Source organism: uncultured Sulfitobacter sp. (assembly GCF_947499945.1).
GTDB lineage: Bacteria > Pseudomonadota > Alphaproteobacteria > Rhodobacterales > Rhodobacteraceae > Sulfitobacter.
In genome coordinates this window covers 115,344-339,355 of record NZ_CANMQD010000004.1, presented here as the reverse complement: position 1 = coordinate 339,355, position 224,012 = coordinate 115,344, and the positions used below count along the sequence as shown (strand labels likewise).

204 protein-coding genes, 6 tRNA genes, 1 other RNA gene and 3 pseudogenes (1 of these 214 only partly in view) are annotated in these 224,012 nt (G+C 54.8%); 111 read left to right on the top strand and 103 right to left on the bottom strand.

The window, feature by feature from the left end; genetic code table 11:
- Window positions 1–318: pseudogene (locus Q0775_RS17140) on the top strand (FAD-dependent monooxygenase); the annotation flags it as partial.
- 774 nt (window positions 319–1,092) lie between these two features.
- Here Q0775_RS17140 and Q0775_RS17135 read toward each other — a convergent pair.
- Entirely contained in the window at window positions 1,093–2,121 is a 1,029-nt protein-coding gene (locus Q0775_RS17135) for a hypothetical protein (protein WP_298863804.1), read from the bottom strand.
- 405 nt (window positions 2,122–2,526) lie between these two features.
- On the opposite strand from Q0775_RS17135, the gene Q0775_RS17130 reads away from it, so the two are divergent.
- Window positions 2,527–2,766, top strand: coding sequence for a hypothetical protein (locus Q0775_RS17130; protein ID WP_260000972.1), 240 nt, complete (start codon window positions 2,527–2,529; stop codon window positions 2,764–2,766).
- A gap of 394 nt (window positions 2,767–3,160) precedes the next feature.
- Here Q0775_RS17130 and Q0775_RS17125 read toward each other — a convergent pair whose 3' ends face one another.
- The 3 genes from Q0775_RS17125 to Q0775_RS17115 all read right to left on the bottom strand — a co-directional run bounded on the left by Q0775_RS17125 (window position 3,161) and on the right by Q0775_RS17115 (window position 6,228).
- On the bottom strand, window positions 3,161–5,032 hold the full coding sequence (locus Q0775_RS17125; protein ID WP_366863712.1) for a site-specific integrase: 1,872 nt from the start codon (window positions 5,030–5,032) through the stop codon (window positions 3,161–3,163).
- 131 nt (window positions 5,033–5,163) lie between these two features.
- Window positions 5,164–5,238 (bottom strand) — tRNA-Asn (locus Q0775_RS17120).
- Between the two features lie 69 nt (window positions 5,239–5,307).
- Window positions 5,308–6,228: an MBL fold metallo-hydrolase gene (locus Q0775_RS17115; RefSeq protein ID WP_298863797.1), complete on the bottom strand. Its 921-nt coding sequence runs from the start codon at window positions 6,226–6,228 to the stop codon at window positions 5,308–5,310.
- Between the two features lie 44 nt (window positions 6,229–6,272).
- Between Q0775_RS17115 and Q0775_RS17110 the strand changes: the two genes are divergently transcribed.
- A complete protein-coding gene (locus Q0775_RS17110) occupies window positions 6,273–7,592 on the top strand; it encodes an ATP-binding protein (protein WP_298863794.1) in 1,320 nt (439 codons plus the stop codon).
- 127 nt (window positions 7,593–7,719) lie between these two features.
- On the opposite strand, the gene Q0775_RS17105 is transcribed toward Q0775_RS17110, so the two are convergent.
- A tRNA-Ile gene (locus Q0775_RS17105) sits at window positions 7,720–7,796 on the bottom strand.
- A 114-nt stretch (window positions 7,797–7,910) separates the two neighbouring features.
- Here Q0775_RS17105 and purM point away from each other — a divergent pair.
- From purM to rnd, 3 genes are all read left to right on the top strand, one after another.
- Window positions 7,911–8,957 carry a phosphoribosylformylglycinamidine cyclo-ligase gene (gene purM, locus Q0775_RS17100; protein WP_298863791.1) on the top strand — a complete coding sequence of 349 codons (1,047 nt, stop codon included), beginning with the start codon at window positions 7,911–7,913 and terminating at the stop codon, window positions 8,955–8,957.
- Entirely contained in the window at window positions 8,957–9,553 is a 597-nt protein-coding gene (purN, locus tag Q0775_RS17095) for a phosphoribosylglycinamide formyltransferase (protein WP_298863788.1), read from the top strand. Before purM ends, purN begins: the two co-directional genes overlap by 1 nt.
- A gap of 74 nt (window positions 9,554–9,627) precedes the next feature.
- Window positions 9,628–10,785, top strand: a complete 1,158-nt coding sequence (rnd, locus tag Q0775_RS17090; RefSeq protein WP_298863785.1) for a ribonuclease D — start codon at window positions 9,628–9,630, stop codon at window positions 10,783–10,785.
- Window positions 10,786–10,840: 55 nt separating this feature from the next.
- Here the strand turns inward: rnd and Q0775_RS17085 are convergent, their stop codons facing one another.
- A complete protein-coding gene (locus Q0775_RS17085; RefSeq protein WP_298863782.1) occupies window positions 10,841–11,362 on the bottom strand; it encodes a hypothetical protein in 522 nt (173 codons plus the stop codon).
- Window positions 11,363–11,492: 130 nt separating this feature from the next.
- Between Q0775_RS17085 and Q0775_RS17080 the strand changes: the two genes are divergently transcribed.
- Window positions 11,493–11,903: a SufE family protein gene (locus Q0775_RS17080; RefSeq protein ID WP_298863779.1), complete on the top strand. Its 411-nt coding sequence runs from the start codon at window positions 11,493–11,495 to the stop codon at window positions 11,901–11,903.
- On the opposite strand, the gene Q0775_RS17075 is transcribed toward Q0775_RS17080, so the two are convergent.
- The 4 genes from Q0775_RS17075 to bmt form a co-directional block, all read right to left on the bottom strand.
- On the bottom strand, window positions 11,900–12,535 hold the full coding sequence (locus tag Q0775_RS17075) for a DUF1638 domain-containing protein (protein WP_298863776.1): 636 nt from the start codon (window positions 12,533–12,535) through the stop codon (window positions 11,900–11,902). The genes Q0775_RS17080 and Q0775_RS17075 overlap by 4 nt on opposite strands.
- The gene (locus Q0775_RS17070; RefSeq protein ID WP_298863769.1) at window positions 12,532–12,687 is read right to left on the bottom strand and encodes a hypothetical protein; all 156 of its coding nucleotides are present in this window, start codon (window positions 12,685–12,687) and stop codon (window positions 12,532–12,534) included. Before Q0775_RS17070 ends, Q0775_RS17075 begins: the two co-directional genes overlap by 4 nt.
- A 93-nt stretch (window positions 12,688–12,780) precedes the next feature.
- Complete coding sequence (locus Q0775_RS17065) at window positions 12,781–13,479, bottom strand: corrinoid protein (RefSeq protein WP_298863764.1); 699 nt, start codon at window positions 13,477–13,479, stop codon at window positions 12,781–12,783.
- A 141-nt stretch (window positions 13,480–13,620) separates the two neighbouring features.
- Window positions 13,621–14,634 carry a betaine--homocysteine S-methyltransferase gene (gene bmt / locus Q0775_RS17060; protein WP_298863762.1) on the bottom strand — a complete coding sequence of 338 codons (1,014 nt, stop codon included), beginning with the start codon at window positions 14,632–14,634 and terminating at the stop codon, window positions 13,621–13,623.
- A 276-nt stretch (window positions 14,635–14,910) separates the two neighbouring features.
- Between bmt and purC the strand changes: the two genes are divergently transcribed.
- The 6 genes from purC to Q0775_RS17030 are packed head-to-tail and all read left to right on the top strand — an operon-like array spanning window position 14,911 to window position 20,105.
- On the top strand, window positions 14,911–15,672 hold the full coding sequence (purC, locus tag Q0775_RS17055) for a phosphoribosylaminoimidazolesuccinocarboxamide synthase (protein WP_298863759.1): 762 nt from the start codon (window positions 14,911–14,913) through the stop codon (window positions 15,670–15,672).
- Window positions 15,673–15,731: 59 nt separating this feature from the next.
- Window positions 15,732–16,058, top strand: coding sequence for a hypothetical protein (locus Q0775_RS17050; RefSeq protein WP_298863756.1), 327 nt, complete (start codon window positions 15,732–15,734; stop codon window positions 16,056–16,058).
- 4 nt (window positions 16,059–16,062) lie between these two features.
- Window positions 16,063–16,293 carry a phosphoribosylformylglycinamidine synthase subunit PurS gene (purS, locus tag Q0775_RS17045; protein ID WP_298863753.1) on the top strand — a complete coding sequence of 77 codons (231 nt, stop codon included), beginning with the start codon at window positions 16,063–16,065 and terminating at the stop codon, window positions 16,291–16,293.
- On the top strand, window positions 16,293–16,961 hold the full coding sequence (purQ, locus tag Q0775_RS17040; protein WP_298863750.1) for a phosphoribosylformylglycinamidine synthase subunit PurQ: 669 nt from the start codon (window positions 16,293–16,295) through the stop codon (window positions 16,959–16,961). Before purS ends, purQ begins: the two co-directional genes overlap by 1 nt.
- 35 nt (window positions 16,962–16,996) lie before the next feature.
- A complete protein-coding gene (locus tag Q0775_RS17035; protein ID WP_298863747.1) occupies window positions 16,997–18,766 on the top strand; it encodes an ATP-binding protein in 1,770 nt (589 codons plus the stop codon).
- Between the two features lie 4 nt (window positions 18,767–18,770).
- Window positions 18,771–20,105 (top strand): sigma-54 dependent transcriptional regulator, encoded by a 1,335-nt coding sequence (locus Q0775_RS17030; RefSeq protein ID WP_298863744.1) that lies wholly within the window; start codon window positions 18,771–18,773, stop codon window positions 20,103–20,105.
- Between the two features lie 81 nt (window positions 20,106–20,186).
- Here the strand turns inward: Q0775_RS17030 and Q0775_RS17025 are convergent, their stop codons facing one another.
- The gene (locus tag Q0775_RS17025) at window positions 20,187–20,486 is read right to left on the bottom strand and encodes a hypothetical protein (protein ID WP_298863742.1); all 300 of its coding nucleotides are present in this window, start codon (window positions 20,484–20,486) and stop codon (window positions 20,187–20,189) included.
- Window positions 20,487–20,795: 309 nt separating this feature from the next.
- On the opposite strand from Q0775_RS17025, the gene Q0775_RS17020 reads away from it, so the two are divergent.
- The gene (locus Q0775_RS17020; RefSeq protein ID WP_298863737.1) at window positions 20,796–20,930 is read left to right on the top strand and encodes a hypothetical protein; all 135 of its coding nucleotides are present in this window, start codon (window positions 20,796–20,798) and stop codon (window positions 20,928–20,930) included.
- A gap of 132 nt (window positions 20,931–21,062) precedes the next feature.
- Window positions 21,063–23,798 (top strand): Rne/Rng family ribonuclease, encoded by a 2,736-nt coding sequence (locus Q0775_RS17015; RefSeq protein ID WP_298863734.1) that lies wholly within the window; start codon window positions 21,063–21,065, stop codon window positions 23,796–23,798.
- 67 nt (window positions 23,799–23,865) lie between these two features.
- Here the strand turns inward: Q0775_RS17015 and Q0775_RS17010 are convergent, their stop codons facing one another.
- Window positions 23,866–24,111, bottom strand: coding sequence for a sulfurtransferase TusA family protein (locus tag Q0775_RS17010; RefSeq protein ID WP_298863731.1), 246 nt, complete (start codon window positions 24,109–24,111; stop codon window positions 23,866–23,868).
- A 72-nt stretch (window positions 24,112–24,183) separates the two neighbouring features.
- Between Q0775_RS17010 and Q0775_RS17005 the strand changes: the two genes are divergently transcribed.
- The 4 genes from Q0775_RS17005 (at window position 24,184) to Q0775_RS16990 (ending at window position 28,586) form a co-directional block, all read left to right on the top strand.
- Window positions 24,184–24,936: a cytochrome c biogenesis protein CcdA gene (locus Q0775_RS17005; protein ID WP_298863729.1), complete on the top strand. Its 753-nt coding sequence runs from the start codon at window positions 24,184–24,186 to the stop codon at window positions 24,934–24,936.
- A 72-nt stretch (window positions 24,937–25,008) separates the two neighbouring features.
- The gene (locus tag Q0775_RS17000) at window positions 25,009–26,262 is read left to right on the top strand and encodes a hypothetical protein (protein WP_298863834.1); all 1,254 of its coding nucleotides are present in this window, start codon (window positions 25,009–25,011) and stop codon (window positions 26,260–26,262) included.
- Window positions 26,259–27,611, top strand: coding sequence for a cytochrome P450 (locus tag Q0775_RS16995; protein WP_298863726.1), 1,353 nt, complete (start codon window positions 26,259–26,261; stop codon window positions 27,609–27,611). Before Q0775_RS17000 ends, Q0775_RS16995 begins: the two co-directional genes overlap by 4 nt.
- A gap of 81 nt (window positions 27,612–27,692) precedes the next feature.
- Window positions 27,693–28,586, top strand: coding sequence for a fructose bisphosphate aldolase (locus Q0775_RS16990; protein WP_298863723.1), 894 nt, complete (start codon window positions 27,693–27,695; stop codon window positions 28,584–28,586).
- 291 nt (window positions 28,587–28,877) lie between these two features.
- On the opposite strand, the gene Q0775_RS16985 is transcribed toward Q0775_RS16990, so the two are convergent.
- From Q0775_RS16985 to Q0775_RS16950, 8 genes are all read right to left on the bottom strand, one after another.
- On the bottom strand, window positions 28,878–29,111 hold the full coding sequence (locus Q0775_RS16985; protein WP_298863720.1) for a ribbon-helix-helix domain-containing protein: 234 nt from the start codon (window positions 29,109–29,111) through the stop codon (window positions 28,878–28,880).
- Window positions 29,108–29,284 (bottom strand): DUF4169 family protein, encoded by a 177-nt coding sequence (locus Q0775_RS16980; RefSeq protein ID WP_298863717.1) that lies wholly within the window; start codon window positions 29,282–29,284, stop codon window positions 29,108–29,110. Before Q0775_RS16980 ends, Q0775_RS16985 begins: the two co-directional genes overlap by 4 nt.
- Window positions 29,281–30,672 (bottom strand): class II fumarate hydratase, encoded by a 1,392-nt coding sequence (gene fumC / locus Q0775_RS16975; RefSeq protein ID WP_298863714.1) that lies wholly within the window; start codon window positions 30,670–30,672, stop codon window positions 29,281–29,283. Before fumC ends, Q0775_RS16980 begins: the two co-directional genes overlap by 4 nt.
- A 75-nt stretch (window positions 30,673–30,747) precedes the next feature.
- On the bottom strand, window positions 30,748–31,233 hold the full coding sequence (locus tag Q0775_RS16970) for a ClpXP protease specificity-enhancing factor SspB (RefSeq protein WP_298863711.1): 486 nt from the start codon (window positions 31,231–31,233) through the stop codon (window positions 30,748–30,750).
- 70 nt (window positions 31,234–31,303) lie between these two features.
- Window positions 31,304–32,554 carry a chromate efflux transporter gene (gene chrA / locus Q0775_RS16965; protein ID WP_298863708.1) on the bottom strand — a complete coding sequence of 417 codons (1,251 nt, stop codon included), beginning with the start codon at window positions 32,552–32,554 and terminating at the stop codon, window positions 31,304–31,306.
- On the bottom strand, window positions 32,551–33,366 hold the full coding sequence (locus Q0775_RS16960) for a sulfurtransferase/chromate resistance protein (RefSeq protein WP_298863705.1): 816 nt from the start codon (window positions 33,364–33,366) through the stop codon (window positions 32,551–32,553). The genes chrA and Q0775_RS16960 overlap by 4 nt, the downstream gene beginning before the upstream one ends.
- 136 nt (window positions 33,367–33,502) lie before the next feature.
- Window positions 33,503–33,851, bottom strand: a transfer-messenger RNA (tmRNA) gene (gene ssrA, locus Q0775_RS16955).
- Window positions 33,852–34,205: a DUF4345 family protein gene (locus tag Q0775_RS16950; protein ID WP_298863703.1), complete on the bottom strand. Its 354-nt coding sequence runs from the start codon at window positions 34,203–34,205 to the stop codon at window positions 33,852–33,854.
- A gap of 213 nt (window positions 34,206–34,418) precedes the next feature.
- Between Q0775_RS16950 and Q0775_RS16945 the strand changes: the two genes are divergently transcribed.
- Together Q0775_RS16945 and Q0775_RS16940 are read left to right on the top strand one after the other, a co-directional pair.
- Complete coding sequence (locus tag Q0775_RS16945; protein WP_298863701.1) at window positions 34,419–34,847, top strand: L,D-transpeptidase; 429 nt, start codon at window positions 34,419–34,421, stop codon at window positions 34,845–34,847.
- A 45-nt stretch (window positions 34,848–34,892) separates the two neighbouring features.
- Entirely contained in the window at window positions 34,893–35,720 is an 828-nt protein-coding gene (locus Q0775_RS16940; protein ID WP_298863698.1) for a hypothetical protein, read from the top strand.
- Here Q0775_RS16940 and Q0775_RS16935 read toward each other — a convergent pair.
- A complete protein-coding gene (locus tag Q0775_RS16935; protein WP_298863696.1) occupies window positions 35,705–36,427 on the bottom strand; it encodes a GntR family transcriptional regulator in 723 nt (240 codons plus the stop codon). The two genes, Q0775_RS16940 and Q0775_RS16935, sit on opposite strands and share 16 nt — an antisense overlap.
- Window positions 36,428–36,508: 81 nt before the next feature.
- On the opposite strand from Q0775_RS16935, the gene Q0775_RS16930 reads away from it, so the two are divergent.
- From Q0775_RS16930 to Q0775_RS16860, 15 genes are all read left to right on the top strand, one after another.
- Window positions 36,509–37,297, top strand: coding sequence for a DUF2182 domain-containing protein (locus Q0775_RS16930; RefSeq protein WP_298863693.1), 789 nt, complete (start codon window positions 36,509–36,511; stop codon window positions 37,295–37,297).
- Between the two features lie 4 nt (window positions 37,298–37,301).
- Window positions 37,302–37,934: a DUF1326 domain-containing protein gene (locus Q0775_RS16925; protein WP_298863690.1), complete on the top strand. Its 633-nt coding sequence runs from the start codon at window positions 37,302–37,304 to the stop codon at window positions 37,932–37,934.
- Between the two features lie 23 nt (window positions 37,935–37,957).
- Window positions 37,958–38,437 (top strand): DinB family protein, encoded by a 480-nt coding sequence (locus Q0775_RS16920; protein ID WP_298863687.1) that lies wholly within the window; start codon window positions 37,958–37,960, stop codon window positions 38,435–38,437.
- A complete protein-coding gene (locus tag Q0775_RS16915; protein WP_298863683.1) occupies window positions 38,437–39,540 on the top strand; it encodes a dimethylsulfoniopropionate demethylase in 1,104 nt (367 codons plus the stop codon). The genes Q0775_RS16920 and Q0775_RS16915 overlap by 1 nt, the downstream gene beginning before the upstream one ends.
- A gap of 108 nt (window positions 39,541–39,648) precedes the next feature.
- A complete protein-coding gene (gene acuI / locus Q0775_RS16910) occupies window positions 39,649–40,635 on the top strand; it encodes an acryloyl-CoA reductase (RefSeq protein ID WP_298863681.1) in 987 nt (328 codons plus the stop codon).
- 95 nt (window positions 40,636–40,730) lie between these two features.
- Complete coding sequence (locus Q0775_RS16905) at window positions 40,731–41,954, top strand: aminotransferase class V-fold PLP-dependent enzyme (protein ID WP_298863678.1); 1,224 nt, start codon at window positions 40,731–40,733, stop codon at window positions 41,952–41,954.
- Window positions 41,955–42,020: 66 nt separating this feature from the next.
- The gene (locus Q0775_RS16900) at window positions 42,021–43,445 is read left to right on the top strand and encodes a deoxyribodipyrimidine photo-lyase (protein ID WP_298863675.1); all 1,425 of its coding nucleotides are present in this window, start codon (window positions 42,021–42,023) and stop codon (window positions 43,443–43,445) included.
- Window positions 43,446–43,507: 62 nt separating this feature from the next.
- Window positions 43,508–44,716, top strand: a complete 1,209-nt coding sequence (locus Q0775_RS16895; protein WP_298863671.1) for a cyclopropane-fatty-acyl-phospholipid synthase family protein — start codon at window positions 43,508–43,510, stop codon at window positions 44,714–44,716.
- Between the two features lie 29 nt (window positions 44,717–44,745).
- Window positions 44,746–45,186: a TrgA family protein gene (locus tag Q0775_RS16890; protein WP_298863668.1), complete on the top strand. Its 441-nt coding sequence runs from the start codon at window positions 44,746–44,748 to the stop codon at window positions 45,184–45,186.
- Window positions 45,187–45,189: 3 nt separating this feature from the next.
- Window positions 45,190–46,296, top strand: a complete 1,107-nt coding sequence (locus Q0775_RS16885; protein WP_298863665.1) for a gamma-glutamylcyclotransferase — start codon at window positions 45,190–45,192, stop codon at window positions 46,294–46,296.
- A 45-nt stretch (window positions 46,297–46,341) separates the two neighbouring features.
- Window positions 46,342–47,376: a cysteine synthase A gene (locus Q0775_RS16880; RefSeq protein WP_298863662.1), complete on the top strand. Its 1,035-nt coding sequence runs from the start codon at window positions 46,342–46,344 to the stop codon at window positions 47,374–47,376.
- Window positions 47,373–49,790 (top strand): DUF3772 domain-containing protein, encoded by a 2,418-nt coding sequence (locus Q0775_RS16875; protein ID WP_298863659.1) that lies wholly within the window; start codon window positions 47,373–47,375, stop codon window positions 49,788–49,790. The genes Q0775_RS16880 and Q0775_RS16875 overlap by 4 nt, the downstream gene beginning before the upstream one ends.
- Complete coding sequence (locus Q0775_RS16870; RefSeq protein WP_298863656.1) at window positions 49,787–50,506, top strand: alanyl-tRNA editing protein; 720 nt, start codon at window positions 49,787–49,789, stop codon at window positions 50,504–50,506. Before Q0775_RS16875 ends, Q0775_RS16870 begins: the two co-directional genes overlap by 4 nt.
- 70 nt (window positions 50,507–50,576) lie before the next feature.
- Window positions 50,577–50,666: transfer RNA gene (locus Q0775_RS16865), tRNA-Ser, on the top strand.
- A gap of 110 nt (window positions 50,667–50,776) precedes the next feature.
- Window positions 50,777–51,646, top strand: coding sequence for an aldose 1-epimerase family protein (locus Q0775_RS16860; RefSeq protein ID WP_298863653.1), 870 nt, complete (start codon window positions 50,777–50,779; stop codon window positions 51,644–51,646).
- 17 nt (window positions 51,647–51,663) lie between these two features.
- Here the strand turns inward: Q0775_RS16860 and Q0775_RS16855 are convergent, their stop codons facing one another.
- The 3 genes from Q0775_RS16855 to Q0775_RS16845 all read right to left on the bottom strand — a co-directional run bounded on the left by Q0775_RS16855 (window position 51,664) and on the right by Q0775_RS16845 (window position 53,566).
- Complete coding sequence (locus tag Q0775_RS16855) at window positions 51,664–52,719, bottom strand: YeeE/YedE family protein (protein WP_298863650.1); 1,056 nt, start codon at window positions 52,717–52,719, stop codon at window positions 51,664–51,666.
- A gap of 34 nt (window positions 52,720–52,753) precedes the next feature.
- Complete coding sequence (locus Q0775_RS16850) at window positions 52,754–53,089, bottom strand: metalloregulator ArsR/SmtB family transcription factor (RefSeq protein ID WP_298863831.1); 336 nt, start codon at window positions 53,087–53,089, stop codon at window positions 52,754–52,756.
- Window positions 53,090–53,197: 108 nt separating this feature from the next.
- Window positions 53,198–53,566, bottom strand: a complete 369-nt coding sequence (locus Q0775_RS16845) for a hypothetical protein (RefSeq protein ID WP_298863647.1) — start codon at window positions 53,564–53,566, stop codon at window positions 53,198–53,200.
- A gap of 70 nt (window positions 53,567–53,636) precedes the next feature.
- Here Q0775_RS16845 and Q0775_RS16840 point away from each other — a divergent pair, with 70 nt between their 5' ends.
- From Q0775_RS16840 to Q0775_RS16770, 15 genes are all read left to right on the top strand, one after another.
- Entirely contained in the window at window positions 53,637–54,377 is a 741-nt protein-coding gene (locus tag Q0775_RS16840; RefSeq protein WP_298863645.1) for a cytochrome c biogenesis protein CcdA, read from the top strand.
- A gap of 14 nt (window positions 54,378–54,391) precedes the next feature.
- Complete coding sequence (locus tag Q0775_RS16835; RefSeq protein WP_298863642.1) at window positions 54,392–54,955, top strand: thioredoxin family protein; 564 nt, start codon at window positions 54,392–54,394, stop codon at window positions 54,953–54,955.
- Between the two features lie 120 nt (window positions 54,956–55,075).
- Window positions 55,076–55,549, top strand: a complete 474-nt coding sequence (soxX, locus tag Q0775_RS16830; RefSeq protein WP_298863640.1) for a sulfur oxidation c-type cytochrome SoxX — start codon at window positions 55,076–55,078, stop codon at window positions 55,547–55,549.
- Window positions 55,550–55,594: 45 nt separating this feature from the next.
- The gene (soxY, locus tag Q0775_RS16825) at window positions 55,595–56,011 is read left to right on the top strand and encodes a thiosulfate oxidation carrier protein SoxY (RefSeq protein WP_298863637.1); all 417 of its coding nucleotides are present in this window, start codon (window positions 55,595–55,597) and stop codon (window positions 56,009–56,011) included.
- A 20-nt stretch (window positions 56,012–56,031) separates the two neighbouring features.
- Complete coding sequence (gene soxZ / locus Q0775_RS16820) at window positions 56,032–56,361, top strand: thiosulfate oxidation carrier complex protein SoxZ (protein ID WP_298863634.1); 330 nt, start codon at window positions 56,032–56,034, stop codon at window positions 56,359–56,361.
- Between the two features lie 25 nt (window positions 56,362–56,386).
- The gene (gene soxA / locus Q0775_RS16815) at window positions 56,387–57,232 is read left to right on the top strand and encodes a sulfur oxidation c-type cytochrome SoxA (RefSeq protein WP_298863631.1); all 846 of its coding nucleotides are present in this window, start codon (window positions 56,387–56,389) and stop codon (window positions 57,230–57,232) included.
- A gap of 96 nt (window positions 57,233–57,328) precedes the next feature.
- Window positions 57,329–59,032 carry a thiosulfohydrolase SoxB gene (soxB, locus tag Q0775_RS16810; protein WP_298863629.1) on the top strand — a complete coding sequence of 568 codons (1,704 nt, stop codon included), beginning with the start codon at window positions 57,329–57,331 and terminating at the stop codon, window positions 59,030–59,032.
- Window positions 59,033–59,055: 23 nt separating this feature from the next.
- Window positions 59,056–59,493 carry a DsrE family protein gene (locus Q0775_RS16805; protein ID WP_298863626.1) on the top strand — a complete coding sequence of 146 codons (438 nt, stop codon included), beginning with the start codon at window positions 59,056–59,058 and terminating at the stop codon, window positions 59,491–59,493.
- 38 nt (window positions 59,494–59,531) lie between these two features.
- Window positions 59,532–60,800, top strand: a complete 1,269-nt coding sequence (gene soxC, locus Q0775_RS16800; protein WP_298863623.1) for a sulfite dehydrogenase — start codon at window positions 59,532–59,534, stop codon at window positions 60,798–60,800.
- Window positions 60,784–61,851, top strand: a complete 1,068-nt coding sequence (locus Q0775_RS16795; RefSeq protein WP_298863620.1) for a c-type cytochrome — start codon at window positions 60,784–60,786, stop codon at window positions 61,849–61,851. Before soxC ends, Q0775_RS16795 begins: the two co-directional genes overlap by 17 nt.
- A gap of 4 nt (window positions 61,852–61,855) precedes the next feature.
- Window positions 61,856–62,560 carry a c-type cytochrome gene (locus Q0775_RS16790; RefSeq protein ID WP_298863617.1) on the top strand — a complete coding sequence of 235 codons (705 nt, stop codon included), beginning with the start codon at window positions 61,856–61,858 and terminating at the stop codon, window positions 62,558–62,560.
- A 28-nt stretch (window positions 62,561–62,588) separates the two neighbouring features.
- Window positions 62,589–63,857, top strand: coding sequence for an NAD(P)/FAD-dependent oxidoreductase (locus tag Q0775_RS16785; RefSeq protein ID WP_298863615.1), 1,269 nt, complete (start codon window positions 62,589–62,591; stop codon window positions 63,855–63,857).
- Between the two features lie 85 nt (window positions 63,858–63,942).
- Window positions 63,943–64,380: a DUF302 domain-containing protein gene (locus Q0775_RS16780; RefSeq protein ID WP_298863612.1), complete on the top strand. Its 438-nt coding sequence runs from the start codon at window positions 63,943–63,945 to the stop codon at window positions 64,378–64,380.
- Window positions 64,380–65,600 (top strand): 5-aminolevulinate synthase, encoded by a 1,221-nt coding sequence (gene hemA, locus Q0775_RS16775; protein ID WP_298863609.1) that lies wholly within the window; start codon window positions 64,380–64,382, stop codon window positions 65,598–65,600. Before Q0775_RS16780 ends, hemA begins: the two co-directional genes overlap by 1 nt.
- 42 nt (window positions 65,601–65,642) lie before the next feature.
- Window positions 65,643–66,710: a YeeE/YedE family protein gene (locus Q0775_RS16770; RefSeq protein ID WP_298863606.1), complete on the top strand. Its 1,068-nt coding sequence runs from the start codon at window positions 65,643–65,645 to the stop codon at window positions 66,708–66,710.
- A 3-nt stretch (window positions 66,711–66,713) separates the two neighbouring features.
- Here the strand turns inward: Q0775_RS16770 and Q0775_RS16765 are convergent, their stop codons facing one another.
- From Q0775_RS16765 to Q0775_RS16745, 5 genes are all read right to left on the bottom strand, one after another.
- Complete coding sequence (locus tag Q0775_RS16765; RefSeq protein WP_298863603.1) at window positions 66,714–67,658, bottom strand: MBL fold metallo-hydrolase; 945 nt, start codon at window positions 67,656–67,658, stop codon at window positions 66,714–66,716.
- Between the two features lie 2 nt (window positions 67,659–67,660).
- Window positions 67,661–68,581, bottom strand: coding sequence for an MBL fold metallo-hydrolase (locus Q0775_RS16760; protein ID WP_298863601.1), 921 nt, complete (start codon window positions 68,579–68,581; stop codon window positions 67,661–67,663).
- Between the two features lie 82 nt (window positions 68,582–68,663).
- On the bottom strand, window positions 68,664–69,065 hold the full coding sequence (locus Q0775_RS16755; RefSeq protein ID WP_298863599.1) for a BLUF domain-containing protein: 402 nt from the start codon (window positions 69,063–69,065) through the stop codon (window positions 68,664–68,666).
- Between the two features lie 199 nt (window positions 69,066–69,264).
- Window positions 69,265–71,454 carry an NADP-dependent isocitrate dehydrogenase gene (locus Q0775_RS16750; protein ID WP_298863596.1) on the bottom strand — a complete coding sequence of 730 codons (2,190 nt, stop codon included), beginning with the start codon at window positions 71,452–71,454 and terminating at the stop codon, window positions 69,265–69,267.
- A gap of 231 nt (window positions 71,455–71,685) precedes the next feature.
- The gene (locus Q0775_RS16745; RefSeq protein ID WP_298863593.1) at window positions 71,686–72,255 is read right to left on the bottom strand and encodes a DUF882 domain-containing protein; all 570 of its coding nucleotides are present in this window, start codon (window positions 72,253–72,255) and stop codon (window positions 71,686–71,688) included.
- Between the two features lie 345 nt (window positions 72,256–72,600).
- Here Q0775_RS16745 and Q0775_RS16740 point away from each other — a divergent pair, with 345 nt between their 5' ends.
- The 4 genes from Q0775_RS16740 to Q0775_RS16725 are packed head-to-tail and all read left to right on the top strand — an operon-like array spanning window position 72,601 to window position 76,846.
- Entirely contained in the window at window positions 72,601–74,217 is a 1,617-nt protein-coding gene (locus Q0775_RS16740; RefSeq protein WP_298863589.1) for a L,D-transpeptidase family protein, read from the top strand.
- A 29-nt stretch (window positions 74,218–74,246) separates the two neighbouring features.
- The gene (gene lpxD / locus Q0775_RS16735) at window positions 74,247–75,341 is read left to right on the top strand and encodes a UDP-3-O-(3-hydroxymyristoyl)glucosamine N-acyltransferase (RefSeq protein ID WP_298863586.1); all 1,095 of its coding nucleotides are present in this window, start codon (window positions 74,247–74,249) and stop codon (window positions 75,339–75,341) included.
- A gap of 36 nt (window positions 75,342–75,377) precedes the next feature.
- Window positions 75,378–75,638 (top strand): acyl carrier protein, encoded by a 261-nt coding sequence (locus Q0775_RS16730; protein WP_298863582.1) that lies wholly within the window; start codon window positions 75,378–75,380, stop codon window positions 75,636–75,638.
- Complete coding sequence (locus tag Q0775_RS16725) at window positions 75,638–76,846, top strand: beta-ketoacyl-[acyl-carrier-protein] synthase family protein (protein ID WP_298863579.1); 1,209 nt, start codon at window positions 75,638–75,640, stop codon at window positions 76,844–76,846. The genes Q0775_RS16730 and Q0775_RS16725 overlap by 1 nt, the downstream gene beginning before the upstream one ends.
- Before the next feature lie 75 nt (window positions 76,847–76,921).
- Here the strand turns inward: Q0775_RS16725 and Q0775_RS16720 are convergent, their stop codons facing one another.
- Window positions 76,922–77,566, bottom strand: a complete 645-nt coding sequence (locus Q0775_RS16720) for an invasion associated locus B family protein (RefSeq protein WP_298863576.1) — start codon at window positions 77,564–77,566, stop codon at window positions 76,922–76,924.
- A gap of 487 nt (window positions 77,567–78,053) precedes the next feature.
- Here Q0775_RS16720 and Q0775_RS16715 point away from each other — a divergent pair, with 487 nt between their 5' ends.
- Window positions 78,054–79,634 (top strand): helicase HerA-like domain-containing protein, encoded by a 1,581-nt coding sequence (locus Q0775_RS16715; RefSeq protein ID WP_298863573.1) that lies wholly within the window; start codon window positions 78,054–78,056, stop codon window positions 79,632–79,634.
- A gap of 104 nt (window positions 79,635–79,738) precedes the next feature.
- On the opposite strand, the gene Q0775_RS16710 is transcribed toward Q0775_RS16715, so the two are convergent.
- From Q0775_RS16710 to Q0775_RS16675, 8 genes are all read right to left on the bottom strand, one after another.
- A complete protein-coding gene (locus Q0775_RS16710) occupies window positions 79,739–81,076 on the bottom strand; it encodes a branched-chain amino acid ABC transporter permease (RefSeq protein ID WP_298863570.1) in 1,338 nt (445 codons plus the stop codon).
- Window positions 81,073–82,086 carry a branched-chain amino acid ABC transporter permease gene (locus Q0775_RS16705; protein WP_298863567.1) on the bottom strand — a complete coding sequence of 338 codons (1,014 nt, stop codon included), beginning with the start codon at window positions 82,084–82,086 and terminating at the stop codon, window positions 81,073–81,075. Before Q0775_RS16705 ends, Q0775_RS16710 begins: the two co-directional genes overlap by 4 nt.
- Window positions 82,086–82,478 (bottom strand): hypothetical protein, encoded by a 393-nt coding sequence (locus tag Q0775_RS16700; RefSeq protein ID WP_298863564.1) that lies wholly within the window; start codon window positions 82,476–82,478, stop codon window positions 82,086–82,088. The genes Q0775_RS16705 and Q0775_RS16700 overlap by 1 nt, the downstream gene beginning before the upstream one ends.
- Before the next feature lie 2 nt (window positions 82,479–82,480).
- Window positions 82,481–83,299 carry an ABC transporter ATP-binding protein gene (locus tag Q0775_RS16695; protein ID WP_298863561.1) on the bottom strand — a complete coding sequence of 273 codons (819 nt, stop codon included), beginning with the start codon at window positions 83,297–83,299 and terminating at the stop codon, window positions 82,481–82,483.
- Complete coding sequence (locus tag Q0775_RS16690) at window positions 83,296–84,078, bottom strand: ABC transporter ATP-binding protein (protein WP_298863558.1); 783 nt, start codon at window positions 84,076–84,078, stop codon at window positions 83,296–83,298. Before Q0775_RS16690 ends, Q0775_RS16695 begins: the two co-directional genes overlap by 4 nt.
- Window positions 84,079–84,190: 112 nt before the next feature.
- On the bottom strand, window positions 84,191–85,384 hold the full coding sequence (locus Q0775_RS16685) for an ABC transporter substrate-binding protein (protein WP_298863555.1): 1,194 nt from the start codon (window positions 85,382–85,384) through the stop codon (window positions 84,191–84,193).
- Between the two features lie 151 nt (window positions 85,385–85,535).
- A complete protein-coding gene (locus tag Q0775_RS16680) occupies window positions 85,536–86,639 on the bottom strand; it encodes a hypothetical protein (protein WP_298863552.1) in 1,104 nt (367 codons plus the stop codon).
- Window positions 86,636–87,640, bottom strand: coding sequence for a GlxA family transcriptional regulator (locus Q0775_RS16675; protein WP_298863549.1), 1,005 nt, complete (start codon window positions 87,638–87,640; stop codon window positions 86,636–86,638). Before Q0775_RS16675 ends, Q0775_RS16680 begins: the two co-directional genes overlap by 4 nt.
- Window positions 87,641–87,822: 182 nt before the next feature.
- On the opposite strand from Q0775_RS16675, the gene Q0775_RS16670 reads away from it, so the two are divergent.
- Window positions 87,823–89,193 carry a class II 3-deoxy-7-phosphoheptulonate synthase gene (locus Q0775_RS16670; RefSeq protein ID WP_298863546.1) on the top strand — a complete coding sequence of 457 codons (1,371 nt, stop codon included), beginning with the start codon at window positions 87,823–87,825 and terminating at the stop codon, window positions 89,191–89,193.
- Window positions 89,194–89,237: 44 nt separating this feature from the next.
- Here Q0775_RS16670 and Q0775_RS16665 read toward each other — a convergent pair whose 3' ends face one another.
- Window positions 89,238–89,939 carry a PAS domain-containing protein gene (locus Q0775_RS16665; RefSeq protein WP_298863543.1) on the bottom strand — a complete coding sequence of 234 codons (702 nt, stop codon included), beginning with the start codon at window positions 89,937–89,939 and terminating at the stop codon, window positions 89,238–89,240.
- Between the two features lie 278 nt (window positions 89,940–90,217).
- Between Q0775_RS16665 and Q0775_RS16660 the strand changes: the two genes are divergently transcribed.
- The 10 genes from Q0775_RS16660 to phoB all read left to right on the top strand — a co-directional run bounded on the left by Q0775_RS16660 (window position 90,218) and on the right by phoB (window position 99,627).
- Window positions 90,218–91,108 carry a YicC/YloC family endoribonuclease gene (locus Q0775_RS16660; protein ID WP_298863541.1) on the top strand — a complete coding sequence of 297 codons (891 nt, stop codon included), beginning with the start codon at window positions 90,218–90,220 and terminating at the stop codon, window positions 91,106–91,108.
- A 3-nt stretch (window positions 91,109–91,111) separates the two neighbouring features.
- Window positions 91,112–91,753, top strand: coding sequence for a guanylate kinase (gmk, locus tag Q0775_RS16655; RefSeq protein ID WP_298863538.1), 642 nt, complete (start codon window positions 91,112–91,114; stop codon window positions 91,751–91,753).
- The gene (locus Q0775_RS16650; RefSeq protein WP_298863535.1) at window positions 91,750–92,271 is read left to right on the top strand and encodes a gamma carbonic anhydrase family protein; all 522 of its coding nucleotides are present in this window, start codon (window positions 91,750–91,752) and stop codon (window positions 92,269–92,271) included. Before gmk ends, Q0775_RS16650 begins: the two co-directional genes overlap by 4 nt.
- Window positions 92,272–92,274: 3 nt before the next feature.
- Entirely contained in the window at window positions 92,275–93,312 is a 1,038-nt protein-coding gene (locus Q0775_RS16645; protein ID WP_298863532.1) for an ATP-binding protein, read from the top strand.
- 155 nt (window positions 93,313–93,467) lie between these two features.
- A complete protein-coding gene (locus tag Q0775_RS16640) occupies window positions 93,468–94,505 on the top strand; it encodes a substrate-binding domain-containing protein (protein WP_298863529.1) in 1,038 nt (345 codons plus the stop codon).
- Between the two features lie 76 nt (window positions 94,506–94,581).
- Window positions 94,582–96,093, top strand: a complete 1,512-nt coding sequence (gene pstC / locus Q0775_RS16635; protein ID WP_298863526.1) for a phosphate ABC transporter permease subunit PstC — start codon at window positions 94,582–94,584, stop codon at window positions 96,091–96,093.
- Window positions 96,090–97,406 carry a phosphate ABC transporter permease PstA gene (gene pstA, locus Q0775_RS16630; protein ID WP_298863523.1) on the top strand — a complete coding sequence of 439 codons (1,317 nt, stop codon included), beginning with the start codon at window positions 96,090–96,092 and terminating at the stop codon, window positions 97,404–97,406. Before pstC ends, pstA begins: the two co-directional genes overlap by 4 nt.
- Window positions 97,407–97,419: 13 nt before the next feature.
- The gene (gene pstB, locus Q0775_RS16625) at window positions 97,420–98,217 is read left to right on the top strand and encodes a phosphate ABC transporter ATP-binding protein PstB (protein WP_298863520.1); all 798 of its coding nucleotides are present in this window, start codon (window positions 97,420–97,422) and stop codon (window positions 98,215–98,217) included.
- Between the two features lie 4 nt (window positions 98,218–98,221).
- The gene (gene phoU, locus Q0775_RS16620) at window positions 98,222–98,932 is read left to right on the top strand and encodes a phosphate signaling complex protein PhoU (protein ID WP_298863517.1); all 711 of its coding nucleotides are present in this window, start codon (window positions 98,222–98,224) and stop codon (window positions 98,930–98,932) included.
- Window positions 98,933–98,937: 5 nt separating this feature from the next.
- Window positions 98,938–99,627: a phosphate regulon transcriptional regulator PhoB gene (phoB, locus tag Q0775_RS16615; protein ID WP_298863514.1), complete on the top strand. Its 690-nt coding sequence runs from the start codon at window positions 98,938–98,940 to the stop codon at window positions 99,625–99,627.
- A gap of 54 nt (window positions 99,628–99,681) precedes the next feature.
- Here phoB and Q0775_RS16610 read toward each other — a convergent pair whose 3' ends face one another.
- Entirely contained in the window at window positions 99,682–100,713 is a 1,032-nt protein-coding gene (locus Q0775_RS16610; protein WP_298863511.1) for an ACP S-malonyltransferase, read from the bottom strand.
- Window positions 100,710–102,893: an alpha-ketoacid dehydrogenase subunit alpha/beta gene (locus Q0775_RS16605; protein WP_298863505.1), complete on the bottom strand. Its 2,184-nt coding sequence runs from the start codon at window positions 102,891–102,893 to the stop codon at window positions 100,710–100,712. Before Q0775_RS16605 ends, Q0775_RS16610 begins: the two co-directional genes overlap by 4 nt.
- Before the next feature lie 901 nt (window positions 102,894–103,794).
- Between Q0775_RS16605 and aroQ the strand changes: the two genes are divergently transcribed.
- Together aroQ and Q0775_RS16595 are read left to right on the top strand one after the other, a co-directional pair.
- On the top strand, window positions 103,795–104,235 hold the full coding sequence (gene aroQ / locus Q0775_RS16600; protein ID WP_298863502.1) for a type II 3-dehydroquinate dehydratase: 441 nt from the start codon (window positions 103,795–103,797) through the stop codon (window positions 104,233–104,235).
- The gene (locus tag Q0775_RS16595) at window positions 104,232–104,987 is read left to right on the top strand and encodes a LuxR family transcriptional regulator (protein ID WP_298863500.1); all 756 of its coding nucleotides are present in this window, start codon (window positions 104,232–104,234) and stop codon (window positions 104,985–104,987) included. The genes aroQ and Q0775_RS16595 overlap by 4 nt, the downstream gene beginning before the upstream one ends.
- A 270-nt stretch (window positions 104,988–105,257) precedes the next feature.
- On the opposite strand, the gene Q0775_RS16590 is transcribed toward Q0775_RS16595, so the two are convergent.
- Window positions 105,258–106,142, bottom strand: a complete 885-nt coding sequence (locus Q0775_RS16590) for a LysR substrate-binding domain-containing protein (RefSeq protein ID WP_298863497.1) — start codon at window positions 106,140–106,142, stop codon at window positions 105,258–105,260.
- Window positions 106,143–106,247: 105 nt separating this feature from the next.
- Here Q0775_RS16590 and Q0775_RS16585 point away from each other — a divergent pair, with 105 nt between their 5' ends.
- Window positions 106,248–106,490 (top strand): DUF6552 family protein, encoded by a 243-nt coding sequence (locus Q0775_RS16585; RefSeq protein WP_298863490.1) that lies wholly within the window; start codon window positions 106,248–106,250, stop codon window positions 106,488–106,490.
- Window positions 106,491–106,553: 63 nt separating this feature from the next.
- Here the strand turns inward: Q0775_RS16585 and tsf are convergent, their stop codons facing one another.
- The 5 genes from tsf to Q0775_RS16560 all read right to left on the bottom strand — a co-directional run bounded on the left by tsf (window position 106,554) and on the right by Q0775_RS16560 (window position 110,422).
- Complete coding sequence (gene tsf, locus Q0775_RS16580) at window positions 106,554–107,426, bottom strand: translation elongation factor Ts (protein WP_298863485.1); 873 nt, start codon at window positions 107,424–107,426, stop codon at window positions 106,554–106,556.
- Window positions 107,427–107,509: 83 nt separating this feature from the next.
- Window positions 107,510–108,295, bottom strand: coding sequence for a 30S ribosomal protein S2 (rpsB, locus tag Q0775_RS16575; protein WP_298863482.1), 786 nt, complete (start codon window positions 108,293–108,295; stop codon window positions 107,510–107,512).
- Between the two features lie 204 nt (window positions 108,296–108,499).
- A complete protein-coding gene (locus tag Q0775_RS16570; RefSeq protein ID WP_298863479.1) occupies window positions 108,500–109,333 on the bottom strand; it encodes a lysophospholipid acyltransferase family protein in 834 nt (277 codons plus the stop codon).
- Entirely contained in the window at window positions 109,330–110,094 is a 765-nt protein-coding gene (locus tag Q0775_RS16565) for a GNAT family N-acyltransferase (protein WP_298863476.1), read from the bottom strand. Before Q0775_RS16565 ends, Q0775_RS16570 begins: the two co-directional genes overlap by 4 nt.
- 145 nt (window positions 110,095–110,239) lie before the next feature.
- Entirely contained in the window at window positions 110,240–110,422 is a 183-nt protein-coding gene (locus Q0775_RS16560) for a DUF3553 domain-containing protein (RefSeq protein ID WP_298863473.1), read from the bottom strand.
- A gap of 33 nt (window positions 110,423–110,455) precedes the next feature.
- On the opposite strand from Q0775_RS16560, the gene Q0775_RS16555 reads away from it, so the two are divergent.
- Window positions 110,456–111,049: a histidine phosphotransferase family protein gene (locus Q0775_RS16555; protein WP_298863470.1), complete on the top strand. Its 594-nt coding sequence runs from the start codon at window positions 110,456–110,458 to the stop codon at window positions 111,047–111,049.
- Here Q0775_RS16555 and Q0775_RS16550 read toward each other — a convergent pair.
- From Q0775_RS16550 to Q0775_RS16510, 9 genes are all read right to left on the bottom strand, one after another.
- Complete coding sequence (locus Q0775_RS16550; protein WP_298863467.1) at window positions 111,046–112,311, bottom strand: glutamate-5-semialdehyde dehydrogenase; 1,266 nt, start codon at window positions 112,309–112,311, stop codon at window positions 111,046–111,048. The two genes, Q0775_RS16555 and Q0775_RS16550, sit on opposite strands and share 4 nt — an antisense overlap.
- A 25-nt stretch (window positions 112,312–112,336) precedes the next feature.
- The gene (proB, locus tag Q0775_RS16545) at window positions 112,337–113,443 is read right to left on the bottom strand and encodes a glutamate 5-kinase (protein ID WP_298863464.1); all 1,107 of its coding nucleotides are present in this window, start codon (window positions 113,441–113,443) and stop codon (window positions 112,337–112,339) included.
- On the bottom strand, window positions 113,431–114,465 hold the full coding sequence (obgE, locus tag Q0775_RS16540) for a GTPase ObgE (RefSeq protein ID WP_298863461.1): 1,035 nt from the start codon (window positions 114,463–114,465) through the stop codon (window positions 113,431–113,433). Before obgE ends, proB begins: the two co-directional genes overlap by 13 nt.
- Before the next feature lie 16 nt (window positions 114,466–114,481).
- Entirely contained in the window at window positions 114,482–115,015 is a 534-nt protein-coding gene (locus tag Q0775_RS16535; protein ID WP_298863458.1) for a GNAT family protein, read from the bottom strand.
- A gap of 2 nt (window positions 115,016–115,017) precedes the next feature.
- Entirely contained in the window at window positions 115,018–115,620 is a 603-nt protein-coding gene (locus Q0775_RS16530; RefSeq protein ID WP_298863455.1) for a LysE family translocator, read from the bottom strand.
- 148 nt (window positions 115,621–115,768) lie between these two features.
- Window positions 115,769–116,038, bottom strand: a complete 270-nt coding sequence (rpmA, locus tag Q0775_RS16525; RefSeq protein ID WP_298863453.1) for a 50S ribosomal protein L27 — start codon at window positions 116,036–116,038, stop codon at window positions 115,769–115,771.
- An 11-nt stretch (window positions 116,039–116,049) separates the two neighbouring features.
- Window positions 116,050–116,808 carry a 50S ribosomal protein L21 gene (gene rplU, locus Q0775_RS16520; RefSeq protein WP_298863450.1) on the bottom strand — a complete coding sequence of 253 codons (759 nt, stop codon included), beginning with the start codon at window positions 116,806–116,808 and terminating at the stop codon, window positions 116,050–116,052.
- Between the two features lie 257 nt (window positions 116,809–117,065).
- A complete protein-coding gene (locus Q0775_RS16515; RefSeq protein WP_298863448.1) occupies window positions 117,066–117,875 on the bottom strand; it encodes a DUF2059 domain-containing protein in 810 nt (269 codons plus the stop codon).
- Window positions 117,876–118,718, bottom strand: a complete 843-nt coding sequence (locus Q0775_RS16510; RefSeq protein WP_298863445.1) for a DUF2059 domain-containing protein — start codon at window positions 118,716–118,718, stop codon at window positions 117,876–117,878.
- Between the two features lie 142 nt (window positions 118,719–118,860).
- Between Q0775_RS16510 and Q0775_RS16505 the strand changes: the two genes are divergently transcribed.
- Both Q0775_RS16505 and Q0775_RS16500 read left to right on the top strand, forming a co-directional pair.
- A tRNA-Ser gene (locus Q0775_RS16505) sits at window positions 118,861–118,951 on the top strand.
- Window positions 118,952–120,061: 1,110 nt separating this feature from the next.
- On the top strand, window positions 120,062–123,109 hold the full coding sequence (locus tag Q0775_RS16500; RefSeq protein WP_298863438.1) for a calcium-binding protein: 3,048 nt from the start codon (window positions 120,062–120,064) through the stop codon (window positions 123,107–123,109).
- A 1,323-nt stretch (window positions 123,110–124,432) separates the two neighbouring features.
- Here the strand turns inward: Q0775_RS16500 and Q0775_RS16495 are convergent.
- The 3 genes from Q0775_RS16495 to Q0775_RS16485 form a co-directional block, all read right to left on the bottom strand.
- Window positions 124,433–127,585, bottom strand: coding sequence for a calcium-binding protein (locus tag Q0775_RS16495; protein WP_298863435.1), 3,153 nt, complete (start codon window positions 127,583–127,585; stop codon window positions 124,433–124,435).
- 654 nt (window positions 127,586–128,239) lie between these two features.
- Complete coding sequence (locus Q0775_RS16490) at window positions 128,240–128,983, bottom strand: RlmE family RNA methyltransferase (RefSeq protein WP_298863428.1); 744 nt, start codon at window positions 128,981–128,983, stop codon at window positions 128,240–128,242.
- On the bottom strand, window positions 128,983–130,104 hold the full coding sequence (locus tag Q0775_RS16485; RefSeq protein ID WP_298863425.1) for a Ppx/GppA phosphatase family protein: 1,122 nt from the start codon (window positions 130,102–130,104) through the stop codon (window positions 128,983–128,985). Before Q0775_RS16485 ends, Q0775_RS16490 begins: the two co-directional genes overlap by 1 nt.
- 263 nt (window positions 130,105–130,367) lie before the next feature.
- Here Q0775_RS16485 and Q0775_RS16480 point away from each other — a divergent pair, with 263 nt between their 5' ends.
- The 4 genes from Q0775_RS16480 to Q0775_RS16465 all read left to right on the top strand — a co-directional run bounded on the left by Q0775_RS16480 (window position 130,368) and on the right by Q0775_RS16465 (window position 133,325).
- Entirely contained in the window at window positions 130,368–130,664 is a 297-nt protein-coding gene (locus tag Q0775_RS16480) for a virulence factor (RefSeq protein ID WP_298863422.1), read from the top strand.
- Between the two features lie 33 nt (window positions 130,665–130,697).
- Window positions 130,698–131,621: a methylenetetrahydrofolate reductase gene (locus Q0775_RS16475; protein ID WP_298863419.1), complete on the top strand. Its 924-nt coding sequence runs from the start codon at window positions 130,698–130,700 to the stop codon at window positions 131,619–131,621.
- A 30-nt stretch (window positions 131,622–131,651) separates the two neighbouring features.
- Entirely contained in the window at window positions 131,652–132,731 is a 1,080-nt protein-coding gene (locus Q0775_RS16470) for a methyltetrahydrofolate cobalamin methyltransferase (RefSeq protein WP_298863416.1), read from the top strand.
- 87 nt (window positions 132,732–132,818) lie between these two features.
- Window positions 132,819–133,325 carry a GNAT family N-acetyltransferase gene (locus tag Q0775_RS16465; protein WP_298863413.1) on the top strand — a complete coding sequence of 169 codons (507 nt, stop codon included), beginning with the start codon at window positions 132,819–132,821 and terminating at the stop codon, window positions 133,323–133,325.
- 20 nt (window positions 133,326–133,345) lie between these two features.
- On the opposite strand, the gene Q0775_RS16460 is transcribed toward Q0775_RS16465, so the two are convergent.
- From Q0775_RS16460 to Q0775_RS16405, 12 genes are all read right to left on the bottom strand, one after another.
- Window positions 133,346–133,422 (bottom strand) — tRNA-Arg (locus Q0775_RS16460).
- Window positions 133,423–133,478: 56 nt separating this feature from the next.
- On the bottom strand, window positions 133,479–134,699 hold the full coding sequence (locus Q0775_RS16455) for a cysteine desulfurase (protein WP_298863410.1): 1,221 nt from the start codon (window positions 134,697–134,699) through the stop codon (window positions 133,479–133,481).
- Window positions 134,692–135,282 (bottom strand): YIP1 family protein, encoded by a 591-nt coding sequence (locus Q0775_RS16450; RefSeq protein ID WP_298863407.1) that lies wholly within the window; start codon window positions 135,280–135,282, stop codon window positions 134,692–134,694. The genes Q0775_RS16455 and Q0775_RS16450 overlap by 8 nt, the downstream gene beginning before the upstream one ends.
- A complete protein-coding gene (locus tag Q0775_RS16445; RefSeq protein ID WP_298863405.1) occupies window positions 135,279–135,767 on the bottom strand; it encodes a YIP1 family protein in 489 nt (162 codons plus the stop codon). The genes Q0775_RS16450 and Q0775_RS16445 overlap by 4 nt, the downstream gene beginning before the upstream one ends.
- Window position 135,768: 1 nt before the next feature.
- Entirely contained in the window at window positions 135,769–137,049 is a 1,281-nt protein-coding gene (gene sufD, locus Q0775_RS16440) for a Fe-S cluster assembly protein SufD (RefSeq protein WP_298863403.1), read from the bottom strand.
- Window positions 137,049–137,804, bottom strand: coding sequence for a Fe-S cluster assembly ATPase SufC (sufC, locus tag Q0775_RS16435; RefSeq protein ID WP_298863398.1), 756 nt, complete (start codon window positions 137,802–137,804; stop codon window positions 137,049–137,051). Before sufC ends, sufD begins: the two co-directional genes overlap by 1 nt.
- 55 nt (window positions 137,805–137,859) lie before the next feature.
- Window positions 137,860–138,657: a polysaccharide pyruvyl transferase family protein gene (locus tag Q0775_RS16430; RefSeq protein WP_298863395.1), complete on the bottom strand. Its 798-nt coding sequence runs from the start codon at window positions 138,655–138,657 to the stop codon at window positions 137,860–137,862.
- On the bottom strand, window positions 138,654–138,968 hold the full coding sequence (locus Q0775_RS16425) for a heavy metal-binding domain-containing protein (RefSeq protein WP_298863393.1): 315 nt from the start codon (window positions 138,966–138,968) through the stop codon (window positions 138,654–138,656). The genes Q0775_RS16430 and Q0775_RS16425 overlap by 4 nt, the downstream gene beginning before the upstream one ends.
- 210 nt (window positions 138,969–139,178) lie before the next feature.
- Window positions 139,179–139,364 (bottom strand): hypothetical protein, encoded by a 186-nt coding sequence (locus Q0775_RS16420; protein ID WP_298863391.1) that lies wholly within the window; start codon window positions 139,362–139,364, stop codon window positions 139,179–139,181.
- Window positions 139,364–140,887: a Fe-S cluster assembly protein SufB gene (sufB, locus tag Q0775_RS16415; RefSeq protein WP_298863385.1), complete on the bottom strand. Its 1,524-nt coding sequence runs from the start codon at window positions 140,885–140,887 to the stop codon at window positions 139,364–139,366. The genes Q0775_RS16420 and sufB overlap by 1 nt, the downstream gene beginning before the upstream one ends.
- A gap of 24 nt (window positions 140,888–140,911) precedes the next feature.
- Window positions 140,912–142,012, bottom strand: coding sequence for an aminotransferase class V-fold PLP-dependent enzyme (locus Q0775_RS16410; RefSeq protein WP_298863382.1), 1,101 nt, complete (start codon window positions 142,010–142,012; stop codon window positions 140,912–140,914).
- Between the two features lie 4 nt (window positions 142,013–142,016).
- Complete coding sequence (locus tag Q0775_RS16405; protein WP_298863379.1) at window positions 142,017–142,475, bottom strand: Rrf2 family transcriptional regulator; 459 nt, start codon at window positions 142,473–142,475, stop codon at window positions 142,017–142,019.
- Window positions 142,476–142,650: 175 nt separating this feature from the next.
- Between Q0775_RS16405 and Q0775_RS16400 the strand changes: the two genes are divergently transcribed.
- The 5 genes from Q0775_RS16400 to Q0775_RS16380 all read left to right on the top strand — a co-directional run bounded on the left by Q0775_RS16400 (window position 142,651) and on the right by Q0775_RS16380 (window position 146,242).
- Window positions 142,651–143,304: an alpha/beta hydrolase gene (locus Q0775_RS16400; RefSeq protein WP_298863374.1), complete on the top strand. Its 654-nt coding sequence runs from the start codon at window positions 142,651–142,653 to the stop codon at window positions 143,302–143,304.
- Entirely contained in the window at window positions 143,304–143,546 is a 243-nt protein-coding gene (locus Q0775_RS16395) for a hypothetical protein (protein ID WP_298863371.1), read from the top strand. The genes Q0775_RS16400 and Q0775_RS16395 overlap by 1 nt, the downstream gene beginning before the upstream one ends.
- Window positions 143,543–144,136 carry an HD family hydrolase gene (locus Q0775_RS16390; RefSeq protein ID WP_298863367.1) on the top strand — a complete coding sequence of 198 codons (594 nt, stop codon included), beginning with the start codon at window positions 143,543–143,545 and terminating at the stop codon, window positions 144,134–144,136. The genes Q0775_RS16395 and Q0775_RS16390 overlap by 4 nt, the downstream gene beginning before the upstream one ends.
- A gap of 86 nt (window positions 144,137–144,222) precedes the next feature.
- Window positions 144,223–145,437, top strand: coding sequence for an NADP-dependent isocitrate dehydrogenase (locus Q0775_RS16385; RefSeq protein ID WP_298863364.1), 1,215 nt, complete (start codon window positions 144,223–144,225; stop codon window positions 145,435–145,437).
- Between the two features lie 16 nt (window positions 145,438–145,453).
- Window positions 145,454–146,242 (top strand): hypothetical protein, encoded by a 789-nt coding sequence (locus tag Q0775_RS16380; RefSeq protein ID WP_298863361.1) that lies wholly within the window; start codon window positions 145,454–145,456, stop codon window positions 146,240–146,242.
- A gap of 24 nt (window positions 146,243–146,266) precedes the next feature.
- On the opposite strand, the gene Q0775_RS16375 is transcribed toward Q0775_RS16380, so the two are convergent.
- Window positions 146,267–146,470: a DUF6356 family protein gene (locus Q0775_RS16375; protein WP_298863359.1), complete on the bottom strand. Its 204-nt coding sequence runs from the start codon at window positions 146,468–146,470 to the stop codon at window positions 146,267–146,269.
- A gap of 110 nt (window positions 146,471–146,580) precedes the next feature.
- Between Q0775_RS16375 and Q0775_RS16370 the strand changes: the two genes are divergently transcribed.
- The 3 genes from Q0775_RS16370 to typA all read left to right on the top strand — a co-directional run bounded on the left by Q0775_RS16370 (window position 146,581) and on the right by typA (window position 149,305).
- Window positions 146,581–147,039 carry an Lrp/AsnC family transcriptional regulator gene (locus Q0775_RS16370; RefSeq protein WP_298863356.1) on the top strand — a complete coding sequence of 153 codons (459 nt, stop codon included), beginning with the start codon at window positions 146,581–146,583 and terminating at the stop codon, window positions 147,037–147,039.
- Window positions 147,040–147,051: 12 nt separating this feature from the next.
- The gene (locus Q0775_RS16365; RefSeq protein WP_298863353.1) at window positions 147,052–147,384 is read left to right on the top strand and encodes an SMR family transporter; all 333 of its coding nucleotides are present in this window, start codon (window positions 147,052–147,054) and stop codon (window positions 147,382–147,384) included.
- Window positions 147,385–147,487: 103 nt separating this feature from the next.
- Complete coding sequence (typA, locus tag Q0775_RS16360; protein WP_298863350.1) at window positions 147,488–149,305, top strand: translational GTPase TypA; 1,818 nt, start codon at window positions 147,488–147,490, stop codon at window positions 149,303–149,305.
- Window positions 149,306–149,419: 114 nt separating this feature from the next.
- Here typA and Q0775_RS16355 read toward each other — a convergent pair whose 3' ends face one another.
- From Q0775_RS16355 to recA, 3 genes are all read right to left on the bottom strand, one after another.
- Complete coding sequence (locus Q0775_RS16355; protein WP_298863347.1) at window positions 149,420–149,707, bottom strand: DUF1330 domain-containing protein; 288 nt, start codon at window positions 149,705–149,707, stop codon at window positions 149,420–149,422.
- Between the two features lie 5 nt (window positions 149,708–149,712).
- Complete coding sequence (gene alaS / locus Q0775_RS16350) at window positions 149,713–152,367, bottom strand: alanine--tRNA ligase (protein ID WP_298863344.1); 2,655 nt, start codon at window positions 152,365–152,367, stop codon at window positions 149,713–149,715.
- A gap of 149 nt (window positions 152,368–152,516) precedes the next feature.
- A complete protein-coding gene (recA, locus tag Q0775_RS16345) occupies window positions 152,517–153,587 on the bottom strand; it encodes a recombinase RecA (protein WP_298863340.1) in 1,071 nt (356 codons plus the stop codon).
- A 203-nt stretch (window positions 153,588–153,790) separates the two neighbouring features.
- On the opposite strand from recA, the gene Q0775_RS16340 reads away from it, so the two are divergent.
- Window positions 153,791–154,390, top strand: a complete 600-nt coding sequence (locus Q0775_RS16340) for a gamma-glutamyl kinase (protein ID WP_298863338.1) — start codon at window positions 153,791–153,793, stop codon at window positions 154,388–154,390.
- On the opposite strand, the gene Q0775_RS16335 is transcribed toward Q0775_RS16340, so the two are convergent.
- The 3 genes from Q0775_RS16335 to guaB all read right to left on the bottom strand — a co-directional run bounded on the left by Q0775_RS16335 (window position 154,387) and on the right by guaB (window position 159,454).
- Window positions 154,387–156,699: an ATP-binding protein gene (locus tag Q0775_RS16335; protein ID WP_298863335.1), complete on the bottom strand. Its 2,313-nt coding sequence runs from the start codon at window positions 156,697–156,699 to the stop codon at window positions 154,387–154,389. The genes Q0775_RS16340 and Q0775_RS16335 overlap by 4 nt on opposite strands.
- A gap of 142 nt (window positions 156,700–156,841) precedes the next feature.
- Complete coding sequence (locus Q0775_RS16330) at window positions 156,842–158,002, bottom strand: RsmB/NOP family class I SAM-dependent RNA methyltransferase (RefSeq protein WP_298863332.1); 1,161 nt, start codon at window positions 158,000–158,002, stop codon at window positions 156,842–156,844.
- A gap of 3 nt (window positions 158,003–158,005) precedes the next feature.
- Entirely contained in the window at window positions 158,006–159,454 is a 1,449-nt protein-coding gene (guaB, locus tag Q0775_RS16325) for an IMP dehydrogenase (RefSeq protein WP_298863329.1), read from the bottom strand.
- A gap of 138 nt (window positions 159,455–159,592) precedes the next feature.
- On the opposite strand from guaB, the gene speB reads away from it, so the two are divergent.
- The 4 genes from speB to Q0775_RS16305 all read left to right on the top strand — a co-directional run bounded on the left by speB (window position 159,593) and on the right by Q0775_RS16305 (window position 163,664).
- Window positions 159,593–160,552, top strand: a complete 960-nt coding sequence (speB, locus tag Q0775_RS16320; RefSeq protein ID WP_298863326.1) for an agmatinase — start codon at window positions 159,593–159,595, stop codon at window positions 160,550–160,552.
- Window positions 160,553–160,663: 111 nt separating this feature from the next.
- Window positions 160,664–162,712, top strand: a complete 2,049-nt coding sequence (locus Q0775_RS16315; RefSeq protein ID WP_298863323.1) for an ASKHA domain-containing protein — start codon at window positions 160,664–160,666, stop codon at window positions 162,710–162,712.
- Window positions 162,709–163,551, top strand: a complete 843-nt coding sequence (locus tag Q0775_RS16310; RefSeq protein ID WP_298863320.1) for a class I SAM-dependent methyltransferase — start codon at window positions 162,709–162,711, stop codon at window positions 163,549–163,551. Before Q0775_RS16315 ends, Q0775_RS16310 begins: the two co-directional genes overlap by 4 nt.
- 39 nt (window positions 163,552–163,590) lie before the next feature.
- Window positions 163,591–163,664 (top strand) — tRNA-Gly (locus tag Q0775_RS16305).
- Window positions 163,665–164,526: 862 nt separating this feature from the next.
- Here Q0775_RS16305 and Q0775_RS16300 read toward each other — a convergent pair.
- The 8 genes from Q0775_RS16300 to Q0775_RS16265 form a co-directional block, all read right to left on the bottom strand.
- Window positions 164,527–165,672: an iron-containing alcohol dehydrogenase gene (locus tag Q0775_RS16300; RefSeq protein ID WP_298863317.1), complete on the bottom strand. Its 1,146-nt coding sequence runs from the start codon at window positions 165,670–165,672 to the stop codon at window positions 164,527–164,529.
- A gap of 4 nt (window positions 165,673–165,676) precedes the next feature.
- The gene (locus Q0775_RS16295) at window positions 165,677–167,050 is read right to left on the bottom strand and encodes an aldehyde dehydrogenase family protein (protein WP_298863314.1); all 1,374 of its coding nucleotides are present in this window, start codon (window positions 167,048–167,050) and stop codon (window positions 165,677–165,679) included.
- A 4-nt stretch (window positions 167,051–167,054) separates the two neighbouring features.
- A complete protein-coding gene (locus tag Q0775_RS16290; RefSeq protein WP_298863312.1) occupies window positions 167,055–168,419 on the bottom strand; it encodes a glutamine synthetase family protein in 1,365 nt (454 codons plus the stop codon).
- Window positions 168,420–168,523: 104 nt separating this feature from the next.
- Entirely contained in the window at window positions 168,524–169,519 is a 996-nt protein-coding gene (locus Q0775_RS16285; RefSeq protein ID WP_298863309.1) for an oligopeptide/dipeptide ABC transporter ATP-binding protein, read from the bottom strand.
- A complete protein-coding gene (locus tag Q0775_RS16280) occupies window positions 169,516–170,517 on the bottom strand; it encodes an ABC transporter ATP-binding protein (protein WP_298863307.1) in 1,002 nt (333 codons plus the stop codon). Before Q0775_RS16280 ends, Q0775_RS16285 begins: the two co-directional genes overlap by 4 nt.
- Window positions 170,514–171,656: an ABC transporter permease gene (locus tag Q0775_RS16275; protein ID WP_298863284.1), complete on the bottom strand. Its 1,143-nt coding sequence runs from the start codon at window positions 171,654–171,656 to the stop codon at window positions 170,514–170,516. The genes Q0775_RS16280 and Q0775_RS16275 overlap by 4 nt, the downstream gene beginning before the upstream one ends.
- A gap of 5 nt (window positions 171,657–171,661) precedes the next feature.
- Window positions 171,662–172,666 (bottom strand): ABC transporter permease, encoded by a 1,005-nt coding sequence (locus Q0775_RS16270; protein WP_298863281.1) that lies wholly within the window; start codon window positions 172,664–172,666, stop codon window positions 171,662–171,664.
- Window positions 172,667–172,777: 111 nt separating this feature from the next.
- Complete coding sequence (locus Q0775_RS16265; RefSeq protein ID WP_298863279.1) at window positions 172,778–174,817, bottom strand: ABC transporter substrate-binding protein; 2,040 nt, start codon at window positions 174,815–174,817, stop codon at window positions 172,778–172,780.
- Between the two features lie 387 nt (window positions 174,818–175,204).
- Between Q0775_RS16265 and Q0775_RS16260 the strand changes: the two genes are divergently transcribed.
- The 3 genes from Q0775_RS16260 to Q0775_RS16250 are packed head-to-tail and all read left to right on the top strand — an operon-like array spanning window position 175,205 to window position 178,750.
- Window positions 175,205–176,323, top strand: coding sequence for an FAD-binding oxidoreductase (locus tag Q0775_RS16260; RefSeq protein WP_298863276.1), 1,119 nt, complete (start codon window positions 175,205–175,207; stop codon window positions 176,321–176,323).
- Window positions 176,324–176,332: 9 nt separating this feature from the next.
- A complete protein-coding gene (locus Q0775_RS16255; RefSeq protein WP_298863271.1) occupies window positions 176,333–177,223 on the top strand; it encodes a MurR/RpiR family transcriptional regulator in 891 nt (296 codons plus the stop codon).
- A gap of 57 nt (window positions 177,224–177,280) precedes the next feature.
- Entirely contained in the window at window positions 177,281–178,750 is a 1,470-nt protein-coding gene (locus Q0775_RS16250) for a M81 family metallopeptidase (RefSeq protein WP_298863268.1), read from the top strand.
- 18 nt (window positions 178,751–178,768) lie between these two features.
- On the opposite strand, the gene Q0775_RS16245 is transcribed toward Q0775_RS16250, so the two are convergent.
- A complete protein-coding gene (locus Q0775_RS16245; protein ID WP_298863265.1) occupies window positions 178,769–180,307 on the bottom strand; it encodes an alkaline phosphatase family protein in 1,539 nt (512 codons plus the stop codon).
- Window positions 180,308–180,500: 193 nt separating this feature from the next.
- Here Q0775_RS16245 and Q0775_RS16240 point away from each other — a divergent pair, with 193 nt between their 5' ends.
- The 8 genes from Q0775_RS16240 (at window position 180,501) to Q0775_RS16205 (ending at window position 193,745) form a co-directional block, all read left to right on the top strand.
- Window positions 180,501–181,301: a DeoR/GlpR family DNA-binding transcription regulator gene (locus Q0775_RS16240; protein WP_298863262.1), complete on the top strand. Its 801-nt coding sequence runs from the start codon at window positions 180,501–180,503 to the stop codon at window positions 181,299–181,301.
- On the top strand, window positions 181,285–182,058 hold the full coding sequence (locus Q0775_RS16235) for an inositol monophosphatase family protein (protein ID WP_298863257.1): 774 nt from the start codon (window positions 181,285–181,287) through the stop codon (window positions 182,056–182,058). Before Q0775_RS16240 ends, Q0775_RS16235 begins: the two co-directional genes overlap by 17 nt.
- 3 nt (window positions 182,059–182,061) lie before the next feature.
- Window positions 182,062–183,747, top strand: coding sequence for a Na/Pi cotransporter family protein (locus tag Q0775_RS16230; protein WP_298863254.1), 1,686 nt, complete (start codon window positions 182,062–182,064; stop codon window positions 183,745–183,747).
- 125 nt (window positions 183,748–183,872) lie between these two features.
- Complete coding sequence (locus Q0775_RS16225) at window positions 183,873–184,712, top strand: DMT family transporter (protein WP_298863251.1); 840 nt, start codon at window positions 183,873–183,875, stop codon at window positions 184,710–184,712.
- A gap of 1,297 nt (window positions 184,713–186,009) precedes the next feature.
- Window positions 186,010–191,073: a DUF4114 domain-containing protein gene (locus Q0775_RS16220; protein WP_298863248.1), complete on the top strand. Its 5,064-nt coding sequence runs from the start codon at window positions 186,010–186,012 to the stop codon at window positions 191,071–191,073.
- A gap of 1,190 nt (window positions 191,074–192,263) precedes the next feature.
- The gene (locus Q0775_RS16215) at window positions 192,264–192,797 is read left to right on the top strand and encodes a hypothetical protein (protein WP_298863245.1); all 534 of its coding nucleotides are present in this window, start codon (window positions 192,264–192,266) and stop codon (window positions 192,795–192,797) included.
- A 135-nt stretch (window positions 192,798–192,932) separates the two neighbouring features.
- Window positions 192,933–193,487: a hypothetical protein gene (locus Q0775_RS16210; RefSeq protein WP_298863243.1), complete on the top strand. Its 555-nt coding sequence runs from the start codon at window positions 192,933–192,935 to the stop codon at window positions 193,485–193,487.
- Between the two features lie 42 nt (window positions 193,488–193,529).
- On the top strand, window positions 193,530–193,745 hold the full coding sequence (locus tag Q0775_RS16205) for a hypothetical protein (protein ID WP_298863837.1): 216 nt from the start codon (window positions 193,530–193,532) through the stop codon (window positions 193,743–193,745).
- Here the strand turns inward: Q0775_RS16205 and Q0775_RS16200 are convergent.
- From Q0775_RS16200 to Q0775_RS16165, 8 genes and pseudogenes are all read right to left on the bottom strand, one after another.
- A pseudogene (locus Q0775_RS16200) lies at window positions 193,699–194,179 on the bottom strand (transposase); the annotation flags it as partial. The gene Q0775_RS16205 and the pseudogene Q0775_RS16200 overlap by 47 nt on opposite strands.
- Before the next feature lie 148 nt (window positions 194,180–194,327).
- Window positions 194,328–198,131, bottom strand: coding sequence for a cadherin-like domain-containing protein (locus tag Q0775_RS16195; protein ID WP_298863241.1), 3,804 nt, complete (start codon window positions 198,129–198,131; stop codon window positions 194,328–194,330).
- A 693-nt stretch (window positions 198,132–198,824) separates the two neighbouring features.
- Window positions 198,825–199,124, bottom strand: a complete 300-nt coding sequence (locus Q0775_RS16190; RefSeq protein WP_298863238.1) for a hypothetical protein — start codon at window positions 199,122–199,124, stop codon at window positions 198,825–198,827.
- A gap of 512 nt (window positions 199,125–199,636) precedes the next feature.
- Window positions 199,637–199,834: a hypothetical protein gene (locus Q0775_RS16185; RefSeq protein WP_298863235.1), complete on the bottom strand. Its 198-nt coding sequence runs from the start codon at window positions 199,832–199,834 to the stop codon at window positions 199,637–199,639.
- Window positions 199,835–201,089: 1,255 nt separating this feature from the next.
- Window positions 201,090–201,413: a hypothetical protein gene (locus tag Q0775_RS16180; RefSeq protein WP_298863233.1), complete on the bottom strand. Its 324-nt coding sequence runs from the start codon at window positions 201,411–201,413 to the stop codon at window positions 201,090–201,092.
- A 238-nt stretch (window positions 201,414–201,651) separates the two neighbouring features.
- The gene (locus Q0775_RS16175) at window positions 201,652–201,921 is read right to left on the bottom strand and encodes a hypothetical protein (protein ID WP_298863231.1); all 270 of its coding nucleotides are present in this window, start codon (window positions 201,919–201,921) and stop codon (window positions 201,652–201,654) included.
- A 29-nt stretch (window positions 201,922–201,950) separates the two neighbouring features.
- Window positions 201,951–202,232 (bottom strand): toprim domain-containing protein, encoded by a 282-nt coding sequence (locus tag Q0775_RS16170; RefSeq protein WP_298863229.1) that lies wholly within the window; start codon window positions 202,230–202,232, stop codon window positions 201,951–201,953.
- 259 nt (window positions 202,233–202,491) lie between these two features.
- Window positions 202,492–202,791, bottom strand: coding sequence for a hypothetical protein (locus tag Q0775_RS16165; RefSeq protein ID WP_298863226.1), 300 nt, complete (start codon window positions 202,789–202,791; stop codon window positions 202,492–202,494).
- A gap of 263 nt (window positions 202,792–203,054) precedes the next feature.
- Here Q0775_RS16165 and Q0775_RS16160 point away from each other — a divergent pair, with 263 nt between their 5' ends.
- From Q0775_RS16160 to Q0775_RS16145, 3 genes and pseudogenes are all read left to right on the top strand, one after another.
- On the top strand, window positions 203,055–203,747 hold the full coding sequence (locus tag Q0775_RS16160; RefSeq protein ID WP_298863222.1) for a hypothetical protein: 693 nt from the start codon (window positions 203,055–203,057) through the stop codon (window positions 203,745–203,747).
- An 82-nt stretch (window positions 203,748–203,829) separates the two neighbouring features.
- A pseudogene (locus tag Q0775_RS20010) lies at window positions 203,830–204,673 on the top strand (isocitrate lyase/phosphoenolpyruvate mutase family protein).
- 93 nt (window positions 204,674–204,766) lie between these two features.
- The gene (locus tag Q0775_RS16145) at window positions 204,767–206,023 is read left to right on the top strand and encodes a sodium:proton antiporter (protein ID WP_298863213.1); all 1,257 of its coding nucleotides are present in this window, start codon (window positions 204,767–204,769) and stop codon (window positions 206,021–206,023) included.
- Window positions 206,024–206,030: 7 nt separating this feature from the next.
- Here Q0775_RS16145 and pgi read toward each other — a convergent pair whose 3' ends face one another.
- From pgi to zwf, 3 genes are read right to left on the bottom strand one after another with little or no spacing between them, the layout of a single operon-like run.
- A complete protein-coding gene (gene pgi / locus Q0775_RS16140) occupies window positions 206,031–207,620 on the bottom strand; it encodes a glucose-6-phosphate isomerase (protein ID WP_298863211.1) in 1,590 nt (529 codons plus the stop codon).
- Entirely contained in the window at window positions 207,617–208,291 is a 675-nt protein-coding gene (gene pgl, locus Q0775_RS16135; RefSeq protein WP_298863206.1) for a 6-phosphogluconolactonase, read from the bottom strand. Before pgl ends, pgi begins: the two co-directional genes overlap by 4 nt.
- Window positions 208,288–209,757: a glucose-6-phosphate dehydrogenase gene (zwf, locus tag Q0775_RS16130; protein WP_298863203.1), complete on the bottom strand. Its 1,470-nt coding sequence runs from the start codon at window positions 209,755–209,757 to the stop codon at window positions 208,288–208,290. The genes pgl and zwf overlap by 4 nt, the downstream gene beginning before the upstream one ends.
- Before the next feature lie 246 nt (window positions 209,758–210,003).
- On the opposite strand from zwf, the gene Q0775_RS16125 reads away from it, so the two are divergent.
- Window positions 210,004–210,951: a radical SAM protein gene (locus tag Q0775_RS16125; RefSeq protein WP_298863200.1), complete on the top strand. Its 948-nt coding sequence runs from the start codon at window positions 210,004–210,006 to the stop codon at window positions 210,949–210,951.
- Window positions 210,952–210,954: 3 nt separating this feature from the next.
- Here the strand turns inward: Q0775_RS16125 and Q0775_RS16120 are convergent, their stop codons facing one another.
- The gene (locus tag Q0775_RS16120; RefSeq protein ID WP_298863197.1) at window positions 210,955–212,019 is read right to left on the bottom strand and encodes a DUF2855 family protein; all 1,065 of its coding nucleotides are present in this window, start codon (window positions 212,017–212,019) and stop codon (window positions 210,955–210,957) included.
- 239 nt (window positions 212,020–212,258) lie between these two features.
- Here Q0775_RS16120 and gyrA point away from each other — a divergent pair, with 239 nt between their 5' ends.
- Complete coding sequence (gene gyrA / locus Q0775_RS16115; protein WP_298863194.1) at window positions 212,259–215,051, top strand: DNA gyrase subunit A; 2,793 nt, start codon at window positions 212,259–212,261, stop codon at window positions 215,049–215,051.
- A gap of 376 nt (window positions 215,052–215,427) precedes the next feature.
- On the opposite strand, the gene Q0775_RS16110 is transcribed toward gyrA, so the two are convergent.
- Genes Q0775_RS16110 through Q0775_RS16100 form a run of 3 tightly spaced genes read right to left on the bottom strand, consistent with a single transcriptional unit; the run spans window position 215,428 to window position 218,853 of the window.
- A complete protein-coding gene (locus tag Q0775_RS16110) occupies window positions 215,428–216,903 on the bottom strand; it encodes a carboxypeptidase M32 (RefSeq protein ID WP_298863192.1) in 1,476 nt (491 codons plus the stop codon).
- Complete coding sequence (gene ctaA, locus Q0775_RS16105) at window positions 216,900–218,051, bottom strand: heme A synthase (protein WP_298863189.1); 1,152 nt, start codon at window positions 218,049–218,051, stop codon at window positions 216,900–216,902. Before ctaA ends, Q0775_RS16110 begins: the two co-directional genes overlap by 4 nt.
- Window positions 218,052–218,106: 55 nt before the next feature.
- On the bottom strand, window positions 218,107–218,853 hold the full coding sequence (locus tag Q0775_RS16100; RefSeq protein WP_298863186.1) for an RNA methyltransferase: 747 nt from the start codon (window positions 218,851–218,853) through the stop codon (window positions 218,107–218,109).
- Window positions 218,854–218,973: 120 nt separating this feature from the next.
- Between Q0775_RS16100 and Q0775_RS16095 the strand changes: the two genes are divergently transcribed.
- On the top strand, window positions 218,974–219,597 hold the full coding sequence (locus Q0775_RS16095; protein WP_298863183.1) for a thiamine phosphate synthase: 624 nt from the start codon (window positions 218,974–218,976) through the stop codon (window positions 219,595–219,597).
- Between the two features lie 4 nt (window positions 219,598–219,601).
- On the opposite strand, the gene Q0775_RS16090 is transcribed toward Q0775_RS16095, so the two are convergent.
- Complete coding sequence (locus tag Q0775_RS16090; protein WP_298863179.1) at window positions 219,602–220,771, bottom strand: HupE/UreJ family protein; 1,170 nt, start codon at window positions 220,769–220,771, stop codon at window positions 219,602–219,604.
- On the opposite strand from Q0775_RS16090, the gene Q0775_RS16085 reads away from it, so the two are divergent.
- From Q0775_RS16085 to Q0775_RS16070, 4 genes are all read left to right on the top strand, one after another.
- A complete protein-coding gene (locus tag Q0775_RS16085; protein WP_298863177.1) occupies window positions 220,770–221,588 on the top strand; it encodes a DUF4198 domain-containing protein in 819 nt (272 codons plus the stop codon). The two genes, Q0775_RS16090 and Q0775_RS16085, sit on opposite strands and share 2 nt — an antisense overlap.
- Before the next feature lie 48 nt (window positions 221,589–221,636).
- Complete coding sequence (locus Q0775_RS16080; protein WP_298863175.1) at window positions 221,637–222,515, top strand: PfkB family carbohydrate kinase; 879 nt, start codon at window positions 221,637–221,639, stop codon at window positions 222,513–222,515.
- Window positions 222,512–223,423 carry a pseudouridine-5'-phosphate glycosidase gene (locus tag Q0775_RS16075; RefSeq protein ID WP_298863172.1) on the top strand — a complete coding sequence of 304 codons (912 nt, stop codon included), beginning with the start codon at window positions 222,512–222,514 and terminating at the stop codon, window positions 223,421–223,423. Before Q0775_RS16080 ends, Q0775_RS16075 begins: the two co-directional genes overlap by 4 nt.
- 87 nt (window positions 223,424–223,510) lie before the next feature.
- A protein-coding gene (locus Q0775_RS16070) for a DUF502 domain-containing protein (protein ID WP_298863169.1) crosses the window boundary here: on the top strand, window positions 223,511–224,012 show its 5' portion. 239 nt of this gene lie beyond the right edge of the window; 502 of the gene's 741 nt are visible here — the first part of the coding sequence; it begins with the start codon at window positions 223,511–223,513; its stop codon lies off the right edge, out of view.

The following is a 224,012-nucleotide window of genomic DNA, read 5'->3' as shown; positions in this document are numbered from 1 at the left end:
GTGCCGCACCACGGGCAAGGTGCCAATACCTCTATCGAGGATGCCGTGACACTGGCCGGTCTGATCGCGAGCTTGGGCCTTTCGGACATTGAGGGCTTGCTGACCCGTTTCACTGGCTTACGTCGGGTGCGAACGACGGCCATTCAAAGAAGCGCTACGGCGACAAATCATGTCTTGCATTTGCACGATGAAGCAGACCTGCAAGCCAGGGCCACGCGGTTGAAGAAATTTCCAGACGAATTTGGCTGGATCCATGCCTTCGATACGTCGAAGGTGAAATCGGAGCCAACACGAAATATCCGTCTTCGAGCGCGTTAGACTCAGAGCTGTAAGACGCTTACGATAGTTCGAAAATTATGTGCAAACTTAGCCAAAAGGTTTGTTTCGAATCCGATCCTAAGCCCTGTTTTCCTTTGCTTTCGAAGCGCTTTTATCCGAAAGTGCAGTCAGAAGAAGATGAGAGCTCAGCCGGGCAAGAAACGGCAGCACAGCGTTTTCGACCAAGACGCACTTCTGGATCCAAATGCCCATGGAACATCGGTTTGCTGATTTTACGAATTGCTCACGAACCACTCAAACTGCGGTTGATGGAACCATCTGGGGAACAGTGACAGACTGTGGACCTGATCGTCTTGTTTGGCATTAGGGAACGTTGTCAGTTCTCGGCGGAACTCAGCGTCAGAGCAAAGCGATTTCGAAAGCCACCTCGGCGTGCCAGCGTAGTTTTGTGCGTCAAGCACGGTATCAGCCCATACTTATTGCAGTCCTGCAAATCCACGCTAATTTCGCTGATCGCCGATTGAGCCGTCAAATCGCTGCGGAATGCATGAACGGCAGCAATGCGAAAGTTGCAGCGCAGCGTCGAGCTGGCCGACGAAGATCTCCGTGGAGCCGGAACTTCATGAGCTAACTTATCGCCTTTCCTCAAACCGGACTTTTGCTACAGCGCAAAAAAATGGTGAATTGGGCTCCTTGCTGCCGTTCGCTGCGGTTGCAAACGAAATCACCGCCAAATCGGAAGGCGAGAGGCGGCAATGCGAACAAAGCCCCATTTCGCTGCGGTTGCGCCAAGTTCCGCAATTGGTGACTACCTCAATCGCCAGACGTAAAATAGTCTTCGAGGCGAGGTGGTAATTCCATCAGTCCCATACCATGGCGATAGTATAAATGCGGTTGCGGTGAATTTCCGGGAAATGCTCTAAACAGATCCTTAGGAACGCTCCATGCCTCCCGGCCGAGCGTATCCCTCGCCTTTTCGCGTTGTTTGAGAAAGGCTGCTTCACAAGCTTTGAAATTCCAGTTTGTGAGATCCAGAGTTGCTGTCTCATAAAGCCCGTCATTCCAACGTTGAATAACGGCTGCAAACGCATCGGCAAACTGGGAACTGTTTTTCTTGCTCTCCCTTGCAACCCGCGAAGCTGCGTATCCTTGCTCTATGTATTTTTGCACGAAAGCCGCAACGGTTGCATGATCACAGGAAGGTTGGGATAACGCCCAGAAAAGTGCATCTTCATCTACCTTAACGCCACGTTCTATTTCACAAGCAACCACGTGCCAAAGATCCCGATCAAGGGTATCAGCGTCTTGAAGCAATCCTATAAAGTCATCTTCTTCGTGATAACGCGCGATGTTTCCTTGATGTTCCCAGTCCATCATGGCTTTCTGATAGGCTCTTTTCTGAGCTTCAAATGTGTCAACCTTTCCCTTAAGCATATCAACACGAGATCGAAGTGCGCGAGCTGCATCCTTGTCCTTGAACAGGGCGATGACATTCTCAACATCTGTCATTGGCGATAAGATCAGACGATAAATTGTTGCACGCTCGGCCAATTGATCAATGCTCATACCTTTGCCTTTGGTAATCGGCTGAACAAGTCTGATTTCTTCGGATACTTCACTGAGAAATTCCTCAATACTGGGCCCACGTGGTATCCGGGAACCGGCTTTCTTGCGACCACTTTCAGCGTAAGCCCATGAAGACACGAGAGCGGAGCCTTTACTTATCGTGTTTCGAAGCTCTTCAATCGACGGGAGTTGCTTACGCCGGATCATTTTCTGCGCCGGTGCCCGAAGGGCAAGATACGGAAGATGATTTGATTTTCCCAACAAATTCATAAGCATTTTGACTGCCTTTCGCTATCAAGATCAGTCAAATATCAACACAATATAGTGGCGAATTTTTGACCTCTGGCGAAACAGCAGTCGTTCAAACACTCCGCAGCATTGGGCACTCTTGGGCTCCTTGCTGCCGTTCGCTGCGGTGCACATCGAAAAAGCTGGGTCAGAGCCCTGAGCGTCCGCTTTCTTCAAATTGCCCAGTTTAGTTAGCGGGCGCAGCGAAGGTACGCAATCCGCCCAAGGTTTCGTTTGGCCATGTCCGCTTTGGGCTGGGACCGGTCATCCGGTTGGGCGCGGCGAAGCCTGCAAGGTCAAGATTTGCGTGCCGCATCGCCGCAAGTCCGGTTTGAGCCCTTGCATGACATTGGTGTACATGCAGAAATATCGTGAGGACAGGAGACACTGAGAATGGTAAGTCAAGACGTTATTGAATACGCAATGGTGGTTGCGGAAGGCATCTGGATGATCGCCTTTTTCAGCTTTATGGTTTTCACTTTCTACAGGCATTTTTTCGTTCAACCGTTTAACCACTGGGAGCTTCGTGATCCAACTCACGTAAGCTACAGGTTTAACCGGAAGGTGCTTTTGGTATTTGCAGTGATACTTTCCAGCGGCTTGCTGTTGTTTGGCGTGTTTCCTCGCTCATAAGTGTCGAGCGTGAGGAACACCTTTGGTAACTGTTGGTGTAATGTCGGCTTCGTCCCGCATTGCGGCCGTCCATCCACGCATAAAGCTGCATTTGCAAGCCAATGTCCGCTTCGGGGAAGTTGCACTTCGGCGGCGAGGGCTTGCGTGAACGGCAGCTAAGGGCCGCTCGTGTCCGGTGGCTTGTCAAAATATAGGGACATTCGCACTTGCAGCGAACAGCGGAAAGTTCGGCATTGCAGACCTTGTGGATGTTAAATTGCGACGAGCCAGCTCTGGCGTTCGCTTTTACCTGAACCCCAAGGCCAAAGCTTTGGGTTGGTCAATCTATAGAGGACGCCCTTGGTTAGAAAGTCACTTGTTCATATCCAGAATGTACTTTTCTGCAATAATGATCTCAAGAATGGTCGACTGGACTTGCGATTGGTAAGCGCGCGAGGGTGCTGATCGCATCGAGCTTTTCGGCCAGACTCGCGGTTTCAGTGTACCGTTCAGCAGTCATGCTGCCGCCGACATGCCCGACGATGTCTTTACGGACGTTTTCTGCAACCGTTTTGCTGCGTCCAAGCTGGGTAATCACATAGTGACGAAAGGACTTGAAGCTTTTGCCGTTTCTACCTTCCGTCAGGCGATTATCCAGTACCTGCCGGAAGCGATAGTCGATTTTACCGCCCCATTTATCCTTGGTTCCAGTTCCGGGTTTCATATCAGGGAACAGGTCGGTCTGACCGTCGTCACGCAGGCGCTTGGCATAGTCCATAAACCCCAGTTCCAGAAGTTGCGGATGGAGAGGGAGGTCGCGTTCTGAGCCAAAAGTCTTGATGCTCCGATTGGTGTTCTCGCGAATACGTAAGCACGGAATGCCTTCCATCTCCTCAATGTCATCAAGCTGCAATCCTGCGATCTCTGCGCGTCTTGCACCTGATAGCGCGGCAATTGCCGGAATCCAGAAGAGGCCATCACGAACAACGTGTTGTCCGGGAACCTGCCAGTCTCGTTTCGAAGCTGCGCCATGCCAGACCGCGTGCGAAAAGATATCTTGTGCATCTTCGAGCGTGAACGGCGGGCATTCATCCCGCTCGCGGCCTTGTTTGCGCAGGCGCAGGGCGTCAAGATCGATGTGATTGGGTGAGGTGAAGCCTTCCGAGCGGGCCTTTTTGAGAAGCTGTCCGAGATAATCAATGTTACGATTGATTGTTGTGACTGACAGGCCTTCCGGTTTTTGAGCACTGGATTTGGCGGCTTTCAGGATTTGTTTCAATGACATATGGCGCGTCTTTGATGAGCGACGGTAGTACTTGGGCAACTCATGCAACATGTCGACATATTGAGCGACGTGGACTTGTTGCAGATTGTTGATGTCTTCGACCCCGGTGGCTTCAATAAACATCAGGAGTGTTTTCTCCATCTGCTCAATCATTTGTGTCGAATTCTCAAGGCGTCGCTTTTGATCCATCAGGCGTTCAATCAGGGATGTGATCTTTGGGTCATAGCTATTACCAAAGGGCTTTGCATTTGAAGCCTTAACGGGTGCTGGTTGGGCTTGTTCTGCTGGCTCAACTTCGATCTGCTCAACAGGTGCTTGATCAGATTGCATGAGGCGTTCGGCCAAATCCATTGCATCTGCCGAACTACTGTCGCCCTTGTGCGCGGCGAGTAGACCCGCGCCACGCCCATTCATGTAAATCTTACGGCCCTCAAGATATTCCATGTTGGTAAAGTCATGCCGGTCCAGCGCACGTTCCATCGCTTGCTTAACCCGGGTGTTGGGACCGCTCATGGGCGGATGTCTGAACGCTTGAGATTCAATCTCAAGAGCCAATTCCAAGCGGTTGATGTCCGAATCCGTTTTACCGTCATTCCGGAATGCACCACGGTCCTGATCTGTGAGGTCAACTCCAGACGCGCCACGCAGCGCCAGCAGTTGCAGGGCTTGCCCCATTGCCCAGTCATGGGACTGGTCGTCTTGCCACGCGGACGGGTTGGGATCATCTGCACGCACCATCTGTGCATGAGAAATCCGCGCCAATTCACGCTCAATGACTGAAGTGAGAAGGCGGCGTGCGTCAGGTTTTGAAAGGCCATGTGTCATCATAAGATCAAATGTACGCGTACTTTCTGCAGAAACAACCGATGCGATGCGTTTGGCAGTGTCAGGATCGTTGGTGCGCAAGCTGATTTGCATCAGGCCACCACCGATCTGCGCGGGCAGGCGTCTACGCCACGCATAGCTCGCATTGCGTCGAATGAGGTGGCTTTGTAGTCCCATAATGTCCGGCTCCTGAAAAGGACGCCAAAGAGATCAGAAATAACAAATGAAGTGTCATATGTATGACAGTTCCGTATGACAAACGCCGCCGAAGCAGTATTTATTTGCCAATTCAACTACTTAAGGTGAAATGGCTCCGACGGTAGGGATCGAACCTACGACCAATTGATTAACAGTCAACTGCTCTACCGCTGAGCTACGTCGGAACGGTTCGCATCGTATAGCGGCGGGATTTTGGCGCGTCCAGAGGGATTTCGGAGGTTTTGAGAAAAAAGTTAAGGTTGCGGGATGAGGTTGAAAATCGCGTCTTCTGAAAGGGGGGCTATATGGGTTGCGAGACTGCGGCTGTGCAGGTCGATTAGCTGGGCGAGGACGTTGCGGGTAGCTGCGCCTAAAAGTGCGGGCGGTGTTTCAGTATAAATCGCGGCAGCGAGGGTGGGAGCGTTTGCCGGCCCTTTAGCGAGTGCTTCGAGGATGGCAGCCTCACGGCTGCGTCGGTGGGTGATGAGCCAGTCAAGGCGGGCCGCAGTATCATCTACTTGGGCACCATGACCTGGATAAAAAACGCGCCAGGCGCGCTTCTGCAGCCGCTCGCAGGACTGCATGAAATCTGTGAGGTCTCCGTCAGGTGGTGAAACAAGAGACGAGGCCCAGCCCATGACATGATCGGCTGTGAAACAAACATCATTCCATGCCAGCGAGATGTGATTGCCGATATGACCGGGAGTGTGGATGACTTCGAGGGTCCAGTCGGCCCCCTGAATGATCTCACCGTCGGCCACGATCTGATCGGGTTCGAACGCGGTATCAATGCCTTCGCCGCCACCTACAACACCAGTGGCTGCAAGTTTTTGCATCACATCTGAACGACCAGCCTGTGCATCCCCAAAGGCGATGATCGGGGCGCCAGTCTGTGCAGCGAGGTCGCGGGCAAGGGGGGAGTGGTCAAGATGGGTGTGTGTCACAATAATGTGGCTGACGTGTTGGCCTGCGCCGACCGCTGACAGAATCGCTTCAAGGTGTTGAATGTTTTGTGGGCCAGGGTCGATGACTGCCAACGCTGTGGTGCCCAGAACATAGGTGTTGGTGCCGCGATAGGTCATCGGGGAGGGATTGGGCGCAACGATGCGGCGTAATCCATGCTCAAGGTGTTCGGCATGTCCTATCGGGGGATCAAAGTCATCTGGGGGCAACATGGTTTGGCCTTTCGCTTGGGACAGTCAGGCTTTACGTTTAGCGCATGTCCTTTGAATTGCTCAAACACTATATGCCGCGTGGCATTTACGGGCGTGCTGCGCTCATCCTGCTATTGCCCGTTGTCATCTTGCAATTGGTGGTGACGGTCATCTTTGCACAGCGCCATTTTGAGGGGGTTACCCTTCAGATGACGGACACGGTTGTTCGGGAATTGGCTTTGGTGTTGGAGGTGACGGACAGTGCGCTCACAGCTGAGCAAGCGATACGCGATGTGCAGAGCCAGTTGGGCTTACTGGAAATCTCGCTTGCGCCCGCGCCCGATGTCGCACCTGAAAATGCCCGCGTCTGGTATGATTATTCGGGCAGTGTTCTGACACGCCGTTTGTCTGAGCAGCTGCAGAGCATCATTGCCGTGAATTTGGCTGAGGGTAGCCGGGTGGACGTCTATGTGCAAAGCCGCCATGGATTGATGCAAATCGGTTTTGACCGACGGCGTATTTCGGCCGCCAACCCGCATCAGATGTTCGTCTATACCATCGCATTTGGCCTCGTGATGACAATCATTGCAATTATTTACCTGCGCAATCAGCTGCGCCCGATCAAGCGGTTGGCACGCGCAGCAGAGGCTTTTGGCCGCGGGCGTCACGTACCCTATACACCTGCTGGCGCGGTCGAGTTGCGTGCGGCTGGGAATGCCTTTGTCGACATGCGCAACCGGATCGAGCGGCATATCGAGCAGCGGACATTGATGTTGTCGGGTGTGAGCCACGATTTGCGCACGCCGCTGACGCGCTTGCGTCTCGGACTTGCAATGCTGGACGATGAGGACGCAGAGCTGTTGCTGCGCGATGTGGCTGACATGCAGGGGATGCTGGACGAATTTTTGAGTTTTGCCAAAGGGGCGGCTGAGGGAGAGCCAGAGCCTGTGGACCCGATTGTGATGGTGGACGAGATTGTCGAGAGCGCGCAGCGTGCGGGCCGTGACGTAGTTCTGCTTGCGCGGGAGGGCGAAGGGGCAGGGACGGTCATGCTGCGTGAAGTGGCGATGCGCCGTGCAGTTGATAACCTGATCTCGAATGGGGTGCGATACGGTGCGCGTGCAGAAGTTTCTGTTCTGCTTACCGAAAAAACCCTGCGTATCAGGGTGGAGGATGACGGGCCCGGCATTCCAGAGCACCAGCGGGAACAGGCTACCAAGCCCTTCACGCGGCTTGATCCTGCGCGCAATCAGGACAAGGGCGGCGGCGTAGGCCTTGGCCTTGCGATTGCAGTGGACGTTGCACGAAGCCATGGCGGGGTACTGCGGCTGGGTGTTTCAGAGCGTTTGGGCGGGCTACGGGCAGACATTGTCATTGCACGCTGAGAGTGCAGTTTTTTTGCACATGCTGTCCGTGTCGTCTCAGACGAATTGAGTTTTATTTGGCAAAGGAAGAAAACTGCCCTTTCCGGTTGGGTCTTCTCGCTCATTCAAGCGGGTTGTGGCGGTGGGATGGTAGGCCCGGTAGGACTCGAACCTACGACCAAAGCGTTATGAGCGCTCTGCTCTAACCAACTGAGCTACAGGCCCGCCTGTGGATTGGGTATTGCGGTCTGGCGGTTTCGTCAAGGGTTTGCGTTGCGGCGGGGGGCGATATGATTTAGGTCGCAGGGCAACGGATTTTCCAGCCAGAGGCTTTTGAGAATGACTGAGCGACAGAACGGGATCACTTACGCGGATGCGGGTGTGGATATTGATGCGGGCAATGCGCTTGTGGAGCGGATCAAACCTGCGGCCAAGCGCACAACGCGGGCTGGTGTGATGTCTGGGCTGGGAGGTTTCGGCGCGCTCTTTGATCTCAAGGCGGCGGGATATGATGATCCAGTGCTGGTTGCAGCCACGGACGGTGTCGGGACCAAGCTGCGGATTGCAATTGATACGGGCAATGTGGACGGTGTTGGCATCGATCTGGTTGCAATGTGCGTCAACGATCTGGTGTGCCAAGGTGCCGAGCCTTTGTTCTTCCTCGATTACTTTGCCACGGGCAAGCTGGAGCTGGATACCGCCACGCGGATCATCGAGGGCATTGCCAAGGGCTGTGAATTGTCTGGTTGTGCGCTCATTGGCGGCGAGACGGCAGAGATGCCCGGCATGTATCCCGAGGGCGATTTCGATCTTGCGGGCTTTAGCGTAGGCGCGATGGAGCGGGGCGGCACGCTGCCTGCCAATGTGGCGGCGGGCGATGTATTGTTGGGGCTGGCCAGTGACGGCGTGCATTCAAACGGCTATAGCCTTGTGCGCGTGATTGTTGAGCACTCCGGTATGAAATGGGACGATCCGTGCCCGTGGGATGCTGGCACGCTTGGTGAGGCCTTGCTGACGCCCACACGACTTTACGTAAAGCCTGCGCTGGCTGCGGCACGTGAAGGTATGGTCAATGCGTTGGCTCATATCACGGGCGGTGGTTTGACTGAAAACTTGCCGCGGGTTCTGCCTGAGGGTCTGGGCGCTACCATTGATCTGAACGCATGGGAATTGCCCCCTGTGTTCCGCTGGCTCACAGCCCATGGTGGCATGGATGAGGCGGAACTGCTCAAGACCTATAACGCTGGCATTGGCATGATCGTCGTTGTGCCTGCGGACAAGGCAGATGCAGCGGCCAAGCTGCTCAGCGATATGGGCGAGACAGTCTATACGATGGGTACCGTTACCGAAGAAGAAGGCGTGGCCTACGAGGGCAGCCTCGTCTGATGATGCGGGTTGCGATGTTTATCTCGGGTGGCGGATCCAACATGGTGGCGCTGCTCGATGATATGGCGCGGGCAGGGCATCAGGGTATGCCCTGTGTTGTGTTGGCCAACAATGCAAATGCGGGCGGCTTGATCCGAGCACAAGAACGCGGTGTGCCTACCGTGGTTGTCGACCACCGACCTTTTTCCGGTGACCGAGCGGCGTTTGAGGCGGCAATCAGCGACGCACTGACACCGTTTGCGCCCGACATGATTTGCCTCGCAGGTTTTATGCGGGTTCTGACAGGTGGGTTTATCGATCAATGGACGGGACGGATGATCAATATCCACCCGTCACTTTTGCCGAAATACAAAGGGTTGCACACCCATGCACGGGCATTGGCGGCAGGCGATACAGAGCATGGGTGCAGCGTACACGAAGTGACTGCCGCCCTTGATGACGGGCCGATTCTAGGTCAGGCGCATGTGCCCATCCTTGACGGTGACACGCCAGAGACGCTGGCTGCGCGGGTGCTGGTGCAGGAACATCGCCTGTACCCCGCTGTGCTGCGCCGCTTTGTTGCGGGGGAGCGGGAACCATTGATCTTGCACACCTGAGATTTTGCAAAGCTGGCTGGTCAATCCCTGCGCAGTTCTGTACCGCTTAATCCAGAGATAGGATATTTGCCCTTATGCGTACGATCACCACCACCGAAGAGCTGGCCGCCTATTGCGCGGAAGCTGCGAAACATCCCTTTGTTACTGTAGATACGGAGTTTTTGCGCGAGCGGACATATTACTCCAAGCTTTGTCTGGTACAACTGGCCATGCCAGGGACAGACGACAGCGGTGCGGTGCTAGTGGATCCTTTGGTGGAAGGTTTGTCGATGGAGCCGCTTTATGAGTTGTTCCGCGACACCGCTGTCGTGAAAGTGTTTCATGCAGCGCGGCAAGACCTCGAAATTTTTTATGTAGACGCTCAAGTTTTTCCCGAGCCGCTGTTTGACACCCAAGTCGCGGCCATGGTCTGCGGCTTTGGCGAACAGGTGGGCTATGAGACACTGGTGCGTAAGATTGCAAAGGAGGGCGTGGACAAAACCTCACGCTTTACCGATTGGTCGCGCCGCCCGTTGACGGATGCACAAAAGACATATGCACTGGCCGATGTGACCCACCTGCGTCAGGTTTATGAGTTTTTGGCCGCGAAACTGGAAGAGACAGGACGGCATAAATGGGTCGAAGAAGAGCTTGAAGTGCTCACCAACCCTGACACCTATATAACAGCGCCGCGCGATGCGTGGAAGCGCGTGAAGACGCGGACGAATTCTGGTCGTTTCCTCGGGATTGTGCGTGAGTTAGCAGCCTTCCGCGAGGCCTTTGCGCAAGAGCGGAATATCCCGCGCAATCGTGTTTATAAAGATGATGCGATGGTGGAATTGGCCTCCAACAAGCCGAAGAATCACGAAGAATTAGGCCGCGCGCGTCTGCTTTTGCGCGATGCGCGTAAGGGCGATATCGCTGATGGTATTCTCAAAGCTGTGGCGGCTGGACTTGCCTGTCCTAACGACGATCTGCCACAGGCCGACCGAAGCCGTGAGAAACTGCAAGTCAATCCTGCTTTGGCCGATCTGCTGCGTGTGCTGCTCAAGGCCAAAACCGAAAGCGCAAGCGTTGCGGCCAAGCTGATCGCGAGCGCCTCTGATCTGGATGCAATTGCGGCAGGGTCGCGGGATGTTCAGGCTATGCGTGGCTGGCGCCTCGAAGTGTTTGGCAATGATGCCGTCGCCCTGTGCGAGGGTAAGATCGCACTTACGGCTGTTGGGAATGACGTCAAAGTGGTGCGGGTTTAACCCGCACGCCTTCTCAATTCAGATATAGTCAAATACGGCTAAATCAATCTCCGCTTTAACGGCGGACCACCCGAGCGTTGCGAAGGCCCTCTACACGGATCGTGCGCACACCGCGCAAATCCTGAACGGTCAGATTGCGTGCAGCGGTAACTTCGCGTGTGGGCGGTGTGCCAACGGCCGTATTTGTCGGGGCGATCCCCTCCAACCTGAATGTAAGCACGCCATTCACGGGCGCTGCATCCTCGTTCGCCGGCGTTAGCTGGACCGAGTAGGTTCCCTGACGGGCGGCACGCCCCGTAGCGCGTACAAGGGCACCGCCTGGTGTACGCTCAACCGTCAGATCAACAATCTCGTCAAAAGGGGTGCCGATATAGAGGGCGTTTGCCGCGCGGCGCTTTTGAAACAGGCCGCTCTGGGTTGGAATAAGCGGATTAACCGGTTCGTCTGATGCCGTATCGACGGGCACAGAGGCGGAGCGACCAAACCAGTTGGATGGATTAAGCGCGCTGTCACGCACGATACCGCACGCGCCAAGGCCCATTGAGGCAACCAAAAGAACCGTAAGGGAAATACGCATAGCACCTGCCGCTGAATACTGACTTTCTCTATTGCCTACCCCATCCCTGCGCGGTTGGGAAGGGGCGGGGCTGGACGTTTGGGTAACTAAGGCCTACCTCAAGCGCAAAGAGATAAATGAGGAGCCCGACATGGCCACTGCGCAATTTGAAGAGCTTGTTGAGGATTTTGAATTTCTGGACGATTGGGAAGACCGTTATCGTCATGTGATCGACCAGGGAAAGTCGATGGAAGCTTTGCCAGAGGCGTTGCGTGTGCCTGCGTTGAAAGTAGATGGTTGCGCCAGTCAGGTCTGGCTACATTCTGAGATGAAAGGCGGAAAGCTGCATTTTGATGGCGCGTCGGATGCGATGATTGTGTCGGGTCTGATTGCGGTCTTGCGCACGCTCTATAACGGTCTGACCCCTGCCGAAGTTTTGGCTGTGGATGCAAAGGCTGAAATGGGGCGATTGGGGCTAAACGATCACTTGTCCGCGCAACGCTCCAACGGCCTCACCGCGATGATTGAACGGGTGCGGGAGACTGCGGCGGTTGCCGTCTAGAGCGCGTTGAGCGCTGCGGCCAGATCGCCGTAGCCTGTATAACGCCGCTCGAAGGTGAGGCCCAAGCGTTTGGCGCAATGCTCTGCCTTGGCAGTCAGGGTCGGATCGTCGGTCTGGGCCTGATAGACCAATTTTTCATAGTTGCCGAAATACATGTCGCGTAGTTCGGGATGGCGGTCGAGACCCATTGGCTTGATGATAAACGCATCGAACTGGCGCACAAGGAAATCGGTAAGGTAGAAGGTGGTGATCTCGTCTTCGGACACTTTTGCAAAGCGGTCATTGCCCTCGAAAAAGCTGTAGCAATGCGGACCCGCAATCATCTGGACATCCAACTCGGCGCAGGCCGCCTGGAGCAAGCCGCCCGTGCCGCAATCGGCGTAAGCGACAAAGAAATCCTCATATTTGTCGCGGTGTTTGGCGACGCTTTCACGCACTGCGTCCGTGATTTTGTCAGGATAGAGATGATAGTTTGCAGGCAGGCAGGTAAGGTCCAGATGGGTCCAGCCGTTGGCCGCTTTGAGGTCAAGGATCTCACGCGCCAAGGCACCACAGGCGATGATCAAGATCTTGCCGCGTGTAGCCTCCAGCGGAAGGCCTTCTTCGGTAAGCTGGGTGTCACTCAAGGTCATTTACGCAGCCACATTAGGGCTGCTGTGGCGATCAGGAACACAGGCAATGCAATCATCAGGACGGTGGGGCCTGCTGAAGTCATCAACCAGATCGTGACGCCAGAGGCAATAATCACAAAAAGGAGCAGAGTAATGAAGGGGGCGAGGGGCATATACGTTTCCTTTCACTGCTCAAGATAGGGAGTGGAGCGGCATGAAAAAAGGCCCCGCGCGTGCAGGACCTTTGATCGGGTCACTTTACTGGTTCAGGCGTTCGCGCTGTTATGCTTGCGGCCGACCCATTCTTTGGCGGTCTCAACTGCGACAGCCGCGTCACGGCAATAGGCGTCTGCGCCAATGGCTTTTCCGAATTCTTCGTTCAGCGGCGCGCCACCGACCAGCACGATATAGTCATCGCGAATACCTTGCTCGACCATCGTGTCGATTACAACTTTCATATAGGGCATTGTGGTGGTCAGAAGGGCGGACATGCCGAGGATGTCGGGGCCTTCTTTTTCCAGCGCTTCTAGGTAGGCCTCAACGGGGTTGTTGATGCCCAGATCGACCACTTCGAAACCCGCACCTTCCATCATCATTGAGACGAGGTTTTTGCCGATGTCGTGAATGTCGCCTTTAACCGTGCCGATGACCATTTTGCCGACGCGCGGTGCACCTGTCTCGGCCAGCAGCGGCTTGAGAATGAACATACCACCCTTCATTGCGTTTGCGGCCAATAGCACTTCGGGCACAAACAAGATGCCATCGCGGAAGTCTGCGCCAACGATTGTCATCCCACCAACAAGCGCTTTGGTCAAAACATCATAAGGGGCCCAACCGCGTGCGATCAGGATATTGACGGATTCCTCGATTTCTTCTTTCAGACCATCGTAGAGGTCGTCAAACATCTGCTGGACCAGCTCTTCGTCGTCCAGATCGGCAAGGATGATATCGTCTTCTTCAGACATGGTGTTCCCTTTACGTGGCGGGCCGTGTGGCCTTGGCTTTGGATCAGTTTTGGCAGAGACGGATGAAAATACTAAAGCGTTTGCGACAACACAGCTTCAAACCGCGACGCGGGGCCGCAGAACCGCTTCGGATTTAGGGCCTTAGCCGCGCCTGCGCCCTTTGCGCGGTGCGCGGGTAGGGGCATTGCCGTCGGTGCCGTCACTCTCTGAGGAAAAAGCGCCCAATGCGGCGGCAATTTCTGCCAATTCGGGCTTGTCGCCTTTGGGTTGTGTGTCGAGTGCTTCGCGCATCTTTTCAAGGTGGACAGGCATGGTGCCACAGCAACCGCCGATGATCTGTGCGCCGCAGTTGCGTGCCATGATCGCATAGGTCGCCATCAATTCTGGCGTGCCATCATAGTGGATATGGCCCTCGACGTATTTCGGGATGCCTGCGTTGCCTTTTGCGACGATGGGCAACTTGCCCTCCTTCGCGGCAAATCCCAGCACAGTGCGCAGCAGATCGGATGCACCTGTTCCGCAATTTGCGCCATACGCGAGTGGACCGCCCTCCATTTCTTCGACCATCTCGACCATAGCAGCTGAGGTCATACCCATCATCGTGCGCCCTGCGGTGTCAAAGCTCATCGTGCCGACCCATGGCAAGCCAGCAAGGGCAAAGCCTTCGGCGGCAGCGCGGTATTCCTCGGGGGCAGAAATTGTTTCAAGCCAGCCAACATCGGCCCCACCAGCTTTTAGACCGTCTGCTGTCTCATGGAACATCTCGACTGCTGTGGCATGGGATAAAGTACCGACAGGCTCCATAATCTCGCCTGTTGGCCCGACTGAGCCTGCGACGATAACTTTACGACCGGCGGTGTCTGCCACTTCACGCGCCAGTTCTGCGGAGACACGGCTCAGCTCGTGCGCTCGTTTCTGGGCATTGTGCAGTTTGAGGCGTGATGCATTTGCGCCAAAGCTATTGGTCAAAAATATGTCGGAGCCTGCGTTCACAGCGCCACGGTAAAGCGTAAGAATATTCTCTGGTTTGTCGGTATTCCAGAACTCCGGCGGCTCCCCCGACATCAGCCCCATATTAAAAAGATTGGTGCCGGTCGCACCATCAGCCAAAAGAACGCCTTTTTGCGCGAGAAGTTCGGTAAGGGGATTCGTCATGTCGAAGGCTCCACTGAAAGGGCTGTGCTTTAAAAGGACTGCGCTTTTTTCCACGGCGGCGTGTTGAGAGCAAGTTCATAATCTTCACTATGATTATGAAGTAGACCGCTAATGAGGTGGTGTGTCGCAGGTTGAAAGATAGGCCAATCGTCGAAGATATCAGGTTTGATCTAAGGAGAGGACGGGCAGATGCTTGCAGCACCCTGCACTGTGCACTAAGAGGGGCATAACAGGGCAGTGGGACTCCCCCGCGCCTCGCAAATACAGGGGACGCCCATGGCCCGCCGCAAAAAAATCTACGAAGGCAAAGCGAAGATTCTGTATGAAGGCCCAGAGCCGGGTACAATCGTTCAGTACTTTAAGGATGATGCTACTGCCTTCAATGCCGAGAAAAAGGCCGTGATTGATGGAAAAGGCGTGTTGAACAACCGCTTGTCCGAGTATTTCATGACGGGATTGAACCAGATCGGCGTACCGACACATTTTATCAAACGTCTCAACATGCGCGAACAGTTGATCAAGCAGGTCGAGATCGTGCCGCTGGAAATCATCGTGCGCAACTATGCCGCCGGTACAATGTCCAAGCGGTTGGGCATCGAGGAAGGGACGCAACTGCCGCGCCCGATTGTGGAATATTCTTACAAAGACGATTCCCTCGGTGATCCGCTGGTATCCGAAGAGCATATCGCGGCCTTTGGCTGGGCCAGCCAGCAGGACATGGATGATATACTGAGCCTTGCGTTGCGCGTAAACGATTTCATGTCGGGGATCATGTATGGAGTTGGCATCAAGCTGATCGATTTCAAAATCGAAGTGGGCCGTGTTTATGATGGCGAATTCCAGCGCTTGATCGTGGCGGACGAGATTTCGCCTGACAGCTGCCGATTGTGGGACATCGAGACAGGTCAAAAGCTCGACAAGGATGTGTTTCGCCGCGATCTTGGCTCACTCACGGATGCTTACACCGAAGTTGCCACACGTTTGGGCGTCATGCCCAAGACTTCCACGCCGATTACAAAGCCTACGCTGATTAACTGATGGAGCTTGATGTCGATCAGCCTGGAGCGCCAATAGGGTGGCCGGCGTCTAATGACGTAGTGCGCGGCAACCTAGGGGGGCATGGCGACGACGGGAGTGCGGGGCGCGAAGTGTCGCACTTTTGCTATCCTGATCCGTCGCTGACGGATGTTGTATCACAAAAAGACGTGACAGAAGTGTTTGGCGAAAAAGGCTTTTTGGTCCGTGTATTGCTGAGTGATGATGGTGGTCCTGACTGGTTGGAGATGGTGCACCATTCAGAAGTAGCGTCAGCTGCGTTTGATATGGTCACTGAATGGTTTTTATTGAGATTGGGTTCGCTGGGCTGGGTGTATGACGGATGGAGTTGCGCTGTCATCGCTGGTTCTGGTGCAGAAATGGAGTGAAGAAATGAAAGCACGTGTGCATGTAATGTTGAAGAACGGCGTGTTGGACCCGCAGGGCGAGGCCGTGCGCCACGCGCTTGGTGCGATGGGATTTGCCGGTGTTCAGGGCGTGCGTCAGGGCAAAGTGATCGAGCTTGATCTGGCCGAGGGGACAACCGAGGCGGATGTGACAAGCATGTGCGAAAAGCTGCTCGCGAATACCGTGATCGAGAGCTACACGGTGGAGATGTCCTGATGCGCGCAGCAGTCATTGTATTCCCCGGGTCGAACTGTGACCGTGATCTGGCCGTCGCATTCGAACAGGCGGGCGCCGATGTTACCATGGTTTGGCACAAGGACAGTACCCTGCCTGATGGTATCGATATTGTCGGAATTCCGGGTGGCTTTTCTTATGGCGACTATCTGCGCTGCGGGGCAATTGCTGCTAATTCACCAATTTGTAAATCTGTTGCTGACCACGCGGCGCGTGGCGGCTATGTCATGGGGATCTGCAATGGGTTTCAAATTCTGACCGAGACGGGTTTGCTGCCCGGTGCGCTGCTGCGCAATGCAGGTCTTAAATATATCTGCAAGACGGTTGGCCTTAAGGTCGAGACTTCGGCGTCTGATTATACCAACGGCTATAACGCCGGTGATGTGATCGATATTCCGATCGCCCACCACGATGGCAACTACTTTGCTGACGCCGAAACAATTGCCCGTCTGAAAGGTGAGGATCGTATTGCCTTCACCTATACTGACAACCCGAACGGGGCGCAGGCCGATATTGCAGGCATCCTGTCCGATAACCGCCGCGTGCTGGGGATGATGCCGCACCCCGAGCGGGCGGCGGACGCGGGACATTGCGGCACCGACGGGGTGGCGCTCTTCCGCGCATTGGCGGGTGCGTTGACGACAGCCTGACTTGAGCATGCAGTGCTCTGTGATAGGGTATTCGCATGAGTGATGAACGTTCAGACGCTGACCTGCCATGGAAACCCGCCGCGATCAGCTGGCGGGTGCGCGTCGCGCTGTTTGTCATGCTGATCTTTGCGGTGGGCGTGATTTCGATCACGAACCGCCTACTTACTGACCGATTTACCGAAAGTACGCGAAACCGTGCCGAGCTTCGTATCGCACTCTATGGCGGTAACCTTCTGGCGGAGTTGCGACAAAACGCGATTGTGCCGCAACTATTGGCGCGTGACCCCACGCTGATTGCAGCGTTGGAGAGTGCGGATTACTCCCTCTCGACCCAGCGGTTGATTTCCTTTGTTGAAGAGATTGGTGCAGCCTCGCTGATGCTGCTGGACACGGATGGGCGCACAGTGGCCGCGACAGATCGCAACCGCCTTGGCGCCTCGCACCGTGCAGAGCCGTACTTCGTCGATGCGATCCGCTCCAACGCGACGATCTTTAGCACGATATTACAGGATACGGGCGGCTATAGCTTTTTCTACTCCCGTCGTATTCAGAACGGTGGCACGACTGTTGGTGTGATCGCTGTTGAAGTAGACCTCAAGAAATTTGAGCGCGCTTGGGCTGGCATCTCGGATGCCGTGATAGTGACCAGCAGCACTGGCGAGATCATCCTAGCAACCGAACCCCGATGGCGCGGCAAGACCGAAGAGGAGGCGCTGGCAAACCAGACGCCGCAGAGTGCGATTGAGCGTGCTATTCAAGCTACCGCGGACTGGACGGCACTTCCGCCGGATGCGTATTTACAAGGCGAGGCTGTTATGCGGCTGGATGCGCGGGTGAATTTCCGCGGCTGGCGCATGGTGAGTTATACAACATACGCCAGCGTTCGGGAGCGCGTGAACGGTGTGTTGGCCCTCGAAGTTATGGGCTTTGCGATTCTTCTGGCGCTAACCTTTTACTTTTTGAGCAGGCGGACAGCAGGGCGTGCGGCCATCTTCCAACGCGAGTCGGCAGAGCTTCGCGCATTGAACGCGGCCCTACAGCGTGAAATTGCCGAGCGAAAGCGCGTGCAAGAGACACTTGCCGTGGCCGAACAAACGCTGGAGCAGTCGAGCAAGCTGGCCGCTTTGGGCGAGATGTCGGCGGCGGTGAGCCACGAATTGAACCAGCCACTTGCGGCGATGAAGACCTATCTGGCGGGTGCGCGGCTTTTGCTGCGCCGCAACAGACCCGAGGAAGCGCTCAGTTCTTTCCAGCGGATTGATGACCTGATTGAGCGGATGGGCGCGATTACACGGCAGCTGAAATCCTATGCCCGTAAGGGCCAAGAGGTGTTTTCTCCCGTAAATATGGCAGATGCCTTGGCCTCGGCGCTCAGCATGATGGAGCCGCAGCTGCGCCAGCGTCAAGTCCAGATTGCCCGCATCCTGCCAGAGGATCCAGTTTACACTCTTGGGGACCGCATGCGGATCGAACAGGTTTTGGTCAACCTCTTGCGCAATGCTCTCGATGCCACCAAGTCTGAAAAGAACCCTAAAGTGGAGATCATTTTGAGCGCGGGGGAGACAGCAACTTTGACCGTGCGCGATAACGGTCCGGGTATTGAGGACTTGGATGCGCTCTTCGAGCCATTCTACACTACAAAACAGCCCGGTGACGGGGTGGGGCTTGGCCTTGCCATTTCATCGGGGATCGTGAGCGATCTGGGCGGGCGCCTGACGGCGCGTAATGGTCAGGGCGGCGGCGCGGTATTCGAAATGCAATTGCCAATACATGACGGCACAAAAGAAACACAGGCGGCGGAGTAAAACTATGGCACAGGCGATGAAAATTGCGATTGTCGATGATGAACAGGATATGCGTCAGTCGATCAGCCAGTGGCTGGCGCTGTCGGGGTATGACACCGAGACATTCGCCTGCGCCGAAGATGCGCTAAAGGTCCTTGGACCAGAGTATCCGGGTATCGTGATTTCCGATATCAAGATGCCTGGAATGGACGGAATGCAGTTTCTCAAAAAGCTGATGGGCTCGGATTCAGCTCTGCCTGTCATTATGATTACTGGCCATGGCGATGTGCCAATGGCGGTAGAAGCGATGCGTGTCGGCGCGTTCGATTTTCTGGAAAAGCCGTTTAACCCCGATCGCATGTCCGAACTAGCGAAAAAGGCCACCGCGACGCGCCGTCTGGTGATGGACAACCGATTGCTGCGCCGTGAACTGTCAGACGGTGGCCAGCTCATGAAAAAGCTGATCGGGCAAAGCCCTGTGATGGAGCGTTTGCGCGAGGACATTCTTGATCTGGGGCAGGCTGATGGCCACGTCCTGATTGATGGTGAGACTGGCACGGGCAAGACCTTGGTCGCACATGCGCTGCATGCCGTAGGGTCGCGTGCGGGTAAGAAATTTGTACTGGTGAGTGCCTCGGCCTATGAGGAAGACGCACTGTCCAAACGTCTTTTTGGCCCGATGCAGCCCGAGGATGCGCAACTGCCCGCGATTGAAGAGGCGCGCGGCGGGACGTTGGTGCTGGAGGATATCGAGGCTCTGTCAGAGACATTGCAGGCGCGGCTGTTGTCGGTGATCAACGAGCAGGGCACTCCTGCTGAGACGCGGATCGTTGCGATCTCGAACTTGCAGGAGGCGGGGCGCACGTCCGAGGATGTTCTGCGCTCTGATCTGTTCTACCGTTTGGCTGCCTTGCGGATCACTGTACCGCCGTTGCGGCAGCGCGGCGAAGATATCCTGACGCTGTTCACCCGTTTGAGCGATCAGTTTGCCGATGAATATGGATGCGAAGCGCCCCAAGTGACCGCACAAGAGGCCGCACAGCTGTTGCAAGCGCCGTGGCCCGGTAATGTGCGGCAACTCATCAACGTTGCGGAGCGCGCAGTGCTACAATCGCGGCGCGGCTCTGGCACAATCGCGTCGCTTTTGATGAGCGAGCATGACGAGATGCAGCCTGTGATGACGACCGAAGGCAAGCCGCTGAAGGAATACGTTGAAGCCTTCGAGCGCATGCTGATCGACAACACCATGCGTCGTCATAAAGGCTCTATTGCGAGTGTGATGGAGGAGTTGTGTCTGCCGCGCCGTACGCTGAACGAGAAGATGGCGAAGTACCAACTGTCGCGATCAGATTACCTTTAGGGTGATCGAGGCCTTTGGAATTGAAAAAGGGGCGCACCATGTGATGTGCCCCTTCTCTATGTCCGTCTTTGTGAAGACGTTTCAGCCTTTACCGAGGCGGTAAAGCTGTGTTGGCTCACCTGCGTCATCGGTGCGGCACATCCAGCGTTCTTGCAGGGTTGGGGCATCGACGATGTACTGGTTTACTTCGACAATTGGTAATGTGGTATTGAGTTGTGAGGCCTCGTCTTTTGTCTGTGCCTTAACAGCGATCACACATTTGCGATTTGCGCGCGCATCACGGCGTACATCAGGATCGGAATCGAATTCTGCCGGATCGCAAGCAGTCAAAGCCATAGTTGCCATGCAAAGGATCAGGGCAGGGCGCGTAAAATATCGCATATTGTCTCCTAAAGTACACCAATAGGCGCATAAACACCTTTATTGTTGCGGGCGACTGTATGCGCAAACGGGGTCGACAGCAATAACTTGTGCTGAAGTTTAAAGAGACAAATGCCAATTGAATTATCACCTTCATTCGATTTGCAGGGATTTGATGTGATTGCCCATTGTGTTTGGTCGCTGCGTGCTCTTATTTAGGAGTACGGGCCGCTTACGCGTTACACGCAATGGTTGTGGCCCAGATATGAGTTTCGCTGTTGCTGCAGGCATACGCCGACGTGCAACAGACCGATCGTGCCGGAAACGGCAATGCAGACGCTGCTGGATATTGAGGGTCAAGCGCCCGAGATGACACAGTTTTTAATGGATGCGCGGCATGCCTTGCTTAAGCAGGGTATGGGTCCCGCATCGGAGAAGAACCGCGATGACGCGCGCAAGAGCTGAATACAGTATCGGGAGCGGCCCTCAGGGCCAGCTCACCGCTGTGCCGTCACCAATCGCCCTGACAAGACACATATCGCACCGTTCGGCACCCCCCGGGAGGCCGCCACGTTCGCGCCTGTGCAAAAGAGTAAAATGCCTAAAAAGATGCTTATCGATGCCACCCACGCGGAAGAGACCCGCGTTGTTGTGGTTGATGGAAACAAAGTCGAAGAATTCGATTTCGAATCTGAAAACCGCCGCCAGCTAGCTGGTAACATATACCTTGCAAAAGTGACGCGCGTTGAGCCGTCGCTGCAGGCGGCCTTCGTGGACTATGGCGGGAATCGCCATGGCTTCCTCGCGTTCTCTGAAATTCACCCTGATTATTATCAGATCCCTGTCGCGGACCGTGAGGCGCTGCTGGCCGAGGAGCGTGCCTATGCCGAAGCGCAGGCCGCCAAGGATGACGAAGACGAGAAGCCAAAGCGCCGTTCTCGTTCGCGCAAACCCAAGGCCGAGGATGCCGTCACGGATGATGCAAAGACATCAACCGAGATTGAGGGCATGGAAACTGTCGATCTGGACGGGGACGACGAAGTTGAAGTCTCGGAAGATGAGGCTTCCTCACCAATGGAGCGGGTAAAAGAGACGCCCGTAGAGACACCGGAAGAGTCTGACGATTCTGATAGTGACGATGAGGAGGACGACAAAGCGTCGGCTTCCGAGAAAGACGACGACATTGAATCTGTTGCCGATGAGGACGACAGCGAAGATATCCGCCCCGTGCGCAAACCGCGTGCACGTCGTTACAAGATTCAGGAAGTTATCAAAGTCCGTCAAATCCTGCTGGTCCAGGTCGTCAAGGAAGAGCGCGGGAACAAGGGTGCTGCTCTCACGACATACCTCTCGCTGGCGGGTCGCTACTGCGTCCTGATGCCCAACACGGCGCGCGGTGGTGGTATCTCCCGCAAGATCACAAACGCACCGGACCGCAAGAAGCTCAAAGAGATCGCGCAAGAGATTGAAGTGCCACAGGGTGCGGGCCTCATCGTACGCACGGCGGGTGCCAAGCGCACAAAAGCCGAAATCAAGCGCGACTATGAGTACCTGCAACGCATGTGGGAGCAAATCCGCGAGCTGACCCTCAAGTCCATCGCACCTGCTAAGATCTACGAAGAAGGCGACTTAATCAAACGCTCGATCCGCGACCTTTATAACCGCGATATCGACGAGGTGTTTGTGGAAGGAGAGCGCGGCTACCGCATCGCAAAGGACTTCATGAAAATGATCATGCCGTCCCACGCGAAAAACGTAAAGCGCTATGAGGAAAACCTGCCGCTCTTTGCACGCTATCAGGTTGAGGCCTACTTGGCGGGAATGTTCAATCCAACGGTTCAGCTGCCCTCTGGCGGGTATATCGTAATCGACACGACCGAAGCTTTGGTCGCGGTTGACGTGAACTCCGGCCGTGCAACCAAAGAAGGTAGTATTGAGCAGACCGCGCTCAAAACTAACCTTGAAGCTGCCGCCGAAGTAGCACGCCAGCTGCGCTTGCGTGACCTTGCAGGCTTAATCGTCATCGACTTTATCGACATGGACGAGCGCCGCAACAACGCCTCCGTCGAGAAGCTGATCAAAGACAAGCTCAAGACAGATCGCGCGCGGATCCAAATTGGCCGCATCTCCGGATTTGGCCTGATGGAGATGTCGCGCCAGCGTTTGCGCCCCGGTATGATTGAGGCAACGACACAGCCTTGTCATGCCTGTCATGGCACGGGCCTTATCCGTTCGGACGATAACCTAGCTTTGTCGATCCTGCGCACGATTGAGGAAGAAGGCACGCGCCGCCGCTCCCGCGAAGTGTTGATCAAGGCCCCTGTGGGCATTGCCAACTTCCTGATGAACCAAAAGCGTGAGCATATCGCCAATATCGAAGTGCGGTATGGCTTGAGCGTACGGATCGAAGGGGACCCGCATCTGGTCAGCCCTGATTTCTCTATGGAGAAGTTCAAGACGGCGACACGTGTGGTTCAGCAATCATCGCACATCGTGTCGGTTGATACCTCTTTGATGGATAAGATCGACGAAGCTGACGCAGCCGAAGCGGAAGCTGCCGAAGCCGCAGCTCTGGCAGAGGACGAGGCCGCAACAAGCACGCCTGATACTGCTCAAACCACAGAGCAGGGTGAGGACGGGGAAGCCAAGCCCAAGCGCAAACGTCGTCGTCGTCGTCGCAGCCGTGGTGGCCGCTCCGAGCAGGACGAGAACCAGTCGTCAGACGAGAACCAGTCTGATGAAGACGGCGCGGGTGAAGGCAAAACAGATGTGGTTGCACAGGATGCTTCTGACGTTGACGCCTCAGTTGCCGAGGGTGAAGAGAAGAAACCGAAGCCTCGCAGCCGCTCACGGAGCCGTAAGCCCAAAGAGGCTGTGGCAGAGGCCGGTGCCTCTGTAGAGGCTGTTGCTGCGCCCGACGCGGAGACATCTGGCGAGCAAACTGCTACGCCGGAAGAGAAGCCGAAGCCCAAGCGCACACGTGCACCGCGCAAGCCAAAAGCAGCACCTGCTGCCGAGGCTGATGCGGTAGCAGAAACGCCTGCTGCGGAGCAAGCACCTGTAGCGGAAGAAAAGCCAAAGCCGAAGCGTACCCGCGCACCGCGCAAGCCAAAGGTAGTGCCCGTTGCCGAAGCTGAAGCAGTTGCTGCACCTGTTGCAGAAACAGCACCAGAGCCTGTTGCGACAGCAGCGCCAGCACCTGAACCTGTTGCAAAAGCCGAAGTCGTCCCGGAACCGGCTGTCGAAGCTGCTCCCAAGCTGGAGCCCGAGGTGGCAAAAGAAGAAGAGCCAGCTAAACCACGTCGCAAGGGGTGGTGGTCACTGGGCCGCTAATCTTTAAGTGATGAAACATAAAAAGGCAGGCCTTCGGGTCTGCCTTTTTGCTTTGGGTGTCCAAATTTCAACCCGATTTTTCGATCAGATAGATTTGTACATCACCGTCCTGCGTGCTCTCGATCAGCTTATGACCAGACTCCGCACAGAAATGCGGCACATCGATCACGGCGGCAGGATCATCGGCGCGCATGCGCAGCTGGTCACCCACGGTGATGGCCATCAGGCGTTTGCGCGCTTTTAGAACGGGAAGGGGGCAGAGCAGCCCTGTGGCATCAAGTTCATGTATCATACTGCGCGATGTAGGCCGCATGTTACACTCTGTCCACAACCTTGTGACACTGTGGCAGGTGACGCGGTGCAGCGATCGGTATAGCTGTAGCTCATGTTTGGAATCGAAATCATTGACGCAAGTCTACTGCCTGCCATGACCATCGCCTTGTTGGCGGGAATCGTGAGCTTTTTGTCGCCTTGTGTGTTGCCGATTGTGCCGCCCTATCTTGCCTATATGAGCGGGGTGAGCCTCAATGATATGGGGTCCGAGCGATCTGCACGCAGGCGTGCCATCATCGCGGCCTTGTTCTTTGTGATGGGCCTCAGCACGGTTTTTCTGATCCTCGGCTTCACTGCCTCGGCCTTTGGGGCATTTTTCTTGCAAAACCAGATCCTGTTCAGCCAGATTTCCGGGATTGTGGTAATCATCTTCGGCATCCACTTCCTTGGCATTTATCGCATTTCCTTCCTCGACCGTGAGGCGCGGATGGATGCGGGCGACAAAGGCGGCTCAAGCTTTGGCGCTTACGTGTTGGGGCTGGCCTTTGCTTTCGGTTGGACGCCCTGTATCGGGCCACAGCTGGGGGCGATCCTATCTCTGGCCGCCTCCGAGGCTTCGGTCACACGGGGCACGCTGCTTTTGGGCATCTACGCCTTGGGTTTGGGTATTCCTTTCCTGCTGGCGGCGATGTTTATGACTCGTGCAGTTGGCGTGATGAACAAGCTCAAAAAGCATATGACCTTGATTGAGCGCTGCATGGGTGTCCTTTTGCTAATCGTTGGTGTTGCCATGCTCACAGGGGCGTTTTCCACCTTCAGCTTCTGGCTGCTTGAGACCTTTCCAGCTTTGGGAAGCCTTGGTTAAGGCAAAAGCCTTACTTTGGCCGAAAAGCCGCGCTAGCATATGCCGAACCAAGATGAGGCCCGCAGCAGACCCATGGCAGCCCCCGCGCATATTCTGGACAAGCCCGTTACCAAGCGGGCCGTGTTCTATATTCCGGGCTACGATCCGATTCATCCGCGTCGATACCGTGAGCTGTATCGCACTGAATCTGCTAAACAGGCCGAGATTTCTGGCTATGGGATATCTCTGACGGGACGGCAGGGTGGCACACGCTATGGTTGGGATGTCAAAGGCTTGATAGACGGGGCGGATGTGGATGCTTCTGTGGATGTACTGGTCTGGTCCGACATTGTGCGCGAGAGCATGGATACCTCTATTCCCGCGACCTACTTGCAACTTGTGCGCACGGCTTGGGTCTACATCGGGTCTGGCGCACTATGGCGTTTAATGCGGCTGCGCAAAGGGCCAGTGTTGGCCGCGCTCTATCCTGTCTTTTTGCTTGTGCTTCAATTGGTGCTGGCAATCGTCGCAGGCCGTCTGGTTTCAGGGTCGCTTGACCTTCTTCCTTACGTTTTGGGGCCGAACTCTGCGCCTGCGTTGGAGGTGGTCAAACTGTTTGTGTGGGCGGCGACAGCGGTATGGGCCTTGCGGTGGTTCAAAAAGAAAGACGGCAAGTTTTTTGCCTATTACCTTATGCATGACTACGCCTTTGGCGCCGCAACACTGGGGGCGAACACGCCCGCGCTTGAGGCGCGGATGTCTGAGTTCGGCGATGCCATAGCGGAGGCCTTGGCCTCAGATGTGGATGAGGTTCTTGTTGTGGGCCATTCATCGGGTGCGCATCTTGGCATTTCTGTGCTGGCTGATCTGATCCGTGCGGGACGTGTGCCATCAGGTGGGCTTGCCTTGGCATTTTTGAGCTTGGGGCAGGTGGTGCCGATGGTGTCGTTTCTAAAAAATGCGCACCGGTTGCGCGCTGATCTGGCCTATCTGAGCGTGCAGGATGCGTTGACTTGGGTTGATGTGACAGCACCCGGTGACGGCTGTGCCTTTGCGCTTTGTGACCCTGTTGCGGTAAGCGGCGTGGCACCACCAGGCAAACGCTGGCCCTTGGTCTTTTCGGCAGCATTCACGCAATCGCTCAGCCCAGCACGGTGGAAGGCGCTGCGCTGGAGGTTCTTTCGCCTACATTTTCAATATATGTGCGCTTTCGATGCGCCGCGCGATTATGATTATTTCCAGATTACGGCAGGGCCGATGACCCTTGCCGCGCGTTACCGTGATCGCCCGCCTTCCAAATCGCGCATTGAGACGCCAGTGAACAAATTTACGAATATGGCACTATGAGACTGCCTCCCAAACCTGCTGCGCGCGCTGACAAAGTGTCGCTGTGGCAATACGGAAAGCTCTTTCGAGCGGATATTCTCTCGGCCCAACCTGCCAAGTTGTATCGCGCATGGATGGCAGAGTTCCGCACGCCATTTTTTCGCAGCTATCTGATTAACCAACCCGAGCTGATCAAGCGTGTCCTCAAAGAGCGGCCCGATGATTTTCCCAAATCCACGCGGGTGAACGAAGGGCTGCGCCCGCTCTTGGGTAATTCGGTTTTTGTGACCAATGGTGAGACGTGGAAGCGCCAGCGCCGTATCATTGATCCCGCCTTTGAAGGGGGCCGTCTGCGTGAGACATTTCCTGCCATGTGGGCCGCATCTGAGGCCGCTGCAGCGCGCCTTGGAACGATGACGGACCGCGAGATCGATATTGAGCCCGAGACCAGTCATGTCGCCGCCGATGTTATTTTTCGCACGCTGTTTTCGCTGCCCATTGAGCATCATCTGGCACAGGAAACTTTTGACGCGTTTCGTATTTATCAACGCAGTCAGCCGATCCTGAACCTTGCAGCATTGATACCGATGCCGCGTTGGATACCACGGCTCTTTGGCAGTGATACGCGCGCCAGTGCGGCACGCATACGCGGACTGATCCGACAGCTCACGCAAACGCGGGCGGACGAAATTGCGGCAGGAACAGCGCCTGACGATCTTGCCACCAAAATTATGACCACAGCAGACCCCGTGACGGGCGAGACGTTTAGCACCGAGGAGATGGTTGATCAGGTGGCAATCTTCTTCCTAGCGGGGCACGAGACCAGTGCGTCAACGTTGGCTTGGACGCTCTACCTAATGGCGCTTTATCCCGAGTGGCAGGAGAAGCTGGCGGTCGAGGCGCAGGTTTTGAACATGTGTGATTTCAGGGTGATGAGCAAGCTGCGGCTCAGTCGGGATGTGTTTCGAGAGACGCTTCGGCTTTATCCGCCTGTGCCGATGATGGTGCGCGAGGCGGCCTGTCCTGAGGTAATGCGGGAGCGCACTGTGCGCAAAAGATCGCAAATAGTGATAAGCCCATGGCATCTGCACCGTCACAACCGCCTTTGGGATAATCCTGACGGGTTTGATCCTGCGCGCTGGCATACCGAGAACGGCAAATCTTGTCAGCGTGAGGCGTTCATTCCATTTAGTGCAGGTGCGCGTGTGTGCCCCGGTGCAGGATTTGCAATGATAGAAGGGCCGCTGATCCTCAGCCGCATTTTGCGGGATTACCATGTGGATGTTGGGCCTGATCCGGTCCCTGTTGCCCATCTGACCGTGCGGGCAAAATACGGTATTCGCCTCACGTTCACCCGCCGCGAGCGCTAACAACGCCAAAGCGTCTGGTACTGATGCGATATAGGCTTTAGAACAGCATAAACGAAGATATCAGCACAAAAGGCACTATTCATGGCCCAAAAAGACGCACAACGTACCCGCATTGCAACTGCATCAGGCTTTATCGCGGCCCTTGACCAGTCGGGAGGATCGACACCAAAAGCTTTGGCGCAATACGGGGTAGAGCCTGCGGACTATTCTGGGGATGACGAGATGTACGCCGCCGTGCACGCCATGCGTAGTCGTATCATTCTAGCTGATGATTTTACTTCAGACAAAGTGCTTGGCGCGATCCTGTTCGAACGGACAATGGACAGCGATATTAACGGCAAGCCCACGGCCCAAGTACTCTGGGAAGATCGCGGTGTTGTGCCTTTCTTGAAGATTGACAAGGGGTTGGCCGATGAAGCGAATGGCGTGCAGATGCTTAAGCCAATGCCTGACCTTGACGCGCTCTTGGCTAAAGCTAGCGAGAAGGGCATCTTTGGAACCAAAGAGCGCTCCTTGATTTTGGAGGCGAATGCAAAAGGTATCGCTAGCGTCGTGGCCCAACAGTTCGAGATTGCCCGTCAGGTTGCTGCCGCTGGACTGGTCCCGATTGTCGAGCCGGAGGTGCACATCGAGAGTGCAACCAAAGCGGAGGCTGAGGACATGCTCGCCGTTGAAATTATGAGCAATTTGAATGCGTTGCCAGAGAATATTGATGTTATTCTCAAGCTTACAATCCCGAGCAAGGCTGGCCTATATGATGCAGCTGCCGATCACCCGCGGGTCTTGCGTGTTGTGGCATTGTCGGGCGGATATTCGACCGATGTGGCCTGCGATTTGCTGAGCCATAACCACAAGATGATCGCAAGCTTCAGCCGCGCGTTGGCAGAAGGATTGAATGTGAAGATGTCAGATGCGGAATTCAACGCGGCATTGGGGGCCAATATCAAGAAGATTTATGATGCTTCGGTAGCTTAAAGCGCTAACGGAATTTTCGAAAATTCAGATCGGTTTCTTTAAGGGAAGACGATTACAAGACAACGCGGCTCGTCTCTCGATTGCAAAAGATCACGAGCTGATCTGCGTTGTCCACAACATGAAAACCGCGCCGAAAGTCTTCATTATTCAATTCTTCTCTGCCGACATAGCGTCCGATACCACGGACACTTCGTCGGATTACGCCGCCTTTTGTAGAGGCACGCGAGCTGAATAAATCAAGTGTCCATATTTTTTCGAAAGCGGGGAGGGAGGATGAACCATACTCGGATTTTATTCCGCGCTTGGTAAACGTTCCTTTAACGATCTCAGAACATAAACGCGGATCGCCGATGCGAGTCCGCTGTCCATGCCGCGCCCTTCATCAATCTCTGAAACTAGCGCGTTGATTGGCATCTCTTTTTGCGCTGCAATGCTGCGCAACTCCGACCAGAACGGCGCTTCAAGCGAGATCGACGTGCGGTGCCCGTGTAACGTAACAGAGTGTTTCACGGGCCGCGCAGTCATGTCTCGCGCTTGTGGCCTTCGAGGTTGCGGGCAATCTGTTCCGCACGCGCCTTGAGCACTTCTTTTTGCGCTTTTGATTGTCCGAATTTTACCGTGTTCTGATCCGCTTGTGATTTACGGGCAGAGCGGTCGCGGTCTTTGCGGGCCTTGTTCAGGCTCAGGGGGTTGCTCATTTTGGTCCGATCATATTCTCCGGCCGCACAACGCGGTCGAATGTCTCATCATCGACAAAGCCGAGGGCGATTGCCTCTTCCTTGAGGGTCGTGCCGTTCTTATGTGCTGTTTTGGCTACTTTCGTCGCATTGTCATAGCCGATTTCGGGCGCCAGCGCCGTCACCAGCATCAGCGACTCGCGCATAAGTTTCTCGATGCGCACAGGGTCGGCCTTGAGATCGACAATCAGGTTGTCGGTAAAGGCAGAGGCCGCATCGCCCAAAAGCTGCATGGATTGCAGTACGTTATAAGCCATCATAGGCTTGTAGACGTTCAGTTCAAAATGCCCTTGTGAGCCTGCAAAGCCCACGGCGGCGTCGTTGCCAAATACATGAGCGCAAACTTGGGTGAGCGCTTCGCATTGGGTCGGGTTCACTTTGCCCGGCATGATGGACGAGCCGGGCTCGTTCTCGGGGAGGATCAATTCGCCCAAGCCGCAGCGCGGACCGGAGCCGAGCAGCCGGATATCGTTGGCGATTTTGAACAAACTGGCGGCGACTGTTTTCAGATGACCCGAGATTTCGACCATCGCATCATGGGCAGCCAGTGCTTCGAATTTGTTGGGCGCAGTAATGAAGGGCAGGCCCGAGATGCGGGCCATGTTGGCAGCGACAGTCTCGGACCAGCCAACCTTGGTATTCAGACCTGTGCCAACAGCGGTACCGCCTTGCGCCAGCTCATAGATACGGCCAAGGCCATCTTCGACGCGGCGGATCGCCATCGCGACCTGATGTGTGTAGCCCGAGAACTCCTGAGACAGCGTCAGCGGTGTCGCATCTTGTGTATGTGTTCGGCCAATCTTGATGATACCATCAAATTCCCCGACTTTTGTCTGCAAAGCAGCGTGCAATTTGCGCAGACCGGGCAGCAGCACGTCGTGGGCTGTGCGGGCGGTGGCGATGTGCATGGCCGTCGGGAATGTATCGTTTGAGGATTGCCCCATATTGCAGTGATCATTCGGGTGTACGGGGTCTTTTGATCCGATCACCCCGCCCATGATTTCAATCGCGCGGTTGGCGATGACTTCATTTGCGTTCATGTTGGACTGCGTACCAGATCCTGTCTGCCAGACCACCAGCGGGAAGTTATCGTCAAACTTTCCCTCGACCACTTCGGAGGCGGCTTGCACAATCGCTTTGCCGCGCGCCTCGTCCAACGAACCTTGGGCCATGTTGGCTTCGGCGCAGGCTTGTTTAATCACGCCAAGGGCACGTACGATGGCAATGGGCTGCTTCTCCCAACCGATAGGAAAGTTGATAATCGATCGTTGGGTCTGCGCACCCCAGTATTTATCCGCAGGCACTTCCAAAGGGCCAAAGCTGTCTGTCTCGGTACGGGTATTGGCCATCTTGGGCGCTCCTCGGATATTGCTAAGAATGTTTGATCAGGGGCGTTCTAGCGCCTGTGCGCAGCCTGCGCCAGTTCAAGACTTGCGAAAACTGTCCAGAGATACAATTTCGGCGGCCTTTACAGGTGCCTCTTCGACCTCGAGTTCGGATTCTTCTGTCTGGGAAAGAGGCTTTGCCACAGTATCGGGCTTGGCTTTTTTGTCTTCGTCTTTTTGCTCGAACCGCAGGCCAAACTCGACGGAAGGATCTACAAAGGTGCGGATCGCATCATAGGGGACATAAAGCGGCTCTGGCGCATCGCCGAAGTTGAGCGTTATGGAAAAGCCGTCCTCGGTCACGTCGAGCCCGTCATACCAGTGCTGCATGACCACGGTCATCTCGTCGGGGTAGCGGTCGGAGAGCCAGTCGGCCAGCTCCGCATCAGGATGCGATGTGTCGAAGGTAATGAAGAAATGATGCGCACCTGGCAGGCCGTTATCCTTCACGTCCAGCAGGACATTGCGGATCAGGCTGCGCATGGCGTCATGCATGAGGTTGCCATAGTCTATGGTGCGGCTCATGTCATATCCCTCAAATGTTGTTTCACAACAGGCATCATAAGCGATTCCAGTCGGGATAAAAGGGGCGACCTTACATGAGAGCAAGCCCGAGCGCGCAGATGCCGAGAGCGCCCATGCTTTTGACAAATCCGACCTTAAAATAAAGCATCAAAACAGCGGCAAGGAGCGTCAGCGCTGCAGCGGTTGGATTGAAGCTGCTCCAGTCCGGCCATGGCAGGGCGAGGGGGGATGCGATGCCCACACGACCAAACAAGACATGAACAGCAAACCATAGGGTCAGATTAGCCATAACCCCAACAACCGCTGCTGTGATTGCTTGCAGGGCGGCAGCAAGGCGGGGTTGTGCGCTGAGCCGTTCAAGATAGGGACCAGCGAGGAATATCCACAGAAAACACGGCGTGAACGTGACCCAAAGAGCAAGCAGACCCGCAGCGATGGCGCCACTCGGGCCAGTTTGGGAAAATCCCGCCATCAGGGCCACAAATTGCGTCACAAGGATCAACGGTCCAGGGGTGGTTTCGGCGAGGCCGAGGGCGTCGATCATCTGCTCGGTGGTGATCCAGCCCAGATCAGTCACAACCGTTTGGGTCATATAGCCGAGCACGGCATAAGCCCCGCCGAAGGTTACGATAGCAAGTTTTGAGAAGAAGAGGCCAAGTTGCAGCAAGAACGCATCATCCAACGCCCAGACGAGGGCCAAGGGCGCGGCCCAAAGCGTGCTCCATAGAACGAGGGTGCGCAGCGTCTGTGCTTCGATTTGGGGAGGCATCTCCGCATTCGCACTTGGCGGCGTCTGTGTGCGCCACATGCCCCACAGGCCAGCAGCGACGATGATTAGAGGAAATGGCACACCAAAGGCAAACAGACTCAAAAACGACAGCAGCGCCAGCACCCAACCCTGTCTGCCGATCAGCGCTTTTCCGGCGACTTTACGGAGTGCTTGGAACACCACCACCACAACAGTGGCTTTGATTCCGAGGAAGGTGGCCTGTACCAAGGGGAGCTGGCCGTAGCTGGCATAGAGCAACGCCAGTAAAGCAATCACAATTGCACCAGGGATCACGAACAGCAGCCCTGCGACCAGACCACCCGCCGTGCCGCGCAAGCGCCAGCCTGCGTAGGTGGCGAGTTGCATCGCCTCTGGTCCGGGCAGCAGCATGCATAGGCTTAGCGCACGCAGATAGGACTGCTCGGTGAGCCAATCGCGCAGTTCAACCAACTCGCGGTGCATCAGGGCGATTTGCGCGGCAGGTCCGCCAAAGGATAACAGGCCAATGCGGCCAAAGACGCGGATCATTTCCGGCCAGCTTGGCACGCTCATGATTTGCGCTCCGCAGGCCAGTCGTGGCCCTCATCTTGCCCGTCGCGTGCCCAACGGTACAGCGCATCGTACATCGACAGTCCCGCCTCAAGCTGCGCGTCATCCGAGCGGTATTGCCGCGACAGACCGACAGAGAGTGCCAGCAAACCTGCCGCTTGGGGGGCGAGGTCATGGGCGTTGGTGTCTGCGGCGCGGATCACTGTGGCAAGCTGCGCGAGCGCAGGGGTTTGCAGGCCAAACTCAGTGAGCATGGTGTCAAAGGTACAGTGATCTTCGCGGTGCGACCAGAAAACGCCCTCCATATCAAACGGTGTCGCGCCATAGCGCTCCGCCACACCTGCGACTTCGGTAGGCGAGACAAAGAGCACGCGTGCGTCGCGGTCCACAAAGCGGCGGATCAGCCATGGGCAGGCGATGCGGTCAATCTTGGGGCGGTGGCGGGTGACCCAGAGGGTTGCACCATCGACCAAAGGCGGAATTGCAGACGCAGTCACACGGGGCGCACCCGCATGATCGCGCCAGCCATAGTTGCCCCCTTGGAGATATTCAGCGTGGATGCCGTCACAGCGTAGACGTGCGGCCATCCCTTGGCTCAGCTTGATGCCTTTCTGGCAGGTAACTACACATGGACGCCCGGCGAGGCGCGTCTTTAAGCCGTTGAGATCTGTATGGGGGTGACGAAACGCGGCAGGGATCAGAAACGGATCATCGGCGAAATCGGTATCAATAGAGATGTCAACGATCAAGGGAGCGTCAGGCAACCCGATCAGGCGCAGCAATTGAGGGACAGTTATTTCGTTGGGGGCAGCCATGGCATGCATCCTTATCTTTGGAAAACATGCGAACATCTGGCTGGCGCCTCACGGGGCGTTCGCAGAAGAAACCCCATAAGCGATTAGTGACATGCTCTGTTCAGCAGGTCAACATGTGCGAGCGGCGAGGGGAGAAAGTGCAGGTTTCTGTTGCCAGGTACCTGCGAACCCCGCCTTAGGTCGCTAAACGTAAGGACTTAGGTTTCAATAGTCCCGGTTGCTTACGCAGCCATCGCCATTGGAGCACGATTGTCATTTGCAATTGTACATGTTTCGCCGATAACGGTGGCAGACAGCCGAAGTAAAGCTTACCCCTTTAGACGTTCGTCGATCCTGTTTCGACCCCATGATCCTCAAATGAAGGATATTTGGTGGAGTCGTCGGGTACCGCCCCCGAGTCCGAACCGTTTATTACGAGCGCGTTTATACTCATAGTCCCGAAGGACACCTTACAGATAGAAGCATGGCCGCTGCATTTCAAGGGGCTATAGGTTGATCGACAGTGCAATCACCGCAACCGCCAACTCAGATGCGAAGAAAATCCATTTCAGCCGTGTTGTTCCGTCAAGGAGAAGTGAGGTGATGCGGCCCAACGCACCGCCGCCCCAAATAAATCCGATCATTGCGAATGATGCTGGCGTCGATAAGAGCAGAGCACCGAGGCCTGCCATTACAAAAAGAGCTCCCGAGGCTGCGCGCACCTCGGACTTTCCCATGGTGGAGCCACCATCGCGTAGATCAACAGTCCGCATTGTGTAGTCGGGCATTAGCCAGCCAAAGAGGCCAAAACCGATGGTAAGCAGGGCCAGCGCCCAATTAATGAGTGTTAGAAATTCCATGTATGCTCCGAATCTTTTTGCCACGACCCAACAGATCAGGTCCGATCGCAAGATGAACGCGCGACATTGGCGAAAGGTTGCCGCGGCATATCGGTCACAGGGGTATGGAAAACCAGACTTTTGGATGAATTGAAGTACTTAACCTTTGACATCAACTCTCCCCACAGTTGATTTTCATCGCATTATAATAAATCCTTGGGGGATCCACACATTATGAAACTTTTTGCCTCTGCGTTGCTTTGCGCATCGCTTTTGTTTTCCGTTCCTGCCGCTGTTGAAGCCGGCCAACTGATCGCAAAGGTCGACGTGTCCGAGCAGGTCATGCGCGTCTACAAGAACGGTAAGCAAATCCACAAATGGCGTGTCTCAACGGCACGTAAGGGCAAATACACACCGCGTGGACAATGGCGCGGCAAGTTTTTGTCCAAGCACCATAAATCCAGCCTCTATAACAATGCACCGATGCCTTATTCGATCTTTTACAGCGGTAATTTTGCGATCCACGGCACCAACCAGACAAGCCGCCTTGGCCGTCCCGCCTCTGCGGGCTGCATCCGTCTGGACACGTCCAACGCGAAAAAGCTGTTTGCGATGACCCAACAGGTTGGCACGCGCAACCTCAAAGTGATTGTCCAGAACTGATCAACGCCGCGCGGCCTGCCATCTGCGCGGCGTTTGGCACCCCTTATGAGTTCGATTTTCTTTGAGGCTGTAGGGCATGTGTTTCGCAGGCCTGTACAGGTGATGTGCATCCTCGCACTGCCGATGACCCTCAATATTCTGGTAGAACTCTATGATACGCATAGATATGTGATGTCCGGTTTTGAGGGGTCAGGCTCCGCTGCTTTGCTGGTGGTGGTCGTAAATTTTATGACCGTCTCGCTGGTGGCTGTCGCGTGGCACCGCGTTATTCTGCTGGAAGAGCCGCAGGGCATTGTGCCGCTACTTGGCGACGATCTCTATCGCCGCTACTTTGCCCAGTGGTTTGTGATGGGGTTGGTCATATTCTTTATCTTGTTTATGATCACCGCCGCGATTGCAGGAATTGTCTGGCTGGCCAGCATTGCTTTGGGCCAAACCTATTCTTTTAATGTTGCATTAATGGGAGATGAGCTTTTTGGCGTCTCGTTCTACGTCACAGTGACGGTTTTGACGACGATATTTGCGTATTTCCTTTTCCGTTTTGGTGTGGTTCTGCCGCATCTCGCAACGGGCCATGAAAAAGTCGAGATGTGGAAGGGTTGGCGGCTTACGCAGCCCTTGGCGTGGCCGATCGCTGGTGCTGCCTTGATTGCGGGTGGTGCACAAATAGCGCTTACGTGGCTACCAAGCGATCTTTTGATGCGGATAATGGAGGAGCCGGATGGTTATCTGCCATCCAGTTTTGACTATCTTGATGCCTTTGTGATTTCTATCTCATACAGTTTGGTGAGTTTGTTCGGTGCCGCCATTCTGACGGAAATTTACACGAGGGTCGACATGCAGACCCTTGACGCAGATCAGAATTTTTCTTGAAATAGGCTGCGCCCGAGGGTCTGGGTTTCCTGCTCAAGCGCGGTGAGTCCGTCGCTGACAGCGGCGCCATTCTGCGCTTCGACAGCGCTTGCAATACGCTCGTGCAATGCCACGATCCGTGCACGGTCGCGGGCGGAGAATGTAATCATATTCATCAAGGGCTGCATCGCTTCGACCGCACCTGCGAGTTGGTAGGACAGCACAGGATTGTCTGCCCCGTCGACCAAGGCACGGTGAAAGGCGACGTCAGACGCACAAAAGGCCTCATCTGTCAGGCCTGGCTGGCTTTGTCGGTGGATTTCGGCACGCATGGCCGCGAGGTGATCAGCACTGCACCGCTGCGCAGTCAGGTCAGCACAAGACCGCTCCAGCGCAAACCGCGCCTCACAGGCGGTCTCGAAACTCACATCATTCATCGAGAGCAGCAGGGTGGAGGTTGTGATCTGTTGGGCATAAGCCTCCGGAAAGCTCAGACGGTTCACAAATGCCCCGCCTGTGGCCCCGCGCTGGGTGCGGATCAGCGACTGCGCGGCAAGGCGTTTGAGCGCCTCGCGCACCGTAGGGCGGGAGACTTCGAACTGCTCGGAAAGTTCCGCCTCGGAGGGCAGGCGTGCATCAACGATCAGGCGCCCTGCGATAATTTCGTCGCGAATGGCAGTAGCGATTTGTGCTGAAAGATCAGCGGTGCTTTTGGGATCAATTTTCATATGTCAGACAATTACCATTTGGCAAAACTTTAAATGTCTGACATTAATTTTGCAACGCCTGATCATGACCGGATTCGAGCTATGCCGCATCTTCTTCGCTCCACACTTTGGCTGGCTTTCTTTGGCCTGATCCTCGTGTCGTGGTGGATGATGGTTAGTATGAGCACGTCGATGGGGTTGGACGTGCTTGGCCGCCCGGATGCGTTGGGTGAGGCGATGCGCCGGATGAACCCGCGCATGGATATGAAGATGCCCATGGCCGAGTTCTGGCCGCTGGCGTTCATGTGGGCGGCGATGATGGCGGCGATGATGTTGCCGACATTGGTGCCGACATTGCGCGCCTATGAGGATTTGATGGCCAGCGCCAATGGCACGCGGGCAGGGTGGCTGGGCGTAATTTTTGGATATTTTATCGTCTGGGTCGGCTTTGCGATGATCTTGGCGGGTGTGCAATTGGCGCTGCTCTTTGGTGGCGTGATCGACATGCTTGGGATCGCGACTTCGCGATGGTTTGCGGTTGCATTGCTGCTGGTCGTGGGCTTGTTCCAATTCACCCGCGGCAAAGAGATTTGTCATGGCGTGTGTCACAGTCCATCAATGTACTTTCTCGGCCATTGGAAGACAGGATTTGCCGGCGGTTTGCGCATGGGTCTTGGCCTCGGGACATTCTGCGTTGGCTGCTGCTGGGGCTTTATGGCGCTGGGGTTTGCGGGCGGTGTGATGAACCTCGCATGGATGGGGCTGGCCACATTTTTCATGGTGCTGGAAAAGCTGCCGCAGATCGGACACTATATTGTAAAACCAATGGGAGTTGCCCTGATCCTCGGCGCATGTGTCGTGGCAGGTTGGCCCTTTATCTCGGGAGGATAATGCGATGGGTAACAGAGAGATGACGCCTGCGAACTGGGCGATCAAGGGAGAGCTGTTCTTGAACTGCTCGTGTGAGTTGTTCTGTCCCTGCGTCGTCAGCCTTGGCGCGCATCCACCCACGGAGGGGCACTGCCACGCGTGGATGGCGATTGCCATTGATGAGGGCAATTTTGAGGGCGAAGATCTGAGCGGTCTGAACGTAGGTCTGCTTGTGGATATTCCGGGTCGTATGGGTGAGGGGAACTGGCGTGTGGGTGCCTATGTGGACGAACGTGCCTCGGAGGCGGCTTACAACGGCTTGCTCCAGATTTTCTCGGGTGCTGCGGGCGGCACAACGGGTCTTTTCACCATGCTAGTGTCCGAGATCATCGGGGCAGAGCGGGCCCCCGTCGAGATCATCCGCGATGGCAAGAAACGCAGCATCAAGATTGGCCGCAAAATTTCGGGCGAGATCGAGATGATCGACGGTGCGCAGCCCGATCATCCCGTCATGATCTCCAACTCCAAATACTGGATGGGTCCTGACATTATCGCCGCCGTGGGCGTTAAGTCCAAAGTGCGCGACTATGGTCGCGTTTGGGATTTTGGCGGTAAGTCAGCCGAGATTTGCCCGATCGACTGGAAGGGTGCCGCGTGATCCAAAAGGAATATGTTTTGCAAATGGCACGCTACAATTCGTGGCAAAACAGCCAGTTGCGCGGCATCGTTCGTTCGATGGATCAAGTGGAGCTAACCAAGGATCGCGGTGCATTCTTTGGCTCGATCTTTGCCACGCTCAACCACATTCTGTGGGGAGACACCCTTTGGATGAGCCGTTGGTGTAGTGATGTGCCTGCGCCGATAGAGGGTGTCGTGCATACCGAGCTTACACCCACTATCGGCGCTTGGGATGCGGAACGGTTTCGTATGGACGGGCGCATTCGTATTTGGGCAGAGACGCTCTCGAATGTAGACCTGTTGGGCACTGAGGAGTGGTACTCCAAGGCGTCGGGTCAAAATATGCACAAATCCAAAGCGATTTGTATCGCCAGTTTGTTTAATCACCAGACCCATCATCGCGGTCAGGTCAGTCAGATGCTGTCACAGATGGGAATAACCCCGCCTGTGTCGGATCTTATATTCATGCCGGAGGACGCCTGATGGCGCTTATTTCACAAACGCGGCGTTTGCGCCGTACACCGTTCTCTGAGGGTGTCGAGGCGGCTGGGGTGACAGCCTACACGGTCTATAACCGCATGCTTTTGCCTACCATGTTCAAAAGCGTTGAGGAGGATTATCACCACCTGAAGAACGCTGTGCAGATTTGGGATGTGGCAGCCGAGCGGCAGGTGGAGTTGCGTGGCCCTGATGCGGCGCGCTTGATGCAGATGCTCACGCCGCGTGATCTGCGCGGCATGCTGCCCGGCCGCTGCTTCTATGTACCCATCGTGGATGAGACGGGTGGCATGCTCAATGATCCGGTTTGTGTGAAACTTGCCGAGGACCGATGGTGGATTTCTATCGCTGACAGCGATCTGTTGTTGTGGGTCAAGGGTATTGCAAACGGTTATCGTCTGGACGTGCTGATTGACGAGCCTGATATAAGCCCGCTGGCGATCCAAGGACCAAAGGCGGAGGATCTGATGGCCCATGTCTTTGGCGATGCAGTGCGTGATATCCGCTTTTTCCGCTTTGGTATGTTCGATTTTCAGGGTCGTTCTATGGCGATTGCGCGCTCGGGGTATTCCAAGCAAGGGGGATTCGAGATTTATGTCGACGGGACCGAAATGGGCATGCCTTTATGGAACGCGCTTATGGAAGCGGGCAAGGATATGGATGTGCGTGCAGGCTGTCCCAATGGGATTGAGCGGGTCGAGGGTGGTTTGCTCAGCTATGGCAATGACATGACTGATGATAACACGCCGCATGAATGCGGATTGGGCAGGTTCTGTGATACGCAAACTGCAATCGGTTGTATTGGCCGTGATGCGCTTTTGCGTGTCGCAAAGGAAGGACCTGTGCAACAGGTGCGTGCAATTGATATTGCGGGCGGCAAAGTGCCCGGGTGTGATCGTGTCTGGCCGCTGATGGCTGGCACCAAGCGCGTGGGGCAGGTTACTTCCGCTGCGTGGTCCCCGGATTTTAATACCAATGTCGCTATCGGCATGGTGCGGATGACCCATTGGGACGAAGGCATGGCATTGAGGGTTGAAACGCCTGACGGGCTGCGCGATGCAGTTGTGCGTGAGGCTTTCTGGGCCTGAGCGATTTGAAGGTACCGGATCGGGGCCGGTCCCGACCCCCCCCCCGTAGTTTTAGGGCCAAATGAAGAATAAATGAGCAATAGGGGAAATTCCCCAGAGGAGAGACAGATGTTTGATGCGCTGATTGTGACCAAAGATGACGAGGGTAAGACCTCTGCTGCGATTACCCAGATTTCCGAGGACCAGTTGCCGGATGGTGATGTGCTGGTGGCAGTGGAATATACGACGGTGAATTACAAAGACGGTCTGTGCATGAGCCCCGGTGGTGGTGGTTTGGTGCGGAATTACCCGCATGTGCCAGGCATTGATTTTGCAGGCACTGTCGAGGCATCGTCCGACCCGCGCTACAAGGCGGGTGACAAGGTAGTTTTGACCGGCTGGCGTGTTGGAGAAGCACACTGGGGCGGGTACGCGCAAAAGGCGCGGGTGAAGGCCGATTGGCTTGTGCCACTGCCAGCGGGGCTGGATGCGCGTCAGGCGATGGCCGTGGGCACGGCTGGCTTCACCTCTATGCTGTCAGTGATGGCGCTTGAGGATCACGGGATCAAATCCGGTCCCGTTTTGGTCACGGGCGCTGCGGGGGGTGTTGGCTCTGTTGCTGTCGCGATTTTGGCCAATCTCGGCTATGAAGTTGCTGGCGTGACAGGGCGTCCCGAAACAGCAGATTATCTAAAATCGCTGGGGGCCACGCAGATTGTCGCCCGCGAAGAGATCAACGAAACAGTCAAGCGTCCGCTGGAAGGCGAAACATGGGGTGGCTGTATTGATGCGGTTGGTGGTGCGATGCTGGCACGGGTCTTGGGCCAGATGCAATATGGCGCGTCAGTTGCTTCTGTCGGTCTGGCGGGAGGCGCGGGGTTACCTGCGACTGTCATTCCATTCTTGCTGCGCGGTGTGAACTTGTTAGGCATCGATTCCGTGATGCAGCCTTATGACAACCGCCTTCGCGCATGGGAGCGTGTTGCCAAGGATCTGCCCATGGACAAGCTGGAGGCCATGGTTGTGCCTGCGAAACTGTCTGATCTGCCAAAACTGACGGCGGATATCCTGAACGGTCAGGTCAAAGGGCGCGTCGTGGTTGATGTAAACGCCTGATCCTTGTTTTGAGATCCGTGTGAAAAGCCCCTAAGGTATAGCCTTAGGGGCTTTTTGCATTTGACGTGGGCGCAGTGCTGGATGATCGTGGTGCCATGAAACTTGATACAAAATTTGTACGCAGCCAGTTTCCCGCGTTTGCGGAACCTGTCTTGCAGGGGCAGGCGTTTTTCGAAAACGCTGGTGGATCATATACCTGTCGTGCTGTAGTGGACCGGCTCACCCGGTTTTACACCCAGCGTAAAGTGCAGCCCTATGCGCCCTATGCCGCCAGCACCTTGGGGGGAGCGGAGATGGACGAGGCGCGCACGCGCATGTCCGCGCTCCTTGGTGTTGACGCTGACGAGCTGTCGTTCGGGCCGTCCACGTCCCAGAATGTCTATGTGCTGGCCCAAGCCTTTGGCCAGATGATGGAAGCGGGCGAGGCAATCATCGTGACCAATCAGGACCATGAGGCCAACACCGGTCCGTGGCGCAGATTGGCGGAGCAGGGCATCGAAATCCGTGAGTGGCAGATAGATCCCGAGAGTGGGCATCTGGATCCTTCCGACCTTGAGGACCTGCTGGATGAGAAGGTGCGGCTGGTTTGTTTCCCCCACTGCTCAAATGTAGTGGGGGAAATCAATCCCGTGACGGAGATCACCGCCCTCGCTCATGCGGCGGGTGCATTTGTTTGCGTTGACGGCGTGTCCTATGCGCCGCACGGTTTTGTCGACGTGGGGGCCTTGGGGCCTGATATCTACATGTTCTCGGCCTATAAAACCTATGGTCCGCATCAGGGGTTGATGGTGGTACGTCGCGCGTTGGCAGAACTCCTGCCGAACCAAGGGCATTTCTTCAATGGGGGGACCCTTTACAAACGGTTTACTCCTGCTGGGCCAGATCATGCACAAGTTGCGGCCTGCGCGGGAATGGCTGACTATGTGGACGCGCTTTATGCCCATCACGGGGGCGGCACTGCGGATGCAACGGCGCGGGGCGTATTTGTGCATGACCTGATGCGCGATCATGAGACAGACCTTTTGCAACAACTTCTGGACGCGGTGAAATCGCGAAATTCGGTGCGGCTTATCGGTTCGGACAATGCACAGGGCCGTGCGCCGACTGTGGCACTAGCACTTAACCGTGCAGGCGAGGAGGTCGCGCGCGATCTGGCTGCCAAGGGTGTCATGGCGGGTGGTGGGGATTTCTATGCGGTGCGCGCCTTGAAAGCGATGGGCGTTGATCCTGAAGTGGGTGTTTTGCGCCTGAGTTTCACACATTACACGAGCCAAGCGGAAATAGATCAGCTTTTGACCGCGTTAGATGATGTTTTGTGAGGTATTTGCCTTGATCATGCTGTGGCTGGCCTAAGTCGTTACACAAAGATGAACAAAGGTGATCCGTTGAGCGAGACTTCCCCGATTATTCTATGGTTGCGCCGTGATTTACGGCTGAGCGACCATCCCGCCCTTCATGCCGCCTGTGAGTCCGAGCGGCCTGTGATTCCTGTGTTTATCCTTGATACGCAATTTGCTTCATTGGGCGCCGCGCCAAAATTTCGCATGGGGCTCGGGCTTGGGCATCATGGCGCTGCCTTGGAGGACGCGGGCAGCCGTCTTATCCTGCGCCGCAACGACAGCGCACTGGAAGCTTTGCAGGCTTTGATTAAAGAGACAGGGGCAGGGGCAGTCTATTGGACGCGCCAATATGATCCAGATGCGATTGCCCGCGATACCGAAGCAAAATCTGCACTCAGAGAGCAGGGGATCGAGGCGAAGTCCTTTGGGGGGCATATTATGTTCGAGCCTTGGACCGTCGAGACAAAGACAGGTGGATATTACAAGGTTTACACACCCTTCTGGCGCAATGTGAAAGACCGTGACGTCGAGGTGCCGCTGAAAGCACCACCAACGATCAAAGCACCTCCTAGTTGGCCTGCTAGCGATGATCTGGCCGATTGGAAAATGGACGCAGCAATGATGCGCGGAGCGGATGTGGTGCGCCCCTTTGTGCAACTGGGTGAAAAAGCAGCGCAATCGCGCCTCGGTGCGTTTCTGGCGCATAAGGTGGCCGATTATAACACCACCCGCGATTTGCCCGGTGTCGATGGCACATCGAACCTGAGCGAGAACCTCGCCCTTGGCGAGATCAGTCCGAACCAATGCTGGCACGCAGGCCAACGCGCGCTGCAAGAGGGCAAGGCGGGGGCCGAGACCTTTCTCAAGGAATTGGTCTGGCGCGAATTTGCCTACCATCTCATGCACCACACGCCACGTATCTTAGACCGCAACTGGCGCGAGGAGTGGGAAGCCTTTGACTGGAACGAGGACGAGCGCCGTGCAGAGGTGAAGGCGTGGAAGCAGGGGCGCACGGGCATCCCCTTTGTCGATGCGGCCATGCGCGAGATGTATGTGACAGGGCGGATGCACAACCGCGGACGCATGATCGTGGCCAGCTACCTGACCAAACATTTGCTGTGCCATTGGCGCATCGGGCAAAAGTGGTTCGAGGAGTGTCTGATCGACTGGGACCCCGCGTCCAACGCCATGGGGTGGCAGTGGTCGGCAGGCTCTGGCCCCGATGCCACGCCATACTTCCGTGTGTTCAATCCTGTGACACAGCTCGACAAATTCGACAAAAACCGCGATTATGCGGGGCGCTGGATCGCCGAAGGGCGCGGTGCGCAGCACAAAGATGCACTTGCGTATTTTGAAGCGATCCCGCGTCATTGGAATATGGCGGCAAGTGACACCTATCCCGATCCCGTGGTCGACGTCGGTGAGGGACGCAAGCGCGCGTTGGATGCCTATTCCAACAAGAGTTTTTAGCGGTTTCGCATCACATTTTTCTTAGGTAAATTAGCGGCTAAGCCGACGGGTAGGGACATGTAATGATTTTAACGACAACCGAAGGGCAGAAAAACCTGCCACGATATTTCGCGCGCGTTATGGGTATGGCGTCATCGCTGCGCTACGGGCGGATTGATTTTGTGCTGCCAGACGGGCGCCGATTTCGCGCCGAGGGGCAGAACCCCGGCCCGGTTGCGGAATTGGACATTCACAATGTCGATTTGTTTGCCCGTCTGATCCGTGAAGGCGATCTGGGGTTTTGTGATGCCTATCTTGATGGTTGGTGGAGCACGCCTGATTTGCAAGCGTTTATGGATTTTATCCATGCCGATAACGAAGACATCTATGACGGATTTCCAGGTATGGGACTCGTGCGCCGTTATGAGCAGGTGCGGTTCTGGTTGCAGCGCAATTCGAAGGAGCAAGCGCGCAAGAACATTTCCTACCACTATGATCTTGGCAATGACTTCTATGGCCTATGGCTTGATGACACGATGAGCTATTCGAGCGCAATTTTTACAGACCCCCAGCAAAGTATGGAAGCCGCGCAGATCGAGAAATACAAATCCATGGTCGACGAAATGGGTGTCGCGCCGGGCGATCATGTGCTTGAGATCGGTTGTGGTTGGGGTGGGTTTGCTGAATACGCTGCTGCCGAGCGGGGATTGCAAGTGACCTGCCTCACAATTTCAGAAGAGCAGTTTAAGTACGCAGTGGACCGCATTGAAAAAGCAGGGCTTTCGGATAAGGTGACGTTCAAGTTGCAGGACTACCGCGACGAAAAAGGTCTTTATGACGGGATCGCCAGCATCGAGATGTTCGAGGCCGTTGGCGAGAAATACTGGCCCGTTTACTTTGAAACGGTGCGCGACCGCCTCAAGCCCGGCAAAACGGCGACCTTCCAGATCATCACGGTGGCCCACCGACGCTGGAAGGTCTACAAACGCGGCGTCGACTTTATACAGAAATACATTTTTCCGGGTGGCATGCTGCCCAGCCCTGTGGTGCTGCGCGAGCAGATCGAGAAGGCGGGTTTGGCCGTTGAAAAATCCGTCGAGTTTGGCAAAAGCTATGATATTACGCTGCGCCGCTGGCATGAGACATTCAACGAAAAATGGGATCAAATCGCTGCGATGGGCTTTGACGAGCGGTTCAAGCGGATGTGGAATTTTTACCTCACTTCTTGCGCAGCGACATTTGACAGTGGAAATTGCGATGTAACCCAGATTACGGTGCGCAAACCGGGCTAATCCGGTGGATGCATCGAAGGAAGCTCTCAATGCCTACTGCAGCACGCCTTGTCGGGGCGGTACTTTTGGCCATTCTGGGATGGCTTTTGTCTGATGTTGTTCGACCCCTGATGCCAGAGGGGACAGCCTTTGGCTGGTTCAACTACGTGAATGCATTTATCGGCCTCTGTGTGGGGTGGGTTGTCGTGGGTCCGCGCGTGGGGCGGGGCCTTGTTTCAGCGATCAATAACGGAGCCACGGGGACGGCCGTGATGATCCTGTGGTGCCTATTTGCGCATTCATGTTATGAGATGTTCCGCCTTGCCATGCGAAACCGTTACGATGGTCCGATGGAGGCGCTGACTGCGATTTTCCTGATTGCCTCTGAGTTTGGCATTATGATCGCGACCCCTACGTTTTTCGCGACTGCGATTGTGGGCGCTCTGGTCGTTGGTCCCGCAGCTGAGCAAGCTGGCAAGCTCTGGCGCTAGGGCATGACCGCACCATTGTTCTTTTACGGCACTTTACGGCATGCCCCGCTGTTGGAGATCGTGCTAGGTCGTGATCTTGGGGCTCAAAACCTGAAACCTGCAGTTTTACCAGAGTTTGCTGCCTTTGCCGTTGCTGAGGGGCCGTTCCCGATGCTGGTCGCGCAAGCGGGCGGGCGTGCGCAGGGGCTGTGTGTTTCTGGACTTACGGATGTCGATATTGCCCGCCTCGATTTCTACGAGGGCGGTTTTGACTATGATCTGATTGATGTGGTGCTGGAGAGTGGGCAGGACGCACAGGTTTATGTCTGCGCGACAGACCGCTGGACGGCCCAAGGCGCTTGGGACTTTGTAACGTGGCGCACACAATGGGGTGAGATGTCGTGCCACGCCGCAGCAGAGGTTATGGGCCACTATGGCACGTACGACCGCGATGCAGTGGCAGCGATGTTCCCCCAAATTCGTGCACGTGCATGGTCAAAGGTATTGGGTGCGCACTGGCACGCGGGCCAAGGAGTGTTTGACGGCAGGGTCGAGATCACGAAACAGCTCCGTGCCTACACTGGATACTTCGCGGTGGACGAGGTCAGCCTTCGCCACGAACGGTTCGATGGCACCATGTCCCCCGTGCTGGAGCGCTCATATTTCATCGGCGGGGACGCCGCATTGGTCCTGCCTTACGATCCGGTGCGCGATGTCGTACTGCTGGTAGAGCAGATCCGCATGGCGCCAATCGGGAGGAATGATCCAGAAGTCTGGCACCTTGAGCCCATTGCAGGGCGTATAGATGCGGGTGAGACGGCGGAACACACCGCCCTGCGCGAAGCGCGTGAAGAGGCGGAGTTGGAGATTGACCGTCTGGAGCTGGTTGCACGCGGCTATCCAAGTCCGGGGGACTCCACGGGCTACTATCACATCTTCGTAGGGATTGCGGATCTGCCCGAAGGGGCGGCGCGGGTGTCAGGCCTTGAAACAGAGGCGGAAAATATCCGTTCGCGGCTGATTCCATTCACCGATTTTCTTGCTATGGCAGAGCGTCAGGCGCTGGCTAATACGCCGCTCACGCTCTTGGCATATTGGCTCTCGCATCATCGAAGCAGGTTGAGGTCTTGAGTGTGCGCCGCTAGATGTAGCAAGGACAGCAATTGAGGGCCTGACATGCATGTAGCACGCGATCTTGAACACGCAGTGGGCAATACGCCCCTGATTAAATTGCGCGGGGCAAGCGCGCTGACGGGCTGTGAGATTTACGGCAAGGCAGAATTCATGAATCCCGGCCAGTCGGTAAAGGACCGCGCGGCACTGTTCATCATCCGCGATGCTATTGCGCGCGGTGATCTCAAACCCGGCGGCACGATTGTCGAAGGTACGGCTGGCAACACGGGCATCGGACTTGCGCTGGTGGGGGCGTCTATGGGGTTCAAATCCGTGATTGTCATTCCGGAGACGCAGTCGGAAGAGAAAAAGCAGATGTTACGCTTGGCCGGGGCCGAACTGGTCCAAGTGCCGGCAGCGCCATACCGCAATCCAAACAATTTCATCCGTTATTCCGAACGGCTGGCAGAAGAGCTTGCCCGCACCACGAACGAGGGTGTGATCTGGGCGAACCAATTTGACAACATCGCCAACCGTCAGGCCCATATCGAGACGACAGGCCCCGAAATCTGGGCGCAGACAGATGGCAAAGTGGACGGTTTTATTTGTGCAGTTGGCTCTGGCGGAACGTTGGCAGGGACGGCTATGGCGCTTCAGCCCAAGGGTGTGAAAATCGGTATCGCCGATCCTGATGGTGCGGCACTTTATAACTATTACACCAAGGGTGAGTTGACGATGGAAGGCGGCTCAATCGCCGAAGGCATCGGTCAAGTCCGTATCACCAAAAACCTCGAAGGATTCACACCCGATTTCGCCTATAATATCTCTGACATGGAGGCGCTGCCGCTGGTCTTTGACATGCTGGAGCATGAAGGGCTATGCCTTGGGGCATCTTCGGGCGTCAACATCGCAGGCGCCATTCGCATGGCCCGCGAAATGGGGCCGGGTCATACCATCGTGACGATCCTGTGCGATTATGGCACGCGTTATCAGTCCAAGCTGTTCAATCCTGCCTTCCTGCATGAAAAAGGTCTGCCTGTGCCAGAGTGGCTCGAACGTGCTCCCGCAAATCTGCCATCGGTTTTCGAGGACGTATGATCCGGTCATTACAGCTTGGATTGGGAAGGCTCGCGGCCCTCGTTGGGCTGATTTTGTTGTGTGCCGCTGCGGTGAGTGCGCAGGAAGTCCCCGGTGTCGATATGGCGGGGTGGAACGCGCTAACCTCGCGTGCAGAGCAGGCTGTGGATTCCGAGGATACGGAAAATGCTGTATTGGAGACGCTGCGCGGCGAACTTGCGACTTACCGCGAGAAATTCAACGAGGCACGGGGGGTAAACAGCACCCGCATTGCCAGCCTGCGTGACCAGCTTGCTGTGCTGGGACCGGCCCCTACGGGCGAGGATTCAACACCTGAAGCGGCGGAGCTTGCCGCGAAGCGCAAAGAGCTTGAAAGTCAACTGGCCACGTTAACAGCCCCTGTGCAAGTCGCTGATAGCGCCTATGCCCGTGCGGACGGTTTGGTGGGCGAGATTGATACGATTATGCGAAACCGTCAGGCAGAACAGCTGCTTGTCATGACGGAGACACCTCTCAATCCTGTTCATTGGCCCGTCGCCTACGAAGCTTTGCGCACGGCTATATCCAAGCTGTGGAATCCACTCAGCCCGCAGGAAATCGAGCGGCGCGACGAGCTGTTGATCAGCAACCTGCCAAAGATCCTGTTCGCGACAATTGCAGGTCTGGTGCTGATTTTTCGAGGACGTCGTTGGTCGAAAATGATTGTCGCAAAGCTGAGTGTGGTTGGCGGTAGCGGTATCGGCGTGTGGCGGTTTGTTATCTCGCTTCTGCGGATTGTCTTTCCGTTGATTGGCTTGGCTTTACTAGCTTATGCCGCCCGAACAACAGGATATCTGGGCAGTCGTGGAGACGAGCTGGTTGTGTTGATCCCTGTGCTGGGCGGGTTCATGCTTGGATTTCGCTGGGTCGCTGAGCAGGTATTTGCCCGCGAAGACGATGCGGCGCTGATCGCGTTGAGTGCGCCCGACCGCGCCGAAATGCGGTTTCTGGTGAGTGGTATCACGCTGTTGATTATCGCCAACACGCTGTTGATGCAGATTGTGACGTTGGACGGGGCGAGCAGTCTGGTGAAAACGGTAGTTAGTTTTCCATTCACTGTTCTGATTTCTTACGGTGTTTACCGGATTGGCCGTCTGCTACGCCACTTCGGCGGTGAAGTTGTTGAACAAGAGGACGAGGAAGTCACTCGGGCCAGTACCTTGGGGCGCTTGGTGCGCAGCCTTGGCACCTTTGCCATTGTGGTGGCGTTTGCCGCGCCAGCGCTACAGGCGGTGGGCCTCTTCAACGCGGCGGAGTTCATTCTGCACCCTACTGTCCTGACGCTTGTGATCCTTGGCCTCGTACTGGCGCTTCAACGGTTCGGCGCTGATGTCTACGGTTTGATCACTGGTCAGGGAACGGCGTCGCGTGAAGCACTTTTACCGATCTTCTTTGGTCTAATCCTTTTGTTGCTCGCGCTGCCTGTCCTTGCGCTGGCGTGGGGGGTGCGCGTGTCTGACCTGACAGAGGTTTGGGCCGCTTTCCGGCGGGGATTTGCGATTGGCGACTCGCGCATATCGCCGACCGATTTTCTGACCTTCGCATTGATATTCACATTTGGTTATCTCGCCACGCGGTTGGCCCAAGGTGCACTTAAAAATAATGTTCTGCCCAAAACGAAGATCGACAAGGGTGGCCAGAATGCCATCGTTTCGGGGCTAGGTTATGTCGGTATTTTCCTCGCAGCTTTAGCAGCAATTACAGGGGCAGGGATTGACCTCAGTTCGCTTGCGATTGTAGCGGGTGCGCTATCTGTCGGGATCGGTTTTGGTTTGCAAAACATCGTGTCCAACTTTGTCTCTGGGATCATCCTGCTGATTGAGCGGCCCATCTCCGAGGGGGACTGGATCGAAGTAAGTGGTGGGCAGATGGGGTATGTGCGCGATATCTCGGTACGCTCCACACGGATCGAGACGTTTGACCGTACGGATGTGATTGTTCCCAACGCTGATTTGGTTAGCGGGACAGTCACCAATTATACCCGTGGAAACACGCTGGGGCGTGTAATCATTCCCGTTGGAGTTGCATACGGAACCGACACAAGACGCGTCGAGACGATCTTGCGTGAGATTGCCGAAGTGCAGCCTATGGCGCTTGCCAATCCTGCGCCCAATGTTTTGTTTATCGGGTTTGGCGCTTCATCGATGGATTTTGAAATCCGCATGTTCCTGCGTGATGTGAATTGGATGATGGCGGTGAAAAGCGATGTAAACCACGCTATTGCACAACGCTTTGCCGAGGAAGGCATCGAGATACCTTTCGCTCAGCAAGATATATGGCTGCGCAATCCCGAGGCACTGCAGCGCGCAACACTCGATAAAGAACCGCGCCCCAAAGCAAAAGCGGCCAAGCCAGCGCCCATGGGCGATGCCTCAAAAGGAGAGGGGGACCGATGACCCATATGTTGTTCAGAGACGACCCGTACCAGCGCGAAATACAATCGCGCGTGATTGCCCATACCGAAGAGGGTGGTGTGATCCTTGACGCGAGCTTGTTCTACCCCACTGGCGGCGGCCAGCCTGGCGACAGCGGCAGCCTCGAATGGGACGGCAAGCGCATGGCGGTTGCGACGGCTGTCAAAGGCGAAGATGGCGCAATTGTCCTGGTCCCATCAGAGCCTGTGGCTCTTCCGCCCGTGGGTTGTCATGTCATTCAACAGCTTGATTGGGACCGCAGACACAAGCACATGCGCATCCACACAGCTTTGCACCTGCTTTCAGTGGCGGTGCCTTTTGCCGTAACAGGTGGGGCAATATCGGCCACCCATGGCAGGCTTGATTTCAACATGCCCGACGCGCCCGAAGACCGCAGCGCTCTTGAAGAAGCACTAAACGCTTTTGTTGAGCGGGACGCCCGTGTCAGCGATGGCTGGATTACCGAGGAAGAGTTGGATGCAGCCCCTGAACTGGTCAAGACAATGGCGGTCAAGCCGCCGCGCGGTCAGGGCGATATCCGTCTGGTGCGCATTGGCGAAGAGGACGACTGGATCGACCTGCAACCCTGCGGCGGCACCCATGTGGCCCGTACTGGCGAGATTGGTGCACTGCGCCTTGGAAAGATCGAGAAAAAGGGCAAGATGAACCGCAGGATCTATGTCCATCTCGACAGTTGAAAATTTGGCAGCTTTCTTGCGCATTTCGCCCTTGCGTTCCCGCGCTAACCCTTGCTAAAGACGCCTCAACGGATCGGTGGCCGAGTGGTCGAAGGCGCACGCCTGGAAAGTGTGTAGGCGGGAGACCGTCTCCAGGGTTCGAATCCCTGTCGATCCGCCACTAACCCCTTTTTTATAGATATTGATTTTGCGAATTGGTTGCTGTCTTTTTGAGGCAGACGCTTTTGGCGCGTGGCTTCGCTCTGTTTTAGGGGCGGCAGGGGAGATTTTATGACTGACATGGCCTCTACGCTTGGGAACGACCACCTGAGCCTTACTGTTGCAGCGCTTGGCGCGGAAATGCAGTTCTTGCGGACCACCTCAGGGGCGGACTTGCTGTGGAAAGGTGACGTCGCTTTCTGGTCGGGGCGTGCGCCAATCCTGTTCCCGATTGTCGGCCGGGCGGTGGATGATATTATAGCTGTCGAAAATCATACGGCACCGATGCCACAGCACGGATTTGCACGGCGGAGCAGCTTTTCTTTAGCAGAGCAAACTGACGTGATGTGCCGCCACACGCTTATGGATACCGAGCAGACCCGCGCGGTCTATCCGTTTTCTTTCAGATTGGACGTTGTACATCAGCTGGACGGTAATACCCTTCGCGTGAGGGTGGAAGTTCGTAACGAAGGCGGGACTTCGATGCCTTTCGGTTTCGGGTTTCACCCTGCCTTTAGCTGGCCACTGCCTGGCGCGGCTGGTCAGATGCACCACGTTACTTTGGCGCAAGGCGGCTCTCCCAAGCGGGTCGCGATTGAGGACGGGCTGCTGCGCCCTCAACCTGTTAAAGGGCCATTCATAAACGGGGATTTACTCATCGAAGAGGCGCTGTTCACTGACGGTGCAGTGGTCTTTCCGAATGGGTCGGATGCGCTGCGCTATGGGCCGCAAAATGGTCCTTCATTGTCATTCGAATTCAACAATTTGCCTGATTTGGCCCTTTGGCGGCCCAAAGATGCGCCGTTCTTATGCATTGAGCCTTGGCATGGGACGGCGTCCTATTTAGGGGATGGGCCGCAGATTTCAAAGCGTCCAAACACAACTACTTTGGAGGCGGGTAAGACTGCAACTTTTGGCTACGCTGTAACAGTGGACCTGTAGACGGGCGGCCTGTTGTCTTAGACTTCGGGACCGAACCCCAATATCAACTGGCGCAAACCGATAGCTGCGCCGAGCATAATCGAGATTAATGTGACAGGCGCGCTGTAGGACAGCACGGAAAATGCTGACATTCCTTGGCCCACGCTGCATCCGACTGCAACAACTGCACCGATGCCCATCAGGGCCGCACCGAGAATTTGGCGGCGAAGCTCGCGCGGATCTTCGCAGGCTTCCCAGCGAAAGTGGCCTTTGATCAAGCTCCCTAAAAAGGCGCCAAACACCACACCTACTACAGAACCCGTGCCAAAGCTGAGGGAATTGCCTGAGGAGGTCATGGTATACAGGATCGTTTCGCCCAAGGGCGCAGAGAAGGTATGGCTTACGATGCGTGTGGCGTCATAGCCGTTGTTGGCGACCCATTGAGTGCCTGCCCAGCCTGACACGATGGCGACGCCGACAACTGCTCCCCATATAATATAGCTGGGGGCTCTGCGCATTTCGCGGTGGGAGAGGGTTCCGATAAACAGAACTGCGCCAATGATAATACCTGCCAAATTGACCGATAGGCCAGATAGGGAGGAGAGAGCGTGGGCAAACGATTGCGCGCTACTTGCGGGTTCGGTCCCACCAAAAAGCCAGATGCGCAGCCCCGCTAAGGGGCCACCTAATGTAATGTAAGCCGAGATGCCCATAATCAGAACAATGAGGAGGGAGCGTAGATCGCCCCCGCCAACCCGCGCCAATGCGCCGTAGCCACAATTGCCGGCCAGCGCCATGCCATAGCCAAACACCATTCCCCCCGCGACACTGCCCAAAGGGTTCCAATGTTGCGATAGGTAGAGCGTCTCGTCAAGCTCCAGCAGCCCCGCAGCCGACAGGCCGAACGTCCCCATGACCGCGACACCGATCGCGATGCCCCACATCCGCAGCCGTAGCGTGTTTTCGCCGTAATAGACGTCTTCGATCGCGCCTAAGGTGCAGAATCTTCCCATCCGCGCAGCAAGCCCAAGAAGAAGTCCACCGGCAAGCCCCGCTAGAGCGACAAGCGCAGGTTCAGAGATCAGGTCTAGCATGGGGTCAATTCAAACAGTGCGCAGGCAACTGACGTTAATTCTCACGACAAAACAGGTCATAGACAACTTCCATGATCTGTTTCGGACGCTCGTCGGTGAGCCGGTAATAGATGGCTTTTCCGTCGCGACGCGGTGTTACAAGCCCTTCAAGGCGCAGGCGGGAAAGCTGTTGAGACACGGCCGCCTGACGGGCGGATAACAGAGTCTCAAGCTCAGTTACCGATTTTTCGCCAGATGCGAGGTGGCACAGGATCATCAGGCGACCCTCATGACTGATTGCTTTGAGAAAATTGGAGGCGTCGACCGCGTTCTTGGCCATTCTGTCCATGTCTTCTGCACACATATTTACGTCAAATACTGGTAAACCCATCGTTTCCTCAATCTTTGCATCGTGCTTGGCGCCAAAAGCAGGTGTCTGCTGTGTCATGGTCTGAAGCGCCCTTTCAGACGAAATTTCCATTAGGTGCACTATAGCGCACTACCTAACCAATTCAATATTTGCATTGCCAAGCATCTGGCTCAGCAAACCCCAAAAGAAGTCCTCACCCGGATATCCTTCGAGGCGCGACACTTCTTTGCCGTCCACAACCAATACGAATGTAGGTGTAAAGAATAATCCACGCTGGAATTTTAGATCATCAGGCCGGTCTGCACGAATATCCATGCGGCGCAGGGGTGCAGCTTGGCCCTCCGCAGTCTTTGGATAAATCTCAGAAATTTCCTTATTCCAGCGCGCGCACCACATGCAGCCGTCTTCTTCAACCATTACCAATTCGGTTTGGGCAAAAGCGGGGAGCGCGGCGGCAAGCGCGAAAACCCCTCCCAGAAATATGGTGCGAAGTGACATGATAATTTGACCTTTGATCTTCACATAATGTAATCTGAATATGTAATGTATACAAGGGTAGACCGTTTCCATGATGGACATCACATTTTTTGGCGCTGCCCTTGCTGGGCTTTTGTCGTTCCTGTCGCCGTGCATTTTGCCGATTGTTCCGTTTTATCTGAGCTATCTTGCAGGGGTGGGGATGAACCAGATATCTGCGGATGCCACCATTGACCGTCGCACGCGGACCCGCGCTGTTTTGGCGGCGTGTTGTTTTGCGGCGGGTGTCATAACGATCTTTATGGGGCTAGGGGCTGCGGCATCTACCTTTGGTCAGGCCGTGCGCGAGTATTTCGACATTCTGCGCTGGGTAGCGGCGGCAGTGATTATTGCAATGGGTCTGCATTTTCTGGGTGTGATCCGCATTGGCATTCTGTACCGCCAGATGCGTGTAGACGCAGGCGAGACGTCGAATGTCAGCTACGCAGGGGCATATGTCATTGGTCTGGCCTTCGCCTTTGGTTGGACCCCTTGTGTGGGGCCTGTTCTCGCTGCGATCCTTTTTACTGCAGCGGGGACTGACACCGCGGCGACAGGGGCATGGCTGCTTTTTGTCTACGGGGTTGGTATGACGGCACCGTTTATTGTGGCTGCCCTCTTTATCGGGCCATTTATGCGCTGGATGCACAAATTTCGCCGTAATCTGGGGACTATTGAGAAGATCATGGGCGTCATGCTCATTATCTTTGGCCTGCTTATTGCAACAAATTCAGTGAACTACATTGCGCAGTGGATGTTGGAAGTATTCCCCAACTTCGGCGCAATCGGATAACAGGGAGAGCTATCATGAGAAAACTTATCACCGCTTGCGCGATTCTGATGTCGCTGACATTTGGCGCATACGCCGCGACCATGGGCGATGACGGCTTGCACAAAGCACCGTGGATGCGTGACACGTTCAAGGACCTGCACGAGGATCTGGCGGAAGCCAACGCCGAGGGCAAGCGCCTCATGGTCATCGTCGAGCAGCGCGGCTGCATCTATTGCAAGAAGATGCACGAGGAGGTCTTTCCGATTGAGGAGATCGCCGATTACATCGAAGAGAATTTCTTTGTCGTTCAAATCAATATGTTCGGCGATGTCGAAGTCACAGACTTTGACGGGGAGACATTGCCCGAAAAGGACATGGTTAAGAAGTGGGGGGCGTTGTTCACGCCATCGATTCTGTTTTTCCCGACCGAAGTAGGCACAGATGTCTCCGCGGGGCGTGCAGCAGCGGCCACTATGCCTGGTGCCTTTGGGCGATATACCACATTCAACATGCTTAACTGGGTTGTGGAGGAAGGATATAATGGCGACGAGAGTTTCCAGAAATATCATGCACGTAAGTTTGCAGAGCAGACTGACTAGCGCAAAATAAGGCAGTTTAGCGCCGTATCAAATATTAAAATTCAATTAGTTGAATTTGATTGTTGCACGATCGGGAAATTGTGCGCTACGGTATACAAAATGTAGTGTTTGGGAGGACGCATGAGAATTTCCGTCATAACAGTCATCGTAGCAGGGTTTGCGGCCTCAGCCGCATATGCTGAAGAAATTGAACCAACAGCAGTCAGCTATACCGATGGCGCAGTGGAGAAGTCGTTGTCCGGTGTTGCAGGCGATCCGGCTAATGGCCGTGTAATCGTTGGCGACAAAGGGCAAGGGAACTGTGTTGCATGTCACCAAGTAACTGATTTGGCCGATGTGCCGTTTCAGGGCGAGATTGGTCCCATGCTTGATGGTGCCGGCGACCGCTGGTCCGAAGCAGAATTGCGCGGTATCGTCGCGAACGCCAAGATCATGTTCGAGGACAGCATGATGCCATCGTTCTACAAGACCGAAGGGTTTACCCGCCCCGGCAACGCCTACACAGGCAAAGCGCCGGATGAGACATTTGGACCGCTTCTGAGCGCCCAGCAGATTGAAGATGTCGTGGCATACCTTGCCACACTCAAGGAATAGCAGACCCTTTAAGGCGAACACCTTTAGGGAACGGAGGAGATCACTATGGAACTGACAAGACGTAACGCCATTGCGATGGGGGCAGGTGCGCTGCTTATCGCAGGCCTTCCAATTCGCGTGTCTGCGGCTGCAGAGGACGCAATCGCAGCCTTCACAGGCGGCGCAGAAGTGGGCGCAGGCGATATCAGCCTGACCGCACCCGAGATTGCCGAGAACGGGAATACTGTTCCAATCGAAGTGTCATCGGACACGGCGGTTGAGATTATGGTTCTTGCAACGGGCAACCCAACGCCGGGTGTCGCGACATTCAAATTTGGCAAACTGGCAGGCTCACGCGCTGCTTCCACGCGTATTCGCCTTGCCGGTACGCAGGACGTTGTCGCTGTCGCTAAGCTGGAGGACGGATCATTCGTTCAGGCGTCCAGCACTGTCAAAGTAACAATCGGCGGCTGCGGCGGCTAAGGCATTCAAGGAGAATTATTATGGCATCTGGTGTAAAACCTCGCGTCAAAGTACCGAAAAAAGCAGCTGCTGGTGAGAGCGTCACGCTCAAGACATTGATCAGCCACAAAATGGAATCTGGTCAGCGTAAAGACAGCGATGGCAATGCCATCCCGCGTTCGATCATCAACCGCTTCACGTGTGAATTCAACGGCGAGAGCGTAATTGATGTAACAATGGAGCCTGCGATTTCCACAAACCCGTACTTCGAGTTTGAAGCGATGGTCCCCGAAGCAGGTGAGTTCAAATTCACATGGTACGACGACGACGGCTCAGTCTATGAAGAGACAAAAGCAATCGCAATCGGCTAAACGCGACATTCTTGGGAGGGAAAACATGCGGATATTGACAGGCGCCATACTGGCGGGACTGATCTCAACCACTGGTGCATTTGCTGATCCGGTAGATGATAAACTGGTTTTGAACGAAGAGACAGAGATGGTGGTTCGCACAGCGGCGCCTGCGCACGTCTCGGAAACGCTGGACGAAGTAATGTCTGGCTGGCTGTTTCGCGGCGAAGAGACGCGGGCCATGCAAATGGACGACTTCGACAACCCCGGCATGATCTTTGTTGAGCAGGGGCAGGATTCATGGGCTGCTGTTGACGGTTCCGAGGGCAAGTCATGCTCCTCGTGCCACAATGATATGGACAGCATGGCGGGCGTCAAAGCCACATATCCCAAGTGGAACGCCGAAGCTGGCGAAGTGCGCACGTTACAAATGCAGGTCAACGCCTGCCGCACAGAGCGTATGGGTGCCGACGCATGGAAATATGACAGCGGCACAGCGATCAACATGGAAGCAGCACTCGCGTCCGTCTCGCGCGGCATGCCTGTAAATGTCGCCATCGATGGCCCTGCACAGTCCATGTGGGAGAAGGGTAAAGAGCTGTATTATACCCGTACAGGTCAGCTTGAGCTGTCTTGTGCCAACTGCCACGAGGACAGTTATGGTATGATGATCCGTGCGGATCATCTGAGCCAAGGCCAGATCAACGGTTTTCCAGTCTATCGCTTGAAGAATACCAAGCTGAACGGATCACACTCCCGTTTCAAAGGCTGTATCCGTGACACACGCGCCGAAACCTACAGCCCTGGCAGCGAAGAGTTTGTTGCTCTGGAGCTCTACGTCGCATCACGCGGCAACGGCCTGAGCGTCGAAGGTCCGTCCATCCGCAACTAAGAAAACTGAGGCCCCGCCCGAGCAATCGGCGCGGGGTTTTCTCTTTTTGTACTAATTCAATAATACGCATATGTATGCCTATCTAGGAGTTCCGAGATGATTTCCCGCCGTGATTTTATGCAGACCAGCATGGCTGCTGCCGCGCTTTATGGCTCTTCGGGTTTCGGGAACTGGTCCCGTCTGGCGGCCCAGCAGTTGATGACACAGGACAAACTGCTGGAGTTTGATACTTTCGGAAATGTCTCGCTCATCCACATCACGGACATCCATGCACAGCTCAAGCCGATCTATTTTCGGGAGCCGTCGGTCAACATCGGGGTAGGTGGCAACAAGGGTGCTGTGCCCCATGTTACGGGCGCTGATTTCCGTAAACTTTACGGCATCGATGATGGTAGCCCCTCTGCTTACGCGCTCACCCATGATGACTTTAGCGCACTGGCGCAGAGCTATGGCCGTGTGGGTGGACTTGACCGTGTTTCCACAGTGATCAATTCGATCCGTGCGGACCGGCCCGATGCACTGCTTCTGGACGGGGGCGATACATGGCACGGCAGCTACACCTGCTATCACACGCAGGGTCAGGACATGGTCAACGTGATGAATGCGCTCAAGCCTGATGCGATGACCTTCCACTGGGAATTCACGCTGGGATCTGATCGCGTGAACGAGATTGTCGAGGGGCTGCCGTTTGCCGCCCTTGGCCAGAACATCTTTGACGCGGAGTGGGACGAGCCTGCCGAATTGTTTCCGCCCTATAAATTCTTTGAGCGCGGCGGCGTGAAGATCGCTGTCATAGGACAAGCTTTCCCCTACATGCCCATCGCCAATCCTGGCTGGATGTTCCCCGAATACTCCTTCGGTATCCGCGACGAGAACATGCAGGCCATGGTTGATGATGTACGCTCCCAAGGCGCCGAGCTTGTTGTCTGCCTGAGCCACAACGGTTTTGACGTGGACAAGCAGATGGCGGGCAAGGTTACAGGGATTGATGTGATCCTGTCTGGCCACACCCATGACGCGCTGCCCGAACCTGTACTGGTGGGTGAGACGATCATCGTGGCCTCTGGTTCTAACGGCAAATTCGTGAGCCGTGTTGATCTGGATGTGCGCGATGGCCGGATGATGGGCTTCCGTCACAAGCTGATCCCAATCTTTTCGGACGTAATTACGCCAGATGCTGAAGTGACTAAAGTGATTGATGCACAGCGGGAACCATACGCTGACGTATTGAGCGAAGTAATTGGCCGAACAGCAGACGACCAGATGCTTTACCGCCGAGGTAACTTTAACGGGACATGGGATGATCTTATCTGTGACGCGTTAATTTCCGAGCGGGAGGCCGATATTGCGCTATCGCCTGGTGTGCGTTGGGGGCCGTCGATCCTGCCTGGTCAGGACATCACCCGCGAGGATATCTGGAACGTGACCTCTATGAGTTACGGCGAGGCCTACCGCACTGAGATGACAGGTGAATTCCTTCATGTGGTGCTGGAAGACGTGGCCGACAACCTCTTCAATCCTGATCCCTATTACCAGCAAGGTGGCGATATGGTGCGCGTTGGTGGCCTTGGCTACCGCATCGACGTGACCAAGCCGCAGGGTGACCGCATTACCGAAATGACATTGCTCAAGACCGGCGAGGCGATTGACCCTACAAAGACTTATCAAATCGCGGGCTGGGCATCGGTCAACGAGGGCACCGAAGGCCCTGCGATCTGGGACGTGGTCGAGGCGCATATCGCCAAACAGGGGACAATCTCTCTTGATCCGAACAACAGTGTAAAAGTCGTCGGCATTTAAGTCAGCCGCTCAAAGGAGAGATCATGATGAAGACCATCCTATCCGCAGCCCTATTCGGTGCAATTTTGGCAACCAGCGCATTTGCCGAGGGGGTCACGCACCGTGTCGCAATTCACGTCGACGAGAATGATCCGCAGGTGATGAACATGGCGCTTAACAATGTCGCGAACGTTACCAGCCATTATGAGGCACAGGGCGATACCGTTATTGTTGAATTGGTCGCCTATGGGCCGGGCCTCAACATGTTCGTTGCAGGCAAAAGCCCGGTTGCAGATCGCATTTCAACGATGTCGCTTGAGATGGACAACCTCTCTTTCGCTGCGTGCGGGAACACCCTGCGGAATATGAGTAAGAAAGCCGGCAAAGACATCACATTGCTGGATGAGGCGACGGTGGTGCCATCAGGCGTCGTGCGCTTGATCGAATTGCAAGAGAATGACTACGCTTACATCCGGCCCTGAGGCCCAGACTGTAAGCTTCCAATCCGAAGGAGAGAGCCATGACGAATAAACCGTCACGTCGACAGTTTTTGACTAGCAGCGTCGCAGCTGGTGCGGCAGCCACAATGGCTGGTACCGCGAATGCCCAAACGCCTGATCCGCTGATCACCGAAGTTCAGGAATGGGCCCAAGCTTTTGGTGATGGTGTGGACGAGACACCCTATGGCCTGCCCATCAAATTCGAGGATGATGTTGTACGCCGTAACGTGGAATGGCTAACGGCGGATACCGTGAGTTCGATTAACTTTACCCCGATCCATGCGCTGGACGGGACTATCACGCCACAGGGTTGCGCGTTCGAGCGTCACCACTCTGGCGCGATTGAATTGAAGAAGAGCGATTATCGGTTGATGATCAATGGCTTGGTGGACACCCCTCTGGTATTTACCTACGCTGATCTCGAGCGCTTTCCGCGCGAGAACCACGTGTACTTCTGTGAATGTGCGGCCAATACCGGCATGGAGTGGGCGGGTGCGCAGCTTAACGGTGCACAGTTCACGCACGGCATGATCCACAACATGGAATATACGGGCGTACCGCTTCGTACACTGCTTGAAGAGGCAGGTTTGGACACGGCTGGTGATCTCAAGGACAAGTGGGTCTTTGTCGAGGGCGCTGATGCTTCCTCCAATGGACGCTCTATCCCGATGGAAAAGGCGCTGGATGATTGCCTGATCGCGTTCAAAGCCAACGGCGAAGCGCTGCGCAAGGAGCATGGCTATCCTGTGCGCCTTGTTGTGCCTGGTTGGGAAGGGAACATGTGGGTCAAATGGATCCGCCGCATCGAGGTTATGGATGGCCCTGTAGAGAGCCGTGAAGAAACCAGCAAATATACCGACACACTTGAGGATGGGACCAGCCGTAAGTGGACATGGACGATGGATGCGAAATCCGTTGTGACAAGCCCCAGCCCGCAATCGCCCATCACCCACGGCACAGGCCCGCTTGTGATCAGCGGTCTGGCATGGTCGGGCAACGGTGCGATCACCCGCGTTGACGTCTCCAAAGATGGTGGCATGACATGGGAGACAGCGCGTCTGGCCAAGGAAGGCGAGAGCAAAGCGCTCACGCGGTTCTATCTCGACACCGAGTGGGACGGCTCGGAGATGATGCTGCAAAGCCGCGCCATGGACGAGACGGGCTATGTTCAGCCGACCAAAACGCAGTTGCGCGAAGTACGCGGCCTGAACTCAATCTATCATAACAACTGCATCCAGACATGGTTGGTGCGCAGCAACGGTGAGGCTGAAAATGTCGAAGTTTCTTAAATCCACCGCCATTCTGGCGGCTCTGTCCCTGTCCGCAACACCTGTTCTAGCCGAAAAGATGGGCCTTGGTCGTGCGGCATTGCCCGAAGAAGTTGCCGCATGGAACGGCGAGATAAGTGCCGATGGTACAGGTCTGCCCGAAGGGTCAGGCGACGCTATCGTCGGTGAGGAAATCTTTGCCACGAAATGTGCAGCATGCCATGGTGACTTTGCCGAAGGTATTGATAACTGGCCCAAACTTGCGGGTGGTGCAGATACGCTGGACCACGATGATCCGCTGAAAACAGTCGGATCATATTGGCCTTACCTCTCCACGGCCTACGATTATATCAAACGGTCTATGCCCTACGGCAACGCAGGCACGCTCACCGATGATGAGACCTATGCAATTGTTGCCTACATTCTTTATTCCAACGATCTGATCGAAGATGATTTTGTTCTGTCCAAAGAGACATTCTTTGATGTGGAGATGCCCAACGCGGACGGCTTTATCGTTGATGACCGTGCCGAGGCGGAATATGCGATCTGGAGCGGTGAGCCGTGCATGGAAAACTGCAAGCCCGAGCCCGTGAAGGTAACGATGCGGGCGATGGTTCTGGATGTGACACCTCAGGAAGAAGGCGAGGAGGAAGCTGCGGCTGAACCAGTACAAGAAGTTGTGGTCGCGCAAGCCGAGCCTGCTGCGGAAGAAGGTGCTGCAGAGCCTGTAGTTGTTACTGCCGCTTTTGATGAGGCACTGGCCGCTGAGGGCGAGAAAGTCTTTCGCAAGTGCAAATCCTGCCACCAAGTAGGCGAAGGTGCCAAAAACCGTGTTGGTCCGATCCTGAACGCTGTTGTGGGGGCTGACGCAGGTGCGGTGGACGGTTTCAAGTACTCAAAGGCGCTGATGGAGATGGCCGAGGGTGGTCTTGTCTGGTCTGAGGCCGAACTGGCCGCGTTTCTGGAAAAGCCGAAGGCTTATATGAAGGGCACCAAGATGTCCTTTGCAGGTCTCAAGAAGGAAGAGGATCAGTTGGCAGTGATCGAGTATCTCAAGTCCTTCGGTAATTAAGCTTGTGCGTTTGAAATCGCTCATAAAAGTTTCCCTTGCCGCAGTTTTTGTGGCTGGGGGTGCCTTTGCCAGCGGATTGGGAGATCCCGACAAAGGCGAAAAGATCTTTCGGAAATGCGCTTCCTGTCATGAGGTGGGACAAGGGGCGATCAACCGGATCGGGCCTCAGCTCAACGGTCTCTTTGGCCGCACAGCAGGTGCGATGCCTGATATGCAATACTCCAAGAATATGATCCGCATGGGGGATGATGGCCTCATCTGGACAGTCGAGACGCTGGATGCCTATGTCGAGAATCCGCGTGCACTGGTGTCCAAAACCCGCATGAGTTTTCGCGGCATCAAAGACCCGCAAGAACGTGCTGATTTACTGGCTTACCTGCGCCGTTTCTCGGATGATCCTGCCAATATTCCCGAGGCGGAGCCGACGGCCACTGGCACCGATCATGATCTTGATCCTGCAATCCTCGCGCTTGAGGGGGATCCTGAATATGGTGAATATCTGGCCAGTGAATGTCAGACCTGCCATCAAGCCAGCGGTGCAAATGACGGCATTCCGGGCATAAGCAACTGGCCTACAGAAGATTTTGTAGTGGCCATGCACGCCTATAAACGCAAATTACGCCCCCATCCTGTGATGCAAATGATGGCGGGACGCCTGAACGACGAAGAAATCGCAGCTCTAGCCGCGTATTTTAAGGACCTCGAATAACGGGGCCGCACTCTGGGAGGAGACTATTATGACATTGAACAGACGTATTTTTCTGGGCACGGGCGCTGCGGTCGCAGCGACGATTGCCGCGCCGACCGTATTCGCGGCAGGTCACGGTAAGCCTCACGTGGTGGTTGTCGGCGGCGGGGCAGGAGGTGCCACGGCTGCGCGTTATATCGCCAAGGACAGCAAGGGTGAAGTCGCTGTTACGCTGATTGAACCTTCGCGCCAGTACTACACCTGCTTCTTCTCGAACCTCTATTTGGGTGGTTTCAAAGAGATGGACGATCTGGGCCATTCCTATGGCGGGATTGCAGCAGGTGGCGTGAATGTGGTGCACGATTGGGTTACAGGAGTGGACCGTGATGCAAAGACCGTCGCGTTGGCGGGGGGCGGTTCTGTCCCTTATGACAAGCTGATCCTGTCACCCGGTATTGATTTTGTGGACGGCGCTGTTGAGGGCTGGAACCTCATGGCGCAAAACGCGATGCCGCACGCCTACAAGGGGGGCAGCCAGACCGAGCTGCTCAAGGCGCAACTGATGGCGATGCCCGAGGGCGGAACATTTGCGATGGTCGCACCGCCAAATCCCTACCGCTGCCCTCCTGGCCCATATGAGCGGGTGTCGATGGTGGCGCACTTCCTCAAGGCGAATAACCCGACAGCCAAGATTATCGTTGCCGACCCAAAAGCAAAATTTTCCAAGCAGAGCCTGTTCCAAGAAGGCTGGGCGAACCATTATGAGGGCATGATTGACTGGATCGGTGAGGACTTTGGCGGGGGTAATGTCTCCGTCGATCCTGATGCGATGACAGTCACCATCGACGGCGAAGTAACTAATGTTGACGTTTGCAACGTTATTCCGGCCATGAAAGCAGGCCGCATCGCGGAGTTGGCGGGTGTCACCGATGGTAACTGGGCCCCTGTGAATGCAGCCGATATGTCTACCAAGGCAGATCCAGACATTTATGTGCTGGGTGATGCGGCACAGCAGGGCGACATGCCAAAATCCGGCTATTCTGCCAACAGCCAAGCCAAGGTTTGCGCCAATGCTGTGCGGGGGGCATTGACGGGGTCACGGGTTTTTCCTGCCAAGTTCTCCAACACTTGCTGGTCGCTCATCGACACCAACGACGGTGTCAAAGTTGGTGCGACCTATGAGGCTACGGATGAAAAGATCGCTAAAGTAGATGGCTTTATTTCTGCCACAGGCGAGACGGCGGAATTGCGCAAGGCGACCTATGAGGAATCCGAAGGGTGGTACACAGGGATCACCAAGGACATGTTCGGAGCCTGACAATAATACAAGAGAGCATTGATCTGGATCAATGTTCTCTTATGCACCATCAGGCAAATTGGTCTGGAAATTAGGGGGAATTCACATGCGTTCATTTATCACTGCTGGTCTTGCTTGTTTACTTTTGACAGGCGGTGTTTCCGCTCAGGAGACAGCTGTTGTCTATCCCTTTGACGGGAGTTTTGCAGATGCCACTTTCGGCGTTGAAAATGCCATTATAGGTAAGGGGCTGGTGATCGACTATGTCAGTCATACGGGCGAAATGCTCAACCGTACGGCTGTTGATGTAGGCAGCAGTGTCGAGATTTTTGGCGAAGCGGATGTGTATCTGTTTTGCTCTGCCGTTGTGTCGCGCAAGGTGATGGAAGCGGACCCGATGAATATCGCACATTGCCCATACGGCGTGTTTGTGGCGGAGCGGGCAGGCGAAGTGATGGTCGGCTATCGCACCTATCCCGAAGGACCAATGAAAGAAGTTCAAGCACTGCTTGATGAAATCGCACGAGAAGCGGTGGGGAACTGATGAACTATCAAGACTTTTTTAAGACTGCGTTGGATGATCTCCGCGAACAAGGCAACTACCGCGTATTTGCCGAGCTTGAGCGCCATTGCGGTTCTTTCCCGCGGGCGACGTCACGCGGTGAGAAAAACGGCGATGTGACGATCTGGTGCTCGAATGACTACTTGGGTATGGGCCAACATCCGAAAGTTTTGAACGCCATGCATGAGGCGTTGGATCGTTGCGGTGCGGGCGCTGGGGGGACGCGCAATATATCGGGGACCACCCATGACCATGTGCTGCTGGAGGCTGAATTGGCCGATCTACATGGCAAGGAAGCAGCTTTACTGTTCACTTCTGGCTATGTGTCTAACTGGGCAGCGCTTGGTACGCTCGCGGGGCGCATCCCTGATTGCATCGTGCTGTCTGATGCCCTCAATCACGCCTCGATGATTGAGGGCATCCGCCATTCCAAGGCGGATCGGATGATCTGGAAACATAACGACCTTGAAGACCTGGAAACAAAGCTCGCGGCGCTGCCGCTGGAGCGGCCCAAGCTGATCGCATTCGAGAGCGTTTATTCCATGGATGGGGATATCGCACCCATCAAGGAGATTTGTGATCTGGCCGATAAATATAATGCCATGACATACCTTGACGAAGTGCACGCTGTTGGCTTGTACGGCCCACGTGGCGGCGGCATCGCCGAGCGAGAAGGGTTGATGGACCGCCTCACTGTGATTGAGGGGACATTGGGCAAAGCCTTTGGCGTGATGGGCGGCTATATTGCGGCCTCGTCCGAGCTGTGCGATTTTGTTCGCAGTTTTGCCAGCGGGTTTATTTTTACCACAGCTATTCCGCCTGCCGTGGCCGCAGGCGCAGCCGCCTCAATCAGGCACCTCAAGACCAGCGGCACTGAGCGTGAACAGCAGCAGGAAAAAGTTGCCGACGTACGAAGCCGTCTGGATGCGATCGGTATCCCTCATGTGGAAAACCCCAGCCACATCATACCTGTTATGGTTGGTGATCCGCATAAGTGTAAATTCATCTCCGATACGCTGCTCAAGGAGCACGGAATTTATATTCAGCCAATTAACTATCCCACAGTTCCCAAAGGAACCGAGCGGCTGCGCATCACGCCGTCGCCAGTGCATAGTGCGGCGGACATCGAAGCGCTGATCGGCGCGTTGGAAGACCTTTGGGCGCAGTGCCAACTGGCGCGTATGCCCATGGCTGCGCAATAGGCAGAGCCGTGCACGCAGCCTTTTTGATGTTAGGATGCGGTGATGATCGAGGGACTGCTTGACCAATTTGGCGATGGGGCGGTACTGGCTTCCGCTGGTGCTGTAACGGGCATTCTTTTTGGCGCCATGGCGCAACATTCGCGGTTTTGCCTTCGTGCGGCCACGGTAGAAGTGGCCGAAGGGCGCTTTGGCGCGCGGTTGTCGATCTGGCTCATTGCATTTTGCGCCGCTGTCTTTGCTGTTCAAGGTGCTATCGCATCTGGATTTCTCGATGTGTCGGGCACACGGCAGCTTGCGGCGACGGGCAGCATGTCAGGGGCTATGATTGGTGGACTAATGTTTGGCTGCGGAATGATCCTTGCGCGGGGTTGCGCCAGCCGTTTGCTGGTGCTTTCGGCAACAGGCAATTTGCGGGCGCTCATTACCGGACTTGTGCTGACATTGGTGGCCCAAGCATCGCTTCGCGGTGCGCTCTCTCCGTTGCGTGAGACTCTTGGTGGTATCTGGCTTGTTCAAGGAGGGCAGGAGCGGAACATTCTTTGGCATCTGGGGCTTACGTCGGCTGTGGTCGCTGTTCTCGCAGCGGTGGGGCTACTCATTGCCTTCTGGTTGGCAAAGCGCGGTGATGTCGACGTTACACGCGCCCTTGCTGCGGCTGGCGTTGGCGCCGCTGTTGGTCTTGGTTGGTTGCTCACATATTGGATTGCGAGTGCGTCATTCGAAGTTGTACCGATATCCTCCGTCACCTTCACGGGGCCGTCTGCAGATACGCTGATGGGGTTGGTGAACACCGCTGATTTGCCGCTCGGTTTTGGTATGGGGCTGGTGCCGGGGGTGTTTGTTGGCGCTTGCGGCATGGCGTTGTTCACGCGGGAGGCAGCGATTGAGCGTTTTGGCTCCGACACCCCGATGGAGCGTTATCTAGTGGGGGCGGTGCTCATGGGCTTTGGCAGTATGCTGGCTGGCGGTTGCGCCGTTGGCGCAGGCATGTCGGGCGGGTCCATCTTTGCGCTCACCGCATGGGTGGCGCTTTTCTCTATGTGGATTGGCGCGATGGTCACCCATCTGGGGCTGTCGCAGTTTGCTTTACGCAAAACCACAACAGCTTAAGCGTTACTCGAATTCCATCTGTTCATAGACGCGGCCAGCGTTCTTTGTTGCCAGTTCTTCAAACGTGTCGAGATGGGCATAGGGCGTTTGATCGACATAGTAAGCTTCGGCCAACCCGTCGCCATTCTCGATCAATGCGCCGACTTGCTCGCGCAGATAGACCAGATAGTCGTGGGTATAGCGGCGCACTTGATCCATGTTCGTTGGATGGCCATGACCGGGAATGACGTAGGTCGCGCCCAATGGCTCAAACGCTGTCTCCCATGTCTCGACCCAATCGGCGGTCATGGTATCTTCAAAGATCGGCAGCATGCGTTCGTGAAATGCCATATCACCGGAAATCACCATGCTCTGCTCGGGCAGCCAGACGACAATGTCACCAGGACTGTGCGCAGGACCAAGGTAGCGTGCCTCGATCCGAATATCACCCATCTCTACGATGTACTCATCCTCAAAGGTGATTGTGGGCGCAGCAAGCGCGGTTTTGTCCGCCCGCTCTTTTACACGGGCGATGGCCGCGCGCAGGGACATGTCACCGGACTCCTCAAAAGCGGCGGCAGCATCCACATGGGCCACCACATCCACGCCAAGATCGGTCCAATAGGAATTGCCTAACATGGCGTGGCCCTGACCGTTCTCGGTAAACACCAATTTCACCGGTTGGTCCGTAATTGCTTTGATCTCGGTGTGCAGCGCTTCGGCCAGCTGATACGAGGCGCCCGAGTTTATGACAACAACACCATCACCGGTGATGATGAAGCTCAAGTTGTTGTTATGCCCCGCGTTCTCATAGGTCGGCGGCGCGGTGGCACCGATAGCGGAGAAGACATGGGGGATGACCTCGACAGGTTTGGAGTAAAGCATGGAGGCAGGGTACTGATCTGCGATATCTTCGCTGGCCAGCGCGGGGGCTGCGATGAAGGCTAGGGCAAGGGAGACGTATTTCATGCTCACGTCTCCGTCACAAATGCATAGCCGTCGGTTGCTTTTTCGACATAGCCCAGACCGTTATCGGTAAGGTGAAAACCTATCACGCGCGTTTTCTCGTGGGAGAGTTGGTCCATCAGAGACAGACGGGTCGCCGCCGCCGTCTCAGGATCCTGATCCGAGCCTGACAGCCACTCAGGACGCGCAAAGGCGATATGATCATTGCCGATACAATCACCAAGGATCATAACTGACTCGCTTCCTTGGCGCACTTCGATTGCCATATGGCCGGGGGTATGGCCAAGGGTTGCCCGCGCCACCACGCCTGCCATGATTTCGTCGCCGTCATTAAAAAATTCGATCTGGTCCTCGATCATCTCTAGCCGCCGTTTGGCACCTACTGCAAAGGCTGTTCGCGCGTCTCCGATCTCGTCGACAGTGTTGGGGTTTAGCCAATAGTCCCACTCCGTCTTGCCGATCATATATTTTGCATTGGTAAAAAGTGGATCATCAAAGTCATCAAGAATTCCCCAAAGGTGATCAGGGTGCGCATGGGTAAAAACGATGTCCGTGATATCCTCCGCACTCACATCAAGTGCATCAAGAGAGTCCAGTAAGATACCGGAGTTAGGCGAAAAATCAGAACCAGACCCTGCGTCAAACAAGACGGTTCGGTCGCCTTGGCGCATAAGTGTTACATTGCAGGGCGGTGTGAGCACCTCGGCGGATTGACCCAACCGCTTCAGAATGGGCAGCAATTCGTCTTGGGGCATTGGTTCAAAAATGAAACTGCCCGGGAGTGTGAGAGAGCCGTCACTTACGACGTCCAGCTTGATATCACCCAAGGCCAATTGCGCGTGGGCGGGTCGCAATTGAAGTCCGTAAGCTGCGCCAAAACCCAGAGCTGCGGCACCAGACATGAAATTTCTGCGGGGAAGTCTCATCACACTCTCCAATAATTCTATTATTTGAATGTGATGGATTGTCGCATAGTGCGCAAGGGGGTCTTTGTAATTGTTGGCGCGACTATGCAGGTAGTTCGCCGTCTTTCACCTTTTCTGAGAGTGCTGCAAACACCGCTTTGATCTCTTTGGGTGATGTCGTGTCGAGGATACCATCGGCGATTTCCGTATCGCTCCAGATCACTGTTTTTGCGGGGTCATGCAGCATCGCCCAATCCCCGAAGAGGCGGCTATCACTTTGCTCTGACAGCAGGATCTTCATATCCACGTGGCGGTCATCGCGCCCGATCCGCGCGATTGCGTCATTTACTTTGTCTGCAGGACCTTCAAGCATTTGCAGATAGATATCATGCCTGCAGATCAGCGCACCTGTGATCCCGTCACGGATGTTGTGCTTGCGCGCATCCAGAAGAATTCCGCTCAGCAGGGACACGTCATAGCCGAAAGGTTGGGAAGAATAGATCACTTGGATAATATCTGCGATGATGGCGGCTCCTAGATGAAGGCTGACGATCGTTATGTACGTACTCCAAAGCCTATGCGTGAAAGGTTGGGATGTCTTGTGAGAAGTTCGGGGCCTTTACGATTGTCACGTAGAGAAATGCGCGCAGTGACTGGCCGCGCAACAGATATCTGTAGCGCAGTCAGTCTTTTTTCAACGAATCTTAGCCGATAATCGCGTTAAACGTCGCTGACGGACGCATCACGCTGGCAGTTTTGGCTGGGTCGGTATGGAAATAGCCACCCAGATCGGCGGGCGGTCCTTGGACTGTGGCCATTTCGGACAGGATCGCTTCTTCACCCTTTGCCAACGCGGCTGCCACCGGAGCGAAATGCGCGGCCAGATCGGCATCGCTGTTTTGAGCGGCCAGTGCCTCGGCCCAATAGCGGGCAAACCAGTAGTGGCTTGCGCGGTTGTCCGGCTCACCTACTTTGCGTGAGGGGGAGCGGCCATTGTCAAGGATGCCTTGGGTTGCGGCATCAACGGCCTGACCCAAAATGCGGGCTTTCTCGTTTCCTTTAGCGTCGGCGAGGAACTGGAGGCTTTCACCCAACGCGCAGAACTCACCAAGGCTGTCCCAGCGCAGGTGATTTTCTTCTTGCAGCTGTTGAACGTGCTTGGGGGCGGAACCGCCAGCGCCTGTTTCAAATAAGCCGCCACCGTTCATCAGCTTCACGATCGAGAGCATTTTGGCGGATGTCGCCAGCTCAAGGATCGGGAACAGATCAGTGAGGTAATCGCGCAGGACGTTGCCCGTGATGGCGATGGTGTTTTGGCCAGCAGTGATGATTTCAAGCGAGGCACGGGTTGCTTCGCGGGGGGCCATGATCTGGAACTTGTCCGCCACGCCTTTTGCCTCAAGGATCGGCTCCACATAGGCGATCAGCTCGGCATCGTGGGCACGCTCGGCATCAAGCCAGAAAATCGCACTGCAGCCTTCGGCCTTCTGGCGGTCAATGGCGAGGTTTACCCAGTCCTGAATGGGCGCCATACGCGCAGAAGCGGAGCGCCAGATGTCACCAGCCTCCACCTTATGCTCGTGCAAAACCGTACCGTCGTCGAGGATCATCTTGACGGTGCCAGCTTCGGCAATCTCGAATGTAGTGGGATGGGAGCCGTATTCCTCAGCCTTTTGCGCCATGAGACCCACGTTCTGCACTGTACCTGCGGTGGCAGGATTCAGTTTTCCGTTCTCTTTGAAGAACTTAATCGTTTCATCATAGACGGGTGCATAGGAATTGTCAGGGATGACACAGTTTGCATCATGCTCTTTGTTGTCTGGACCCCAGCCTTTGCCGCCAGCGCGGATCAGCGCGGGCATGGAAGCGTCGATGATGACATCGGAGGAGACATGCAGGTTGGTGATGCCCTTATCGCTATCGACCATATACATTGGTGGACGGTCGGCCATGCAGGCCTCGATATCGGCCATGATATCAGCGTTGCCTTCAACCCGGGACAGAAGATCGCCGAGGCCCGAGTTCGGGTTCACACCCAGATCGGCCATCGCATCGCCGTGCTTATCGAACACTGGCGCGAGGAACGCTTTGACCGCGTGACCAAAGATGATCGGGTCAGAAACCTTCATCATCGTCGCTTTCATGTGAAGCGAGAACAGCGTGCCTTCGGCTTTCGTCTGCTCGATCTGGTCCTTGAGGAAGGATTGCAGGGCGGCGGCGCTCATAAAGGTCGCATCGACTACGGTGCCAGCAGGATACGAAACGCCATCTTTGAGGACAGTTTCACCAGCGTCAGTTACCAGAACGATTTTGGCGGTGGCCTCTTTTGCGAGTGTGGCTGAAACTTCGTTTGAGAAGAAATCGCCACCCGACATGGCGGAGACATGCGTTTTGCTGTCGGCAGTCCAATCGCCCATGCGATGCGGATTGCTTTGAGCAAAGCTTTTGACTGCTTTGGCTGCGCGGCGGTCTGAGTTGCCTTCGCGCAGGACAGGGTTCACGGCAGAACCTTTGAGCGTATCATACTTGGCGCGAACGGCTTTTTCGGCATCGCTGTTCGGCGCTTCGGGGTAGTCGGGCAGGGCGTAGCCCTGAGACTGAAGCTCTTTAATCGCGGCTACCAATTGGGGCACGGAAGCGGAGATGTTTGGCAGTTTGATGACGTTGGCATCAGGGGTTTTCACAAGTTGGCCCAGTTCGGCCAGATCGTCGGACTGGCGTTGCTGTTCGGTCAGGTGTTCGGGGAAAGTGGCGAGGATACGGCCAGCAAGACTGATGTCTTTCGTACCGACAGAAACGCCAGCGGCGGACGCAAATTTCTGAATGACAGGCAGAAAGGATGCCGAGGCCAGCTCGGGCGCTTCGTCCACTTTTGTATAAATGATGTCTGACATGTTTAACCCCTATGAATTGATATGGCGTGAATTTGGCCATTATCTACCCTAGGAGTTGCCGCACGTCGAGTGCATACCGTAGTATACCGTTTGAAATCATGCAAAAACACAGAGAATACTGGGAGTTTTCAGCTGAAGTCGAAAGCAACAGTTAGAACGTCTGTCTGAGCGTAGAATTAATCATAAAAAAAGCGCCCCTTGAGGCGCTTGATCTTCTGGATGGGGGTTAGGTTACCGACCCCAAGTGCGCACTGTGCCGCAATCCATATGAACAAAGTTGGAGCCGGAATAACGACCAACACCACCACCGCGACATACGGATGCAGCTTTTGCAACCTGTTGCACGGAACGACCGGAAAGACGCAAATCGGCGGCTTGTCCCCGCATGTGCAGGGATTTCTTGGCCACTCCACCAGAGCGTGCACGCAGCATAGCGTTAGTTTTTGGGCTGCGGTAGCCAGAGAGGAGCATGTAAGGCTCATTGGCGTCCAGCAGATTATGTGCTGCTGCCATGATGTCGATGTTGCGCAAATCCATCTTATAGACGTCATTTGTGCGCCAGTCGCGCATGAAGTAATTCACTTCTTTTACGGCATCTTTGATGTAGTTGCCTTCGATCCAGTAGATCATATCGATCCGCTCACCGGTGCGGCCAGAATACATTTTGATGCGGCGAATATCCCCGCCACCACGCAAAAAACCTGCTGCGTTTGAATATGTCGGGGCGGCGCTGACTACTGTTGCTGCGAATGCACCAAGGATGCCGCGCCGTGTCATACCGTTTGAGCTGTTGCCTGTCATAACTGTCTGTCCCGTTTCTTGCCAACGTCGGCGTGCCTGTGGATCTGCCTATGTGCTCGTGATGTTACACGTGCCTTTTTATCATCTCCCCAGATGCCGTATCTCTATTGCATAGGCAAAAAAGGGAACCAAGAGGTGAATCGATTTGTTAGAGGATAGGGGGAATTTTAGGCAATTTCTTGCGCATCACACAGCAGCTTTGCGGCAATTGCGTGATTGTAGGTGTTAATTCCGCATCAACGGCTTCGATATTATCAATAGTCTCTTGATTGTGAGTGGACATGATCAGCACCGATGGTGAAAAAGAACGCATAGAAAAAAAACGTCTTTTTCAGGGGATTTTTGATGTTGCCAAGACTGCCATCTTTTAACGCACCTAAATCGGTTGCACTCGCGCTGGCGCTTGGCGCATTATTTTTAACACCGCCGCAGCAGGCAAACGCACAAGTTACTGCATTTAAACAAGCCGTCGCCGAGACCGGATCGCGTGACGAGGATATCGCCAAATTCTACCGCGCCCAGAACTTTGAGGGTGTGTGGACTGGATCAGACGAAATTCACCAAGCACGCCGCGCGGCCCTTTTGGACGCACTGCGCCGTGCGGGCGACCACGGTCTGCCTGTTGCCAGATACGATGCTGACGCGCTTGAGCGGCAGATGAAAAGCGCGCGCTCAGCACGTGATCTGGGTTTGATCGAAGTCGAGATGACCCGCATGTTCTTGCAATATGCCCGCGATATCCAAAGCGGTGCTCTGATCCCGAGCAAAGTTGTGAACGAGATCAAGCGCGAGGTCGATTACACTGACCGTGCCGAGCTTATTTCGGGCTTTCTGTCCTCACAGCCCTCGACTTACCTGCGCAACCTCGCGCCAAAGACACTGGAATACACGTCGTTGATGAAACAGAAGATGTTGTTTCAAGAGCAGTCGAGACGCGGCGGTTGGGGTCCGACGGTCAACGCATCCTCGCTTAAGCCGGGTGCGTCTGGTCCTGCAGTGCTGACCCTGCGCAACCGTTTGATGATTATGGGCTACCTTGAGCGTTCCAACGCCAAAACCTATGATAAGGCGATGACCGAAGCGGTCACAGCGTTCCAGAAGGCGCATGGTCTTGAGGCAGACGGCGTTGCGGGCAGCGGCACAATCAAAGAGATCAACGAGAGCATCGAGACGCGTCTGAAATCTGTGTTGGTTGCGATGGAGCGGGAACGCTGGCTGAACAAAAAGCGTGGTTATCGTCATATCCTGGTGAACATTCCTGATTTCACAGCGAAAATTGTCGATGATGGCCGCATCACATTCGAGACGCGTTCCGTAGTGGGTGCCAATCGTGGTGACCGTCCGACGCCTGAATTCTCCGATGTGATGGATCACATGGTGATCAACCCGAGCTGGTATGTCCCGCGCTCCATCATTGTGGGCGAATACCTACCGGCGCTGCGCAACAACCCTAATGCGGTTCGCCATATCGAGATCACTGACAGCCGTGGCCGTGTCGTAAACCGAGCAAGTGCGAACTTTGCAAAGTATACTGCGCGCAACTTTCCTTATTCGATGCGCCAACCACCCAGCGGCCGCAATGCGCTGGGATTGGTGAAGTTCATGTTCCCGAATAAGTACAACATCTATCTGCATGATACGCCTGCAAAAAACCTGTTTAGCCGCGAAGTGCGCGCGTTCAGCCATGGCTGTATTCGTCTGAAAGACCCGTTTGATTTTGCCGAAGCGTTGCTGGCCAAGCAAGAGGCGGACCCGATGGGCTTTTTCAAATCGCAACTGCGCACAGGCCGTGAGTCCCGTGTTAATCTGGTTGAGCCTGTGCCCGTGCACATCATCTACCGGACCGCCTATACCGATGCGCGGGGACAGCTGAACTTCCGCAAAGATATTTACGGTCGCGATGCCAAGATTTGGAATGCGCTGCAAAAGGCAGGGGTGGAACTTAACCGCGTTCAGGGGTAAATCTGCGCGCAACCTCAGGGGAGCGCGATATGACCCACTATACCGTTAAAGAAATTGCAGCGGCGTTGGGGGCGAAAGCCTTTGGCGCCACTGATATTTTGATCATCATGGCAGCAGAGCCTGCTGCTGCAGGGCGCGATGATCTGGCTCTCGCGATGAATCCCAAATATGCCGAAAGCTTAGGGCAGGGTGATGCCCGTGCCGCTATGCTTTGGGAAGGGGCCGATTGGGAGGCGCTAGGGCTGGAGGCTGCGATCATCGCGCCACGGCCACGGTATGCCATGTCTGGTCTGACAAAGATGCTGGATGCGGGGCAGGGATATGCTGAGGGCATCCACCCCACGGCATTTGTTGATCCTGAGGCGGAACTGGGTGCGGATGTAAGTGTCGGTCCTTTGGCTGTGATCTCGAAGGGCGCCAAGATTGGCGCAGGCAGTGTGATTGGCCCACAGTGTTTTATCGGTTGGAACGTGACTGTGGGTGAGGGTGCCTACCTGCGCGAAGGTGTCAGCATCGGCGCGCGTGTCACCATTGGTTCGCGTTTCATTGCCCAACCGGGTGCGCGGATCGGCGGCGATGGCTTCTCTTTTGTCACCGCAGAGCCAAGCAGCGTCGAGAGTGTGCGCAAGACCCTCGGCGATCAGGGGGAGGCACAGGCACAGGACTGGACCCGTATCCATTCGCTCGGCTCGGTCACTATTGGCGATGATGTCGAGATCGGCATGGGCGCCACTATTGACTGCGGCACCATTCGCGACACCATGATTGGCGACGGCACCAAACTCGATAACCAAGTGCATCTGGGTCACAACGTTGTCATCGGGCGCAACAGTCTGATTTGCGGGCAGGTGGGCATCGCTGGTTCGGCAACGATTGGTAACAACGTCGTTTTGGCTGGGCAATGTGGTGTGAACGATAACATCTTTGTCGGTGACGGTGTGATTGCGGGGGGCGGGACAAAACTAATGTCGAATGTGCCTGCGGGGCGCACGATGCTCGGCTATCCTGCCACGCAAATGGACAAACAGGTTGAGGGCTACAAAGCATTGCGCCGTTTGCCGCGCCTGATGCGGGAAGTCGCGGAATTGAAAAAGGCGGTTTTCAAGAGCGACAAGGATGCCTAAATGCCTCGAAAAGGCTGCCTTAAAGGAATACCTACCATGGACGTCAAAGATCAGGTCATCGCCATTATCGCGGAACAGGCCTTGCTGGAACCGGAAGACGTGACGCTGGAAAGCACGCTGGAGAGCCTTGGCATAGACAGTCTGGGTCTGGTCGAGAGCATTTTCGCTATTGAGGAAGCCTTTGATGTCACGGTGCCGTTCAATGCGAATGCCCCCAAAGAGTCTGATTTCGACATCTCTACAGTGGCCAGCATCGTTGCGGGGATAGAGCGGCTGCGCGCGGAACAGAACACCTGATGAAACGGGTCGTCATAACGGGCGCGGGTACGATCAATGCACTGGGGCATAGCGTAGCTGATACCATGGCTGCCATGCGCGAGGGAGTGTGTGGCATTGGTCCGCTCGACATCCGTGATGTGGACCGTCTGCAAATCAGGATCGGTGGTCAAGTGAACGGGTTCGAGGCCGAGGGCCGCTATAACCGTCAGCAAATCTCACTCTATGACCGCTTTACGCAGTTCACCCTTGCCGCTGCGCGTGAGGCGATTGAGCAGTCGGGCCTGATCTTCGCAGGTGAACTTGCTGCGCGTTCCGGTGTGGTGCTTGGCACCGCTGGCGGCGGGGTAAGCACATGGGACGACAATTACCGCGCTGTGTATGAAGAGGGAAAAAACCGTGTGCACCCCTTTGTGGTGCCGAAGCTGATGAACAACGCAGCAGCCAGCCATGTGAGCATGGAATGGAACCTCAAGGGGCCGTCCTTTACCGTCTCGACGGCCTGTGCATCCTCAAATCATGCAATGGCGCAGGCCTTTATGATGATCCGTTCCGGCATGGCCCCTGTCATGGTCACGGGCGGATCTGAATCCATGCTGTGTTTTGGCGGGGTAAAAGCTTGGGAAGGTTTGCGCGTCATGTCAAAAGACGCCTGTCGCCCGTTCTCGGCCAACCGTAACGGGATGGTACAGGGCGAAGGAGCAGGCATTTTTGTTTTTGAGGAATACGAGCATGCACGCGCGCGTGGGGCCGAAATCATGTGTGAAGTGGCAGGTTTCGCCATGTCATCAGATGCGTCTGATATCGTGATGCCTTCCAAAAACGGGGCTGCACGGGCGATGGCAGGCGCACTGGCTGATGCACAGATTGACCGTTCTGAAGTGGGCTATATCAATGCGCACGGCACAGGCACTGCCGCCAATGACAAAACCGAATGTGCGGCAGTGGCGGATGTTTTTGGTGCTCATGCGGACCAGCTGATGATCAGCTCAACCAAATCAATGCACGGGCATTTGATTGGCGGCACGGGTGCTGTTGAATTGCTTGCTTGCATCTTGGCACTGCGCGACGGTGTGATCGCGCCCACAATCGGTTATCAGGAGCCTGACCCCGAATGCGCTCTTGATGTTGTGCCGAACGTGGCGCGTGACGCCAAAGTTGATGTGGCGCTGAGCAATGCGTTTGCCTTTGGCGGGATGAACGCGGTTATTGCACTGCGCAAAATCTGAACTTTCTGGCCGATAGAATAATCCAAAGAAAAAGCCGCCCCGGAAGGAGCGGCTTTAATGTTCTGCTGCTCTCTCTTACTGGTCGAGTACGGAAACCTTGTCATAGGATGCTGTGAAGCCTGTCAAAGAAAGCTTGAGTTCGACTTTCTGATCCGGTGCAAGGGCTGGAACGATTGTCATAACGGCTTCATTGCCGCGCTTGAACGCCGCAACATCATCAGCGGTCAGACCCAGACGCACATAGCAGCCAATCGGGTTGCAAAACGCATAGGGGTAACGACGGGCCTTGCCACCATCAATCGCAAGGGTGACCTGACTGGGCAGGGATGTCTCAAGCGGTACGATGATTGTCGCACCTGCAATGGCTTTGCCGCCAGCTGGTAGTCTGAACAATGAAACTTCGGCAACGGGCGCACCTTGGCCATCGTTCATCAGCTGGTACATCTGGCATGGCTCTACCTCGGTGGAGCCTTCTTCGCCTTTGATACAGCGCATCTCCCAAGAACCGATAACTTCACGGGTGTAGGGTTTTCCGGCTACGGGTGCTGGATCTGCATCTTCTCCAAGGCTCAGCAGATCTTCGGCCGTTGGTGCAGTGGCGTCCTCATCTGTGGTCACCGTAACGGCGCCGTCTGTTGTGGTCGTTTGAGCAAAAACATGTGCTGGTGCAAAAAGTGCCAAAGCTGCGCAAAGGGGCAATGCAGAGATAAACTTGGTCATGAGAAATCCGTCGTTAGTGATAAGTTAACTTGCTTTAGCACTCTCTCAAGGGCTTGTCAGGGGGATTGCGCATGAGGGGGAAAAGAAGACAGCGCTTTTCTGCTTAGCGTTCGAAGATGCTGAAATATTTCGGTGTATAAATGTGAAAAAAGAGGGCGCGTGGCACCCTCTCTTAAGACTTTTAGTCACTCCCTGTCGGACTGTGCCGACTTATTGAGGGAAGGTTATGCCAAGCGGGCATGAACGGTCAACAGGAAAACAGGATTTTACTCCATATAAGAGTGTTAACCGAAGCTGTTGGCGATAAAAAAAGGCCGTACCCGAAGGCACGGCCAGTCTGACAGGGAGGAAGCGTCAAACGTCCCAAGGACATCGGGCCGTTGACGCTTTCACTATGGCGCCCAAAAGTTAAGTAAGTATGCTCAGACGGGGCGGTTTTGCGGCATGCGAATGACCCGAGCTGCGTTAATTACAGGAGACTATGATTGTGAGTTCTGATCTTTTTATCGGCGGCGGTGGGCCTGACTACGGCACGCAGCAGTTTTTGTCGCTCAAATATGCCAACCGTCACGGTCTTGTGGCGGGGGCAACGGGGACGGGTAAGACAGTCACGCTCCAGATCATGGCTGAAGGGTTTGCAAACGCGGGCGTGCCGGTGTTTCTGTCCGATGTAAAAGGGGACCTGAGCGGTCTCGCGATGGCGGGAGATCCCAATCACAAACTCCATGGTCCGTTTACAGAGCGCGCCGAGAAGATCGGTTTTACCGATTTTAAATATGAGGCATTTCCCGTCACTTTCTGGGATATGTTCGGGGAGCAGGGGCATCCCGTGCGCACAACAGTCTCCGAGATGGGTCCGCTGTTGCTGGGCCAGCTTCTGGGCCTGACAGACGCCCAAGAGGGCATTTTGAATATCGCCTTCCGCCTCGCGGATGAGGACGGCATGGCGCTGCTTGATCTCAAAGACCTGCAAGCGTTGCTGGTATGGATTGGTGAAAACGCAAAAGATCTCTCTCTGCGCTATGGTAATGTCTCAACCTCCTCTATTGGAGCGATTCAGCGCAGCTTGCTGGTGCTGGAAAATCAGGGGGGCAATAACCTCTTTGGGGAGCCAGCTTTGGCGTTGTCGGACCTGATGCGTACAGATGCCGACGGGCGCGGTATGATCAACATTCTTGCCTCTGACAAACTCATGGCCGCGCCCAAACTGTACGCGACATTCTTGCTGTGGTTGCTGTCTGAATTGTTTGAGGAGCTGCCCGAAGTGGGCGACTCGGATAAACCCAAATTAGTGTTCTTTTTTGATGAAGCGCACCTCCTCTTCGACGACGCGCCCAAAGCGCTGGTGGACAAAGTCGAACAGGTGGCTCGGCTTATCCGGTCCAAAGGCGTCGGCGTCTATTTCATAAGCCAAAACCCTGCAGACGTTCCCGAAGACATCCTCGGCCAGCTTGGAAACCGCGTGCAACATGCCCTGCGGGCCTTTACTGCCAAAGACCAAAAAGAGCTGCGCCTCGCTGCCCAAACCTACCGCGATAACCCCGCCTTTAGCACCGAAGAAGCGATCCGCGAAGTGGGTGTTGGCGAGGCAGTTACGTCCATGCTCCAGCCAAAGGGTGTTCCCGGAATGGTCGAGCGGACATTGATCCGTCCGCCGTCTTCCCAACTGGGGCCGATCACCATCGCACAGCGTCATGCGCTTATGGCGACCTCTGCCATGGCAGGTAAATACGACACCCCACTCGACCGCGAAAGCGCATTTGAAACATTGCGCAGCCGCGCCGAGCAAGCTGCTGCTGAGGCCGAAGCCGCCGAAGCTGCTATAGAAAAAGCCGAAGCAGATGCAAAAGCCGCCAAGAAAGCGGAAGCCGACACGCCATCGTTGCGCGATTTCAAACAGGCCCGCCGTTACGCAGGCAAGGGTCAGACAACCTCCCGCCGCAGCACAAGTCCCGCAGGAAGTGGCATTGGGGGCGCCATTGCAAATGTGGTGATCAAGGAACTGAAAGGCACTACAGGACGCCGCATCGTGCGCGGCATCCTTGGTGGTCTGTTTAGAGGCCGTTAAAACCAAAAGGCCGCGGACTGTCTCAGTGACATGCCCGCGGCTCTTTTTCATTTGACCTTTAAATTCGCAATCTCGCAAGTCCCCTTGCACAATTGCGTCAGCGTCTATTTCTCCGGTATCAACCCGCGTGGACTGAACCGCAGCACAAGGATCATGATTACACCCATGGTCATCAGGCGCATTTGGGCCGCGCTGTCGATCAAGTGGATACGCAGCCAGTTGTCGTCGGCCATACCCGACGTGATGATGTCCATGATAAATAGGCCAATTGGTTCAACCTGAACCCACAGGAACCAGATCAGGAAACCACCAAGGATCGAACCAAGGTTGCTGCCCGATCCGCCCACGATCACCATCACCCAGATCAGGAAGGTAAAGCGCAGCGGCTGATAGGTTCCGGGTGTGAGCTGTCCGTCGAGTGTAGTCATCATGGCACCCGCAATTCCGCAAATGGCAGAGCCGAGAATGAACACTTGCAAATGGCGCGCAGTCACGTCCTTGCCCATGGCTTCGGCAGCTACCTCATTGTCACGGATCGCACGCAGCATCCGACCCCAAGGGGAGTTAAGCGCGCGTTGGCTCAGCCAGAAAATGATCCCCAGCACGGCGGCGAACAACACAGCATAAAGAAGCTTGACGAAGATGGTAGAACCCTCGACGGGGTCGAAACCCAAGGACGCCGCACGCTCGACAAATACAGCCGAGTTCTGCAAGTCCAACTCATAGGGAACAGGACGTGGCACTCCGACGACGTTCTTCACGCCGCGCGTCAGCCAATCTTCATTCTTCAACACGGCAATGATGATCTCCGCGATGCCCAGCGTCGCGATCGCAAGGTAGTCCGAGCGCAAACCAAGCGCTGCCTTGCCGATCAGCCATGCTGCGCCAGCCGCGAACAATCCGCCCACAGGCCAAGCGATTAGCATGATCCAGCCATTATCGCGGTATGTGTCTTGAGTGCCTGGATTTAAACCGCCAAGGTAGCCGGTCGCGGCAGGGTTCACATCTTCGATAAGACCAACAGCAGGGTCCAGAAATCCACGAAATACAAAAAAGCCAAAGATTAAAATCGCTGTGATAGCGAGGTTGCGATTACGCCCAGCGGTCATACGTTTGTAAGCAAGGACTGCGGCGATGATCGTGCCAGCCCCAAGCAGTAGCGCGATAACGATGCCTGTTCCGCCCGCAGCAAACGCACCCGGCGTCGCAGGCATCCCGATCAGCACCGCCGCCAGGCCGCCCAGTGCGACAAAGCCCATGACGCCTACGTTGAACAGGCCCGCATAGCCCCATTGCAAATTTACCCCCAGCGCCATGATTGCCGAGATAATGCCCATATTCACGATAAACATCGCGTTATTCCAGCCTTGGAAGAAGCCCGAGATAATGATCAGCGTAAACACCAAGGCAAAGAGGAGGGAGTTTTTCACAGTATCGGTCATGTCGTGGACTGCCCTTTGAAGAGGCCCGTAGGCTTGAACAACAGCACAATCAGCAAGATTACAAAGCTGACGGCAAATTTATAATCGGTGGACATGAGCTGGACGAGGCCGTTTGGCTCGAGGCTTTCGGGCATCAGATACCCCAGCACTTTTTTCCACGCATAGGTGATCGTCACTTCGGAGAAGGCGATAACAAAACCACCCGCAATAGCACCCAGCGGACTGCCGATGCCACCAACCACAGCGGAGGCGAAGATCGGCAGCAGCAGTTGGAAGTAAGTGAAGGGCTTAAATGATTTATCCAGCCCGTAAAGTGTGCCTGCGATGGTCGCTAAGGCCGCAACGATGATCCATGTGATCATCACCACGCGTTCTGGGTTTATGCCCGACAGTAGGGCGAGATCTTCATTGTCTGAATAGGCCCGCATGGATTTGCCCGACCGAGTCTTGTTCAGGAACCAGAACAACAGCGCCACAACTACAATCGCTGTTACAACGGTGATCACCTGAGTTGTGCGAATGCCCAGACCTTCATCGAGCCCCGTCAACCGTTTGAAATCGCGCGCTGAGATGATGAACCGTGGCCCGTCCGAAAAGCTCTGGTCATCTGGTCCGATGATGAAACGCACGATACCATTCATCACGAACATAACACCCATCGAGACGATCACGAGGATCACAGGTTTTGCCTTTTGTTCACGGTAGAATTTGTAAACGGTACGATCTGTGATGAGCACCAATGCGATACACCCCATAATGCCAAAGGGCAGGGCGAGGAGGGCTGTTGGCAGCGTCCCAAGGCTGATCCCAACGGATTGCATCCACCATGTCACCAGTATGGTGATCATCGTACCAAACGCCATCGTGTCGCCATGGGCAAAGTTGGAAAAGCGCAGTATTCCGTAGACCAGCGTTACCCCAAGTGCGCCAATCGCAAGCTGGCTACCATAAGCAATGCCGGGGATCAGCACATAATTCGCAAGTGCTACAATTGCGTTGAGAAAATCCATTATTCGACAACCTCACATTGGCCGATTTCAGCAGTGACTTTAAGCGGAGAACCCTCAGTACCGTAATGTAGCGTTGTTCTCACGGATTGACCGTCCGCAAACACTGTTGTCACCGTCGAAAACTGCCCCTTGGCATATATGTTTCCGACAAATTGACGCACGCCTACATCCGTAGGCATCTCATAAAGCAACGCCCCCCGAACTTTTGCTACCTTTGCAGGAGCGTGCGTTGAAGTCGTGCTGGTTTTGAAAACTTCGGAAAACATTTTTGTATCCGCAAAAGAAGTGCCCCGGTCAAAAGTGCAATCAATACGAAACACAATGTCCTCTTTTGCTGATGCGGATGTGGCGGCAAAAATAATAAGGGCAAAAGCTGAAAGGCTGTTTGTCATCCTTACCCCCCCAAAAAGCTCTTGCGCACTTCAGGATCGGCGAGCAGTTCTTTGCCAGTCCCCGTAAATGCATTTGCGCCCTGAACCAAAACATAACCTTTGTCTGCAATCTCAAGCGCTTGGCGTGCGTTCTGTTCCACCATTAGGATCGGGATACCCGTGCGCGCTACTTCGATGATGCGGTCGAACAACTCGTCCATCACGATGGGGCTGACGCCCGCCGTAGGCTCGTCGAGCATCAGCACTTTGGGTTTCGTCATCAACGCGCGGCCCACGGCAACCTGCTGGCGCTGACCGCCCGAGAGTTCTCCTGCGGCTTGGAAGCGTTTGTCTTTGAGGATCGGAAACAGCTCGTAAATTTGCTCGATCGTGTCAAGATAATTGTCGCGGCGGATGAAGGCGCCCATTTCCAAGTTCTCTTCAACCGTCATGGAGGTAAAGATATTTGAAGTTTGGGGCACAAACCCCATTCCCTTGCTCACCCGCGCTTGCGGGCTGAGGCTGGTAATGTCCTCGCCATCAAGGCGAACCGAGCCTGAGCGGACGTCCAGCATCCCGAAAACGGCCTTCATCGCCGTCGATTTGCCAGCACCGTTCGGGCCAACAATCACGGCGATCTCGCCCTTTTCCACAGCGATGGTACAGTTGTGCAAAATGTCAGGCCCTTTGCCATACCCCCCCGTCATCGTGTCGCCAATCAGGAACGGCCCGCCGGGAGAGGCATGTGTCTTGCCGCTTGCTTTTGGCATGATCGATCCTTGCCCTTTTGGATTGCCTACAGATAGGTCTTTGTTCCCGCGGTCGCCATATGGATCACTCATGCGCCCACCTGTTCTTTGTTCTTGAGACCGGTGCCGAGGTAGGCTTCAATCACCTGCTCGTTTGCCTTGATTTCGGGCAGGGTGCCGGTGGCCAGCACGCGGCCCTCGGCCATACAGATCACGGGATCACACAAGCGCCCGATGAAATCCATGTCATGTTCGATCACGACAAAAGTATATCCGCGCTCCATGTTCAAGCGCAGGATGGCGTCCCCGATGGTGTTGAGCAGCGTGCGGTTCACACCCGCACCGACCTCGTCAAGGAATACGATTTTGGCATCCACCATCATGGTACGGCCCAGTTCCAGCAGTTTTTTCTGCCCACCAGAAATTTGCCCCGCTTTTTGATCGGCCAGATGCTCGACTGTGAGGAATTCCAGCACTTCGTCGGCTTTTGCGCGCAGGGCGCGTTCCTCATTGGCGATGCGTTTGCGGCCAAACCATGTGTTCCACAGCGTCTCACCCGATTGACCGCCCGGTACCATCATCAGGTTCTCGCGACAGGTCATCGAATGGAACTCATGCGCGATCTGGAACGTGCGCAGCAAGCCCTTATGAAACAGCGTGTGCGGCGGCAGGCCGGTGATATCCTCACCGTCCATCATCACCCGACCGGACGTCGGTTGAAGAACGCCTGCTATTACGTTGAAAAGAGTGGTTTTTCCGGCACCGTTGGGGCCAATCAGACCAGTAATGGAGCCTTCTTCAATCGTGAGGCTTGCGCCATCAACGGCATGGAAGCCCCCGAAATGTTTGTGTAAATCGTCAACGACGATCATATGTTCTATCCCCGTATACTTGGCCCGTCTCTGTGGACGCGCTCCAGTCCTTATAAAAACAGCCCGAGAAAATCCCGGGCTGTTTCAATGTCATGCCCAAGGGGCAAAGTGTTTATTTAAAGCCGACAGTTGCGTTCTCGCCGTCCTTAACTTCGATCATGCGGTATGTACCAGCAGATTCGCCAGGTCCGATCAGTTCGACAGCAGAGGCGCCGACATAGTCGATGTCTGTGCCAGCTTTGATCAGCTCTAGCGCCTTACCCAATTCGCCAGGGAAGATTTTCTCGCCTGGTGCGTTAGCTACATCGAGGATCTTGTCCTTATACATGGCCGGATCAGTGGAACCTGCCGCCTGCATGGCCAAGAGCAACAGCGCCGCTGCATCATAGCTTTCAGGTGTATAAGGGGATGCGCCGAGGAAGCCTGCTTCTTCTGCCATCTTTTCAAAGTTTTCGATGCCGGGGCCTTCTGAGCCTGCGATCTGACCGAATGAACCGTTGAGATCAGGCCCGATGTTTGCTGGCAATGCTTCACCGATCATGCCACCTGGAAGGCCGAACTGCTCCCATGCGCCTGCGTCGAGTGCGGCTTTGATGATGCCTGCACCACCTTGGTCGAGGTAACCTGCAACGACGAGGATATCACCACCAGCGGATGCAAGTGCACCAACTTCGGCGGAGTAGTCCGCTTTGCCGTCTTCGTGCGCTGCAACAATTGTTACTTCGCCGCCGATTGCTTTGAACGAGGATTCAATCGCGTCTGCCAGACCCTTGCCGTAGTCGTTGTTTGTATAGGTCAGAGCGATCGACTTGATGCCACGCTCTTGCAAGATTTCTGCCATGACTTCACCTTCACGCGCATCCGATGGGGACGTGCGAAAGAACAGGCCGTTGTCTTCCATAGTCGTCAGACCCGGTGACGTGGCGGAGGGGGAAATCATAACCATACCGTTTGGAATGGCGACGTTCTGCAACAGCGCGCCTGTCACACCGGAACAGTCGGAGCCTACGATGCCCGCGACGCCATCTGCGATCAGACGCTCACCGTTTGACACTGCCAGACCGTTGTCGATGCAGCCGGAATCAACCCGCATGCCGCTTGCTGTCATACCATCCAGGAGCATGCCGCTGTCGGATACTTCTTTGATCGCAAGTTCGGCGCCATCGGCCATGTGACCCGTCAGTGATTCAATCGGGCCGGTGAAGCCGAAGTGGATACCGATCTTAACTTCTTTTGAGTGGCCGTCGGCGAATGCGCCCGTGGCAACCAGTGCTGCAGCCGTTGTGGCCATAAGCATCTTTTTCATGTGTCTCTCCCAAGTTGGAACTTTATGTTCGGGGCCGAGCCTATGCGCGGTTTGCCGAAAAGAGAAGCAGATTTTTTCGGGCGTTTGGCCCTATTTTGTTCGCAAATACGGGACAATCACCTGATTTTTGGCCGATAGCATGGCAAGGCGGCTATTTAAGCGGTGCCGTTGCGCGGGCGTCATACCAAGTCACTGAAAAGCGCCGCTCTTCCGACGTAGGGGCAAGTATGGTGCTTCCTTCAAGGTCGCTTTCATGAAGTACATGCCGCAAAACCATGTTGGTGTCCGGCAGAGGTTGTTCGCCTGCCAAAGCATCTTGTAAAATGCGCTGGTCCCGCACTGCATCAATATCCGTGCGCAATTGCGATACTTCAACGGCATCACAATCCGCCCTTGCGTTACTTGCGCAGAGCACAACAAAGCTCAGGCGGGCAAACCGAATGCCAGTAATCAGCACTGTTTTATTCTCGCGGACCAAGGGGAGCAGGTGCGGCTCTGCATCGGAGAAATAACGGGGATACCATTCTTGCATCTGCATCCTCACACCAACATGGCCTTCACGGTTTAGGTGCTCGGCGAGTTCAGTTGCTTTTTGCCGCAAATCACTGATGCCGAAGTGGGGGCGTCGGTCCTGAGATTGCCAAATAATGGGAAGCGTGATGGTGCGGTAATAGGCATATGGCGTGGGCCAGAGCCTGACATTATCGCGGATCATTAGGGGGTTAGCGCGGTCATCGAATGCCAAAAGCTCCGCATGGGTCATGGCGGTCTCATGCCGTTGTGCAGGACTGCTGGCCGCGATGATGTCGCGGATGTCCATCTTGCTGCGCGTACAGGTGGAGCGTCCGAGAAAGCCTGACTGGTTTCGCTCCGGCTCAACTGCGCGGATCATCTTTTCCGGCAGTCCAGTGCCCTTGCAGCGGCGTGGTGGCGCGCCAAAGTATGCAGCGAGGGTGGGATCAAGTTGACCGTTGACGTTGAATTCGAGGTCCTCCGCCTGATCAATGGGCAACAGGAACCAACCCGTTAGCCCATTACGCCCCTCATACCACGCGTCATAGCTGATGATGCCACTGACAGGGCCATATTGCGCGAGGGCTGTGAGATCGGACAGGTCATGCGAGTCCAACCCCGCCTTGACCGCATGGGGGCGCAGTCCGTAGTAGTTGGGGCCGCCAAACGCCAACATGACGGAAAGCAGCAATCCTGCACCCAGTGCAATCACGATGGCAAAGATGCGCAGTGCTGTCTTCAAATCGACAGACGCGCCGCGTGGCTTCCGCGCTCGCGGTAGGGGGTGTTGTCATAATGCGCACGGTAGCATTTGGAAAAATGCGAGGGCGAGGCAAAGCCGCAAGCGAGGGCCACGTTGATAACGCTCATGTCTGTTTGCATCAACAAGTTACGCGCTTTCTGCAAACGCAGTTCCATATAGTACCGCTTGGGCGAGCGGTTGAGATAGCGGCGGAACAAGCGCTCCAACTGGCGCGTGGACATGCCGACGTCTTGGGCCAATATCGACGGGCTGATCGGCTCTTCGATGTTGGCTTCCATAATCTGGATTACAGCAGACAGCTTCGGGTGACGCACACCGATACGGGTGGGCACGCTTAGGCGCTGTGTGTCTTGGTCGGTGCGGATGGAGCTGTAGATGAGCTGGTCCGCGACAGCATTGGCCAGATCTTCACCCTCGTCATCGGCAATGATCTTGAGCATGAGATCAATGGAGGAGGTCCCGCCCGCTGTGGTCATGCGGTTGTTATCCACCACAAAAACCGACTTGGTCAGAGTCACCTCTTCGAATTCCTCGGCAAAACTGTCCTGATTTTCCCAATGGATTGTGGCGCGTTTCCCGTCGAGCAATCCAGCCTTGGCCAGACTATAGGCACCCGTACACAAGCCGCCGATGATCAGACCTTTACGGGCCTCACGGCGCAGCCACGCCAGAACTTTTTTTGTTGTCGCACTTTGCACGTCTATGCCCGAGCATACCATGATCGTATCATCACGGCTCATTTCGTCGAGATCACTGTCGAGCTGAAACACCGTGCCCGCGGAACAGGTCGCCGAAACGCCACCTTCGCCGATCACCGTCCACTCATACAAAGTGCGCCCCGCCATTCGGTTGGCGATGCGCAAGCTCTCTATCGCTGTGGAGAAGCACAGCAGACTGAAATTGTCCAACAGCACAAAGACAAAGCGGCGCGGCTTGTCTTGATCGCGGGGAATGCGTTGGGCGTGAGGGGCTTGGGCCACTTAAAAATCCAGCGTGCTACGGGTTAAATAGATTTACAGTGCGTTACTAGGGCATGAGGGATGTTGCGAGGTCAAGCGATGAAATGGGTTATGGCCACTGGGGTTCATGTTTTGTATAGCTATAAACTTACACTGCGTTTGCGCCAACATTCGGCGCCGCGCCAACGACCGGAGCATGAGTTATGACGACCTGGAGCAAATCGAGCTGGCGTTCTAAGCCACGGATTCAAATGCCTGACTACCCTGATCAGGCTGCCTTGAAAGCTGTTGAAGAGCAGCTGTCGCGATATCCTGTTTTGGTCTTTGCGGGTGAGGCACGCCGCTTGCGCAAGCATCTGGCGGCCGCAGGCCGTGGCGAGGCATTTTTATTGCAGGGTGGAGATTGCGCCGAAAGTTTCGAACAGTTCAGCTCCGATATGATCCGCGACACGTTTAAGGTGATGCTGCAAATGGCAGTGGTTCTCACCTACGGTGCAAAAGTGCCAGTAATCAAAGTGGGCCGTATGGCGGGCCAGTTCGCCAAGCCGCGTTCGGCCAACATGGAGACTGTGGACGGGATTGAACTGCCCAGTTACCGCGGTGACATCATTAACGATCTCGCTTTCACAGCTGAATCGCGTATCCCGAACCCCGAAAACATGATGCGTGCCTATACTCAGTCGGCGGCGACGTTGAACCTGCTGCGTGCATTCTCGACGGGTGGTTATGCGGATGTGCACAAAGTGCACGGCTGGACCCTTGGCTTTACCGATGGCGAGAAGGCGGCGAAGTACCGCGATCTCGCGGCACGTATTTCCGACACACTTGATTTCATGGCCGCCGCAGGTGTGTCGCCTGACAACGCCCATACTCTGCAATCGGTTGAGTTCTACACCAGCCACGAATCTCTGTTGCTGGAATATGAAGAGGCGCTGTGCCGCCAAGAAGCCGAGACTGGCAAATGGCTTGCGGGTTCTGGCCATATGATCTGGATTGGGGACCGCACGCGTCAGCCTGACGGTGCACATGTTGAGTTCGCTTCGGGCGTGCAAAACCCGATTGGGTTGAAGTGTGGTCCGTCCATGGAAGTGGATGATCTCAAAAAGCTGATGACCAAGCTGAATCCGGACAATGAAGAGGGCCGATTGACCCTAATCGCCCGCTTTGGTGCGGGATCGGTTGGCGATCACTTGCCCCGCTTGATCAAGGCTGTGCAGGAAGAGGGGGCCAATGTCGTTTGGACCTGTGACGCGATGCACGGCAACACGATCAAATCCTCATCGGGCTATAAAACCCGTCCCTTCGAAAGTGTCCTGCGCGAAGTGCGTGAATTCTTTGGCGTGCATTCAGCAGAGGGGACAGTTCCCGGTGGTGTGCACTTCGAGATGACGGGTCAGGATGTGACAGAATGTACAGGGGGGGTACGTGCGGTTACGGATGAAGATCTGTCAAACCGGTATCACACAGCCTGTGACCCGCGCCTGAACGCAAGCCAATCGCTTGAGTTGGCCTTTTTGGTTGCTGAAGAACTTTCGACCCGCCGTGGCCGTGAAGCGGCAAAAGCAGCAGGTTGATTAAAACTATTGCGGCAGGGCCATTGTGTCCTGCCGCAGTCTGCTTATTCGTCGCTTTTGACCAGTCGCAGGTAAGGTGGGCGTTTTTTTCCGCTGCCTTCAGTATCGATTGCGGCACTCATTGGTTGCGGTGTAAATGGCATTTGCGGTGCGCTGAACTCCTCCCGGACCGGATCTGGCTGGGGCTCAACCAACGGTGCCAAGCCAAGGCGGTGGACAGAAATATTGGTCAAGTCGAAGCGGCGCGGCACGGTGCCCAATTGGCCCAAACATACCATACAGCCCAAAATTCGGCTCACATCGCCTAGATCACTCTTGAGCGGGAGCAAGATCATTCGCGCCTCAAGGGCAGGCTGGCCCAAATTGCCACCAGAACGCATTGTGACATGCGCTGTGGCGGGAGTCTGGAAAACCTCTTCCAACAGGCCTGCGACTTTGATCCGTGCATCCTGCTCGAAAAAGGCCGTGAGCGGCATGCCGCGTGCTTCCATGCCCATGATATCGTGCAAATGACTGCCTGCGATGCGCAGCCGCGCGACGCCAGGGGCAACACGCTCCAGAATAAAGGTATTCTCCAGCGCACTCTCGATGCCGCGCGGATCAATCTCGGCGCGTTTGGGCATTTCACGGCCTGCACGTAGCGCGTCCCAATAGGCTTCCACGATGGACAAAGCTGCGTAACCGCTGTGAGGTTTCTGGTCTGACATAGTTACGACATTGTGTTGGGTTTCACTCGAATTGTCCATTAAAGCTCTCCTCTGGGTGACGTGCGTATTGGGGGAGACGGGCGGATTTCCGCAGCAATCATAGCGTTCAAGCGACTTTTGGCCTGAATGCACGTTCTGTGCAGTGTCCGTCGATAAGGCAGTTCTAGCATCGGTTGCCCCAGATTGGTCATATTTCAGTCATAAAGGTTAATATCGTTATGGTAGCCTCATCGTTTAATTGGGGGTGAAGGGGCTTGCAGATAAGGGGGAAAAAAACCTATTCCAAAACCAAAGGTGAATTTAAAGGGTGTGCTGGAATGATCAGGTCAATGACGGGCTTTGCCACAAAAGCGGGCGCACTGGGACCGCACAGCTGGAGCTGGGAATTGCGGGCGGTCAATGGCAAGGGGTTGGACCTGCGCATTCGCGTGCCTGACTGGATACCCGGGCTCGAAGCGGGCCTGCGCAAAGCGGCTGTGGCAGACATCGCGCGCGGCAATGTGACCTTGGGGTTACGGGTTGTGCGCGAAGAGGGTGGCGGTGCACTGGCCGTGAACGAGACGCAGCTTGCCTCGGTGCTTGAGGCTCTAGGGCGGATCGAGATGGCAGCGATGGATGCGGGGGTCTCGCTGGCCCCTTCCAAAGCAACGGACATCGTAACCATGCGCGGCGTTCTGGAACAAGCAGTCCTTGAGGATAACAACGAAGAATTGTCTTCTGCACTTCTGGCGGAGTTCACGGAAGTTCTGAGAGCATTCAACACAATGCGAAGCGCTGAAGGTGCCGCGCTTGAGACAGTTATGCGCGATCAACTCGACCAGATCGAAGCGTTGACCGATGAGGCGGTAACACTGGCGCAGGCGCGCAGCATAGAGAGTGCGGCAGCGCTCAAGCGCAACCTCGGGCGCGTGATGGACAATATTGAAGGGATCGAGCCTGACCGCATCGCGGCCGAGCTTGCCATGATTGCTGTAAAAGCGGACATTACCGAAGAAATTGACCGCCTTGGTGCGCATGTGGTTGCGGCTCGGGCGTTGCTGGATGCAGATGGACCCATCGGGCGAAAGCTGGATTTCCTGATGCAAGAGTTCAACCGTGAGGCCAATACGCTGTGTGCCAAGGCGCAAAACAGTGGTCTGACGCGGGTGGGCCTTGCGCTCAAAGCGGTGATCGACCAGTTGCGCGAGCAAGTGCAGAATGTGGAGTAAGATATGAACCAGCGTCGCGGCCTTTTGATCATTCTGTCCTCGCCCTCGGGTGCGGGCAAATCTACCTTGGCCAAGCGGTTGATGGTGTGGGATGACACATTGAGCTTTTCTGTCTCTGCAACCACGCGGGAGCCGCGTGCAGGGGAAGTGGACGGAAAAGACTACCGCTTTGTCACCGAGGAAACTTTCCGAAAATGGGTTGGTGAGGGCGAAATGCTTGAGCATGCCCATGTCTTTGGTAACTTCTACGGCTCTCCAAAAGGGCCGGTGGAGCGCGAGATCAGCAAGGGTAATGACGTCCTGTTTGATATCGATTGGCAAGGTGCACAGCAGATCCGCAATTCGCCGTTGGGCCTTTATACGTTGTCGATCTTTATCTTGCCGCCGTCGATTTCAGAGTTGCACCGCCGTCTGGTCAGTCGTGGACAGGACGACGAGGCCACTATCGCAAAACGTATGCAGAAAAGCTGGGACGAGATTAGCCATTGGGACGGCTACGACTATGTTATCGTAAACGATGATCTGGACACCACCGAAGACAAGCTGAAAACTATTATCTCTGCGGAGCGTTTGAAACGCACCCAGCAACCACAGCTCAGCGATATCGCCCGTAAACTCCAAAGCCAGTTCGAGGATTTGACATGACTATCTACGCCCTTGCAGAAATCACGCCGCAGATTGATCCAACCGCTTGGGTAGCGCCCGATGCCAACGTAATTGGCAACGTGGTTTTGGCGGCGAAGTCTTCTGTCTGGTTCGGCTGCACCATTCGCGGGGACAACGAGAACATAACTGTGGGTGCAGGATCAAACGTGCAGGAAAATTGCGTGTTCCACACGGATATCGGATTTCCCCTGACAATCGGTGTGAATTGCACCATCGGTCACAAGGTCATGCTGCATGGCTGTACCATCGGGGATAACTCTCTGATCGGGATGGGGGCCACGGTCCTCAATGGTGCCAAGATCGGCAAGAATTGTCTGATCGGGGCAGGGGCGCTGATCACCGAGAATAAAGTGATCCCGGACGGCAGCCTTGTGATGGGCGCCCCTGGAAAAGTAGTGCGCACGCTGGACGAAGCTGCGATTTTGGCGCTGACTAAAAGCGCTGAGCATTATCAGGAAAACGCGGCACGATTTGGGCGGGACCTTAAGGCGCTCTAGGCTGTGACAGGGCTGATCTCTCTACACGAACTGGTGACTGCGTTGCCGATGCCGGCGCTGGCCATTGCGCAGACCGAAGAGATCGTGGCGCTTAATCCAGCCGCCGAAAAACTGCTGGGGATGGATGCGGTTGGACGGCATTTTATTACCGCCCTGCGCCAACCATCTGTTGCGGAGGCCGTTGAGGCATGCCTGTCAGGGGCCAAACAGTCCCCTGCTGAATATCTAACGCGCGAAAGCGGCAGTGATCGCACTTATAGTGTTGCGGTGAGCCGTATGGGCAAGACGGGCGCAGTGCTGGTCCTGTTTCAGGATGTCACCCATGTAAGCGCTGCCAGTCAGATGCGCCGTGATTTTGTGGCCAATGTCAGCCACGAGTTGCGCACGCCGCTGACGGCGCTCATGGGATTTATCGAGACGTTGCGCGGCCCTGCACGCGACGACGCCAAGGCCCGCGCACGCTTCCTTGAGACGATGACAACTGAGACGGAACGTATGAATCGGCTTGTCGGCGATCTGCTCTCGCTGAGCCGTGTCGAGGCGGACGAGCGGGTGCGTCCGAAAACAAAAGTAGATGCAGTGGCAGTCCTTACGGCCGCTGTGCGAACGTTGGAGCCGATAGCAGCCGAGGGAGGGGTGGAGTTTGTGCTGGATGTGCCCAGTAACGGTCTGACCCTATGCGGAGATATGGATCAGCTCACTCAGGTCTTCACAAATATCATGGAGAATGCAGTCAAATATGGTGGGGCGGGCAAACATGTCTATGTGATTGCCCGCGAAGAGGCTCAAGCACCACTGTTGCGCGGTCGCGGTCTGGTCATCACCGTGCGCGATAAGGGGGCCGGGATCGCCGCGCGTCATTTGCCGCGCCTGACAGAGCGATTCTACCGCGCTGACAACCACCGCAACCGAGCATTGGGCGGCACGGGTCTGGGCCTCGCGATTGTGAAGCACATTCTCAACCGCCATGGTGGACGGATCAAGATTTCGTCAAAACTGGGTCAAGGTACTGAAGTCATAGTGGTTTTGCCGATAGAGTGAGTCATATGCCGTGCTATTCTGAGGAAAATCCCGATTACGCTGCCCACTGTCATAAAACTGTAATGCAACTGTCACAAAACCATAGCAACGCCGCCCTAGCGTGGCATCAGACCATCATGGGGATGGTCGATCTTATTTGCTGACAGGAGACATGAATGTCTTTCGTAAAACTCACGACTTCCGCACTGGCGATTGCCGCTGTATCCGCAAGTGCCGCTGCCGCGCGCGACAATATTCAGGTGGCAGGTTCCTCTACTGTGCTGCCTTACGCCGCGATTGTGGCTGAGGCTTTTGGCGAGAACTTTGATTTTCCAACACCGGTTGTAGAATCGGGCGGCTCCTCCGCGGGGCTCAAGCGGTTTTGTGACGGCGTAGGCGAGAATACCATCGATATCGCCAATGCGTCGCGCCAAATCCGCGAAAAAGAGCTGGCGGTTTGTGTCGAGAATGGTGTCTCTGACATTATCGAAGTGCGCGTAGGGTATGACGGGATAGTTTTTGCCTCCGACATCAACGGCAATGCCTTCGAATTCACACCAGTGGATTGGTACAAAGCCCTTGCTGCTGAGCATTTCACCGACGGTGCATTGGTCCCGAACGCCTTTGACACTTGGGATCAAGTGAACTCCGATTTTCCCGCCCAGCCCATCGTGACCTACATTCCAGGCACCAAGCATGGCACACGCGAAGTGTTTGAGGAGAAGGTCCTGCTTGCAGGCTGTAAAGAGGGTGGTTTCCTTGCCGCGATGGAAGCGGCAGGTGTCGACGAGGACACCGCAGAGGGAAAATGCATGGCGGTACGCACTGATGGCAAATCCGTTGACATCGACGGCGACTATACCGAGACACTGGCCCGCATCGACAGCAACAAGGACGGTATTGGCGTATTTGGCTTGGCCTTCTACGAGAACAACACAGACAAGCTGCAAGTGGCGACCATGTCGGGAGTTGTGCCCACCACCGAGAGTATCTCGACGGGCGAATATCCCGTCTCGCGTCCGCTGTTCTTCTATATCAAGAAGGCCCATATCGGCGTGATCCCCGGCCTCAAGGAGTTCGCCGAGTTCTTTGTCGCTGATGAAGTTGCAGGCCCCGATGGACCGCTTGCCGAATATGGCCTCGTCTCAGATCCGGAATTGGCCGAGACCCAAGAGGCTGTGATGAACGAGACAACAATTGGTGGCGGGTCCTGATCCGCACTCTAGTTATCTGACCGAGGGGCTGCTGTTCAAGGCGGCCCCTTACTTTTGTTAAACCGCTGGAGCCTTTATGCCCCTGTCTTTCCTCGGCAATCCTTTGACATTGGCGCTACTCGTGCTAGCCCTTGCTATCGCGGGTTACGCGCTTGCGCGGGGCCGTGCGATGGCGCGGGCGGGGGGCGATGCGCGCAAGCTGCATTCGCTGCCCAACTATTACGGCATGACCGCCGCGATGTTTGCGGCTGTGCCAGCACTAGGGGTGCTGGTGATCTGGCTGCTGACACAGCCGATGATGATCCAGAATGCTATTTTGCCGATGCTGCCCGTCGCGGCTGTGGGCGAGCGTGGCACAGACAGTCTGATCCTGTCGGATGTGAACCGTGTGGCAGAGGGGCTGAATATCGCAGTGGCCCAAGGAGTTCTGGACCCCCAAAGCATTGCAGCGCTGCGCGAGGACCCGTCTACGTTGCGCAAGACGCTTGCGGGCGTCGGTGTGGCCCTTGGATCTGATGTGGAGCCATTTGTGTTGGCGGCGGCAGAGCGCGCGCGGGACCTCGATGCGCGCTGGGACATGATCCGCGCGGGTGTCGTGATCTTGATTGCGCTTGCAGGTCTGTTACTCGCCGTGCGTGCGGCGGACCCTGCCTTCCGCGCCCGCAATGTGGTGGAACGCGGTATTATGGCGCTCCTGATCACTGCCGCATCGCTGGCGATCCTGACCACCGTGGGGATCGTGCTCTCGATGGTCTTTGAGTCGCTGAACTTCTTTTCCCAACATCCGTGGCAGGACTTCTTCCTTGGCGGCTCATGGGCGCCGAACTTTCGCGGCAACAGTGAGTTGTCGATCCTGCCGCTTTTGTGGGGCACACTCTATATCTCCTTCATCGCCTTGCTTGTTGCCGTGCCGATTGGCCTTTTCGCGGCGATCTATCTGTCGGAGTACGCAGGGTCAAAGATGCGGGCGATTGCCAAGCCGCTTTTGGAAATTCTGGCAGGTATCCCGACAATCGTTTACGGCCTTTTCGCCCTGCTGACAGTCGGGCCATTCTTGGTCGATGTGTTCGGGGCAGGTGGTGCATTGAGCATGGAAGGTCTACGCGATGGTGATCCGCTGATGTCGGGCGCGACTGCGGTGATCACTGCTGGTCTGGTCATGGGCATCATGCTGATCCCCTTCGTCTCGTCGTTGAGCGATGACATCATTAACGCGGTGCCGCAGTCTTTGCGCGACGGCTCTTATGGCCTCGGTGCGACCCCGTCCGAGACGATCCGCAATGTGGTGCTGCCAGCCGCCTTGCCCGGTATCGTTGGCGCGATCCTGCTGGCCGCATCCCGCGCCATTGGCGAGACGATGATCGTGGTTTTGGGGGCAGGGGCCATTGCCCGCTTCTCCGGCAACCCGTTCGAGGCGATGACCACCATCACCACCCGCATCGTGAGCCAACTCACCGGCGATACGGATTTCGCGAGCCCCGAGACGCTGGTGGCCTTTGCCCTTGGCCTTACCCTTTTCATTCTGACCTTGGGCCTCAATGTGATCGCCCTCTACATCGTGCGGACCTATCGGGAGCAATACGAATGACCCATACCTCGCTGCTCAAACAAGACGCGCGTACAGCCAAGCGTAACCGTGCCGAAACGCGGTTCCAGGCCTATGGTCTGATCGCCATTGGTATAGGGATGCTGATGCTCATGGTCCTGCTGACTACTATCGTCAGCCGTGGCACGGGCGCGTTTCAGCAAACCTTTCTCACCCTTGATGTGACGCTGGCTGCCGCAAAGCTGGATAAAAAGGGCGAGCGGAACATTGAGGATATCAAGAAAGTCTCCACCTTTGGCTACAAGCCGCTTTTGGTTGATGCATTTGAGGCGCTTGTAGAAAGCGGTGCGGTGCAATCCGATCTCAAACCCAAAGACATGGCGGGTATCCTGTCCAAAGGGGCCGAAGCGCAGATGCGCGATGCGGTACTGGCGGATCCCACGCTGATTGGGCAAACAGTCTCGTTTGATTTTCTGGCCTCAGGTCGTGTTGATGGCTACCTCAAGGACCGCGTGACCCGCGAGAGCATTGTGAACGATAAGAACATCAGTTCGGAGCAGCTGGACCTTGTCGATCAGATGCGCGACGCAGGTGTGCTGGGCAAGAAATTCAACATCGCGTTCATCACAGGCTCTGACAGCTCGGACGCGCGCCCAGAGGCGGCCGGCATGGGCGTCTCCATGGTAGGCTCGCTGATGATGATGCTGGTGGTGCTGGCGCTGGCCCTGCCCATTGGTGTGGCGGCGTCAATTTACCTTGAGGAGTTCGCGCCGAAAAACTGGATCACCGATATTATCGAAGTGAATATCTCCAACCTCGCTGCTGTGCCGTCGATTGTGTTCGGTATTCTTGGTTTGGCAGTCTTTATCAACTACATGCACCTGCCCAATTCCGCGCCTTTGGTTGGCGGTTTGGTCCTCACTCTGATGACCCTGCCAACGATCATCATTTCCACCCGTGCTTCCCTCAAATCGGTGCCGCCCAGCATCCGTGATGCGGCCCTTGGCGTGGGTGCGTCGAAGATGCAGTCGGTCTTTCACCATGTGCTGCCGCTTGCGGCACCTGGGATCCTGACAGGCACGATCATCGGTCTGGCACAAGCCTTGGGCGAGACTGCGCCACTGCTGTTGATCGGCATGGTGGGTTTCATCGCCTCCAATGGGCCAGAGACGATCACCGAAGGGTTGATGAACCCCAACTCCGCCATGCCTGCACAGATTTATGAGTGGGCGAAACGTGCGGACCCTGCCTTTTATGAGCGCGCTTGGGGCGGCATTATCATCCTGCTCGTGTTTCTTATCACGATGAACTTTATCGCGGTCATGCTGCGGCGCCGTTTCGAGCGGCGCTGGTAGAAGGACCGAGATCATGCAAGACATACCTCAAACATCGGAGGCTCCTGTGGCCAGCACATCCAAAATCTCTGCCAAAGGCGTTCAAGTCTATTACGGCGATAATCACGCGATCAAAGACGTCGATGTCGAGATCGAGGATAAGACTGTCACTGCGTTTATCGGCCCGTCAGGTTGTGGCAAATCCACGTTTCTGCGCTGTATCAACCGTATGAATGATACGATTGATATCTGCCGCGTGCAGGGGCAAATTTTGATCGACGGCGAGGATATCTATGATCCCGCTGTTGATCCTGTTCAGTTGCGTGCCAAAGTCGGTATGGTGTTCCAAAAGCCGAACCCGTTTCCGAAGTCCATCTATGACAATGTGGCCTACGGCCCGCGTATTCACGGCCTTGCCCGCAACAAGGCAGAGCTTGACGAGATCGTGGAAAAAGCGCTGCGGCGTGGGGCGATCTGGAACGAGGTGAAGGACCGTTTGCAAGCACCCGGAACGGGCCTGTCTGGCGGCCAGCAACAGCGCCTTTGCATTGCACGGGCGATCGCGACCGAGCCTGAAGTGCTGCTCATGGACGAGCCTTGCTCAGCGCTTGACCCGATTGCCACGGCGCAGGTCGAGGAATTGATCGACGAGTTGCGGCAGAACTATTCGGTGGTGATTGTCACTCACTCCATGCAGCAGGCCGCACGGGTGAGCCAGCGCACCGCGTTTTTCCACCTCGGCAACCTTGTGGAATTCGGCGACACGGACAAGATTTTCACTACACCCGAAGACCCGCGCACGGAAAGCTATATCACCGGAAGGATTGGGTAGACCCATGGAAGAGACACACCACATCGCCTCAGCCTTTGACCGCGATCTTGAGAAGGTACAGGCCCAGATCATGAAAATGGGCGGGCTGGTCGAGGACGCGATCCGCCTAGCTGCAAAAAGCCTTGAGACACGTGACGAGCCTCTGGCCGAGCAGGTCCGAGCAGCGGATAAACAGATCGACATATTGGAAGCGCAGATCAACGAGAACGCAGCGCGGGTGATTGCACTGCGCGCGCCCACTGCGATTGATTTGCGTATGATCCTGAGCGTTATGAAAATCTCGGGCAACCTTGAGCGGATCGGCGACTATGCCAAGAACATGGCCAAGCGGACCTCTGTCCTTTCCCAAATGCCGCCTGTGAACGATAGCACGGCTGCGATCCGCCGCATGGCGCGGCTGGCCGAGGAAATGCTGAAAGACTCTCTCGATGCCTACATCCGCCGTGACGCAGCGCTGGCCGCTGATGTGATTGCCCGCGATGAAGAGCTGGACCAGATGTATGATGGGCTGTTCCGCGAATTCCTCACTTTCATGATGGAAGACCCGCGCAATATCACGGCCTGTATGCACATGCATTTCATCGCCAAGAATGTGGAGCGGATGGGCGATCACTGCACATCGATGGCCGAGCAAGTGATCTATCTTGTTACAGGCTCGACACCTGATGATCCGCGGCCCAAAGCGGACGAGACATCGCTGAACACGCAGGACTAAGCCCTATGTCTGTTGCACAAATCCAAGTGCTTTTGGTGGAGGACGAACCAGCGCAACGCGAAGTACTGGCCTATAACCTCGAGGCCGAGGGATACGTCGTGCGGCAGGCACAAAACGGTGAAGAGGCGATGCTGCTCATTAGCGAGGCAGCGCCCGATCTGATTATTCTGGATTGGATGATGCCGTTCATGTCTGGGATCGAAGTGTGCAGGCAAGTTAAGACGCAGCCCGAGACGCGGGCGATCCCTGTCATTATGCTTAGTGCGCGTTCGGAAGAAGTGGACGCGGTGCGCGGCCTTGATACAGGCGCGGACGATTATGTCATGAAACCCTATAACCTGCGCGAGCTGATGGCGCGGGTGCGAAACCAGTTGCGCCGTACGCGGCCTGCGGCGGTCGGTGCGGTTTTGACCCATGATGACATTACGCTGAACCCAGAAACCCACCGTGTCACGAGAGGAGATGCGGAAGTGAAGCTTGGCCCCACAGAATACCGATTACTCGTGACATTCATGGAAAAGCAGGGTCGCGTGCTGAACCGTGAGCAGTTGCTCGATCTGGTATGGGGGCGGGATATCTACGTGGATACGCGGACGGTCGATGTGCATATCGCGCGGCTGCGCAAAGTGCTCAAGGGGCAGGGTGGCAAGGATCCGATCAGAACTGTGCGGGGGACGGGGTACTCTTTGGGATAAACCCGCGCCTGAAGTACGTGTCGGGATCTGACATTCTTTGGAAATTAGGTGGACCTAGAGCGCCAATTCTCGTTGATCTTCGCGGCCCATGCTGATGACAAGAGGGTTTTCATTCTGGCGCGTTTGGAAGGCTGCTTTGCTGTTGATGCCTTGCCATTTGATTCCAATGAGGGCTTGGGCCACGGCGCTGCCCAATGTCGTGCCGGGGCCAGTGATGATGAAACGCTCCGGTGCAAAATTGTGGGCGGCTGATATGACCGCTGCGGTGAAATCATAGGTTTGGGTCACTTGGTGACCGAGGGTGTAGTCACGCAATGCCGTCAGGTTCGTTGATTTTGGATGCCAGACGCTGCCGCGTCCGTCGATCAGGGCGGTTGTGGGGTCGTTAAACAAGGATTGGGGCAGGGCCTTTTGACCCATTTGTGCCACCTCCTGCATCATGGAGGTGTGAAAGGCGGCATGGTTGGGCAGGCGCAGGGGTTTGCGTGTGTCATCTCCGCCTGTGAACCGCTCGAAGGCAGCGAGGCCTGCCTCATTGCCTGCAACAACCAGCATGCCGCCGAGATGGATAGACAGCGCCAAGCGGTGATCGGGAAGTGCATCAATGGTAGCGATCAGGTTGTGCAGGCGGCTTTCTTCATCTGGGACAGGCTGCCAGTTTTCATCCACAAAAGGCATGAGAATTTGACCACCCGTACCATGCATGTGCATGAAATTGCCCATAGTATTCAAGATCTTCATGCCGCCCATTGCATCCGCTCCGCCCCCTGCGGCGAGGGCGATGTACCAGCCCAGCGAATTTCCCGTTACGGCGAGGATTTCATGGCTGCGGTGGGCGGCCTGTGCGTCGAGATAACTGCACGCATAGATCAGCGGCGAAGCGTTATCGCCAGTGGTGTGGCGTGCGCCCGAGAAATGCGGCGCTGTGTCGAGATCGGTCAAGGTTTGCTGACCCGATTGCGCCCGAAACGCGTCCCACTGCGCAATCATCGGATTGCCTCCATGGGTGTGGGTGAGCGTACCAAGTTCGGCTTTGTTATAGGTGCCACGACCCGGACAGATAAGGACGGCGGTCGTGCGGCTCATGATGCCACCAATGCTGTTGCGGCTGCGATGATGCTGTCGGTTGAGGGCAGGGTGGCTGCATAGGCGGGTCCCGTTGCGATAAAGCTGTCTTCGGCGGTGACACGCGCCACACGGGTGCGGCCTGCCTCCGTGAAAAGCGCCACAAGCGCTTCTGACTGGCTGCCCGTGGCGCGGCACTCGTCTACGACTAGGATATTTGTACAGTCTTTTGTAGCTTCCAGGATCGCCTCCATAGGCAGGGGGGCAAGCCACCGCATGTCGATCACGCGGGCGTTGATGCCCTTCTCGACAAGGGTTTTACGGGCCTTGGTCGACAGGTAATACCCGTTGGCATAGCTCACGATCGCAAGATCTGTGCCGTCACCCAGTAGGCCAATTTCACCCAGCGGCAGGCGGCGGTCCGGCGCGGGATATGTGGTGAGCCATCCCGCATCGCCGTCTTCGTGCAAATCGCGCATAGGATAGAGGGCTATAGGCTCGACGAACACCACAACCCGCTGGTCCTCGCGCGCAAGGCGGACACACTCGCGCAGCATCATCGCGGCATCGGCACCATTGGAGGGGCAGGCGATGATAAGGCCAGGAATATCGCGCAGCACAGCCAGCGAGTTGTCATTGTGAAAATGCCCACCAAAGCCTTTTTGATATCCAAGCCCCGCAATACGCAGCACCATCGGATTGGTATATTGGCCGTCCGAGAAAAAGCTCAGAGTGGCCGCCTCACCGCGCAGTTGGTCTTCAGCATTGTGCAAATAGGCGAGAAATTGGATTTCAGGGATTGGGACAAAACCGTTGTGTGCCATGCCGATGGCAAGGCCCAGAATAGACTGCTCGTCCAATAGTGTGTCGATCACGCGGTCAGGGCCAAAGCGGCTTTGTAGTTTTTGGGTGATGCCGTAAACGCCGCCTTTGCGGCCCACATCTTCACCAGCGACGATGATCTCGCCATGCTCCAGCATGAGGTCGGTGAGCGCCCAACCCAACAGACGATTAAGCGGCTGTGGCTCTTTCATTTGTTTGAGATCATTTCCAAACGCTTCCGTACGGGCCTCTGGTGTGGGGCCGTTAGAGGGGGCGCAGGTGCGGGTGGGCGGAACAATGCTGGCCATCACGCCTGCAGGATCGGTAAGGGTTTTCTGCTGCATCACCTCTATGGCGACGCGGGTGCAGGTATTCTCAATTTCATTATATATTTCAATCGTTTCTGACGGGGTGCTAATGTTTGAATCCCGCAAAATACGTGCCGAGTGGAGCAGCGGATCATTTGCTTCCGACGCCTCAATCGCTGTTTTGTCGCGGTATGTCATTTCGACGTCAGAACCAGCATGGCCGTAAAGGCGCACCGTGCTGATGTGCAAAAACGCTGGTTTGCGCGTGCGGCGGACGTAGTCAGCTGCGGCTTGGGACACGCGCAGCGTTTGCGCCATGTCCAACCCGTCACAGGCGAAATACCTCAGGCCCGGACGGTGGGCGTAATTTGCCGCAACCCAACCGCGTGGTGTGGGAACAGAGATGCCTATCCCGTTGTCTTCACAAACAAAAAGCAATGGCATTGGCACGGATTGGAAGCTCGTCCAGCAGGCTGTGTTAATTGCACCTTGAGCCGTGGAGTGGTTCGATGAGGCATCGCCAAAACTGCACATGATGATGCTGTCATCGGGCAAGCACTGGTGCTCTGGTGGGCAGCGTTTGGCGAGACCCACTGAATAAGCCGCACCAACAGCTTTGGGTAAATGACTAGCGATTGTAGAGGTTTGCGGGGGGATATTAAGGCTGCGTGAGCCCAAAACCTTGTGGCGACCGCCAGAGATTGGATCGGCGGCGGCAGCGCGAAAACTCAGCAGCATGTCCCATACAGGGCTTTGACCGGGCAGTTGTGCAGCGCGCTGAATCTGAAACGCCGCATCCCGGTAATGCAGGAATGCCATGTCAGTTGGTCTGAGTGCTTCGGCCACAGCGGCCATACCTTCATGACCTGACGAACCGATAGTGTAGAATCCTTTGCCTTGGGACTGCATCACGCGGCTGGTGCGGTCGAGTTGGCGGCTAAGCGTTTGACTGCGAAATATCTCCATCAGCTTGGCAGGCTCGATCGTGGGGTCAGGTGCGGGACCCTCAGGCAGATCATTGGCGGCGAGCCGTCTCAGGAAGTTCTGGTGGACGATAGCGGCGCGATCCATGGGGTTCTCCGATAACGAATATTACTTGTCGCAGGTTTCATAACACCTCAGGTGAGGTCAATGCTCATTTGTCCTGCAAGGGTACAGGATGGAAAACATGAGGGCTTTTTAGTATGTAGATGCAATTCGGAAATGCCGCCAACAAGGGCGCCGGCGGAAGCGAGGCTTAGCAGACCAGAGACCTCACATATCGCAGGTTTGACAAGACTTGCAGCTTGATGTCCTACGAGCGACAACTTCACGCGTTGAGGCCGGGCAGGTGGAAGACGACGCGTCATCACATAGTCGCTTTTATTTCTGACTGGTTTGACCTTCTGCTTTGGTGCAGTTTTTCCCTACTTATTCTTGATGTGTGCCAGCACGACGCTCAGATGCTTGATTCCGGAAATGGCGGCATGTCTTATCCGCCGTTCTGGGTTCGGAAACGCGTTGGCGGGAGACGCCCATAGTTTGCATGTTCAACGTTGATTTTGTTTTTCGGGGCTTTGCCGCTCGTTTTATGCAGGATTGCGGCAGTGTCTTCGGTTCGACACGTCTTCAAAAGCGGAAACATCTGTCGCTTCGCGACGTCTTACATGTTCGCGTCCTTTTGAACGCTCGAACGCGCACACGCTTATTGTCATTGAGTACATGCCCAAACTTCCGTTGCTCACTTGATCAGGAGAGAGATGTTCCCGAATAGCAAAGGGATGATATCATTGTTTTGAAGGTATATAGTATAAGCTTTATAATCAGTATTATGTAATTTAAGTAATCATGAAGAAAGCTATGTTTAGAGGGCTTTGAGCGATGGTCCGCAATGTTGATCTCCCGTAATCATGTCTCTGTGTAGTGTGTGACCACTGGACAGACCGCCCGTTGGCTGGCAAGGTTTTGTTAAGTAAATGATATCGGAATGCACATGCCATCGGTTCTTATTTTGAACGGCCCTAACCTCAATTTGCTAGGACAACGCCAGCCAGAAGTCTATGGTCGCGCGACACTTGCGGATATTGAATCCTCGTGTACATCACATGCTGCGACTTGCGGCCTTGATGTCTCGTGTCTTCAATCGAACCATGAAGGCGATTTGATTGATGCTGTGCATTCGGCCAAGGGTGTTCACTCTGGGCTTATCATCAATGCGGGCGCATATACGCATACGTCGATTGCCTTGATGGATGCTGTCGCCTCGGTCGAGTTGCCGATGGTCGAAGTGCATCTGAGCAACATTCATGCGCGTGAGCCATTTCGGCATGTCTCTTATCTGTCAAAGGTAGCTGTCGGGCAAATCTGCGGGTTTGGACCTCAGGGTTATCTGATGGCATTGGATGCGATGGCAGAACGGTTAATGCCGTCATGAGTCTGCGCAGTTATCTTCTGGGTGTTGCCGACAGCAAGAGCATTGAAGAGCTGTGGGAAGCGCATGTGGCAAAGATGGGCGAATTCGGATTTGACCGTCTGCTCTATGGTTTCACCCGATATCGTACGTCCACCTCGCTGGGTGATCCGAGCGATTTCATCATTTTGACCAACCACAGCCGCGCCTATACAGATGTCTTTCTTGATGAGGGTCACTACTTTCACGCACCTATGGTGCATTGGGCACTGGCCAATGAAGGTGCAAAAAGCTGGAAACTTCTGGGTGAGATGGACCGCTCCAAAACGCTGAGCAAGGAAGAGCGCCGCGTGCTGGAGTTTAACCGCGATATGGGTGTAACAGCAGGATATTCGATTAGCTTCAAGTCGATTTCGGCACGCTCTAAGGGGGCGATAGCTCTCACTGCGCGGCAGAATTTGGATCAAAGCGATATCGACGCGGTCTGGGCTGAACATGGTGCGGATATCACTTTGATGAACAATATTGTTCACCTCAAAATCCTCACCCTGCCCTATACGGCACCGAACCGTGCTCTCACGCCGCGTCAGGTTGAAGCGCTGGAATGGGTCGGCGATGGCAAGACGACGCAGGACATTGCGATGCTCATGGGGCTGACGCCTGCGACAGTTGAAAAACATCTACGGCTCGCGCGTGAAGCATTAGCGGTTGAGACGACGGCTCATGCAGTGATGAAAGCCGCATTTGCCAACCAAATGTTCGTTTTACCCGCCTGATTTTTCACACGCAAACAAGCTGTTAACCTTTGGGTAAGGTATTCCTTACTTTCCGTAGGGGAAATTAAAGGGCACATTCTCCTTGTCAGACAAAAAAGCTTAGCTTGTTTGACAGACGGTCCAAGAAACCTTTGCAATTACAAAGCTCTGATGGGTCGCCGGCCAAAGTGGGGTTTATAGTCAGCCCCACTGGCCGGAGCTTCAAATCGCCCCTGCTCTCCCCAGAGCAATTGTCATATCAGGGGCGATTGGCACACCGCGTTTCTGTCTTTACAGGGACGCGGTGTCGTTTTTAGACGTGGTGGCAAAACTCTTTCTCAGCCAGTTACGAACAGCCTCGAATGCAGGTGTATTGGCGCGTCCCTTGGGCCAGACCAGATAGAACCCTGTTCCTTCCTTCTCTGGGATATCATCACTCAGCACAATCAAATCATCGTTCAGTGGATCAAGATAGCACTGTGGTACCAAGGCGACCCCTTGCCCGCGCTCAGCCGCATCAAGGGCTAGTGCGGTTTGGTTTACTTTGAGCATACGCTTGCCTGATGGCACACTCCCTTGGGCAATCATGGTGGCCCACGGACGATGCCCATCTTCGATTAGCGGGTATTCATACAGGGGCGTTTCATTTGGAAAACTCTGAACAAGTGCGCGGCTTGCCACTGCGACGAGGTTGTGGGGCCCCAAAAAATACCAGTCAATCTCAAACTGTTTCGGCACGCCCCCTTGCCGGACTGCCATGTCGATGCCGTCTTGCTCAAAATTGCTCACTCTTTGGTCCGCGGTGATTTGTAGGTCGAGATCGGGGTAGTTTTCCATAAATGAAGGAAGGCGTGGCCCAAGCCACTTACTCGCAAATGAAGGGGTAACCGAGAGTGCGAGCGTATTTTGCACTGCCATTGCAGCGCTCAGGGCGCTGTCGATTTGATGCAATGCAGGGCCGATTTTCTCTGCGAGAGCTGCGCCTTGCGGTGTGAGGCTCAGACCGCGTGCCTGACGGAAAAAGAGCTTCACACCAAGTTCCGCCTCAAGGTTGCGCACTTGTTGCGCGACGGCCCCCTGAGTGAGATTTAGCGCATCTGCGGCGTGATGAAAGTTTAGCAAACGCGCAGTGTGATGAAACATGCGCAGGCCGTTGAGGTTGCGGTGCTGGATCATCGTTATGCTCCACGGGTGTAGATTTTCTACACCCTTGCGCTGCAAACCATGATTAGTCAACTGCTGCGTCCGCTGGCATTTATGGATCAGCAAATGGAGAAGATGATGACACAATCAATGCCCCGCCTCTTGAGCGATAAAGTGACACTCCTGAAATGGGTGGCATCGGTAATTCAGATCCTTGGATACGGTGCGACGGCGTATGGCCTCACCCCGCTCAATATCTATCTGTTTCTGGGAGGATTGGTCGGCTGGTTCCTTGTGGGATACATCTGGAACGATCGGGCGATCATGCTGATCCATGTGGTGGCCCTCGGGGCGATGATTGCCGGGCTTCTGAGCCAATAGCGCTTTTACAATAAAAAAGGCGGGACAAAAGTCCCGCCTCTAATATCCAATCTCAAGAAGAGATTAGGTGTTCATTTTTGCAACTTCAGCTGCGAAGTCTTCTTTGACAACTTCGATACCTTCGCCAACTTCGAGACGAACGAAGCCTGTGATGGTTGCACCCGCTTCTTTTGCTGCCGCACCAACGGTGAGGTCAGGGTTCACAACGAATGCTTGGTTCAGAAGTGTGACTTCTGACATGTACTTCTGCATACGGCCAACGATCATTTTTTCGATCACGGCGTCAGGTTTGCCTGATTCCTTGGCAATATCGACCTGAACCTGCTTTTCCTTCTCGACCACTGCTGGGTCAAGATCGGCCTCGGAGAGGGACGCAGGGTTCACAGCTGCAATGTGCATTGCAACCTGCTTGCCGAACGCATCGTCGCCGCCGGTCATTGCGACCAGAACACCGATTTTGCCCATGCCAGGTGCCGCAGCATTGTGCACGTAGGACACGACAGTATCACCTTCGATGGAAGACATCCGGCGCACCGACATGTTCTCGCCAATGACGGCAACCGCGTCTGTCACGGTCTGTTCGACGGTTTTACCGTTCATATCAGCCGCTTTGAGTGCGTCGATATCTGCGGCGGATACTGCAACGTCTGCAATGCCGGAAACCATCTTCTGGAAGTCGGAGTTTTTGCCAACAAAGTCAGTCTCGGAGTTTACTTCAACTGCGATGCCACGACCACCTGCAACTTTTACAGCCACAAGGCCTTCGGCAGCGGTACGGCCGGATTTTTTGGCCGCTTTCGCGAGGCCCTTGGTGCGCAGCCAATCAACAGCCGCCTCCATGTCGCCATTTGTTTCTGTAAGTGCCTTTTTGGCGTCCATCATGCCCGCGCCGGTCGTGTCGCGGAGTTCTTTGACCATGGATGCTGTAATTGCCATCTCTATGGGTCTCCTAAATCATGTGTGTAAATCAATGAGGCGGGTATTCCCCGCCCCATGTCTTAACAGGTCAGTAGCAAAGCTTAGCTTGCTGCTGGTGTTTCGGCTGCTGCTTCTTCTGCAATAGCTTCTTCAACAGGTGCTTCTTCCATCGCGCCCAGATCAACGCCAGCGGCGCCAAGTTGTGCGGACATGCCATCAAGAGCAGCGCGTGCTGCCAGATCGGTATAGAGTGCGATGGCGCGGGCCGCGTCATCGTTACCTGGAATGATGTAGTCGATGCCATCAGGGGAGCAGTTGGTGTCAACCACGGCCACAACCGGAATACCCAGCTTGTTGGCTTCGGCAATCGCCAGCTGCTCTTTGCGCACGTCGATGACAAAGATCAGGTCGGGACGGCCGCCCATTTCGCGGATACCGCCAAGGGATGCTTCAAGCTTGCCTTGGTCACGTTCCATGCCCAGACGCTCTTTTTTCGTCAAGCCGGCAAAGCCCATCTGCGACTGCTCGTCGATGTGCTTGAGGCGCTGGATAGACTTGGAAACAGTCTGCCAGTTGGTCAGCGTGCCGCCGAGCCAGCGGTGGTTCATGTAATACTGTGCGCATTTCTCTGCGGCGTCCGCGATCGGCTGTGCTGCCTGACGCTTGGTACCGACGAAGAGGATGCTGCCGCCTTTGGCGACTGTGTCACGGATGATTTTCAACGCATCGTCCAACATTGGGACGGTCTGCGTGAGATCCATGATGTGAATGCCGTTGCGTGCGCCGTAGATGTACGGGCCCATGCGTGGGTTCCAGCGCTGTGTCTGGTGACCAAAGTGTACGCCTGCTTCGAGCAGCTGACGCATGGAGAACTCAGGAAGAGCCATGTCGTTATACCTTTCCGGTTTAGCCTCATCGGGGGAATGATGCGCACAATACGCACCAACCGGCGGAACCTTTGGGATTTCTCCCCAACTGTCCCATCCCCGACTGCGGGATTAAGTAGGCAGCGCTTAGCGCAGCTTGGGGTGTCCCGCAAGTATAAATTGCCGAAGCTGCCATGCAGAGCGACCATTTGCCGGGCTATCGCCTCAGGTCGTACTGAGCAGCTTGTTATGGCCTTCGCGCACAACCGCTTCACAAGCCGCAGAAAGCGCTTTGCGATTGGCGAAATCGGAAACCTGGAGCGGGGCGTGATAGATGACCCGCACGCTGCCTTGGCGGTGCGTGCCCAAAGTTGCCAGCAGATGCGTGCCAAAGGTCATTTCACCCCACCAACAGTAGAAGCGGGCATCCATTTTTGGTGGTGCGCAGTAATGAACCGACACGGGCTGCACTGCGATTTTGTTCCTGAGATCTTCTGCGAAGAATGACTGGAACAGCGTCGTCTTGAACGCCAGTACTTGGAGGCCATCGGTGCTGGTTCCTTCGGGAAAGAACAAAAGCTTGTGGCCCGCCAGCAGGCGGTCGCGGAACACTTCGGTCTGGGCGCGTGCGTTTTTGGGATTACGTTCGATAAATACGGTCCCTGTTGCCCGCGCCAGCCAGCCAATACCAGGCCATGACGCGACCTCGGATTTGGAAACAAAATAAATGCGCTTTGTCGCGTTGAGCGTAAATATATCAAGCCAGCTTGAATGGTTGGCTACTACAGCCCCCCTGCCCGTCATCGGTGCGCCGGTGATATCAAGCCTGATGCCCAGAACCCGAAACGCATTCCGGCACACAAATTGCGTAATGTAGGGTGTTACGGGGCGATTTTGACCGCACAGCGGAAGCTCAATCAGGCGGACGGCAAGAAGTATCAGCAAGCCACCAAAAACGAGAATAATGAGGATACCGCCGCGCGCGATCACCCGCAGCCAATCGGCAGGCCTCAGCATCGGCATGTCCGGGTGCACGCCGTTGTCCCAGCGCTGGCTCATGTCTGTGCCGCTCCAAAGAAGTTCGCCTGTTTCGCGTTCATTTTTGCGGTATCCAGAATGAGGCAGACGTCAGTGGTATTGAAGGTGTGATCTACAAATGCGCCCTGCCCCACGCAACCACCCAGACGCAAGTATGCTTTTATCAGGCTTGGCACCTGTACCATGGCTGCAGCGCGGTCAAGGGCGTGCTCTTCGATCAGGTTCATCTTTTGGTATGCGCCCTTGTGGGCCGTGACCCGCAAATTAAGCGGTACCAGATGACGGTGATGTAGCAATGATAAAGGAGCCGCAAGTGCGCCAATATCGGTGCCATGGAAACTGGCAACACCAAACATGATATCAATTTGATGCGCGGCGACATAACGGGCCAGCCCGCTCCAAAGTGCATGCATTGCGGTCCCGCCCCGAAAGTCGGGATGCAAGCAAGAGCGCCCCAACTCCAACAGCCGACGGCCGGATGATTTTAGCGGGGTCAGGTCATATTCACCTTCTGAGTAAAAACCGCCTGCGGCCACTGCTTGGGAACTGCGCAGTAAACGGTACACACCAATCACGTCTTCTGACCCTTTCTGCATGAGGATCATATGGTCAAAATGCGGGTCAAAGGCATCCCGCTCAAGCTTGAGGTTGTGATCGACAAGCGGGCCGCCGCCCCCCAACTCACGTACAAACACATCGTAGCGCAAACGCTGTGCCGCCCGAAGCTCGGCTTCGGATTCGACCAGTTTCACGGTGAACTCGTTTCTAGCCAAGCGGGTCATAACGCTCCTTACATCTCGATCCGGCTACAAATAGGCATTGCGGTGCATATTGGCAACGAGATGGGAGTTTGTGAGATACAACCAAAGGTTGCTGTTTTGAAATCTGCTGAATGATTTACGACTTAGTAATAGTATTTTGTAACTATTAACCATCAAAGACGGGAAGCAAGGCGACACGCGAACTATCAATCACAACTTTACCAGCTTCTCTGAAATTGACCGTCAATTTGCCACCGACGTTACTTTGCACTTGGCCGACACCCCAATCAGGCATTCCAGGATGCCGCACCAACATACCAGGGGTCAGGATCGCATTGTAGTCGTCCATATATAGTTCCTCACATGACAGGAGGCCGCCACATTGGCCCAAGAATCTGATTTTGCCGCTCTGATTGGCAGCCGCATTTGCCATGATCTGATATCGCCTGTCGGTGCAATCAACAACGGCATTGAACTCATTCAGATGACCACACCCTCATTGGGCCCTGAATTGGCTCTGATCTCGGAGAGTGTTACCAATGCCAGTGCACGGATCAGGTTCTTTCGAATTGCATTCGGCGCTGCGGGTGAACAGCTTGTCGGGCGTCAGGAAGTGATCTCTATCCTGAAGGATGTGTATGTTGATACACGGCTGACCGTTGTCTGGGGACCTGTCGACGGGCAATCGCGCAAGAAAGTGCGCCTAACACTTCTTGCCCTGATGTGCCTTGAAACCGGCATGCCGTACGGAGGGCGGATTGAAGTGGCCCAAGACGGCGGCAACCTTATTGTGACAGGACACGCAGACAAGTTCAAAGTGGATGAAACACTGTGGGGATCGATGAACGGCAGTCATACCGATGATGATCTGCGGCCCGCTCAGGTTCAATTCGGGCTATTGCCTTTCTTGGCTGAGCAGGACGGCTTTACCGTTGATCTCAAGATAAATGATAACAGGATCACGATCCAGATCTAGCCACGAACGGTACCGTCGCCCGTCACAAGATACTTGAAACTTGTCAGTTGTGTCGCTCCAACGGGGCCACGTGCGTGCATTTTGCCCGTGGCGATGCCAATTTCCGCACCCATCCCAAATTCACCCCCATCGGCAAACTGGGTTGAAGCATTGTGCATGAGGATCGCACTGTCGAGGGTGTTCATAAAGGTCTGTGCGGCCTGTGCATCTTCTGTGAGGATACAGTCAGTATGGTTGGAGCCGTGGCGGCGGATATGCGCCATAGCCTCATCAATGTCATCGACCTGACGCGCCGCGATAATCATATCGAGGTATTCATGCCCCCAATCGGCATCCGTCGCTTGCGCCACGCCGGGAATGCCCTGGAGGTGTGCATCTGCACGTACCTCAACCCCTGCATCGATAAGCGCCCGTATCACGCCGGTCCCGATGGTCGGCACTACTTCCTTGTGGATCAGCAGACATTCGGCAGAGCCGCAGACCCCTGTACGCCGCGTCTTGGCGTTCAGAACGACTTTCAGCACCTTCTGCGGGTCTGCATCTTTGTCGATGTAGATGTGCACAATGCCCTCCAGATGGGCAAAGACGGGGACGCGTGCTTCGCGCTGAACCAGCCCGACAAGACCTTTCCCGCCGCGCGGCACAATCACATCGATCGTGTCTGTCATTGTTAACATTTCTTGAACTGCAGCACGGTCACGTGTCGGCACCAGTTGCACCGCATCCTCGGGCAGGCCCGCATCGCGCAAACCCTGTTGCAGACAGGCATGTAGCGCACGGCTGCTGTGAAAACTCTCCGAGCCGCCACGCAGGATCACGGCGTTGCCCGCTTTGAGGCAGAGCGCACCGGCATCAGCAGTCACATTTGGCCGGCTCTCATAGATCACTCCGATCACCCCTAACGGAGTACGCACGCGCTTGATGTGCAATCCACTTGGCTGGTCCCATTCTTCCATGATTTCGCCAACAGGGTCACGCTGTTCTGCGATGGCGCGAAGCCCGTCGATAATGCCTTGCAAACGGTCTTCATCCAGCATCAGACGGTCCAGCATCGCGGGGCTCAGACCTTTTTCAGTCCCATAAGCCATGTCCTTTGCATTGGCTTCAAAGATCGCTTCGCGCGTTTGCCAAACTGCGTCTGCCGCAGAAATCAGCGCGGCATGTTTGCGCTCAGCCGTTGCGGTGGCGAGTGTCGCTGCCGCCGCTTTTGCACGGACACCGATATCAGCCATCAAGGCGGGGATGTTGGTGGTTTCGGTCATGTCATATCCTTTTGGTCGCAATGCGTTACAAGGCCATGTCGTCGCGATGGATCAAGGCAGCACGCCCCGGATACCCCAAGACGGCCTCGATTTCAGCGCTCTGATGGCCTTTGATCATGAGAGTCTCGGCGGCGGAATACCGCGCCAGACCAGAGCCGATGCCCGCCCCGTCAGGACCTTTGATCGAGATTGCGTCGCCGCGTTCGAATGTGCCCTGCACCTCTGTAACCCCTGCGGGAAGCAAGCTTTTGCCGCGTTTTAGCGCCGCTACAGCGCCCGCATCAAGAGTGATCGCACCTATCGGTTTCATCGCGGCGATCCAGCTTTTCCGCGCGGCCTGCGGGTCGGTTTGTGCAGTAAACCACGTGGCATTGGTTCCCTGCTCCAAAGCGGTGAGCGGGCGCATTACAGAACCTTCTGTAATGGCCATGGCACAGCCTGCGGAGACTGCGGTTTTGGCAGCCATTAGTTTGGTCTTCATGCCACCCTTGCTCAAACCCGATCCGGCATCGCCTGCCATGGCCTCGATCTCGGGGGTGATCCGGTCGATGGTGTCAAAACGTGTGGCATTGGGATCATCGGAGGGGTTTGCGGAATAAAAGCCGTCCACATCAGAGAGCAGGATTAACTGGTCAGCGCCTACAGTTACGGCGATCTGTGCCGCAAGGCGGTCATTGTCGCCGAACCGGATTTCGTCAGTTGCGACTGTATCATTCTCGTTCACAATCGGCACAGCCCCGAGGCTGATCAGAGTTTCAAGCGTGGCGCGGCTGTTAAGGTAGCGGCGGCGGTTCGCACTATCCTCCAATGTAACAAGGACTTGGGCCGTTGTGATGCCGTGGGGCGCTAGTACTTCTTCGTAAGCGCGAGCCAATTTGATCTGGCCTACTGCTGCGGCCGCTTGGGACTGCTCCAGTGCCAATGCTCCCAACCCCAAACCAAGGGCACCACGCCCTAGGGCAATGGAACCAGAGGACACGAGGACAACATCAATCCCCTGCCCTTTAAGCCAGGCAACATCATCGGCCAAGGAGGCCAGCCAGTCACCGCGCAAGCTGCCCGTTGTACGGTCCACCAACAGGGCCGAGCCGATTTTTACGACGATCCGTTTGGCGGATGTTAGGGCTGCCAAGGCGCTTCCTCCTCGGTGGCGTTCTGACGAATGCGGTCCTCGTCAATCTCGGCCCGCAAGGCGCGCAGAACATCAACGGTATTGATTTTGGCAACGGCTGACATTTGCATAACCACGCCGCCGCTGGCTTTTTTCAAATCAGCAGTTGCAGTTGCAAGCTCTTCTTCATCCAATGCATCAATCTTATTCAGCACCGTGATACGCGGTCTATCTGCCAATTCGCCACCATAGGCTTCCAGCTCTTCAATAATGGTGTGGTAATCCTCCACCATCGTCTCGGAAGTGCCGTCGACCAAGTGCATAAGGACAGCACAGCGTTCCACATGGCCCAAGAAACGGTGACCGAGGCCGCGCCCCTCATGGGCACCTGCAATCAAGCCCGGAATGTCAGCGATCACAAATTCGGCATTATCTACGCCTACGACACCAAGGTTCGGATGCAGAGTTGTGAAGGGATAATCCGCAATCTTGGGCCGTGCATTGGACGTCGCTGCAAGGAATGTCGATTTGCCGGCGTTGGGAAGACCAAGAAGGCCCACATCAGCAATCAGCTTGAGCCGCAGCCAAAGTGTCCGCTCGACACCGTCCTGACCGGGATTGGATTTCCGCGGTGCTTGGTTAGTGGCGGATTTGAAATGCAGGTTGCCCCAACCGCCATTACCGCCCCCCGCGAGGCGCACGCGCTGGCCCAGCTCGGTCATATCGAAAATCACGGTTTCCTGATCTTCGTCCAGAATTTCAGTGCCTACAGGGACACGCAGGACAATATCGTCGCCATCCTTGCCCGTGCGCTGCTTGCCCATACCCGGTTGGCCATTCTTGGCAAAGAAATGCTGTTGGTAACGGAAGTCGATGAGCGTATTCAGCCCGTCCACAGCCTCGGCCCAGACCGAACCGCCATTGCCACCATCACCACCGTCAGGGCCACCGTATTCGATGTATTTTTCGCGGCGAAACGAGACACAGCCACCACCACCCGCACCTGAGCGGATGTAGACTTTGGTAAGATCGAGGAACTTCATAATATATCCTAAGGGGTTACCGCAGTTTGAGGCTGTAGGTCCATGTGGGCACTGTTGCACCGCGTGCAAGGCAGAATGTTTCAGCATCACCTAGATAGGCAAAACCAGCGTTGGTAAGTACTTTGGCAGAGGCGGGATTATCATGGAAGACCGATGCGAACATTGCATCATTTCCAAGCGGGTTTCCCGACACCAATGCAGTTACTGCGTCAGATGCCAAATGCGTGTTCCAAAACGGCGGGGCCACCCAATAGCCTACTTCCGATTGGTTGCGGTCAAGGCGCATGAGGCTGATCACACCCATGACTTCTCCGTCGTTATGGGCAGTGCCATCCATGACCCATACGTCCTCATCACGCTCGGGTGCCATCGCACGCTCGATAAAACCCGCGATCAGACCAGGCGGAAGTGGATGTGGCAGGCGCGGCGTGCTCATGGCAACCCGGCTGTCTCTGGCGTAATGTTCAATCAACGTCAGATCGGACATGCGCACAGGGCGCAGGTCGAACCGTGGTGTCTGCAAGGTGGGTTGTTGGTTGAGTACTTCCATCCTCAAAAACTCCCTCCAAAGAGTACAAAAAGAACTGATGCGACTGTAAGGCCCGCGAGTGTCCACATCAGATAGGGTTCATAACGAGTGCCTGCAACAGTGCGTGCGATAGCGCTACCGCCGAGGGTCCATAGCGGATGCATTACCAACTGACAGGTCAGTAAAACAGTAGCAACAGTCGCCGTTGCGGTCAGCGTCGGAATGTCTGGGCCCACAAAGGCCGTAAAACTGCCTACGATCATCGCCCATGCCTTGGGGTTGAGCGGATGGACAATTAGCCCTGCCAAAAATCCCGGAACATTTGCAGCAGGATCGCCCTGCCCCAAACGCAAGTTTGCCACCTTCCACGCCAGCCACATGATATAGGCTGCGGAGATATATTTGAGCGCTGTAAAAACAGCTGGAGCCGCCTCGGCCAGCTCCATCAAACCAAACCCAACAGGCCAGATGATCAATTGTTTGCCCAATGCGACACCCGACACGAACGGTAGCGCCGCACGAAAGCCAAAACGTGCACCAGTGGCCAGCAGTGCCATGTTTGCCGGACCTGGTGTGCCAACTTGGGAGGCGGCAAAGATTGCGAGGGGGAGGATGGCGATGCTCATCTCACAAAAACCAATGATTTGGGGAGGGGAATTGTAATGAAACGTTCAAGGGCCACTCCCTTCTGGATATGGACGAGTGGAGAATTCTAAAAGAAAAAGGGACCGGCGTTTCCGCCGATCCCTGATTTGTATCATTTACGGGTACGGCTTATTCAGCGGCTTCCGCCATTGGTACGATCGAAATAAATGTGCGGTTCTTCAGGCCCTTGTGGAACTGAACGTTACCTTCGACAGTTGCAAAAATCGTGTGATCCTTGCCCATGCCGACATTCTGACCAGGCCAGAATTTGGTGCCGCGCTGACGTACAACGATGTTGCCAGGAATGACAAGCTCGCCGCCATATTTCTTTACGCCAAGACGGCGACCAGCTGAGTCGCGACCGTTACGGGACGAACCGCCTGCTTTTTTATGTGCCATGTGGTCTCTCCTTAACCTTTTGCCAGCTCTTTGGCCTGTGCGATCCAGTCTTCACGACCCACACGACCTTTGAACGACAGTTTCTCTTCAATCGCTTCGACATCCGCATCCGTCCAAGCAGCAATCTGTGCGAAGGTTGTGATACCTTCAGCGTGCAGTTTGCCAACAATTACCGGACCAACACCGGAGATGGTGGACAGATCGTCACCATCGCCTTTCGCGGCTTTCTTTGCTGCGGGCTTTGCGGCCTTTGGCGCTTCGTCTGCTTTGGCTTCGGCTTTTGGTGCCGCGCCGGATTTCGCTTTTACCGGAGCAGCCTTCACTGGCTTGTCGGCTTTTGCTTTCTTTGCCTTTTTGGATACAGGCGCGTCAACGGCTTTGCCTGTGATGGCTGCTACGGCGGCTGCGGAAACGGAGCCTGTGCCGATGGCTGCTGCAACACCGGATTTACCTGCGCCGGATGCGAGGATTTCGGTGATCTTGACCAGTGTCAGTTTCTGACGGTGACCTTTTGTACGCTTGGAAGAGTGCTTCCGGCGACGCTTGACGAAGTGGATAACTTTTTCGCCTTTGATCTGATCAACGACTTCGGCTTGAACGCCTGCGTCTTCGATCATTGGCGCGCCAACTGTTGGGTTATCCCCGCCAAGCATTAGCACTTCGTTGAATTGAACTGTCTCACCGGCAGATGCCGCAATACGTTCTACGCGGAGCATGTCGCCCGCTTGAACTTTATATTGCTTACCGCCTGTTTTCAGGACCGCAAACATAGGTCTTCCTTCATATCTTCCGCGTTCTGTGGTCCCCGGTTAAGGGTGTTTTGGACCAGACTGTGCCTGCATCCACCTCGAACAGCGCGCCCTTGGGGCGTCATTAAAATAACTCCCGTGCATGCAAATGGCTTGCCGAGATGGCGGCTTATCGGGCGGTTAGGCCCCCAAGTCAAGGTGCATTGCCATAGGGATTGCGGGTTTTTGCCGCTTTATCAGCAATTCGCACCGGCTCAGGCGCAGGGCGGTCTATTTCCCTAAAGTTCCTCGGCAATCATGTTCAGCGCCATGGCGCGGCCCAACGCATAGGAGATGTCCTCATAAAGCGGATCAAAGCCCGCAAAGAATCCTGCGTTCAGTGCCTTACCCGCAGCGGTTTCAGAGAAGTCGGCATAGGCTGTCAGCTCGTCAATGCTCAGCGGGCTATAGGCCAGAGTCATAAAGCCGCCGAGCCAGTTCAGCGTATCTGCGGCTATTTCGTCGCGCTCTGACATGACATCTTGAAGAATTTCATCATCGCTCATTAAATAGACATCGCCATCGACCAGTGCGCGCAAAAAGTTGTAGTTTGAGTTGAGCGCGGAAGTGACGTTGCGGTTCACCAAATCGCCTGCGTCAATCATGCGGTTGATCTGCTTGAGCCTTGGATCACTGGTGCCATACAATTCAGCGAAACGGGCGCGGGCTTCCTGCTCTATCGTCTCATCAGCCATGGCAGCGCGGGCTGAATTCTCGAGTGTGATAACTTTTGCCCCCAGATCGGAGGCAAAGAATGTGATCGCAGCTTCCAGTACCTCACCTGTGAGCGCGGGCTCAAGCCCTGCGCGGATGCCCTCACTAATACGTTCAGGATCGTAGATGCGGGTCACTTGCCCCGTCCATGCAGGGCCCCCCTGATCCTCGAGCCACTCACGGTTGAGCGTCGCGCCAAAGGCCAACCCCTCGGCGTGCAGGATTGCGCTCAGCTCACGGATTTTCAGCACGTCCATCAAAACTGTGTGCCGCGCATCGGCCCAAAGGGGCAGCGCAGTCAGAAAGACAAGGCATGCGGCAAGGAGGTGACGCATTTAGAGGTCCTGACTTGGCTGCATGACCCGCAAGCGTGCAGCAACAGCCTCAAAACGATCGGCCATAATCTCGTATTGTACTGCATTCATCAGGTCATACACCTGTTTCATATCGTCGTGCTCAAGCGCTACAGCATAGTCGATCATCTCGGCATCCGAGAAGGCCTGATAGGTATAAGCGGCGCCCTCCAGCGCACTCTGGCGCAGGCTGACACGTAGTTCGTCCTCTTGAGAGCGCATCGCCTCGCGCAGGTCAGGTTCGTCCATTTGCATCTCGATGACCCCTGCCCCTGCGGCGGCCATCAAAAACCGTATTTGGATTTCCTGAATGGAGCGGAGCGAGCTGTCCTCGCTGCCACTGGCGGCGTTTAGGCGCTCTAAAATGGCCACGCGGGGGCTGTCGATGCTCTTGAGCCCTTCGATGATCTGACCACCGCTCTCGGATTTCAGCCCGTCTTCCTCTATCATATGGGAGCTGTTTTCCGCTACCACCAAACGCTGCCCCAAATCGGAAGCATAAAAATCTGCTGCATGCTTCAACAAGGGCGCCGAGAGTGTTTTCTCAAGGATATCGACTGCCATGTCGTGCATCAGCTCTGTCTTGAAGACTTCTGCGACCAGCCGCTGCCATTCTGAACCGAAATCTTCTGCCTGTAGGCCGAGCATTTGCGGCGCAGCATCCGCGGAAAGGGCAATGCTCTCAAGCGCCACGTCAAAGCCTGTCACCTCGAGAAATGTCTCAAGACTGTCACGATCCGCCGTCTGGGCGCTGGAAGTGAGGGCCGTAAACGTCAAGCACAGAGCAGCTAGCGGAAGAAGTATGGCGCGGCGGATCAACAACATGGGGCATCCTTTGTAAGCTTCCCCTTAAACTAGTTGTTCTGAGGGCCGCTGCAACGGAAAATAGAAAGAGCGGCAAATATGCGCAGATGCGCTCTTGCCCAGCTTCGAAATTGGGACTAAACGACCACTCGCAACCACGAGCGGAGACGTGCCGGAGTGGTCGAACGGGACGGTTTCGAAAACCGTTGAGCCTCTAAAGGGTTCCCAGGGTTCGAATCCCTGCGTCTCCGCCACTTAACCCTGAAGTCATAAAGTAATTTAGTGATTTTGCGGGAGCGCTCATATAATGCCATACATAGATAATATGCTTGGTATACCAGCCAGATTGCGGCCACCTTGCAAAGAAGCAAGTTATCAATAGATGAGCGGAAGAGTTGTCGTCAGTGAATGTCACCGTCATGACTTGTCGCATACCGCCCCCTAAAGCCCTTGGGAAGACGAGTGAATATTTCGGCTGGACCCCTTTAGAACAGAGCGCTGGTCCTGCATTGAGGCTCAAGAAAAATGCGGGTGAACTTTTGCAAGCAACTCTTTGCTGACTCAAAGGATTTCATTGTCAGTCCATATCAGAAAAATATGCATCAGTGGATTTTGTCGTCCTTTTTCCACGATGTACACTTCTCTTTGCAACTGCAAAATTTGTTTTGCCTTTCCGACGTCCCTAGCGTTCGCCTATAGGTCGCGATCAGGGCCGCAATGTATGCGCTCCATTGCCGTGATCATGCCGGCTGTGCCGTTGAATAAATTCTGTACGCTTGTGACGTCCCTACCCCAGATATCGTTAATCCGTGCAGGTTTGGAATCGTTGATCAGATTCCGGAACGCATGAAGGATGTTGCGACGGAGCCGCCCAAGGGCAAATAGAGTGTGGCCTATGCAATTCTTGAATTGGCGTCGCGATGTGACACTCTGAACGCCTCCCTACTCAGCAGCGTCCACTTGATCCCTCACCCAACAGTCGATTGGTGATTTGATGGGGCTCATCTAAATCCACATTTGCCGGACGCTGCGGCGCATGAAACGAGAGGGACTGATCGCCACTTCCAACTATTTTTACTATTTGACTGATCAATCTGGCCGCGTTGACTGACGCAGGCCTTTGCAAACGCCATTACGCTTTCACAGATGAGTATATCCAACATAAATACAAATTAATACAGTAGTTTGACGCGTTCCATCACCTATCTGCATACGATTATTAGATGTTCTTAACGAATGATTGTCAGGCTTTGATATTTATCAATCATGGGCGGTCATAGATATATTAAATTTACTGAATGTATGGTGCAGACCGAAATTTTTGGGGCCTCTGTGCCAGCTACAGTAAATAGAAGGAACGCAATATGGCTACTCCGATAATCCCTGGTACAGAGCTCGACTTTGACCAACCCCTCAATACAACACCGGACTTCAGTTCGCTGCACATTTTCAGCACTGACGACATCACCGGAACCTTTAGCGGGGTAACGCAAGGCGTCTCTGGCGACGTGATTGATTTCACCGGCGCAAACGGTACCAAAGTAACAAAAGAGGGCGTGACGCTCTATCCTATAGATAGCGAGTTTGGGTATAACGTTACCGACTTCCTCGGCGCAGAAGAGAAAGTGCTGGACGACGACTACGCCGAAGGCTGGGCGGGCGATCTGCTCATTGGTGGCGAACAAGTGGGTCTGATTATTTCTGACTCTCCGACAGACACGTTCAAGACACCAGCTGTTCTTGGCACGTGGCTGGCCGGTCTTGGCGGCAACACGGTCAAGGCATCGACAGAGCATTACAGCGTCATGCAAAACGTTTTGTCGGATCAACAGTTTCCCGACGATCCTGACGCGGTCTATGCGCTGGACGACAACCTGATTCTGCTGAGCCTGAATCCAGATTGGAACGGCCAGCATGTGGCAGATCTGCTCGCAAATGCTGCCACAAACGGCATCACCGATGCGAATCTGGACGGCGTACTGGACATCAAGGACCTGCTGAACGCGAACGAAAGCACGATCTCCTACGACATCGCCTATGGCACTGACTATTCGGTGACGATGAAGGACGACGGCAAACTGCTGTACCGCTGGGGGAACGAGATCAAGCGCCCCAATGACGTGCGCGGCGAAGCAACACTCGACACGCCGGACGAGTGGAAAGAGGTAGACGAGGCCACCGGCCTTAGAAAGCTGTATTCTGTTACCGCTGCCGAGTTGGTTACGCACCACACCATCACCAACAACCCCAATGATCAGCTACGCCCCGAGGATTTCGAGAACGAATCCGCGATTGGCACCCTGCCAACTTATGTGATTATCGAAGATTATGATGGTGACGTTGGCCGCACCGTTTGGGCTTCTACGGATGACTATTATGCCGGTGATGGCACTCTTTACGAAGCAGGCACGATCCTGCGTGATAGCGCACTTGTTGATGCTTATGATGCATCGCTTTTGGCCCAGATTGGCGCTGGCGCTTCGGACCTCGAGCAAGGTTTTACCAACGCGTGGTACACCACGATGGATCGCGAGCCGTTTGAGCCCGTCCTGAACGATGATGGCACCGAATATGTGACCGGCCCCCGCTGGCGCCTGCTGCCTGATAAATACGGTCAGGACCTTCCAAGTGTCGTAATCCCCATTGACCCGAGCGCACCGCTGCCAACGCTTAGTGCAGATGTGAAATACGAGGTGGGTGCAGAAACCCAAACGGTTCTGAACTTGCTTGACTGGGCTACAGACATCTCGCCGCTGGACATCAGCGCCGGCTGGCAGGACAACGCCGGAACGGTTACGGCCAATGGCGTGAACCTGTCAGATGACTTCGACGTTGCCTTCTATATCAAGGGTGACATCAAACCGGCAACGATTTACAGCACCGAGTTGTTGTTGGATCATGAGGAAATTGCAATCAATCTGGCAGATACTGTCGTCGAAGGCGGTACTGACGACGATCAACTCGTCGGTGTTGGCAGCAATGAATTTACCGGTGGTGAAGGGTCCGACCTGTTTGTCCTGTCCTACGGTACTTCGGTGAGTGACATTTACCGTCCCAGCACGGTAAAGGACTTCGAAGTCGGCGCGGACAAGCTTGGCTTTATCGGGATTGATGCGCTTGTAGATTTCGACGCCGAAGTGCCCGCAGGCTACTCCATGTTCTCGCAGGGGGTATCGGGTGATGACCTGACGCTCTCTTTGAATGGTGAGCTTATCGCGGTCCTGGATGATGTTGCTAAGGACTTGGGTGTCGGTGCAACGGTTGATCCCGGCGAAGGTCTGAACATGCTCGACGATCTGTTTGTGACCAATCCTTCAGCGTCGGCAACACCGTCCCCAGCCAATGTGATCTTTGGCTCAGATGCTGCGGAAGCTACCGCAGGGACCACTGGCGCGGACTACATCTATGGTCTGGCGGGCAGTGATACGTTGACCGGTGGCACCGGCGATGACACATTGCGCGGCGGATCCGGTGCAGATGTACTGGACGGTGGCGACGATATGGACACGTCGGATTATTCCGGTAGCCAGGGTTGGGTCAACGTGAGCCTTGAGACAGGATTTGTCGGTGGTGGCGCTGGAAGCCATGCCATGGGCGATACATTCTCAAGCATTGAAGGTCTGGTTGGCTCTGTCTTTGCTGACCGTTTGAACGGTGACGATGTTGCAAATGATATCATCGGCGGCAACGGTGACGATCTTCTGCGCGGTCGGGGGGGTGCTGACTTCCTTGATGGTGGTATCGGTATGGACACTGCCGACTATGAGGACTCGGACGCGTTTGTGAATGTTTCGTTGCTGACCGGTTTTGTTGGCGGTGGTGCAGGCAGCGATGCGGTCGGTGATACCTTCAATTCCATCGAGGGTTTGAACGGGTCACGCTTCGCGGATATCCTGAACGGTGACAACAGCGACAACGTGCTTCAGGGCCGGTATGGTGCCGATGTGCTCAACGGGAATGGCGGTTCGGATACAGCGACCTATAAGGACAGTGCTGGCTTCGTGAATGTTTCGTTGCTGACCGGTTTTGTCGGCGGTGGTACAGGCAGCCATGCGATCGGTGATGTGTTTAACAGCATCGAGAACCTTTGCGGTTCCGCCTTTAACGATGTTATGGCTGGTAACAACGGCGCCAACATCCTGAACGGCGGCGGCGGCAACGACTCCATGCGTGGTCACGGTGGTGCAGATGTGTTTGTGTTCAACAAAGGCTTTGGTCAAGACACTGTTCATGATTTCCAAAACGGCACCGAGTTCCTGGACTTTTCAGGCAACAGCCAAGTCAGCAGCTTTGCTGATTTGACAATCGGAACTGCGGGTACAGATGCCACTGTTGCGGACTCCTATGGCAACAGCATCACGCTTGCCGAAGCAGCAGGTCTGATCGACGAAGCAGACTTCCTGTTTGCATAAACACCGAGTGTGAACGTATGGGCGGGCCCGAAAGGCCCGCCCATATTGCGTTTAATTGGTATTGCTGAGGTGTTAACCGGCTTTGAGACATGCCACGTCGGGGTCCCGTCCGCTCATCGACGATCATTCCAATGAAGTTCCATGTGCTAGATCTCAGGTGGTATTCATCTCACGCGTGATGTCCTCCCAGATCAATTGGACTTCGGCTCTGGTTTTGGGTTGTGAAGTGGCTGACAGGTTGTTGCGGCGGGGGCACACGAAGGTTTGGACTTGATCATGGACGGAAAGAAATAGCTTCGCCTGTCTTGGAAGCTTGATCCGCACCATTCATTTCTCTCGATGCCCGGTCGGTTTGTGTGAACCTCCGGATCGATTGTCAAAACTCTTTTTGGCGGCTGTTTCATACTGACCGAAGCAGAGTCTGCCAGATCGGTTCCGTACCTGCGAAGTTAGCCAGTGACGATCACGCAAGGTTTGCGAAATGCCCGAAATAGTGCGCGGAAAATCCTGTCCGCAGTTTGCCTGCTGTGCCGAGACTGGACGCGGATGTGCACCCTATTGCCTGCGGCCGTTAAGTCCTCAACATTACGCAGGCATTGAGGAAACCAGCAATCAGCTCAAACGGCGTAGACGATGATATTAGTCGCGGAACGATTGCCTTGCTAAGTGCCAGATTTCTGACGTTTTACCATAAGGATAAATACCTTCAGGTAAGTTGCGCTGCAACGGGACAATCCGGTTTTTCAAGATGGGATCGGTTTTGATGGCGCTATAATCGCTATCGCAAAACGCGGATATGAAAGTGGAAATTAAGTCCCAAGTAAGCGCTTAGTTAACAATTTCTCGGGATGCGCCTCGCGCGGCAACCTCGAATTGGGAAGTGCTTAAAAAGTGCTTTCGAAGCAGCAAATCTGGCGACATCATTGGCTGGCGAGCCACAAGAGTAAAACTCATAAATCTGCTGTATAGGTTACTTTCGATTGGCGTGTTCGCCTTAGCGGTGCTCCTAAACAGTGCGCTTTGCTACTCGGCGCTGCTGCAAACGGCTGATGCTTCAACTCCACCTGCGCCTCTTGTCGCGGATTAGGTGGGTCTGCTGAATTGATCTTGACATCTTCGGGTTTGAATACTGTCTTATATTGGATCAACGGCCAGTTCGAAGAGGCTTTTCACAAAACAGATTCAACTGCATGATCGGCCTCCAGAAACCAATTTGGTTTAGAAATTGCAGGCGCGCTTATCAAGGCAACAGACCTCTAATGCGTAAGCGTGCAGGCACTTCTTGGGCGCCTGCTAAGAAACTTCGGGTACATTCCTTCTGGGTCAGAACAGGAAGTCGTCTATGTCTATCAGGCCGACCGCGTCGTTAAGTATGATTGAGTTGCCCGCGCCATCTTCAATAACCGCATCTCCGCCTGCTGCAAAGATGCTCAGGTCTGTAATGCCGCTCACCCCGGCGTGACCCGAGAAATCTAGCATGTCGGCGCCATCGGTGAAATCGGCGATAGTGTCGTTCCCGAAACCCTGAGCGAAGACGAAAACGTCCGCACCGCCATTGCCGCGCAGCAGGTCATTGCCCGCACCACCTTCCATCACGTTATTGCCTACGCTGCCATTCAGCCGGTCACCAAAGCGCGAGCCAGTTAGGTTCTCGATTTCGGAAAACGTATCGCCCGCAGCATGGCTGCCCGTGCCGCCCCCCGCGTAACCGGTCAGCAACGACACGTTCACCCAGCCCGCAGAATTCACGTAGCTCGCGGTGTCGGAGCCGCCGTTGCCGTCCAGCGTGTCAGCGCCCAGCAATCCCTCGAGCACGTTGTTGCCATTGTCGCCATTCAGCCTATCACCAAAGCGCGAGCCGGTTAGGTTTTCGATGCCGGAAAACGTATCGCCGATCGCATGGCTGCCTGCGCCGCCCCCTGTGAAGCCGGTCTCCAACGAGACATTCACCCAGCCTGCGCTGTCGTCAAAGGTGGCGGTGTCGATACCATCGCCCCCCTCCAGAACATCCGCTCCACCGCGTCCGCGCAGGATGTCATTTCCATCCCCACCATGCAGGACGTTGACGCCGTGATCGCCGCTTAGCAGGTCGTCAAAGCCTGACCCTGTCAGGTTCTCGATTAAGGACAGTGTATCGCCCGTCGCATGGTTGCCCGGTCCGCCGCCCGTGTAGCCCGTCAGAAGGGAAACGTTCACCCAGCCTGCGCTATCGTCATAGGTCGCCGTGTCAATGCCACTGCCACCTTCCAGAACATCCGCGCCACCGCGCCCGCGCAGCAGGTCGTTGCCGCCAGCTCCAGATATCCGGTTTGCCCCGTGATCGCCCGACAGGATATCGCTGTAGTTGCTACCGGTCAGGTTCTCTATGCTGTCAAACGTATCGCCAGCCGCGCCGCCCCCCGCATAGCCGGTCATCAAGGACACGTTCACATTAGCATTTGTACCCGCGTAGCTGACTGTGTCATTGCCATTGCCACCCACCATCGCCATCGAGCCACCGAAACCCTTTAGCAGGGAGTCGTCGCCGTCGCCACCGTCCAGTAGTTTGGTAAATGTAATTCCTCTCAGGATGTCGTTGTAGCGAGAGCCTCTCAGGCCCTCCACGCCAAACAATACATCGCCAATCGCGTGGTTTCCCACGCCGCCAATGTAACCTTGGTCGTAACCATTCGTCGACATCATCACAAAGGACGGTGAACTCGCATAGCTTACAATGTCGAACCCGCTCCCGCCAACAAGGGTATCCGCACCAGCTCCGCCTTCCAGCAAATTGTTGCCATCGTCGCCGGTCATCCGGTCGTCAAAACGTGATCCTGTCAGGTTTTCGATGCTGGAAAAGGTATCGCCGATCGCATGGCTGCCAACGCCGCCCCCTGTGAAGCCAGTTGCCAACGAGACGTTCACCCAGCCTGCGCTGTCGTCGTAAGTCGCTGTGTCGCCGCCATCGCCGCCCTCAAGCGCATCCGCGCCGCCACGTCCGCGCAGCAGGTCGTTGCCATCTCCGCCCGACAGCGTGTTTGCCCCATGATCGCCCGACAGGATGTCGTTATGGGCCGACCCCTCCAACGCCTCGAACCCCGAGATCACATCGCCCGACGCGTCGTTGCCCGCCGCCCCACCGGCGTAACCGGTCAGCAGTGATACGTTTACCGCTGCCGAACTGGAATCGTAGCTTAGCGTGTCGGTCCCATCGCCACCTGACATTGTGTCAGCGCCGCCGAGACCTTCCATCCAGTCATCCGCATCCTGCCCCTGAAACGTATTGGCAGCATCCGTGCCGACCCACTGCGATGCAAATCGCTGTCCGAAGATGCCGTCGGCGCTGCCGTCGGGCGACATCCAGACAATGAGGACTGCTCCATCATCGCTCACCTCGATGTCGGGATAGGCTTGGCCCCCTTCCAGAGTCGTGGGCACGCGGGTCTCATCCCCCACTTTCACTCCATCCGCATCAAAGCGCTGCATGTAGACGCCCGCCTCCATGTTCGCGCCGTCCTGACCGCTCCAATATTCGTCATTGTCTGTCCAGGCTACGATAAATCCACCGTCAGGCGTGCCTGCAACGGATGCAAGATGCTGATAATTGGCGGTATATGTGTTAACCGGAAATTCGGCACCCAAAGTGGAGCCATCCGCGGCATACCGCTGACCGCGCACGCCGTAGTAGGTGTCTGATTCCTGATCCCAAGACTGCCAGACGACGACAAAGCCGCCACTCGCAAGGCTGGAGACTTGGGGCAGTCTCTGTTCGTCAGTAGTGTAGTTGTTGACCCGGAATTCAGACCCTGCGACGCCTGCCGCGTTGTAAACGCGACCATAAATGCCTTCCTCACTGCCATCCTGACCGTCAGAGGACCAGACTGTAACAAACCCGCCGCTGTTCAGTGCGGTCAGGGATGAATTTATTTGATTGTCAGCGGCATAGGTATTCACTGCGAATTCGCTGCCCACCATTGTCGAGGTGGCGTCAAACCGCTGGGCCTTGATGTCGATCGGGCTGTAGGTGCCGTCGATCTGATCCCAGCTCACAACAAAGCCACCGTCATCCAGCGCAGTGATCTCGGGGTTGGTACGACGTCCTGATACAGTGGTGTTGACCAGCTCCTCGCCACCCATCGCGGTACCGTCGGCCATATAGCGGCGCATATAAATTTCGCCCTCGTCAGTCTGATAGGCGATCACAAAACTGCCGTCTGCCAACGTATCGACTGCAGGACGGTCGCTCGTGTATTCGGGGATCGTATTGACGGTAAATTCCGCGCCCACCTTATTGCCATTGGCATCTAGAATCTGCGCCTTAACGTCGTAAACATTTCGCTTGTACGAACTTCCGGGCACCAAAGTTCCGATGTACGACTCCCATACCACTACGTAGCCACCGTTCTGGAGGGAGCTGATCTTGGGGCTGGACTGGCCGTTCTGAATGTTTGTATTGATTTGAAATTCAGATCCAAGCGGCGTGGCAGTAAAGGTCATTTGAGTTCCCCCATAAATTCATGCGAATTCAATCTTCCGGAAAACCCAGTGCTCCCGGCCCCTCATTTTAACATTTTGGTACATTGGCCATTATTGATTTACGTCAATCAGCATCGGGTGACGTAGGGTAATGCAGCGCGCATTATTCGTGTTTTTCAAACCAAATCCGAAGCTCTATCGCGAGCGTTGCTTGAGCCTTTGAAGATCCACGCCCGCGTTTGGTTCCTGTCCAATTCGATTCCGCCATCACCCTGGGGCAAGATCAGTTCATGCCACTATTTAGCGATCTGTTTGAGGACTTCGCCTACTGGAGGTTTGGTGCATAACGGCACAGGGCCTGCTCCAGTCAGTCCTTGAAGATGGTGATCTTTAGTTTGGGATTTGTGCTGACGAATTGCTCGCCGCTCTGGCTCGATTTTATTCGATCCGGTACAGGGCTGCCATGTGCATCAGCTCTTCTTCAGGAAGAACGTCTATAGACCTATGGACCAGGTCATAGAGCCTGACGCCGTTAAAAAGCTAAACGGCAAGAATAGTCAATTTAGCCTAATATCGAGCGTTGAGTGGTATTTTGCGCAGCATCCCTTAAAAAATTAATTAAGTGCAATTACTTAAGGATATTTTGCGCGAATTGCGTCTGCACCAGATGTGTGACTACTCCTCTTCCAACGGACCCTTGAATCCAAGCGCCACTACGAATTTTTCGGAGCTATCCTGACGGCTTGAGGGCGGTTTGAAGTTTGCAACCTTCGTAAAGCGTTGCTTGAGCAGCTTTTGTAAATCGCCTTCGGCCCCGCCTGCGAGTGTCTTGGCGATGAATGTGCCACCTTCCTCCAATACGTCAAAAGCGAAATATGCTGCCGCTTCGCACAAGGCAATAATGCGGTTGTGGTCTGTCTGTTTATGCCCTGAAGATGAAGCAGCCATATCCGACATGACCACATCTGCCATACCGCCCAGCCATTCCTTAACTTTGAGGTCGGCGTCATCTTCCATGAAATCAAGCTGATGGATGTCACAGCCTGCAATCGGCTCCATTTCCTGCAGATCGATGGCGAGGATTGTACCTTTTGCCTTGCCGCTCTTTTCGCCCAAAATGTTCGAGCGTTTGACCGCCACCTGACACCAGCCGCCTGGGGCAGCACCAAGGTCCACGATCCGCGCACCTGGCACGAGAAAGCGGTATTTGTCGTCAATCTCCATAATCTTGAACGCCGCGCGTCCGCGATAGCCTTCGGCCTGTGCGCGCTTTACATAAGGGTCGTTCAATTGGCGCTGCAACCATCGGGTCGAGCTAAGCTTGCGCCCGCGTGCCGACTTTACCTTGACCTTGAGGTCGCGTTGACCGCGCCCCGAAGTGTTCTTGGTCGTGTTCTTGCCTGTCGGCGTCTTGCCCATCAGAATGTTCCTTCTTCGAGCACGCCGTCCGCGCTCATTTGTGCGTATAACAGACCTTCGCGCAGACCGCGATCCGCAACACTCAGGCGGTCCGTGGGCCATGCACGCATAAGTGCCTGCAAAATAGCCGCTCCCGACATGATCAGCGCTGAGCGGTCATTGCCGATACAAGGGTCAACCCGCCTGCCCTCTGGCCCCATGGCCAGATACCGGTGAATGACTTTGTCAATCTGCTCCGTGCTCATGCTGATGCCGTCCACTTTGGTGCGGTCATAGCGGCGCAGGCCCAGATGGCTCGCCGCGACGGTTGTGACTGTGCCGGACGTGCCAACAATCTGGAACCGCTCTTGCGGTTGCGCGGACTGATATGGCGTGAAATCGGCAAGGTTTTCTTCAAAGAACCAGCTCATTAGCGCAAAGCGTGCCGCATCATCCTCCACATCCGAGAACTGATCGCGCAGGGTTGCCACGCCTAGGGGCACTGAAATCCAGTCCACCACTTTAGCCGCTGGAATATCCGTCACAGCCTGTACAAACCCGTTGTGCAACCGCATGATTGATTGCGCACGGTCTTTCTTCGGCACACCAGAGATATCGATCCACACCAGCTCGGTCGAGCCGCCGCCAATGTCCACAACCAGCAGGTTTTCCGTTTTGCGGCTCACCAGTGGCGCACAGGAGATGACTGCAAGCTGGGCCTCCTGCTCGGGTGCGATGATCTCGAGGCGCAGCCCCGTCTCACGGGTGATGCGGCGCATAAACTCATCACCATTAGAGGCGCGGCGACAGGCTTCTGTCGCCACGAGGCGCATCTTGCGGACTTTGTTCCGGCGGAGTTTTTGCTGGCAAATTCGCAATGCCTGAATGGTACGCGCCATCGACCCGCGCGACAACCGCCCGGTTTTCTCAAGCCCTGCCCCCAATTGGACGGACTTCGAGAAACTATCCACCACATGAAACCCCGCACCTTTCGGCTGGGCGATTAACATGCGACAGCTATTTGTGCCCAGATCTAGGGCCGCATAGAGGTCGTTCGATCTGGACGAAACTGGCGCGGGGCTCAGAGCCGTCTGTGATTTACGTTCGAGCGCACCCGCACCTTTGGAGCGCTTTGGCGCCATGACATGCGCCTTTCATTACGAGTTGGGATTAGAATACGACCCCCACTCCATCTGCGCAAGCACCGTTCACCCCTATGCACAGGTATTTTTAGACAAGCTCAAGATGATGATGCGAAATATGACGACTTCCACGTCTCGCGCCACTTCTGGCAAAGGTGTAGCGTTAAGTCGCGGATGGAACCGCGATTGTCGAAAACGACAGTCGCGCGTCGCCCATCCTCCGCTAGAGAGAGCGGGTAACATCGGTTCGGGAGGAATCGCGTATGGCAAAAGTTGTGATCGTCTATTGGCGGGATATCCCTGCACAAGTCATCGTTGGCAAAGGTCGCCGCGGTGAAAAGCGCATATTGCCAGAGCGGTTCGAGCAGGCAATCGACCGCGCCGCCATGAAAGTTGGTGCAGAAGATACCGACGCCTACCTTGCCGAATGGCGCAAAGCCGATGCTATTGAAATTGAAGGTGAAGATGCTGCTGTGGCTGATGCCGAAGCTGCGCGTCTGGATGCTGAATATGACCGTGAGCGCATAAAAGCGCTGATTGCAAACGATGGTTGGGCCTGATCCCACTGCTTTGACACTGTAAGGAGCCTGCGCATGGCACTGCTTAACTTCCGCAAAAAAGAAACTGTTCCAGATGAAGTGAACCCGCAGATCGAGAGTTTCTTGCAGGACTTCTCTATCGAGGTCATGCCGCGCACCGCCGAAAAGGTTGAGGATTTCCGTGAACTGCTGCCCGAAGCTACGCGTGTCTATATCGCCCACATTGAGGGCACACCCATCGAGGACATGGTTGCCACAGCCGTGCGTTTGAACAACGATGGCTACAAGGTTATGCCGCATTTTCCTGCGCGTATTATCAAGGACCGTGCGACATTGGCCGACTGGATTGCCCGTTATCGGGGTGAGGCGAATGTCGATCAAGCGCTGCTACTCGCAGGGGGTGTTGCTACGCCCCACGGTGAGTATAGCGATAGCATGCAGTTGTTGGAGACCGGGCTATTCGACGAGGCAGGGTTCAAACATTTGCACGTCGCTGGGCATCCCGAGGGCAACCGCGATATTGATGCAAAAGGTACGGCCAATGTCGACGCGGCTCTGCAGTGGAAAAACGACTTCCAGACCCGCACAGATGCGAAAATGGCCATCGCCACGCAGTTCGCCTTTGAGGCAAAGCCGATCATCGCGTGGGCCGACAGTCTGGCTAAGGCTGGTATCACGCTACCTATCCATATCGGCATCGCCGGTCCGGCCAAGCTGCAAACCCTCATCAAATTCGCTATCGCCTGCGGTGTTGGTCCTTCCCTCAAAGTGCTCCAAAAGCGTGCGATGGATGTGACCAAGCTGCTGTTGCCCTATGAGCCGACAGAGGTATTGACCGAGCTTTCAGCGCACAAAGCGGCCAATCCTGACTTCAACATTTCCCACGTGCACTTCTTCCCACTAGGCGGGATCAAGACAAACGCCACATGGGCGCACACACATGGCGGCGCTGCTGCTGTCCCTGCCAACGCCTCCTGAAGGCCAAAGATTTCCCAAGGACTGTCTTACATGACCAGAACAATCGTCGAATCCAAAACCAAGACTGCCATCATCGGCTTTGACCAGCCCTTTTGCGTCATCGGGGAGCGGATCAACCCTACAGGCCGCAAGATTTTGGCCGAAGAACTGGAGCGCGGTGACTTCTCGCGTGTTGAAGCTGACGCTGTCGCACAGGTCGCGGCAGGTGCCAACATCCTTGATGTGAACTCTGGCGCGGTGTTCTCCAACAAAATGGCCGAGGACCCGCGTTATGCTGACAATAACTTTGTCGAGCCGATGTTGATGCCAGAAATGATCAAGCGCGTGCAGGCCGTGACTGATTGCCCGATCTGTATCGACAGTTCGGTGCCTGGTGCGCTTGAGAACGGTCTGGCAGCTTGTGAAGGCCGCCCGCTGCTAAACTCGGTTACGGGGGAGGAAGATCGTCTTGAACTGGTCCTGCCACTGGTCAAGAAATACAATGTGCCTGTTGTGGCGATTTCCAACGACGACACCGGTATTTCCGAAGACCCTGACGTACGTTTCGCCGTGGCAAAGAAGATCGTCGAGCGTGCAGCAGACTTTGGCATCCCTGCCCATGATATCGTGGTCGATCCGCTGGTGATGCCGATTGGTGCCATGGCGACTGCGGGTCATCAGGTGTTCACTCTGGTCCGCCGTTTGCGCGAAGAGCTGGGCGTGAACACGACCTGCGGTGCCTCCAATATCAGCTTTGGCCTGCCCAACCGTCACGGGATCAACAATGCCTTCCTGCCGATGGCGATGGGTGCTGGTATGACGTCGGCCATTATGAACCCGGTCGCCCTGCCCATCAACGCAGCCAAGATTGCGGAGAAAAAAGCCGAGCTTGCCGCCCTTGGATTGGTTCTGCCCGAAGGGATGGACGACGAGGTATTTGTGAATCTTTTTGGCATGGGCTCCACCCTCCCGCGCCCCGGCAAAGAGATGGAAGCCATCCGCGCCGCCAATTTCCTCTTTGACCGTGACCCCCATGGCGGTGACTGGATCAAGTTCAACAAAACCGCGCCAAAAGCGGGTCAGGAAAACCGTGGTCGCGCAGGCCGCGTTGGTGGCCGCCGCCGCGGGTGAATTCACTTTACGATTAAGGTTTAAGGGCAGCATTATGTGCTGCCCTTTTTCGTTTATCTTACCTGCTAAAGCCGTCATTCTAGCATTATGATGATAAGATCCGCCCAAATTACCGATGCACCAAGCATCGCTGTGCTTTCCGTTGAGGTGTGGACAGGTACCTATCTCAAACGCGGGATTGGCGCATTCTTTGCGGATTATGTTCTGGGTGAGTTCACCTCGGCAAAGACCAACGCGCTGATCCATGACCCGTGGCAGCACATGTGGGTTGCAGTGGCAGAGGACGGAATTGTGGGCGTGCTGCGCCTTACGTCTGACGCCTGCGGTCCTGTGGCAGAATGCTCTGACTGGGAGATTGCCACGCTTTATGTCCAGCCCCGTCACCACGGAAAAGGATACGGCACACATTTATTGAAGAAGGCATTTTCCTATGCCAAGAGCAATGATGCGCCCTCTGTCTGGCTCGCGACGAATGCCGAGAATACCCCTGCCATCCAGTTCTATCTTGCCCAAGGATTCAAGCATATTGGCGAGACGCATTTCAGGATCGCGGATGAGGCTTACCTGAACAACGTCTATGGATATACGCTGTAAAGCGGTGACTTAGGGAATTATGGTGGTCCCAGCTGGATTCGAACCAGCGACCTCTCGCTTCGGAGGCGAGCACTCTATCCAGCTGAGCTATGGGACCGCACAGGGGCGGTATAGTGCCTGCGCCCTGCCCCTGCAATTCAAAAGCAGAGGCGATCAGGCGAAAAGATCATGGGCAAGTTCGAGCGCGTCAATCAGGACGTCAACTTCATCCGTCGTGTTATACATGCCAAAAGAAGCGCGGCAGGTGGCGTTGAGGTCAAGATGGTTCATCAATGGCCCGCAACAATGCTGCCCTGCGCGCACCGCCACCCCCTTTTTGTCGAGAATGGTCGAGATATCGTGGGCATGGGCAGCGCCATCCATTGTGAAGGAGAAAATCGCCGCCTTGTTGGCCGTCGTTCCTTGTACCTGAATCCAGTTTAGCCCTGCCAGTTTTTCAACGGCATAGTCACGCAACAGCGCCTCATGTGCGGCGATGTTATCCAGCCCCACCTCGGTCATGTAGTCGAGTGCCACGCCAAGGCCGATGGTCTGTACAATGCCCGGCGTCCCTGCTTCGAACTTCATGGGCGCATCGTTATATACCACACCCTCTTTGCTCACTTCGCGGATCATATCACCGCCGCCAATGAAGGGGCGCATCTCGTCCATGCGGGACGATTTGACATAGACAGCACCTGACCCTGACGGACCATAAAGCTTATGCCCCGTCAAACAGTAGAAATCACAACCGATGTCCTGCACATCTACTGGCATGTGCACAGCAGACTGGGAGCCATCAACCAGCACGGCAATATCTTTTGCATGGGCCGCTGTCGTAATGGTTTTGACATCAACAACAGTGCCTAACACATTGGACATATGGGTAATTGCAATCAGTTTGGTACGCGGTGTGATCGCGTCAATCACCGCTTGGGGATCAAGCGCGCCTTTGGCATCTACGTCAACCCATTTGATGACCACGCCCTGACGCTCACGCAGGAAATGCCAAGGCACGATGTTGGCATGGTGCTCCATAACGCTCAGGATGATCTCGTCGCCCGCCTCCATGCGTGGCATGGCCCAGCTGTAGGCGACCATGTTGATTGCCTCAGTTGTGCCCGAGTTAAAGATGATCTCATCCTCTGAGGCCGCATTGATAAAGCGTGCAACTTTGCCGCGCACAGCCTCATATTTATCTGTGGCGAGGTTGGACAGATAATGCAGGCCGCGGTGCACGTTGGCATATTCATGGCTGTAGGCTGTAGTGATCGCATCGATCACAACCTGCGGCTTTTGCGCCGAGGCACCATTGTCGAGATAGACAAGCGGCTTGCCGTTCACTTCACGGCTCAGGATCGGGAAATCACGGCGGATTTTCTTTACGTCATACATTTGCGGGTACTCCCATGGCCCCAAGGCCGATCATGCCGATCAAAATCGCCAATCCAAAAACGATGCCTACAGCGGCAAGCACGATAACGCCGACCCCGTACATCAATCCCGGAAGGCGCAGTGCCTCCGTGATGAAATTCACTGTAATCCAAAGCCCCAATATGCCGATCCCGAGGGAGAACAGCTGCCCTATTACAGGCGAGATAAGCATCAGGAAAAACATTACTGCCTGTGCGATCGCCCGCAGCCCCTGAAGCCAAACGATCAAGGCTAGCAGGTCGCCCAGATCGCCCTGCCCGCCCAATGCGCGACCAGTCCAGTAAAACCCGTGCACGGTCAGCACCAGCACACCCGCGACAAGCGTAAAAAATAGAACAGGATTTCGGAACAGCGCAGGCAGGGCCGAGGTATCGCCCAAAAACAGCGAGAAGCTGTAGATGATGCTATTAACACAGGCCACGAGGACCAGACCGGACCACAGCACATCACGGCTGAGGTTCAGGGATATAATTTTTTGTGCTGCGGTGCGTGGGCTTTGGATTGTCTCCAGCGCCAGCCCTTTCAGAGCGTCAGTATTCATCATTCGCTTGCACCATCCGCGCTCAGAAGCCCCGAAACCCAGAACCAGCCGAACACGGCCACCCAGATCACGCCAACCGCCTGTAGTTGTATTCCAGGCCCTATGAAACCCGCCGTTAATCCCATCAAGAGGGTGACCGGCGTCAAAGCCAGCAGCGCCCAGATCAGGGTAAAGCGAATTTCATATCCTGTAATCTTGCGCCGCGCGATACGGGCAAGACCCCACACGACCAGAGCAAAGAGATAGATCAGGATCGGCAGGATCAGAATGTAAAAGAACGCACTCCAATACAGACGCGCCTCAAACGGAATATCAGGATCAATCTGCGCTTCGCGTGCTTGGTACGGTGTGACTGCGATAAACATCAGCACCCCTGCAATCAGCACGAACAAGAGTGCACGCACCTCGTTACGGCCCTGCGCCAAAAAGCATGAGACAACACGCCCTGGCCCTTTGTAAGTGGCCAAGATATCCTGTGTGAGCGCCATTTTAGGTGCTGTGCCGCGTGAGCCACGCAGCAAGCCGCGCTGTCATATCTTCGCGAAGCTCTTCGTGATGGATTTCATCAACCGCTTCGGCCAAAAATGCAAGGGTGAGAAGATTGGTCGCCTCGCCTTCGGGGACGCCGCGCGAACGCAGATAAAACATCGCATCCTCGTCAATCGCGCCCGAGGTTGAGCCGTGGCTACAGGCTACATCATCGGCGTAGATCTCAAGCTCGGGTTTTGCCAGAAACTGGCTGTCGCCATCAAGGAGCAGTGATTGGCTGATCTGGTAGCCGTCTGTCTTCTGTGCGCCCGCTTTTACAAGAATTTTACCTTGAAACACACCAGTCGCACCGTTGCGCAGGACCTTTTTAAAGACCTGACGGCTTTCGCAATTTACGGCGTCATGGGTGATGAACACCGTATCATCATGCAGGAAGTCACCATCACCGACGCAAGCGCCTGCAACATTGGCAATGGCATCATCGCCCGTCAGCTCAATCACGCATTCATTGCGCGTCAACACGCCGTTCACCGTCATGGTGAAAGAGCGAAAAGCGGACTCTGTACCCAGACGGGTAAAGATATGCGTAGCGGCACGACGCTCGTGATCGCGACCCTGTGCGCGGATATGATGGAACGAGGCGCGATCGGCCACTTCCACTTCCATCACTTTATTAAAGCGCGCTGCGGCGGGACCATTCTCTAGAATTGTGACCTCAGCACCTTCATCTAGCTTAATGCAGTGGTGGAGGATCGCATCGGAACTATCTGATTTATGGTGATAAGTCAAATTTATCGGCTTGCTTGGCTTGCCCGTCACATGGATCAGGACACCGTCCGTAGCATAAGCTGTATTCAATGCGGCCAAAGGACGTGCAACGGGTGTCTGGCCCCGTGTCTCCAGAACACCGTACAGGTTTTTGGCCCAGTGCAGATCGCTGTCCGCCATCGCAAGGCGTTCGACCGTAACCCCTTCAAGGCTTAGATCATCCGAGGCTTCAGCGTCAAAGACCCCGTCCACAAAAACGATGCGCAAACGCTCAACACCATCAAACACAGGCGCTTCATCTGTTTTAAGGACCGCCGCCTTTGGCGCTTCCACTTGCGTCAGCGTATCTGGACGGGTGTATTTCCAATACTCGTCACGGCGTTGTGGCAGACCCATAGCACGAAGCCGGGCCAGTGCATCGGCACGCAGCGGAGCGACCCATGTCCCCTCCGGCATCGTCAGCGACGCGATCCGTGCTTCGGTCAGGTCGGTTTGTACAGCTAGGTCAGCCATTACACCACCTCGGCGAGGATATCTGCATAGCCGTTGTTCTCGACCTCAAGAGCTAACTCCGGCCCACCCGATTTCACGATGCGGCCATTGGCCATGATGTGCACAACGTCTGGTTTGATGTGGTCGAGCAGCCGCTGGTAGTGGGTGATCACAAGGAAACCGCGACCCTCAGAGCGTAGGGCATTAACGCCTTCGGCCACCAATTTCATCGCATCAACATCGAGACCTGAATCCGTCTCGTCTAGGATGCACATCTTTGGCTCAAGCATGGCCATCTGCAAGATTTCGTTACGCTTTTTCTCGCCACCAGAAAATCCCATGTTTACGGGACGCTTCAGCATATCGGCGTCGATCTTGAGATCTTTTGCCTTTGCACGAACCACTTTCAGGAACTCAGCGGCGGACATTTCTTCTTCGCCCCGCGCCTTGCGCTGTGCGTTCACAGCGGTACGCAGGAAGGTCATGTTGCCCACGCCGGGGATTTCAACAGGGTATTGGAATGCAAGGAAAAGGCCTGCTGCTGCACGCTCTTCTGGTTCCATATCAAGTAGGTCAACGCCCTCAAGCTCCGCAGAGCCGCCGGTGACTTCGTAGCCGCCCTTGCCAGACAACACATAAGACAATGTAGACTTTCCAGAGCCGTTTGGCCCCATGATCGCGTGTACTTTACCTGCTTCCACTTCAAGGTCGACGCCTTTGAGAATCTGCTTGTCTTCGTCTTCCAGTTTGACCTGAAGGTTTTTTATGCTCAGCATCTGAATGCTCCTTTATATTCTGTCTGGCGCGTTTGCGCTGTGTTTTGTCTGGCCGTCAGGCCGCTGATTTCAATCGCGCGGGAAAGCTCTCGCTAAGAGCTTCGCGTGCGGCGTTTATGCCATCGGAGTAGTCGATGGGAGTGCTTTTGGCAGTATTGGCCTGCGCATAGTCGAGCGGGACCATCATATCGCGCCGCCCGATGGAGGCGGCATAGTCGAGGTATTTAAGCCAGCTCTGTCCGACTGGCTTGATCCATGTATTTGGCACCCCGTAAGCATCGGCCACGATCAGACCGTGCAAGGAGGAGGCAAAGACATGCGCACAAGAAGCGATTTGCAAACAGACCTGAGCCGGTTCACCGCGTGGATCAATCAGAAGATAAGCTGGATCGGAAGCGGCAAAGGCCAGCAACTCAGGATCGGCCAACAAGGATAGATGCGGTACAATCCCAATGCGGTCCTGACGAGTACCGTCAAAAGGCAATACATTGTTGATGAGTAGGCCCGGATCGCCAAAACGCTTCATTTCGCGCTTTAGCAAAGCGGCGGTAATCGGTCCGCGCACCAGCGCCAGTTCCACGTTGCTCAGAAAGTCATGGCCGAAAATTGGGTTGAGCAATCCCGTCCCCCATACACACAGCTTTTCACCATTTTCACGTGGTTCTTTATGGGTGCGCTTTACCACTTGGATCATCGAACCAATAGCGAAAAGTTCGGCCTTACGCGGACCTGCGTGCTCAACTACACGGCCGGCCAAATGCCCCACAATCAACGGATTGATCGCGTCGCCAAAATTTGGCTCTGCCTTCCACCAATGTAGCTTAAGGGGCGTTATGTCGTTTGCGTTGCTCACCCCAGCGATACCGCCGTGCCAGAGACGGAGACCATCATCATGCTGTCGCCGATGATTTCATAGTCAATATCAACGCCAACAATTGCATCAGCCCCCTTGCCGCGCGCCTCCGCCTCAAGCTCGGCCATGGCAGCCTCCCGCGCATCACGCAGCTTATTCTCATACTGACCCGAGCGCCCGCCCACGATGTCCGTGACCCGCGCAAAGAGGTCTCGCACCACGTTTGCGCCCATGATCGCCTCCCCCACGACAATGCCGTGATAGGCTGTGATGGAGCGCCCTTCGATGGTGTTTGTGGTCGTGATGATCATAATGATGTCCGGTTCAGTAGCAGTTGAAATAGAGCGGGCAGAAAGATTGGCGTTCAATCATCAAACGGGTGATTTCAGGCTTTAGAAACGGCACTACCGTTGGATCCGCATGAGATACATCTCCCCCTGCAAGCGAAGCACTGTAGGGGCTCGTGACAATCGTGACACAAAGCCCTAAAGCTCCCAGCGTTTTCCCAAAGCCAGCCAATCTCATGACTTTCGCCCTTTGATCCAGCGGATCACCAGCCCGATAACAAAGTAGAAAACACCAAAGACCAAGGCAGACATGGCGGCCTCAAACCAGCCATCCCCAATTTCCATCCCCCAGCCCAAGCTAAAGCTTACGGCAAAGTAAACAACGATTGCGACGCCTGTTTCTTTGAGGAGTTTTTGCATTAGCCAACAGAGCCTTCGAGCGAAATCGCAACCAATGCCTGCGCCTCCATGGCAAACTCCATCGGCAGCGCCTGAAGCACGTCTTTACAGAACCCGTTGACCACCAAGGCAACCGCTTCTTCCTCATCCATCCCGCGGGAGCGGCAATAGAAAAGCTGGTCATCGTCGACCTTGGAGGTGGTAGCCTCATGCTCAACGCGGCTGGAGTTGTTCTTGACCTCGATATACGGCACCGTGTGGGCACCACATTTGTCACCAATCAGCAGGCTGTCGCACTGGGTATAGTTGCGGCTTTCTTTTGCTTTGGGGTGCATGGAGACGAGGCCGCGGTAGGTGTTCTGGGCCTTGCCTGCCGAGATACCCTTGGACACGATGCGCGACTTGGTGCGCTTGCCCAAGTGCACCATCTTGGTGCCCGTATCGGCCTGCTGCATGTTGTTGGCGATGGCGATGGAGTAAAACTCGCCTTGGCTGTCGTCGCCGCGCAGGATGCAGGACGGGTACTTCCATGTTACGGCAGAACCCGTCTCTACCTGTGTCCACATCACTTTGGCACGGTCACCACGGCAATCGGCACGCTTGGTCACGAAGTTATAGATACCGCCCTTGCCGTTCTCGTCACCGGGATACCAGTTTTGCACGGTGGAGTACTTCACCTCCGCATCTTCCTCGATGATGATCTCGACCACGGCTGCGTGCAGCTGGCTCTCGTCACGTTGCGGCGCGGTACAGCCCTCAAGGTAGGACACATAGGAGCCTTTGTCGGCAATGATCAGCGTCCGCTCGAACTGGCCCGTATTTTCCGCGTTGATGCGGAAGTACGTGGACAGTTCCATCGGGCAGCGCACACCAGGTGGCACATAGACAAAAGAGCCGTCGGAGAAGACCGCAGAGTTGAGCGTTGCATAGAAATTATCCTGCACAGGCACGACGGAGCCGAGGTATTTCTTCACAAGATCAGGGTGGTTCTTAATAGCCTCCGAGATGGAGCAGAAGATAACGCCCGCTTTGAGCAGTTCATCCTGAAATGTCGTGCCGACGGAGACGGAATCAAACACCGCATCCACAGCCACTTTGCGCGGCGCATCGGACATTTCCTCCGCCCCTTCAACACCAGCAAGGATCGCCTGTTCTTTGAGAGGGATTCCGAGCTTCTTGTAGGTCTCCAGCAGCTTGGGATCGACGTCGTCCAGTGATTTTGGTTTGACGGCCATCGACGTTGGACGGGCATAATAATACTGGTTCTGGAAATCGATCGTCGGATAATCGACCATGGCCCAATCAGGCTCACGCATCTGCTGCCAGCGTGCGTAGGCCCCCAGACGCCATTCCAGCATCCACTCAGGCTCTTCGTTCTTGGACGAAATCAGCTTTACGATGTCATCGTTCAAACCCAGCGGGGCATAATCCATCTCGATGTCAGTTGACCAACCATGTTTGTAGGCTCCGCCAACTTCGCGCACGGCATCTACTGTATCCTGATCCACACCGTCTTTTACGCCACTGTCCACGATATTATCCATGTTCATCTTCCTTGTCCGCAAGGCTCACGCCGCCCGCCTCTGGTGTTTCTCGAATTTTGCCGCCCATGCATCCGCAAACCGCAGCACATCATCTTTTGTTGTCTCTAGGCCCAACGACACTCGGATCGCGCTGGAAGCCTCGGCCTCGTTATATCCCATTGCCAACAAGACCTTGCTGGCTTTGACCTTCCCGCTGGAACACGCGGACCCAGCGGAAACCGCAAATCCCGCCAAATCCATTTGCATGACTTGCGTCTCGCCCTTCCAACCGGGGGTGAGGATGCAAGACGTGTTCGGCAGTCGGTCAACTTCATTCCCGACAAAAATAGTCTGATCTGAGGCAGACGCAATAGCGTTTTCTAGAATACTTCTAAACTGGGCCACTTCGTCCCACCTGCCTGCCGCCACGTCACGTCCTGCGGCCTGTGCCGCCGCGCCAAAACCGGCAATGCCAGTGATGTTTTCAGTGCCAGAGCGGCGGTTCATTTCCTGACCGCCACCGCGCAACATCGGCTCGGGATCATCAGTGGTGAAATTGATTAAGGCACCGATGCCTTTGGGGCCACCCATCTTGTGGGCCGACAGGATCGCATAGGAGGGCGTGACCTCTTCGTAAGTCACGGCCATCTTTCCTGCGAGTTGGGTGATATCACAGACTGTGGAGTAGCCCTCATCACTCCCTGCGACCTTGCCGTCTATGCGCAGTATACCCGTCTCGCTGTTTGCGGCGGAAATGGCGACCAGCCCCGACACATCTTTTGGGACCGCAAGTACAGGGCCATTACGATCTGTCTGTGGCGAGATTTCCTGCTCGCTCCAAACCGCTAAACAATCATGCTCGGTCGGAAGGGCCGCGAACACGCCACCGTGCCGCCCCTTTTGGGCGACAGCCAGTGCAGCAGCCTCGGTCGCACTCGACGTAAAGATAACCTGCTGCGTATTACACCCCACAAGTTCTGCTACTTGCGCCCGTGCCCGCTCCACCAGCATTTTGGCCACGCGCCCTTCGGCATGGACCGAGGATGGGTTGCCCACAATATCCATCGCGTCGATCATTGCTGCACGCGCCTCAGCACGCAGAGGCGAGGTTGCGTTGTAGTCAAGGTATGTGCGGAGGCCAGCCAAGGTACTACTCGTCCACAACGGCGAAGAGGTGCGGCACAGCAGGGCACGGCGTCATCTGGTTCTCGACCACATCGGACAGGCGCGTCTGATGCAAGAAAACGTAGACATGCGCTGACAATCCCTGCCACAGACGGTTTGTCATGGATTGCGCACGGCTGCCCGATGTGCCGCCCGACGCCCCTGCCCCTTTGTGCATGGCGCTGACGGTTTCATCGACGGCACTCAGAATATCCACTACTCGGATCTCGGAGGCAGGGCGTGCAAGCCGGTATCCGCCGCCCGGACCGCGTACAGAAGTGACCAGATCGGCGCGGCGCAGCTTTACGAACAGCTGTTCCAGATAAGGTAGCGAGACTTGCTGACGCTCTGCAATATCACCAAGCGAGACCAGATTATCGTCTGGCTGTAAGGCGATATCAGCCAGTGCAACCATGGCGTAACGCCCTTTTGTTGACAGCTTCATTTCAAATCTCTCCGGCCTGATCAGGCTTTTGTTTGACGAACGCGGACTTAATGCCTACATCGCTTGGACGCGGCCCACTTATGTGGCCTGCACATATTAGAATTGTTCTAAGGTCTCTGACTGAATTCGTCAAGAATGTCGTACGGCCCCCGAACCCTGTAAGAGAGTATTCCCCATGCCCGAGGTAATTTTTCCTGGACCCGAAGGTCGCCTTGAGGGCCGCTATCACCCGCAAAAAGAGCGGGATGCGCCGATCGCGATCATCTTGCACCCGCATCCGCAGTTTGGCGGCACGATGAACCATAAGGTTGTCTATAACCTGCATTATGCCTTCTACAAAATGGGCTTTACGGTTTTGCGGTTCAACTTCCGCGGTGTGGGCCGTAGCCAAGGCGAATATGATCAGGGTATTGGCGAGCTGTCCGATGCGGCTTCGGCACTCGATTATTTGCAGTCGATGAACAACAACTCCAAGCACTGCTGGGTTGCTGGCTTCTCCTTTGGTGCGTGGATCGGCATGCAGTTGTTGATGCGCCGTCCTGAAATCACGGGATTCATCTCGGTCGCTCCGCCGGCAAACATGTATGACTTCAGCTTCCTCGCACCCTGCCCTGCATCGGGTCTGGTGATTAACGGTACCGGCGACCGTGTGGCACCGCCTGCGGATACTGTGAACCTTGTGAACAAGCTGCATGAACAAAAAGGCATCACCATTACCCATCAGGAAATCGAGGGGGCGGGCCACTTCTTTGAAGATCCGCATATGGACACGATGATCGACAGCACAACCGAGTATGTGCGCCGTCGCCTGACAGAGAATACACGCTAATGGCTGATGATGCCGTCATCAGAATGGCCAACCAACTGGCCGAAGAATGCCTCGCTGTTCAAAAAGAGACCGGCGAGGACCGTCTGTTTATGCAGGTGGGCGATGTTTTGGGGGCTTCCTCCCAGACACTTGAAGAAGCATTCCTGACGGCAATAAGAACGCGTATGGCCGAACAAAAGGGCCGCGCATTTCTGGCCACTACGCTGAAAAAACACCGCGCGGCGGCAAAGGCCGATGAATGACGCAGCGGCTTGAGCAACAGATCGCTTTTCTCAACGAGGCGGACAAGCTCAAGTCGGTCATGCGTGCAACCGAACTTTGCGATAACTCCCGCTATGAGAATTCGGCCGAACATAGCTGGCATTTGACGCTCTATGCGTTGGTTCTCAGCGATCAGGCCGGCCCTGATGTAGATATCAACCGTGTCATCAAAATGCTGATCCTGCATGATCTGGTCGAGATTGACGCAGGCGATAACCCGATCTTTGGCGAGTTTGACGCCGCATCAGTCGAGGCGCAGGAGCAGGTTGCGGCTGATCGTATATTCGGATTGCTTCCCAATGACTTAGCGGATACTCTTCGCCCTATCTGGGAGGAATTCGAAGCTGCTCAAACCCCTTGTGCACAATTTGCCAAGTCGCTGGACCGTTTCCAGCCCCCCATGCAGAACCTACAATCTGGCGGCGGCAGTTGGATCGACTATGACGTAACAGAAGAGATGATAGCACAACGTGTCGGTGCCAAGATCAGCATTGGTGCCCCCGCGCTATGGTCATTTGCGCGGACAAAAATTGCGACCTTTTTTAAAGTGCGCCAAGCCTCTAAAAATTGAAACGGTATACGGATGTATACCACCTTTCTTTGCGGCGATAATTCGGCTAAACGCTCAGGAAATAGCCAATAGCCTAAGGATACCACATGACCAAGATCAAGGTAGCAAACCCTGTTGTCGAACTCGACGGGGACGAGATGACACGCATCATCTGGGACTTTATCAAGAAGAAGTTGATCCTGCCCTACCTCGACATTGATCTGAAATATTACGACCTCGGCATTCAGGCGCGTGACGATACGGATGATCAAATAACCATCGATTCCGCCGAAGCGATTAAAAAATACGGTGTGGGCATAAAATGTGCGACCATCACCCCTGATGAAGCCCGCGTTGAGGAATTCGGCCTCAAGAAGATGTGGCGCTCCCCCAATGGCACGATCCGCAACATCCTTGGTGGTGTGATTTTCCGTGAGCCCATTATCTGCAAAAACGTGCCGCGCCTTGTGCCCGGCTGGACCCAGCCGATTGTTGTGGGGCGTCACGCCTTTGGCGACCAGTACCGTGCGACTGATTTCAAATTCCCCGGTGCTGGTAAGCTGACAATTAAATTTGTCGGCGAAGACGGCACCGAGATCGAGCATGAAGTTTTTGACGCGCCCGATTCAGGTGTGGTGATGGCCATGTATAACCTCGATAAATCTATCATCGATTTTGCCCGTGCATCGCTTAACTACGGTTTGGTCAAAGGCTGGCCTGTGTATCTGAGCACCAAGAATACGATCCTCAAGCAATATGACGGTCGCTTCCTTGAACTGTTTCAGCAGATTTTTGACACCGAATTCAAAGAGAAATTCGAGGCCGCAGGCATCACCTACCAGCACCGCCTGATCGACGATATGGTTGCCTGCGCGATGAAGTGGAACGGCGGTTATGTCTGGGCCTGCAAGAACTATGACGGCGATGTACAGTCCGACACTGTGGCACAGGGCTTTGGCTCGCTGGGACTGATGACGTCAATCCTGATGACGCCGGATGGTAAAACGGTTGAGGCGGAGGCGGCGCATGGCACAGTCACGCGCCATTATCGCCAGCACCAGAAAGGCGAAGAGACGTCAACCAACTCTATCGCGTCTATCTTTGCTTGGACAGGTGGTCTCAAGCATCGCGGCAAGCTGGACGATAACACAGCGCTCATCAATTTTGCCGAGACGTTGGAAAAAGTTGTGGTTGGCACGGTTGAGGATGGTCACATGACCAAAGACCTCGCCCTGCTGGTTGGTCCCGACCAAGGTTGGCTTACGACAATGGGCTTTTTGGAGAAGGTCGATGCAAACTTGAATGCCGCCTTGAAGGGGTAAGGAATTCCCCCATTGCGTGAAGTTCTCAACATCTCAAAGATGGCCACATGCAACCGCGTGTGGCCTTTTTTGTGCGTTGGTGTTCATTTTAGCGAAGGAATTTTTACCCATGAAAGATTTAGATCAATCGAAAATTGCTGCGATGTTTGCAGATGGATTGGCGCAATCAATTGCGGCGATGCCCTATTTGATAAGCTATATGGCCCATGCGGGCATGGATCCCAAATCGGATCGGGTGGACATTGCGTTTGATGGTATTTCCCGACTGCGAGGGCTTGATGAGGAGACGGCACATCTTGCTCGTGCGATAAGTTTTGCGTTGGCCGAAACCCGTGAGGAAAAGACGGATATTCGAAAAATCGATAAAGATGTCGATACTGGTGCACTGGTTCATGCAATTGAAATACATCCATTTTTCAAAAAAGATGCAAAAGACCGCAAAGCTTCTCAGTCAGACACATCCGGCCAAGATAGAGCACCAATGTCTGATGGGCATTCAATTTTTGACATTGGCGCGAACCTTCTGGACCTGCTCGACGCGGTCACAAGAGGAGCGGCAGACGGTGCCGTGTCAAGCAGCGCTGCTGCAGCCGCCGAAGCGTTTCTGTTCAGGAAACCAAACCCATATTCATTGATCGCGGGAGCGGCAGTGCGTAGCGGTGCGGTCGGTGGCTGGATCGCTGGTTATAAGCACATGAAGCACTTCTTCATAACCGACATCTGGGATGGTACGATCCACGGACCGAATGATCCCAATGGTCCGATTGGCCCGCAAAGCGGTCTTCCCGAAGGTGAAAAAATGTGACCTCACTATGCCAAGGCGATGCGCTCAGCCCCGATTGTTTGTCTTGGCATAAAGCTCTGCGATAATTTTGCTTGCTGTCTTCTCGAACATGCACGGGACGAAGGCATGCACAAGCACTGCACCGCCAGCTAGAAACAGCTTGGCTGAGAACTTGCCAGCAAAGGCCATATGCTCAAAGAATGTCTCATCTACTTTGGCGGGGTGGTCGAGGAAAATACGGTTGATCATGCTTGCTCCTGTTCGCTTTCAGGCATCATAACTAACCGTATGTGAAATGCTGTCCCAAAGTTATGATATTATTGCTTGATATTGGGAGGATATCCCACGAATATCACCTCATGCATGATATTGATACAATTGACCGCAAAATACTGAGCGCTTTGCAGCGTGATGCGGCGCAATCGCTGGATATATTGGGGGCCGAAGTTGGTTTGTCGCGCAACGCCTGTTGGCGCCGTGTGCGGATGCTGGAACAGGCTGGCGTGATCACGGGGCGTGTTGCAACTGTTGATGCTGCTATACTGGGCTTGAGCCTCACCGTGTTCATGCAGGTCCGCACAAATGCCCATGCACCCGATTGGCTCAAAAGATTTTCGGATGCGACAAAAGCGATGCCTGAAATTCAGGGCGTCTACCGAATGAGTGGTGATCTTGACTATCTCATTCGTGCAAGGGTGGCTGATATGGCGGGATATGATAGGCTTTATCAACGCCTGATCGCCCGTGTGCCCCTCTCTGATGTTTCGGCGAGTTTCGTGATGGAAGAGATCAAGGAAACCGCGCAACTGCCTTTGTGAAAGACTGCCCCTATGCCCGTTTATGTGATCCTCGCGCTTGCTGTTGTGTTTGAAACCATGGGGACCACCGCCCTCAAAGCGAGCGAACAATTCACCCGCTTGGGGCCGTCGGTCATGGTCGTGCTGGCATACGGTGTATCCTTTTATCTGCTCTCCATTACGCTGAAAACCATCCCCGTTGGGGTGGTCTATGCCTTGTGGAGCGGACTTGGCATCATTTCAATCGCTACAATCGGCTGGTTCGTATTTGGTCAAAAACTCGATCTGGCAGCGATTGTCGGTATGATTATGATCGTGGGCGGCATTGCCGTAATCCACCTCTTTTCGACCACAGCACCACACTAGGCGGGCATAAACCGCCCAGCTTAACCTCGGAGGGGTTTTTCACTGGCCTTTAGCGCGGATGCACGTTAGAGGCCGCTCAACTCCCTGAGATAAGGTATTCGAAATGGATCTGCGTAACATCGCAATTATTGCACACGTTGACCACGGCAAGACGACGCTGGTGGACGAACTCTTGAAACAAGCGGGTACATACCGCGAAAACCAGGCGACAACCGAGCGCGCCATGGACAGCAACGATCTGGAGCGCGAGCGTGGCATCACCATCTTTGCCAAGCCGACTTCCGTTGTCTGGAACAACACACGTATCAACATCGTGGACACCCCCGGTCACGCCGACTTTGGTGGCGAAGTCGAGCGGATCTTGTCGATGGTCGACGGGGTTGTTCTTCTGGTGGATGCGGCCGAAGGCCCAATGCCACAGACGAAATTCGTGACCTCCAAGGCGTTAAAGCTTGGCCTGCGTCCCATTGTTGTCATCAACAAAGTGGATAAGCCCGACGGTGAGCCTGACCGCGCCCTCGACGAATGTTTTGATTTGTTTGCAAACCTCGATGCGACTGACGACCAGCTTGATTTCCCGACCATGTACGCCTCTGGCCGTGCCGGTTGGGCTGATATGGAACTTGACGGTCCACGCAAAGACCTCTCGGCGCTGTTCGAGCTCATCCTGTCCCACGTTCCTGCCCCCAAGCAGATTGCGGATACGGACAAGCCATTCACCATGCTGGCTACTACACTAGGCGGCGATCCGTTCCTTGGTCGGCTTCTGACGGGCCGCGTCGAGACTGGCACGCTCAAAGCAGGCCAGACCATCAAAGCGATGTCACGCGACGGCAAGCTGATTGAGAACTTCCGCTGTACCAAGATCCTTGCATTCCGCGGTTTGGACCAAACAGCGATCGAGACAGCCGAAGCTGGCGATATCGTTTCCATCGCGGGAATGACCAAAGCGACTGTGGCTGACACGCTGGCCGAGCAGTCTGTTGTAGACGCGATCCCCGCACAGCCGATTGACCCGCCTACGATCACTGTGACCTTTGGTATCAACGACAGCCCGCTCGCAGGTCGTGACGGTAAAAAAGTACAGTCTCGTGTCATTCGTGACCGTCTGCACAAAGAAGCAGAATCCAACGTGGCAATCAAAATTTCCGATACGCCTGGTGGTGAAGCGTTTGAAGTAGCAGGTCGTGGCGAACTTCAGATGGGTGTTCTGATCGAGAACATGCGCCGTGAAGGGTTCGAGCTGTCAATCTCGCGTCCGCAGGTCTTGTTCCGCGACATCGACGGTGTGCGTCATGAGCCAATCGAAGAAGCCACCATCGACGTTGATGACGAGTACTCCGGTGCCGTAATCGAAAAGCTGACAGGCGCACGCAAAGGCGAACTGGTCGAGATGAAACCCGCAGGCGCAGGCAAAACCCGCATCGTGGCCCACGTGCCCTCACGCGGCCTGATCGGCTATCATGGCGAATTCCTGACTGACACGCGCGGCACAGGCGTTCTGAACCGTGTGTTCCACGATTGGGCGCCGCACAAAGGACCAATTCCTGGCCGCCGTGCTGGTGTTCTGATCTCCATGGAAAACGGTGTTGCTGTATCTTACGCGCTCTGGAAACTTGAAGACCGTGGTCGCTTCTTTATCGGCGCACAGACTGATGTTTACCAAGGGATGGTGATCGGTGAACACAGCCGCGAGAACGATCTCGAAGTGAACCCGTTGAAGGGCAAGCAGCTTACCAACGTACGGGCTTCCGGTACAGATGAAGCCGTGCGTTTGACAACTCCGATCACGCTGAGCCTTGAAGAAGCGATTGCCTATATCGACGATGACGAGCTGGTTGAAGTGACGCCAAACGCAATTCGTCTGCGCAAGCGCTATCTTGACCCGCATGAGCGTAAGCGCATGTCAAAATCAAGCTGATTGTATCAGGCTTTGAACGAAAAAAGGGCGCTCTGTACTGGAGCGCCCTTTTTTTATGTTGTTCGTGGCTGCGCCGCGTTGGTTCAAGATGCAAAATGAAGCAGCTGCGTCCGGCTATTCGTTTGTCTCAATAATCATCAGCTCACGCTCTGATGCGCCCGTGGCGAACTTAAGAGCAGCCTGATATGCAGCGGAGTGATAGCACCGCTCCGCCGTCTCCACGTCTGGAAAGCGTGCGACAACATTGCGGGGCCGCTCCTTCCCTTCAAGCTGAACAAAGCGGCCACCACGCGCGATAAATTCACCGCCGTGGTCGGCAATGGCGACAGTCGCGCCTGCAGCATATTTCTTATACGCTTCCTCATCGGTCACGGTGACGTGGGCAATCCAAAGAGCTGACATCGGGCTTATCCTTTCAAAACGGCTTCTGCGGCTGCAATCGCGGCATCTGCATTCTCGGCGGAGGCACCGCCCCCTTGGGCCATGTCAGGACGACCACCGCCCCCTTTGCCGCCCAATTCTGCGACAGCGGCCCGCAGAATATCAACCGCAGAGAGATTGTCCTTGAGGTCATCGGTCACGCCAGCAGCTACAGCAGCTTTGCCTCCCGTATCTGCAATGAGCAACACCGCGCCAGAGCCGATACGGGCCTTATGTTCGTCCACCAACGCGGGGAGGTCTTTACCAGTGACACCTGTCAGGGTTTGCGCATGGAAGTTGATACCGTTGACCTGACGCGCCTCGGGTGTGTTCGCGCCGCCTGACATCGCCAATTCACGGCGTAGCTGTGCGACTTCGTTGGCAAGGTTGCGGCGCTCTTCCATAAGGGCGCGGACACGATCGGGAACCGATGAAGCAGGGCTCTTCAGTTCCAAAGCAGTTTGGCCCAATAAGGCGTCCTGACTGCGCAGATGGCCGATCGCGGCCTCACCCGTGAGCGCCTCAATACGCCGCACACCTGCACTGCTTGCGCTATCGCCAAGCAGGACAAATGCGCCGATATCGCCTGTGCGCGATACATGCGTGCCGCCACAAAGTTCAATCGAGTAGGTGCTCTGGTCCATCCCTCGGCCTGAGCCGGATTGACGACCCATGGAAACAACACGCACCTCATCGCCATATTTTTCGCCAAAGAGTGCTTGAGCGCCAAGCTCGCGGGCGTCATCAGGGGTCATAATCCGAGTCTCAACTGCGCTGTTCTGGCGGATGTAGCTGTTTACCTCGGCTTCCACCTTTTGCATATCTTCTACGCTGACAGACTCGTTATGGCTGAAATCAAAGCGCAAACGGTCAGCGGCGTTCAACGAGCCACGCTGTGCTACATGATCACCCAACGCATGACGAAGCGCCTCGTGAAGCAGGTGTGTTGCAGAGTGGTTCGCCCGAATGGCAGTACGGCGTGCATGATCCACATCAAGAACGGCTGATTGGGTGTTGGTAATGCTTCCTTTTTTAACTTTTCCTATGTGGATAAAGACACCAGCCGCCTTGCGTGTGTCGGTGATGCGTGCGGTGCCAGTATCGGTGCGAATGATACCGGTGTCACCCAGCTGACCACCGCTTTCGGCATAGAACGGGGTCTGGTTCAATGCGATCTGGACCTCTTCACCCTCCTGCACCTCTGCCACAGTTTTTCCATCCTGTACCAAGGCAGCTATCTTGCCTTCGGCTGTCTCGGTATCATATCCAAGAAACTCGGTTACGCCCGCCTTCTCGGCGACGTCAAACCACACTGTCGCATCCGCAGCTTCGCCCGAACCGGACCACGCGGCGCGTGCTTTTGCTTTCTGCTCCGCCATAGCGGTGTTGAAGCCTTCGGTGTCGACTGTGCGCCCCTTTTCACGCAGTGCATCTTGAGTCAAATCGAGAGGAAAGCCGAACGTATCATAAAGCTTGAAGGCTGCCGCACCGGGAAGTTCGGCGCCTTCTGGAAGCGAAATTAATTCATCGTCCAGCAGCTTCAAACCTCGATCCAACGTCTGGCGGAAACGGGTTTCCTCTTGCAGCAAGGTCTGCTCTATCATGCTTTGAGCCTGACCCAGTTCGGGATAAGCCTGACCCATTTGAGCGACCAGCGACGGCACCAGACGGTGCATCAACGGGTCCTGTGCGCCCAATAAATGCGCATGGCGCATTGCGCGGCGCATGATCCGGCGCAAGACATAGCCGCGCCCATCGTTACTGGGCATCACGCCATCGGCCATCAGGAAAGAGGTCGAGCGTAGGTGATCCGCGATCACACGGTGGTGTGTCTTGCCGGGTCCGTCGGGATCGCTGCTGGTTGCATTGGCTGAAGCCTCGATCAGACTGCGCATAAGGTCAGTTGCGTAGTTGTCGTTTGTCCCCTGCAAGAGTGCAGCGACACGCTCTATTCCCATGCCAGTATCGATGGATTTGTTCGGCAGGTCGCGGCGTGTCCCATCCTCGAACTGCTCATACTGCATGAAAACAAGGTTCCATATTTCCACAAACCTGTCGCCGTCTTCATCAGCAGAGCCGGGAGGGCCGCCCCAGATGTGATCGCCGTGATCATAGAAAATCTCGGTGCATGGACCGCAGGGACCTGTTGGGCCAGCTGACCAGAAGTTATCATCCGTGGCGATGCGAATGATACGATCGTCGCTCAGGCCCGCGTGTTTCTTCCAGATTTCGACGGCCTCGTCGTCGGTGTGATATACAGTGACCAATAGGCGCGTTTCATCTATGCCAAACACTTTGGTCAGCAAATCCCAGGCCAGCGGTATCGCTTCTTCTTTGAAGTAGTCTCCAAAGCTGAAATTGCCTAGCATTTCAAAGAATGTATGGTGGCGCGCGGTGTAGCCTACATTGTCGAGGTCGTTATGTTTGCCCCCTGCACGGACGCATTTCTGGGCCGTCGTTGCGCGGGTATAGTCCCGAGTTTCAACCCCGGTAAAAAGGTTCTTGAATTGCACCATTCCGGCAGCTGTAAACATAAGTGTTGGATCATTGCGCGGGACTAGCGGGCTCGAAGGGACAATCGCGTGCCCATTGCTCGCGTAATAGTTCAAAAAGCTTGAGCGGATTTCGTTAAGCGTTTGCATGATGTCCGTCCTTTGGGCACGCGAAAATACCCTTGTGAGATAGCGTTGGCATAAGGTGCTGTCCACAGGCTCTGCATGAAAAAAGGGCGCACACCTTACGGCATACCCCCTTTTTATTATCTATTTCGCGATTGTTGCCAGATGGGCAATCAATCATCCAGAATGTCAGGATCATCCTTATCGGCGGAGCCCGCAAAATCGAGGCCATGTGCCGCACGGATTTTGTCTTCTATGTCATGTGCCATTTCAGGATTGTCGCGCAAATAGGCTTTTGCGTTAATGCGGCCTTGTCCGATCCGCTCGTCTCCATAGGAGAACCAGCTACCAGACTTGTCCACGATTCCGCCAGCAACACCCATGTCCAAAAGCTCGCCCATTTTCGAGATGCCCTCGCCATACATGATTTCAAACTCGACCTGCTTGAAGGGAGGCGCGACCTTGTTTTTCACAATCTTGACTTTGGTCTGGTTGCCCACAATTTCGTCGCGGTCTTTGATTGAACCAATACGGCGAATATCAAGTCGTACGGAGGAGTAGAATTTCAACGCATTACCGCCGGTTGTCGTCTCGGGAGAGCCGAACATAACGCCGATTTTCATTCTGATCTGGTTGATGAAAATAACCATACAATTGGATTTTGAGATAGAGCCTGTGAGTTTGCGCATGGCCTTGCTCATGAGGCGGGCCTGTACACCAACGGAACTGTCGCCCATCTCACCTTCAAGTTCGGACTTGGGTGTGAGCGCTGCAACCGAATCCACAATCACCATGTTCACAGCACCAGAGCGGACCAGCGTGTCTGTTATCTCAAGAGCTTGCTCACCCGTGTCAGGCTGCGAAATCAACAGCTCGTCAATGTCCACGCCCAACTTCTTGGCGTATTGCGGATCAAGGGCGTGCTCGGCGTCTACAAAAGCGCAAACACCGCCAGCCTTTTGCTGCTCCGCCACGCAATGCAATGTCAGTGTTGTTTTACCTGAGGATTCAGGACCATAAATCTCGATGATCCGCCCCATTGGCAGACCACCGATGCCGAGGGCGATATCAAGCCCCAAAGATCCAGTGGAGGATGCCGTGATATCTTGGACCGCACCTTCGGCACCTAGCTTCATAATGGAGCCTTTGCCGAACTGCCGTTCAATTTGCGCCAGAGCGCTATCGAGCGCCTTTTGCTTGTCTGCCGATTTCTTATCCATATTCAAAAGATCTGCCGTTGCCATTGGGGTTCGTCCCTTACTGTCACAGGGTGAAGGTGGCGGCAATCGTCACCGGCACCAGAGTTTTATGTTCTTCTAATGTTCTTATGCGGACAAAGTGAGAACACTTCAATCTAAATTTTCTTGTCCTATCTTGCAGCGGGATTGGTTAAGAAGTTGTTTATGCCGGTTTCTGGGCGTATGTTTATCTGAATTGGAGGGGCTATATGCTTGTTTTCTTTAAAGAACGCCTTGCTTTTTTGTCGATGCCAAAGACTGGTTCAACGGCATACCAAACTGCGTTGGCAGCTCGTGCCGACTTGGTGATTAACAATCCACCCCTTCTGAAACACGCGCCAGTCTATCGGTACAACCGTTTCATACGGCCAATGTTTTTGAATGTCTGCGACGCTGAAATGGAGCTGATGGCCGTTATGCGGGAGCCTGTAAGTTGGCTAAGCAGCTGGTATCGCTATCGTCAGCGCCCATTTATGAAGGACAAGCCAAACAATACCCATGGAATCACTTTTGATGATTTTGTGTTGGCATATATGAAGGGCAAGCGACCAGGTTTTGCCGAGGTGGGCAATCAACTGAAATTTCTGGAAAGGCAGCCGAATGGAACAGGCATCACTCATCTTTTTGCGTACGAAGATCAACCTCGATTGCAGTGCTTCATTCAGGAGCGGCTTGGCATAACGCTAGCATTGGGACGCGAGAACGTTTCGCCAAAGATCAAGGTAGAGCTTTCTGCTGACGTTGAAGAACGCTTTCGCAGAAAATTTGCTGATGATTTTGCGTTATATGCGAGTATTCCACAGGCTTAGTGCAACTGCTTGTTAACGGTTTCCGTCAGATCGCTGAGAGAGAATGGCTTTGGTAGAAAGACCGAGTTTGGAATCTTCTTTTGCGCCTCGCCTAAACTATCTTCGGCATAACCTGATACAAACACAACGCGCACGTCGGGCCGTGTAAGAAGTGCCTGCTTCACCCAACTTGGACCGTCCATTCCCGGCATAACAACATCTGTGACAAAAACATCTATTTTGAGGTCAACATCTTCGAGGGTTTCAAGCGCCGCCTCTGCATTCTCGGCCTCTAGAACTGTATAGCCTCTTAATCTAAGTGCGCGGCTTGCAAAGGCACGCACAGGTGCTTCATCCTCAACCAGTAGGATCACGCCGCCATTGGGCGCAGTGCCTGTAAGGGCCGGTTTCTCTGGGGCCTTTGGAGCCATCGCATGAGCTGATTGCGTAAGCACTGGAAAATATAGCGTAAAACAGGTTCCGACACCTTCTGTGCTGTCCACAAAGATGTATCCACCTGTTTGTTTGATGATCCCGTATGCAGTAGACAAACCTAAGCCTGTCCCTTCTCCGGTGCGCTTTGTGGTAAAGAAGGGTTCAAATACTTTCTGGAGTTTGTCTGTCGCTATGCCGCTGCCATCATCACTTACTTTAATCGTGATATACGGCCCCGCAGGCACAGTAACTTGATCTCGCTGAAGTGGCGCTGTTAGATTAGTGCTCTCTGTAATGATCCTGATTTCACCGCCCGAGGGCATTGCATCGCGCGCATTTACGACAAGGTTCATCAAGACTTGCTCGAGCTGGCGCTTATCTGCGCGGATTGGTTCCAGAACTGGATCGTGACTAAGCGTCAGCGTAATCTTCTCCCCCACTAGACGGTTGAGTAAGTGGGTAAGATCCGCCAGCGTGTCGCGCATGTCGAGTGTTTCAGGGCGCAAAGTCTGCTTGCGTGAAAATGCGAGGAGTTGCCCGACCAATGCCGCCGCGCGGTTAGCGTTTTGGTTGATTTGCACCAGATCGCTATAATCGCTGTCCCCTTGATCATGGCGCAAAAGCAACAAGTCACAATGACCCGAGATCGCCGTTAACAGGTTGTTAAAATCATGTGCGACCCCTCCGGCAAGCTGTCCAATTGCCTGCATTTTCTGGCTCTGAACAAATTGGGCTTCCAGAGATTTTAGCTCCGTAGCATCATGAAGCACTGCAATTAGTGCAGGCGCTCCGTCCTCTTCAACCCGATTAAGCGTTACCTGTACAAATGCCTCACAATCGCCGCGCGTGAGCCGCAAAAATTCGGATTTCTGGATCAATCGGCCCGCAAGTGTGTCGCTCAGCCAGTCGTCGATGGAACGTCCCAGACCTTCCATAAGCGCAGAGAGGTGTGCACCTTCTTCAAGCACGACACCGATCAGCTTTGAAGCCCGCTTGTTGTAGGCTTGCACCGATCCGTCGGGGGCTATTTTAATCATCGGGATAGGCATGTCCTGAAATACTTGCCAGTCATGATTTTGGACCGGCTCACCCTCCGCAGGCGGCGGCAAAAGATAGAGCGCACGACGCCCTGCCCCGGCGTCGGTCTGGGCCACAAGCGCGGGACGGTTCCCAGCCGTCGTCGACACCTGCATGACCGTACCTGGAACAACAATCTGTTCTGCAAAAACCGCATCAAGCGATTTCCCACGCGCACCGATGAATTGTCGCGCAGCGTGGTTCATTGACAAAATAGCACCGCTTCGGCCGACCATCAGCATGGGTAGAATACGGCTGTCGCTTGGAAGGCTACCCGAGGATTGGATATTTTGGGGCTCAACACGCCATGCAAAACCATCTGTGCCGATTGCATGAACCGACAGGAGCAGCTGTCCACTATTGGTAACGATTTCCTCGCGTGCAGAACCACTTGATGCGGCGCGCGATTGCAGACGAAATAGCATAGGACCAGGATTACTAATTCTATCCACGAGTACCGATGCAAGGGTCGTCCCCCTTGTGGTTCCAAAAGCTTTGTCAGCGGCGGCGTTGGTCGAGGAAATTTCACCATCGTTTTGAGTAATGAAGCTCGGTGCGCTGTCGTTGGTGATAAAATGAGTTAACGCTTTTTGACCTTGTTTTCGCGCGATCCTGTGACCTGTTCGCAAAAGCAACAACATTGCCGCCACGCACCCCAAGCTTACGCCCGCAGCCGTCAGCGCCAGCCGCATTGCACCGTCGAGCATCAAGATTGCAGAAAGGCAGAGAAATACTGCAAGACCCAGCAGAACAAACAACCGCTGCGGCGCGATCAAGATCACCCGTTCCGTCAGTGTTGCACTTGTAGACTGCTGCATATGTTCCCTTCCAGCCATGTTCGGACGACATCCGAATCCTCTCTCCATACTTGGGGCGAAGGATTAATCGCTGATTAACCGACACGTGAAAAAGAACACTTACACTCGTATTGATTGAATTGTCGTGATTATTTACGCAGCGTCAAGCCTGTTGAAGGTGTGCGGTGTAAAATCCGTCACCTAGATCACTCACTGGAAAGGTTTGATCGTAAACGCATTTCCAACCCGCATGACGGTTCAAAAATGCATCAACGCGGGCGCGGTTTTCATCCGGCAGGATCGAACAAGTCGCATATGCCAGAGTGCCGCCTTTTGCGACAAGCGCCATTGCCTCGTCCAAAATATTATCTTGTAACGCAAGGGTCTGCGCGAGGTTTTCTGGTGTAAGGCGCCATTTTGCCTCGGGCGCACGACGCCATGAGCCACTTCCAGAGCATGGAGCGTCGACAAGCACCAAATCATATGGGCCTGAGCGTGCCAGCTCGCTCCCCTCCAGCTGGGTGATCTCGGCATCGCCGCGTGCCGCGCGCAGCGACAGATCACGCATACGCGACGGCTCGATATCATGGGCAAAGATCGCATCGGCGCCGCGCGCCGCAATGGCCAAAGCTTTGCCTCCACCTCCTGCGCAATAGTCCAGCACCCGTTTTGCTTTTGGCAGCGCATCAACCACCGCCTGACTGCTAGCGTCTTGAAGCTCTACAAATCCTTCGAGATAAGCGGGAGAGTTCCGCACGCGGCGATTACCCTCAACAACGGTTAGCGCGGTCGGGCTTAGCGCATTTGCGATCACCTCAACACCGGCCTCGTTTAACATTCGCTCCGCGTTGGAAGTATTTGTTTTTGCTATATTTACCCGTAGTGTAATTGGCGCCCGTTCTTGAAGTGCCACGGCAGTTACCTGTGCGGTTTCACCCAGCCCATGTGTAAACTTATCAACCAGCCAGTCAGGCAGGTTCCACGAGTCTTGTAGGGTCATTTCCGCTTCAGGAAGCGCTTCTTCATAGTCCATGAGGGGCGCTGGTGCATGCCCTTCGCCGGTAAAAAGTGTATCGAGATCAACATCATGTTTGCGTAGCAGACCAATCATCAGGCCGCGCCCCGTTGCGGCCCTGCCCAGCCATGCTGCACTGCGTTTTACTCGCAGGACATCAAAGACATAGTCACGGATCGCAGCACGGTCTTTTGATCCTGCAAACCGATTGCCACGGCCCCAGCGCGTCAGCACTTGTTCCGCAGGCAGGCCATCGCCGATCATATCAAGGATCTCGATGGCCGCGGCCACCCGTGCAGCTGGGGTCATGGTTTAACCAATTCTATAGTTGGGAGATTCGCGGGTTATCTGCACGTCATGCACATGGCTCTCTGACAGGCCCGCACCGGTTATTTTCACAAACGAGCAATTCTTGCGCATCTCGTCCACTGTGGCACAGCCCGTATAGCCCATGGCAGCACGCAGGCCGCCAACCATCTGGTGAATCACATTGGCGGCAGTCCCTTTATAGGCGACTTGGCCTTCGATCCCTTCAGGCACGAGTTTGTCGCTGGCCGCGTCTTTCTGAAAGTAGCGATCAGCAGAGCCGCTGGCCATGGCGCCAAGGCTGCCCATGCCGCGATAGCTTTTGAAACTTCGGCCTTGGTACAGGATCACTTCGCCCGGGCTCTCGTCTGTGCCTGCGATCATGGAGCCGACCATGGCGCAAGACGCGCCTGCAGCAATTGCTTTGGCAAAATCACCAGACAAACGGATACCGCCATCAGCGATCACAGGCGTATCACCGGCGGCCTTGGCACAATCCATAATCGCGGTAAGCTGTGGCACGCCAACCCCCGCAACCATCCGTGTGGTACAAATCGAACCGGGACCGATGCCCACTTTTACAGCATCTGCTCCAGAGCCGATAAGCGCGCGTGTCGCTTCACCCGTTGCGACGTTCCCGGCAACAACTTGCACTTCATTGCTGAGCTTCTTGGCACGCTCAACAGCAATCGCCACACCTTCGGAATGTCCATGTGCGGTGTCGATCACGATCATGTCCACGCCCGCGTCCACCAAGGCCTGCGAGCGTTCGAACCCAGCATCACCGGTTGTGGTGGCTGCTGCAACGCGCAAACGACCAAGCTCATCCTTGCACGCTGTGGGGTTCAATACCGCTTGCTCGGTGTCTTTGAGGGTCAGCAAACCTGTGAGCTTGCCCTTACCGTCAGTCACCAGAAGCTTTTCGATGCGGCGCGCTTTCATCAGGCTTATCGCCTCGTCGCGGTCGGCAGGTTCATGCAGGATGGCGAGATTGTCGGTACTCATCATCAGATGCACGGGCGTATCGTCAGCCGTAGCAAAGCGCATGTCGCGGTTTGTAACGATACCCACAACGCGTCCTGCCTCGTCTACGACGGGGAAGCCTGTGACGCGATAGCGCTCTTGCAGGGCCTTGGCATCGGCCAGCGTCTGGTTGGCGGTCAGGGTGATGGGATTATAGACGATTCCGCTCTCGAAGCGTTTGACGCGGCGGACCTCTTTTGCCTGCTCGTCGATGGTCAGGTTGCGGTGGATCACGCCCATGCCGCCTGCCTGTGCCATGGCGATGGCCATGCGCGATTCAGTGACCGTATCCATCGCAGAACTGAGCAGCGGGATGTTCAACGCGATCGATTTTGTAACGCGGGTGCGGGTATCTGCAGTGGAAGGCAGGACCGAGGATGCGGCCGGAACCAGCAACACATCATCGAACGTAAAGGCCTCACGAATCTCCATAACAACCTCCAAAGGGTAATGGCATCATTTGGCGGTTTCCTATCTCATGGATACGCCGGATTGAAAAGGCCTCAAGGCCGCCAAAGCTTGCATTTACATCGCACTTGCCCAAAGCTGCGCAAAAAGCAGGGAGCCAGGATGAGCAAACACGGGTATGAAGGCGGCAGGCTCGACCTGCCATTTGTGGGCATCGCGACCTTCGGCAAACGGCGGTATGAGCCAGACTGGGCCTCGCTGGACGCAGATGTTGCGATCCTTGGCGCGCCCTTTGATGCGGGAACACAGTACCGCTCGGGCGCACGGTTCGGGCCCCGCGGGGTGCGTGAGGCCTCTACCCTATTTAGCTTTGGTCATGCGGGGGCTTATGACCACGAGGACGATACAACCTACCTCACGGGAGAAGTGAACATCGTCGATATGGGCGATGCGGACATCATCCACACGGATACCGAAGCCAGTCATGCCAATATCGAGGCAGGTGTGCGTGCCGCCCTTGATGCGGCTGCCCTGCCCGTGGTGATCGGTGGTGATCATTCGATCAACATCCCCTGCATCCGCGCCTTTGACGGGCAGGGTGACATCCATATCCTTCAAATCGATGCGCATCTGGATTTTGTGGATGAGCGCCACGGCGTGCGCAACGGCCACGGCAATCCCATGCGCCGTGCCGCCGAGCAGTCCTTTGTTACGGGTCTGACCCAAGTAGGCATCCGCAATGTCAGCTCCACCGCCAAGGAAGGCTATGATGCGGCCCGCGCCTTCGGCTCTGATATCATCAGCGTGCGTCAAGCCCGCCAGATGGGCACAGGGGGCGTGCTGGCGCACATCTCACCCGATGCGCGGGTTTATGTGACCATCGACATTGATGCCTTTTGTCCCTCCATCGCTCCCGGTACTGGCACGCCGTCCCATGGCGGGTTCCTTTACTATGAAGTATTGGAAATGCTCAAAGCTGTTGCAGAGCGTCACGAGGTTGTTGGCATTGATCTGGTCGAAGTGGCCCCTGATTATGACCCCACAGGCTCCACCTCGATCCTCGCGGCACAGCTTTTACTGAATTTCCTCGGGTTCATCTTTCACGAACGTCTCAATACCTGATCTTAAATCGCTGAAATGACGCCATTGTGCGGATTTATGACGCGGGCGGCCTTCCCCTGCCCGCGTCCTTGGCTATGTTGCTGGAAAATGCATTACAGGATGTTTTGAGCCATGAGCGACGATCCCCTTGTTATCTTCACCCCTTCCGGCAAACGCGGCCGCTTTCCTGTTGGTACGCCTGTACTCACCGCGGCGCGACAGCTAGGCGTTGACCTCGATTCTGTCTGTGGCGGGCGCGGTATTTGTTCCAAGTGCCAGATCACGCCCGGATACGGCGAGTTTTCAAAACACGGGGTGACAGTCGAGGCTGACGCGCTGTCAGAGTGGAACAAGGTCGAGGCCCGTTATGACGAAAAGCGCGGACTGAAAAAGGGTCGCCGCTTGGGCTGTCAGGCAACTGTGCTCAAGGATGTAATCATCGACGTTCCCGCCGAGAGCCAAGTGCACAAGCAAGTTGTCCGCAAGCGCGCCGAAGTCCGCGATATTACGCTCAACCCGTCAACCAAGCTTTACTATGTCGAGGTGCAAGAGCCTGATATGCACGACCCGTCCGGAGATCTGGAGCGGCTACAAAAGGCGTTGCTGGAGCAGTGGGAATTAGAAGATATCACCGCTGATTTGCACATTCTGCATGTGATGCAACCGATCCTGCGCAAAGGTGACTGGAAAGTCACTGTGGCGGTGCATCTGGGCGATCACGAGAACAAGCCACGCATCATGCACATCTGGCCCGGCTTCTATGATGGTACAATTTATGGCGTGGCAGTTGATCTCGGCTCCACCACAATCGCGGCGCACTTGTGTGATCTACAGACAGGTGAAGTTGTCGCCTCCTCAGGTGTGATGAACCCTCAAATCCGCTTCGGCGAAGATTTGATGAGCCGCGTGAGCTACTCCATGATGAATGCTTCGGGTGCCGAAGAAATGACCCTCGCCGTACGGGAGGGTATGTGCAGCTTGTTTGTGCAACTCGCCTCCGAGGCGCAGATCGATAAGCAGTTGATTGTCGATGCAGTATTCGTCTGCAATCCGGTTATGCACCACCTGTTCCTTGGCATTGATCCGTTTGAGCTTGGCCAAGCGCCATTTGCCCTTGCCACCTCCAACGCCATGCGTATGCGCGGTCGTGACCTCGACCTCAACATTCACGAGAGCGCGCGTGTCTATATCCTGCCTTGCATCGCAGGGCACGTCGGCGCGGATGCTGCCGCTGTGGCACTGTCGGAAAGCCCGCATCTGTCCGATGATCTTGTGCTGGTCGTGGACGTGGGCACGAATGCGGAAATCCTGCTCGGCAATCGCGAAAAAGTTCTCGCCTGCTCCTCTCCCACGGGTCCAGCATTCGAGGGCGCACAGATTAGCTCGGGCCAGCGTGCGGCCCCCGGTGCCATTGAGCGAGTCGAGATTGATCCTGTTTCCAAGCTGCCGCGCTTCAAAGTTATTGGCTCGGACCTGTGGTCGGATGAAGACGGTTTTGACGCGGCGATCGCGCAGACAGGCGTCACAGGAATTTGCGGATCGGGCATCATCGAGATGGTCGCCGAAATGCGCATGCACGGTATCGTAGACGCGCCTGGCCTGATCGGGACAGCGGAGCAGACAGGCAGCGCCGCAGTCTTTCCCGACGGACGCACGAACAGCTATCTGGTTTATGACGGCACGGCCAATGACGGACCAAAGATTACAGTGACCAACCGCGATATCCGCGAGATCCAGATGGCGAAGGCCGCGCTTTATTCCGGTGCACGTCTGCTAATGGATAAGTTCGGCGTGGATAAAGTGGACCGTGTGGTGCTGGCGGGAGCGTTCGGGGCGCACATCTCGACCAAACACGCGATGGTGCTGGGGATGATCCCTGATGCGCCGCTGGACAAGGTCACTTCAGCAGGTAATGCCGCAGGCACAGGGGCACGTATCGCGCTGCTGAACCGCGATGCACGCACCGAGATCGAAGAGATCGTGCGCAATATCCACAAGATCGAAACCGCCATCGAACCGCGCTTTCAGGAGCATTTTGTGAATGCCTCTGCAATGCCTAACGCAGTCGAACCTTTCCCAATCCTTAATTCCATCGTTACCTTGCCGACCCAGACCTTCAACACGGGCGGCGGCGGTGAGAGTGGTGGCGGGGGCGGTGGACGCAGACGGCGGCGCGGATGAGCACAAACACCGAGCAACGTGATTTTTGGAGCGATGATGCAGGTCCGATTTGGGTCGATCAGCGCGAAACAATGGATGCAATCCTTGCTCCTGTTCTGGATAGAACGCTCGGGCGCGCAGCGCTGAAAGATGGTGACAGTGTCCTTGATATTGGCTGCGGTGCAGGCACCAGCACATTCGCCGTAGCAGATATTGTGGGCCCAACAGGGCACGTCAGCGGCTTTGATATATCGCGTACATTGCTTGAAGCGGCGCAGATGCGTGTATTGGGCCGCACAAACGTTGGCTTTCTTGACGCGGATGTACAAAGCCACCCGTTTGTTGCGCAAAGTGCCGACGCCATCATCTCACGCTTTGGAGTGATGTTCTTTTCTGACAGTCGTGCCGCCTTTGAAAACATGGCGCTTGCCTTGCGCAGCGAGGGGACCATTAGTTTCTCTGCATGGGGGGCGATCCCCGACAACCCGTTTTTTACCCTGCCAGCCCAGATTGCCCGCCAGATCCTTGGCCCAGTGCCTAAATCCGATCCTGACGCCCCCGGCCCTTTTGCCCTACGTGATCCTGCATACGTAAAGGCAATGCTGAATTCAGCAGATTTAGAGGCGGATATTGACGTGCGGACTGAGTTACTGACATGTGCGGCAGGTCCTCTCGCGTTGGCACAGACAATGTGTCTGATTGGTCCCGCGCACGGTGCAATCCTCCACCATCGGGCTGATGAAACAATGCGAAGGGTATTGCTGGACGCGCTGGTTGATGCATTTGCGCAATATCAGACCCAAAGCGGCGTAGAGATCCCTGCCCGCATCAACTATGTGACCGCACGCAAAGCCTCTTGACGCACGCTTTGCCTCGGCTTAGGTCAATTCTACTGGTGCGCGGGTATGGTGAAAAGGTATCACGGCAGCTTCCCAAGCTTTAGTTACGAGTTCGATTCTCGTTACCCGCTCCAGTAAAAAAAAGGACAAAAATCCCATATAAATAATGGGCTATGCCTGCGTGTATGATAGGTTTTCGGGGTCGGGCGTATTTTAGAGCTGGGAAATATCGGGAACGTCTGGGGCCTTTTGGGCGCTAGAACTCCAGACTTTTCCCCAGACCAACGACGCGGATTTCAAATCCGTGCACAGAAGTTTGATGCTCCTACTCGCTTCCGATCTTTTTACCGCAACCTATTTCAAGGGTATCATAAAAGGCATCGAGTTTCTCGATCTGCATCCGTTCTGATCACATACACTTCGCGGCCCCCCGGCGTGCTGGTATGGTTTGTCACGCATGGCCAGCCTACTTGTTAGTCATAACTTCAGAAATAAGGCTGCCGTAACTGCAAATTTCATCATCTGTACATTCCGTGTAGACCAATTCCATTACGAACCAATATCGTAGTGCATGTTTCGTATAAGCTTTGAGGGCAAACCACCTACATTCTTTCCCATATCCAGTACATCACCCAATTGAGCGTCGCTGTCCTTTCCTCGCAGATAAAGATGAAAGTGCTTGCAGCTGCACCATCGGGTATCGGTTCTCAAATTTTGTACGCCCCCGACTTCAAGCGTAACTTCCTACAGACCGCGAGCTTCACAGCTTACATCTTTAGATTTTCCAGTCGTCCCAGCACATATTTCTATTATCGGGCTGCAATAGGTTCCCGAACTAAATGAAGTTGCAAAACCATCTTTGATGGACCACCTGTGGCTTCCTCTCATAGAGGGTTTTGCATGCTCCATTCATGATTGGTTGCAAGTGAGTCTGAAAGTTGTTCATATCCGATACGACTATTTGCACTCTGTGGTGCTGTCGTCACTCACAAAACCCTAGACACACTCAAGCAAAAGCTTTCTCGTGTTTTCCTTTGTCATTTTGACCGGATTTCCGCCGGTGCTTGGATCGCTTAGCGCGCCTGCGACGATTTTATCAATATCGGGATTTTTAACACCAAGACCGGACAGTTTCTTTGGAATCCCGAGAGAGCTATTCAGTGCATCAACATATTCGCAAAACCCGTCAAACCCGCCTGAAATATCCAAATACGCGGCCGCTTGATTTATCACACCAGTAATTTTCGGCTTATTGAATTGAAGGACGGCGGGCATGAAAACGGCGTTCGTGGTGCCATGATGGGTGTGGTAAATGGCGCCGATAGGGTGAGACAGGGCATGGATCGCACCAAGCCCTTTCTGAAACGCGGTTGCACCCATTATTGCGGCAGACATCATATGCCCACGGGCCTCGATATCGGTGCCATCAGCAAAGGCGCGAGGCAGATATTCTTTGACCAAACGCATCCCCTCAAGCGCCATGCCCTGTGACATCGGATGGTAGTGCGGCGAACAGAATGCTTCGACACAATGTGCAAAGGCATCAAGGCCAGTTCCCGCAGTGATAAAGCCAGGCATGCCGACCGTCAGTTCCGGGTCACTAATTACCACTGACGGCAGGAACTTAGGATGGAATATGATCTTTTTCTGCTGTGTCTCGGAGTTGGTGATGACAGAGGCGCGCCCCACTTCGGACCCCGTACCCGCAGTGGTTGGCACGGCGACGATAGGCGCAATGGCATCCGCGTCCGCGCGGGTCCACCAATCACCAATATCCTCAAAGTCCCACAGGGGAAGGGTTTGGCCCGCCATAAAAGCCACCAGCTTGCCAAGATCGAGCCCTGAACCGCCACCGAAGGCAATCACTCCGTCATGCCCCCCCTCATTGTAAGCCTTTACGCCTGCGGCGGCGTTTTTCTCGTTTGGGTTCGGGTCGACATCGGAGAACATCGCACGTCCCAGACCCGCAGCTTCCATCAGATCAAGCGTTTTTGTCGTGATATCCATTGTGGCCAAGCCACGGTCAGTGACCAACAGCGGTTTCGCAATCCCCGCCACAGAACAGGCATCTGCGATCTCGGAAATGCGGCCCGCACCAAAGCGGATTGAGGTGGGATAGGACCAGTTTGCGGAAATGCTCATGTTCTCAGGCCTTTTTCAGGTGGTATGATTTTGGACGCGTCAAGTTGTGGTAGCCAATAACAGACAACCCGCCGCCGCGCCCCGTGTCTTTGCATCCCGTCCAACACAAAGCTGGATCAAGATAATCCGCGCGGTTCATAAAGACTGTGCCCGTTTCAATCTGGTCCGCAATAGCCTCTGCACGGGCAGCATCACTGGTCCAGAGCGAGGCAGTCAGACCAAAACTACTATCGTTCATCAGGCTAATCGCTTCGGCATCGTCTTTGACAGACATAATCCCTACAACGGGGCCAAAGCTTTCGTCGCGCATCACGCGCATATCGTGAGTTACATCCGTAAGAATTTGCGGCATCAGATATGCGCCATTGTCCTCTGGGAAGTTGGCTGGATCAATATGGGCTGTGGCCCCTCCTGCGATGGCCTCGGCCGTTTGGGCCCGCACCTCATTGGCAAAGCGGACCTGCGCCATGGGTCCAAGCGTCGTATCGTGCTCCAGCGGATTGCCGAGCTTGTAGCCATTTACGCTTTCAACTGCCTTTTCGACAAAGGCGTCAAACAGGCTCTCATGTACGTAAATCCGCTCGATCCCGCAGCAGCATTGGCCAGAGTTGAACATTGCGCCGTCGATAAGCGTATCGACAGCAGCGTCGAGGTTTGCATCTTCCATTACATAGCCGGGATCTTTGCCCCCCAACTCAAGACCAAGTCCCGTGAACGTCCCACTTGCGGCCGCTTCAATTGCCTTGCCACCACTAACTGATCCTGTGAAATTCACATAGTTGAAAGCACGGCTTGCGATGAGGTCAGAAGTGGTTTGGTGATCAAGGAACACGTTGATAAAGACATCTTCTGGAATACCTACCGAATGAAAGGCCGCCGCCATCCGCTCCCCCACCAGAGGGGTCTGCGACGCGTGTTTTAGCATCACGGCATTGCCCGCAATCAGCGCGGGTGCCACCGTATTGATTGCGGTCATATAGGGATAATTCCACGGGGCCACGACCAAAACCAGACCGTGAGGGACGCGTTTGATCACGCGGCGAAACGCATCACTGTCCTCAATTACAATGGGCGCCAAAGCCTCTTGTGCGATATCAGCCATATATGTGGCGCGCTCGTTAAAGCCTCCGAATTCGCCACCGTACCGCACAGGTCGGCCCATTTGCCATGCGATCTCGGGCACGATATCATCGTTCATAGCACCAACAGCGGCCACGCCTGCCTGCACCAACGCGACACGCTCTGCCAGTGGGCGTTCGGCCCAATCCGCCTGTGCGGACCGCGCCCGCGCGACAGCCGCGTCCGCCTGCACGCGCGTCAGAGTTTGGCGCGCCGCATAAACATATCCGTCAATGGGTGAAATGCATTGGATGGTCATGGTCTCAAGCCCTCTCAAATCCGCGCGCTATTTCCCAATCGGTCACAGCGCGGTCAAACTCTTCTTGTTCCCATTCTGCAGCACGGGTGTAGTGATCAACAACATCATCTCCCAACGCACTGCGCAAAAATGAGGACTGGCGCAGCGTTTGTGTGGCCGCACGTAAGGTTTGCGGAATGTCCGCTGCTTTAGCATCCTCATAGACATCGCCCGTCGTCGCAGGGGCCAAGTCAAGTTTGTCCTCAATTCCCTTGATGCCCGCAGCCAGCATAACAGCTTGCGCCAAATAGGGATTGAGATCGGACCCGCCAATCCGGCATTCAACCCGAACACCCTTTGTCCCTGCCCCGCACAGACGAAACCCTGCAGTACGATTATCCACAGACCAAACCGTTTTGGTGGGTGCAAATGTACCTTTTGCGAACCGTTTGTAACTGTTCACATAGGGGGCCAGAAAAAACGTGTAGTCAGGCGCGTATTTGATAAGGCCTGCCATGTAGTGGCCCATGAGGCCAGACATACCATGCTGCCCCGCTTCGTCGAAGAACGAAGCCTCCTCACCTTGCCAAAGCGACTGGTGAACATGGCTTGACGATCCCACACGGTCCTTGTGCCACTTGGGCAAAAAGGTAGCAGCACGGCCATTCTGCCAAGCAATTTCCTTGATCGCATGCTTGGCAATCGAGTGGTAATCTGCACAATCCAAAGCGGGGGAGTAACGGATATTAAGCTCTTCCTGTCCGGCTTCCGCCTCCCCTTTCGAATTCTCAATAGGCACGCCTGCTGCAAACAAATGATTGCGGATGGGCCGCATAATGCCTTCTTCTTTGGTGGTTTGCAGGATGTTATAGTCTTCATTGTATCCACTGATCGGCTCAAGATTGCGAAAGCCCTCCTTGCGGATTTCGTCAAAGCTTTTTTCAAATAAAAAGAACTCAAGCTCTGTCGCCATTTTGGCGTCATATCCCAAGGTTTCCAGCCGCTTGATCTGCTTTTTCAGGATCGCACGCGGGGAATGGGGAACCGCCTCGTGGGTGTGGTGATCAAGGACATCGCACAACACCAAAGCAGTGCCTTCCAGCCAAGGAACCAGCCTGATTGTGCTCAGATCTGGTGCCATGACATAATCGCCATATCCTGACTGCCAACTGGTGGATGCGTAGCCTTCAGGTGTGGCCATCTCAAGATCGGTAGCCAGCAGGTAATTGCAGCAATGCGTTTCCTTGAAAGAAGTTTCGACAAAATTTACCGCATGGAACCGCTTGCCCATAAGGCGGCCCTGCATATCAACCAAGCAGGTCAGAACAGTATCAATGGTTCCGTCAGCGACGCGGGCCTTGAGATCGTCAAACGTCAATGTACCAGTCATATTCTATCCACTCATTCGCATATCGGGAAAGGCCGCTGTCGCTTGCCGCCAAAGGTCAGTTTCATCGTAACGATACCCGTCATCAACACGCAACCATCCCCTTCTCAGAGGGCAAGTTCCTTCCAGCGGTGGCACGCCACATTATGCTCATCCCCAGCACTTTCCAGAATTGGCTCATCCACACGACACCGATCAATCGCATTGGGACACCGCGTCTGGAACTTGCACCCCGGCGGCGGGTTCAGCGGCGAAGGGATTTCACCCTCCAATTTCTGCGCTTTGCCACGGTCGTCAGGATCAAGCGACGGGATCGCCGAAAGGAGCGCTTTTGTGTAAGGATGACGCGGCGCTGAAAACAACGTGCGCGTCGGGGCTGTCTCAACAAGGCGGCCCAGATACATCACTGCAACATGGTCACAGACATGCGCTACAACGCTTAGGTCATGACTGATAAACAGGAATGTCAGTCCCATTTCCTGCTGGATCGCCTTGAGCAGGTTAAGCACGTCGGCCTGAATGGACACGTCCAAAGCAGCGACACTCTCGTCCGCGACGATAAATTTTGGGCCCGATACAAGCGCGCGTGCAATCGAGATGCGCTGCCGCTGCCCGCCAGAGAACGCATGTGGGAAGCGGCGTAAATGCTCCACGTTCAAGCGGCATTTGGCAGCAATCTCGCGCACACGCTCGTCAGTCTCCGCACGTGACTTGGTAAGACCCATCACTTCGAGCGGCTCTGCAATAATGTCGCGCACTGTCATGCGCGGGCTGAGGGCTGCATAGGGGTCTTGAAAAATAAGCTGTGCCCGTTTGCGGTAATCTTTGAGCTCTTTTTTCCCAAGGTTCTTGAGCGAATACTCAACTTCGCCGTCATCGAACAGCACGTCCCCTTTGGTGATGGGAGCCGCGCGCAACATGGCGCGGCCCAGTGTCGTCTTGCCCGAACCGGATTCGCCCACGAGGCCGAAAAAACTGCCCGCCGCAATTTCGATAGTGACGTTTTCAACCGCAGCTACATACGGCTTCGGCCCAATCAACCCGCCGCGCAATGGGTAATGAACCGAAAGGTGCTGTGCTGTGATCAGTGGTTTTTGTGTCATTCGAAACCACCTGCGGGATCATACAGATGACACGCCGCTGCGTGCCCCGTCTCCACCTCGAAAAAGGCAGGCACCTTGGCCGAGCATTGAGGTCCAACAACTTCTTGGCAGCGTGTATTGTAGACGCATCCCGGTGGCCGTTCCAACGGGGACGGAATATCACCGGGGATGGGCGTGAGAGGTGCATCAATATCGTCCAATGTCGGTAGCGCCGCGAGCAATCCACGGGTGTAGGGGTGTGCTGGTCTGCGGATGACATCGCGCACAGTTCCCTGTTCCACCAGACGCCCCAGATACATGACAGCAACTTTATCGGCAGTCTGGGCAATCACACCCAGATCGTGGGTGATGAAAATAATCCCCATCCCGAATTCCGAAACGAGATCCTTCATCAGATCAATTACCTGCGCCTGAATGGTTACATCCAGTGCTGTTGTAGGCTCATCCGCGATCAACAGTTTGGGTTTAGTCGAGAGCGCCATCGCAATCATCGCACGCTGTCGCATACCCCCAGACAACTCGAACGCATATTGCCCGAACCGCGTGCTAGGGTCCGATATGCCAACACGGTCCAGCATTTCGATAGACACCTCTTTGGCCTGCGGTTTGGAAAAACTGGTGTGGATCAACAACTGCTCGACCATCTGGTCCCCGATCGAGATCGCAGGTGCAAAGCTGGCCATCGGTTCTTGAAAAATGAGCGAGATCGCACCACCCCGCACGATCTTCATCTCACGGTCGTTCTGCAGCGCCATGACATCCACAGGTCCGTCATCGAGGTGCAACGTAATTTTTGTATCCGGCCCGTACACTGCATTGCCCGGATTGAGTTTCATCAGGGACTTCGCGGTCACTGACTTACCCGACCCGCTCTCGCCCACCAGTCCCATCACCTCCCCCGCCTCAAGGCTGAACGAGACATCATCAACGGCTGTGATACGCCCCTCGTCCGTGTCAAATTGCAAGGTCAGGTTTTCAACGTCGATCAGGCGGCTCATTTCTTGGTATCTCCATAAGGATCGGCGGCATCGCGCAATCCGTCGCCAACAAACACAAACGCCATGACCAGCACGATGAAGAAAATCACCGGTATGAAATACCATTGATAATTGAGCAAAACATCCGCGCTGGTCACGTTCTGCAACATAACCCCCAGCGAGTTGACCGGATCCTTGAGGCCAAGACCGATAAAGCTCAGCGCCGTCTCTGACAGCACCATATACGGGAACGAGATCACAAGATCGACGATGATGTAGCTGGTGAAACTGGGCAGCAGATGCTTGCGAATAACATGGCCTGAAGAAGCGCCGCACAGCTGAGCCGCCAAAACATATTCCTGATTACGCTCGGTCAGCAGGTGCGTTCGGACCCGTCGCGCCAGTGTTGGCCACCCGATGAACCCCAGTATGATTGATATGAAGAAAAACCTCTCTTCCGCGCTCCATGTTGCCGGGATGAAAGCCGCCAAAGCCATGAACAGCGGGATTGCGGGAATGGTGCGCACCGCGTCCGTTACCATCTGGATAAAGCTGTCCACCCAGCCCCCATAGAACCCTGATATTCCGCCTATTATCAACGCAAGGACAAAGGCGATAAAGACACCAATGGTGCCGACCGCCAGCGACGTGTTGATGGCGTGGAAGGTCCGCGAGAAGATGTCCTTGCCCGTTGAATCGGTGCCGAACAAGTGGATATATCCATCCTCGATGCCGAACAGATGGGTGTCAAACGGGATGCCGAAATACTTGTACTCCGACCCTTCCACAAAGAATTGGACGTATTGACGCTTGTCCGTGTTGACGGTGGTTACCCATCTGAAATTGGTCTTGGCGGAGCGTTCACGCTCTAACGCGTAGATGAATGGGCGTAGCGAGCAGCCATTGTCATCGCAAAACTGCGGAACAGTGGGCGCGCCGTTCAAATAGTCTTTGTCACGCCCTGCAATTGTTGGGTCATAAGGCGTCAGAAACGGCGCAAAGATGCCCGAGAGGATCAAGATGACCAGCACCCAAGCCCCGACCATCGCCGCTTTTTGCTTTTTGAAACGCGTCCAGATCAACTGCCCTTGAGAGGCGGTGAAATACGCGTCCTTGGCAGTCTGATTCACCGCAGCATCATAGATATTCTTCTCAGCCATATCTGTTATCCCAATATGCTACGACGAATGCGCGGATCGACCAAAGCCAGCACAATATCGGTGATAAAGTTGATCGCCACGATACTGCCCGTCAGGAAGAAGATAATCGCCCCTGCGAGTTGCTGGTCGTTCGACCGTGCGAGCGCTTCGATCAGCAGTGAGCCTGCTTCGGTGAGGGTCAGGATCAGCGCCACAATAGGCAGCTCGTTAAAAATCCGGTTCAAATCAAAGCCGAGCGAATTGATGATTGGGCTAAGCGCATGGCGCGCAGGATAGCGCATCAACAACTTGCGCCCCGACACACCGCGCGCGGCGGCGGCAGTCACATAGAGCTTGCTGATCTCATCAGACATCAGCGCCCGCACTGTCTGGATCGCAAACGCAGTCGCAGACCAACCAAGGATGAAGACGGGCAACCAAACGTGGCTCAGGAAGTCTTTTATCCTGCCCCAATCCCACGGCGCATCGCGGTACTCTGGTGAGAAAAGCCCCGTGAGACTGTTTCCGAACATAACGGTCGAGAACAGCATGATCATAAGCGCCAACAAGAAGTTCGGCAGAGCAAGCCCCAAATAGCTCACCAGCCGAAGGCTATTGTTGAGGAACGGGTTGCGCGATGTGGCTGCGATGATGCCAACCGGAATGGCGATGGAATAAGCCACCAGCAACGAGCCCAGACAAATACCGATGCTGAGCCAGACCTTCTGACCAAGTAGTTGATTAATGTTGAGGCGTAGAATGCAGCTGTCACCGAACTCACCTTGGAAAGCGCCAGAAATCCATTTGACCCAGCGCTCAAAGAAGGGGCGGTCAAGGCCCAGCCGAACGCGCTCGGCCTCGATATCAGCAATGGAAATCTGTGCGCCTTGGCTGTTCTTGAAGGCAAGGTAGCGCTCGGCGCAATCGCCTGGCACCAATTCCATCAGGGAGAAAACAATAAAGGAAACAAGGCACAGCGTGAAAAAGGCAAGAGCGGCGCGGATCGTCGCAAACCGAAGAAACTGGATCATGTGCCTATGCGCCCTGTAACAACTTGCGACCCGTTTGGATTCGCTCTTGGGTCTTGCGTTGCGGGCCAGTCATACGGCCCGCAACGTGTTCGCGTTCAAAAAGAAGCAAGCTTACTCGTCAAGAAACCACTGCGACGGACGGTAAGGGTACGTCCGGTAGTAAGCATAGGACGCCGTTTTGAACGGCGGCACATTCTTGAGATCTGCATTGCGGTAGATCGGCTTTTGCTCCTTAACCGTACCGATGAACAGCAAGTTACTGGTCATGTTCTCAACCAGTTTCAGGCCCGCAGCGTCAGATTCTGGCGTGCCGACTTGGGCTGCTTGAAACGCTTTCACATCCTCCATCATCTCTTTGGCATAAGCAGGCGGCTCAACACCGGAGGCGCCATCGCTATCAACCCATTCGCCCCATAGCATTGCGGTGCGCATGTTGAAGTAGTTGTCATAGGGTGGAATGAAGATTTCACCATTCCCTAAAACAACAGCCAGTGGAACGCTTTTCTCCCAAAGGGTTACATCCAACTGGTTTGAGGATTGTGACGAACGATACTCGTCCGATGTGACCTCTTTGACCGTGTTGTTGATGCCCACATCGCGCCAGCTTTGCCCGACTAATTCAACGATTTTGATCGAGATACCTTGCGTGGCAACCTGAAGGTTCAGGATAAGCGGCTCACCATTTGGCAATTCGCGCATGCCGTCACCGTCCTTGTCGACAACACCAATCTCGTCCAGCAGCGCTTTTGCCATCTCTGGATCATGCTGGGCAAAATGCTGCTCCCATTCTGCAGGTACAAAGTCAGGAGTTGGTGAGAAGCCGACATATTGCTGAGGCGTTCCCAGTCCGAACATGGCAACTTCGTTGATCTCGTCGCGGTTCATAGCAACTGACATCGCTTGACGGAATTTCAGATCCCCAAACACCTTACGCTTTTCAAGGTCAGCAGAAGTGACGTTGAACGCAAACGTTGGCATCGTGATGTCAGGCTTGAGATCAACAACGAAATTACCTTTTTCCTGATTTTCCATCAGCAGCGGGACATAATCGATCTGCAGGGCTTGCGCCTTATAATCGACCTCGCCATTGACCAATTTCAGCAGGCGCACTTCGCTTTCGCCAACAAAAATCTCGTCCATCTCGTTTATATAGGGAAGCTGATGACCCGCTGTATCCACCTTGTAGAAGTAGGGGTTCGCAACAAACTGGCGCCCCTCGGTGGTCTCGGAGATGACAATATGGCTCTCAAGCGTCGGTGCGGCATCGAGCGGCAGGTCTGCAACCTTGTCAGGATGGGCCAGCATCGGCGTCGGCGTATCCATCCAGTCAGAGCTGCCGTAGTATGCCTTTACAAGCGCATAGCCGTTCTCGAAACCCAACGATTGGGCAAGTGTATCCGCATCAGGATTGATCGCAGGATGGTACTGGCCTAGAAAATGCTTGGGCTGAAAGCCTTGGGCATAATGGTTTGCAAAGTGGGCAAGGAACCCCGGCTTGGGGGACGGCATATTAAACCGGACAGTATGCTCATCGATGACATCAACGGTCATCGCCTCGCCGCCCGCAAGAACATAGTCTTTAGGGCTTTCGATCACATTGGGATCAAGGGCAAGGTTTTCGTACCAGAATTCTACGTCCGCAGCACCAAAGGGCTGACCATCAGACCATTTGTGACCCTCGCGCAGCACAAACGTCAGCTGTGTGAAATCATCGTTCCACGACCAGCTTTTGGCGACGTTCGGCACGATTGTTGTCAGGTCATCCGCATAGCGCACAAGGTTCACATGACGCACAGACATGAAGTCCGATGTCCCTGCTTCGGTCGCATTCGACAGGGCGTTGAACACACCACCATAGCTGCCGATCATATCATAGGGCGCTACAACCAGCGGCTCGGATGGGAGGCGGTCTGCCAGCGCAGGCATTTCAGGATTGCCACGGATGCGCCCGTTCAATGCTGCGATGTCTGGGTTCTCGGACATCTCGAGCTTACAATCGCCAAGGGTTTGGAATTCCGATAGCTCGTATTGCTGCGGGAAAGCACCCGCATCAATGCCCATGGCGTCCGATACGGTCACGGCGGGACAGGCCGCCATTGCCGTACCAGCAATCGCCGTTAGCGCCGCACTGGATAAAAGTATCTTCTTCATAAAATCGTTCCTTGTTGGTTGGTCACCGTGTCTCGGCGAAATCTTTTATTGGGCTGAGTGCCATTGCTTGAATTTACGACCGTGGTTAAAGGGCTGGGGTTGAAGGGCTGGAGTCGGCAAGAGATCCCAAACGAACTGACCAAATGTACCTCGGTCGGCGTTCGCGTGACCTCTAAAAAGCTCGGTTTGTGATGCAGCCTCCACCGCCCAAACAGGGCGTTTTTGAAAAAGCTTTGTCATTAAAATTACCCCGCAGATGGGGAAAGTAAGTAATATAACTTTCAACATGTCAATCAAAACTGTTTTTCTTGCATTTCACCACGGAAGGGAGCCTTGTATCCACTCCACTCCGATCTCAGCTTCTGAATCCTGACAAAGGCATCAATAATGATCTATGATTTTCTGGTGATCGGCGGTGGAATGGCGGGTGCATCGGCAGCTTACGAACTGGCGCAGCATGGTCACGTGATATTGTTAGAAGCGGAAAGTACGACAGGATATCACGCGACCGGAAGGTCAGCGGCCTTGTTCACCCGCAACTACGGTGGCCCTGTTGTCAGACAAATCAATGCTGCCAGTGCGGAGTTTTTCAGATCTCCGCCGAAAGGATTCTGCGAGACGCCTTTGCTGACGCCGCGCGGTTGCCTCACCGTATCATTCGGGGATCACGACGCCCAGCTTGACGCCTTGCTAGCATTATCTGAGCAGGGTGAGGAAATCCGCCCGATTACTCCGAATGATGCCTGCGCTATGGTCCCATTCTTGCAAAAAGACCGTGTCAAACGCGCCGTGTTTGAGGAAAATGTGACCGACATTGATGTGGCGACCCTACACTTGTCCTATCTAAAAGGGGCCAAGGCGCGCGGTGCTAAAATTATAACGGCCCATCCAGTCACGACAATGTCGCATGATGGAGATATTTGGAGCGTTCAAGCGGCCAACACCCCCTTTTCTGCAAAGAGGGTTATAAACGCCGCTGGCGCTTGGGCGGACCGTATTGGCGCGATGGCGGGCGCAGCCCCGATCGGCCTCATCCCGAAACGGCGCACCGCAATCATCATCAACGGGCCTGAAGGACTGGACTGCACCACTCTGCCCGCAATCGATTTCGCAGGGAGTGACGCCTACATAAAACCTGAAGCGGGCAAGCTGATGGCCTCTCCGGGTGATGCGACCCCCTCTGAGCCGATGGATGCATGGCCCGACGATATGGACATCGCAGTGCTAGCCGATTGGATCCAGCGCAACACTACAATAGAAGTGAGCCGGATTGAGCACAGCTGGGCTGGACTGCGCAGTTTTGTCCCCGATGAAGCGCCCGTTGTGGGGGACGATGCTGATGTGCCCAACTTCTTTTGGCTCGCGGCACAGGGCGGCTACGGGATCATGATGGCGCCAATTTTGGCCCAGTTGACTGCCGAACTTTGCTCTGAGACAGAGGGGCCATACCGCAATTTATTTGCAAAAGCTCTCTCGCCAAAGCGGCTTGTAGATCTGCCTGAATGAGAGGGATTGATGACACAAACTTTACGTGAGCGATTGACCGATGCAGTGTCATCCTCTTCAAAAGCAGACCGTGCGTTGGCGACGTATATGCTGGCAGAATTCGCAAGCCTTCCGTTTGAAAACGCCGCAAGCTTGGCCGCAAAGGTGGGGGTGAGTGAACCCACCGTGGGTCGTTTTTGCCGCGCCATTGGCTATGATGGGTTCAAAGATCTGAAAAAGAATCTGCGCAGCGACATGGGGGATCAACCTTGGCTGATCGGTGATCGTTTGCGAGATCTACAGCAAAGAACAAAAGCCGGAGAAGACCAACTCACCCGCGGTCTCGAGCTGGAAATGGCAGCACTTGTGACGGTCTATGAGGCTGCCCTTACGCCTGAATGGGACCGCGTCGTGAACCGTCTGGCACAAGCAAAAAAAATCTTTGTCGTAGGCTTCCAGACGGAGCGTGGCATCGCACAAATCTTCGCCAACCAGTTACAGTACATCAGGGACAGCGTGCATTTGCTTGATCTCGCGGCTGGCAACTTTGCAGAGATGCTGGTGGCAGAAGACAGCGATGCGACTTTGGTCATCTTCGAGGCCCGCAGATACTCCCGCAACGCCCTTGTTCTTGCGCAGGAGGCAAAGGCCGCAGGTATCCCTGTTACGCTTATCACCGACCCTTACTGCGATTGGGGTCACAAGATTGCAGATGAGGTATTTGTTGTGCCTACGGCATTTAACCTGTTCTGGGATTCTACGGCACAGATGGCCAGTCTGGCCAACCTAATGGTTAACGGTGTATTTATGGAGCTTGGCCCACAAGTAGAAGCGCGCATGAACAAAGTGGCGCGCCTCTACGGAACGTTTACAGGCCACGTCGACACAGCATCACGCACAAAAGCAACCGACAAACCGTGATGCATACCAGGTTAACAGCAGGCCTATTTGTCTCCAAGCTTTCATCCGGCAAACGCCATGAGTTTTAAAGTCTTGAGCGCTGAAATTGTACACGAAACCAACACTTTCAACATCTATCCTACAACACTTCAGAGTTTCAGGGACCGCTACCTTCTCGAAGGGGATCACGCGATTGATGAACGAGGAGATAAAGACACGGAGCTGGCTGGAATGCTGGATGTCGGTCGGACCTATGGCTGGGACGTCACCCATACCATCAGCGCCGCCGCAGGTCCGGGCGGAGTTGTCACCCGTGATGCATTCGACACGCTGACCGCTCCCTTGTTTTCAGCAGCCAGCGGAACTTGGGATGGTATATTCCTGATGCTCCATGGTGCGATGGTTGCCGATTTTTGCGAGGATGGTGAAGGGGAGCTCCTGCGCCGCTTGCGGGCTATTACGGGTCTGGACGTGCCCATTGCAGTCACGCTTGACCCCCACGCCAACGTGAGTGTGGCGATGTGCGCCAACGCGCAAATTCTGGTTTCCTTCACGACCTATCCGCACGTAGATATTCGCGCCACAGGACAGCGCGCGGCCGAGCTTTTGCACCGCACTATGTTAGGGGACATATCCCCCGTAACACTGCGTGCGCATCGGCCCATGCTGGAAGAAGCCAATGGCGGCCGCACCGATCAGGGTCCGATGATAAAGCGACACGCCCTCGCCCGCGCATTCGAGGCCCGCAAAGGTGTCTATGCGATCAGCGTCAACGGCGCGTTTCCAAATGCAGACATCTGGGAGGTTGGCCCTACTGTCTTAGTCACGTGCGACGGCAATGCAGCAGCGCACCAAAGCATCGCGGAGACCATTGCAGACGACATTTGGAACCACCGCCATGACGTTCTGAACACCTACCTAAGCTGTACCGAGGCTGCCGCGGTGGCAAAGGCATGGAACGGGGACGCGGGTCCGTTGGTCATTGCTGATTACGCCGATAATCCAGGGGCCGGTGCATATGGCGACGCTACAAACCTGCTGGCAGCATTGCTAGAGGCAGGCGTAAATAATGCTTGTTTTGGCCCTTTGATTGACCCTGTCGCGGCACATTTCCTAAGCTGTCATGAGATCGGCGCACAAGTCACGCTGGAGATTGGCGGTGCCACAGCACCCCTGATTGGTGGCGGCCCCTTGCCCGTCACAGGCACGCTAAAGTGGACAGGTGATGGCCGCGTTGTGGGCAGCGGCCCGATGATGACCGGATTGACGCGTGACTTTGGTCCAACTGCTGTACTGGAGGTAGAGGACATCGACATCTTGATTGTCAGCATCCCGCACCAAATGCTCGACCTTAAACAATTTGAAACCTTCGGCATTCATCCCGCGCGAAAATCCGTTATAGCCTTGAAATCAATGCAACATTTTCGCGCTGCTTTTGCGCCAATCGCAGGGCGTATCATTGTGTGCGACAGCGGAGCGCTGTGTACGCTCGACTACGCATCGCTAGGGTACAAGAGTGTGCCCCGCCCTACCTTTCCACTGGAATAACGAGGCAGGTATTACACCTTACACATTACGCCGCATCTTCTGGCGTGGCCCCTCTTTTGTAATCGTGTCCAAGGACAATGTGTGGTCCATGTTCTTCATGCGATGCCTTAGCATCAAGCGGGTAAGCCTGTTTAAATCGTTGAGAAAATCTGGTTTATCCGCCACGTTCACCGCTTCTCCCTGACCTTCGTGATCATACAGGATCGGGGGTAAATCAGCCGCAAATTCCACAAGTGTAAACCGCGCATCACGCAAAATCGCGAGTGAGGAATTGCTGGGTCCGGTGCCGAGTGCTTTCTCCCATAGGGTCGGCGCCTCAGGTTCTGCAAAATCAAATTCGGAGAAGGAGTAAGTTCGCCAATCATCAGGCACCTCCCCGCGCAGCAGCGGTAAAAGCGATCTGCCATCCATCGAGTTAGGAATTTCCTGCCCGACCCAATCCAGAATTGTCGGCGTAATATCGATGGTCTCCACTGGCTCGCTCACCACGGCCCCTGCCCGCGCCGCATTGCCCGGTTGGCGGATAATGAGCGGCGTATGATATGCCGCATCATGGACCGTAAATTTGCCCCAGCTGTGCCGATCCCCCAGCATCTCACCATGATCTGACGTCACGACTATCAGCGTATCGTCGTATTGACCTGTTCGTTTCAGGAACGCGATTACCCGTCCGACATGCTGATCAACTTCGGTGATGAGGCCAAAATAAAGCACGCGTAGCGCCTGTACATTCTCGTCGGTAGGCTCCAAATCGGGAAACCCCACAACATTTCCAGCAGGCGTTTTGCTCGCCAGCGTGGGTCCAAAAAACGGATGATTTTCAATTTCATCAGATGGCGTAGCGTGACGTGTCGGCAGTGGAATCTGAGCAGGATCATACATGCTATTGAATGGCGCAGGCACAACCAAGGGCGGATGTGGACGAATATACGTTACATGCGCGAACCAGTCGGTTTCTCTATACGCTGGCATCGTCGACAGGAAACGGTCGGTCAGAAACGCGGTGTCACTATCCTCAGCGCGGTAGAGAGCTGGATCGTTGATTTTTGGCGCGTCACCCGTAGGGGATACCGGCACATAGACACTTGCGAAGGTCTCGAAATCATAGCCCTGATTTATTAAATGCGAGCGCCAAGGATAAGACATCTCATACCGCATTTCGACAACTTCCTTAAAGCCGGTCATGTGGTACTCATAGTCCCGCAACGCAGGATCATTGGCATGATACGCACGGGGGTCCTGTGAGGTGTCCGTATAACCGAACAGCATCGGCACATAGCCCGCTTTGCGCATCTCAATCGCGATATTCGGCACATCGTGGCGCAAAGGCGTGCCATTTCGAACAGAGCGGTGGTTCATCGAGTATTGCCCCGTCAAAAGAGACGCACGCGAAGGACCGCAGGGGTTTGTCACCGAAAAATGCCGATGAAAGGTCACCGCATCCGCCATCAACGCGCGCAAATTGGGCAGTTCCAGATGCTCAGCCAGTTCACCAAAAACACAATCGGCCCGAAGCTGGTCCATCACAATAAAGAGGACGTTCTTGGAGCTGTCCATCAGCGAATCCTTTTTGGGGCGTGTCTGGGTCGTGATCTCAAATAACGCTCAATACGGCGGGCCTGAACAGGGTGAATCTTCCAAGAGGGGTCACTATTTTATGGGTAAATGAGTAATTATTCGTAAACACTCCTATATACTCCATCAGTTATGTGGGAGTTTGAGGAAAATATTGAGTTTTAACACCTCCATCATGAGCAAAGACACTAAACACTCACACCGCGAACTTGAACTTCTTGATGCATTACATCGGTTGGGCGGATCAGCACGCAGTAGCGAGGTGGCCAAAACACTGGATGTCTCCGAAGAAACCGTGCGGCGCACTATAAAGGCGCTGTCGAAGACGGGCGTACTGGAACGCATGTACGGTGGTGCGCATTTGACTGGCCCCCGTGACGCTCCAGGCTTCATGCGCCGGATTGCCAAACATTCCTCACAAAAACGCGACATTGCCTTGTCTGTCGCAGATCATGTCCACGACGGTATGACGCTATTCTTGGATGTCGGCTCAACAACCGCATTTGTCGCACAACGTTTGCGGGATCGGTTCCGCCTGACAATCGTGACAAATTCGATCGGCGTTGCGCAGGCTCTGGCCAATCACAATGGAAACCATGTGCATCTGCTCGGCGGCGAGATGCAAGCTGACGAACGCGGCACCTTCGGTTTTGTAACAGAGCAGCAGTGCCGAAGGTATGCGTATGATTTGGCAATTCTGAGTACGGATGCATTGTCAGCAACACACGGTTTTTTGAATTTGAACGCCTCCGAGGCGAACCTCGCTTCTGTTGTCGCCAGCGCCTCGTCACAGGTTTTGGTGGCGCTAGATCACCACAAATTCGATCAGAGCGCCCCCCATTGCTGCCTGCTCCCACGCGCAGTGAATATGATCGTCACAGACCAATTACCACGCGCAAATCTAGCAAAAGCCATTGATGCTTGGGGTATTCAAATCCACCTCGCAGCCGGAGACGATCATGCTGTCAAAAACTAATTACGCCGCACATGCGGAGAAAATAGCACAATTTGCAGCCAAGGCCGCAATGGGATATTTCCGTGGCCCTCTCGGAACCGTGTTCAAGCAAGACACCAGCCCCGTGACAGAAGCCGACGAGGGCGTGGAAACACTTGTGCGCGCCTACCTGAGCACGCATTTTCCTGACCACGGCATCTTCGGTGAGGAGCACGGAATTCAGGGTGCGGACAAACAACGCATGTGGATCATCGACCCTATTGATGGCACGCGCTCGTTTCTGTCGGGTCATCCGCTATTCGGTTTTTTGCTTGCGCATCTGAACGAGGGCACGCCCGAAATTGGTGTCATTGGAATGCCCGCACTGGGTGAGGTGTTCCTTGGCGTCAAAGGCAAAGGCTCCACCCTGAACGGTACATCCATTAGATGCTCGGATCAGACGTGTTTAGGCGAAGCAATCTTATATATAAACGAGGGTGAAAAGATCTACGCCGATCATCCAGCGGTTTTTGACCGTCTCACAGGGTCCGGTCAAACCCGCCGATTTTCATATGATTGCTACCCCCACGCGCTACTCGCCGCCGGCCATGTCGATGCTGTCGTGGACTATGACCTTCAGCCCTATGATTATCTGCCACTCTCGGTCGTGATCGAAGAAGCGGGCGGCATTATTACCGACTGGGAGGGAAAGGCGCTGAGCCTAAATTCCGATGGTCGCGTTTTGTCAGCAGCAACGGCACAAATACATGACCAACTGCTCACACTGGTCGGGCAATAGACTGTGGTAATCCTGAGCTTTCTCGTGAGTGTCGCAGGGGCCACGATGTTGTTGCTGTTTGCGGTGCGCCTTGTGCGCACAGGTATCGAGCGCAGCTATGGCGCATCCTTTAAGCGGGTTATGACAGGGCAGCGCAGTGTGGCGGGTGCAAGTGCCGTGGGGATGGTTCTTGCACTTGTCTTGCAAAGTTCTGCTGCCGTAGCCTTATTGACTGCAGGTTTTGCAACAAGTGGTGCGCTGGGATTTGGCACTGGACTGGCAATAGTCCTGGGGGGCGATCTGGGCTCTGCGTTGATTATTTTGGTTCTTTCCGCTGATCTTGACTGGCTTGTGCCCGTGTTGCTGGCAGTCGGTGGATGGCTGTTTGTGAAAACCGAAACGAAAAAGCTTCGGCAGGCCGGGCGCATCTTGATGGGTGTCGCCCTCATCCTCATCTCGCTCCAGTTTCTGCGCGACGCGATGGCTCCAATTCGCGAAAGCACCTTCTTGCCCGTGATCTCGGAATACCTTGCACGTGATTACATCACTGCCTTTCTGGTTGGCTGCGCTTTGGCATTCTTGATGCACAGCTCGGTTGCAGCGATTTTGATGTGTGTAACTTTGGTTCAGGTTGGCGCGCTCCCTTTCGCTGCGGGCTTGTCACTGGTTTTCGGGGCCAATCTGGGGAGTGCGTTTATACCGGTCTGGTTGACCCGTGGCATGGCCCTGCCTGCACGCCGGATAGTATTTTCCAACCTTGTGATGCGCGGGATTTGGGCAATCATCGCCCTATTTGCCACCAATCTGCTCTTGGATACGAATGTGCTATCAGCAGAGCATAGCGGTCAATCACTGGTCATCGCACACATCGCATTCAATGCGTCGATGGTTCTGCTGGCTCTGCCATTTTGCAATTGGCTCCAAATCCCGGTTGAGCGTTATTGGCCAGACGAGACAAGCGCATCAGAGCCCCCAGTTCCGTCAAGGCCACCCACAGCACTTGACCCGTCCAATATCGGCACCCCCACGCAAGCCCTATCCTCTCTCAAGCGGGAATTACTGCGCATGACCGAACTGGTCGAAGCGATGTTCCATCCTGTCATGACCCTTTACCAGTCTGGCGAAAAGGGCGCGATCAGGTCTGTGCAAGACCTTGATCAGGAAGTGAACGATTGCCTCGCCCACATCCGTGGCTTTGTGGCGGGTATCCCAAGTGATTTGATGGACAAAGAGTGCCGCAACATGGCCCGTGAGATGCTCGAATATGCCGTCCGCTTAGAGACCGCTGGCGATGTTGTCGCCGCACGTCTGATGGTATTGGCCGGAAACCTTAACAAAGCAGATGCGACGTTTTCCGATGAAGGCTGGCTAGAGCTACAGCAAATGCACGAAACCATTCTGGCCAACATAAAACTGGCATCGAACGTTCTGATCTCTGATGATCTTGAGAGTGCCCGCATGCTGAACATGGAAAAGACCGAGATCAAACACGCCGAGCGTAGAAGCCGCAAAAGGCATTTCAAACGCCTACAATCGGGTATGGCAGAAAGCCTCGCAAGCAGTGATATTCATCTCGAAACCTTGCGGGCGTTTCGCGATTTCAACAGCAACATCGCTGCGGTCGCAACGCCAATCCTCTATGCAAATGGCCAATTGTTGGAAACACGGCTGATTGAAGAAATGTCTTCGTCAAAAAAGACGCCGTCATGATAAGTTCAAAAGTCACAAGAAGTATACCACCTCAGCTTCATCTAGATGGCGTCACCGCCTGCCCCACTGAGTTGTTAGCCGATCGCTATGGCATTCATCCTCCTAGCGGAAACTAGAGGACCACCATGTCCCTACCAATCATTGCAATTATTTTAACGGCGGCCCTCCTCCACGCTGTTTGGAATGCTATCGTTAAGACAGCCATAGATCGAACAACAACCCTTGGCTTGGTCGCGCTTGGTCATGTCTTGCCAGGTACGTTGATGGTGGTCATCCTGCCGTTGCCCACCGCCGAAAGTTTCATCTACATTGCGCTGTCGACCCTTGTTCACTTCGGCTATTTCTATCTTCTGGGACGGGCTTATCAACATGGAGATCTGAGCGTCGTCTATCCAATTGCCCGTGGGATCGTGCCGGTGCTCGTTTCCCTCTGGGCATTGCTGTTACTTGGCGAAGTGCTCCCCTTTGCCGTTTGGTGCGGTATCGCCCTGATCATCACAGGCATTCTATTTAGCAGTTGGAAGGTGTTGAGGTCAGGCGTTGGAAGTTCGGCATTGGTACTGGCACTGGCGACAGGGTTTTGCATCTCAATCTACTCTTTAGTTGATGGCGTTGGCGTTCGCGTGTCGGGCAATACCCTCAGCTATTGGGCATGGGGAGCTTTCTTGCACCTCTTCATCGCAAGCTTTGCAGGCTGGCGCAGACGTCAGACACTGCTCCACTTGCCAGCGCGGGTTTGGGCATTGGGCATTGCAGGTGGGATGGTTTCGATGACAGCTTACGGTCTTGTTCTATACGCAAAGAATTTCGCACCCCTTGGGGCAGTTTCGGCATTGCGCGAAACCTCTGTCATATTTGCAACCTTAATCGGCTATTTCGTCCTGAAGGAGGGGAACTGGAAACGCCGGTTTGGCGCCGCAATCTTGATGGCTTTCGGGATTGCCGTTATCGGCATGAACGCCTGATCGATGCTCTAATTAACCCACCAGTTAAGAAATTTCCGATCCTCAGAGACAACCTCAGAAGCGATGAAAACTTACAAAAAAATTAGATAGTGGGTCATGAATTCCCAACGCTTCACAAGCTTTAATTACGAGGTCGCTCCTCGTTGCCCGCTCCAAATATTCCATCAAGGCATTGATATTAAAAGCACACTAATACCATTTTTAGACCCACCTAACGACCTACCCCACCAAATTAAAGTTTTGATTTGTTACGCTTTAATTTCAGTAAGGCTTGATTGAGCACCCCCACTTTGCAACTCTTAGCTGGTCGAAGCGCGTTCGAAAATCATAAATATCATCAAATCTATAGTTAACTTATTTGCCTTTTTGCCTTCATTATCGGTTGCAGATACAATGTCAGAAGCAAAGCCAGCATTTGCTTCATTGGAACCGAAAAGCGTAGAACTCGAAACTGACGGTACCCTAAGAGTAGTGCTTCCTCGAAGACGAATTGCCGACACGAATTATTGTGCAACTATTCAAGCAGATTTTTGCTTGTATGTAGCTTTTGGCAAGAACATGCCCGATTTTACTTTGGGCTTCATACTTAATCAGTCTGAAGCTCAAGGTTGGTTATTCGAAGCTGGGACCGCATTATGTAAAGAAATAAACGGAGCTCCAGCAAAGAGGGCACAAATCCTAATCGGTTGTCAAATTAGCATATATGCGGATACAGCAAGCGGCCTATAAACAGTCCTTCCAATCTACCAAATCCAGCGCCGGATCGACGCCCGCCTGTTTTGCCTGTGCCAATGCTTTGACAAGCGCCGTGTTTGGCCTTGCTCTCCCGTCCGCATCATAGGCTTGAAGAGGTCGCATCACGATCGCTCCAAATGGCTCAAACCTAACTCATTGCTGTCACACGTCACACATGCGGCATGTCAAACAGATCAGGGACGAAGTATGGCCATGCCTGTGGCCAGTCTGTCGCCTAGCCCTTCTCAAAAGAAGCATCGACCAGCAAAGCAAATCTTATGACATATGTGGCGTCGCAGCCAGCTTTCCGAGCGCAATGTGACCAGATGGACTCAAAGGAGAATCGGTGAGCGTTCCGCGAGTAACCACTTGCCGCGACAGCGCCATGCATCGAGATTTTAGGTAAAGAGTGTAGGTTTTGATTGAGGCAAAAATTCGGCTTTTAAATCAAACGTGTAAAAGATTTTCTAAAAATAATGTATTCAACTTCTTGAATTCACGTTAACGTGAAGATGGATTTGCGCCGCGTGGCCGTTCCGGCCGCTCCTTGGAGGGGGATACTATGCGAGATTTCAAAAGCGACTATTCAACAACTCAAACCGATGTTCTAGATGGTGCAATCCGCACCGCTTCGCAGTTTTTCAAAGACAATCTGATCGCGCGATATGACGCGGTTGCCGCACTTTTCGGCGCCAACGATTCACTGACCGCCCTATTGGACGATTGGCGCGCTAGTGGCGCTGATTTTTCGAATGTCGAGATCGTATCTGCCATCGAAATGGGATCTGCCGATGCGGCCTATGCCGAGGAGATCGACACGATCTTCGTCTCGGACGCCCTTCTGGATGGCTCTTCTTCTTCCGCGCGGTTGGTAGATGTGCTGCTCGAAGAACTGGGCCACCGGATTGATGCCCGCGTAAACGCCGTGGACAGCAGAGGCGACGAAGGCGAGGCATTTGTCGCGCTGATGCGTGGCGAAATTGATATCACTGAATATACGGCACAGGATGATTTTGCCCTTTTGCAACTCGATGAGTTCGGTGCAGTTGCCGTTGAGCAGACCGTCACCATCAGCGACAGCGGCGGCTTCGAAGGCTCGTCCGAAACGATCACGTTAGAGACGTTGAACGGCGGCGAGATCACCTATAGTTATACCCACTACACGATCCCTGACCGGTTCATCATTCGCTATGAGGGCAAGAACCTCTTCGACACCGGCTTTACCGGCGGCTCAAGAAGCGGCACCATTGAACTGCCAGCAGGCAGTTCGGACACGCTGAATGTGATTGTGGCCACCGACGATGCTGGCACGGCGTGGAACTATTCCGTCACGGTCGAACCCAGCGACTGCGAAGATGTCATGCCATGGGTCATCACCTCGCTAGGCGACGACTTCGAGCATAACGATACCAACGATCTTTGCGAAAACACCGGCGGCATCACCATCGGGAGGAGTGACGGCGCAGGCGTTCTGATCCGCGCCGAGGGCGGAAAGGCGACCTATAACCAAGACACACTGACAGTCACCGGCGCGACTGTTTTTGCGGGCATCGGTAATGAAGCGCGCAGCCTCTACAATGGTGATTTCACCATGAATCTGAATACTGGCAAGGCGACGGTCAAGGAAACCTCGACCGGTACCTACAAGATGGCCAGCCTTGACGTGGAGTTCAAATCCATGTCTCTGCTCAGCGACGTCGTCGGTTTTGACATCGAGTATAAGATGCCCGACGAGTTGACTGCCCTGCCAATTACCACCACCGACTTTCTGGACTCAGCTTTGCGTTTCAGCTCTAATGGCGCGTATCCGATAGCCGGATTCAAAATCAACCCTCCGGGTAACCAGCAATTTGACCTTCTGGGGTTGGTTGATGTCAGCGCCAGCAGCACATCATTGGAGTACCGTGCGCAGGATGACGCGATCCGGTTCCAGTCAAAGGTCAAGTTCGAGAACACCGCTTGGCTCAAGGATTACGCCAAGTCGCTTGAGGTCGATCTTGCGGGAACCGCAGCCAAACCCAATTACATCGAAGTAAACAGCGACGGCGATTTTACTGCAGTGGGCAGCGCAAAGGCGGCGCTTGGCATCGGTCCGATCGCTGGCTTTTCGCTTAGCGAAATGGAAGTCACATTTGATACGACATCGCGGGAGATTGGCGGTTCTGTCACGATCGGAACGCCATTCGGCAATTCCTTTGGCAAGAAGCTTAACCCTGACGAAGGCGGCGCATCGGCCAAGATCAGCGTGGAATTTGTTACTGATCCTTTTGAACTCGACAAGGTCGGCATCGACGTCAGCGGCCTGAACCGTCCTATCCCAGCCTATCCGCTGTTATTCTGGAACTCCATTGGCGGTTCAGTGGATAATTTTGCACCGTCCCAGACAAAACCGCTTACACTGGCAGGCTCAGTCGGTATCACCCTCGGGCCTGAACTTGGCGGCGTTAGCCTTGCCAAATCGACTGGTACGATTACAGCCAACAAGGAGATGATCGAAGGCAAGCTGGTCACTGATTTCCTCCCTGTAAAAGGGTCGATATTGGGTAAAGACTTTGGCCCTGTCAGCCTGATGAACAACGATTCCACGGCAACACTCGACTGGTCCAAAGGCTTCATGCAGTTCGTAGGTACCACCAAGGTGCTAGACGGCTTCTTTACCTCCTCGGCCACGCTAAAGGCCGACAGTTCTTTCAACTTCTCCGCCATCGGCAACACCGCCGTGGCGATCCCGGATTTCGTACCTTGGACGGGCGGTACCAAACTCGGTTCGGCTAACAGTGCGATCATCTTTGTCAATGACGGCGCCAACAACAACGACTTCGTCGCCGGCTGGGGCTCCAAGACGATCAGTACACCATGGAAAGCCTATGACATTACGCTTGGCCTGCGGGTCAATTTCGACGGGACTGCGAATGTCATTGGCGGCGACAATATCCCGAAAACATCGTCCTGGTTCATCACTGGCGGGCGCGAATACGTCATGCTCAATGCGCTGTGGGAAAATGCCGATCCGGATGCACGTGTCTTTGTTGTCAAACCGGATGGCACCGTTATTCAAGAAGCGGATTTCGCTGCCAACCGGATTATGGTTGTCGAAGACTTCTCCAGCCCGACAGAGCGTGTCGTGATCATCGACGCGCCAGAGGAAGGAACATGGGATCTTGAAGTCGTCGATCCAACTGGTCTGGGCGAAGTCACATACGCCGCAAGCGGTGAAACGGAATCGCCTACTTTTGTCTTTGGTCCGACAGCCGTGATCCAAACCGACGGCGACGTTGAATACAGCTTTACTCTGGACACGCCCGCTTCTGCGGTCAGCATCAGCTTTTTCTATGATGACGACCTTACCGAACTTGACGGCGTCTTCGCAGGCAATCTGGCAGCAGGTGCAGGCACCGGTACTTTCGTCTGGGATCCAACAGGCGTCGTACCGGATGACTACTTCGTCTATGCAGTTGTAGATGACGGCGTGAACCCGATCACCATTGCCGAAACCGCATTCAGCGTGAACGTTGGCTCTGAGGCTGATATCTCAATTTCTATTGAGGCCGACGTCGAAGAGGCCAAGGCAGGTGACACAATCCGTTATACTGTCACAGCGACAAACAACTCTGCCACGGATATTGCCAAAGCAATCACCGCATTGATCAATCTGGCAGATCTTGCGCCGTTGGAAACATCGTCGATTGCCGCCTCTACTACTGATCTGGCAGACCACGCTTTTGATCTGGGTGACATTGCGGCGGGCGCGACGACCAGCTTTACCATAGACGTTGAGGTGGACGCGGCGGCGGTTGCAGCAGACCAGTTAGCAGCAGATGCCTATGTCCTGTCCGGCACTTATGACTCTGAAAGCGGCAATGACTCGGCAGTATCGGGTGTTCTGGTTGTAGAAGAGCAAACGGTTGATGAGGTCAGCCTTCAGGTCACATCGAGCATCGCCAGCCTTACTGATCTCACTGCGGGCGAAGATTTCAGCTACTCCGTTGTGATCAAGAACGTCGGCACCACAGCGGCCACAAACATCACGCTTGAAGAAGTCATAAGCAATACCGATGGTATCACCTTCGACAAACCTGCGACCTTTAATGGCACAAGCTACGATCTGGATCTCGGCGATCTCGCTGCGGATGAGCAGGTAACCGTGGTCGTGAGCGGCACCGCAATTGCTGCAGGCACGATCCGCACCACATCCACTGTTCGTTCAGACGGGTTCGATATTGTGCTGAGCGACAACCAGACAGTAGATGCCGCCCCTGTGGCAGGTGCACTACCAGAGGAGGCCGATCTGTCGGTTACAGCAAGCGTCGAGGCAGGTTCTGCCGATGCCAACCGCTTGTTGAAAATCGACATCAACAATGCCGGGCCTGGCGTTGCATCGGATGTGGAAGTCAAAGTGACGCTGCCTACAGGAATGACTGTTGCATCCCAACAGGCAATTCAGGGCACCTATGACACCACCACCGGCATCTGGACCTTGGGCAACCTGCGCGACAACCTGACGCGTACGCTTAATCTGACTGTCGAGGGAACAGGATCGGGCGATGTCACGGCAGAACTCGTGCGGGTGAACGAGACCGATCCAGACAGTACGCCGGGTGATGGCGAAGGCGATGACTTTGTGACCTTGCCTCTGGCACTCGGCCCCCCTGTCAATATCAATGGAACCCCCGATCACGACAGCCTTCAAGGTGGCAATGGTGACGAGGAAATAGACGGGATGGGCGGCAATGACACCATCGCGGGTGGCGGCGGAAATGACACCATCACCGGCGGCGAAGGCCGCGATGTGTTCATCGATACTCCTGCCAACCACTTTGGAAACACAATGGTTGATCTGAGCGAACAGGATGCGCTGATTTTCCGGCAGGTGTCACTGACCCGCAGTGATTTCACACTTGAGCGTAGCCCCGCGCGCCTGAGCGTGGATATTGATGGCGATGACAATGCCGACGGGACGGTCACATTCACCAATGACCTGCGCGGCGGTGATTTCATGGCCGCCAAGGCGGGTGCTGCAACGCGGGTGACATTTGAAACCTTCCTGCCCGACCTGGGCGAAGGCAAATCAGTGAGTTCAGACGCGATCAACGGCGTCTCCAATCAGCTGTTTCTGACAGGTGATGGCGTCACTGATTTCAAGCTCACTACCGATGCACGCAGCACCGCCGCCATCCACAATGCGCTTGGTGTTTATGAAGTCGATACAACCGGTGACATCGTTGATGTGCGGATTCTTGTCGAGGACATGATCAGTGATGACGGTACGCCTCTCGACATCACCGACGTGGAAGCCGGCAACAAATTGGGCTTCTTTATTGCCCAAGGCAAAACCGCACAGATCGGAGACTTGCTGGATGAAACGGATACGTTCCGTTTTGTCAGTGATATGGGAGCTGCGGCAAATATTGCCGATGGCAGCGATATTTCCCTCGAAGTAAATGGTTCGGTGATCGATGTTACTACGTATCATAGCCTGCGAGCTGACCTGAACTCTGATGGGGTCCAACATGCCCTGTCAGGTGTGTCAGTCGGTGGCGAAGCCCTAAACATCGGCTTTGAAGATCTGATGGGCGGCGGCGACATGGATTATCAGGACGTCTTGTTCCAGATTTCAATCCTGTAAGAACGCCCGATTGATGACCGCAAGGCAATGTATCCCAAAAGAGCAGGGCCGAGACAGCAAAGCTGCCTCGGCCCTCTCACGGAAAGAAACTTCGCCATCCTTGTTCATAGAATTGCTTCGCCGACTTCTCTCATTCACACCGACAGTCTGCGGATCAGGTTTCGCTATACTTGGTTGATATTCTGATATGTCCCACACTTACCGCGCTGCTCTGACGGTTTGGTTTCTTAACGAAAAGCGGGGCCCTCATCGTGTCACATTTGCACCGCCACTTTCGGCGGGCGCTGTCGTTCGTGAGCCTCGGTCGCGTTTTACCAGCTTTCCCGCCGTGTAGAGATGGTAGAGCCTTTTGCGCTTTACCGCCCTGCCCTTGCGTCCAGCAAAGGGATAGCGTGGTGCGGCCGAAGAGACAGGCCCCCAACACCCTCATTCGAATGACGTGCACTACCCTCAGGACGTCACTGATCAACTCAATCATGTCGGTGGACAACATTCCAGCTGTTCAAGATCCGGCTCTGGGAGGGGATTTTAATGCAGTTCTAAAACGGATCTTGAGGGTGGACCTGCCAACGCCATACTTCCTTGATCAATTCCCAAGGCGCTCAGTATGATCTTCCAAGCTTCTCGAACATCGGCGAAATCTTGAAGTAAGCCAATCCCAGGCCTTAAAATCAGCCCTTTCGGCGAAAAAAAATCAGAGAACACATTCTTTCAAATGTGCGTCTACAGCGATTCCTAAACCCATTAGTTTTTCCATTGTTTCCAAAAAGCGAACATTGGCTCGGCCATATGTCACTCAAACCTGCGATGAACGATCCCTTTCGGCTGAACTTATCCAGCTTTGATACCGGCAACTCTGCCCCCGTTTTACGAGCCAGCTCTCGCCTGTTGCAAACGTCAACGTTGGTGTGAGTATTACGATGCGGCGCATGTAATGCTGAGGCGGTGGAAATCAGGATACAAAGCTCAGCGCACCCGGAGCGAAGTGTCAGACTGCTTAAGTGCAGAGCACACTGTCATGTCGACCGTTGTCCGTCTCAGCACCGCGACCCCACGCCATAGGGAGGTCGGACCGAACGCTCATTAAACTTCAAATGAAAGGCGGCTTAAACGGTTACTAGGGAGGTATTATAGTGTAACATATTTAAAATATGCATTTCTCAGTCTACTAGATAAAGAGAGGGCGTCTTATGAGCGCGATAACTCGTCTTACCAAAAGAATTATAGTATTCGTAATTTTGATAATTATAATCACTTTGTACATTGCATCCTCCGTCAGCTCTCAGGCGGAGAATAAGAGTTTTCCCAAAATCGAATTACCTATCCGGATAATTTTTGAATTCAAAAGTGATGGAACGCGTGAATATCTTCATAAATTAGACGCGGGTAAGTTCTTCTCTTTGGAAAAACCTGTCAAATTCTCGGATGCGGATATGATTATATACAAGGTTAATGGGTGGAATGCATCGGACTCTGTGCCGAATGCAGAGAGCATCCGGCCGCTCGTGGAGAGAGCAAAAGGCTCCCACCATGAATCCATAACAAACATGATGGTTGTGGAAGTGGGCGGCGGGCGAAGTATGGCGTTTCTGTTTGTTAATACTGCATCACGCAAATTGAATGCGGAATGCTTTGCCAAGCTGATATACGCGTCGATCGTTGATATTGATCCCGAATGGGATGACGATTCTGAAGCGTTTCGCTTCAATGTAAATAACTGTTGATTCAGCGAAGCTGATATCAAGAATAAGTCAGAGGCTACAGTGGGCTTCGAGATCACCGGTAACGAAGTAGTTTTACAGTGGGATCCGGTTCTTCAGGGTTTGATGCCAACGCTCAATCTTGCCTAGTGTTTGGGGATGATGGGGCGCTTTGCGCAAATGCTTCATGCCGCTTCAAGTTCACAACAAAATAATATGGGAGAAATTGTGAAAAGTTCTATTTTAGCTATAGTTTTGTATGGCTTGGTCTTGTCCTCTTTACCTGAACAAGTCAGGGGCCAAAGTGATAGAAATTATCTTGCCAACAGCTCAATATCTCCACCGAGAGACTTTGACAAATTTCTGGCAGTAGCATTGTCCAGAACAAATGATTTTGCGCTTAAGGACGAGTGGGTAAGCCCTTCTGAAAGTGACTTATTAGTTGTGTTCGTAGCTTCCCAAGAAGATGTTATTCATGTCCCCAAGCCTCTTACGCAGTTTATGAAAAACGCGTTTGGCGTTTCGCGGTCTCATATGTACACAGGCAAAAATTTATTAAACAGTGGCCCATTCGCGAATGTTGCGCTTATTGATGTGAATAGGATGACAAAAACAATTACACAACTTAGTGGGTTTATAGAAAGTAAACCGCTACTTTCATGCGTTTCTGCATTTTATATAGTTGATACTTTTTTTAAGGATCAAGCGGTGTGATAATATTTAGAAACGATATTCAATTTTGTAAAGGCTTGATAGATGGCGGGATTTGACAAAGATAGCGCTTCAAAGCGTTTTAGTGTAGACCATAATGTCGATACCGGAACGATGAAATTTGGTTTCAAAATTGAAGAACCTCTAGCCTCAGTAGAGGATTCTTTTGAATACAATATAGCTACTGGTACCTCTGAAGTTGTTGCGGCGCTGCCAACGTCAAACGAGCTGCCAGATGGCTTTCTTCAACCAACCGAATGATCTCAAGTTTCTCGGATGCGGGGTGCCTCATTCTGGGTCGCCCCCATCCATTGCCCGGCAGGCGATTGCAAGGCTTTCTGCCGAGTGGGGCCTGTTATGCTCTCTTTAAGCAAACGCAGGTCGAGTGTTTACTCCGCCACGACTTCCTTCATATTGCGGCGCAGCTCCTTCACCTCGTCAGTGTTCGCAGACCGCGCTGTATCGCCTGCCAGCCGCTTCTTGCCAGCGCCCGTGAATTCCTCAGACCATTTGTAACGAATGCCCTAAAAAATGCCGTCACGGCGGCAAAGCTCAGCAATGCTGTCCTCACCACGCAACCTGTCCAGCACAATGCGGATCTTCTCTTCAGGTGAATCATGCTTGCAAGTTGCTCGCTTGATGTCTTTGACACTCTTCTCACCAAGGCTTTTGCATGTTCCGGATGTCTGTCTCATCTTCCACTTCTTAGTGGGCACGATGAGCCAACAAAGCCCTCTCAGAAAATATCGCTATTCGGAACCATAGGCGCTGACGTAAGATATTGGTACTATGCCCACTCAGTCATCGCGGAGCAGGCATAGTTCTTTTCAATGTGCCAAGACGTTAAAGTGCAAACACATCTATGTCTAAGTAGCTCACCAGTCCCGCTGCATTCTCGATGATGACGCTTCCCGTTCCATAGTCAATCACCGCATCAGGTCCTGCATCAGTGATCAAAAGACTAGACGTAGAGAGATTTGTGAAATCCAGACGGTCAATGCCGTCTTCAAAATCAAGGATCACATCTACGCCCCCGTTTTCGACAAAGATAAAGACGTCTTCGCCTCCATTACCGGCCAACGTGTCGTCACCCAGTCCACCTTCAAGAACATTGGCATTGTTGTCACCATTCAGGCGATCGTTATGGTCCGAACCTACGAAGTTATCGATATCGATCCAGACGTCACCTGTACCGTGGCTGGTTAAGCCGCCACCCGCAAAGCCCGTCAGAAGGCTTACATTCACGAAGGTCGCTGATCCAGCATAGCTTGCTGTGTCATCGCCGCCGCCACCATTCAGCACGTCTGCACCCAGACGCCCCTCAAGAAAGTTATCACCACCATCACCGGTCAGCGAGTCTGCGAAGCGTGAGCCCTGAAGGTCTTCGATGGAGATGAAGATGTCGCCTTCGGCATCGTTGCCAGCACCACCACCAGTGGTCGCACCAGTAGCGAGGTTAACCGAAACAAACGTATCACTGTCGGAATAGCTGGCCATATCAAAGCCGTCGCTGCCATCCAGCGTATCACTTCCCAGACGTCCGCGCAGCAGATCATCGCCCATCCCACCTGTCAGCATGTTGGCAGTATCGTCCCCATTGAGCAGGTCGTTATGGTCAGAGCCTATGAAGTTATTGATATTGGTCCAGGTGTCACCGGCCGCGTGGGTGCCAGATTTGCCTCCTGCAAATCCTGTTTCCAAGCTAACGTTAACTCCGCCCTCCGAGGAAGCATATAGCGCGGTGTTCGTACCGCCGCCTCCGTCGAGGGCATCTGCGCCAAGGTTCCCTTCGAGCACGTTATCGTTTGCATCGCCGGTCAGGAAATCGTCGAAACGCGATCCGCCAAGGTTTTCAATTTCACTATAAGTATCGGCCTCTGCATTATTTCCCACACCACCGCCAGAGTTATCATTCGTGGCCAGATTTAGGTTCACGAAGCTGATGCTGGTTCTGTAGTCAGCGGTATCCACGCCGCTACCGCCATTCATGAGATCCGCCCCTCCGCTACCCGTGAGTGTATCGTTACCATTGACACCAGTGAGAACATTATTGTTGGCATCGCCCCGCAGACGGTCACCGAACATGGAACCAGACAGCCTTTCAATGCCAATAAAGGTATCTCCGCTGGCATGGCTTCCAGCACCGCCACCGGTAAAGCCGGTTTCAAGCGATACATTTACCCATGCTGCGGATCCGGCATAGTCGGCCCTGTCGCCCCCGAAGAAAGATATGCTATTTGCCCCGCCGTCCAGGACGTCGGCACCCGCACCACCATTCAACCTGTCGTCGTCATCGCCGCCCAGCAATGTATCATTCCCGATGCCCCCAAAAAGAGTGTCGATGTTGGCAGTACCAAGCAGCACATCATCGTTGTCCAAGCCATTTATCGTAACGGTCGCTTGCGCTGTATCTCCACCCGTCACCGTGTAAGAGAATGTATCGGTGTCGGTTGTGTTGGACGCGCCCGATGCCGGTCCTGCTAGATCAGTAAATTGACCATTTGGATCATAGGCAAACGTCCCGTTCGCATTTACAGTCAACGTCGCGCCTGAAATCAAGGTTGTCGGAGTGCCGACCAGTACGGACTGCCCGTTGACTTCAGTGACGAAAAACGGATCGCTCTCAGCATCGGAATCGGCATTACTGCCGTTATCAGCAAAAAGATCGCCGTTCAAAACAGTGACTTCGTCAGTTGAAACGGCATCATCATTGGCGACAGCGGCTTCATTTTCCGGTGTAATATCTATATTCACGACGCCCAACGTCACAACACCAGAGCCATCGCCGTCATTGGCCGTCACTGTGAGTGTTGCAGCATTATCGCCCTCGACGTCCACAGCGCCACGGTAGAACAGCAAATTCGGAGTAGCTAAAGCTGTGTTGAATTCAGCAATTGTTCCGCTGAGAGTGACCGATGTACCCTGCGGGATCAGACCACCAATCCCGTCTGAAGTAGCAATTTCGCCAGCACTCACCGTCAAGGTGAAGGCAACAGGGTTACTGTCTGGGTCCGCAACCGTGATGTCTGACAGATCAAGCGCGGTGAAAGCATTCTCGTCTACAGTGATATCCGTGGGAATTCCCGTGGCAGTCGGATTGTCGTTCACGGCTGTAACATTCACAGTCGCGGCAACAGGCGCGGAATTGTCATCACCATCATTGAGTACAACATTGATCATGCGCGCCCCAGCAGTCGGGTTGGCACCGCCGGAGTTGTCATAGCGTAATGCTTCGATCAGATCGGAGACGATTGCAGGCGTCGCGTTGACTGACGTAAAGCTGATCACCAGATCCGCACCATTTCCGCCGCCGGTAAATGTCCCGATCTGGGAGCTGTTGAAGAAGACGCCACCACCCGCAACACCAATGCCTGACGCACCCCCATTGTTGATGCTTAGCTGGTCTTCGCTGAGCCCGCCGGTGAAGGACACTGTCAACGTGCCGCCGTTGAAATTTATGTCATCCGCGTCGGTTATACCTACGTTGACACCGGATTCGATGCCCACTGGCCCGCCAAACAACTCGTTGAAGGCGGAAATATCGCCGTTAAAACCATTGATGACAGGGGCGTCATTGCCCGGAGCGATTGCAAAGTTATGCACCTGATTGTTGATGCTGTTTGGTCCGTCGCTCACGTCAAACTGGAAACTATCCGACGTCGTCTCGCTACCATTGTGTTGATAGGCCAGATCACCATCTACAATATTTTGCTGTGTGAACGCGCCTCCAACCCCAAGTGCCGCTTCCGCATTGTTTATCGTGCCGCTGTTATCTGCATCGACCCACAGCGTTCCATTGGCAGTCGCAGTATCCAACGTGTATACGATTGCACTATCGGCGGTGTCGCCGTCGCTCGTATCCAACTCGCTTGTTGTGATCGTGTGCAAGTCATCTTCGTCAACATTCGAGACGACATTGGTGTCAAGTGTCGGCGCCGCACTTGCGACGAAAATACTAAAATTATATTCGACGGGCAGTGCCAAACTCGGTGCCGAAATTTGGGGCAAATCCGATGCTACCCAGTTTGGCGGATTGGTGACCGCGGCGAGAATAGCAGCTTTGTCGCCCGATTGGGGACCGTTATAGTAAGCATTGTCAGGCTCTGCACCTGCAAAGCCAACTTCGTACCCTACCAATTGATTGGGCAGTGCACTTTCATTCTGGTCTGTCGTGCTGCCGAATGTGTTCCACCCTTCGGCGGTTTTGGGATTGCCAAGATTATCCGCATCAGTCAGCGCCACTCCAAACAACAATTGCGCAGGCGTCTGGCCCAGGCCGGCCTGCGGACCCTGATAAGCGACTATGCTGTCACCAGAAGTCGTTAAATTACCTGATCCGTTTGGAAAAGTGAGCGCGCCAAATGACGCAGTCTGCCAATTACCGTCAGAGTCGCCACCTACGTTATCGTAAATTCGAACGGTTGTGCCCGCACCCAGCGCCTCCCCCGAGGTCCACACCGCGGTTGTTTCATCCAACGAAACCGACCCGTCTGCATTAAAATTGCTGTCGGTAAAACGAATTTCTGTGCTGGCATCCACCGCTTCAAGCAAGACGAAAGTAAACCCGTCGCCGATGGTCGATCCTCCTGTCGCCGTATCAGCATGGTATTGAACGATAATAAGATCGCCGGGTGAAAGATTTGTCATGATCGTTTCTCCAAAAAATGATTTCTTGAGCCAAAGGCACTGAAAAAAATAAACTTGCTAAAAATACACTCAGGCAAAGCAACGCGAATAAACTTGTTTGAACAGAGTATTGGAGTAAGCTTACACCAAATACTGGCTGCATCAAAGACGGAATGTTAACTATTTCAGCAGATAAGGTAGCCAGTAGTTTACAACCCATTAATTCATCCGAAGCGGCCCGACCTGCTTGGTTCAAATTGCCCAAACGCGAAGCGGCGGTGAGCATTCTTTACGTGCTGAACAAATATCAAATTACGCGGCTTCGAACATGTTTACCGAAGAGCCATGATGTGAGACATGAAAGTGTAAGCGCGCACTAAGCGGCATTATCTTAATCAATAGCAATGGCTCGCCTTGGTGTACTGCACCCAAATGAAAATCGTCGGCATAAGACGCTTTAAACGCGTTGGAACCTGTGGAGTGACATGGGGGTGCGCGCGTATCGCGATGGGGCTTGCTGGAAAAACAAGCGTCGTTACGTTAGGCGCAGCTGGATCAAATTGATGTTTGGCCGCAAAAAGGATTGGCGAAGCGTGGCTACCCGCCAAGCCAGATGCTTCGACGTATTCATGTCCGCCGTTGCACCTACCGCAACGGTCATATTCTTGTTAAAAATTCCGAATTTAGGGCAAACCCGCTGATCGCCGCTACACTTTAAAGATTCAACGAGTGCGACACTGCCAACCTGCGACTAGATAGCTTGAACAGCGACGGAAGCGCCGCAACGGCTATCACTGATGCAATCCCCCCCTGCACCAAGCCTTGGCTGTCCTCGCCCACGGGGTTGGCCGCAAATGCAGTCATCAGCGGAGGTGCCATATCGGCCAGTGTCGCCAGTGTGAGAACCGGCGCCACAGCCCAAGCCGTCGTTGAGCATCCAAAGCCCACCAACCCGACCACCGCAGCCTCCGTGGCAAAAAGCAGGGTATGATAGCCTGCACACCGCGTGGTCATTTACGACAGCACCCCCGCCGGCACTACAGCGATCAGTATGCCGCAATCGGACAAAGTTTGACCAATTGTAATGCCGTCCCAGCCAAATACGTCGCGCGCCCCAAAACGCCCAAAGCGTCGGATAGACCATATTGGCAAATTCAAATACGAAGATATAAGTAAGCGGCACCGCCAATCCGGGAATGGCTGAGGCCCGAATGATAGTATCAAAAGAGTTGAGGTCACTTCGGTCTTTTCGGCTTGGGCAGTGTCACCGGGCGGCAAACAATATTCGTTGCTGCATACAAAAGTTTTCAACGCACCTTGACCTGATTATTTTATCATGAGTTCAATATATTAAAATACGTACTTCATGTTGTAAGATAGTGCTTCAAGCGTGATCGGCGCGCGTTAGTTCTGATCACGCATGGCAGTCATCGGCCCCGTGACTATAATTGGCGGCTTCGTTCCATGACGTTATTTCCTTTTTGACCATATGCGCCACAAGGCCCGCCACGGCATTGGCGCGGTCATCATGTGCGCCAGCGGCATGGTCGAACTGGCCCTTGCCGCTGCGGCTTGGGGCGGGTGCAATTCGCGATAAGCTCGGAATCCACAAAGTTTGAAAAATCACTGCGGAATTCCGCCAGATATGCAGCCCTTGCCGCCTCTGGATCATCGCGCACGGCGTCATCGACAAAATATTGCGGCAAGATCGGTTTCGTGGCCATGGACTTCCCGCGCGCCACCAGAACGCTCTTTTCCGCTTGATTAGCTAAGCTGCGCTTAAAGGTATTCCAAAGAATGCCACGCTTAGCATAGGGTGATGACAGTGCGATTAACTTGCCGCCCTATGTCGCAATGGCTGGCCCGATTAGCGCAATGACTGCGGCCAATGTATAGCCCTGGACGCTTGTATAGGACGCTGCATGGGGCTTGCCGCCGCGCCGCCCTACGAGCCAAAGTTCTGCAAAGGCATCTGTGGGCGCGCCGTGGCGTCCTCAATGTATCGATTTTGGCGGTATCCAGTGTTAGCCGCTAAAGCCCGATGACAAGGCGCGCCAGCTTGTGAAGCTTTCACCAGCAAAGACAGGGCCGAACAATGCCGGGTGCGTCATTGCATCGCGGATCGTGACTTTCACCGCCTGCACCAAACCGACAACGCCATCGGATCAGCCGCGCGGCCAAATGTCAGGGCAAGCGCCAGATAAAGGGCATAAACCACATTCATCATGCACGCGCCTGGATGTCGGTTTGCATATCTGGCATCACATGACGCGCTTTGCGTTTATGGCCCAGATCTGTCAGCAGACGCCGCACGGTGTTGGCCGCCAAGGTGTAGCTGCAAGCATCAAGTTCCCTACCCTGCGTTCGCATATCCACGCATGGCAGGATGGTCCCTTGCGTTCCTAAACGGGCTGCACCCTGGGGCTTTGGCTTGGTCAAGTTGGGGCCTATTTTGGGGCGTGATCGACATTTTAAGGGTAGGATAAAGGGCTACTTTCCAAAGCACACCAAGCTTAGGTCATGTTATCAATATTTCATTCTGTTAAGCTGGCCTTCATGTGCGGAACCGAACCTAGCTTTGGTCGATCTGGCCAGAAAAAAACGGTAACGCGGGCGATGTATCGCACGGATAATTCAGCTATCGAAACTCGCAACTTCCTTCTGTCCCGCTCAACTCCGCTTCTGCATCGGGACATTTCTTATTTTGTCTTGATATGTCCCGCTTATCCCGTCGCATCAAAATTTCCATTGGAAGGCCCGCGTCGGAGATAAGTTAGACGTCATATTCTACAGTCATCAATTTGGCGTTCACCAAATCACTGCGGACACGTTGAAAGGCTTTTTTCTTAGCATCAATAGTGTCGCCAGTATGCTTTGAATAGAAAACCTCGCGCTAGTTATCGACGTGAACACCACGGAAAGAATGGCTATCCCAGACCCCATAAGAAGCCGCAACGGTGCCGTAGGTATCGTGTGCCATCAATTGAGTGGGTGTCGGTTTGCGTTGTCGCTCTGGTGCATCGGTGGCTTCCAGAACCGCGCGCTTAGCTGCGCCGTAGAGGTCAATTCGGTGAAACCGAAAAACATGTCCTGCGGAGGCTCTGCATCTTTTATTATCGTGTTTCCCAGCACCACGTCGTGTCCCTCTTTCTCAGCCCGATATTCGCAATCGAGCGCACCTTTGAGGGCCATCTCGCCCCGTGCCATTTGCTTTTTCGCATGGTCTGAGTACTGCAAAATTAGAATAGAACAGCCCAGAAAGTGTGCTTTCACGTCATCGACTGCGACGACAAGTTCACTCATATCCCGTGCGTTATTTTCATCGCCTGAGCTAAATTTCTGTACCAAAGTTCTGGGCGAGCGTGTCGATGATTATCAACGCGGGTGCCCCCTTTTTAGCGGCCAGTTCCGCTACGGTATTTACACTTGCCCCACCTAGGAATTGTGCCGCCCGTTCCGACTTGAACAGTGGGGCGCCAGCCAAAGTGACGCCACGGGTTTGACCCCCAGCAGCAAAGTTTCTTGCAAGCCCGTTGTGAACTTAGCCAGCAATAAAGAAAGCTGTGCCTTGCTTTGTTTCGCGCCTAGGAAAATCAATACCAATTCTGACTGATAACGGAATGTCCGCCGCAAGAAACGACTTGCCGCAACTCGGATCTCCAAACATCAAGCCCAAGGTGTCAGTCTCGAACAATTCCTCGACAATGTATTCAGCTTCGCGATATTCCAGATCTCCCACAGCAACAAACTGAAACTCCCGTGCGGTTGTCTGAATTGGCCTGTATTCTTTGGCATCCCTATCAATATTCATGCCGCAACCTTTGGTTTCAGAAAGTCGTTTCAATCGTGGCCAACCGGCGCGACTACACTAATGACTTTCCAGCCCAGACTGTCGGCGCGGTCAGCGAACACTCGGTCCGTATCATCGCCATCTGTGGCAATCGTGATCTTGCCCGGCGATGATGGAAGGTTCTCAGCACGCACCCCGCTTGTGGATAACGCCGCCCAGATTATTGTAGGCGCACTTAGCAGGCCGCTTGCTAAGCTTAGGGCCGCCTCGACGCCCTCGCACCCGAAAAGCCCTCCTTTCGCCTGTGTGAGCATCCCCGCACCCTTGCTCATGCACCCAACATTATTTGACGGATTCACTGTTCGCATTCCCGCACCTCTTAGGGTCGAGGTAAGTACGGGTTATGCCAAAGCCCTGCGCGCAATCAACAAATACCACCGCTGCAGACCATCACCGGGCGGTTGGCCTGTGCCAACAGTCACCATGCGAGCGCAAACGGTCTGGCTTGGTGCCGGTGATCCCGCGCCCGCTCAAGTAACACTCACCAAGGGTTCCTATAATCGCTGACGCCTCTTCCAACAGCGCCAGCATTCAATCTGTTAGCGGGATCCGCTTTGCACTATCGCTGGCAGGGAACATTGACGCCTTGCGCCCCGGCTGGATTGTCCAGACCTTCGCGGCAAGGTCGATTTTATCCCATTTCGCAAAACGGATCGCCCCGGATCGTGTTGCTGTCATCGCTTGAAAAGCCAACACATTGGGCCCCATGCCATCGCGCCGGATTTTCACCATTGCAGTAGCAATGCACTTTGCCCCATGCAGGTCTATCCCGTCGAAATGCTTCAAGCCCCTAAACTGTGTCGGTGTCAGTTCCTTCGCCCGCGATGGCATATCTGCCCGCCCTTCACTATGTTTTATAACGTAAGGGGTGGAAGGTCGTGAAAAAAGGACAACCGTTTAATCTCAATTCAACAAAGGGATATGTGATAGTATCTAATGCCTTGATAGCACGGGTTTGCTCTTGTTATCTGCTCCAGCTAAAATTCAATTCAAAACAGCGATTTTGCATCAGTCCGTGATACAGGGCAGCTGTGAACCGAATTGAAACGTTTATTCGTCAAAACCAACACATTCTTATTGCTGTTGGAGTTTTAATGCGCCTCATTATTTATGTTCTGATCGTCATTCCCTTTGTTCAGGTCGCTTATGCCGAAGCTGTTCGGGGGAGTTTGTTCCTGTCCACGCCTCTTACAACAAGAGCAACTGCTTCAGGCACGTTTATTGGCCGTGCCGAGGGCGGGTTGTTTGCGGAACGTCCCGTCCATACACCCGCCTTTGCACAAGACATCCCCCGCCATCTGCGCGGATCTGACATCGACCTGATCCGAGATTTGATACAGGAAGCGGAGTCGCGCCGCGACGGGTATGATGCAGTTCAGCATGGTGCGCGGATCAAACCTGAAAAACCCCCGACGGAAATGACCCTTGCCGAGATTTTTGCATGGATTGATGCGACCCCGAACCAGCCGCATGCCATTGGACGCTATCAGTTTATTCCCAAAACCCTTCGCCGCGTGGTAGATAAGATTGGCGCAAAGCCCAGCCAAAACTTCACTCCCGCGCTACAAGATGAGTTGGCCGATGTTTTACTGGTAGAAGCTGGGCTGAACCGTTTTCGTGCAGGTGCTCTCGACCGGACGGGATTTATGAACAATCTTGCGAAAATCTGGGCGGGACTGCCCAATTCATCAGGCAAATCGCACTATGACGGATATGCGGGAAACAAGGCATCGGTGACTTGGGCGCGATTTGACGCAGTCATGACGCGTATCTCTCCACAGCTTTAAATTGCCAAAAACTGTCGGAGGTCTTATTCGCCATGAGGGTGATTACCTGATATAGGGAGCGCAACTCGGTAAGGATGCGTTGATGCCTACTCAGCAAGAAAAATTCGCCCGCTTTAAAGCGCTGCATGAACAAGATGGCGCATTTGTTATGCCAAATCCGTGGGATGCGGGATCCGCGCGCATCCTGACCGCAGCAGGGTTTCATGCATTGGCCACGACCAGCGCCGGCTATGCATTCTCTGTAGGAAAGCGGGATTCCTTTGCTGGCCTGAGCCGTGACGAAATCCTTTCCAATGCAGCGGCCATTGTCGCGGCAACCGATCTGCCCGTATCAGCAGACCTTGAAGATGGGTTTGGACATGATTCTGCAACCTGTGCCGACACTGTGAGCAAAGCTTGTGATATTGGCCTTGTCGGCGGTTCGATTGAGGATGCAACAGGTGATCCTGATCAGCCGATCCTTGAGATGTCACTTGCTGTTGCGCGTATTGCTGCAGCTGCGCAAGCGCTGAAAGCGCAAACCTTTTTTGCTTACGGCGCGCGCGGAAAACTTCATCTGTGGGCGTCCAGACTTAAACGATACGATCAGACGCTTACAGGCCTATGCGCAGGCAGGCGCTGATGTTCTATTTGCGCCGGGTTTGCCGGACTTAAAAACCATTCAGACAGTCTGCCAAGAAGTCGGGAAACCAGTCAATGTATTGATGGGTCTAAGCGGCCCGACGTTCAGCGTGCGGGAATTGAGTGATGCAGGTGTGGCGCGGGTCAGTGTTGGCGGCTCTTTTGCAAGAGCGGCCTCCGCTGCTTTATTAAATGCTGCTAAAGAGGTGATGATATTTGGCACTTTCAACTATGCAGCGGACGCTATTCCCGATGCCGAACTAGCGGCACTTATGGAACAGACCAAGGCCGCTGATCGCGTTTGATCGCAGTGACCAAATACGTCAGCTCTGTGCAAAGCATTGCGCCTCCCCAACAGCCGTGCAACCAAAGCGGCCGACACAATTGGAGCGCGGCCTATGACATTTTTACAAATAACATCGCTTCTCATTGTGCTCGCGGGTGGATTTGGGGCAATCAACCATCTGTTTCTCAAGATGCCATCGGCGATTGGCGTTCTGGTTGTGTCCTTGCTGGCCTCATTTGTGTTGCTGGGCGCTGATCTGGTTTTCCCTTCGCTTGGCATTGCCGACACAGTGCGCGGGATCGTGACGGGCATTGATTTCTCCGAGGCGCTGCTCGAAGGGATGCTGGGGCTTTTGCTGTTCGCCGGAGCACTTCACGTCAAATTGGGTGATCTAAAAGCGCAATGGCGTGTTGTGTTTCTTATGGCGACACTCGGGATTGCGCTCTCTACTGTCATCGTCGGTTTCGGATTTTCATGGCTCACGGGGATGCCGCTGCTGGTGGCGATGGTGTTTGGCGCCTTGATTTCGCCCACCGATCCTGTCGCTGTCTTGGGTGTTTTGCGCGAGGCGGATTTGCCCAAAGCGTTGGAAACCAAAATCGCGGGCGAGAGCCTGTTTAACGACGGTGTCGGATATGTTGTATTTTTGGTGCTGGTCGGGCTCGCCTTCCCTGCCGCAGATGCCCATGGTCCTGCTTCCAACCCTTTGGCTGGTGCGGCAATTCTATTTTTCCAAGAGGCTGTAGGAGGTGCTGTTCTCGGACTTGTGCTAGGGTGGCTGACGTTCCGTGTGATGCGCCGCATCGACGACTACCCGCTCGAAGTGTTGCTGACTCTTGGCCTTGCCTTTGGCGGATATGAGTTAGCGGTCTGGCTCCATGTTTCAGCGCCGATTATGGCAGTTTGCGCGGGGTTATTGATTGGAGATGTGGGCACATCCAAGGGAATGTCAGAGCAAACCCGCACCTATGTCGCAGGATTTTGGGAGCTGATTGACGAGATTTTGAATGCGGTATTGTTCCTGCTCATTGGGTTTGAAGTCTTTGCAATTGCCTTTGATGATAATGTGCTGCTCACTGCGACGGCGGCGATTGCATTGGCATTGCTCGCACGTTTTGTAGCTGTCGCTGTGCCGATCACCCTTTTGCGCCCCTTCCGCAGTTTTAATGCTGGTGTCATTCCAATCATGACTTGGGGCGGTCTGAAGGGGGGCATTTCTGTCGCCCTCGCCCTGTCGTTGCCTGAGGGGGAATGGAAGCCGCTGATCCTGACCTGTACCTATGTCGTCGTCATATTTTCGATCATCGTGCAGGGGCTGACGGTTGCCCGATTGGCCAACCGCGTTGGACGCGCTCCCGACATGATGTAGCGCAAATTCAGGCGCTGTGGCGGTGAATAAAATCAACTAATGCAGCGGTTGAGCTGTCTTCGCCAGATGTGTCTTTTGTGCCGTCGACTACCGGTTGCAATGTCGTTGCCAGCTCTTTGCCCAACTCGACCCCCCATTGATCAAACGAGATAATGTCGAGGATGACCCCTTCTACAAAAACGCGGTGCTCATAGAGCGCGATGATCTGGCCCAAAGTGAACGGATCAAGCTGGGGATAGAGCAGCGTTGTAGAAGGCCTGTTGCCAGGGAACACGCGGTGGCAGGCCTGCCGCTCAAGGTCATCGCCCTCAAACCCTTTTGCCGCCACGATCGCGCGCGCTTCGTCCAGAGTGCGCCCCTGCATCAGCGCCTTTGATTGCGCGAGGCAGTTGGCCACAAGCAACTGGTGATGATGGGCCAGCTCAGGCTCATGGCCCTGGGCCGCAAGCATGAATTCACAAGGGATCACCCGCGTCCCTTGGTGGATCAGCTGATAAAATGCATGCTGGCCATTGGTGCCGGAGGCGCCCCAGACAACGGGGCCGGTATGGCGTGGACTGTCGTCGCCGCTGCGCATCACACCCTTGCCGTTAGATTCCATTTCGAGCTGTTGGAGATAACTGGGCAGCATGTTCAAACGCTCGTCGTAAGGTAAAACCGCACGGGTGGCATAGTCGCAAATCTGGTTGTGCCAGATGCCCACAAGCGCCAGCAGCACAGGCAGGTTTTCCTGCAGATCAGCCGCACGGAAATGCCTGTCCATATCCTGTGCCCCGCGCAAGAAGGCATCAAAGGCTTTCGGCCCGATGGCGATCATCAAAGACAGGCCGATTGGCCCCCACATCGAATAGCGCCCCCCGACCCAATCCTGAAATCCGAAGACATGGGCAGGATCGATGCCGAATTCTACCGTCTTGTCTGGTGCCGTGCTCAGGGCGGCAAACTGCTTGGCCGGATCGCCGCCGTGGTCGATCATCCATGCTCGTGCTGTACGCGCATTTGTCATCGTCTCGATTGTGGTGAAGGTTTTGGAGGCGACAATCACCAGCGTCGTCTTGGCATCAAGATCGCGCAACTTGTCCGCAATATCAGCGCCATCAACGTTGGAGACGAAATGGCAGCGCGGCCCGTCATGATACGGTGCCAGTGCGCAAACCGCCATCGCAGGCCCCAAATCCGAACCTCCAATGCCAATGTTCACCACATCGGTAAAGTGACCGCCGCGAATTTTTTCAGCAAAAGTGCGCATGGCGGCCAAAGTATCCAGCACTTCCGGCATGACATCCGCACCGTCGACCATGACCGGTTCACCATCGAGGTTGCGCAAGGCGGTATGGAGCACGGCGCGGTCTTCAGTCTCGTTTATCCGCGCGCCCTGAAACATTGCTTCGCGCGTCTCGGGCACTTTCATCTCGCTGGCCAATGCCAGAAGTGCTTCAAGTGTTTCCGCATCAATGTTGGTCTTGGAAAAATCGAAGTACATATCACCCGCTTGCGCGGAAAAGTTCTTTGCGCGGCTGGGATCTTCGAACAATTGCTTGATCGGGCGATCGTTTACAGCTTGGTGTTTGTCGGCCAGTGCATTCCAGTGGTTCATGACGCGCTCCAATGCACAGTTGCGTTTGGCAGCACTGTGTTCACTGGGGCAAGCGCCTCTGACAGTGACGCAGCACGCTCCAAAGCGGCGCGTTTGTCTGTGCCTGTAATCAACAGATGTGTGTCCAAAGCACTGCGTAATGCAGGCGCCGTCAAGCTGAACCGCATCACTGCCTGCCCTGCCATACGAACGGGCAAGAACATAGGTGCATCGGTCGCCATCGCTTCTTCCAGACCCGCAGCGCCGGGAAAAAGCGACGCGGTATGCATGTCGGCGCCCATCCCCAATAGCATGACATCAATAGGTTGCAGTGCAGACAGATTATCAGACAGAGCCGCTGCTGCCGCATCAATCTCGGAGTCTGCAGTATAATACGGGGTGAAAACTGCTTTGGCCGCTTTGCCGGTCAGCAAACGTGCGCGGATAAGAGCTGCGTTTGACTGCGCGTGCGTCTCTGGAACCCAACGCTCGTCCGTAAGCAGGACATGCACTCGGGACCAATCCAGGTCGATGTCACTCAATGCATCAAATACCGGACCTGGCGTGGTGCCACCTGGCACGGCAAAAGTCACTTTGGCAGATGCGTCCAATGCCTTTTGAAGAGAGGCCGCAAGCGCCTTTGCTACTTTGCCCATCATCTGTGGGGCCGATGGATATTCAATCAGTTTCATTCAGTCACCTGTCGCCATGCGCGCCCTTCACGGCGCAAGAGTTCTGTTGCATCAATGGGGCCATTGCTGCCGTTTTCATAAGGTTTTGGCACTTCGTTGCGCGACCGCCAGCCTTCGATGATCGGATCGGTCCACGCCCAAGCAGCTTCAACCTCGTCCCCGCGCATGAACAAAGTCTGGTTGCCACGGATCACATCCATAATTAGCCGCTCATATGCATCGACATGCTCGACATCGTCAGGATTTATTGCCTCGGCATAAGACATATCCAACGGTACATCGATCAGGCGCATACCGCCCGGACCCGGCTCCTTGATGGTCACGCCGAGGGTAATCCCCTCATTGGGTTGCAAGCGGATAGACAGCACATTACGGTGGCGACCTGCATCATCGCCAAAAATGCTGTGCGGCGTGTCTTTGAACACCACGGTGATCTCGGAGGAGCGCGCGGCCATACGTTTGCCCGTGCGCAGATAAAACGGGGTCCCTGCCCATCGCCAATTGCTGATTTCCGTGCGCAGGGCGATAAAGCTTTCTGTGCGCGACCGCGGGTTATCAACAGCTGTCCGGTAACCCGGGCTGCCCTCTGGATCAGCTGGATCAGCCTCATATTGGCCGCGCACGATGTGGTAAGGTGCTACAGGATCAAGGGCGCGAATAACTTTAAGCTTTTCATCGCGCACAGCATCAGGAGAAAAACGTGCCGGCGGTTCCATCGCGATCAGGCAGAGCAGCTGCATCAGATGGTTTTGCACCATGTCGCGCATAGCACCTGATTGATCGTAATACTCGCCACGTCCGCCAACGCCGACTGTCTCGGCTACGGTGATCTGGATGTGATCGACATATTGGCTGTTCCACAACGGCTCGAACAGCATATTGCCAAACCGGACAGCCATAAGGTTCTGAACCGTCTCTTTGCCAAGATAGTGGTCGATGCGGTAAATCTGGTCTTCGTTGAAATACGTGGCCAGCGTCTTATTCAACGCACGCGCAGTCTCTAGATCGCGACCAAAAGGTTTTTCCACAACGATCCGTGCCTGATCATCGGCCATGCTCCATTTTTGAAGCCGCTCCGCAATATCGCCGAACAAGGAAGGTGCGACAGAGAAGTAGTAGACCTCGACGCGGTCCGTCCCCGCCATAAAGGCCTGCAATTCGGGCCAGCCCTGTTCGCCCAAGGCGTCAATGGCGACATATTCGAGCTGTTTCAGGAACCCTTCAAGTTGTGCCGCCTCATAGGGTTGGCCGCCGCCAAACTCGTCAATCGCTTCGCGCACCATGTCGCGGTAGCCTGCGGTGTCCATCTCACTTCGCGCGGCACCGATGACCCGCGCGTCACTTGGCATCTGACCTGAGCAATATCTGCGAAACAGGCCCGGCAAAATTTTGCGCCGCGCCAGATCACCCGTGCCGCCAAAGATCACCAGATCAAACAAATCAACAGGTATTACGCGAGAGACCATAACTTTTGCCTTATATTTCTTACGCCATTGGACATGAGTTGTGTTGTCAAATACTACCCCGCCAGAGCGTGTTTGGAACCGCCAAATACGCGCCTAACGGATTAATACCACCACATGTTAGCGCAAACATATACAAATTTCCACAGTTCACAAGAACGTGCAGAGCCTAACTGGGTCTTTTCTTGACCCTAGCAATGTCATACCCAAGGCGAAACGAAGAGATATGAGATTAAGAGGTCACGCCCGATGAAAGATATACCCTTGGCCAATCACGGGAAATTTCAAGATCCCAAGCTGACAGCCAAAGGCGAAGATCGCGCGACAGTTGCCTTGAGTAATCCGCAAACTTTGTGGTTCAACACTGGCACGCTGTGCAATATCGAGTGTGCCAACTGCTATATCCTGTCCAGCCCGACCAATGACGCGCTGGTTTATATCACTGCGGATGAAGTGCGCGATTACCTCAACCAGCTTGAGGTGCGGAACTGGGGTGTGCGCGAGATTGCCTTTACGGGTGGCGAGCCGTTTATGAACCCCCAGATGATCGAAATCACCGAAGCTTCGCTTGAGCGCGGTTATGATGTTCTGATCCTGACCAATGCCATGCTGCCCATGATGCGCAAGAAGATGCGTGAAGGGTTGCTGCGACTACAGGCCGCCTACCCTGATAAGCTGACATTGCGGATTTCAGTCGATCACTACAATCGTAAATTGCACGATGCGGAGCGTGGCGATGGCAGTTTTGACAAGACACTTATTGGCATGAAATGGCTTTCTGATAACGGATTTACCATGGCTGTCGCGGGACGCTCGGTTTTCGCCGATACGGATAGCGACAGCCGCGCAGGATACGCGGCGTTTTATGCAGAGAATGACTTTAACATCGACGCGTACAATCCTGCAGTCACTGTGCTTTTTCCAGAAATGGATGAAGCGGTGGAAGTCCCTGAAATTACCACAGCATGTTGGGGCATCTTGGATAAATCACCTGACGCGGTGATGTGCGCCTCCTCCCGTATGGTGGTCAAAAGGCGCGGTGCAGATAAACCCGCTGTGCTGGCTTGTACCCTGCTGCCCTATGCCGCTGAGTTTGAATTGGGTGAAACGCTTGAGGAGGCAGAGCGCGATGTGGCGCTCAACCATCCTCATTGTGCAAAGTTTTGCGTTTTGGGTGGAGCAAGTTGCTCCGCCTGATCGCTAAAGCTGAATGATATGACCATCGCGCGGATTGGCGGTGCCATCAGCTAACGCACTATAAACAGCCGCCGCCTCGCCGATCCCGTCATGGACCTTTACGTTGAGCCAGCCTCCCGCATCACCGGCCAGCCGTTTCCAAGCTTGGGTGATTTGTTTTTCCATCACACCTGGTCCCCATTCTTCTCGGCGTTTGGCGATCTGGGCCGGCGCGAAAAAGAACTGCGGCTTGACCCCTTCCACCACATTTTGGGGATTGAACTGGTCCCAATGGCTGATCCCCACGGCGGAGGAATGTTTTAGATGTGCGCCAAGTGTGCTGTGCACCTCCGCCTTTACAGCAGCATTGCCGGACATATCCACATAGACGGAGGACTGCTGCGGCAGTTTGGCAATCTCGTCATAGGTCAGCACCAGATCACAAGCACCCAGCCCTTCAACAAAGGCGCGGTTGCGCTCTGACGTAAGTCCGATGATTTTGTAGGTGCGGTCTTCGGGTTCGGCCAGATACTTACACAGCCCCAACCCTGTTTTGGAGGAAGCCGAACCAACGATAATTTGGTCGGCCCCGAAGCGCTGATTGTCCATTAACCAGTCAAACAGCAGATAGGAGGTTGCCAGCAGCGGCTGAAGCAAGGCCCGCATATGGTCCTGTGCCTTCTCTGCGCTGCGCACGGGGGTATAGCGGTTATAAACCGCAGGTAGCTCTGCACGGTGTGGAGCGGCATCAATAAAACCACCATGACCGTCTTTCTCTGCGGTGATCACTAATTCTTCAGCCAGCGGATAGAATCCGTAAAGGCGCGTGCCAACGGCCAGATAGTCGCTATTGCTTTCGATGACTTCTGCCGTGCCCCAGACAGGCACTAGCCCCATGCCATCGATGCCCGTGGGAAAGAAGTGCCAATAGCCGATGGCAAAACCCGAGGCCGCATAAGTCACGTTGTTGGCCGTGAGCGCAAAACTCTCTAACTTTAGCCGCGCCTGCCCTGCTCCGCAGGAATCTGGCGCCACATCTTCCAGCCGTGTTTCAGTGATGGTTTTATGATCCGTAAGCAAGCGTTGCACAGCATCTCTCCCTTTGGTTTTTGATACCTTAGACCATGATTTTGACGACTGAACTGTAACGTGGCGTCAGAGGTACACAACGCTACTGTTCGGACAACCATATGTCCCGCAAAGGACTGAGAGTAATTGTTATTTTAGATCAGCACCTTACCGTAAGGGGTGAAGATCAAGGGACTTCAGAGGCGCAATAGGATTGCACCTCATATGGGCTTCGCGCTATAGTATATCGCAAGATATAGATGACATCAGCCAAGCTGGGACAGACTTTGACCGATACGCCGGAAACACCTGAAAACGCAGACGAAAACCTCCCCGCACGGCCCGTTTATGACGGCCCATCGGTGACGATCGAGCACGAGATGCGCACCAGCTATCTCGACTATGCGATGTCAGTCATTGTATCGCGCGCGATCCCTGACTTGCGTGATGGTCTGAAACCCGTTCACCGCCGCATCCTGTATGCGATGCACGAGGCGGGCAATACGCACGACAAAGCGTACCGTAAATCGGCGCGCGGCGTTGGCGATGTAATGGGTAAATATCACCCGCATGGCGACTCAGCGATCTATGACGCACTTGTCCGCATGGCGCAGGATTTTGCAATGTCGCTGCCTCTGCTCGACGGCCAAGGCAACTTTGGCTCGATGGATGGCGATAACGCCGCTGCTATGCGGTATACTGAAGTGCGGATGGATAAACCTGCTGCATTTTTACTTATGGATATCGACAAAGAAACCGTTGATTTCCAAGACAACTATGACGGCAAAGACCGTGAGCCGACTGTGCTCCCTGCTCGCTTCCCCAACATGCTCGTTAATGGCGCTGGCGGTATCGCGGTGGGTATGGCGACGAACATTCCGCCCCATAACCTCGGCGAAGTGATTGATGCCTGCCTTGCGCTGATCGAAAACCCCGATCTAACTTCCGAAGACTTGATCGAATATGTGCCCGGCCCCGACTTTCCAACGGGCGGCATCATGCTGGGCCGCTCTGGCGCGCGCAAAGCATACCTTGAGGGGCGCGGCTCCGTCATCGTCCGCTCCAAGACCCGCATCGAGGAAATCCGCAAAGACCGTTGGGCCATTGTCATTGATGAGATCCCTTATCAGGTGAACAAGGCGACGATGATCGAGCGGATCGCGGAGCAAGCCCGCGACAAGAAGATTGAAGGCATCGCCCATGTGCAGGACGAGAGTGATCGCAACGGCGTGCGCGTTGTTGTAGAACTCAAGCGCGATGCAACTGCGGAAGTGGTAATGAACCAGCTGTTCCGCTTTACGCCGATGCAGACTTATTTCGGCTGCAACATGCTGGCGCTCAACGGGGGCCGTCCCGAAACGCTGACCCTGAGACGTTTCCTCACCTGCTTTATCGACTTCCGTGAGGAAGTTGTCGCTCGTCGCACGGCACATCTGCTGCGCAAAGCGCGTGAGCGGTCCCACATCCTGTGCGGTCTGGCTGTGGCCGTCACCAACATCGACGAGATTGTCGCCACCATCCGCTCTTCTGCTGACGCTGCCGAGGCACGCGAAAAGCTGATGACCCGGCGCTGGCCTGCCGAAGACATTTTGCCCTATATCGCGTTGATCGACGATCCCACGCATACCGCAAATTCTGATGGCACCTATAATTTGTCGGAAATTCAGGCCCGCGCCATTCTGGAACTTCGCCTGCAACGTCTGACCCAGATTGGCGTGAACGAAGTAACAACCGAGTTGGAAGAACTGGCAAGCAAGATCAAGGAATACCTCGAGATCCTTGGATCACGCGACCGTATCATGTCGATCATCCGCGACGAGTTGGCAGAAACCCGCGAGCTATTTGCAGTGCCGCGTCGGACCCAGATTGTCGACTGGTCTGGCGACATGGAAGACGAAGACCTGATCGAGAGCGCCGATATGGTCGTAACTGTCACCTCGGGCGGCTATATAAAACGCACGCCACTTGCCGATTTCCGCAGTCAACGCCGCGGCGGCAAAGGTGTGTCCGGCATGGCCACCAAAGAAGAGGATGTTGTCACCACCCTCTTTGTCGCAAATACGCATACGCAACTGTTGTTCTTCACGACGGACGGCATGGTCTACAAGCTCAAGACATGGCGCCTGCCACAGGGCAGCCGCACGGCCAAGGGCAAGGCGATCGTTAACATTCTGCCAATCCCTGTTGGTGTTTCCATAGCAGCGATCATGCCAGTGGACCGAGACGAGAAGGAATGGGATGACTTGCAAGTGGTGTTTGCCACTTCCGCAGGTACAGTGCGCCGCAACAAACTCTCTGATTTCACCAACGTCATGCGTAACGGCAAGATCGCAATGAAATTCGAGGATGAACATGAAGGCACGACGCTGATCAATGCGCGTATTGCCAGCAATGACGACGATGTCATGCTTACGACAAACTCTGGCCGCGCGATCCGCTTCCGTGCGACAGACGTGCGGGTGTTCAACAGCCGCAATTCGGTTGGTGTACGTGGCATCAAACTTTCTGGCGATGACAAGGTTGTTTCCATGTCGATCATTCGTCACTTCGACGCCTCTTCCGAGGAGCGGACGGCCTACCTCAAGATGCGCCGTGCTATGGCAGGACTTGCTGATGAAGTGTCCGAGGATGACGAAGAAACAGCCCCCGCTGATCCAAACTTCTCGAACGAGCGTTACGTCGAGATGTCCGCAGCCGAAAATCTGATCCTCACCATTACAGCAGGCGGCGCGGGTAAGCTTAGCTCAAGCCACGACTATCCCCTGCGCGGACGTGGCGGGATGGGTGTCACAGCAATGGACAAAGCAATGCGCGGCGGCGAGATCGTGGCCTCCTTCCCTGTGGAGATGGACGATCAGATCATGCTCGCCACCTCCAAGGGTCAGTCGATCCGCGTGCCGGTTGAAGGTATTTCCTTCCGCTCACGCTCCGCAGGTGGTGTGAAGGTCTTTGATACTGGCAAGAACGAAGTTGTCGTGTCTGTGGCTTGGATTGCGGATCAAGGGGACGAGGCCGAGGGCGAAGACGCTGGTGACATTAGCGACGCCGAGTAAGCCTCTCATTAAAAATAATAAAAAAGCCGCTTCAACCTGAGGCGGCTTTTTTTGTGTCAGAGTTTGTATGAATGTTGGTACTGGGAGCTCTACTTACCTCAACCAGCAGAAAAGCCGACCGCGGAGCATCTTCGCATGCTTTGCCGCTGTCGTAATATCCGGACATTTCCGCACGGGACCAATACCCCCCGTCAGTGTAAAATACGAAGTCGCTCTCGCACATGCCTATCCAACCAATAAGATAGTAGCGAAACAAAGAACCGTCAGGGCTAACGCAGATTTCGACGTTCTGTCGTTTATCTTCGGCTTCGAGGGTCCGGATCACTATCCATTCGGGGGAGAGAGCCTCGTTGGGCATCTATTTGTAAGGCGCATGTTAAAGATCATAAATATCGCTGAATTTCTTTTTGAGATATGCCAACAGCGGTGCCTCGCTCGGCGCGACACCTGCCGCGCGTTCAATCACCTCACGCGGCTCATATAGTCCGCCATGGGTTTGCACATTATCGCGCAGCCATGCTGTCGCCGCCGAGGTATCCCCCTTGGCCAAGTTCGCATCCAGATCCGGCACCGCTTTGCGCATCGCCTCGTTCAGACAGCCCGCATAAACGTTGCCCAAGCTGTACGTCGGAAAATACCCGAACAGGCCCACGGACCAATGAACATCCTGTAACACGCCGTTTGACGGTTTATCGACGGCATAGCCAAAGTCCGCCTCAAAGCGGTCGTTCCACGCGCCCTCAAGCTCGCTCACCTGCAAATCGCCGGCCATCAAAGCGCGTTCAAGATCAAAGCGTAGCAAGACATGGAGGTTGTACTGCAACTCGTCCGCTTCTGTGCGGATGAAGCCATCACCGACACGGTTCACCGTGGCATAAAACGCCTCTTCATCCTTCACGCCGAAATCACCAAAGGCATCTTTCATCTGACCAAAGAGCCAGCCTGTGAAAGCGCGGCTGCGGCCGATCTGGTTTTCGTAGATACGGCTTTGGCTTTCGTGCACACCCATACTCACGCCATTCCCCAGCGGGGTCAGCAGGTGATTGAGATGGATGTTCTGCTCATAAGTGGCGTGGCCAACCTCATGAATTGTTGAATAGAAACAGTTAAACGGGTCTTTGACATTTGTGCGCGTTGTGATGCGCACGTCCAATCCAGAACCGCTTGAGAACGGATGCACGGCCTTGTCGACACGGCCCCGTGTCATGTCATAGCCGAACCCCTTGGCAAGCTGGCGCGTCAGTTTCATTTGCGCGCCTTCGTCAAAGTCCCCGGTCAGAGGCGCTACAGGCGCTGCCTCCCGCACAGCGGCGCGCAACTCTGACAAAACAGGCCGCATGGAGCCGAACATTGCTTCCAGATTAGCGCCAGTTGTCCCCGGCTCATAATCCTCCAGCATGGCGTCATAGACATCGCCACCTGCGGCCAACGCTTGGCCTTCTTCGCGCTTGAGCATGATCACCTCGGCCAATGTGGGCGCGAAAGCTTTGAAATCATCTGCGGCGCGTGCTTCGGCCCAGATGCCCTGAGCGGCGGAAGTCACTTTGGCGAGCTTGGTAGCAAGGGCTGCTGGCACTTTGTTCGTGCGCTCGAAACTGCGGCGTATGTGGCGCATGTTGGCTTGGCCCACGGTGTCCAGCGTCTCATCATCAATTGCTGACAGCCAATCGCCCACTTTAGGATCAATGCGCCGCGCATGCAGCGCAGACTCCATCGCGGCCATTTCCTCCGCCCTTTGCGGGGCAGCTCCACGTGGCATCATGGTTTCTTGGTCCCAGCCAAGCCGCCCTGCGACTTGCCCTAACGCTTGGGTATCACGGGTGAATTCCATCAGGTCATCATAGGCGGTCATGTGGTGGCTCCTCTGAGCGAAGTCGCGATGGGGTAAAGGGACAAGTGGCGTGCCCGCAAGATCAGGACAAAGCACAACACGGCCAAGCCTTGATGCGCAAGGGCCACGGGCATGATCGCGGCCACCATGACTGTCGTGATGCCCAGAATGACTTGCGCCGTGATGGCAACAAACGCAAGATTGAAGGCGCGGCGCGTCTTTTCATGTGCCGATTTGCGCCCTTTGAGCCAAACAACAATGGCAAAAGCGAACAAGGCATACCCCGTCATGCGGTGGATAAACTGTACCAGACCAGGGTTTTCGATAAAGTTGATCATGAAGGGTTCAAGCACAAAGGCTTGAGGCGGAAAAAACTGACCCGCCATAAGAGGCCAATCGATGTACGTGCGGCCCGCATCAATGCCCGCCACCAATGCGCCGATGATGATTTGCAGGAAGGTAAAGTGCAGCAGACCTGTACTCAAACCGTAAAGCTTTGCTTCCTTCGCGCGGCGCGCTTGCATCAGGTCGCGCTCGGGCCGTCCGAGGTGAAGGGCAAACCATGTGATGAAGCCCATGATGATAAATGCCAGCCCCAGATGCGTGGCAAGGCGTGCGGAATGGACGTCAGTGGTGGCCTCGCCAACAGTTACACCAGAAGAGACCATCCACCAGCCAATCGCGCCCTGTAAACCGCCCAAGCCACCCAAGAGCAGCAAGCGCGGCGTGTAGCCCGTGGGGATCTGACGGCGGAGCAGGAACCAGAAGAAGCCGATGGCCCAGACAAGGCCGATTACGCGGCCCAGCTGTCTGTGACCCCATTCCCACCAATAGATGACTTTAAAATCCGCCAGAGTCATCCAGCTGTTTTGCAATCGAAATTCGTCTATCTCTTGGTATTTCGCGAACTCGGAAGCCCAGTCGGCGGCGTTTAGCGGCGGGATTGATCCCGTCAGCGGACGCCATTCGGTAATGCTCAGGCCACTGTCGGTCAGACGCGTGGCACCTCCTACGAGGATCATCAAAAACACCAGTGCAAACAGCGAGATAAGCCAGTTTCGAATTGATATGCGCGCGCCCTTCCGGCCTGCGTCAATCACCCCTGTAGCGGCGACAGGCTTTGCCGTGGTGGCGCCTACGTCTTCGAATAACTTGCGATTTGTGGCCATAGTAGTCTCCATCGTCTTTTGTCTTCTGTGACGTAATCCTTTGAAGCAGCAGGGTCTAGCCGCGTTCCTTCCATCGGACCATCTGCCGCAAGGTGCCGTGGAAGATTTGCACATCTGCACGGGTCAGCGGCAGGCGGCTCCACATGTTACGCAGGTTTGTCTTCATCGAGGCGGCTTTATGCTCGGGAAAAAAGAAACCTGCCTCCTCCATTCGCTCCTCATAATGCTTGGCCAGATGCTCAATTTCGGAATTGTCGGCCCAGTCGGTTCCCGCCAGACCCTCTGCAACGGGCACCTGATCGCTTTGCAGGCGCATCCATTCATACCCCATAAGCAATACGCATTGCGCAAGGTTGAGAGAGGCAAATTCGGGGTTCACCGGCACTGAAACAATCGCATTGGCACGGCTGATATCATCATTCTCCAGCCCTGCCCGTTCCGGTCCAAACAACACGGCCACCCGCTCCCCGCTTCCGATTTTTTGCGCGGCAAGCTGCATCGCGGCCTCTGGCGTATAAACGGGCTTGCTCATATCCCGGTCTCGTGCCGTGGTGGCAAAGACAAAGCTGCAATCGGCCAAAGCATGCGGCAGATCGGGCGAGAGCCGTGCCGCGTCCAATACACGCCCTGCTCCTGATGCCATGGCGACTGCTGCGGGATTGGGCCAGCCGTCGCGCGGGGCGACTATGCGCATGTGATCAAGGCCGAAATTCAGCATTGCACGGGCGGCAGCGCCAATATTTTCGCCCATTTGCGGGCGTACAAGGACAAAGCTCGGGGCGGAGGGGTGTTCAACTGTCATACCATCCTGTTACCCCACGCCCCTGCCCTTGCCAATATGATGCGACCCTGCGGAATAGAGTTTCCATCCCAACTGCGTTTGCGCTATTGCCACAGCCACGCACAGCAAGGATCGCACATCATGTCAAACGCCCCAGAGCAGCCACAGCTTTACCTTATCACGCCACCTGAGTTGGACCTGACCACCTATACCGACACGCTCGCACGGGTTTTGGACGCGCATCCTGCCGCCTGTGTGCGCCTTGCCCTGTCGAGCAAGGACGAGGATGTTCTGTCACGTGCCGCCGATACCCTGCGTGTGGTAACGGACGCCCGCGAGGTCGCGCTCGTGATTTCGGATCACACACTGCTTGCCGAACGCCTTGGCCTTGATGGTGTGCATTTGTCGGATGCGGCGCGGTCCGTGCGCCATGCACGCAAAGTGCTTGGCCCTGATGCCATTGTGGGCAGTTTCTGCGCAGGCTCGCGCCATGATGGAATGAGCGCTGGCGAAGCGGGTGCTGACTATGTGGCATTTGGTCCGGTACAGGCAACCGCCCTTTATGACGGTGAGATTGCCGAACTGGATATGTTCAAGTGGTGGTCCGAAGTGATCGAAGTGCCCTGCGTGGCCGAGGGCCAGCTTGACACCGCCATGATTGCAAAACTTGCGCCAATGACCGACTTCTTTGGTATCGGGGACGAGATTTGGGGTCAGGACGATCCGGTCGCCGCCCTGACCACACTTTGGTCCGCTATCGGATAGACGCTTACAGAAGCGTCCGCTCGATGACCCAATAGATACCGATCAGTGCAATGATGAGCGACCCTGTCACAGACAGGGCGCGAAACATGACGGGATATTCGGTAACCATTTCCTCAACCCCCTCAAAAGCTGCGCGCCGCGCGGCCATTACCCCTAACCAAATCAGGCCAAAGGCCAATGCGATTACGGTGAGCTGACCCAGCTCAACACCGACATTGAACCCGATGAGCGCGGGAATGAACTGATCCTCGGGCAGACCAAATTCACCCAGCACCGATGCAAAACCGAGACCGTGCAAAAGGCCAAATCCGAAGATCACCGCCGGGCGCCACTTGGTCAGGCCACGGGCAAAGATATTCTCAACCGCGACATAGACAATCGAAGCGGCGATCAGCGGCTCGACGATACTGCCTGGAACATTCACCAGTCCCATCGCTCCGAGCGCAAGTGTGACCGTGTGGGCGAGTGTGAAAGCAGTAACTTGCCAGATCAGCGGACGGAGATGGATCGAAAGAAAGAAAAGTCCCAGAACGAACAGGATATGGTCGAGCCCTTTTGGAAGAATGTGGTCAAAACCAACAGGGATATAGCCCGCAAATGTTTGCCACCCTCCGGCCTGATCCCCGCCACTCAGGGCAATTGCAGGGCTGGAACTGCCGCCCGAGATAAGACCTGTAAACGGCTCATCGACTCCTTGCTGGCGCAAAACCAGATCGCCGCTACCTTCGGGCCATGCCATTGTGACAGTAGATCCGGTAGGCATATCCGCTGTCAGCGTCCATTCAGCAATGCGCGGCAGTTCAATATCTACATCTGACGGCACCATCACATTAACGCTCTCAAGAGAAACCGGCACCCCATCCACGCTCAGCACAGGCAAGGCGTTCCATCCGTCCAGCAATTCGGGTGCGCGGGCAGCCAATGCCTCCGCTGACAAGGCGCGCAGAGCGTCGTAATCCTGCGCTTGGGGTGCATCATTGGTGTCCTCAACGGTATCGAGATCAACGCCAGCGATGAAGGCTTCGAGGTTGATGCGCAGGTTAAGCTCGGCTTGCCCCTCCGTCACGGTCAAGTCTGCAATCGTTGGCACAACTTCGTGTGCGTGCGCTGCACCGCTTGACAACGCCAGCACCAATGCCAGCTTAGAAAGGAGTAAGAGGGAAAACCGTTTCATGAAAATTACCTATATTGTTTCGTTCGCTTGCGCCCTGTTGGCCGCACCAATCGCGTCTGCTCATGAATTCTGGATTGAACCACCAGAGTTTCAAGTGGAAATTGAAAAAGCCTTCACAGCTGACCTGCGAAACGGTGAAAAGTTCAAAGGAACACGACAGTCTTTCTTTGCGGATCGCAATACGCGCTTTGAAGTGATTATGGGTGACGCTGCGGCACCCATCACTGGCCGCATGGGCGACCGCCCTGCGATCCAGTTGCCGGCGCCTGCGCAAGACGGTTTGATGATTCTTGCTCATGAGGCAGCGCCCTCAACCATTACCTACAAGGAATGGCCCAAATTTATGAAATTTGTGGCACACAAGGATTTTAAAGAGGCCGAGGCCATCCACACAGCACGCGGCTGGGCCAAGGAAGGGTTCAAGGAAACCTATACCCGACATTCAAAATCACTCATCGCTGTGGGGGATGGTGCAGGATCAGACCGCGAGTTGGGGTTGGTTACCGAATTTGTTGCGTTGGAAAACCCCTACGCCGCTGATTTTGACGGCACGTTGGACGTCGCTTTGTTTTATAACGGTGAGCCGCGCGCCGATGCCCAAATCGAAGTGTATGAGCGTGATGCCGAGGATAACGTGGCCGTCACCATCACCCGCACGGATGCCACCGGCCGCGCAGCGATTCCGCTTCAGGCTGGTATGGAGTATCTGCTTGATGCTGTAGTCTTGCGCCCTGTTGAGGGCGCGACCAATGCAGAGGATGGGCCCGTTTGGGAGACTCTTTGGGCTTCGTTAACTTTTGCAGTTCCTGCTCCCTAAACAGCTATCGCCTTGCAGACGGCAGGCAGGCGGGTCAAAACCGCAAACATGAAAGAGAACATTGAAATTCTGTGCATCGGCTCTGTCCTCTGGGATGTGATTGGCCGGTGTAGCAACCCCATGCATCTGGGGGCGGACATGCCAGGGCGAATTACCCGTTTGCCTGGCGGTGTTGCGATGAACATAGCCATGGCGCTACGCCGTTTCGGACTGTCGCCAAAACTGCTGAGTGCGGTGGGCCGTGACGTTGAAGGTGACGCGCTGATAGACGCGTGCCATGTGCGCGGCCTTGGCACCGATCTGATCTACCGCTCAGAGGATCTGCCTACGGACCAATATATGGCGGTGGAAGGGGCAAACGGTCTGATTGCGGCGATTGCCGATGCTCATTCTCTGGAAGCTGCTGGCGACAAAATCCTACGCCCGCTGGAAAACCTCTCAGCGCCTTATGCGGGTGCTGTTGCTCTCGACGGGAATTTAACACTTGATCTGCTTTCGCAGATTGCCCGCAGCCCCCTGATGGCCCAAGCAGATCTGCGCGTCGCACCAGCATCGCCCGGTAAGGCGTTGAGGTTAAGTCCTTTTGTTCAATCGGGCCGCGGCACGCTTTACGTAAATCTCGAAGAAGCGGGCCTTTTGTGCCAAACTGAATTTGCGGACTCGGGCCAAGCAGCCGCAAAGTTGCTGGAGCGTGGCGCTGCACGGGCGGTTGTCACCGACGGCGGAAACCCTGCCACCGTGGCCACGCGGGATGGCGCCGTGACGCAACCCCCGCCTGCCGTTTCTGTTATCCGCGTGACGGGTGCCGGTGATACCTTTATGGCTGCCCATATTGCCGCCGAATTGCGCGGTCTTGGCGCTGATGCGGCCCTTTTCGAAGCCCTTAATGCTGCTGCCCTTTATGTTGCCGGAGAAACAAGCATATGATCCCGATCGCGTATTCTGCCGAAGTTAATGCCGCCCGTGCTGCGGGTGATGCTATTGTTGCCCTTGAGAGCACGATCATTACCCATGGCATGCCCTATCCGCAAAACCTTGAGGTGGCCCGTCAGGTTGAGGGCGATATTCGTGCCGCAGGTGCTGTGCCGGCCACGATTGCTGTGATGAATGGCACGCTGCACATCGGATTGAATGATGACCAACTGACCAAATTGGCGCAATCCAAAGGTGTCGCAAAGCTCAGCCGTGCCGATATGGCAGCCTGTATCGCCACAGGCGGGACAGGCGCCACCACAGTTGCCGCAACCATGATCGCCGCGCATCTGGCAGGCATCCATGTCTTTGCAACAGGCGGTATTGGCGGTGTTCACAAAGGCGCTGAGGACAGCTTCGACATCTCCGCCGATCTAATGGAACTTGCCCAAACACCTGTGACCGTTGTCGCTGCAGGGGCCAAGGCCATTCTGGATGTGGCAAAAACCCTTGAAGTACTGGAGACACAAGGCGTGCCTGTGATCGCCTACGGTCAAGATGCGTTTCCTGCCTTTTGGTCCGCGGGCTCCAAACTCAAAGCGCCGTTGCGCATGGATGATCCCGCCCAGATCGCTGCTGCCCACAAGATGCGGAGCGCTCTTGGCCTGCCGGGGGGGCAGCTGATCGCTAATCCGATTCCCAAAGATGCTGAAATTCCTGCAACCGAACTCGCCCCCATTATCGCAACAGCACAGGCGGATGCAGACCGCGCTGGTATCACGGGCAAAGGCGTCACACCCTACCTGCTCCAACGCATTTTCGAGCTGACGGACGGGCGTTCGCTGGAGGCCAATATCGCGCTTGTGCGCAACAATGCGCGTCTGGCTTCAAAGATTGCCCTCGAAATGCGCACCAAGCAATAGATTAGACTGCGCCGAGCCATTGTGACTGGCCCCAGCAGCCCTTAGCTATACCTCTATATTAGCGTTAACACGGATACAGACCCTCAGATGAACACGCCCTTTGATCACGACCCGATTCAGCCGCCCAAACGCGGGCTTTTGGGTCGCTTTCGCGGCAATTTCCTGACGGGATTGGTCGTCATTGCGCCTGTTGGCCTCACGATTTGGCTGATCTGGAGTGTTGTCGGCTGGATTGACGGATTTGTCTTGCCGCTTGTCCCGCTCAAGTATCATCCTGACCGCCTCATTCAGGATCTGCTGGGCCTCGATCCGCTGTCACAGATTAATGTGCGCGGCATCGGTGTAATCATTTTCCTTATTTTCACGGTTTTTGTTGGCTGGTTGGCAAAAGGGATCATCGGGCGCTCTTTTATCCGCTTTGCCGAAAGCCTGGTAGAGCGTACGCCTGTTGTCCGCTCAATCTATTCTGGCATCAAGCAGATTTCTGAAACCATCTTTGCCCAAAATGAGCGTAGTTTTGAGAAGGCCTGCTTGATCGAATATCCTCGAAAAGGTATTTGGGCCATCGGCTTTATCTCTACCGAGGCGA

What these genes read in the sequence shown, in the direction of transcription:
- Q0775_RS17135 (WP_298863804.1), bottom strand. Translation starts at nt 2,121, where the DNA reads ATGCTTATGAATTTGTTGGGAAAATCAAATCATCTTCCGTATCTTGCC.
- Q0775_RS17130 (WP_260000972.1), top strand. Translation starts at nt 2,527, where the DNA reads ATGGTAAGTCAAGACGTTATTGAATACGCAATGGTGGTTGCGGAAGGC.
- Q0775_RS17125 (WP_366863712.1), bottom strand. Translation starts at nt 5,032, where the DNA reads ATGGGACTACAAAGCCACCTCATTCGACGCAATGCGAGCTATGCGTGG.
- Q0775_RS17115 (WP_298863797.1), bottom strand. Translation starts at nt 6,228, where the DNA reads ATGTTGCCCCCAGATGACTTTGATCCCCCGATAGGACATGCCGAACAC.
- Q0775_RS17110 (WP_298863794.1), top strand. Translation starts at nt 6,273, where the DNA reads ATGTCCTTTGAATTGCTCAAACACTATATGCCGCGTGGCATTTACGGG.
- purM (WP_298863791.1), top strand. Translation starts at nt 7,911, where the DNA reads ATGACTGAGCGACAGAACGGGATCACTTACGCGGATGCGGGTGTGGAT.
- purN (WP_298863788.1), top strand. Translation starts at nt 8,957, where the DNA reads ATGATGCGGGTTGCGATGTTTATCTCGGGTGGCGGATCCAACATGGTG.
- rnd (WP_298863785.1), top strand. Translation starts at nt 9,628, where the DNA reads ATGCGTACGATCACCACCACCGAAGAGCTGGCCGCCTATTGCGCGGAA.
- Q0775_RS17085 (WP_298863782.1), bottom strand. Translation starts at nt 11,362, where the DNA reads ATGCGTATTTCCCTTACGGTTCTTTTGGTTGCCTCAATGGGCCTTGGC.
- Q0775_RS17080 (WP_298863779.1), top strand. Translation starts at nt 11,493, where the DNA reads ATGGCCACTGCGCAATTTGAAGAGCTTGTTGAGGATTTTGAATTTCTG.
- Q0775_RS17075 (WP_298863776.1), bottom strand. Translation starts at nt 12,535, where the DNA reads ATGACCTTGAGTGACACCCAGCTTACCGAAGAAGGCCTTCCGCTGGAG.
- Q0775_RS17070 (WP_298863769.1), bottom strand. Translation starts at nt 12,687, where the DNA reads ATGCCCCTCGCCCCCTTCATTACTCTGCTCCTTTTTGTGATTATTGCC.
- Q0775_RS17065 (WP_298863764.1), bottom strand. Translation starts at nt 13,479, where the DNA reads ATGTCTGAAGAAGACGATATCATCCTTGCCGATCTGGACGACGAAGAG.
- bmt (WP_298863762.1), bottom strand. Translation starts at nt 14,634, where the DNA reads ATGACGAATCCCCTTACCGAACTTCTCGCGCAAAAAGGCGTTCTTTTG.
- purC (WP_298863759.1), top strand. Translation starts at nt 14,911, where the DNA reads ATGGCCCGCCGCAAAAAAATCTACGAAGGCAAAGCGAAGATTCTGTAT.
- purS (WP_298863753.1), top strand. Translation starts at nt 16,063, where the DNA reads ATGAAAGCACGTGTGCATGTAATGTTGAAGAACGGCGTGTTGGACCCG.
- purQ (WP_298863750.1), top strand. Translation starts at nt 16,293, where the DNA reads ATGCGCGCAGCAGTCATTGTATTCCCCGGGTCGAACTGTGACCGTGAT.
- Q0775_RS17035 (WP_298863747.1), top strand. Translation starts at nt 16,997, where the DNA reads ATGAGTGATGAACGTTCAGACGCTGACCTGCCATGGAAACCCGCCGCG.
- Q0775_RS17030 (WP_298863744.1), top strand. Translation starts at nt 18,771, where the DNA reads ATGGCACAGGCGATGAAAATTGCGATTGTCGATGATGAACAGGATATG.
- Q0775_RS17025 (WP_298863742.1), bottom strand. Translation starts at nt 20,486, where the DNA reads ATGCGATATTTTACGCGCCCTGCCCTGATCCTTTGCATGGCAACTATG.
- Q0775_RS17020 (WP_298863737.1), top strand. Translation starts at nt 20,796, where the DNA reads ATGCAGACGCTGCTGGATATTGAGGGTCAAGCGCCCGAGATGACACAG.
- Q0775_RS17015 (WP_298863734.1), top strand. Translation starts at nt 21,063, where the DNA reads ATGCCTAAAAAGATGCTTATCGATGCCACCCACGCGGAAGAGACCCGC.
- Q0775_RS17010 (WP_298863731.1), bottom strand. Translation starts at nt 24,111, where the DNA reads ATGCGGCCTACATCGCGCAGTATGATACATGAACTTGATGCCACAGGG.
- Q0775_RS17005 (WP_298863729.1), top strand. Translation starts at nt 24,184, where the DNA reads ATGTTTGGAATCGAAATCATTGACGCAAGTCTACTGCCTGCCATGACC.
- Q0775_RS17000 (WP_298863834.1), top strand. Translation starts at nt 25,009, where the DNA reads ATGGCAGCCCCCGCGCATATTCTGGACAAGCCCGTTACCAAGCGGGCC.
- Q0775_RS16995 (WP_298863726.1), top strand. Translation starts at nt 26,259, where the DNA reads ATGAGACTGCCTCCCAAACCTGCTGCGCGCGCTGACAAAGTGTCGCTG.
- Q0775_RS16990 (WP_298863723.1), top strand. Translation starts at nt 27,693, where the DNA reads ATGGCCCAAAAAGACGCACAACGTACCCGCATTGCAACTGCATCAGGC.
- Q0775_RS16985 (WP_298863720.1), bottom strand. Translation starts at nt 29,111, where the DNA reads ATGACTGCGCGGCCCGTGAAACACTCTGTTACGTTACACGGGCACCGC.
- Q0775_RS16980 (WP_298863717.1), bottom strand. Translation starts at nt 29,284, where the DNA reads ATGAGCAACCCCCTGAGCCTGAACAAGGCCCGCAAAGACCGCGACCGC.
- fumC (WP_298863714.1), bottom strand. Translation starts at nt 30,672, where the DNA reads ATGGCCAATACCCGTACCGAGACAGACAGCTTTGGCCCTTTGGAAGTG.
- Q0775_RS16970 (WP_298863711.1), bottom strand. Translation starts at nt 31,233, where the DNA reads ATGAGCCGCACCATAGACTATGGCAACCTCATGCATGACGCCATGCGC.
- chrA (WP_298863708.1), bottom strand. Translation starts at nt 32,554, where the DNA reads ATGAGCGTGCCAAGCTGGCCGGAAATGATCCGCGTCTTTGGCCGCATT.
- Q0775_RS16960 (WP_298863705.1), bottom strand. Translation starts at nt 33,366, where the DNA reads ATGGCTGCCCCCAACGAAATAACTGTCCCTCAATTGCTGCGCCTGATC.
- Q0775_RS16950 (WP_298863703.1), bottom strand. Translation starts at nt 34,205, where the DNA reads ATGGAATTTCTAACACTCATTAATTGGGCGCTGGCCCTGCTTACCATC.
- Q0775_RS16945 (WP_298863701.1), top strand. Translation starts at nt 34,419, where the DNA reads ATGAAACTTTTTGCCTCTGCGTTGCTTTGCGCATCGCTTTTGTTTTCC.
- Q0775_RS16940 (WP_298863698.1), top strand. Translation starts at nt 34,893, where the DNA reads ATGAGTTCGATTTTCTTTGAGGCTGTAGGGCATGTGTTTCGCAGGCCT.
- Q0775_RS16935 (WP_298863696.1), bottom strand. Translation starts at nt 36,427, where the DNA reads ATGAAAATTGATCCCAAAAGCACCGCTGATCTTTCAGCACAAATCGCT.
- Q0775_RS16930 (WP_298863693.1), top strand. Translation starts at nt 36,509, where the DNA reads ATGCCGCATCTTCTTCGCTCCACACTTTGGCTGGCTTTCTTTGGCCTG.
- Q0775_RS16925 (WP_298863690.1), top strand. Translation starts at nt 37,302, where the DNA reads ATGGGTAACAGAGAGATGACGCCTGCGAACTGGGCGATCAAGGGAGAG.
- Q0775_RS16920 (WP_298863687.1), top strand. Translation starts at nt 37,958, where the DNA reads ATGGCACGCTACAATTCGTGGCAAAACAGCCAGTTGCGCGGCATCGTT.
- Q0775_RS16915 (WP_298863683.1), top strand. Translation starts at nt 38,437, where the DNA reads ATGGCGCTTATTTCACAAACGCGGCGTTTGCGCCGTACACCGTTCTCT.
- acuI (WP_298863681.1), top strand. Translation starts at nt 39,649, where the DNA reads ATGTTTGATGCGCTGATTGTGACCAAAGATGACGAGGGTAAGACCTCT.
- Q0775_RS16905 (WP_298863678.1), top strand. Translation starts at nt 40,731, where the DNA reads ATGAAACTTGATACAAAATTTGTACGCAGCCAGTTTCCCGCGTTTGCG.
- Q0775_RS16895 (WP_298863671.1), top strand. Translation starts at nt 43,508, where the DNA reads ATGATTTTAACGACAACCGAAGGGCAGAAAAACCTGCCACGATATTTC.
- Q0775_RS16890 (WP_298863668.1), top strand. Translation starts at nt 44,746, where the DNA reads ATGCCTACTGCAGCACGCCTTGTCGGGGCGGTACTTTTGGCCATTCTG.
- Q0775_RS16885 (WP_298863665.1), top strand. Translation starts at nt 45,190, where the DNA reads ATGACCGCACCATTGTTCTTTTACGGCACTTTACGGCATGCCCCGCTG.
- Q0775_RS16880 (WP_298863662.1), top strand. Translation starts at nt 46,342, where the DNA reads ATGCATGTAGCACGCGATCTTGAACACGCAGTGGGCAATACGCCCCTG.
- Q0775_RS16875 (WP_298863659.1), top strand. Translation starts at nt 47,373, where the DNA reads ATGATCCGGTCATTACAGCTTGGATTGGGAAGGCTCGCGGCCCTCGTT.
- Q0775_RS16870 (WP_298863656.1), top strand. Translation starts at nt 49,787, where the DNA reads ATGACCCATATGTTGTTCAGAGACGACCCGTACCAGCGCGAAATACAA.
- Q0775_RS16860 (WP_298863653.1), top strand. Translation starts at nt 50,777, where the DNA reads ATGACTGACATGGCCTCTACGCTTGGGAACGACCACCTGAGCCTTACT.
- Q0775_RS16855 (WP_298863650.1), bottom strand. Translation starts at nt 52,719, where the DNA reads ATGCTAGACCTGATCTCTGAACCTGCGCTTGTCGCTCTAGCGGGGCTT.
- Q0775_RS16850 (WP_298863831.1), bottom strand. Translation starts at nt 53,089, where the DNA reads ATGGGTTTACCAGTATTTGACGTAAATATGTGTGCAGAAGACATGGAC.
- Q0775_RS16845 (WP_298863647.1), bottom strand. Translation starts at nt 53,566, where the DNA reads ATGTCACTTCGCACCATATTTCTGGGAGGGGTTTTCGCGCTTGCCGCC.
- Q0775_RS16840 (WP_298863645.1), top strand. Translation starts at nt 53,637, where the DNA reads ATGATGGACATCACATTTTTTGGCGCTGCCCTTGCTGGGCTTTTGTCG.
- Q0775_RS16835 (WP_298863642.1), top strand. Translation starts at nt 54,392, where the DNA reads ATGAGAAAACTTATCACCGCTTGCGCGATTCTGATGTCGCTGACATTT.
- soxX (WP_298863640.1), top strand. Translation starts at nt 55,076, where the DNA reads ATGAGAATTTCCGTCATAACAGTCATCGTAGCAGGGTTTGCGGCCTCA.
- soxY (WP_298863637.1), top strand. Translation starts at nt 55,595, where the DNA reads ATGGAACTGACAAGACGTAACGCCATTGCGATGGGGGCAGGTGCGCTG.
- soxZ (WP_298863634.1), top strand. Translation starts at nt 56,032, where the DNA reads ATGGCATCTGGTGTAAAACCTCGCGTCAAAGTACCGAAAAAAGCAGCT.
- soxA (WP_298863631.1), top strand. Translation starts at nt 56,387, where the DNA reads ATGCGGATATTGACAGGCGCCATACTGGCGGGACTGATCTCAACCACT.
- soxB (WP_298863629.1), top strand. Translation starts at nt 57,329, where the DNA reads ATGATTTCCCGCCGTGATTTTATGCAGACCAGCATGGCTGCTGCCGCG.
- Q0775_RS16805 (WP_298863626.1), top strand. Translation starts at nt 59,056, where the DNA reads ATGATGAAGACCATCCTATCCGCAGCCCTATTCGGTGCAATTTTGGCA.
- soxC (WP_298863623.1), top strand. Translation starts at nt 59,532, where the DNA reads ATGACGAATAAACCGTCACGTCGACAGTTTTTGACTAGCAGCGTCGCA.
- Q0775_RS16795 (WP_298863620.1), top strand. Translation starts at nt 60,784, where the DNA reads ATGTCGAAGTTTCTTAAATCCACCGCCATTCTGGCGGCTCTGTCCCTG.
- Q0775_RS16785 (WP_298863615.1), top strand. Translation starts at nt 62,589, where the DNA reads ATGACATTGAACAGACGTATTTTTCTGGGCACGGGCGCTGCGGTCGCA.
- Q0775_RS16780 (WP_298863612.1), top strand. Translation starts at nt 63,943, where the DNA reads ATGCGTTCATTTATCACTGCTGGTCTTGCTTGTTTACTTTTGACAGGC.
- hemA (WP_298863609.1), top strand. Translation starts at nt 64,380, where the DNA reads ATGAACTATCAAGACTTTTTTAAGACTGCGTTGGATGATCTCCGCGAA.
- Q0775_RS16770 (WP_298863606.1), top strand. Translation starts at nt 65,643, where the DNA reads ATGATCGAGGGACTGCTTGACCAATTTGGCGATGGGGCGGTACTGGCT.
- Q0775_RS16765 (WP_298863603.1), bottom strand. Translation starts at nt 67,658, where the DNA reads ATGAAATACGTCTCCCTTGCCCTAGCCTTCATCGCAGCCCCCGCGCTG.
- Q0775_RS16760 (WP_298863601.1), bottom strand. Translation starts at nt 68,581, where the DNA reads ATGAGACTTCCCCGCAGAAATTTCATGTCTGGTGCCGCAGCTCTGGGT.
- Q0775_RS16750 (WP_298863596.1), bottom strand. Translation starts at nt 71,454, where the DNA reads ATGTCAGACATCATTTATACAAAAGTGGACGAAGCGCCCGAGCTGGCC.
- Q0775_RS16745 (WP_298863593.1), bottom strand. Translation starts at nt 72,255, where the DNA reads ATGACAGGCAACAGCTCAAACGGTATGACACGGCGCGGCATCCTTGGT.
- Q0775_RS16740 (WP_298863589.1), top strand. Translation starts at nt 72,601, where the DNA reads ATGTTGCCAAGACTGCCATCTTTTAACGCACCTAAATCGGTTGCACTC.
- lpxD (WP_298863586.1), top strand. Translation starts at nt 74,247, where the DNA reads ATGACCCACTATACCGTTAAAGAAATTGCAGCGGCGTTGGGGGCGAAA.
- Q0775_RS16730 (WP_298863582.1), top strand. Translation starts at nt 75,378, where the DNA reads ATGGACGTCAAAGATCAGGTCATCGCCATTATCGCGGAACAGGCCTTG.
- Q0775_RS16725 (WP_298863579.1), top strand. Translation starts at nt 75,638, where the DNA reads ATGAAACGGGTCGTCATAACGGGCGCGGGTACGATCAATGCACTGGGG.
- Q0775_RS16720 (WP_298863576.1), bottom strand. Translation starts at nt 77,566, where the DNA reads ATGACCAAGTTTATCTCTGCATTGCCCCTTTGCGCAGCTTTGGCACTT.
- Q0775_RS16710 (WP_298863570.1), bottom strand. Translation starts at nt 81,076, where the DNA reads ATGACCGATACTGTGAAAAACTCCCTCCTCTTTGCCTTGGTGTTTACG.
- Q0775_RS16705 (WP_298863567.1), bottom strand. Translation starts at nt 82,086, where the DNA reads ATGGATTTTCTCAACGCAATTGTAGCACTTGCGAATTATGTGCTGATC.
- Q0775_RS16700 (WP_298863564.1), bottom strand. Translation starts at nt 82,478, where the DNA reads ATGACAAACAGCCTTTCAGCTTTTGCCCTTATTATTTTTGCCGCCACA.
- Q0775_RS16695 (WP_298863561.1), bottom strand. Translation starts at nt 83,299, where the DNA reads ATGAGTGATCCATATGGCGACCGCGGGAACAAAGACCTATCTGTAGGC.
- Q0775_RS16690 (WP_298863558.1), bottom strand. Translation starts at nt 84,078, where the DNA reads ATGATCGTCGTTGACGATTTACACAAACATTTCGGGGGCTTCCATGCC.
- Q0775_RS16685 (WP_298863555.1), bottom strand. Translation starts at nt 85,384, where the DNA reads ATGAAAAAGATGCTTATGGCCACAACGGCTGCAGCACTGGTTGCCACG.
- Q0775_RS16670 (WP_298863546.1), top strand. Translation starts at nt 87,823, where the DNA reads ATGACGACCTGGAGCAAATCGAGCTGGCGTTCTAAGCCACGGATTCAA.
- Q0775_RS16665 (WP_298863543.1), bottom strand. Translation starts at nt 89,939, where the DNA reads ATGGACAATTCGAGTGAAACCCAACACAATGTCGTAACTATGTCAGAC.
- Q0775_RS16660 (WP_298863541.1), top strand. Translation starts at nt 90,218, where the DNA reads ATGATCAGGTCAATGACGGGCTTTGCCACAAAAGCGGGCGCACTGGGA.
- gmk (WP_298863538.1), top strand. Translation starts at nt 91,112, where the DNA reads ATGAACCAGCGTCGCGGCCTTTTGATCATTCTGTCCTCGCCCTCGGGT.
- Q0775_RS16650 (WP_298863535.1), top strand. Translation starts at nt 91,750, where the DNA reads ATGACTATCTACGCCCTTGCAGAAATCACGCCGCAGATTGATCCAACC.
- Q0775_RS16640 (WP_298863529.1), top strand. Translation starts at nt 93,468, where the DNA reads ATGTCTTTCGTAAAACTCACGACTTCCGCACTGGCGATTGCCGCTGTA.
- pstC (WP_298863526.1), top strand. Translation starts at nt 94,582, where the DNA reads ATGCCCCTGTCTTTCCTCGGCAATCCTTTGACATTGGCGCTACTCGTG.
- pstA (WP_298863523.1), top strand. Translation starts at nt 96,090, where the DNA reads ATGACCCATACCTCGCTGCTCAAACAAGACGCGCGTACAGCCAAGCGT.
- pstB (WP_298863520.1), top strand. Translation starts at nt 97,420, where the DNA reads ATGCAAGACATACCTCAAACATCGGAGGCTCCTGTGGCCAGCACATCC.
- phoU (WP_298863517.1), top strand. Translation starts at nt 98,222, where the DNA reads ATGGAAGAGACACACCACATCGCCTCAGCCTTTGACCGCGATCTTGAG.
- phoB (WP_298863514.1), top strand. Translation starts at nt 98,938, where the DNA reads ATGTCTGTTGCACAAATCCAAGTGCTTTTGGTGGAGGACGAACCAGCG.
- Q0775_RS16610 (WP_298863511.1), bottom strand. Translation starts at nt 100,713, where the DNA reads ATGAGCCGCACGACCGCCGTCCTTATCTGTCCGGGTCGTGGCACCTAT.
- Q0775_RS16605 (WP_298863505.1), bottom strand. Translation starts at nt 102,893, where the DNA reads ATGGATCGCGCCGCTATCGTCCACCAGAACTTCCTGAGACGGCTCGCC.
- aroQ (WP_298863502.1), top strand. Translation starts at nt 103,795, where the DNA reads ATGCCATCGGTTCTTATTTTGAACGGCCCTAACCTCAATTTGCTAGGA.
- Q0775_RS16595 (WP_298863500.1), top strand. Translation starts at nt 104,232, where the DNA reads ATGAGTCTGCGCAGTTATCTTCTGGGTGTTGCCGACAGCAAGAGCATT.
- Q0775_RS16590 (WP_298863497.1), bottom strand. Translation starts at nt 106,142, where the DNA reads ATGATCCAGCACCGCAACCTCAACGGCCTGCGCATGTTTCATCACACT.
- Q0775_RS16585 (WP_298863490.1), top strand. Translation starts at nt 106,248, where the DNA reads ATGACACAATCAATGCCCCGCCTCTTGAGCGATAAAGTGACACTCCTG.
- tsf (WP_298863485.1), bottom strand. Translation starts at nt 107,426, where the DNA reads ATGGCAATTACAGCATCCATGGTCAAAGAACTCCGCGACACGACCGGC.
- rpsB (WP_298863482.1), bottom strand. Translation starts at nt 108,295, where the DNA reads ATGGCTCTTCCTGAGTTCTCCATGCGTCAGCTGCTCGAAGCAGGCGTA.
- Q0775_RS16570 (WP_298863479.1), bottom strand. Translation starts at nt 109,333, where the DNA reads ATGAGCCAGCGCTGGGACAACGGCGTGCACCCGGACATGCCGATGCTG.
- Q0775_RS16565 (WP_298863476.1), bottom strand. Translation starts at nt 110,094, where the DNA reads ATGACCCGCTTGGCTAGAAACGAGTTCACCGTGAAACTGGTCGAATCC.
- Q0775_RS16560 (WP_298863473.1), bottom strand. Translation starts at nt 110,422, where the DNA reads ATGGACGACTACAATGCGATCCTGACCCCTGGTATGTTGGTGCGGCAT.
- Q0775_RS16550 (WP_298863467.1), bottom strand. Translation starts at nt 112,311, where the DNA reads ATGACCGAAACCACCAACATCCCCGCCTTGATGGCTGATATCGGTGTC.
- obgE (WP_298863461.1), bottom strand. Translation starts at nt 114,465, where the DNA reads ATGAAGTTCCTCGATCTTACCAAAGTCTACATCCGCTCAGGTGCGGGT.
- Q0775_RS16535 (WP_298863458.1), bottom strand. Translation starts at nt 115,015, where the DNA reads ATGGAAGTACTCAACCAACAACCCACCTTGCAGACACCACGGTTCGAC.
- Q0775_RS16530 (WP_298863455.1), bottom strand. Translation starts at nt 115,620, where the DNA reads ATGAGCATCGCCATCCTCCCCCTCGCAATCTTTGCCGCCTCCCAAGTT.
- rpmA (WP_298863453.1), bottom strand. Translation starts at nt 116,038, where the DNA reads ATGGCACATAAAAAAGCAGGCGGTTCGTCCCGTAACGGTCGCGACTCA.
- rplU (WP_298863450.1), bottom strand. Translation starts at nt 116,808, where the DNA reads ATGTTTGCGGTCCTGAAAACAGGCGGTAAGCAATATAAAGTTCAAGCG.
- Q0775_RS16515 (WP_298863448.1), bottom strand. Translation starts at nt 117,875, where the DNA reads ATGCGTCACCTCCTTGCCGCATGCCTTGTCTTTCTGACTGCGCTGCCC.
- Q0775_RS16510 (WP_298863445.1), bottom strand. Translation starts at nt 118,718, where the DNA reads ATGTTGTTGATCCGCCGCGCCATACTTCTTCCGCTAGCTGCTCTGTGC.
- Q0775_RS16500 (WP_298863438.1), top strand. Translation starts at nt 120,062, where the DNA reads ATGGCTACTCCGATAATCCCTGGTACAGAGCTCGACTTTGACCAACCC.
- Q0775_RS16495 (WP_298863435.1), bottom strand. Translation starts at nt 127,585, where the DNA reads ATGACCTTTACTGCCACGCCGCTTGGATCTGAATTTCAAATCAATACA.
- Q0775_RS16490 (WP_298863428.1), bottom strand. Translation starts at nt 128,983, where the DNA reads ATGGGCAAGACGCCGACAGGCAAGAACACGACCAAGAACACTTCGGGG.
- Q0775_RS16485 (WP_298863425.1), bottom strand. Translation starts at nt 130,104, where the DNA reads ATGGCGCCAAAGCGCTCCAAAGGTGCGGGTGCGCTCGAACGTAAATCA.
- Q0775_RS16480 (WP_298863422.1), top strand. Translation starts at nt 130,368, where the DNA reads ATGGCAAAAGTTGTGATCGTCTATTGGCGGGATATCCCTGCACAAGTC.
- Q0775_RS16475 (WP_298863419.1), top strand. Translation starts at nt 130,698, where the DNA reads ATGGCACTGCTTAACTTCCGCAAAAAAGAAACTGTTCCAGATGAAGTG.
- Q0775_RS16470 (WP_298863416.1), top strand. Translation starts at nt 131,652, where the DNA reads ATGACCAGAACAATCGTCGAATCCAAAACCAAGACTGCCATCATCGGC.
- Q0775_RS16465 (WP_298863413.1), top strand. Translation starts at nt 132,819, where the DNA reads ATGATGATAAGATCCGCCCAAATTACCGATGCACCAAGCATCGCTGTG.
- Q0775_RS16455 (WP_298863410.1), bottom strand. Translation starts at nt 134,699, where the DNA reads ATGTATGACGTAAAGAAAATCCGCCGTGATTTCCCGATCCTGAGCCGT.
- Q0775_RS16450 (WP_298863407.1), bottom strand. Translation starts at nt 135,282, where the DNA reads ATGATGAATACTGACGCTCTGAAAGGGCTGGCGCTGGAGACAATCCAA.
- Q0775_RS16445 (WP_298863405.1), bottom strand. Translation starts at nt 135,767, where the DNA reads ATGGCGCTCACACAGGATATCTTGGCCACTTACAAAGGGCCAGGGCGT.
- sufD (WP_298863403.1), bottom strand. Translation starts at nt 137,049, where the DNA reads ATGGCTGACCTAGCTGTACAAACCGACCTGACCGAAGCACGGATCGCG.
- sufC (WP_298863398.1), bottom strand. Translation starts at nt 137,804, where the DNA reads ATGCTGAGCATAAAAAACCTTCAGGTCAAACTGGAAGACGAAGACAAG.
- Q0775_RS16425 (WP_298863393.1), bottom strand. Translation starts at nt 138,968, where the DNA reads ATGATCATCACGACCACAAACACCATCGAAGGGCGCTCCATCACAGCC.
- Q0775_RS16420 (WP_298863391.1), bottom strand. Translation starts at nt 139,364, where the DNA reads ATGCAAAAACTCCTCAAAGAAACAGGCGTCGCAATCGTTGTTTACTTT.
- sufB (WP_298863385.1), bottom strand. Translation starts at nt 140,887, where the DNA reads ATGGATAATATCGTGGACAGTGGCGTAAAAGACGGTGTGGATCAGGAT.
- Q0775_RS16405 (WP_298863379.1), bottom strand. Translation starts at nt 142,475, where the DNA reads ATGAAGCTGTCAACAAAAGGGCGTTACGCCATGGTTGCACTGGCTGAT.
- Q0775_RS16400 (WP_298863374.1), top strand. Translation starts at nt 142,651, where the DNA reads ATGCCCGAGGTAATTTTTCCTGGACCCGAAGGTCGCCTTGAGGGCCGC.
- Q0775_RS16395 (WP_298863371.1), top strand. Translation starts at nt 143,304, where the DNA reads ATGGCTGATGATGCCGTCATCAGAATGGCCAACCAACTGGCCGAAGAA.
- Q0775_RS16390 (WP_298863367.1), top strand. Translation starts at nt 143,543, where the DNA reads ATGACGCAGCGGCTTGAGCAACAGATCGCTTTTCTCAACGAGGCGGAC.
- Q0775_RS16385 (WP_298863364.1), top strand. Translation starts at nt 144,223, where the DNA reads ATGACCAAGATCAAGGTAGCAAACCCTGTTGTCGAACTCGACGGGGAC.
- Q0775_RS16375 (WP_298863359.1), bottom strand. Translation starts at nt 146,470, where the DNA reads ATGATCAACCGTATTTTCCTCGACCACCCCGCCAAAGTAGATGAGACA.
- Q0775_RS16370 (WP_298863356.1), top strand. Translation starts at nt 146,581, where the DNA reads ATGCATGATATTGATACAATTGACCGCAAAATACTGAGCGCTTTGCAG.
- Q0775_RS16365 (WP_298863353.1), top strand. Translation starts at nt 147,052, where the DNA reads ATGCCCGTTTATGTGATCCTCGCGCTTGCTGTTGTGTTTGAAACCATG.
- typA (WP_298863350.1), top strand. Translation starts at nt 147,488, where the DNA reads ATGGATCTGCGTAACATCGCAATTATTGCACACGTTGACCACGGCAAG.
- Q0775_RS16355 (WP_298863347.1), bottom strand. Translation starts at nt 149,707, where the DNA reads ATGTCAGCTCTTTGGATTGCCCACGTCACCGTGACCGATGAGGAAGCG.
- alaS (WP_298863344.1), bottom strand. Translation starts at nt 152,367, where the DNA reads ATGCAAACGCTTAACGAAATCCGCTCAAGCTTTTTGAACTATTACGCG.
- recA (WP_298863340.1), bottom strand. Translation starts at nt 153,587, where the DNA reads ATGGCAACGGCAGATCTTTTGAATATGGATAAGAAATCGGCAGACAAG.
- Q0775_RS16340 (WP_298863338.1), top strand. Translation starts at nt 153,791, where the DNA reads ATGCTTGTTTTCTTTAAAGAACGCCTTGCTTTTTTGTCGATGCCAAAG.
- Q0775_RS16335 (WP_298863335.1), bottom strand. Translation starts at nt 156,699, where the DNA reads ATGCAGCAGTCTACAAGTGCAACACTGACGGAACGGGTGATCTTGATC.
- Q0775_RS16330 (WP_298863332.1), bottom strand. Translation starts at nt 158,002, where the DNA reads ATGACCCCAGCTGCACGGGTGGCCGCGGCCATCGAGATCCTTGATATG.
- guaB (WP_298863329.1), bottom strand. Translation starts at nt 159,454, where the DNA reads ATGGAGATTCGTGAGGCCTTTACGTTCGATGATGTGTTGCTGGTTCCG.
- speB (WP_298863326.1), top strand. Translation starts at nt 159,593, where the DNA reads ATGAGCAAACACGGGTATGAAGGCGGCAGGCTCGACCTGCCATTTGTG.
- Q0775_RS16315 (WP_298863323.1), top strand. Translation starts at nt 160,664, where the DNA reads ATGAGCGACGATCCCCTTGTTATCTTCACCCCTTCCGGCAAACGCGGC.
- Q0775_RS16310 (WP_298863320.1), top strand. Translation starts at nt 162,709, where the DNA reads ATGAGCACAAACACCGAGCAACGTGATTTTTGGAGCGATGATGCAGGT.
- Q0775_RS16300 (WP_298863317.1), bottom strand. Translation starts at nt 165,672, where the DNA reads ATGAGCATTTCCGCAAACTGGTCCTATCCCACCTCAATCCGCTTTGGT.
- Q0775_RS16295 (WP_298863314.1), bottom strand. Translation starts at nt 167,050, where the DNA reads ATGACCATCCAATGCATTTCACCCATTGACGGATATGTTTATGCGGCG.
- Q0775_RS16290 (WP_298863312.1), bottom strand. Translation starts at nt 168,419, where the DNA reads ATGACTGGTACATTGACGTTTGACGATCTCAAGGCCCGCGTCGCTGAC.
- Q0775_RS16285 (WP_298863309.1), bottom strand. Translation starts at nt 169,519, where the DNA reads ATGACACAAAAACCACTGATCACAGCACAGCACCTTTCGGTTCATTAC.
- Q0775_RS16280 (WP_298863307.1), bottom strand. Translation starts at nt 170,517, where the DNA reads ATGAGCCGCCTGATCGACGTTGAAAACCTGACCTTGCAATTTGACACG.
- Q0775_RS16275 (WP_298863284.1), bottom strand. Translation starts at nt 171,656, where the DNA reads ATGGCTGAGAAGAATATCTATGATGCTGCGGTGAATCAGACTGCCAAG.
- Q0775_RS16270 (WP_298863281.1), bottom strand. Translation starts at nt 172,666, where the DNA reads ATGATCCAGTTTCTTCGGTTTGCGACGATCCGCGCCGCTCTTGCCTTT.
- Q0775_RS16265 (WP_298863279.1), bottom strand. Translation starts at nt 174,817, where the DNA reads ATGAAGAAGATACTTTTATCCAGTGCGGCGCTAACGGCGATTGCTGGT.
- Q0775_RS16260 (WP_298863276.1), top strand. Translation starts at nt 175,205, where the DNA reads ATGATCTATGATTTTCTGGTGATCGGCGGTGGAATGGCGGGTGCATCG.
- Q0775_RS16255 (WP_298863271.1), top strand. Translation starts at nt 176,333, where the DNA reads ATGACACAAACTTTACGTGAGCGATTGACCGATGCAGTGTCATCCTCT.
- Q0775_RS16250 (WP_298863268.1), top strand. Translation starts at nt 177,281, where the DNA reads ATGAGTTTTAAAGTCTTGAGCGCTGAAATTGTACACGAAACCAACACT.
- Q0775_RS16245 (WP_298863265.1), bottom strand. Translation starts at nt 180,307, where the DNA reads ATGGACAGCTCCAAGAACGTCCTCTTTATTGTGATGGACCAGCTTCGG.
- Q0775_RS16240 (WP_298863262.1), top strand. Translation starts at nt 180,501, where the DNA reads ATGAGCAAAGACACTAAACACTCACACCGCGAACTTGAACTTCTTGAT.
- Q0775_RS16235 (WP_298863257.1), top strand. Translation starts at nt 181,285, where the DNA reads ATGCTGTCAAAAACTAATTACGCCGCACATGCGGAGAAAATAGCACAA.
- Q0775_RS16225 (WP_298863251.1), top strand. Translation starts at nt 183,873, where the DNA reads ATGTCCCTACCAATCATTGCAATTATTTTAACGGCGGCCCTCCTCCAC.
- Q0775_RS16220 (WP_298863248.1), top strand. Translation starts at nt 186,010, where the DNA reads ATGCGAGATTTCAAAAGCGACTATTCAACAACTCAAACCGATGTTCTA.
- Q0775_RS16215 (WP_298863245.1), top strand. Translation starts at nt 192,264, where the DNA reads ATGAGCGCGATAACTCGTCTTACCAAAAGAATTATAGTATTCGTAATT.
- Q0775_RS16210 (WP_298863243.1), top strand. Translation starts at nt 192,933, where the DNA reads ATGATGGGGCGCTTTGCGCAAATGCTTCATGCCGCTTCAAGTTCACAA.
- Q0775_RS16205 (WP_298863837.1), top strand. Translation starts at nt 193,530, where the DNA reads ATGGCGGGATTTGACAAAGATAGCGCTTCAAAGCGTTTTAGTGTAGAC.
- Q0775_RS16195 (WP_298863241.1), bottom strand. Translation starts at nt 198,131, where the DNA reads ATGACAAATCTTTCACCCGGCGATCTTATTATCGTTCAATACCATGCT.
- Q0775_RS16190 (WP_298863238.1), bottom strand. Translation starts at nt 199,124, where the DNA reads ATGACCACGCGGTGTGCAGGCTATCATACCCTGCTTTTTGCCACGGAG.
- Q0775_RS16185 (WP_298863235.1), bottom strand. Translation starts at nt 199,834, where the DNA reads ATGGCCACGAAACCGATCTTGCCGCAATATTTTGTCGATGACGCCGTG.
- Q0775_RS16180 (WP_298863233.1), bottom strand. Translation starts at nt 201,413, where the DNA reads ATGAGTGAACTTGTCGTCGCAGTCGATGACGTGAAAGCACACTTTCTG.
- Q0775_RS16175 (WP_298863231.1), bottom strand. Translation starts at nt 201,921, where the DNA reads ATGAATATTGATAGGGATGCCAAAGAATACAGGCCAATTCAGACAACC.
- Q0775_RS16170 (WP_298863229.1), bottom strand. Translation starts at nt 202,232, where the DNA reads ATGAGCAAGGGTGCGGGGATGCTCACACAGGCGAAAGGAGGGCTTTTC.
- Q0775_RS16165 (WP_298863226.1), bottom strand. Translation starts at nt 202,791, where the DNA reads ATGCCATCGCGGGCGAAGGAACTGACACCGACACAGTTTAGGGGCTTG.
- Q0775_RS16160 (WP_298863222.1), top strand. Translation starts at nt 203,055, where the DNA reads ATGCGCCTCATTATTTATGTTCTGATCGTCATTCCCTTTGTTCAGGTC.
- Q0775_RS16145 (WP_298863213.1), top strand. Translation starts at nt 204,767, where the DNA reads ATGACATTTTTACAAATAACATCGCTTCTCATTGTGCTCGCGGGTGGA.
- pgi (WP_298863211.1), bottom strand. Translation starts at nt 207,620, where the DNA reads ATGAACCACTGGAATGCACTGGCCGACAAACACCAAGCTGTAAACGAT.
- pgl (WP_298863206.1), bottom strand. Translation starts at nt 208,291, where the DNA reads ATGAAACTGATTGAATATCCATCGGCCCCACAGATGATGGGCAAAGTA.
- zwf (WP_298863203.1), bottom strand. Translation starts at nt 209,757, where the DNA reads ATGGTCTCTCGCGTAATACCTGTTGATTTGTTTGATCTGGTGATCTTT.
- Q0775_RS16125 (WP_298863200.1), top strand. Translation starts at nt 210,004, where the DNA reads ATGAAAGATATACCCTTGGCCAATCACGGGAAATTTCAAGATCCCAAG.
- gyrA (WP_298863194.1), top strand. Translation starts at nt 212,259, where the DNA reads ATGACATCAGCCAAGCTGGGACAGACTTTGACCGATACGCCGGAAACA.
- Q0775_RS16110 (WP_298863192.1), bottom strand. Translation starts at nt 216,903, where the DNA reads ATGACCGCCTATGATGACCTGATGGAATTCACCCGTGATACCCAAGCG.
- ctaA (WP_298863189.1), bottom strand. Translation starts at nt 218,051, where the DNA reads ATGGCCACAAATCGCAAGTTATTCGAAGACGTAGGCGCCACCACGGCA.
- Q0775_RS16100 (WP_298863186.1), bottom strand. Translation starts at nt 218,853, where the DNA reads ATGACAGTTGAACACCCCTCCGCCCCGAGCTTTGTCCTTGTACGCCCG.
- Q0775_RS16095 (WP_298863183.1), top strand. Translation starts at nt 218,974, where the DNA reads ATGTCAAACGCCCCAGAGCAGCCACAGCTTTACCTTATCACGCCACCT.
- Q0775_RS16085 (WP_298863177.1), top strand. Translation starts at nt 220,770, where the DNA reads ATGAAAATTACCTATATTGTTTCGTTCGCTTGCGCCCTGTTGGCCGCA.
- Q0775_RS16090 (WP_298863179.1), bottom strand. Translation starts at nt 220,771, where the DNA reads ATGAAACGGTTTTCCCTCTTACTCCTTTCTAAGCTGGCATTGGTGCTG.
- Q0775_RS16080 (WP_298863175.1), top strand. Translation starts at nt 221,637, where the DNA reads ATGAAAGAGAACATTGAAATTCTGTGCATCGGCTCTGTCCTCTGGGAT.
- Q0775_RS16075 (WP_298863172.1), top strand. Translation starts at nt 222,512, where the DNA reads ATGATCCCGATCGCGTATTCTGCCGAAGTTAATGCCGCCCGTGCTGCG.